The sequence below is a fragment of the Herbiconiux oxytropis genome, from assembly GCF_024979315.1.
Classification (GTDB): domain Bacteria; phylum Actinomycetota; class Actinomycetes; order Actinomycetales; family Microbacteriaceae; genus Herbiconiux; species Herbiconiux oxytropis.
This window is the reverse complement of sequence record NZ_JANLCK010000001.1, coordinates 56,457-284,773: the sequence shown is the minus strand read 5'-3', so window position 1 is coordinate 284,773 and position 228,317 is coordinate 56,457. Positions and strand designations below refer to the sequence as shown.

The following is a 228,317-nucleotide window of genomic DNA, read 5'->3' as shown; positions in this document are numbered from 1 at the left end:
TCGAGGGTGTTCGTGTGGACGGCTCCGGGGGATGCCGGGTCGCGAACCGTGGGACTGCTGCGGTGACGGCCGTCGGTGGGGTGACGGTGCGCGACCTCGTGGAGCTGCGCTACCTGCAGGCGACCTCGCTCGCCGGTGAGGCGGGCCTGGACCGCCGGGTCTCGTGGGCGCACGTGAGCGATGCGTTCGACCCGTGGAACTGGCTGGACGCGGGGGATCTCGTGCTCACCTGCGGTTACATCGTGCCCGAGTCTCCCGAGGCGCAGGTGCAGTTCGTGGAGAAGATGTCGTCGGCTGGGCTGAGCGGCATCGTGGTGGGGGAGGACGACCGCCGTCCGCATCTCAGCGACGAGATGCTCGCCGCGGCCGACCGGCTCGGATTCCCGGTGATCGACGGCGCGCACACCGTCGGTTTCGCGCAGTACGTGCGCTTCGTGGCGGCGGCCAACGCGCGGGAGGAGAACCTCTCGTTCACGAAGATCGCCCGCGTGCACGGCGAGGTGATGGCGAGCCTGCGCGAGGAACTCGCGGGCACCGAGTTCGTGGACAGGCTCGGCCGGGTGGTGAACAGCACGCTGCACGTCGTGGATCCCGACATGTGGGAGTCGCTCATCCGCGGTGGTGGCACTCCCGGGCGGGCCTGGAAGGAGGCCTACGACGAGGAGGTGCGCCGCTCCTCCGGCCGCGCGCCGTTCGTGATGAACCTCACGGTGGGGGAGCGGACGGGGCTCTGCATGCCGATCCCCAGTGAGCGCTCCGCGTGCCTGATCGCCTACCCGGACGGTGACGTCCGCCCTCAGCTCGCGGTGCTGCAGCAGATCGCCGCCGCGTGCGCGCTCGAGATCGGCCGCGTGGACGCCGCGGTGGAACGTGCACGCCGCTCGGGTGCCGGGCTCCTCTACGACGCGCTCAACGGCCGGTTCGAGCCCACCGTGCTGACAGAGCTGTTCCGCGGAAGACGACTTCAGGGCGACCTCCGGGCACTGGCCCTGGACGGGCGGGCCGCCTCGATCGAGCGGCTCGCGCGCAGCTGGCTCATCCGCGGCATCCCCTTCCTGCTCGGTGAGATCGGGCAGGTGGCGATCGCCGTCGTGCGCTCGGACGACCTGGTGCAGGCGGATCTCGAGGAGCGCACCACCCTGGAACGCTGGCGCGCGGGACTGAGTGACACCTTCGCCGGCACCGGCAACCTCGGCGACGCCGTGCGCCAGGCGCGGTGGGCCCTGGAGACCATCAGTCCGGACGGCTCCGGGATCGTGCCCTACGGCGACGGCAACCCCTCCTTCCTCCCGCGCACGCTCGCGGAGTCGAAGCTGACCGCCGATCGCGTGCTCGGGCCACTCATCGACTACGACCGCGAGCAGGGCACGGAGCTGATCAAGACCCTGCAGGTCTATCTCGAGTCGGATCGCTCGCCGAGCCGCACGAGCGAGGTGCTCTTCATCCACACCCAGACCGTCAACTACCGGATGGCGCGGATCCAGGAGCTGACGGGCCGATCGACGAAGTCGACCGGCGACGTGAGCGAGCTCTGGTTCGCCCTCCGGGCGCTCGCGCTCTCGCAGACCGTCCAGTGATCGGGGCCGAGAGGGCACCTGTCGGCGCGTATGGCCGGTGAACCCGGCCTCTACGCGGAGCACAGTGGACAGCCGGACACCGGCCCGGAAGAGTTCTAGGCGCACACGGCCACGAGAAGGAGCAAGCATGAGCGGGACATTCGACGGTCAGAGCGTGATCGTCACCGGAGTCGCCTCCGGACTGGGAAGCGCCCTGGCGCGCGAGTTCGCCGCCGAAGGCGCGCTGATCATCGGCTGCGACGTCAACGACGAGGCGGGCGCGGCGGTGATGGAGGGCATCGGGATCTACCGCCACACCGACGTCTCGAAGGAGGCCGAGGTCGAGGCCCTCGTCGACGACGCGGTGGAGCGCTTCGGCCGGCTCGACGTGCTCGTCAACAACGCTGCGATCCAGGTGGAGGAGGAGCTGGCCGACACGAGCGAGGAGCAGCTCGACCGCGTGCTCGCCGTGAACCTGAAGGGCCCGTTCTTCGGCTGCAAGCACGCCATCCGGGTGATGCGGAAGGCCGGGGGCGGGTCGATCGTCAACATCTCCTCGGTGCTCGCCCTGGCCGGCGATCCGATGCTCGCCGCGTACGGTGCCGCCAAGGGCGGTGTGCTGGCTCTGACCAAGTCGGCCGCGGTGAAGTACGGGCGTGAGGGCATCCGCTGCAACGCCGTCTGCCCGGGAGACATCCAGACCCCGCTCGTCGAGGCGTACTTCGCCGCGGCCGCCGACCCGGCCGCGTTGCGGGCGCAGGCCGAGAGCGAGTACCCCATCGGCCGCATCGGACAGCCACGCGAGGTGGCCCGTGCCGTGCTCTTCCTGGCGTCGGACGCCGCGAGCTTCGTGACCGGCGAGGCACTCGTGGTCGACGGCGGCCTGCTGGCCGAGTGCTACTGATGGGCGGCACTCTGCGGCGACTCGGCATCGTGCACACCGTCTCGCGCCTCGCGCCGACGTTCACGGAGCTCGCCGAGGAGCTGCTTACGGGGGTCGAGACGGTCGTCATCGCCGATGAGCTCCTGCTGAAGCGCACCGTGCGGGACGGAGGCGTCGACGACGTGACCCGGGAGCGACTGCTCGGCCATGTCACAGCGCTCGTCGACTACGGAGTCGATGCGGTGCTCGTGACCTGTTCCTCGGTCGGGGGCGTGGTCGACGAGATCGCGCCCGGTGTCGCCGTCCCCGTGCTGCGCGTCGACCGCGCCATGGCCGAGCAGGCCGTGTCGCTCGGCTCGAGGGTGGGCGTGCTCGCGACGCTGCCGACGACGCTCGCCCCGACCGCCGCCGTGGTGGAGGCCGCCGCCCACGACGCCGGTCGCGAGGTGATCGTCGTGCCGCGGCTCTGCGAGGGGGCGTTCGCCGCGCTCGACCGCGGTGACGGCGCCGCGCACGACGCGATCATCGCCGCGGAGCTCGATCGGCTCGTGGAGGAGGTCGACGTGGTCGTGCTCGCTCAGGCCTCGATGGCGAGGATCGCTGCTCTGCGGCCCCCGGGAGGCGTTCGCGTGCTGTCGAGCCCGCGGCTCGCGATGGAGCGGCTGGCCGAGAGCGGACCACTTGTACGGGGCGATGAGAAGGCGCCCGAGGTTCGTTCCCTGCGCCAGTAGTCGGCCGTCCGGGGATCGATCATCATCGTTGTTGTGAAGCTTGATTACACTCCCAGAATCCTCGGTCTCGGCGGCACGACCCGTCAGGGATCCTCGTCCGAACGGGCCCTGCGCGCCGCGCTCGACCTGGCCCGCGCGGCCGGAGCCGAGACGGACATCGTCCTGGCCGACGAGCTCGACCTGCCCGCCTACGCCCCGGAGCGCGGACTCCGCGGGCCGCAGGCCGATCGCCTCCTGGAGCTCGTCAGGCGCGCCGACGGCGTGATCATCGCCAGCCCCGCCTTCCACGGTGGCCCGTCCGGCCTCATCAAGAACGCTCTCGACCACATCGAGGAGCTGCGCACCGACGAGCGCCCCTACCTCGACGGCCGCGCTGTGGGCTGCATCGTCTGCGCCGCCGGCTGGCAGGCCACCACCACGACCCTCGCCTCGTTGCGGTCGACCGTCCACGCCCTGCGCGGGTGGCCGACGCCGCTCGGCGTCACGATCAACACGACCGTCGTCGGCGACGTCGATCCGATCGCGGCGGCGTCGCCCCAGCTGGGCCTGCTGGTCGACCAGGTGCTGGGATTCGCCCGAGGCCAGCGCGCGGCGGCCGGGCTGGAGATCGCGGCCCTCTCGTGACCCGACACCCTCACCGACCTGCGAGAGTCGGGGAATGAACGCCTCGCACACCGCCGCCCCGGATGCCCCCGCTCGCGATGCGGCCGCGCAGACCACGAGCGGCGTGCCCGCCTCGGTCACCGGATCCGGCCTCCGCACCCTGGCTGAGGGCCTGCAGCACCCCGAGGGCGTCTGCTGGTCTCCCACAGAGAACGTGCTCTACGCAGGCGGCGAAGGCGGCCAGCTCTACCGCTTCGATCTCGACGGCGGCTCGGTCGAGACCGTCTGCACCGTGCCGGGCGGTTCGATGCTCGGCCTCGCGCTCGATGGCGACGGCGCGGTGTACGTCTGCGACGTCGGCAACGGCTGCGTGCAGCGGATCGATCGCGACGGCGGCATCCGTCGGTACGGCGAACCCATCGGCTACCCGAACTACCCGGTGTTCGACGCCGACGGCCGGCTCTGGGTCTCGGATTCGGGGGACTGGGGCCGAACGAACGGCGGGATCGTGCGGATCGACCCGGATGGCACCACGGAGCGCGTGCTCGAGGGGCTGCACTTCGCGAACGGGCTCGCCATCCGCGACGACTGGCTCTACATCGTCGAGTCGACCTGGCCACGCGTCGTGCGAGTCCCCCTCGCCGGTGGTGAGCCCGAGCCCGTCGTGGTGCTCGATCGCGTCGTGCCCGACGGGCTCGCGTTCGACGCCGAGGGCGGTCTGTGGATCGGCTGCTGGCAGCCCAACCGCGTGTACCGCGTGGCACCGGACGGCACGCTCGACATCGTCGTCGACGACTGGTCCGGCGTGCACGCGCCCACCCCCACCAATCTCGCGTTCGCCGGACCCGACCTCGAGGTGCTCGCGCTCGCGTCACTCGGCACTCCGACGGTCAACGCCTGCGACCCCGGCACCCGGGGTGCGCCGCTGCACCTGCCGATCGGACTCGGCTGAGCACCGCGGCCGGCACCGTGGCCACGACCATCACCATCACGACCTGGGAGACGCCGCTCACGCGCAGCGGGGCGGCGAAGAGAGACACGGAGGAACGACACGATGACCGATGAGACCTACGACGCCCTGGTGATCGGTGCGGGGTTCGCAGGCCTGACGGCCGCGCGGGACCTGGCGACGAGCGGGAAGCGCGTGCTGGTCGTGGAGGCGAGGGACCGCATCGGCGGCCGCACCTGGTACCGGCGTTTCGCCGATACCGAGCTCTCCATCGAGATGGGTGGCAACTGGATCGATCCCGCGGGCAATGCGGCGCTGATGGCCGAGGTCGACCGCTACGGCGTGGAGCTCAGCACGAGTCCACAGGCCGAGAACCACGTCTCCCTGCTCGACGGCGTGCTCAGCCACGCCGCGTGCCCGATCAGCCGCGACGACGAGCTCGATCTGCGCCGCTTCGTGGAGGAGACCCGGACGCAGGTGGAGCGCATCGACCCCACGCTGCCGCTGGACACCCAGGACGTGGCCGACCTCGACGTGCCGCTCGACGCCTACATCGACGGCTTCGGGCTGTCGGTGACGCTCACGGAGCTGATGGGCGCCTGGATCCGCCAGGAGACCGGATGCCACCTCTCCCAGATCTCAGCCCTTCATCTCATGTCGTGGATCCCGCTGCTGGACAACGACGTGCTGGCCATCGGCCACACCCCCACGCATCGGTTCGCCTCGGGCACCATCGACCTCCTGCAACGGATGCTCGACGACTCCGGCGCCGAGATCCGCCTGTCGGCCCCCGTCGCATCCGTGACCCAGACGGGCGAGCACGTCGAGGTGCGCACGAAGGAGGGCGAGGTGCTCCGCGGCCGTGCCGCCGTGGTCGCCGTGCCGCTGAACTGCCTCGGCGACATCGAGTTCGAGCCGGCGCTGTCGCCCGAGAAGACCGCCGCGGCGGCGATCGGTCAATCCGGTGCCGCGAAGAAGCTGTGGGCGCTCGTGACCGGACTGCCCCCGAAGATCCTCGGGATCGGCGAGCACGACGCACCGATCGATGTCTTCTTCACCGACTACCCGGTGGAGGAGACGGGCCTCGGCGGCGACCTCGTGGTGGGCTTCTCCACGCAGGAGCGGCCTCTCGACATCCTGGACCGCGTCGAGGTGGAGGCGGCCTTCCGGCTCTACGTGCCGGAGGCGGGGGTGCTGAAGGTGGACGGCTACGACTGGCTCGCCGATCCCTATTCCAAGGGCACCTGGTGCGCTGCTCCTGCAGGCCTCCTCTCGACCTACGCCTCGGCGCTCGAGCGCACGGAGGGCAGGCTCGTGTTCGCCGGGTCGGATGTCGCGCATGCGTTCCGAGGCTGGATCGAGGGCGCCGTCGCGACCGGCGGCGTGGCCGCCACACGGCTGTCGGCGATCCTGGACGAGGGGTAGGCGGACGAGCCTCGGCGTGCACGAAGGAGGGCCGCGTCCGATCCGGACGCGGCCCTCTGCTGTATCGGATGCGCTCAGCCTGCGGCCGGCACCGGTGCATCCTCGTAGTAGCGGACGGCGGTGAACGCGCCGTCCCGGATCTCGACGATGCAGACGCCCTCGAGGGTCGAGCGGCTCCCTTCGATGTCGACGAGATGGGCACGGAACTCGAACACGGCCGACGAGTCTCCGCGGCCCCACTCGCCCAGGATCTCGATCTCGAGCTCCGGGTAGGCGCGGTAGAACTCCTCCGTCATCGCCCGGATGGCGGCGCGACCCGTCTGAGCGGGGCCGCCGGCTGGGTGGAACGTGGCATCCGGGTGGAAGTGGCCGAGCAGTGCGTCGAGGTCGCGTCTACACTCGGCGTCCCAGGCGGACTCCTGGAGGTCGCGGGCGAGGGTCATGAGGGTTCTCCTGTCGTGGTGGGGGTCGTGGTGGGCGCCGTCCAGATCGTGTAGATCTTGCGCACGGTCTCGCGGATGTTCCACGTTCCGCGCCAGCCGTCGGGGGCGACGAGCACGACGCCCGGACGGATGTCGTGCACGGTGCCGTCGGCGCTCGTGATGGTGCCTCTGCCTGCGACGAAGTGCATCAGCTCGCTGTCGCCGTCGCGGGAGGACGCGAAACGGCCGGGGGTGCACTCCCAGACGCCGCTCCGCCCGCCCGCATCGCTGTGCAGCACGAGCACCGACTCGGTCGGCGCGCCGTCGACGGCGCCCTTGTGAATGCCTCGTGGCACCAGCTCGAGCGTCAGAGGGGAGGCGTCGTAGACGATCGCCGCAGTCGAGCCGGCACTCATGCGGTGACGGCCACGGATGCGTCCACCGAGGCGGCGTCGCCGCGGGGCCCGAGGTTCGCGATCCGCGGTGCGACCTCTCGCCCGAGGAGTTCGAGGTGCCGACGGTAGGTCTCGGATTCCTGGCTGTAGTCGAAGGTGAACGACAGGAGTGCGCCGATTCCGCCGAGCTCCTCGTCGAACCGGGTGATCTTCTCCACGACGGTGTCGGGGGATCCGATGAGGAAGAAGTTGTCGACCAGCCACTCGAGGGTGAGCTCCTCGATCGCCATGCCGGGATCCAGCAGCAGCTCCCCGAGGGCGTACTTCTTGCCGCCGCGGTCGCGCACGGCGCGGAAGGTGGGGAGCACGAGCTCGTCCCAGGTGCGGCCGGCCGGACCCTCGATGAACAGGCGGCGCGCCTCCGCATCCGTCTCGGCCACGAAGACGTCGCGCATGACGCGCCAGTTCGCGCGGTCGGGCGTGCGGCCGGCGCCGGTCGCCGCCTCCTCATAGGTCTCCCACTGCTTCAGCAGAGCGGCCATCCCGACCTGCTGGCTCATCGGCGAGAAGCCGCGGCGGCCGGCATCGACGAAGGTGGGGGAGGTGGGCTGCACCCCGGTCATCATGACCTCGGGGTGCGGGCTCTGGAAGGGCTTGAGGTGCGGTCCGTTCCACTGCTCGGAGTGCGCCGGCATGTCGACGGTCCAGAACTCTCCGTCGATGCGGAAGGGCGCCTCCCTGGTCCAGATCGCCATGATGATGTCGATCGCTTCGTCCATCATCTTCGCGTTGCCAGGTCCCACGCCGAACATCTGCCCATCGGTGGGGAACGACCCGGGCGCGAATCCAGCGATGTAGCGTCCGCCCGTGAGGTGATCGAGGTACATCAGCCGATGGGCCAGGGCCATCGGGTTGTGGTACGGAAGGAGGTGGGCTGCAGCACCGAGCCGGAGCCGCGTGGTCTCACGCGCGGCGGCCGCGATCGTCAGCTCGGGTGCCGGGTTGGGCTCATGGCCGATTGTGTGGTGCTCGGCGAAGAAGAGCTCGTGCAATCCGTACTCGTCGGCCCACCTGGCCACCTGCAGATCCCATTCGATCACCTCCTGCAGAGTGCGCTGACCGTCGACGTACGCCTGCGCGTATGGCGGGCTGAAGAATCCGAGGTGCATGAGTGAAATCCCTTCGTGGCACGTGGTACCTCCTCACCCTCGCCAGAGCGCCCCCGCGTGCACAACTGACGGCGTCCGCAGACCCGGCCCGTGCGGCTATGGCTGCATACAGCCGGTGAGCGTCGATCTAGGCGGTCGTCCGCGGTCCATATCCCCGTACAGTGGTGCCCCGCCTGAGCGGCCGGAAGACTCCCGACATGGTTTATCGTCTGGAAAACACGATCGCTCTCGTCACCGGTGCCGCTCAGGGGCAAGGAGCTGCGCACGTCGAGCGGCTCGCTCGCGACGGTGCCCGGGTGATCGCCACCGATGTGCTCGACGAGCAGGGTGGGGCGCTCGCGGAGCGTCTGAACGCGGAGGGCCTGAGGGTCGTCTACCGGCACGTCGACGTCGCATCCGCGAAGGACTGGGCCGAGGTCGTGGCCGGCGTCGACGCCGAGTGGGGCGCGATCACGGTGCTCGTCAACAACGCGGGGATCGGCTCGCATGCTGCGGTCGCCGATGTCAGCCGGGAGGACTGGGACCGCGTCGTCGCGATCAACCAGACCGGCATCCTGCTCGGCATGCAGGCCGTCATTCCCGGGATGACCGCACAGGGAGCGGGATCGATCATCAACATCGCTTCGTCGTGGGCCCACCGCGGAGGTGCGGAGAGCGGCCACATCGCTTACGTCGCCACGAAGTCGGCGGTGCTCGGCATCACGAGGAACGCGGCGATGAATCTCGGGCGCATCGGCATCCGGGTCAACTCCATCTCGCCCGGCTACGTGCGCACGGCGCAGGTCGAGTTCTCCGAGAAGAACGACCCCGAGCGGGTGGCGAACGACGTGGCGAAGATCCCCATGCGCCGGATGGCCCGCCCCGCCGAGATCGCGAAGACGGTCGCCTTCCTCGCCTCCGACGAGTCGTCGTACATCACCGGTGTCGATCTGCTCGTCGACGGAGGACTCAATCTCGCTTGACGGTGCGCCTGGCGCATCTATCCCGATCCCGAATCAACATGGAGTGTGACATGACAGACCGAAACTCGACGGGACCCGGCAACGGAGTCGGCCCGATCAGCCGCAGGACGCTGCTCCAGGTGGGCGGCGCAGCAGCCGTCGTCGTCGGCGTGAGCGGCCTGGCCGCCTGCACTGCTCCCGGTGGAGGGCCCGCAGAGACCTCAGGCGCTCCCTCGGGTGGGGGGACGCCGGTGCGAGGAGGCACGCTCCGAGTCGGCGCGACCTCGGGCGGCAGCGGTGACACGCTCGAGGCCCAGAGCCCGCTCACCACGATGGACTTCCTGCGAGCCGGTGCTCTCTTCGAGCAGCTCGTGCAGATGAACGGCACCACCGGGGCCCCCGAGCTCGTGCTGGCCGAATCGATCGAGCCCAACGCGGATGCCACGGAGTGGACGATCCGGATCAAGCCGGACATCCTGTTCCACAACGGAAAGACCCTCACCGCCGACGACGTGCTCTTCTCGCTGCGCCGGATCGAGGAGAACAGCTTCCCGGGGCTGATCACGATGGGCCCCCTCGACCTCGCCGCCGCGACCGTGGTCGATCCGCTCACGCTGCGCATCCCGTTCGACGCGCCGTACAGCATTTTCGTCGAGGGTCTGGCCGGCGTCTTCGCCACCCGCATCGTGCCCCAGGACTACGACCCGGCGAACCCCGTCGGCACCGGCCCGTTCACGTTCGGCTCGTTCACCCCCGGTCAGGAGTCGACGTTCCCCCGCTTCGACGACTACTGGCAGGAGGGGCTCCCGTACCTCGACGAGCTCGTGATCATCAACTTCGCCGACGAGACGGCGCAGCTGAACGCGCTGCAGTCGGGCCAGGTCGACCTGATCAACCAGCTCTCGTCGACCTCGGTCTCCTCCGTCGAGGCGGCGGGCGGCAGCGTCGTCGTCTCCAAGACCCGCGCCTTCGTGCCGTTCACGATGCGCGTCGACGAGGAGCCGTTCAGCGACGTCCGTGTGCGACAGGCCCTCAGGCTGCTGGTCGATCGCGAAGCCTTCAACCAGCAGGTCTACGGTGGGCTCGGAGCGATCGGCAACGACACGTTCGGGGCGATCGACCCGGCCTACAAGGACGCCGTGCCGCAGCGAGAGCAGGACCTCGAGCAGGCGAAGTCGCTGCTGCGCTCCGCCGGATTCCCCGAGCTGCAGGTCGAGCTGTACTCCTCTCCCATCGGCCCGGGTGCCACGGCCGCCGCCAGCGTCTTCGCCACCCAGGCCGCTCAGGCCGGCGTGCAGGTGAAGATCCGCACGCAGGACCCCACGCAGTTCTTCGCCCAGTCGTACACGCAGGTCGCCTTCGCGCAGAGCTTCTGGAACACCGGCGCCTACCTCACGATGGCGCAGCAGGGCATGGCCGACGGAGCACCCTTCAATGAGATCCACCAGACGGACGCGGGCTGGCAGAGCCTCTACGCCGAAGCGCTGGCCACCGTCGATGCGACGGCACGCGATGCGCTCGTGCAGGAGCTCATCCGCTTCGACTACGAGGAGGGCGGCTACATCATCCCGGCCTACTTCCCGGGGATCGAGGGCATGAACTCCCGCGTCGGCGGCGTGACCGAGAACATCACCGGCCTGCCGATCAACGGCAGCAGCTGGCAGGGAATCTGGCTGCAGAGCTGATCATGGCCGGCATCATGACGAAATCCCTGGCCGCGGCGGGCACTCCGGCGCGACCTCGGGCGGCGGCCGGCCGCGCCGCGCACCCGATCAGGAGGCTGCTGCTCTGGCGGGTGCCGCTCGGAGTGCTGTCGGTGGTGCTGGTCGGCGTGCTCACCTACCTGGCCACGCGCGTGCTGCCCGGAGACGCCGCCTCGGCGATCCTCGGTCAGTTCGCGACGCCGGAGGCTCTGGCCTCCCTGCGAGAGGAGCTCGGGCTCGATCAGCCTCTCGTGCCAGGTCTGCTGTCCTGGTTCGGCGACTTCGTGACGGGTCAGTTCGGAACGTCCCTGGCCACGCGCGGTCCGGTGACCGACGTCGTGCTGCCCCGCCTCGAGAACTCGGCGGTGCTGATCCTCATCGTCGCCCTCGTCTCGACGGTCATCGGCGTGGTCGGCGGGGTGATGGCCGCGAATCGCCGCGACGGGATCTTCGACAGCTCCGCCTCCCTCGTCGCGCTCGTGGCGAGCGCGCTGCCTGAGTTCGTCGTGGGCGTCTTCGTGATCTTCGTCTTCTCGGTCGGCTTCCTCGACTGGTTCCCGGCCGTGTCGATCATCCCGCCCGAGGACCGCATCTGGGACGAGCCCATCAAGCTGGTGCTGCCGGCCCTCACGCTCGTGATCGTCACCGCGCCCTACATGTTCCGCATGGTGCGGGCGGCCATGATCGAGGCGCTCACGAGCGACTACGCCGAGGTCGCCCGACTCAAGGGGGCGAGTACAGCACGGCTGCTCTTCCGTCATGCGCTCCCCAATGCGACGGCGCCCGCAGTGCAGGTGCTCGGGCTCAACCTGCTGTACCTGGCCGGAGGGATCGTGCTCGTCGAGACGGTCTTCCAGTACCCGGGAATCGGGCTCGCCCTCGCCAGCGCGGTTCAGACCCGCGATGTCCCGGTGCTGCAGTTCATCGTCGTCCTGCTCGCCATCTTCTTCGTCACGCTCAACATCCTCACGGATCTGCTCGTGCTCCTCTCGACCCCGCGCCGACGCGCACCCAGGTGATCATGACCACACATCCCCTCCCCACGACGAGCTCCGCCGGCACGGCGGCGCGCGTGCCGGCCAAGGGCCCCAAGCGGAGCTTCGCCGCGCTCCGGGTGCTCGGCGCAGCCCTCGGCACCACCCGCGGCCGGATCAGCGCCGGGCTCACGCTCCTGGTGCTCGCGATCGCCTTCCTCGGCCCGCTCGTACCGGGGTCACCGACAGCGTTCGCGGCGCCGCCGTTCTCCAACCCGTCCGTGCCGGGAGCGGGCCTGCTGGGCACGGACGTGCTCGGTCAGAGCGTGCTCTTCCGTGTGCTGCACGGCGGCCAGCACCTGATGCTCCTCGCGTTCCTGGCCACGGTGATCGCCGTCGGATCCGGTGCCGTGATCGGAGTGGTCGCCGCCTACCGGCGGGGCTTCGTCGAGAACCTCCTCATGCGCGGCGTCGACGTCGTGCTCGCCATTCCGCAGCTCGTGTTCGCCCTGCTGCTGCTCAGTCTCATCGGGCCGGAGTGGTGGCTGCTGATCCTCGCCGTCGGCCTCTCCCAGGCACCGCAGACGGCCCGCGTGATCTACGGCGCCGCTCAGTCGGTGACGGAGAAGGACTTCGTGAAGGCCGTCGCCGTCTGGGGGGTTCCGACGCGATCGATCCTCGCCAGGCACGTGCTCCCCAATCTCACGACACCGCTCATGGTGGAGCTCGGCCTCCGGCTCAGCTACTCCATCGTGCTCATCGCCGGACTGAGCTTCCTCGGGTTCGGCTCCCCGCCACCCGAGCCCGACTGGGGCGTCATGGTCAACGAGAACCGCATCGGCATGGCCGCGAACCCCTGGGGCGTCCTCGCCCCGGCGCTGCTCCTTGCACTCCTCGCCGTGGGCACGAACACCTTCGCCGACGCCATCGCCCGGGCCAACCTCGGGGAGACCCGCGGTGAGGATGCCGTGCTGGGCGCGGCGGCCGGCCCCACGACGGAGGGATCGAAATGACCGATGTCACGCGTTCCGGTGCACTCGCACCCAGGCTCCAGGTCGACGGTCTCGGCGTCGTCATGGCGCGCTCCGGCACCCCCGTGGTGCAGGACGTCTCGTTCGAGGTGGCCGCGGCCCAGGTGATGGGCCTGGTCGGCGAGTCCGGCTCGGGCAAGAGCACGGTCGCCCTCTCCCTCCTCGGCTACGCCCGACGCGGGCTGCGGATCGCCGAGGGCACGATCGACATCGCCGGCACGAGCGTGCTCGACCTCTCCGGCACCGCGCTCCGCAAGGCCCGCGGAACGCTCGTGGCCTACGTGCCGCAGGATCCGGCGAGCGGACTCAACCCCGCACTCACCCTCGGCTACCAACTGGGCGAGGCCATGCGCATCCACGACGAGGGGCGGTCGGGCGATCCGCTCGACGACCGGATCGCCGCCCTCCTCGACGAGGTGCGACTCCCCGCCACCCGCCAGCTGCTGCACAGCTACCCGCACCAGGTGTCGGGAGGCCAGGCGCAGCGCGTCGCCATCGCGATGGCCTTCGCGTGCCGCCCGAGACTCGTGGTGCTCGACGAGCCGACGACGGGTCTCGACGTCACGACGCAGCGACACATCCTGCAGACGATCCGCCGGCTCGCCATCGCCCACGACGTGAGCGCCGTCTACGTGAGCCACGACCTGCCCGTGGTCGCCGAGATCGCCGACGACGTCGCCGTGATGTACGCGGGGCGGTTGGTCGAGAAGGCCCCGGCACCGGCGATCTTCGGGGGTGCCCGCCACCCCTACACCGCGGGGCTGCTGCGGGCGGCCCCCACGCCCGAGCGCGCCGGCGTGCTCGTGGGCATCGAGGGCCGGCCGCCGCGGCCGGGGCGCTGGCCGATCGGCTGCGCCTTCGCCGATCGCTGCGCGCGCGCCACCGAGGTGTGCGTCGCGACCCACCCCCCGCTCGAACCGATGGGTGCGGATCACCTCGCCCGCTGCTATCACCCGGTCGACGCGAAGGCGTCGGCGCCGGTCATCGCGATCCCGAGGATCGCGCCGCCCGCCGCCGGAACGGGTGCCCTCGACGTGGATGGACTCTCGGCCTGGTACGGCGACAAGCAGATCCTTCACGATGTGCGGTTCCGCGTGCAGCCCGGGAGCTGCCTGGGCATCGTGGGCGAATCGGGATCGGGCAAGACGACGCTCGCCCGGTGCCTGGCGGGTCTCCACTCCGCGTGGGAGGGGCCGGTGGAGTTCGGCGCTCAGCTGTTGGATCCGAAGGCCCGCCGACGACGGCCGGAGGAGCGGCGTCGCATCCAGTACATCTTCCAGAACCCGCACGCGTCGCTGAACCCACGGATGTCGGTGGGTGAGAACGTCGAGGAGCCGCTGCGCTTCTTCGACCGGCTCACGAGCGCTGAACGTCGCCGCAAGGTGGCCGAGGTGCTCGAACAGGTCGCGCTCGGTGCAGACCTCGCCGACCGCATGCCGGAGCAGCTCTCGGGCGGCGAGCGGCAGCGCGTGGCCGTGGCCCGGGCTCTCATCGTCGATCCCGAACTGCTGATCTGCGACGAGATCACCTCTGCGCTCGACGTCTCCGTGCAGGCGCTCGTGATCGAGCAGCTGCGCGAGCTTCAGCTCCAGCGCGGCTTGACGATGGTGTTCATCACGCACAACGTGGCGGTGGTGCGGAGCATCGCGCAGGACATTCTCGTGCTGGAGCAGGGGCGCGTGGTGGAGACCGGCCCGGTCGAGCACGTCCTGACGCATCCCGAACACGCCTACACGAAGCAGCTCTTGGCCGACCTTCCGCGCTTCGCCGATGCGGGGGTCGCCTCGTGACCGTCGCGATGACGTCGGTGCACGCATCCCGCCCGCTCGATCCGAAGGGACACTCCCGTGCTCGCTAACCTCAACGGATGGCACCTGGTCATCATCCTCGTCGTCATCCTGCTGCTGTTCGGGGCGACCCGACTGCCGGCGCTGTCGAAGAGCCTCGGGCAGTCCATGCGGATCTTCCGCAGCGAGACCAAAGCCATGCAGAAGGAGGACGCCGCCGCTGAGGCCCCCGAGCAGGCGACGCCGGAGGTCGTGAAGCCCTCGGCGACGCCGTGACGACCCGGGCCCGGCGCTCGCGATCACGTTCGCACGACGGTCGGATGTCGCTCGGCGGCCATCTGATCGAGCTGCGGAAGCGACTGTTCGTCGCCGCCCTCGCCGTGCTGGCGGGGGCGGTGGCAGGGTTCCTGCTGTCGGATCTCGTGCTGAGCGCGCTGATCCACCCGATCGCGGAGGTGGCGGCCGAGCAGGGCCGCGACGCGAGCCTGAACTTCACCGATGTGTCCTCGGCATTCGACCTGCGGGTGCAGATCGCCCTCACGGTGGGGATCGTCATCTCGTCACCGGTGTGGCTCTACGAGATCTGGGCCTTCCTCATGCCCGGGCTGAAGAAGAACGAGAAGAGGTACGCGATCGGCTTCCTCGCCGCCGCCGTTCCCCTGTTCCTCGCCGGGTGCGCGGCCGGCTGGGTGGTGCTGCCGCACATGGTGACGCTGTTGACGGGCTTCGCGCCGGAGGGCACCACCGCACTCCTCACCGCCCGCGCCTACTTCGACTTCGTGCTGAAGCTCGTGCTCGCCATCGGGATCGCGTTCGTGCTGCCCGTGTTCCTCGTGCTTCTCAATGTCGCTGGAGTCGTCACCGGGCAGGCCATCCTGCGCTCGTGGCGGTGGGCGATCCTCGCCATCACGCTGTTCACCGCGATCGCGACCCCGGCGGCCGACGTCATGGCGATGTTCCTCCTTGCGGTGCCGATGGTGCTGCTGTTCTTCAGCGCAGCCGGGATCGCCGCCCTCAACGACCGGAGGCGGCTCCGAGTTCAGCAGCGCGTGCTCGAGACCGAGGAGCGGAGCATCGTGTGCTCGGCCTGACCCTGGAGAAGCTCTTCCTGCTCGGGGTGATCGCGGTGTTCGTGCTCGGCCCGGATCGCCTTCCGGCGGCGGCGGCGAAGCTCGCGCAGGTCGTCCGGAGCGTGCGGGCGATGGCCGATGGCGCCAAGGACCGTGTGCGCGACGAGATGGGACCGGAGTTCGACGAGGTCGACTGGAAGAAGCTCGATCCACGTCGATACGACCCCCGCCGGATCGTGCGGCAGGCCCTGCTCGACGATGTCGACGACCACGAGAGGACCACGAGATGAACGACACCGGCCTGAACGCCCGGCCCGCCCCCTGGCTCGGGGTGATCGCCGACGACGTCACGGGCGCCACAGACCTCGCGGGCTACGTCGCCCGCTCCGGCTCGACGACCATCCAGTTCTTCGGGGTGCCGAACGCGAGGACGGCGATCCCCGCCGACGTGGACTGCGTGATCGTGGCTCTCAAGAGCAGGAGCACCCCTCCCGAGGAGGCCGTCGCCGACTCCCTCGCGGCTCACGACTGGCTGGCGTCGATCGGCGTGGAGCGGATCTACGTCAAGTACTGCTCGACGTTCGATTCGACCGACCGGGGGAACATCGGCCCTGTCCTCGACGCCCTGGCCGAGCGCACCGGCGAACGCGAGGTGATCGTGTGCCCCAGTGCTCCTGAGAACGGTCGCACGGTCTACCAGGGGAAGCTGTTCGTGTGGGGTCAGACCCTCGACGAGTCGCCGCTCCGCGAACACCCGGTCAACCCGATGAGGGATGCGGATCTGCGGCGCCTCCTCGTCGCCCAGTCGCGCGAGAGCGTGGGCCTGGTGCCGTGGCAGGTGGTGGCCGGCGGCGGGACGGCCGTCGCCGAGGCGCTCGCGACGGAAGCATCGGCCGGTCGCCGGCACGTGGTCGTGGATGCGCTCGACGATGCCGATCTCGATTCGATCGCGGAAGTCGCCCTGACGCACCGGCTGGCGACCGGTTCCGCCGGGTTGGCGGCGGCCATGGCGCGGAAGGTCGGTCTCGCTCGAAGCGGGCCCGCGCCCTTCGTCGTTCCCTCCGGTGACGCGGTCGTGCTCTCCGGCAGCTGCTCGGCCGCCACCCGCCGGCAGGTCGAGCTCTTCCGTGCGCAGAACCCGAGCTTCGAGCTCGACCCGATCCGTCTCGCCGAGGGCAGTCAGTTCGTCGACGACGCCGTGAGCTTCGTCGAGGCCTCGCCCGCGGGGTCGGCACCGCTGGTCTACAGCACGGCCGATCCGGAGCAGGTCGCCCACGCGCAGGACGTGCTGGGTGTGCAGCGTGCGGCGTCGATCGTGGAGGACGCCCTGGGCGAGGTGGCGTCGAGGTTGCGCGCATCCGGCCGTCGGCATTTCGTGATCGCAGGAGGAGAGACCTCGGGCGCCGTCGTGCACGCGCTCGGGGTGGATTCGATCGTCATCGGGCCGGAGATCGCGCCAGGCGTGCCACTCACCGTCAGCGCGGGCGATCATCCGGTGGCTCTCGTCCTCAAGTCGGGGAACTTCGGCGGCGAGAGGTTCTTCACCGAAGCGCTCGGCCGTCTCCGTGACCTCACTCCCACCCCTGCACCGATGGGCGGGACGCCGTCATGACCGACCTCGACGGAGCACGCAGCTCGCTGGTGGAGGTCGGCCGGATGCTCAGCGCCGCCGGCCTCTCCCCGGGCTCGACGGGCAACCTGAGCATCCGGGTGGGGGACAGGATCGTGTGCACGCCGACGGGATCCCGGCTCTCGGCTCTCGAGACCGACCGACTCAGTGTGATCGACCTCGATGGGGCCGTCGTCTCCGGGCCGAGGGCCACGAAGGAGACGTTCATGCACCGAGCGATGTACGGGGCGAATCCCTCGTTCGGCGCAGTGGTGCATCTGCACTCCGCTCATGCGACGGCCGTGTCGTGCCTGGCGGACGGGGATCCGCGGGATGCCGTGCTTCCGCTCACGCCCTACCTGACCATGCGTGCCGGGGCCGTTCGGAGCATGCCCTACGTGGCGCCCGGCGACCCCGCCGCGGCCGCACCCATCGCCCGGGCCGTGGGTGAAGGCGCCTCTGCGCTCCTGCTGCAGAACCACGGCTCCCTCGTGGCGGCCCAGACCCTCGACGACGCCGCAGCCGTCGCTGAGGAGCTGGAGGAGTCGTGCCGGCTCGTGATCCTCACCGCCGGGCTGGCGGTGCGCCCGCTCTCGCCGAGCCAGCGCGTCGCGCTGATGCACCGGGGCCCCTGAGAGTCCCGTACCTACCGGGTAGCGCCACCTGCTCGGAAGTGCGGCTTCTCGAGCGGATAGCGCTACCCCGTGGCTGTCGAGGTCGTCAGGCGCGCGACTTCTCGTCCGCGACGAGCGCGTTGACGCGGGCCCGCTCGGCGCGGCCGTAGGTCTCGCGGGTCACGAGGATGGCGATGAGACCCACGATCGCGGCCGTCATGTAGAGCAGCGACGCTCCCGGCCAACCGATCCAGCCGACCAGCGCCGCGGCGAGCAGCGGCGCGAAACCACCGAGGGCCGCCGCGATCTGGTAGCCGAGCGAGGCGCCCGAGGTGCGGGTGGAGGTGCCGAACTGCTCGGTGAGGAGCGAGCCCTGGTTGCCCGTGAGGGTGGCGTGGATGAAGCCGATGCCGAAGATGAAGACCGCGATGACCAGCGCCGGCGTGCCATCGTCGGTGAGCAGGTACATCGGGAACGCGAACAGGATCGCGGCGATGCACGCCCCGATGTAGAGGGGCTTCCGCCCCACACGGTCGGTGAGCGAGCCCGCCAGGAAGGTCACGAAGACCGCCACGATGCTCGCCGCCGTGATGGCGCCGAGGGCGGTGGGACGGATGTCCGGGAAGCGCTCCGTGAGGTAGTTCAGCAGGTAGGTGGCCGTGGAGTAGTAGGCGAACGACTCCACGATGCGCAGCCCGATCACGCGGAGGATGCTCCTCCAGTCGCGCCGGATGGTGGCGAGGAACGGGTTCTTCTCGATCCTGCCCTCGGCCTTGGCGTCCATGAACTCGGGCGACTCCGACAGGCGCGAGCGCACGATGAGGGCCACGATCACGAGCACGGCGCTCAGGAGGAACGGGATGCGCCAGCGCCAGTCGCCCTCGAGGTCGGCGCACACGAGGAACATGGCGCTCGCGAGCGCGATGCCCACGGGGTTGCCCGCCTGCGGGATGGCCGCGTACATGCCGCGACGGTTCCACGGCGCGTGCTCGTAGGCCATCGTGATGGCCCCGCCCCACTCCGCGCCGAACGCGAGGCCCTGGATCATCCGGATGATCACGAGGAGCACCGGGGCCAGGACCCCGATCTGGGCGTAGGTGGGGAGCAGGCCGATCAGGAACGTCGCCGCCCCCATCACGATCATGGCGCCGACCAGCACGGGCTTCCGGCCGAAGCGGTCGGCGAGATAGCCGCCCACCGCGCCGCCGAGCGGCCGCATCAGGAAGCCGACGGCGAGCGTGGCGAACGAGAGCAGGGTGCCCACGAAGCGGTCGCTCTCGGGAAAGAAGACGGCCCCGAAGTAGAGGGCAGAGGCGGTGCCGTAGGCGATGAAGTCGTAATTCTCGACGCTCGTGCCGAAGGCGGCCGCGATGGCCGTCTTGTTGCGGTCCTTCGAGCCCAGCGCAGACTTCTGCGGAGGTGTCGCGGTGGTGGTCACGGGGGATCTCCTTTGATCGTGTGGGGGAGGGGTGGGATCAGGTGGCGGGGGTGCCCGGCGTCAGCTCGTCGAGCGCGTTGAGCTTCGCCACGCGGCGGCGGGTGTCCTCGTCGTCGTCGAAGGTGGCAGCCAGGAACTCGGCCACGATGTCGTCGATGAACGCCGGCGGCACGAGCCAGGCGCCGAGGGCGATCACGTTCGCGTCGTCGTGCTCAACGGCCTGGTGCGCCGAGTAGGTCTCGTTCGCCAGACCGCAGCGGATGCCGGGGATCTTGTTCGCGGCCATGATCGCTCCGGCGCCCGTGCCGCAGACCAGCACGGCGCGATCCGCGGTGCCGTCGAGCACGGGGGCGCAGGTGGCCTGGGTGATGTCGGGGAAGTCGACCGGGTCGGTGCTGTCGGTGCCCCGGTCGATGACCGTGTGGCCGAGCTTCTCGATCGCGTCTATGACGCGCTGCTTCACGGGGAAGCCTGCGTGATCGGCTCCGACGGCGACTCGCATGCGGTGGTCCTCTCCAGGGCTACAGTGCGTGTGAACGTTTCCATGGAAACGATTCCACAGGGCATCGATGACCATCATGCTCCAGGATGCGACGATTGGCAAACGCCGGATCCGACGGGCTCAGGAGACGGGTCGGCTCGCAGACGACCGATCGACCAGCGACCGGTCCACGAGAGACATCGCGATGCGTGCTGACGCGGCCTCGCGGCCCTCGATCAGGTCGATCAGCCCCCGGACGCCGAGCCGGCCGATGGCCGCGGCGTCGTTCCGCACCGAGGTGATCGGGGGAGAGGCGAACTCGAACCACTCGAGGTCGTCGAACGAGATCACCTCGATGCGAGAGGCGGCCTCCGCGCCCAGCCGCTCGCGGAGCCCGTGCAGCACTCCGAGCGTGGTGGGCCCGTTCGCGCCGAAGACGGCGGTGGGCAGCACGCCGCGGTCGAGGATCCGGATCATCGCCGCCGTGGCGCCCTCGGCTTGGAAGTCGCCCGCGTCGACGAAGGCGTCGTCGGTGCTGATTCCGTGCGCCTCGCGGCCGGCGAGGTAGGCGGCCTGACGCTCCGCACCCGTGGAGATGGTGACGGGGCCGCCCACGAACGCGACGTCACGATGGCCCCGGCGCTCGAGCCAGTCGAGCACGAGCCCGACGCCCTGGGCGTTGTCGGTGGCGTAGAGCGGTGCGTCGAGGCCCTCGACGCTCCGGTTCAGCAGTACGACGGGCAGGCGGGACGCCAGCAGCGCGGCCAGTCGTGGCGTGACCGGGCCCTGAGGCGAGAGCAGCAGACCGTCGACGCGCTGGGACGCGAAGATGCGCAGGTACTCGTCGGCCTGCACCTCGTCCTCATCGGCGTTCGCGAGCAGGACGGCGTAGCCGCGCTTCATGGCCTCGCTCTCGGCGGCGTGGGCGAGCTCGGAGAAGAACGGGTTGCGGATGTCGGAGACGAGGAGGCCGAGCACCTCGGTGCGTGAGCGGCGGAGCGACCGCGCGGGACCGTGCGCGATGTAGCCGAGCTCGGCGGCGGCGGTCTGCACCTTGGCCCGCGACTCGGGCGAGGTGCTCGTGCTGCCGCTCAGCACGCGCGACGCGGTGCCGAGCGAGACGCCGGCGCGTCGCGCGACATCCTTGATCGTGGACATGGACCGCCTCGGGGTGGAAACGTTTCACCAACGCGCCACCAGTTTATGGCACGGCGGCGACCGCCGTCCTCGGGCCGCGACGAGCGGTGACGCGGCGTCGACGGTATTCGAGGCCGCCCGTCGACAACGAAGGAGTCTCGGGAGCGCCTGGGGTCGAAGCTCCGTCGTCGCCCCCTGGCGGCCCTAAACTCGCACCCATGGACAGCGACTCCGTGGGCACCATCATCTGGATCGTGTCGTTCGTCGTCGTCACCGTGGCGGTGACCGGGCTCGCCGGTCGTGTGGGGTGGTCGGCGCCGATCGTGCTCGTGATCGTGGGCGCCGGGGTGTCGTTCATCCCGGGCGTGCCGGAGATCACCGTCGAGCCCGATCTCATCCTCTACGGGCTCCTGCCGCCGCTCCTGTTCGCCGCGGCCATCCGCACCTCGTTCGCCGACGTGCGGGCCAGGCGCGACGGCATCCTGCTGCTGTCGGTCGGGCTCGTGGCGTTCACGGTCGTGACGGTGGGGCTCACCGCCTGGCTCGTGGTTCCCGCGATCTCGCTCGCGGCCGCCTTCGCCTTCGGGGCGGTCGTGGCGCCGACGGATGCCGTGGCCGTCACGGCGATCGCGGGTCGACTCAAGCTCCCGCGCCGGCTCGTGACGGTGCTCGAGGGCGAGAGCCTGCTCAACGACGCGACGGCCCTCGTGGCCCTCAACGCGGCGATCGCCGCCATCGTGAGCGCGTCGGCTCCGCAGGGCGAGCCACTCACCCCCTGGTCGATCGTGCTCGAGTTCGTGATCGCCGTGGTGGTGGGGGTGGGCTTCGGGCTGCTCGTGGGTCTCGTGCTCGGCTTCATCCGCAAACAGCTCACCTCGCCCGTGCTCGACACCAGCCTCTCGCTCGTGACCCCGTTCGTCGCCTTCATCCCGGCCCAGCTGCTGCACGGATCGGGTGTGCTCGCGGTGGTGGTGGCCGGCCTCTTCCTCGGCTTCCGCGCCCCTGTCATCCAGACCGCCCAGGCCCGCATCGCCGAAGCAGTGAACTGGCGCACCATCCAGTTCCTGCTCGAGAACGCGGTGTTCCTCTTCATCGGGCTGAGCCTGTCCGGCATCCTCGTGGGGGCGCTCGAGGACGGCCCGGGCCTCTGGCCCACGATCGGCATCTCGGCCGTGCTGCTTCTCGCCGTCTTCCTCTCGCGATTCGTCTGGATGATGATCACGACCTCGATCTACCGTTTCGGGCCGAAGTGGCTGCGCGAGCGTGGCTGGAGCTGGCGCAACGGCATCGCGGTGTCGGTGGCCGGCATCCGGGGCGTCGTGACGCTCGCCGCCGTCTTCCTGCTGCCGGAGGAGACCCCCGGGAGGGCGTTCCTGCAGTTCCTCGCGTTCGTGATCGTGGTCGGGACCCTCCTCGGCGGAGCGTTCCTGCCCTTCGTTATCCGGCGGCTGAAGCTGCCACCGCCCGACTTCAGTCAGGAGGCCACCGAGGTGCACCAGCTGCTCGCCGAGGCCCAGGGTGCAGGCCTCGCGCGGCTCGACGACGAGGGGACCGAGACCGTCGACCCTCGCGTGGTCGACCGGCTCAAGCTCAACGCGCGCTTCCTCGGCGACACCCTCGAGAATCCCGGCGACGACGCGGCAGAACCGGCCCCGAAGTCGTACAACCGGCTGCGGAGGCTCATGCTCGAGGCCGAGCGCGAGGCCGTGCTCACCGCCCGTGCCGAGGGGCGCTACCAGGAGCGATCGGTGCGGCGCGTGCTCGCCAAGATCGACGTCGAGGAGACGGAGCTCGACGTGGCGAAGCCCGAGCGACCGAGCGGTCGCTAGCGCCTCGCGAGGAACTCCTCCACGAAGGCCGCCGTGTCGTGCCAGCCCTCCACGGCGTGGGTCGTCACGCCCATCGCCTTCACGGGGTAGTCGTTGCCGCCCTCGTCGAGGCGGTCGCCCACGAAGAGCATGGCCTCGAGCGGGATGCCGGTGAGCTCGGCGAGGCGGTTCATGCCGTAGGCCTTGTCGATGCCCTCGCGCGTGATGTCGACCGAGGTCGAGCCGCCCGAGCGCACCTCGAGGTCGGGCAGCAGGGGGGCCACCGCGGCGCGCAGCGACTCCTTCTTGGCGCCCGTCGGATCCCACGCCGACTTGGCCTCGATGGGCGCCTGCTGGCCGAGGGCCGAGAAGGTGATCTGCGAACCGCGGTCCTCGAGCACGGGGCCCCAGGTCTCCCTCTCCCAGAGCCCGAGCTCCTTCGCCTGGGCGACGAGCGCCTCCTGGGCCCTCGTCTTCTGGTCGTCGGTGAGGTTCTCGGCGTAGACCTGGTGCCACTCGCCGCCCTCGTGCCGGTAGTACTGCGTGCCGCAGGTGGGCATGAGGTGCAGGCGCTCGAGGTTCTCGGCCGTCTGCGGCAGATTGGCCACGAGCTGGGTCTGGAACTGCCCGAACTGGCCCCCCGAGATGACGCAGACCTCGACGACGTCGAGCAGGCGCACCAGCAGCTCGGCCATGCGGGGATCGAGCGGCGCCTTCGACGGCGCCAGGGTGTCGTCGAGGTCGAATGCGACCAGGCGGACTTCAGCCACGGGGTTCCTCCTTCGAGGGCGGGGGAGCGGAACCTCGATTGTGACAGATCGAGATGCCCGCGATGATCAGAAGAAGGGCCCCCACGGCCACGATGGTGCGGGTCGGGTGTGTGGGAGCTCCTGTTCCGGCGAGCGGAGCGGCTCGCTGCTGCCCGTCGGCGGATGCCGTCACGACGATCCGCGGATGCGCGATGAGTCGCTGGGTGGAGCCGTCGGCCGTCGCGGGCAGGGTGACGCGCACGAGCAGCTCGGCGATCTCGCCCCGCGCCGGCGCGGGCGGAGTGATCGTGGTCGAGACCTCGAGGGCCTGCCAGAGCTCGCCGTCGCCGCTGTCGACGACGTCCACCTGCAGGCGCGCCGCCTGCGGCGCCCGCAGCTGCAGGGCGACCTCGATCGACGCGCCGGGTGCGAAGACGAAGCCGGGCGGAAAGGGATCGAGTTCGAGGGCCGGGGCCCAGGTCTCACCGTCGAGGCTCACCTCGACGGTGCCCGGTGCCGGTGCCGGAGCCGGTGCAGATGCCGGAGCCGGTGCGGCCGAGGCGAGATCGGGACCGGGACCGAGAGTCGCGAGTGCCGTCAGCACCGCGGCTCCTCCGAGCACCAGGACGGCCCATCTCATGCGGGGCTCCGGCTGCGCAGCCGCCGCCGCGCCGCCCGGATCCACACGACGGCCGCGTAGAGCAGCAGGGTGCCCGCCGCGAGGCCGACCCCGAGCATCCGCTGCTCGCCCGTGAGCCAGAGGTTGACGTGACCGAGCAGGGGCAGGTGGTACCAGAGCACGCCCCGGAGCTGCTCCGGACGCACCGGCTCGGGATCGTCGGCGGAGTTGGCGTCGCCACGGAAGACGAAGCTGCGCTCGCCGTGGCCGTCGACCCGCACGGCGGCCACCCGGTGCGTGGCGACGGCCGGCCGACCGGACTCGAGCTGGTAGGCGGCCACCTGGCCGACCCGGATCGATGCCGGATCGGCCGGGGCCATCACCACGAGCTCGCCGGGCGGGAGGCTGGGCTGCATCGATCCCGTCAGCACGGTGTACGGCGTGCTGCCGGAGATCCTCGGCACCACCACGACGGCGGCGAGGACGCCGACCGCCGCGAAGAGCAGGAGCCAGGACGAGATGCGCCCGGCCCAGCTCGCCCAGCCACCCGCTCGGCGCTTCATCGTCAGGGATTCTGAGTGAGCGTGAACTCGAAGTCGCCGAGGTTCAGATCGGCGTCCATGCCCTCCCCGTAGGGCGTCTCCGGGTCGAACGTGAACACGAGCTGCACCGGGAGCACGCGGTCCTCCTCGATCGGGCCGAGGTCGTAGCTCAGCTCGGTGGTCAGCGTGTCGGCGACCAGGAAGTCCACCTCGAGGTAGGGCAGGAGGTCGCCCCCGATGTCGGCGGTGTCGGCGGTGAGGGTCGCCTCGAGGTTGCGCCCCTCTCCTGAGACCACGGCTTCCGCGGTGTACCGGATGACGTCGCCCGGCACGATCTTGTCGACCGCCGGGTCGAAGGGCTCGGCGATCGCTCCGGAGACGTCGGTCCAGGTCGCGTTCTGCACGTCGAGCGCGAGGTGACCCGAGCTGATCGTGCCCTCCGCCACGGTGGCGGAACTCGACCAGTAGGCGAGCGTGCCGAGGCCGCTCGTGAGGAGCACGGCGGCGGCACCCGCCGCGATCGCGCCCTTGGTGACTGCATTCATGATGATCCCGTTTCTTCTCGGAAGAACCGGGCGTTCGGCTGAGCGCCCTTACCTCCCGCAGAATAGATGAGAAATCATCGACTTCACCATCCCCCCATTCGGGTGGGGTGGAGAGGGAACGGGCGGGAAGGAGGGGGCGGGACGTCAGCGGAACGCGATGACCGCATCACCCCAGGCGTGCCGGATCTCGGGGTCGGGATCGTCGACCACCGTGCCGCGGGCATCGAAGACGAGGGTGCTGCGGGTGGTCTCGTCGTAGAGCGGCCAGGTCTGCCCGCCCTCGACCTCGGGCTCGCCCGCCTGGGCGAAGGCCGCCCAGCGACCGCGGATCTCGCTCGAGAGCCGGCGCGCCGCCTTGAGCCCGCCGAGGTCGAAGCTCGGATCCTTCTTCGCGATGTCGAGCGTGCCGAACACGTAGGCGATCTCGGCACCGTGGGTGGCGCCGATGCCGAGCATTCGCAGCATGGCGGGCGCGTGGTCGAAGCGGTACATGCGGGTGGGCGCCACCCGGCTGTGCGCCGCCGCCAGCCAGATGGAGGGCATGCGGAAGCCGGCGTCGCGCGAGAGCTCGGCGGGGCTGCCGTGGCGGGGGAACCGCGGGTAGGCGGCCTCGATGCGCGCCTCCAGATCGGCCGGGGCTGCCGAACCGAGGTCGGGCCGCTCGGCGAGGATGGCCTCGAACATCGCGTGCACCGAGGCCTGCGTGATGGGCATGAGCGGCGACTTCATGAGCTTGAACAGCGACGCCTCGTCGTGGTTGGTGCCGATGACGAGGGGCACCCGCAGCTGCCTGCCCTCCCGGAACGCGTCGACCGGAGGCTCCGGCACGAGCACGCCGTCGACGACGGGCGCGATCGCGAGCGTGCCGGGTGCCTCGGCCGAGACCGCCGCCACGAGGTCGAACGCCGCCTGGCTGAGCACCCCGGGCTCGAGCTCGCGCAGCCGGCCGGCCTCGGCGGGCTCGAGGCCCACGAGCCGCAGGTAGCGGCCGGCGACGGTCGCGGCGCGTTCGGCGTCGTAGACCGAGGTGGCCGGCGAGCTCTCGGCGATCGCGCGGTGGAACAGGCCCTCCGCGGCCGGCGTCGCGAGAAGCGTGGTGACGCAGCCGCCGCCCGCCGACTCGCCGAAGAGCGTCACCGAGCCGGGGTCGCCGCCGAACGCCGCGATGTTCTGCTGCACCCAGGCGAGCCCCGCGAGGATGTCGTGCAGCCCCACGTTCGCCTCGAACTCCTCCGGTGAACCGGCGGGATCCGAGAAGCTCGAGAAGTCGAGGAAGCCGAGCGCGCCGAGCCGGTAGTTGAGACTCACGACCACCACCCCGCCCTCCGCGGCGAGCTGCGAGGGCTCGAAGAGGGGCTGGGCGCTCGAGCCGGCGACGTACGCGCCGCCGTGCACCCAGACCATCACCGGATGCGGGCCGTCGGCATCCGGCGCCGTCACGTTGAGGGTGAGGCAGTCCTCCGACTGCGTGACGCCCGGGGGGAGCGTGATGGCCCTGTTCTCGTGCTGCGGGGCCGCGTGCCCGAAGGCCGAGGCGTTCCGCACGCCCTCCCAGGGCGGTGCCGGCTGGGGGCGGCGGAAGCGCAGCGGTCCCACCGGCGCGGCCGCGTAGGGGATGCCGCGCCAGTGCCGCACGGAGCCGGTGGCACCGACCCCGGCCGCCCCTTCCCGGTGCTCTCCGGCGACCCCGCGCACGGCGCCGGATGCGGTCTCGACGACGAGCGGATCACCCTCGGTGTGCGGCATGACGCCACTGTAGCGATTGAATGGGTGGGTGGACCATGCCTCGATCGACCTCCTCCGTGACGACCTCACCCGAGCCCGCTACCGGGTGGAGGTGCTCGACGACCTCTGGGGTGCAGAGGCCGCCGCCGCCCTCTTCCGGGGCCGCACCCTCCCCGCCCGGCGGGTGCTCGCCGAGCGCGAGCGGGAGGCCGAGCGGGCGGGCGAGGCGACGGCCGCCGATCCGGTCGTCGCGCTCGCGCGCCTGTTCGTGCTGGGCCAGCAGGTGAGCCGGGAGGAGCTCGACGCAGCCCTCCCGTCGCTCACCTCCGAGGGCGCCGAGAGGCTCGGCCTCGTGGGTGAGGGCTCGGCCCCCGGCCACCTGACCGCGCGGCTCGACCTCCGCCCCTACGGCTTCGTCGACTCGCTGGGGGCCGGCAGCTGGTGGATCGTCTCCGATCTCGGCGAGGCCGCGCTCGGCCGTGCCCTCGACGAGGACCACGTGCTCGGCATCGGCGGGGCCACCACCACGCTCTCCGGACTCATGATCCCCACGCCCGCCGACTCGGTGCTCGACCTCGGCACCGGATGCGGCATCCAGGCCATGCACGCCTCGCGGTTCGCCCGCCGGGTCGTGGCCACCGACATCTCCGAGCGCGCCCTCGAGATCGCCGCGCTGAACGCGCGGCTCAACGGCATCGACACGATCGAGTTCCGCTTCGGCAGCCTGTTCGAGCCGGTCGCGGGGGAGCGGTTCGACCGCATCGTGTCGAACCCTCCCTTCGTCATCACCCCCCGCACCGAGGGAGTGCCGCTCTACGAGTACCGCGACGGCGGGCTCGAGGGCGACGCGATCGTGGAGACGGTCGTGCGCGGTGCTGCGGAGCACCTCGCGCCGGGCGGCATCCTGCAGATGCTCGGCAACTGGGAGTACCGCGAGGGGGCGGGCGGCGACGCGATCGACGGCCTCGGGCGGGTGCGCTCGTGGGTGGAGGACGGCTCGGGGCTCGACGCCTGGGTGATCGAGCGCGAGCAGCAGAGCGCGGCACTCTACGCCGAGACGTGGATCCGCGACGGCGGCACCAAGCCCGGCAGCGAGCGCTTCGAGGAGCTCTACGCCGCCTGGCTCGACGACTTCGAGGCGCGAGGCGTGCGCGCCGTCGGGTTCGGCTACCTCCTGCTCCGCCGCCCGCGCGAGAGCAGCCCCACCCTCGCCCGTTACGAGCGACTCGAGTCGGGGCTCGGCGACAACCCGGCGGGGCTCGGCGATCACCTCGCCCGCTGTCTCGCCGGCCACGACTGGGAGGTGCACCGCGATCTCGGCGCGCTGCTCCGCTCGACCCTCGTCTACGCCTCCGACGTCACCGAGGAGCGGCACTACTGGCCGGGCCACGAGGATCCGGTGGTGATGGCGCTCCTGCAGGGCGGCGGCTTCGGCCGGCGGGTGGCGCTCGACACGGGCCTCGCGGCGTTCGTGGGCGCGTGCGACGGCGACCTCGCCGTGGGCCCGATCGTCGACGCCATCGCCGATGTGCTCGCCGTCGATGCCGGGGCGCTGCGAGCCGAGCTCGTGCCGCGCATCCGCTCGCTCGTCGATGACGGGTTCCTGCTGCCCGCCTGAGCACGTGCCCGCTCGCGCTCGCGTACGACCGGGCCGCCCGGAGGGCCGCCCACCGCCCTAGGGTGGGGTCATGGCCGCCACGCGCACCCTGCACGCCGAGGTCTGCATCGTGGGCGGTGGGCCGGCGGGGCTCATGCTCGGCTACCTGCTCGCGCGGCTGGGCATCGACGTGCTCGTGCTCGAGAAGCACGACGACTTCCTGCGCGACTTCCGCGGCGACACCGTGCACCCCTCGACCCTCGAGCTGCTCGGTGACCTGGGGCTCCGCGAGGAGTTCCTCACGCTGCCGCACAGCGAGGTGCGCTCGCTCGACGTGATGGTCAACGGCATCAGGGTGAAGGCGATGGACTTCTCCCAGCTGCCTCCGCCGAACGACTTCCTCGCGTTCATGCCGCAGTGGGACTTCCTCGACTTCCTGGCCGGGCACGCCGGCCGGCTGCCGAGCTTCAGGCTGCGCAGGGGCACGGCGGCCACAGGGGTGCGGCGCGCAGGGTCTGCGGTCACGGGCGTGACCGCGGTCGACGCCGAGGGCGAGCTCGAGATCGTGGCGAGGCTCACCGTGGCCGCCGACGGCCGCAGCTCGACCGTGCGAGCCGCCACGGGCCTCGAGCCGCGCGAGTTCGGGGTGGGCGTCGACGTGCTGTGGTTCGACCTGCCCAAGCCGCCCGCCGTGGTCCGGCCCACCCTCGCCTATCTCGACCGCGGCGTCTCCGTGGTCACGATCGACCGGGGCGACCGCCTGCAGACGGGCTGCATCATCGCGAAGGGCCGCTTCGACGAGATCCGGGCCGAGGGCCTCGACGCCTTCAAGGAGTCGCTCGCGCGCGCCGCGAAGCCGCTGGCTCCCGTGGTGGGCGCCCTCGACGACTGGGAGAGCGTGAAGCTGCTCTCGGTGCGCCTGTCGCGGCTGGAGACCTGGCACCGGCCGGGGCTGCTCTGCATCGGCGATGCCGCGCACGCCATGTCACCCGCGTTCGGCGTGGGGGTCGAGTACGCGATCCAGGATGCCGTAGCCACGGCCAACCGTCTCGCCGAGCCGCTGCTGCTCCGGGCCATCGGCGGACCGGGCTCGGCGCTCGGCGTGACCCCTCGCGACCTCGCAGCCATCCAGCGGCGCCGGCTGCCCGCCGTCAAGGCGATGCAGGCGATCCAGCTGCAGCTGCACCGCGCCATCGCGAGGCCGCTCGACCGGCCGCTGCTGTCGAATCCGCCCACCGCCGTGCAGCGCGCCGCCCTCGGCCTGATCGTGCCCGCCGTGCGCGGCGCCGGGCCGCGCGTGATCGGCCACGGGCTCCGGCCCGAGCGCATCGGCGAGGTCATAGCGCGCTCGCGGTGAGCATCCAGGCGTTCTCCAGTCCCGCTGGCCAGACTGGGATCCAGTGCGCAGCGGGCGCCTGAGATCGGAGCGATCACCATGGGATTCCTCGACCGACTGCTGGGCCGCGAAGAACCGCAGGAGGGCACCTCGCAGAGCCCCCAGCAGCACGACCCGCGCTACGCCGTGCCGCAGAAGCCGGGCACCGCCGGCTCGGTGTCTCCGCAGAGCGCGCCGCAGCGCACCGACGACGAGATCGCGGTCGACCGCTACCGCTACCTCCTCCGCACCGCACCGCCCGAGACCATCGAGCAGGTGCACGAGGAGGCGTTCATGAAGCTCACCCCCGAGCAGCGCAAGATCCTCTTCACGCAGCTGTCGCAGGATGCCGCGCCCGGCGACGCGCCGCGTGGTGACGACCCGCACTCGCTCGCGCAGTCGGCCACGCGCTCCGAGATCCGCAACCCCGGCACCATGGAGCGCGCCTTCGCCGGCGCCGGCAACCAGGGAGGCGGCATGGGCTTCGGGGGCATGGTCGCCTCGTCGCTGCTCGGCACCGTGGCCGGCTACGTCATCGGCTCGGCGCTCGTGAGCGCGTTCCTGCCGCCGATGGGTGCCGAGGGCGGCAACGAGGCGGGAGCCGACTCAGGCGACGGGGGAGCGGATGCGGGCGGCGACGTGAGCGCGGACGGCGGCTCCGCCGACGGCGGCGGGTTCGGCGACTTCGGCGGCGGAGGCGACTTCGGTGGAGGCGACTTCGGCGGGGGCTTCGACTTCTGACCCGCGGGTGTCGGTAGAGTCGGCAGCATGTCAGATCTGCGCATCGTGGAGCACGAACAGGACGACGTGATCACCTACTACGTGACCACCGACCTCAACCCGGACGATTTCCCGGACGCTCCGAACCTCGGCCCCTTCCCCACCCGCGAGGAGGCCGAGCAGGCCCAGCGCGACTGGGACCAGGAACTCATCGACGACGCCGAACCGGGCGTCCAGTAGCGCGTCAGGCGTTCTGCAGCACGATCACCACGGAGATCGCGCCGATGCTGAGAGCGACCAGGCCGATGATCACGATCCAGGTCAGCGCTCTCGCTTTGCCGAGTCGGCCGATGAATCCACTCGGGCGCTCGTCGTAGTCGTCGTCGTTCATCATGGGTCGACGATAGCGGGTAGCGTAAGGGCCAGCCCACCCCCGTACGACAGCGAAGAAGCGATGAATCCATACGAGAGCCGTCCGTGGCTGCAGAGCTACTCGAGCGAGCTGGCCCCCACCGTCGAGGAGCCGCCGTTCCGGTCGGTCGGTGAGCTGGTCTCCGAGACGTGCGCGAAGCACGCCGAGTCCACCGCCTTCTCCAACATGGGGGCGACACTGTCGTTCCGGGAGATCGACGAGCTGTCCGACCGGTTCGCCGGCTTCCTGCTCGGCGAGCTCGGTCTCGGCAAGGGAGATCGCATCGTGCTGCAGATGCCCAACCTGCTGCAGTACCCGGTGGCCCTCTACGGTGCCCTCAAGGCCGGTCTGGTCGTGGTGAACGCCAATCCGCTCTACACCGCGCACGAGATGCGCAAGGTCTTCATCGACTCGGGCGCCACGGCCATCGTGGTGCTGCAGAACTTCGCCGACAAGCTCGCGGCCGTCATCGAGCAGACGTCGATCAAGCACGTCGTGCTCACGGATGTCGGCGACCTCCTCCCCGGCGCGCAGCGACTCGTGACGAACTTCGTGGTCAAGCACGTCAAGAAGCTCGTGCCGCGGCACGGGCTGACCGGCACCACCTCGTTCCGCGCGGCGCTCGCCGCCGGCGCCCGGCACGCAGGCCTGGCGCGTCCGGACGTGGCCGCATCCGACACCGCCCTGCTGCAGTACACGGGTGGAACCACCGGCGGCACGAAGGCCGCCGTCATCTCGCACCACAACCTCGTGGCCAACCAGGCGCAGATGCTCGCGCCCATGCGCCTGCGGCTGCACGAGGGGCAGGAGACCGTGATCGCGGCGCTGCCGCTCTACCACATCTTCAGTCTCACGGTGAATGCGCTCGCGTTCTTCTCCTACGGCTCGCACAACGTGCTCATCACGAACCCGCGCGAGACCGACGACCTCGTCAAGACCCTCGGCAAGACCAAGCCGAGCGTGCTCATCCTCGTCAGCACCCTCGCGGGCGCACTGCTCGAGAACCCCGGTTTCCGTGCGCTCGACTTCTCGGGGGTCAAGCTCGCGGTGGCGGGCGGGATGGCTGTGCGCGGCGCGACCGCCAGAGCCTGGCGCGACGCGACCGGCAACGACGTGCTCGAGGGCTACGGCCTCACCGAGGCCTCGCCCGTGGTGTCGGTGAACCCCACCTGGACGACGCCGCGCGTCGGCACGATCGGCCTCCCGCTGCCCTCGACCGACATCGAGCTGCGCGACGAGGAGGGCGTTCCGGTGGCCCTCGGCGAGCGCGGCGAGCTCTGCGTGCGCGGCCCCCAGGTGATGTCGGGCTACTGGAACCAGCCCGAGAACTCGGCCGAGGTGCTGAAGGACGGCTGGCTGCTCACGGGCGACGTCGCGACGATGTCGGACGACGGCTACATCACGATCGTCGACCGCAAGAAGGACATGGTGGTGGTCTCGGGTTTCAACGTCTACCCGAGCGAGGTCGAGGAGGTCGCCATGGCCCACGACAAGATCCGGGATGCCGGTGTGATCGGTGTGCCCGACGACCGCTCCGGCGAGACCGTCGTGCTGTTCGCGGTGAAGGCCGACGACTCACTCACCGAGGACGAGCTGCGCGCCTACCTCAAGACCGAGCTCGCCGGCTACAAGCGGCCCACCCGCATCCTGTTCCGCGACGAGCTGCCGAAGTCGAACGTGGGCAAGGTGCTGCGGCGGGAGCTGCGCGACCTGCTGTAGCGGCGGTCGCCCGGGTGTCTGCCCGGATGCCTGCTGGAGGCTCTAGGAGACCGGCGCGGCCTCGGGTCTCGGGCGCCGCACCACGATCGTGAGCGTCACGACGAGGGCCACGACGACCGTGATCGCGAGCACGACCACCGCGAGCGAGGTGGCGGGCGCGACGAGCGGCGCGAGCAGCACGACAGCGGCACCGCCGAGCGAGAGCGCGGGCGGCACGACCGTGGGCCCGATCAGGGGCCGGTAGAGCACGCGCATCATCACGAGGAACAGCGCGACCGGCACGGCGACCGCGTAGCCGATCGTCGTGACGGGCGTCTCGGCGTGATGCGCGAGCGCCTCCACGCTCACCTCGAGGCCGGCGCCCACGGCGGCGAGCGCCACGAAGATCAGGTAGTGGCCGTAGCCCCAGTAGTACGACCAGCGGCGGTTGTTCTCGAGCCCCTCGTGTGCGGGTTCGAGGAAGTACACCCACCAGAGCCCGAACAGCAGCGCGAGGCCGGCCGCCGCGAGCAGCACGAACTCCCCGCTCGAGGCGCCGGCCGAGACGATCGACTGCACGCCGGAGGTGGCGGCGAGCACCGATTCGCCGAGCAGGATGATCGTGAACAGGGCGTAGCGCTCGGCCACGTGGTGCGGATGCCAGGCCGTGGCGCGCGGGCGCTCGGCCCAGATCGGCACGGCCATCTCGCACACCGCCAGCAGCGCGAAGACCGCCACCTGGGCCGCGAACGGCCAGTCACCGACGGTGAACACCCGTACGATCCAGAGCGCCTGCACCACCGTGATGCCGAGCGCGTAGCGGAGCGCCGTCGCGCGTCCTGCGGGATCCTGGGCCGCGGCCCGCAGCCACTGCACCACGAGGGCGATCCGCATGATGAAGTAGCCCGTGGTGATGAGCAGGTAGTCGCCGTGCTCGAACGCGCTCGGCACACCTGCCGCGAGCACGAGCACACCGCCCATCTGCAGCATCGTGAGGAGCCGATAGGGCACGTCGTCGGTGTCGTACGCCGACGCGAACCAGGTGAAGTTCAGCCACGCCCACCAGATGGCGAAGAACACCATGAGGAAGTTCGGCAGGGCCGTCACGATGTGGTCCTCGGCGATCGCGTGGGCGAGCTGGGTGACGATCGAGGCGATCGCCACCACGAAGGTGAGGTCGAAGAGCAGCTCGAGCGGGCTCGACACCCGCCCCGGCTCGTCGACGTCGCGACCGCGCATGCGCACGAACGGGAGAAGCTGCCTCGTCATAGGAACAGCAGCACGATCTGCAGCACGATCGCCAGGAGGCCGGCGCCGAGGAGGATCCAGCCCGTCGTGCGGAAGGCGCGGCCCTCGTGGGTGGGCTCGTCGGCGCGGCCCACCGCCGGATCGCGGGGGTTCACGTAGACGGTGAGCTCGTCGCCCGGTTCGAGCGACTGCGTCTCGTCCTCGTGGGCGGGCGCCTGGTAGAGCACGTTGTCGTCGCCGAGCCAGCGGTAGGCGCGGTGGCCGGCGTCGTCGAGCACGACCACGCCGAGGGTCTCGCGCCAGCCCCGGAAGAACGCGCCCCGCACGTAGCCCACGACGAGCATGAGGATGCCGGCGCCGATGCCGATCCAGCCGAAGAGCTCGGTGATGAGCATGAGGGCGTCCATCGACTCCACGGTGTCGGTCGCCTGCACTGTGCCGGTCGCCTGCTCCATGATGAGAACTCTAGCTAGGCTGAGCCGCGTGAACGGCGTGCAGCTCCTCCTCGTGATCGTCGGGGCCATCGCTGTCACCGGGCTCGCCCAGCGACGGGGCCTCCAGCCCGCCCTCGTCATCACGGTCGTGGGCTTCGCCGCCTCCTTCATCCCGGGCTTCACGCGGCTCGAGCTCGACTCCGAGATCATCCTCGGCGTCGTGCTCCCACCCCTGCTCTACTCGGCGGCCCTGCAGTTCTCCTTCGGCTCCTTCGTGCGCAATCTCCGCCCCATCCTCGGTCTCGGCGTGGGGCTCGTGGTGGTCACCGCTCTCGTGGTGGGTGTGTTCTCGGCGTGGGTCGTGCCGGCACTGTCTCTCGGCGCCGCCCTCGTGCTCGGTGCCATCGTCGCGCCACCGGATGCCGTCACGGCCGTGGCCATCGGCCGCAAGCTCGGCCTCCCCAAGCGGGTCATGTCGATCCTCACCGGCGAGAGCCTCGTCAACGACGCCGCGGCGCTCACGCTCTTCAGCATCACCGTCGCGGCGGTCGCCGGCACCCACACCTTCCTCGAGAACCCTCTGCTGCTGTTCGGCTACGGGTCGGTGGTGGGCATCGCGGTCGGGCTCGTGCTCGCGGTCGTGGCCGTCGCCATCCGGCGGCTGCTGAAGGACTCGGGGCTCGAGACCGTGCTCGGGCTCATCGTGCCGTTCGCGGCCTACCTCCTCGCGGAGCAGTTCGAGGCCTCGGGGGTGCTCGCCGTGGTCGCCGCGGGGTTCGCGGTGGGCACCTCCTCGGCGCGCACGGGCTACGAGACGCGGCTGCAGGAGCGGCAGGTCTGGTCGTCGCTCGACGTGCTGCTCGAGGCATTCGTGTTCGCCTACATGGGTCTGCAGCTGCGCTTCGTCATCCAGGACATCAGCGACGCCGGCGACTCGGTCTGGGCCGTCTTCGGGCTCGGTGCCCTCGTGCTGCTCGTGGTGCTGTTCATCCGGCCGATCTGGGTGTTCGTCTCCTTCGGCCGCAACTTCCTCACCGACAAGATCATGCGTCGCACGATCGCGAGCGACGAGCGGCTCCGCGAGCGGATGCGCGTGGCCAACGAGCACCGCGTCGCGCGCGGGCGGAAGCCGAAGCAGTACCCCGTGTTCCTGAACTGGCGCGAGAGCCTCGTGGTGTCGTGGACCGGCATGCGCGGGGTCGTCACGCTCGCCGCGGCCGCGGGTGTGCCGCTCGTGCTCGCCAACGGGGATCCCTTCCCAGGGCGGGCCGAGATCCAGGCGATCGCGTTCATCGTGGCCGTCGGCACACTGCTCGTGCAGGGTCTCACGCTGCCGCTGCTGATCCGGTCGCTGGGGCTCAGCGATCCGGAGCAGGACGAGTACGACCTCGCGCAGTCCGCGCACGCCCGCGAGGTGGCGCGTGCGGCGTCGGCCGGGGTGTTCGCCGAGTTCCTGCGGTCGCCTCCCGCCGATATGCCGGCCGAGGTGCTCGAGCGGATCGCCGAGAGGGTGGCGCGGCAGTCGGACGAGGCCGAGCGCGCACCCGGACCGGGCGAGGGACCGGGCGCCGAGTTCGGCGCCCTCTACCGCCGGGTGCTGCACGCGCAACGGGTGGCCGTGGTGCGCGAGCGCGACGCCGACCGGCTCGACGACGACGCCGCACGGGAGTTCCTCGAACGACTCGACTACCAGGAGGCGGCGATCGTCTCCCAGCTCGGCGACCGGCTCTGAGCCGGCCGTCACGACACCATCCGCTTCGACCCCGCCCATCCGACACGAACAGGAGACGACGATGCTCATCACGTACGAGGGCCAGAGCCCCGAGATCGACCCGACGGCGTGGGTCGCGCCCACCGCCACGGTGATCGGCCGCGTGCACCTCGAGGCCACCGCGAGCGTCTTCTACGGCGCCGTGCTCCGCGGCGACAACGACCCGATCGTGGTGGGCGAGGGCTCGAACCTGCAGGACAACGTGGTGGTGCACACCGACCTCGGCAAGCCGGCCACGATCGGCCGCGGCGTCAGCGTCGGCCACGGCGCCGTGCTGCACGGCTGCACGGTGGAGGACGACTGCCTCATCGGCATGAACGCCACCGTGCTGAACGGAGCGGTCATCGGCACGGGCTCCCTCGTGGCCGCGGGCGCGCTCGTGCTCGAGGGCACGGTCGTGCCGCCCGGATCGCTCGTGGCCGGCGTGCCCGCGAAGGTGCGCCGGGAGCTCGTGGAGGAGGAGCGCGAGGGCATCCGGCGTAACGCGGCGACATATCTCGACCTCTCGAGCGCCCATCGGGAAGCGACCTCCTGAGCCGCTCCTAGACTCGGAGCATGGCTTCTGAACCGCGCGTGCACGTCATCCACGAGAACCCGGAGTGGCTGCCGCCGCTCGCCGCGGCGTTCGAGGCGGAGGGCGTGCCGTTCACGGAGATCCTGCTCACTGAAGACGCCGTGCACGCCGGCATCGACCTCTCGGCAGAGCCCGCGCCCGGCGTCTACTGGTCGCGCATGAGCGCCTCGGCGCACACCCGCGGCAACCCGCACTCGAAGGACTACACGCGCGCCCTGCTGTCGTGGCTCGAGAACTCCGGTGCCCGTGTGGTGAACGGCCGCAGCGTGATCGACCTCGAGGTGAGCAAGGTCGACCAGCACCTCCGGCTCGGCCGCGCCGGCTTCGACGTGCCGCGCACCGTGGCGGTCTTCGGCCGGGCGGGTCTCGCGGCGGCGGCCCGCGACTTCGGGTTGCCCTTCATCTCGAAGCACAACCAGGGCGGGAAGGGCCTCGGCGTGCGTCGCTTCGACAGCTACGAGGAGTTCGACGCCTACGTCGGCGGCGCCGATTTCGAGGAGCCCGTCGACGGCATCACGCTGCTGCAGGAGTTCCTCGTGGCCGCCGAGCCCTTCGTCACGCGCGCCGAGTTCGTGGGCGGCCGCTTCGTCTACGCCGTGCGCGTCGACACCTCGGCCGGCAGCTTCGAGCTGTGCCCCGCCGACGCCTGTGCCGTGCCCGGAGCCGACGGCTCGACCCCTCCGCCGCTGTTCTCGCTGCGCGAGGGCTTCGACGGCGATCCGCTGATCGCCCGCTACGAGGAGTTCCTCGCCACGAACGACATCGCGATCGCCGGGATCGAGTTCATCGAGACCGCCGATGGGCGCCGCGTGACCTACGACATCAACACCAACACGAACTACAACCCGGACGTCGAGGCGTCGAGCCCCGTCTCGGGCCCGCGGTCGATCGCGCGCTTCCTGGGAGGACTGCTCCGATGACCGCGGGACCCCTGCGCTTCGGCTACTGGACGCCGATCTTCGGCGGCTGGCTCCGCAACGTCGACGACGAACAGACGCCGACGACGTTCGAGCACGTCAAGGAGATCGCGCAGACGGCCGAGACCTCCGGATTCGACGTGACGCTCATCGCCGAACTCAACCTCAACGACGTCAAGGGCCAGGAGGCGCCGAGCCTCGACGCGTGGGAGCTCGCCGCGGCCGTCGCCGCCGTGACCACTCGGATCGAGATCCTCACCGCCATCCGCCCCGGCTACCACCTGCCCGCGGTCGCCGCGAAGCGCGCCGCCACGATCGACGACATCAGCGGCGGGCGGTTCACGCTCAACGTGGTCTCGGCGTGGTGGGCCGAGGAGGCGCGGCAGTACGGCGGCATCTTCTCCGAGCACGACGACCGCTACAAGCGGAGCCTCGAGTTCGTCGAGATCCTCAAGGGGCTCTGGAGCGAGACGCCCTACAGCTTCAGCGGCGAGTACTACGAGCTCGAGAACACCTACCTCTCGCCGAAGCCCCAGGTGGCGCCGGTGATCTACGCCGGAGGCGAGAGCGAGGGCGGCAAGAACGCGATCTCGCGGTTCGCCGACGCCTACGTCACTCACGGTGGCACGCCCTCCGAGCTGCGCACCAAGATCGCCGACCTCACCGCTCGCCGGGCCGCCGTGTCGGAGACGCCGTTCTCGTCGTTCGGCATGGCCGCCTACGCGATCGTGCGCGACACCGAGGAGGAGGCGCAGGCCGAGCTCGAGCGCATCACGGATGTGCGGGGCGGGGCCGCGTACGAGTCGTACCAGGACTTCGTGTCGAAGTCGCAGCTCGAGACCACCGTCGACCTCCGCGACTACTCGGTGTCGAACCGGGGGCTCCGGCCCGACCTCGTGGGCACGCCCGACCAGGTGGCAGAGCGGATCGTGGAGTTCTCCGACGCCGGTGTCGACCTGCTGCTGCTGCAGTTCTCGCCGCACCTGCGCGAGATGCGGCGGTTCGCCGAGCAGGTCATCCCGCGGGTGCGAGAGCTCGAGGGGCGCTGAGGGGGCCGGGGCGCTCCTCGTGCTGGTGGCTCGGGTCGTGCTGATGGCACTGTCAGGGGCGGTCGGTATCCTGGCCGCATGGCAGAGACGACCCCTGCCGACTCGCTGATCGACGACGGGCTGCTGGCCCGCATCCGCTCGCGGGCGGCCCTCCACGATCGCGAGAACACCTTCCCGCACGACGACCTGCGCGAGCTCGCCGAGGTCGGCTACCTGCGCATGTTCGCGCCCGTCGACGACGGCGGGCTGGGTTTCGGCCTCGAGCGCGTGGCGCGGGAGCAGACGCGCCTCGCCACCGCGGCGCCCGCCACCGCGCTCGCCATCAACATGCACTTGGTCTGGACGGGTGTGGCCAAGGTGCTCCTCGACCGAGGCGACGACTCGCTCCGCGGCGTGCTGCAGGATGCGGTGGCCGGCGAGGTCTACGCCTTCGGCAACAGCGAGGCGGGCAACGACCTCGTGCTGTTCGACTCGCGCACGGCCGCCGTCCCCGGCCCCGACGGCTCGTACGCCTTCACCGGCCGCAAGATCTTCACGTCGCTCTCGCCGGTCTGGACGAGGCTCGGCGTCTTCGGGCGCGACGACAGCGACCCGTCGAATCCGCTGCTCGTGCACGCGTTCCTCGACCGTGAGACCGCGGGCGTCACCACGCTCGACGACTGGGACACGCTCGCCATGCGCGCCTCGCAGAGCCGCACCACGGTGCTCGAGGGGGCCGTAGCGCCGGCGTCGCGGGTGTTCCGCAGGCTCGCGCCGGGGCCGAATCCCGATCCGCTGATCTTCGCCATCTTCTCGAACTTCGAGATCCTCGTGGCCGCCGTCTACACGGGGCTCGCGCAGCGGGCGCTCGAGCTCGCCGTCGAGGCCGCCCACCGGCGCACCTCGATGAAGAACGGCGGGCGGCCCTACGCGCACGACCCCGACATCCGCTGGAAGGTGGCCGAGGCCGGGATCGCGCACGACGGCATCCCGCCGCAGATCGCGGCGCTCGCGGCCGACGTCGACGGGCTCGTGGCGCACGGGGCGGCGTGGTTCCCCAAGCTCGTGGGGCTCAAGGTGCGCGCCACCGAGACCGCGCGGGTGGTCGTCGACCAGGCGCTGCGGGTGTCCGGCGGCTCAGCGATCGCCTCCTCGAGCGAGCTCGGGCGGCTCTACCGCGACGTCGTAGCGGGCCTGTTCCACCCCTCCGACGGCGAGTCGGCGCACTCGACGGTGGCCACCGCACTGCTGGGGCCGATCCCCGAGTGAACGGGCGGGCGCGGGTTCTCGCGGCCGGACTCGTCGTGCTCGTCACGGCCGGTCTCGGCGGCTGCAGCGCGGGCGCGGCAGCCTCTGCTGTTCCCGCTTCCCCGGGCGGCCCGGGCTCCAGCTCGTCGTCGCAGCCCTCCCCGTCCACCGCGACAGCCACGCCCTCGCCTACGCCGTCCGCCGCGATGCGGCACCGGGCGGAGTTCCCCGTGGTCACGCGGGAGCAGCAGAACCGCCTCTACGCCGAGGTCCGGCTCGCGGGCATGACGCTCGAGCAGAAGATCGCGTCGCTGTTCATGGTGCACGTGGGTGGTCCCGATCCGGCCGCCACGCGCGCCTACCTCGAGGCGAACGGCATCGCGGGCGTGCTGCTGCTCGGCGACAACGTGCCGGGCGGCACCGATCAGACGGCGGCCTACACCGAGGCGCTCCGCTCGGGCACTCCCGGCAGCGGCGGTTCGGTGGGGCTCGGCACCCTCGTGGCGATCGACGAGGAGGGCGGCATCGTGGCCCGGCTGCAGGCCGACACCTACCCTTCAGCCGAGACCCTCAAGACCGAGCCGGTGGCCGCGACGACCGACGCGTTCCGTCAGCGCGCGGCGCTCCTGGACGCCACGGGCATGAGCGTCAACTTCGGCGTGGTCGCCGACGTCACAGGCGACCCCTCGTCGTTCATCTACGAGCGGGCGCTCGGCACCGACGCCCGGTCGGCGAGCGAGCGCGTGGCGGCGGCGGTCGAGGCCGAGCAGGGCGCGGTGTTCAGCACGCTCAAGCACTTTCCGGGGCACGGCGCCGCGGCGGGCGACTCGCACAGTTCGGTGCCGACGACCGATCTGCCGCTCGACACCTGGCGGAGCGAAGATGCGCCGCCCTTCGCCGCCGGCATCGGCGCGGGCGCCGAGCTCGTGATGTTCGGGCACCTCGTCTACTCCTCGGTCGACGCGGCGCCGGCGTCGCTGTCGCGGCCGTGGCACGACATCCTGCGCGACGAGCTCGGCTTCGAGGGCGTCGCCGTGACCGACGACCTGCTCATGCTCGAGGCCTCGGGCGTGCCGGCCTACGCCGACCGCACGGCCAACGCGATCGCCGCGATCGGCGCCGGCAACGACATCCTGCTCTACAACACGACCGTCGACGTGCCGCAGCTCGTGGCCTCGATCGCCTGGGCGGTCCGCTCGGGTCAGCTCTCGGCCGAGACCGTCGACGAGGCCGCCCTCCGCACCCTCGAGCTGCGGCGCGAGCTGTGGCTCGAGCAGAACCCGCACGCCGCGGGCTAGCCCTGCGTCACACCGGCCGCCATCCGCGCCCCATGCCGTGGCCGCCGGCCGCGGGTCACACCGCAGGCGGGGTCTGCGGGCTCTGCGGGGGCTGCGGGGTCTGCGGCGTGTGCGGCGGCTGCTCCTGCGACGGGCCGGACTGCTGGGGTGGCGTCGAGGCGGCGTGCGGGGCCTGCGGCTGAGGAGTCGCACCAGCACCCTCGGCGCCGGCGACACCTGCCGCACCAGCCGGAGCGGCCGAACCACGGGCGGCGTCACTCCCGGCCCCGCTCTGCACGGTGCGGGCGTTGGCCGAACGGCGCGAACCGCGGCGCGTGAGAGCGACGATCAGCACCACCACCGCCGCGATCACCGCGAACGGGAGCAGCCACGGGATGAGCACGCCGATCACGACGACGAGGCCCGAGAGCGCTGCGGTGAGAGAGGCCCACCCGGCCGCGAGGCCGCTCCAGAAGTCGCCTGGAACGCTCGAGGGGATGGCGCCCTCCTCCTGCAGGTCGAGGGTGATGGTGGAGTACGAGATCTGGTCCGAGAGGTACTGCTTCTGCGACTTCAGGCTGTCGAGCTGCCCCTGCCGGTCGCTGATGGCGGTCTCGAGCTCCACGAGATCGGCCGTCGTGGCGGCGCTGTCGACGAGGGCGAGCAGCCGATCGACGGATGCCTGCAGTGCTTTGATCTGAGCGTCGAGATCCCGCACCTGCAGCGTGACATCGCTCGCGTCGAGCGAGACGGAGTCGACGGTCCCGAGCTCGCGCAGGCCCGCGATGGCCTCGTCGAGCTCGTCGGCGGGGATGCGCACCGTGAGCTGGGCGCTCGCCCGGCTGTCGTCGCTGCCCACCTGCTGCGAGCGGGAGTCGACCCGGCCCTCGAACGAGTCGACCAGTGCGATCGCCTCGTCGGTCGCGGCGATGGCGTCGTCGACCGTGATGCTGATCCAGCCGGTGGTGATGATGCTCTGGTCGGCCCGGGCCTCTGATTCGGTCGATCCCTCTGCGAGGGTGCCGCTGTCGCCGCCCTCGGCGCTCTGCGGCCCGAGATCGGGGGAGGACTGGTCGATGGCGGGGCCGCTCGAGGACGAGCCCTGGGATGCCGAGCACCCCGCGAGCAGGACGACGGCGAGGACGGCTGCGGAAGCGAGGATCGTTCGTTTCATGCCGCCACACTAGGGACGCCAGCCTGGGACGCGGCTGGGATGCGGTCGATGGTTATCCGGTCGTTACCCGCGAGCGGGCGGGACGAGGTCAGCCTAGAGTCGGAGGCATGGACCATCGCACCCTCGGCCGCACCGGCCGCACCATCTCCTTCGTCGGACTCGGCACCTGGCAGCTCGGCGCCGACTGGGGAGACGTCGACGAGGATGCCGCACTCGACGTGCTCCGCGCATCCGCCGACGCCGGGGTCACCTTCTTCGACACCGCCGACGTCTACGGCGACGGCCGCAGCGAGCAGGTGATCGGCCGCTTCCTCGCCGAGAACCCCGGATCGGGCATCACGGTCGCCACCAAGATGGGGCGGCGCGGGCCGCAGGAGCCGGGGGAGTTCACGCTGTCGAACTTCCGCGCCTGGACCGACCGCTCGCGCAAGAACCTCGGCGTCGACACCCTCGACCTCGTGCAGCTGCACTGCCCGCCCACGCCGGTCTTCTCGAGCGACGAGGTCTACGACGCCCTCGACATCCTCGTGGCCGACGGCGCCATCGCGGCCTACGGCGTGAGCGTCGAGACGTGCGACGAGGCGCTCACCGCCATCGCGCGACCCGGCACCGCCACCGTGCAGATCATCCTCAACGCGTTCCGGCTCAAGCCGCTCGACGAGGTGCTGCCGGCCGCGCGCGAGGCCGGGGTCGGCATCATCGCGCGGGTGCCGCTCGCGTCGGGGCTGCTGAGCGGCCGCTACACCACCGACACGACCTTCTCGCCGGACGACCATCGCAACTACAACCGCGACGGCAGCGCTTTCGACGTGGGGGAGACCTTCTCCGGCGTCGACTACGAGGCCGGCGTCGCCGCTGCCCAGGAGTTCGCGGCGCAGCTGCCCGAGGGCGTCACGCCCGCCGCGGCGGCGATCGCCTGGGTGGTCGCGCAGCCCGGTGTCTCGACCGTCATCCCGGGCGCGCGCAACCGCGCCCAGGCGGAGTCGAACGCGGCGGCGGGCTCGCTCGAGCTGCCCGCGGGCCTCGACGCCGCGGTCCGCGACCTCTACGACCGCACCTTCCGCGCCGCCATCCACCCCCGCTGGTAGCCTGCTGCCGCCGGTTCACCGACGTGACACGAGATATGCCCACTACGGCCGACTTGACACATCTTGTGCCAAGTCGACGCGTTTAGGCGCGACTTCTGTCAAGTCGAGGGCGGTCCTGGGGCACCGAGCTCGGGCTGTGGCCATCGAGAAACGGTGACTTGACACTAGATGCCCGAATACGCGCCGACTTGGCACATCTTGTGTCAAGTCGGCTGTTGCGGGCGGGCTCCGGTCGCGGGCGGCGGCTAGTTGCGGTCGTCGGGGTCGACGCCCGTGCGCTCGCCCGTCTCGAGGGTGGCGATGACCGCCAGGTCGTGGGCGTCGAGGGTGAAGTCGAAGACGTCGATGTTCTCGCGGATGCGCGAGGGGGTGACCGACTTCGGGATGACCGCGTTGCCGAGCTGCAGGTGCCAGCGGATGACGACCTGGGCGGGCGACTTCCCGTGCTTCCGGGCGACCACCTCGAGAGCGTCGCCACCGTGGGAGGCGTCGAATACGTGCCCGCGAGCGAGCGGCGACCATGCCTGCGTGACGATCCCGTGCTCGGCGTCGAACTCACGGAGCGCCGACTGCGGCAGCCACGGGTGCAGCTCGACCTGGTTCACCGACGGCACCTCGCCGGTCTCGTCGATCAGCCGCGTGACGTGCTTCGGGTGGAAGTTCGCGACCCCGATCGACCGCGCCCGTCCCTCCTCGCGCAGCCGCACGAGAGCCCGCCACGTCTCCACGTAGAGGTCGTTCGCCGGGGCCGGCCAGTGGATCAGGTACAGGTCGACGTAGTCGGTGCCGAGCCGCTCGAGACTCTCGTCGAACGACCGCAGGGTGGAGTCGAAGCCGTTGTCGGTGAACCAGACCTTCGTGGCCAGGGTCACCTCCTCGCGAGGGAGGCCGCTGCGCCGCAGACCCTCGCCGACGCCACTCTCGTTGAGGTACATCGCAGCTGTGTCGACGAGGCGATAGCCGTGCTGCAGGGCGAACGAGACGGTCTCGGCCGACTCGTCATCGGTCGTCTTGTAGACGCCCAGCCCGAGCTGGGGGAGGGTGCGGGAGTCGTTCAGGGTGAGCAGGGGCGAGAGGGCGTCGGCCATCCGTCCATTATCCCGCCGGCCGCTATCCGCGAGTCGTCAGCGCCAGTCGTCAGCCGACGACGGTGACCGGCTCGGTGTCGGGCAGCGGGCTCGCATCGCGGCCGCGGAGGTCCGGGTGGAACCTCTTGCCGAACAGCGGCACGAGGAACCCGAAGAACGCGAGCCCCGCCGCCACGAGGAACGCTCCGCTGGGCCCGATGCCGTCGATGAGGAAGCCCGCGAGCGCCGACCCCACGGCCGCACCGATGAGCTGCCCGGTGCCCACCCAGCCGTAGGCCTCGGCGGTGTCACTGAAGCGCACGCTCGCCGAGACGATCGAGAACATGACCGCGAGGGCGGGCGCGATGCCCACGCCGGCGATGAACAGCACGATCGAGAGCCACCAGATGTTGAGCGACGCGGCGGCCACGGCGGTGCCGACGAACACGATCGCCATGCGCCGGGCGAGGGCCCAGGGCCCGATCGGCCGGTGCCCGAGCGAGAGGCCGCCGACGAGGGAGCCCACGGCGAAGATCGCGAGCACGATCCCGGCCTCGGCGCCGCCCTCGCCGAAGGCGGACACGACGCCCGCCTCGATGGCCGCGCAGGTGGCGACGAGGAGGAACCCCACGATCGTCGACAGCAGCACCGGCGGCTTCTTGAGCACCGCGCCGAGCTTGCGCTTCGAGCGCGGGATGCGCACCCGGCCGAGCTCGGGGCTCGTGAGGAACCAGATGCCGCCCCCCACGAGGAACGCGACGGCGAGCAGGATGCCCCACACGGTGCCGATCTGCACCGAGACGAAGGTCGTGATGACGGGCCCGAGCACCCAGATGATCTCCTGCGCCGAGGCGTCGAGCGAGAACAGCGGGGTGAGCTGCTTGGAATTGACCATCTTGGGGTAGATGGTGCGGACGGCGGGCTGGATGGGTGGCATCGTGAGTCCGGCCACGAACGCCACCGCCATGTCGGCGGCGATGCCGAGCGGCACGAGCGCGATCACCGAGATGGCGCTGGCGCAGATGATCATGGTGATGAGGATGACCGGGCGCATGCCCCAGACGCCCATCAGCCGGCTGGTGAGCGGCCCGGCGATCGCCTGCCCGATGCTGAGGGCGGCGAGCACGAGCCCTGCCACACCGTACGACTCGTAGGTGTGCTCGATGTGCAGCAGGAACGCCAGCGACAGCATCCCGAACGGGAACCTCGCGGTCAACTGAGCAGCGATGATGCGAGCTACCCCGCGGGTTTTCAGAAGTTCGGTGTAGCTGCTCACTGAGGTATTTTAGCGGCGGCGCCGAGACTCAACCAGCCAGCAGCTTCGTGAGCCGCTGCAGCGACGCCGGCTCCGCCGTGCCGAGGGGCTGGGCGAAGAGGCTCACGCGGAGCTCCTCCAGGAGCCAGCGGGCGCGCACGAGCGCGTCGGAGGAGTGCGGGGCGAGGGGGAGGCGGCCGCCGGCGTCGGTGTAGCGGGCCGTGGCGGTCTGCACCTCGGTCATCCACGCGCGGTCCCGCGCCGGGTTGTCGGGCAGCTTGTCGAGGCGGTAGACGATGGCCGCGAGGTACCGCGGCAGGTGCTCGAGCCGGGCGAGCCCCGTCTCGCTGATGAAGCGGGGGCGCACGAGCGCGGCGAGCTGCTCCCGGGCGTCGCTCACGGCGGGCAGGAGCGCCATGCTCGACGTCTTCTTCAATGCCCGTTCCACGTCGCGGGCGGCGGTCAGGATGCGCACGACCGTCGCGATCGTGTGGTCCAGCAGCGGCAGCACGGCCTTCGACAGGCGGTCGCGCACGGCCTCGAACTCCGCCGCCGTCCAGACGAGGCCATCCGGATGCAGCGCGAAGAGCGCCTCGTCGGCGCAGGCGGCCATGGCGTCGTCGAAGAGCGCGTTGACGTTCTGGTACGGGCTCGTGGCGAGCAGGAGCTTCTCGTTCTGGGTGAGGTGCTCCCGCACATAGGATGCCGGGCTCGGCACCGCGAGCAGGAGCAGCCGCCGCGCACCCGTTGGCGTCGTCTCGGCCTGCTCCGCCGCCGTCGCCATGAGGCGCACCGACACAGCCGTCTTCTCGTCGACGAGCGCTGGATAGGCCCGGATGACGCCGCCGTGCTGCTCGGTGTCGACGAAGCGCGGCAGCTCACCCAGGTCCCAGGTGGTGATGCCCGAGCGCTCGGCGAAACCGCCCGAGCGACGAGCGCCCGCCGTAGCGATGCGCGATGCGACCGCAGGACCGGTGGGGGCCGGCCCGGATGACCCGGCCTTCCCGCGCGCGGCCCCGGATCCCGCAGACCCGCCGGACCCGGCCGATCCAGACCCCGCAGCTCCGCCCGCCTCGCCGCGCGACGCGCGCGCGATGCTCGCCCTGGCCGCATCCGCGAGCGACGCCTTCAGTGCCGCGAGATCCTTTCCGGCTCCCACGGTCGCCCCGCGCTCGTCGATCACCCGGAACGTCACCCGCAGGTGCTCAGGCAGCTTCTCCCGGTCGAAGTCGTCGCGCGTCACCGGCACGTGCGAGAGCTGCTTCATGAGCCCCGCGAGCGCGCCCAGGAAGTCGTCGCCGTAGTCGTCGCCGAGCGCGTCGACGAGCCGCTCCGCCCAGTCGGTCGCCGGCACGAAGTTCACCCGCAGCCGCTTCGGCAGCGAGCGGATGAGAGCCGTCGTGAGCTCTCGGCGGAACCCCGGCACCTGCGACTCGAACGCCCGCTCCTCGAGTCGCGGGAGCAGCGCGAGCGGCACGGTGGCCGTCACGCCGTCGTCGTCCGACCCCGGCTCGAAGCGGTAGCGCAGCGCCAGCCGCTGGTCGCCCTGCTGCCACTGCGCGGGGAACTCGGTCTCGTCGACCTCCGGCGCGCCCTCGGGCAGCAGCGTCTCGAGGGTCATCGTGAGGAGGTCGGGGTCGTCGTGCCTCGCCTTCTTCCACCACCCCTCGAAGCTCCGCTGCGAGACGACGTCGCGCGGGATGCGGGCCTGGTAGAACTCGAACACTGCCTCGTCGTCGAGCAGGATGTCGCGGCGTCGCGACCGCTCCTCGAGCTGCTCGAGGTCGCGACGGAACTCCCGGTTCGTCCGGTCGAAGGCCTGCTGCGACTCCCACTCGCCTTCCACCAGCGCGTGCCGGATGAACAGCTCGCGCGCGTACTCGGGATCGATCCGCGCGAACTGCACCCTCCGCCGCGCCACGAGCGGCACCCCGAACAGCGTCACCCGCTCGTAGGCCACCGCCGCACCCTGCTTCTTCTCCCAGTGCGGCTCGGAGTAGCTGCGCTTCAGCAGGTCGCCCGCGAGCGGCTCGGCCCAGGTGGGGTCGATCGCGGCGTTCATGCGCGCGAACAGACGGCTCGTCTCCACGAGCTCAGCGCTCATCACGGCCGCGGGCTGCTTCTTGGCGAGGGCAGACCCCGGGAAGATCATGAACCGCGTCTGCCGGGCGCCCACGTAGTCGCGCTTGACCTGGTCGCGGAGCCCGATCTGCGAGAGCAGGCCGGAGAGGATCGACTTGTGGATGCCATCCGGATTCACCGCGGGCTCGCCGATTGTGAGCCCGAGGGGTTTCGCGAGCTGGCGCAGCTGACGGTAGACGTCCTGCCACTCGCGGATGCGCAGATAGTTGAGGAACTCAGCTTTGCAGAGCCGTCGGAATGCGCTCGACGAGAGCTCGCGCTGCTTCTCCTCCAGGTAGTTCCAGAGGTTCAACAGGGTGAGGAAGTCGCTCGACTGGTCGGCGAACCGCGCGTGCAGCTCGTCGGCGCGACCGCGCTTCTCGAGCGGTCGCTCGCGCGGATCCTGGATCGTGAGGCCCGCCACGATCGCGAGCACCTCACGGCTCGTCCCGGTGCGCTTGGACTCGACCACCATGCGCGCGAACCGGGGCTCGATCGGCAGGCGGGCGAGGTCGCGGCCCACGGCGGTCAGCCGGGGCAGCGCATCCTTCGACTCGGGGGTGCGCAGGGCGTTCAGCTCGGTGAGGAGGTCGACGCCGTCCTTGATGCCGCGCGAATCGGGCGGCTGCAGGAACGGGAACGCGGCGACGTCGCCGAGCCCGAGCGAGATCATCTGCAGGATGACGGCCGCGAGGTTGGTGCGCAGGATCTCGGGATCGGTGAACTCGGGGCGCCGCGTGTAGTCCTCCTCGGAGTACAGGCGGATGGCGATGCCGTCGCTCGTGCGGCCCGACCGGCCGGAACGCTGGTTGGCGCTCGCCTGCGAGATCGGCTCGATCGGCAGCCGCTGCACCTTCGACCGCACCGAGTACCGGCTGATGCGCGCCGTGCCGGAGTCGATCACATACTTGATGCCGGGCACCGTGAGGCTCGTCTCGGCCACGTTGGTGGCGAGGATGACACGACGCCGGATGCCAGGAGTCGCCGACCGTTGGAAGACCCGGTGCTGGTCGGCGGCACTCAGCCGGCCGTAGAGCGGCAGCACTTCCACGCCGTTGCCCGTCGACGCGCTGCGAGACGCGTACTTGCCGCGCAGGGCGTCCTCGGCATCCCGGATCTCGTTCTCGCCCGAGAGGAACACGAGCACGTCGCCCGGAGCCTCCCGCTCGAGCTCGTCGAGCGCCTCGCCGATGCCTCCGAAGAGGTCCTTGGGCTCGCGCTCGCCGGAGCCGGAGCCGGAGCCCGAGCCCGCGCCTGCTCGAGGTCTGCCGGCCGGACGGGCGTCGACGTCCTCGTCGCCGTCGTCGCCCTCCGCATCCGGAGCCAAGGGGCGGTACCGGATCTCGACCGGGAACGTGCGCCCCGAGACCTCCACGATCGGCGCGGGAGTCCCATCGGCCGCGGCGAAGTGCCGGGCGAAGCTCTCGGGGTCGATCGTGGCGCTCGTGATGATGAGCTTGAGGTCGGGGCGTTTCGGCAGCAGCTGCTTGAGGTAGCCGAGCAGGAAGTCGATGTTGAGGCTGCGCTCGTGCGCCTCGTCGATGATGATCGTGTCGTACCGGCTGAGCATCCGGTCGTGGTTCATCTCGTTGAGCAGGATGCCGTCGGTCATCAGCTTGATGCGGGTGGCGGCGCTCGCGCGGTCGGTGAACCGCACCTGGTAGCCGACGAGTCCGCCGACCTCCTGCCCGAGCTCCTCGGCGATGCGTTCGGCGATCGTGCGGGCGGCGAGCCGGCGGGGCTGGGTGTGCCCGATGTTCTCGCGGCCGAGCTCGAGGCAGATCTTCGGCAGCTGCGTGGTCTTGCCCGAACCGGTGGCGCCGGCCACGATCACGACCTGGTGGTCGCGGATGGCGTCGGCGATGTCGTCCTTCCTCTGGCTGACGGGCAGCTCGGGAGGGAAGACGATGCGCAGCGGGGAGGTCTCGGACATGAGCCCTCCATCGTACGACGATCACCGCACCCCGGGGGTGCGCCGAGGGACAAGGGGGTCAGGCGGGGAGTGGGCAGGAGAGCGTGAAGGCTGCGAGCTCGGCGGCCATGGGGGCCGGCTCCCAGGAGTGCATGGCGCCGGCGACCTCCTTCTCGACCGCCTGGGGCATGGCGCCCACGACGAGCGAGGCGGCCGTGCGCATCACGGGGAAGGTCTCGGTGCCGTACATCGTGAGCACCGGCACACGGATGCGCGCGAGGTCGCCCTGCGCGAGCGCCCGGGTGGCCCAGACGAGCGACTGGCCGTCGGCACGGAGGGTGCGGGCCGACTGCACGATGGCCGGCCAGGCGGGGGACCCGCTGGCCTGGGCCAGGAACTCCGGCGGCATGTCCCGCATGTACTGGCGCTGGGCGGCCTCGAGGTCTCCGGCGTCGAGCAGGCGCTCGAACTCGGCGATCCAGGCGGCCGTGTCGTCGGCGTCGTCGGTGAGCGGGAACTCCCACAGCGCGAGCCCGTTCACGGGCAGTCCCGCCGCCGCGGCCGCCACCGCCAGGGAGCAGCCGGAGGAGTGGCCGCAGAGCACGGCCGGGGTGTTCGCGTTCCCGGTGGCGGCCTCGATGGCGGCGCGGATGGCGGCGAGCTCGCGGTCGAGATCGAGCACGCCGTCCGCCTCGCTCTCGCCCCGGCCGAGGCGGTCGAACACGAGAGTGGTGAGCCCTTCGCGGGCGGCGAGCTCGGCGGTCTCCGTGGTGATGGGGTCGCCCGCGCGGAACGGTCCGGCACCGGCGATGAACACGAGAGCCGGTCCCTCTCCGTAGCGGTCGAAGGCGAGGCGGTCGCCGCGGGCGGTGGTGGTGAACTCGGTCATGCCACCGAATGTAGCGGCGCCCTCCGACGACGTCGAGGGCGGGCGCAGGGCCGAGGGCGGGCGTAAAGTCGGCGGGGTGACGACGAGTGAGACCACCCGCACCTTCGGCGAGGCCTGGGCGAGCTGGCAGACCGCGCGACTGCGCGCCGCGACGGCGCCCTACGGCCTCGCCTCCCTCGTGGCGACGAACTGGCTCTCGCGCTCGCCGCAACCACTCGAAGGGCTGCCCGGCACGTGGCGGCTCGACGGCGGCGTGATCGTGGGCGAGGGGCTCTCGGGAGTCGACGACGTCCGCCTCGCCGAGGGCGGCGAGCTCGAGCTCGGACGACTGCTCCTCCGGCACCACCGGCGCGACGACGACGTGGCGCTGCGGGTGCTCGATCCCGACGCGCCGTCCCGTGCCGCCGTGGCCGGCATCGACGCCTTCCCACCCGACCCCGCCTGGGTGCTGACCGGCCGATTCGAACCGGCCGCCGACGGATCGAGCGTCGACATCCACGAGATCGACGGCTACGTCGAGAGCTACGCGCTCGCCGGCACCGTGCACCTGCGGATCGGCGGCGAGGAGGTCGCGCTGCTCGCGACCGGCGCCCGATCCGGGATGCAGGTGGTCTTCAGCGACACCACGAGCGGCGGCGAGACCTACCGCTTCCGCTTCTTGCGCCTGCGCGCCGACGTCAGCAATGGCCACGATGGCGGCGACAGCGGCGCCCCGCAGCCCATCGAGGTCGACTTCAACCGCGCCTATCTGCCGCCGTGCGCCTTCGCCGACTTCTACCTCTGCCCCATGCCCGCCCCGCAGAACCGCCTCCGTGTGGCGGTGCGCGCCGGTGAGAAGACCGTCGACCGCCCGCCGAAGGAGCGCGCCCGATGACCAACCGCCTCGCCGACGCCGTCAGCCCCTACCTCCGCTCGCACGCCTCGAACCCCGTCGACTGGTTCCCGTGGGGCGAGGAGGCGTTCGCCGAGGCCCGCCGCCGCAACGTTCCCCTGCTCGTCTCGATCGGCTACTCCACCTGCCACTGGTGCCACGTGATGGCGCGCGAGAGCTTCGCCGATCCGGTGCTCGCCGGGCGCCTCAACGCGCGGTTCGTGGCGATCAAGGTCGACCGGGAGGAGCATCCGGAGGTCGACTCGGTCTACCTCACCGCCGCCGGGGCGTTCACCCCCAACCTCGGCTGGCCGCTCAACGTCTTCGTGACACCGGATGGCCGGCCCTTCTACGCGGGGACGTACTGGCCGCCGGTCCCGGTCGATGGGCATCCGGCGTTCTCGCAGGTGCTCGATGCCGTCGACGAGGCGTGGACGGCGCGGCACGAGGAGGTCGTCGACACCGCCGAGCGGCTCGCGGCGGCGATCGCGGGGGCCGTGGGGCCGGGGGCCGCCGCTCGAGCCGGGGGAACCGACCCGCTGCCGGACATCGCGAACATCTCCACGGCGATCGACGGCCTGCTCGCCCGCGAGGACCGGGAGCACGGCGGCTTCGGCGACGCGCCCAAGTTCCCCATGGCCCCCGTGCTCGGCCTGCTGCTCGAGACCCCGGGCGAGTCCACCGGGGAACGCTTCGGGGCCGCCCGCGCCGTCGCGCACCGAGCCCTCACCGCCATGGCGCGCTCCGAACTCCGTGACCAGGTGGAGGGCGGCTTCTTCCGCTACGGCACCCGCCGCGACTGGAGCGAGCCACACTACGAGCGGATGCTCTACGACAACGCCCTGCTCCTGGATGCCTACACGACGGCGTGGGCGCAGACCGGCGACGAGCTCCTCCGCGAGACGGCAGAGGGCATCGCCCGCTACCTCGTGCACGGGCTGCAGCTGCCCTCGGGCGGTTTCGCGTCGGCGCAGGACTCGGAGAGCACGGTCGACGGCGCGCGCACCGAGGGCGGCTACTACCGCCTCGACGCCGCCGCCCGGGCCGGGCAGACCCCGCCCGCGCTCGACGAGAAGGTGCTCGCCGGCTGGAACGGCCTCGCCATCGGGGCCCTCGCCCACGCCTCCTTCGCCCTCGACCACCCCGAGTGGATGCTCGCGGCCCAGCACGCCGCCGACCATCTCCTCGCCCTGCACGTCGTCTCGGCCGACGACGGCACGATCCGGTTGGTGCGGGCCTCGATCGCCGGCCGCCTCTCGTCGGCGGCCTCCACCCCCGAGGACTACGGCCTGCTCGCCGAGGGCCTCCTGCGGCTCGCGGCCGTGACGGGCTCGGCGCGCTACGCCGAGGCGGGGCGGATGCTCGTGCGGGCGCTCGTCGACTCCGGCTTCCGGGCCCCGGGTGGCGGCGATCCGGTGCTCGCGGCCCAGGGCCTCCTCGTGGAGCTCGACCCCTCCGAGGGCGCCTACCCCTCGGCCACGAGCGCCACCGCCTCGGCGCTGCTGCTGCTGCACGGGCTCACGGGGGAGTCCCACTACCGCGAGGCCGCCCGCGAACTCCTCGCCCCGCTCGGGCCCCAGGCCCTTGCGCAGCCGATCTCGTTCGGCCGCACGCTCCAGCTCATCTCCTCGTTCGGGCAACCCGAAGAGCAGCTCGTCCTCCTCGAACCGGATCCCGTCGCCGCCGTCGACCCCGGACCCGCCGATCCTGACGGCCCGGCCGATGCCGCCGCAGCCGCAGACCCCGCCGCGCTCGAGCTCAGAGCCGCGGTCCGCCGCCGCACGGGCGCGCTCGTCGCCGTCGCCACCGACTCCGAGGCGCGCCTGCTCGCCGACGCCGGCTTCTCCCTCTTCGCCGATCGCTCCACCCGCGACGCCCGCCCCACCGCCTACCTCTGCCACGACTTCGTCTGCCGCCTCCCCACCACCACGGCCGGCGGCCTCGGCAGCTGAGCCGACTGTGCCGACCGTGCACGGGCACTGATCAGGCTCCTCTGGCAGAATGGACGCAAGGCCGCAGAGCGGCCTCCGGACGAGGGCGCAGTACCCGGAGAGCGACAAGACTGACCACTTTGGAGTCAGCCATGTCCTGGATCATCCTGATCGCATCCGGTGTTCTCGAAGCCGTCTGGGCCACCGCCCTCGGCCGCTCGGAGGGCTTCACGAAGCTCTGGCCGACCGTGATCTTCGGCGGCGGCCTCGTGGCGAGCATGGCGGGTCTCGCCTTCGCCCTCCGCACCATCCCGGTCGGCACGGGCTACGCCGTCTGGGTGGGGATCGGCGCCGCGCTCACCGTCGGCTACGGCATGGCCTTCGGCGGGGAGTCGTTCTCGATCGTCAAGATGCTGCTCGTGCTCGGCATCGTCGCTTGTGTCGTGGGGCTGAAGCTCCTACACTGATCCGGCCCCGTGAATCCCCGGAGCCCACACCCGCGCAGCACCGCAGCAGACTGCAACAGAGATGAGAGAGGACGCATCGTGACGTATCGCAACGACCGACAGCAGCGCCTCCTCCTCGAGCGCAACACGATCATCGACTCGGTGCACCTGGCCTGATCGCCCGGCCCCTCCGGCCCGGCTTCCCAGCCCCAGCCCCGCACCCGTCGAGGTCCGGGGCTTCTTCGTCGTCCGCGACGGGCCCACCGCCTCCTGCCCGCGCGGTCAGGGCGCCCCGGACGAGGGCCCGTGAAGAACAAGCACACAGAGAGAAAGGATCATGGAGAAGATCACCGATCGCCTGTACTCCTGGGCGAGCATCCTCGACGAGAATGCGCGCGCGCAGGCCGTCACCACCTCCACCATGCCGTTCGTGTTCCCGCACCTGGCCCTCATGCCGGATGCGCACCTCGGACTCGGCGCGACCGTCGGCTCGGTCATCCCCACGCTGGGAGCCATCATCCCGGCGGCGGTGGGTGTCGACATCGGCTGCGGCATGATCGCCGTGAAGACGCAGTTCACGCGCGCAGGCCTCGCGGAGCGTGCCGCCGGCGACCCCAAGGGGCTCGCGGAGCTCCGCGAGCAGATCGAGCGCGCCATCCCGCTCTCGGCGGGAGGGGTGAACCGCAAGGTCGTCGAGTCGGCCGAGCCGCGCATCCGCGAACTCGAGGCGCTCGCCGAGGCGGCCGGGTTCGATCCGGATGCCCGTGCCAAGCGCTGGCGGCTGCAGCTGGGCTCGCTCGGCTCCGGCAACCACTTCATCGAGGTGTCGGCCGACGAGACCGACGCGATCTGGCTGTTCCTGCACTCGGGCAGCCGGGGCGTGGGCAACCGGATCGCGCAGCACCACATCGAGATCGCCCGCGCGCACGCGAAGAAGAACTGGATCGAGCTGCCGGACCCCGACCTCGCCTACCTCGTGGAGGAGACCCCGGAGTTCGACGCCTACATCGCCGAGCTGCGCTGGGCCCAGCACTACGCCCTGCTCAACCGCGAGGAGATGATGGACCGGGTCGTGCGCCAGGTGTCGGAGTGGATGGGGGAGCCGGTCGCCGAGCGCGAGCGGATCAACTGCCACCACAACTTCACGGAGAAGGAGAAGCACTTCGGCAAGGAGGTGTGGGTGTCCCGAAAGGGCGCCATCATCGCCACCGACGGTGCCCCGGGGCTCATCCCGGGGTCGATGGGCACGGCGTCCTACGTCGTCGAGGGCGCGGGCAACCCGATGGCGCTGCACTCCTCGCCGCACGGTGCGGGGCGGGAGTACTCGCGCTCGAAGGCCCGCAAGACCTTCACGCACGACCAGCTGAGGGAGGCGATGACGGGGATCGAGTTCCGTGACACCGACGCCTTCATCGACGAGATCCCGCAGGCCTACAAGCCGATCGACCGCGTGATGGAGGATGCGCGCGACCTCGTGCGCATCCGGCACACGCTGCGTCAGCTCGTCAACGTGAAGGGCGACTGACCACACCGCTGACACGGTTCCCGGACCGTGTCAGCGGTGCGTCGGCGCGACGTCGGCGTCGTGTCTGCGCCCCCGCGGAGAGTGGGGACATCCACGATGAAAGGACGTCCTCCATGACGCACTCCAGCGACTGGGCCGTCGAGGCCCACGGCCTCGTCAAGGTCTTCGGCGACAACCGGGCGGTCGACGGCGTCGACCTGAGCGTGCGCACGGGCACCGTCTACGGCGTGCTCGGCCCGAACGGCGCCGGCAAGACCACCACCATCCGCATGCTCGCGACACTGCTGAAGCCCGACGGCGGCGACGCCACCGTGTTCGGGCACGACATCCGTCGCGAGCCTCAGATCGTGCGGCAGCTGATCGGTGTCACCGGCCAGTACGCGAGCGTCGACGAGACCCTCTCCGCCACCGAGAACCTCATGCTCTTCTCCCGGCTCAACGGTCTCAGCCGGGCGGATGCGCGCCGCAAGTCGACCGAGCTGCTCGAGGAGTTCGGGCTCAGCGAGGCCGCCACCCGGCCGCTGAAGAAGTTCTCGGGTGGCATGCGGCGCCGGCTCGACCTGGCGGCGAGTCTCATCTCGCAGCCGCCCCTGATCTTCCTCGACGAGCCCACGACGGGCCTCGACCCCCGCACCCGCTCCCAGATGTGGGACACGATCCGCCGGCTGGTGGCCACCGGTTCGACCGTGCTCCTCACCACCCAGTACCTCGACGAGGCCGACCAGCTGGCCGACCGCATCGCCGTGATCGACCGCGGCATCGTCGTGGCCGAGGGCACGGCCGGCGAGCTCAAGGCCTCGGTCGGCACCTCGTCGCTGCTCCTCCGACTCGCGGATGCGGGCTCGCTCGAGCGAGCCAGGCACGCCATCCTCGACGTGCTCGGCGTCGAGTCGGTGCTGACCCCCGAGGCCGGCCGCATCACCGCTCCGATGAGCGACCCCGACTCGGTCACCGACCTCCTGATCCGCCTGCGCGCCGACGGGATCGCCATCGAGGAGCTCTCGGTGCAGCAGCCCACCCTCGACGAGGTGTTCCTCGCACTCACCGGCCACCCGGCCGACGACGACGCTGCGCCCGCGCCGGGCGACGCCGCTGCCGGCGCATCCGGAGCCGCACCCACCCCCGAACTGGAGACCGCACGATGACCGCGCTGACCATCACCCCCGGTGCCTCGCGCACCCTCAAGAACCACGTCGGCCTCGCCCAGACCGTGCGGAACTCGTTCAGCATGGCCGGTCGCGGGCTCATCAAGATGCGTCGCACCCCCGAGCAGCTGATCGACGTGACCGTGCAGCCGATCATCTTCACGCTCATGTTCACCTACATCTTCGGCGGGGCGATCGCGGGCAGCGTGGCGGACTACCTGCCGCTGCTCATCCCCGGGATCCTCGTGCAGACGGTCGTCACCACGAGCGTCGTCACGGGCGTGCAGCTGCGGGAGGACATGGACAAGGGGGTGTTCGACCGCTTCAAGTCGCTGCCGATCGCCCGCATCGCTCCGCTCGCCGGCGCGCTGCTGGCCGACACGGTGCGCTACGCCATCGCCACCACGCTCACCTTCGCGATGGGCTTCGTGCTGGGCTACCGCCCCGAGGGCGGACTCGGCGCGGTGGTGCTCGCCGGGCTGCTCGTGATCGTGTGCTCCTGGGCGATCAGCTGGATCTTCGCGTTCTTCGGCGTGATCGCCCGGAGCGCCGCGAGCGTGCAGGGCATCTCGTTCCTGGTGCTGTTCCCGCTGACGTTCCTCTCGAACGCGTTCGTGCCGGTCGACACGCTGCCGGCCTTCCTGCAGTGGTTCGTGAACGTCAACCCGGTGTCGCATCTCGTCACCGCGGTCCGCGACCTGGCCAACACGGCGACCTTCGGCGGCGACGCGTGGATCTCGCTCCTCGGCGCAGCGGTCATCGTGGCGGTCTTCGCCCCGCTGACGGTGCGGGCCTACATGAAGAAGGCCTAGTCCCGCCATCCCCACGACCACGGCCCGGGTGTGCGCAGCAGTGCTGCGACACGCTCGGGCCGTTCGGCGTGGGGCACGAGAGCGGCGGATGCACGGGCCGAGAGCACGGCGGGCTCTCCGAGCGAGGCGGCGAAGCGGGCTCGCAGCGGGGCGAGGTGCAGCCCCGGGTTGTCCTGGCGGGCTCCCATCAGCGCGGCCAGGGCGAGCAGCTCCGGTGCGATGGCCCGCAGGGCGGGTTCCGTGCTCTCACCCGCCCAGGAGGCGAGGCCGATGACCGAGGAGCCGAGGACCGGGTTGTCGGTGAAGCCTGCGGCGAGGCGGAATCCTGCCAGCACGCGCGACCGGAGCCGCCGAGCGAGGGCCCGGGTCTCGCCGGGCGCACCCGTGCCGTCGGCGACGAGCGTGGCCAGGACGCTCGAGAGGATCATCTGGTACCACGGCGAGGTCTTGGTCCTCGGCACCCGGAACGACGAGAGCACCAGGCGGTTCGCCTCGGCCGCCTCCGCCACGAGGCCTCGGGCCCTCAGCACCTCGGCGCGGCCCGCGAGGCCGATCGAGACGATGTTGACACCATCCGCCTGGCCCGGCGTCGCCGCCAGCTCCTCGAACACGCGGCTCGCCTCGTCGAGGTGACCGAGTGCGAGCTCGTTCACCGCGATCATCCAGTCGAGCTGGCGCAGCTCCTCGAGGGCGGCGACGCGCACCATCCCGGCGCGACTGCGCCTCGCCCAGCGGAGGGCCTCGGCGGGCTCGGCGCTCTGGCTGTGCAGCTGGGCGAGCAGCTGAGCGGCCGTGGCGGTGCCCCACGTGTCTCCGGCCGCCTCCGCGATCGTCACCGCGCGGCGGGCCAGGGCCTCGGCGTCGCGCGGCCGGCCCGCGTTCTCGGCCGCGGCCGCGCCGGCGAGGCAGCCGAGCAGCGCCGCCTGCCTGTCGGGGTCGGACTGCAACCGGTCGATCACCGCGAGCACCCTGTCCACGTCGCCCATCGCGAGCAGGAGGGAGCTCATGGCGACGAGGCGCGGGGTGTCGGAATCCTCCGCGCCGCTCGTGCGGTCGCTGTCGCGCGCGGCAAGGGTTCTCCGCAGCTGTGAGAGCGCCACGGCGAATCGGCGGTCATCGGTCGAGAGCAGGCCGATCGCCACGAAGACGAGCGTCCAGGCCAGGGCTTCGAGCCGCTCGGGTTCCGGACGATACCGTCGCACGCTGTCGAGCACGGGCAGGGCGAACGCCACCACCTCGGTCGGTGTGCTCCGCAGGACCCAGTGGTTGGCCAGCAGCGGGAAGACACCGGAGACGATGTCGGGGCGCTCCTCGGCGATCGCGCGGCGCAGCTGATCGATGAGGTTGTCCTCCTCGAGGCCCACGAGCGCGAACACCGCCACCTGGCGGGGGCCGGTGAGCTGCGGCTGCAGCGCTCGTCCCGTCGCATCGGCCCACTCGAAGAGGGCCTCGCGCGCTGCTGCGCCCTCCGCACGGTTCGCGAGCTGCAGCCGACCGAACTCGCGGACCGTCTCGAGCATCCGGAATCGGACGCCGCCGCCCGAGGAGGCCGGCAGCTCGGAGACGGTCACGAGCGACTGGGCCACGAGTGAGTCCAGCGCGTCGTCGACGGCGTCGGCGGGCATCGCCACAGCTGGTTCTGTGCCGAGAGCAGCTGCGGCGCTCCGCACGACGACGCGGGCGGCCTCGGCACTGAAGCCGTCGGCGAACTCGGAGAGCACCGCGAGTGCGCACTGCTCGTCGGAGTCGAGCAGGTTCCAGCTCCACTCGATCACGGCCAGCAGCGTGCGATGACGCTCGGGAGCGCTGCGGTCGCCGCCCGTGAGCAGCGAGAAGCGATTGCCGAGGCGGCGCTCGACCTCGTCGAGCGACATCGACCGGATGCGTGCCGCGGCGAGCTCGATGGCCAGCGGCAGGCCGTCGAGGCGCTCGCAGAGCCTGGCCACGACGTCGCGGGGGAGGGCCGCACCGGGGCGTGCCGCGGTCGCGCGGTCGAGGAAGAGGCGCACGGCGGGGTCGTCGTCGTCCGCGTCGTCGACCTCGACCTCCCCCGGTCCGGCGCCCGGTCCTCCGCCCGGGGTCGCGGCGCGGGACCGGCCGCCGCTGCCGAGCGGTTGCAGGGCGTAGACGCGTTCGCTCGAGAGCGCCAGGGCCGTGCGGCTCGTGGTGAGCACGCTCAGCTGCGGCAGCTCGGCGGTGAGCGCGGCGATCCACACCGCCGCGGCGTCGATGAGGTGCTCACAGTTGTCGACCACGAGCAGCGTGGGCTGCTCGGCGAGCCGATCGAGGATGCGCGTGCGCAGGTCGGCGCGCACGACCTGGTCGCCCATCCGGCGCGAGGTCGCGAGCTCGCGGATGCCGAGGGCGGTCGCGAGCGCGATCACCACGTCGTCGGCGTCGCGCACGCTCGCGAGCTCGACCACGACCACGAGCGGGAAGCGTTCGAGCGCACGCTCGGCGACCTCGTGCGCCAGCCTCGTCTTGCCGAGCCCGCCGGGGCCGAGGATCGTGGTCACCCGTGTCTCGTCGAGAGACCGCAGCACGGCGGTCACCGCGGATTCGCGCCCGATCAGAGCGTTCGGTGCCGACCGGATCCCGCGCCCGACACCGCGCCCGACACCGCGCCCGACACTGCGTCGTCCGTCTGTCCGCCCTTCCATCCGCTCGTGCTTCGGGGCGGCCGCCCGCTCATCCGACTGCGCGGGGGAGCCGTCGCGGTCGAGCAGTTCGAGGTGCAGCGCCTGGAGCTCGGGGGAGGGGCTCGTGCCGAACGCGTCCTGCACCCGGGCACGGAATTCCGCGAACTGGGCCACCGCATCCGTCGACCGCCCGAGCGCGTCGAGAGCCCGCATGAGCAGGAGCTGCGCGCTGTCGTCGTAGGGCGACCCTGCGACCAGCCGGCGCGCGATCTCCTCACCCAGCGCGGCCTCGCCGCACGCCAGGGCCGCCGAAGCCGCCGTCGACTCGAGCGATCGCCGCAGCCGGGACGCCCGGTCGGCCAGCTGGTCTGCGAGGGCCCCCGCTGCGAGGTCTGCTGCGGGATCCCCGCGCCACAGCTCGAGCGCGGCGCGGGCGGCGCGGGCTGCCTCGTCGACGTCGTCCCGCGCGAGGGCGTCGCGCCCGGCGTCGGCGGCCCCCGAAGCCACCCCCAGATCGGTCTCCGCAGGGTGCACCCCGAGCCGGTAGCCCGAGGTCGTCGACTCGATCAGCTCGTCCCCGAAGGCGCTGCGGGCCCGCGACACCAGCGCCTGGAGTGCGCCGCGCGGATCGCCGGGGGGATCGTCGCCCCAGATGTCGTCCCGGAGCGCATCGACCGACACGGCGCGCGGTGCGGCGAGCACGAGCGCGGCGATCAGCCCCTTGGCGCGAGCCCCGGACGGTTCCGCCCAGGCGCCGTCGCGCCGCACGGCCACCGGGCCGAGCACGCCGACGCGCACGACGGGCGCCTCGCGCACCTCGTGCGCTCCGGCCACCGCTCCACTCACCCTGTCGAGCCTACTGACCGCCGACGAGCGCGCCGCTGCGGTGGCCTCATGCGAGCAGCTCGACCGCGGCGAGCGAGAGCACGGCGATGAGGGCCCAGGATGCCAACCCCACGGCGAGAGCGCGCCACCCGGTGCGGGCGAGCTGGGCGAAGCGGATCCCTGTCCCCAGTGCGAAGAGCGCGAGGCCGAAGAGCGCGGTCTGCAGCACGTCGGCCGCTTCGAGGACGACGCTCGCCGCCCCGCTCCCGACGCCTGACGCACCCCCGCCCACGAGCGGCAGCAGGAACGAGCGCACCAGCACGGCCGCCGCGAACCCCAGCACGAACAGGGGGACGATCGCGGGTCGTCTCCCTGGCTCCGGTGCCCCGGGCCCCCTTTCCTCCGGCCCGGGAGCCGAGCGGCGGTCGGTGCGCCGCTGGAGGAGGCTGACGGCCGCCACCATCGGCGCCAGAGTCAGCACCCGCGTCAGCTTCACCACCACGGCCGCGGCGAGCGCAGCCGGTCCCGCGATCTGCGCCGTCGCGACGACCTGCCCCACGTCGTGCACGCTCAGCCCCACCCACAGTCCGAACTCCTCCGGTGACATCCCGAGCGGGACGCTCAGCACCGGCAGCACGGCGATCGCCAGCGTTCCGCAGAGGGTCACGAGGGCCACCGCCGTCGCCGCATCCTCGCCCTTGCCGCGGGTCACGGCGCTGACGGCGCCGATCGCGGAGGCTCCGCAGATGGAGAATCCAGCGGCGATCAGGATCGGCTGCGTGCCCGGCAGTCGCAGCCGACGGCCGAGCCCCAGTGTGGCGAGGAACGTCAGCAGCACGATCAGGACGATCATCCCGATGGTCGCCCAACCCAGCCCGACGATGTCGCCGAGGCTCAGCTTCAACCCGAGCAGCACGATGCCGATGCGCAGCAGCCGCCGCGCCGCGAGGGCGAGACCGGGCTTCAGCACCCCGTCGACACGCCGTCGGAGCGCTGGGATCTGTGCCACCACGACTCCGAGCACCACGGCGGAGGTGAGCATCGGCACGGCCGGCGCCACCAGGTGCACGGCGAACGCCGCGAGCGCCGCTGCGCCGGCGACCAGGATCCCGGGAACCCACGCCCCGGGCGCGCTCATCGCCAGCTCGGCAGCCAGTAGTGCAGGCTCAGGAACCAGGACGGGACGGGCATCGCGGTCCAGACGGGGTAGAACCACGCCGTCACGACGAGGCACACCACGAGGAACGCACCCACGATCCAGAGCGCGCGCGTGCGCACCGCCCGCGGGTCGCCTCGAGAACCGAGGGCGAGCCCGATCACGAACGTCAGCCCGAGGATCATGTAGGGCTCGAAGGCGATCGTGTAGAACTGGAAGATCGTGCGGTTGAGATAGAGCAGCCACGGCAGGTAGCCGGCCACCATGCCCATGAGCACGAGCCCCACCTGCCACTCGCGCTTTCGCACGAGTCGGTAGACCAGGTAGAACAGCGCGGCCGTGGCGCACCACCAGATGATCGGGTTGGCGATCGAGGTGATGTTCTCGTAGCAGATGTCGCTGCCGCACGCGCTCGGGTCGACCTCGTTCACGTACATCTGGGTGGGCCGCACGAGGAAGAGCCAGCTGAACGGGTTCGACTGGTAGGGGTGCGGCGAGTTCTCGCCCACGTGGTAGTTGTAGACGGCCGCTTCGAGGTGCCAGAAGTTCTGGATCGGCAGCGGCACCCACGAGAGCGCGCCCGTCCACTGCCCTCCGGTGTCCTCTGCCCAGGTGCGGTACATGCCGCCGGTCGTGGCGAACCAGCCGATCCAGGTGGAGAGGTAGGTCAGCACGGCGACGGGCACGAGCAGCACGAACGTGGCGGGCGCCTGCTTGAGGATGGCGGCGCTGAACCAGAACGGGATCCCGATCCGCCGGCGGGCGAGCGCGTCGACCACCACGAGGTAGAGACCGAACGCGGCCAGGAAGTACAGTCCAGACCACTTCACCGACGACGCGAGGCCGAAGGCCACGGCGGCGGCGAGCACCCACGGGCGGTTCCACAGCACAGGGCCCCAGGAGGGCGGCACGGGCTCGCCCTCGGGAGTGCCGGACGACGTGGCGGGCGGCTGTGGGCGCGCCGCGACGGCCGCCGCGAGCCTGGTCGCGTGCCACTCGCGATCCAGCAGCACCGCCCCGAAGCCGAGCAGCAGGAACAGCGCCGAGATGCCGTCGAGGATGGCGACGCGGCTCATCACGATGGCGTGCCCGTCGATGGCGAGCAGGAAGCCCGCGATCACGCCGAGGAGCGTCGAGTGGAAGAGCTTCGTGGCGATGAGCGCCGTCACGAGCACGAGCAGGATGCCGCAGAGCGCCACGGCGATGCGCCAGCCGAACGGGTCGTCGGCGCCGAACAGCGCCATCCCGGCCCCGATGATCCACTTGCCGAGCGGCGGATGCACCGCGAACGATCCGGTGGTCTGGAAGATGTCGGTGACCCCGGCGTTGAACTGCACGTCGGCATCGCCCGGCCAGGTGGCCTCGTAGCCGAGGTTCCAGGTCGTCCAGCCGTCCTTCACGTAGAAGGTCTCGTCGAACACGAGGGTCCCGGGATGCCCGAGGTTCACGAGGCGCAGCACGGCCGCCAGCAGGGTGACCGCGAGCGGCCCGCCCCAGCGCCAGAGCCGCTCGCGCACGGGGGTGCCCATGAGCCGCAGCCACCAGTCGTCGAGGCGTGAACCGGTGGGGTCGGCGGCCAGCGTCTTCTGGGGGCCGGTCGTCACCTCTGTGCTCACCGGGCAATGCTAACGGGCGAGGTGGGAGACTGGGCGACATGCTCATCCTCGCGGCGACCCCGATCGGAAACCTCAAGGATGCGTCGGTGCGGCTCGTCGAGGTGCTCGAGGCCGCCGCGGTGGTCGCCGCCGAGGACACCCGGGTCACCGCAAAGCTGCTCCGGGGTCTGGGGGTCGAGAACCGACCGCGACTGCTGCCGCTGCACGAGCACAACGAGCGCGAGCGCGCCGCCGCCCTCGTCGAGATCGCGCGCGAGGGCGACCTCGTGCTGCTCTCGGATGCCGGCATGCCGACGGTCTCGGACCCGGGCTACCAGCTCGTCGCCACCGCGATCGAGGCGGGGGTCGACGTCACGGTCATCCCGGGGCCCTCGGCGGTCGTCACCGCACTCGCCCTCTCCGGACTGCCGACCGACCGCTTCACCTTCGAGGGCTTCCTGCCGCGGAAGCACGGTGAACGCGCGTCCGCCTACCGGGCCCTTTCGCGGGAGCCGCGCACGATGGTGTTCTTCGAGTCGCCCAACCGGCTCGCCGAGTCGCTCGCCGACCTCGCGGCCGAGCTCGGCGCCGACCGCCGGGTCGTGGTGGTGCGGGAGCTCACGAAGCTCTACGAGGAGGCGAAGCGCGGCACCGCCGCCGAGCTCGCGGAGTGGGCCGCCGGGGGAGTGCGGGGCGAGATCTGCATCGTGGTCGCGGGAGCCGCCGCCCTCGAGGTCTCGGACGAGACGGGCATCGCCCAGGTGCTCGAGCTCGTCTCGGACGGCTACCGGCTGAAGGATGCGGCGGCGGCGATCGCGGAGGCCACCGGCCTCTCCAAGCGCACGCTCTACGAGGGCGCCCTGGCCGCACGCCGCCCGTAGAGCCCCCGTCACACGGCATCGGCGCGAGGCCCCGGCCTTTAGGATGGACACCATGTCCGACGGCTCGTTCTACATCACCACGCCGATCTTCTACGTGAACGACGTGCCCCACATCGGGCACGCCTACACCGAGGTCGCCGCCGACGTGCTCGCGCGCTGGCACCGCCAGGCGGGCGACGACACGTGGTTCCTCACCGGCACCGATGAGCACGGCCAGAAGATCCTGCGCACCGCCACCGCCAACGGCGTGAGCCCCCAGGAGTGGGCCGACAAGCTCGTGGCCGAGTCGTGGCAGCCGCTTCTCGAGACCATCGACATCTCCAACGACGACTTCATCCGCACCACCGAGCAGCGGCACGAGAAGAACGTGCAGCTCTTCCTGCAGCGCCTCTACGACGCCGGCTACATCTACACCGGCGAGTACGAGGGCTATTACTGCGTGGGCTGCGAGGAGTACAAGCAGCTCTCCGACCTCGTCGACGGCGCGGGGCAGCACGAGGGGCAGCTGGTCTGCGCCATCCACTCCAAGCCGGTGGAGCTCTTGAAGGAGCGCAACTACTTCTTCCGCATGAGCGACTTCACCCAGCGCCTTCTCGACCTCTACGAGGAGCGCCCCGAGTTCGTGCAGCCCGCGAGCGTGCGCAACGAGATCGTCGCGTTCGTGCAGCGCGGGCTCACCGACCTGTCGATCTCGCGGCAGACCTTCGACTGGGGCGTCAAGGTGCCGTGGGACGAGTCGCACGTGGTCTACGTCTGGTTCGACGCCCTGCTCAACTACGCCACGGCCGCGGGCTACGGCTCGGACGAGGAGAAGTTCGAGCGCCTCTGGCCCGCCACCCACATCGTGGGCAAGGACATCGCGCGCTTTCACGCCGTCATCTGGCCCGCCATGCTCATGGCCGCGGGGCTCGAGGTGCCCAAGCAGGTCTTCGGCCACGGCTGGCTGCTCGTCGGCGGCGAGAAGATGTCGAAGTCGAAGCTCACGGGCATCGCGCCCGAGCAGATCACCGACACCTTCGGGTCGGACGCGTTCCGCTACTACTTCATGCGCGCCATCAACTTCGGCCAAGACGGCTCGTTCTCCTGGGAGGACCTCGCGGCCCGCTACCAGGCCGAGCTCGCCAACGGCTTCGGCAACCTCGCCTCGCGAGTCGTCGCCATGGTCACCCGCTACTTCGACGGCGTGATCCCGGCCGTCGTCGAGAGTGCGGTGACGGATGCGGAGCGCGCCATCCAGCAGACCGAGCGCCGCGTCACCGAGGCCGCCGACGCCGCCATCGAGCGCGTCGCGGTGCATGAGGCGATCGCGCGCATCTGGGAGCTCGTCGACGAGCTGAACGGCTACATCACCGTGCAGGAGCCCTGGGCGCTGTCGAAGGATCCGGCGAACGCCGAGCGCCTCGCCGTCGTGCTCGGCACGGCCGTCCGCGGTCTCGGCACGCTCGCCGTGCTGCTCTCACCCGTCGTGCCCGAGGCCTCGGCTAAGCTCTGGACCGCGCTGTCCGGAGACGGTGTCGTCACCGACCAGCCGATCCGCTCGGCTTTCGAGTGGACGGGCGGTGACCGCGTGCAGCCCCTCGAGGCGCTCTTCCCGCGCATCGAGGTGGAGGCCACGGCGTGACGCTCTCCGAGGGTCAGCCGGCGTTCCTCCGTGAGCGCGAGCCGTCCGACCGCACCGAGCAGGCCTACCCGCCGCTGCCCGAGGCGCTCGTCGTGCCCGTCTACGACAACCACACCCACCTCGAGATCGCGCACGGAGCCGATCCGATCGACTACCACGAGCAGCTCGACCGCGCCTCGGCCGTCGGTGTGCGCGGAGTGGTGCAGGTGGGCACCGACCTCGAGACCTCGCGCTGGTCGGCCGAGCAGGCCGCCCGGGAGCCGCGCATGCTGGCCGCCGTCGCCATCCACCCGAACGAGGCGCCGGGATACGACGCGGCGGGCGGGCTCGACGATGCGCTCGCCGAGATCGCCGACCTCGCGAGCTGGCCGCGGGTGCGGGCCGTCGGCGAGACCGGGCTCGACTTCTACCGCACGGGCGAGGCCGGCCTCGCCGCGCAGTACCGCTCGTTCGAGGCGCACATCGAGATCGCCAAGGAGAACGGCATCGCGCTGCAGATCCACGACCGGGATGCGCACGCGGAGGTCATCGCCACGCTGCAGCGGGTGGGTGCTCCCGAGCGCACGGTGTTCCACTGCTTCTCCGGCGACGCCGAGCTCGCGGCGATCTGCGCGGAGAACGGCTGGTACATGTCGTTCGCGGGCAACGTGACCTTCAAGAACGCGGGCAACCTGCGCGAGGCGCTCGAGGTGGCGCCGCGGGCGCTGCTGCTGGTCGAGACGGATGCGCCGTACCTCACGCCGATGCCGTTCCGGGGCCGGCCGAACGCCCCGTACCTGGTGCCGCACACGCTGCGGGCCATGGCCGCGCACCTCGGCACCGACGTGTCGATGCTCGCGGCGCAGATCTCGTCGAACTCGGAGCTCGTCTACGGGCGCTGGGACGACGAGCCGGTGCAGGCGTCGTGAGCGACCCCGCGTCGTCCGGGGTCTCGCTGCTCGGTCCCGCCGAGATCCGTGATCTCGCCGGCATGCTCGACTTGACGCCCACGAAGAAGCTCGGCCAGAACTTCGTGATCGACGCCAACACGGTGCGGAAGATCGTGCGGGTCGCCAAGGTCGAGACGGGAGACGTGGTGGTCGAGGTGGGGCCTGGGCTCGGCTCGCTCACGCTAGGCCTCCTCGAGGCCGGAGCCTCGGTCGTGGCGGTGGAGATCGACCACCGGCTGGCGGAGCAGTTGCCGCTCACCGTGTCGCAGCTGGCACCGGCAGCGAAGCTGACGGTCATCCGGGAGGACGCGCTGCGCATCCGCTCGCTGCCGGACGAGCCCTCGCGGCTCGTGGCGAACCTGCCCTACAACGTGTCGGTGCCCGTGCTGCTGCACCTGCTCGAGCACTTCCCGGGCATCCGCTCGGGGGTCGTCATGGTGCAGGCGGAGGTCGGCCACCGGCTGGCCGCAGAGCCCGGTTCGAAGGTCTACGGCTCGCCGAGCGTGAAGGCCGCCTGGTACGGCGAGTGGCGGACGGCGGGCCAGGTGTCGCGCCAGGTGTTCTGGCCGGTGCCCAACGTCGACTCGGTGCTCGTGGGATTCGAGCGCGTGGGCACGGGGCTCGACACCGAGGAGCTGCGGGTGCGCACGTTCGAGATCGTCGACGCCGCCTTCGGTCAGCGGCGCAAGATGCTGAGGCAGGCGCTCGCGGAGCTCTTCGGCTCCTCCCAGGCGGCCATCGCCGTGCTCGAGGCGGCGGGCATCGCCCCCACGGCCCGCGGCGAGTCGCTCACGGTGCACGACTTCCTCGCGATCGCGCGCGCGTCCCTCGCGCTCGCTGAGTAAGAACTACTCCTCACGGTCCATCGAATGCGAGCGCAAGTCTGGAAGATCATTTCCAGACGCAAGGAGCTCCCATGACCACCCGTACCCGAACGCCGCTTCGAGCGATGGGAGCCACAGCTACCGTCGCCGTGGCCTTATCCCTCTTCGTCGTCCCCTCTGCCGCCGTTGCCGCCACAACTCCTGAGCCGCCGTCGAGTGGGTTCGTTCAGAGCGAGGAGTTCGCGGCAGCTGGTGTCCAGCGGATCGGGGGAGCAGACCGCTATGCCGTATCCGCCGGAGTGGCGGCGAGCGAGTTCACCACGTCACCCCTCGTGTTCGTGGCCTCGGGCGAGGGGTATGCCGACGCCCTGTCGGCCTCGGCTGTGGCCGGTGCCCAGAGGGCGCCGGTGCTCCTGGTGTCGCGATCGGGCATCTCCGACCTGGTGGCCACCCAGCTGACGAAGCTGAACCCCGACGTCATCGTCGTCGTGGGCGGTACCGTGTCCGTCAGCAGCGACGTCGAGAAGGCGCTGGGCGAGTTCGCCGATGATGTCCAGCGCGTGGTCGGCGACACCCGCTATGAGGTGTCCGCGAGGCTCTCGCAGCAGACACTGTGGCCGAAGAACCCTGTGGCATACATCGCGTCCGGCCAGGTGTTCCCGGATGCCCTGTCGGGCTCCGCGGCCGCGGGACAGCTGGGCGGCCCGGTCCTGCTCGTGCAGAAGGACGGCATCCCGGGCGCGATCGGACTCGAGATCGCTCGACTGGCCCCGTCGAAGCTGATCGTCCTCGGCGGGGAGAACACGATCTCCGAATCCGTCGTCACGACGCTGAGGGGCATCGTGCGCGACACCACCCGTATCGGCGGGGCCGATCGCTACGCCGTCTCCGCAGCGACCTCAGCCCGCGCCTTCCCCGTCGGTGCGTCGACCGTCTTCGTGGCGTCCGGGTCGGTGTTTCCTGACGCACTCTCCGGGTCGGCGGCAGCGATCAAGGCGCATGGGCCGGTGCTGCTCGTCACGGTGGACTCCGTTCCCGGTGTGGTGGGTGCCGAACTCGATCGCTTGAATCCCACCCGGATCGTCGTGCTCGGCGGTGAGCGCACCGTCTCGGAGTCCGTTCGTGCGCAGCTGGCCGGGTACATCGTTCCCTCGTGAGAAAACTGGCGCGGCCGCGACTGAGTAGCAAGTACTCATAACTCAGGCGGGGTCGGGTGCGGGTGAATGGAGGTTCCCTTCCATCTCGACGAGGAGAACCTCTCATGACCCGACCCCGATCCCGTACCCGTTCCTTCATGTCTGTGGTGGCCGTCGCCGCCGCTGTGCTGGCTGCTCAGACTGTGCTCGCACCCGCCGCCCAGGCCTTTCCGTCCGTCGAGCGCTACGGCGGGGCCGACCGCTACACCGTGTCGGCGCTGGTGTCGGAGAAGACCTTCGCGACCGGTGTCGACGTGGCCTACATCGCTTCGGGGGTCGGCTTCGCCGACGCGCTGTCGGCATCGGCGGCAGCGGGAATCCAGAATGCGCCGGTGCTGCTGGTGCCGTCCTCCGGCATCCCCGACGCCGTCGCCGCTGAACTCATCAGGCTCGCGCCGTCGCGCATCGTGGTGGCGGGCGGACCAGCGAGCATCGACGACGAGACACTGCACGACCTTCGCAACTACTCGCTGATCGTCGACCGCCTCGACGGTGCGAACCGGTACGAGGTCTCGGCTCTGCTCTCGAGCGATGTGTTCCGACCAGGGAGATCCGTCGTCTACGTCGCCTCGGGTGCTGTGTTCCCCGATGCACTCTCGGGATCGGCCGCTGCCGGATCGCTGCTCGCGCCCGTGCTTCTGACGGCCAAGGACGCGATTCCCGCCGTGGTGCTGGCGGAGCTGTCGCGGCTGCAGCCGGGGAAGATCGTGCTGATGGGCGGAGAGAGCACGGTCTCGCCGGAGGTGGCGCGGCAGCTCGGTGAGATCGCACCCGTCACCCGCACGTCCGGTGCCGACCGCTACGAGGTGTCGGCTGCGACCGCTGCCGGCTTCCGCACCGACATCGAGACCGTCTACGTCGCCTCGGGCCTCGTCTTCCCCGATGCGCTCTCCGGATCGGCGGCGGCCATCGTCAACGACGCCCCCGTGGTGCTCGTCCGTCCCGACTCCATCCCCGGGACCGTGGCGGCCGAGCTCGGCCGGCTCCGTCCGAAGCACATCATCGTCCTCGGCGGGCCGACGACCATCGGAGATCCGGTGCTGACCGAGCTTCAGCAGTACATCGGGGTTTCCAAGTAGCCGAGGGGAGGGGCGGAGCCACCTCAGTGGTGGGAGGATTCCGGGATGAGTGGATCCGCGCCGTTCGCCGTCGAGCTCGCCACCCTGCGGTGGGGTGAGCACACCTCCCAAGCACCGGCGGTGCTGCTCCTGCACGGAATCCCCTCGGCTGCGGGCACCTGGTGGCGAGTGGCGAGCCTGCTCGCCGAGCAGGGGTGCGCCGTCACAGCGGCCGACCTCCGCGGTCACGGCGCATCACCGCGCACGACCGACTACTCGCTCGACGGATACGCGGCCGACGTCGTGCGGCTGCGTCCCGGAGCGGGGACCGACGAGATGGCCGCAGGGACGACCGGCGGCGAGCGCCCCTGGGACCTCGTGATCGGGCACTCCCTGGGCGGCGCCGTCTCGGTGGTGGCCGCCGCTGCGGCGCCGCGGTGGGCCCGCACGCTGCTCCTGCTCGACCCCGTCATCGCGGTCGACCACGAGGAGGCCGACGACCTCGTCGCCGACCTCCTCGGTGACCTCGAGGAGCTCGATCCGGCCGAGCTCCTGCGCCGGCATCCGCGCTGGCACGCCGAGGACGCCGTGCAGAAGGTCCTGGCCGCGCGTGTCGTCAGCCCGTTCGTCGTGGAGCGCACCGTGCTCGACAACACCACCAGCGGGCCGGCGGCCGGGCGCTGGCAGCTCGACCAGTCCCTCGCCGCACTGGCGCCCCGCGTGCACGTGCTCGCGGCCGACCCGGAGTGCGGGGCCATCTTCTCGCCACAGCAGGGTGCCGCCCTCACCGCTGCCACAGCGGATGCCACCGTGCAGACCGTGGTCGGTGCCGGCCACTCGGTGCACCGAGACGCTCCGGGCATCGTTGTGGCGGCAGCGCTGGCGCTCATGGGGCAGGGGCGGTGACGGAACCGGGGATTCGACTGTGACGCCATGTGTCACTCCCCATCCGCACCGGGCGCGATGGGACGGCGAGTCTCGATAGAATGGAGGGTCCGACCAGGCGTGTGCCACATCTTCGCCGGGACGCCTTCACAGCAGACCTTCCGTAAGGGGACTTCCATGTCGAAAATCGCGCGCCGAGCCGGCGCCGCCGCACTGGCGGCCGGGCTCCTCGTCTCCGTGGCCGCGTGCTCGAGCTCGGGCGGCGAGGGCGGCGACGCCTCGACCGACACCGAGAACTCGATCATCCTCATCACACCGACGCCCATCGGCTCGAACAACTTCCTGCAGCTCGCCGCCGACGGCGCCGTGCAGGCGGGCGAGGAGTTCGACGCCTCGGTCGATGTGTACGAGAGCGAAGACCCCACGAGCATCCAGCAGAACATCGACGCCGCCGTGCGCGAGGAGCCGAGCATCATCATCGGTGTGAGCTTCAGCGTGCTCGACCAGATCACGCAGGCCGCTGCCGACTACCCCGACCAGCAGTTCCTGCTGATCGACACCTCGGCCGAGGAGCCCACCGACAACCTCACCTCCGCCGTCTTCAAGGAGTACGAAGCCACCTACCTCACCGGTGTCGAGGCGGGCCTGCTCACCCAGACGAACAACATCGGCGTGGTCGCCTCGCTCGACACCCCGTTCCTGCACCGCTGGGTCGACCCGTTCTTCGAGGGCGCCAAGAGCGTCAAGCCCGACGTGGCCACCGCCGTGCAGTACGTGGGCGGCGACAACCCGTTCGGCGACCAGGCCCGCTCCAAGGCGCAGGCGCAGATCCTCGCCGACGGCGGAGCCGACTATGTGCAGGCCGCCGCCTCCGGCGGAAACCTCGGCGTGTTCGAGGCCGCTGCCGAGACCGGCTTCAAGGCCTTCGGCGTGGACACCAACCAGTGCCTCGACTCGCCCGGCAACGTGGTCGACAACGCCATCAAGCGCGTCGACATCGCCCTCGTGAACTCGGTCGGCGACATCCTCGACGGGAACACGGGCGGCTTCACCGCCTACGGCCTCGCCGAGGGCGGCGTCGGGCTCACCGGTCTCGAGGAGGGTGTCGCGGAGTCGGAGTGCCTCATCGCCGACCACCCCGAGGTCATCGAGCAGGTCGCGGCCATCCGCGACCAGATCATCTCGGGCGAGATCGTCGTGGCAGACCCGCTGACCGCGGGATGACCCCACCTCTCGCAGCAGCCGTGACCGGCGAGTCGCCAGCTCCAGCGGTCGAGCTCGTCGGGATCGGCAAGAGATTCGGCGCCGTCGTGGCCAACGACGGCGTCGATCTCGTGCTGCGCCGCGGTTCCGTGCACGCCGTCATGGGCGAGAACGGTGCCGGCAAGTCGACCCTCATGTCGATGCTCTTCGGTCTGCTGAAGCCCGACTCCGGCGAGATCCACGTCGACGGCGTGCCCGTGCAGTTCGACGGGCCGCTCGACGCGATCGCCGCCGGTCTCGGCATGGTGCACCAGCACTTCCGGCTCTTCGACTCGATGACCGTGGCCGACAACGTCGTCTACGGCGCCGAGCCCACGAGGGCCGGTCTCATCGACCGCCGGGCCGCCGCGGCCCGCGTGCGCGAGCTGAGCGAGCGCTACGGCCTCGAGACCGAGCCCACCGCCGTGGTCGGATCGCTCTCCGCCGGCGCCCGCCAGCGCGTCGAGATCCTCAAGGCCCTGCACCGCGACGCCCGCATCCTCATCCTCGACGAGCCCACCGCCGTGCTCACCCCGAGCGAGGTCACCTCTCTCTTCACCGTCATCAGGCGGGCAGCGGATGCCGGCACCACCGTCGTGCTCGTCACGCACAAGATCCACGAGGTGCTCGCCGTGAGCGACGAGGTCACCGTGCTCCGGGACGGGCGCGTCACGGGCCGCTTCGCGACGAGCGAGGCCACGAGCGCCTCGCTCGTGCACGCCATGACCGGTCGCGAGATCGATGAGGTGCGGAACCCGGGCACCGGCACGACGGGTGCCGTGGCGCTCGAGGTCGATCACGTGACCGTGGGCGACCCCCGCACCCCTGCCGTGCACGACGTCTCGCTCACCGTGCACCGCGGCGAGATCGTCGGCGTCGCGGGCGTCTCCGGCAACGGGCAGCACGAGCTCGTCGCCGCCGTGCTCGGCACCGTGCAGGCCGCTTCGGGGCGCATCCGCCTCCTCGGTGAGGAGGTCGGCGGCCGATCGGTGCGCGACCGGCGAGCCGCGGGCCTCGCCGTCATCCCCGAGGACCGTCGTGGCGAGGGCACCGCGGTCACCCTCTCGGTGGCCGAGAACGTGACCCTGGGTCACCACCGCACCGCTCCGATCGGCGCGTCGAAGGGTCTCCGCCGCGGCTGGATGTCGATCAGAGCCGAGCTCGCCCGTGCCCGCGAGCTCATCGCCGACTACGACGTGCGCACCTCGGGCGAACAGCAGCCGATCGGCGCGCTCTCGGGCGGAAACGCGCAGAAGGTCGTCATCGCGCGCGAGCTCTCGCACGGCGCCCCCGTGCTCATCGCCGAGCAGCCCACCCAGGGCGTCGACGTCGGCGCCATCGAGTCGATCCATCAGCGCCTGCTCGACTACCGGGCGGGCGGGGGAGCGGTGCTGCTCGTCTCGCACGAGATCAGCGAGCTGCTCGCCCTGGCCGACCGCATCGTCGTGATGTACTCCGGTCGCGTCGTCGCGGAGTTCTCCGCCGCCGAGGCCACGACGGCCCGCATCGGAGCCGCGATGGCCGGAGCCGCCGAGGCCGCAGCAGCACCCGAGGCCGCGCCGGACACTGCACCCGCGCCCGCCGACACCCCCGCGCCCGAGCCGGAGACCGACCGCACCCCATGACCTCCACCCCCACCAAGCCGCAGCCCCGCGCCAGGCGCCTGCTCGCCACGGCCCTCCGCCACCCCGCGGTCGTGCCCCTCGGCGCCGTCGTGCTCGCCCTCCTCATCGGTGCCGTCATCATCGCCGCGGCCGGACTCGATCCGCTCACCGCCTACGCCGCCGTGCTCGAGGGCAGTCTCGATCCGCGCCAGCTCGACTACACGTTCTCGGTCTGGGGCTTCATCTGCGGCATGGCCCTCGCGGCGGCGATCCCGCTCCGGATGGGCGAGTTCAACCTCGGCGGCAACGGCCAGATGGTGCTCGGCGGCCTCACGGCGGCCTGGGTCGCGCTCAACGTGCCGCTTCCCGGCATCCTGCTCGTGCCGCTCGCCGTGCTCGCCGCCGCCATCGTCGCTGGTGGCTTCGGCGCGCTGTCGGCCCCGCTCGCCACCCGCTTCGGCATCCCCATCATCATCTCCACGCTCCTGCTGTCGCCGATCGCCGTGGCCGTGGTCTCCTACCTCCTCCGGTTCCAGATCGGCGAGGCCGGCTCCGCGGTGGCCCAGACCCCGCGGCTGCCCGAGCAGGGGCGGATGTGGGCGCTCGGCGACCTCTCCTACTCCAACACCGGCCTCCTCGTCATCATCGCGATGATGGTCGCGTTCTACGTGGTCGACTCCCGCAGCGCCGTCGGCTTCGAGCTGCGCGTGGTGGGTGCCAACCGGCGCTTCGGCGCCTACGGCGGAGTGCGCGTCGGCCGCCTGGCCTTCGGCGCGATGGCCGCGGCCGGTGCGGCTGCCGGCATCGTCGGCGCGATCATCGTCATGTCCTCGCCCTACCGGCTCATCGACGGCGCGCTCATCTCACCCGGCTACACCTTCGCCGGTCTCGCGGCGGCGCTGCTCGCCGGCGGGCGCCCGGCGCTCATCCCCGTCACCGCGATCCTCTTCACGATCCTGCAGGTCGGCGGTGCGTCGATGGAGCGCTCGGCCGACGTGCCGCGCCAGCTCTCCGATGTGCTCCAGGGAGTCGTGATCGTGGTGCTCGCCCTCCGCACCGTGCTCGACCAGCGCCGCACCGAGCGGAGCTCCGCCTGATGCAGATCTTCGAGCTGAGCTTCGTGGCCGCCGTGCTCCTCGCGGCCACGCCCATCCTCTACGCCGCCCTCGCGGGTGCGATCTCGGCCCAGGTGGGCGTCTTCAACATCGCCCTCGAGGGGCAGATGCTCTGGGGCGCCTTCGCCGCCGTGGCCGGCAGCTACTACACCGGCAGCGCCTGGGGCGGCGTGCTGATCGCACTCCTCAGCACCGCCCTGTTCGCCGTGATCCTCGCCGTGGGCTCTGCGCGCTGGAAGGCCGATCCGATCATCATCGCGATCGGCACGAACCTCCTCGCCCTCGGCCTCACGGGTTTCCTCCTGCGCGTGCTGTTCGACGTCTCCGGATCGTTCTCGCCTCGCGGCCTCGAGGGGCTGCCGAAGATGGGGTTCCTCGCCGACGTCCCCGTCATCGGCCCGATCTTCGCCGGCCAGACTCTGCTCGTGCCCCTCGCCTTCGTCGTGATCGTGGCCGTGGGCCTGTGGCTGAAGGCGACACCGGCCGGTCTTCGCCTGCGTGGTGTGGGCGAGCATCCGGATGCCGCCGCGAGCCTCGGCGTGAACGTCCCGTCGTTCCAGATGTGGGCCACGATCCTGGGCGGCGCCCTCTGTGGCATCGCCGGCGCCCAGCTCGCGCTCGGCAACGTCACGGTCTTCACCGAGAACATGACGGCGGGCCGCGGTTGGATCGCGGTCGCGGCGGTCATGCTCGTGGCGGGCCGCCCGCTCTGGCTGCCGCTGGCCTGCCTGGGGTTCGGCGCGGCCGAGGCCCTCGGCTTCCGGCTGCAGGGCATCGGAGCCCCTCAGCAGCTCACGGATGCCGCACCCTACGCCATCACCCTCGTGGTGCTCGTCCTCACGCGCATCCGCTTCGCCCGCTCCAGAAAGGTCTCGGTATGACCGGCCAGAACCCCGCATCCGCCACCACCCCCGTCACCCCGATCGAAGACGACGGCGTGCGCCACATCGTGCTCGACACCGACACGGGCATCGACGACGCCCTCGCCCTGCTCTACCTGGCGGGCCGCGACGACGCCGAGATCTCGGCCATCACGAGCGTCTACGGCAACACCCCCGTGGAGTCGGCGCTCGAGAACATCGCCCGCGTGCTGAAGGTCGCCGGACTCGAGGACACCCTCGTGGCCAAGGGCGCCCCAGGCCCCATCGACGGCGAGGCTCGGATCGCGGCGCACGTGCACGGCGCCGACGGCCTCGGCGACCTCTGGCCCGAGCGGCTCACCCCGAAGAACCTCTCGCCGCTGAGCTCCGCGGAACTGCTCGTGGAGCTCGGCCGCTCGCGACCCGGCTACTACGACCTGCTGCCCATCGGCCCGCTCACGAACCTCGGGCTCGCGCTCGAGATCGAGCCCGACCTGCTCACGCTCTACCGCTCGGTCGTCATCATGGGAGGCTCAGGCCCGTTCCCGCCGCTCGGGACCGTGCAGATGGTGGACGCCAACATCCACAACGACGCCGAGGCCGCCGCGCGTGTGTTCGCCGCGCCGCGCAACCGGCTCGTCATGGTGGGGGTCAACGTGACCGCCGGCACGATCGTCGACGAGCAGGCCGTGCAGGCGCTGCACCGCGCCGGCACCGAGTGGGGCACCTTCTCGGCGCAGATCCTCGAGGCCTACATGGACTTCTACCAGGTCTCCTGGGGCCGCCGCGTCTCGCCCGCCCACGACGGTCTCGCGGCCGCGCTGCTCGTGCAGCCGGAGTGGATCACGAAGTCGGTCGAGGGCCCGGTCAACATCACGACCGACGGCTTCTTCACCCGGGCGCACCTCATGCAGACCGCCGAAGGATTGCCCGTGAGCTGGCCCACCGAGGCCGCGCCCGACACCTTCGTGGTGCAGGGCGTCGACCGCGAGGCCTTCCTCGCCGACTTCGTGCGGGTGCTCTCCGGGCGCTGAACGAAAGCGGCTGGCGCGGTGGGATAAGTTGGATCCATGACCACCAGGGGCCAGTTGAAGACCGTGCACGTGCGGGCCCCCGGCAAGATCAACGTGTTCCTCAAGGTGGGCGCGGTGATGGAGGACGGCTACCACGACGTCGCCACCGCCTACCAGGCCGTCTCGCTCTACGAAGACGTCTTCGCCACCGTGGCCGACGACTTCTCGGTGGAGTTCGGCGGGCACATCGACACCTCGGGCCTCGAGACCGACGGCTCGAACCTCGCCATCCGCGCGGCCCGGCTGCTCGCCCGCACCACGGGCTTCCGTGGCGGCGCCCATCTCCGCATCGAGAAGAACGTGCCGATCGCCGGCGGCATGGGGGGCGGATCGGCTGACGCCGCGGCCACCCTGCTCGCGTGCGACGCGCTCTGGGGCACGGAGCTCGGCCGCGACGAGCTCCTGACGCTGGCCTCCGAGCTCGGCGCCGACGTGCCCTTCGCCTTCACGGGCGGCACGGCCATCGGCACGGGGCGCGGCGACCAGCTCAGCCCCGCGCTCGCGAAGGGACACTTCCAGTGGGTGCTCGTGCTGCCCGAGCGCGGGCTCTCGACCCCGGAGGTCTACCGCGAGCTCGACCGGCACCGCGAGCGGCACGCCCAGGACATCTTCCCCGCCCAGGGCCAGCCGCAGGTCGAGGCCGACGTGCTGCAGGCGCTTCGGGCGGGCGACCCGCACATGCTCGCCGAGTCGCTGCACAACGACCTCCAGGCGCCCTCGCTGCACCTGCATCCGGGGCTCGGCGCCGTGCTCGAGGTGGGGGAGGCCAACGGCGCCCTCGCCGGCATCGTCTCCGGATCGGGCCCCACGATCGCCTTCCTGGCCGCCGACCTCGATGGCGCGCTCGAGCTGCAGATCGCGCTGAGCGCGGCACGCCACCACGTCGTGCGCGTCACCGGCCCCGTGGCCGGCGCCCGCGTCGTCGGCGACTAGAACGACACGAGGGCCTTCACCGGCGCATCCGTCGACGCCGCGAGCACGCCCCGGCCGTCGAACTCGCTCGACAGCTCGATCACGACCGCGATGCCGGCGACCTCCCAGCCCGCGCGCTCCATGAGCCGCAGCGTGGCGGTGAGGGTGCCGCCGGTCGCGAGCACGTCGTCGACGATCACCACGCGGGCGCCCCGCGGCAGGCTGTCGGGGTGCACTTCGAGGGTCGCGGTGCCGTACTCGAGCTCGTAGCTCTCGGCGAGCACCTCGCCCGGGAGCTTGCCCGCCTTCCGCACCGCGAGCATCCCGAGGCCGCCGGCCACCGCGGCGGCCGCTCCCAGCACGAACCCGCGTGCCTCGACGCCCACCACGGCGTCGATCGGCCCGAAGCCCTCGATGAGCTCGTCGGCCACCGCGCGAAGCGCGGCCCCGTCGGCGAACAGCCCCGAGAGGTCGCGGAAGAGGATCCCGGGGCTCGGGAAGTCGGGCGTCTCGGTCAGACGGGAGCGGATGAGGGTGGAGATCTGGGTGTCAGGCACGGTTCAATCGTATGGGCCGGAGATTCTCTCCCGATCGTGTCGATCCGTGCATCCGCCGTTCGACGTCAGAGTAGGAGCACGCAAAGGGCGGCTCCGAGATGAGGAGAAGACGATGAAGTACATGCTGATCATGCGATCGACCGATGCGGCGAAGACCGAGTACGAGGCGGCTGACTTCGAGGAGATCATCAATGCGATGGGCGCCTACAACGAGGCCATGATGAACGCCGGCGTGCTCCTCGCGGGTGACGGCCTGGCCGACGACATGTCGAAGAACTTCGTGGTCGAGTTCGGCGGCGAGGCCCCGATCGTGACCGACGGCCCCTACGGCGAGACCCACGAACTGTTCAGCGGCTTCTGGATGCTCGAGGTCTCCTCCAAGGAGGAGGCGGTCGAGTGGGCGTCGCGAGCACCCCTCGGGGCGGGCTCCAAGCTCGAGGTGCGCCGGGTCACCGACATGAGCGACTTCGAGGGCTTTCAGGACAACGAGTTCCTGAAGAAGGAGGAGGGCTGGCGCGAGGAGCAGGCGGCGCGGTGACCGAGGGCCAGGCCGGCGAGTGTGTCGACGTCGCTCTGCAGCGACGGATCGACGCCGTCTGGCGCATCGACGGATCGCACGTTGTCGCCACCCTCGCCCGCCTCACGGGAGACCTCGGGCTCGCCGAGGACCTCGCGCAGGAGGCCGTGCTCGACGCCCTCCGCCAGTGGCCGGCGTCAGGCGTGCCGGAGAACCCGGCCGCCTGGCTCACCGCCGTCGCCAAGCGCAAGGCGATCGACGTCTGGCGCCGCCGCGAGCGCCTCGACGAGCGGCACCGGATGATCGCCCACGGGCTCGAGGAGTCGGCCTCCGGCGCCGGTGACGTCTGGGAGCCGATCTCCGACGACGTGCTGCGGCTCGTCTTCACCGCCTGCCACCCGGTGCTCTCCCGGGAGGCGCAGGTGGCGCTCACCCTCAAGGTCGTGGGCGGGCTCACCACCGAGGAGATCGCGCGGCTCTTCCTCGTGCCCGTCTCGACGGTGCAGCAGCGGATCGTGCGGGCGAAGAAGACGCTCGCAGCCGCGAAGGTGCCGTTCGAGGTGCCGGAGCCCGCGGAGTGGCGCGCCCGGCTCGGGCCCGTGCTCGGTGTCGTGTACCTCGTGTTCACGGAGGGGTACGCGGCCACGGCGGGCGACCGCTGGATCCGGGGAGAGCTCGCCGCGGAGGCGCTCCGGCTCGGCCGGGTGCTCGAGAGCCTCCTGCCGAGTGAGCCCGAGGTGCATGGGCTCGTGGCCCTGATGGAGTTCCAGGCGTCGAGGTTCCGCGCGCGGGAGCGGGCCGACGGCACCCCTGTGCTGCTCGACGACCAGGATCGGACCCGGTGGGACCGCTCGCGGATCGGCCGTGGGCGCGCGGTGCTCGCGCGCGCCGACGACCTCTCGCGGCGGCTCGGTCGCAGCCGCGGCAGCTACGCGCTGCAGGCCGCGATCGCCGAGTGCCATGCCGTGGCGTCGAGCGTCGACGCGACCGACTGGGCGAGGATCGTGCTGCTCTACGAGGCCCTCGGGCGGACCGCGCCGAATCCGTTCGTCGACCTCAACCGGGCGGTGGCGGTCTCGATGGCGTCGGGACCGGCATCCGCTCTGCCGATCGTCGACGAGCTGCGGGAGGGTGGAGCGCTCGCCGCGTCCCACCTGCTGCCGAGCGTGCGCGGGGAGCTGCTCGCGCGCCTCGGGCGCCCAGAGGAGGCCCGCGCGGAGTTCGAGGCCGCCGCCGCGCTCGCCCGCAACGATCGCGAGCGGGCGGTGCTGCGGGACAAGGCGGCCGCCGCCGGGAAGCCGGCCGGAGGCGGCGAAGGCCGCCGCTAGAGTGTGGCCATGCGCAGAGTGTTCGGGGTCATCCGCATCGTCGCGGCCGGTGTCATCATCGCGGCGATCGTGGCGCAGCTCGTGCACAGCATCGCTCTCGTGCCCGACGTGCCGCACTTCCTGGTGAACTTCTTCAGCTACTTCACCATCCTCTCCAACGCCCTGGCGGCGCTCGCCCTGCTCGTCGGCGCCTACTACTCCTTCACGGTGCGGCGCGATCCGGCCTGGTACAACCTGTCGCTCGCGGCCGTCGTGACCTACATGGCCACCACCGGCGTGGTCTACAACCTGCTCCTGCGCTCGATCTCCCTCGACCAGGGCAGCACGGTGCCGTGGTCGAACGAGGTGCTGCACCTGGTGGCGCCGATCTACGTCGTCGTGGTGTGGATCCTCACGCCGGGCAAGTCGCCGCTGAGGTGGTCGGCCATCGGGGCCATCGTCGCGTTCCCGCTCGTGTGGTCGGTCTACACGATGATCAGGGGACCGATCGTCGGCTGGTATCCGTATCCGTTCCTGAACCCGGCGCAGCCAGGCGGCTACGGCGCGGTCGCGGTCTACGTCGTCGCGATCGCGGGGTTCATCGGCCTCATGGCGGTCGTCGTCGTGGCGCTCAGCCGCACCCGCATACTGCGCGGCTGAGCGGGGTCCCAGCGCATCCGGGATCGGCGGCTCAGGCCCAGCGGGGGTCGTCGGGGTCGGGGGAGTCGGTCGCATCCGCGTCGGTCATGGGCGCCGCCCCGCCGATCCAGCGCTCGAGCTCGGCCCCGTGCAGCAGGTGCGGCCGCGGCTCGCCGAGCAGCTCCGGGCGCTCCGCCACCGCGAGGGGTGATTCGCTCGCCACCACCACCACGTTGCCGAGCGGACCTTCGTCGTCCTCGGGCTCGAAGTCGAGCACCACGGCCACGTGCGCGAACAGACCGGCGAGCGTCGCCGCCTGTCGCCGGGCGTAGTCGAACGGATGCCCGTCGAGCAGGTTGACCGCCACGACACCGCCCGCTGCCAGGCGGGCCGCGACGAGCGCGTAGAACTCCCGGCTGGCCACATGGGCGCGGATGATCGCTGCGTCCCAGAGGTCGACGACGATGAAAGCCGCGTCCTGCCAGGGCGGTGCGACCGGGGCGGCGGCGATCTCGCGGGCGTCGCCGTAGAGCACCTGGATGTCGTTCGGCTCGGGCAGCGGGAGAGCCTCGAGCACGGCATCGAGCACCTCGCGCTCGAACTCGACCACGATCTGCTGCGACCCGGGGCGCGTCACGGCCACGTAGCGCGGCAGCGTGAGTCCGCCGGCGCCCAGGTGCGCGACCCGCAGGGGAGTGCGGGCGGGCGCGGCGGCATCGATCATCCGGCCGATGTGGCGGATGTACGGGTAGGCGAGCCGGCGCGGATCCTCGAGCGAGACGACCGACTGGGGGATCCCGCCGACCGAGAGCTCGAAGCTGCGGGACGGTTTGTCGACCTGCCGGAGCTTCACCTTCCTCCGGTTGATCCGAAGCGAGAACGACCGGCGATCCGAGGGCATCCGCACAGTGTACGCGGGGCCGGGCGGGCGCCCAGCCGCGGCACGGTAGCCTCGACGGGTGGCTCATCTCCTGGGCGCTGAGGCGCTCCATCTCGAATATCCGACCAGGGTCATCTTCGATTCCGTGACCGTGGGCCTGAACGAGGGTGACCGCATCGGCATCGTCGGCCGCAACGGCGACGGCAAGTCGACCCTGCTCTCCCTGCTCTCGGGCCGCATCGAACCCGACAGCGGACGCGTGACCCGCCGCCGCGGCGTGACGCTCGGGATGCTCGATCAGGCCGACACCGTCGACTCCACGAAGACGGTGGCGCAGGCCGTCGTCGGCGACCTCGACGAGCACGAGTGGGCGGGCGATCCGCTCGTCCGCGACGTCATCGGGGGTCTCCTCGGCGACGTCGACTGGAACGCCGTCATCGGCACCCTCTCGGGCGGCCAGCGCCGCCGGGTCGCGCTCGCGGCCCTCCTCGTGGGCGACTGGGACGTCATCTTCCTCGACGAGCCCACCAACCACCTCGACGTCGAGGGCATCGCCTGGCTCGCGCAGCACCTCAAGCGCCGCTGGCCCGCGGGCTCCGGCGGACTCGCGGTCGTGACGCACGACCGCTGGTTCCTCGACGAGGTGTCCACCGACACCTGGGAGGTGCACGACCGCATCATCGAGCCCTTCGAGGGAGGCTACGCGGCGTACATCCTGCAGCGCGTCGAGCGCGACCGCATGGCGAACGTGATGGAGTCCAAGCGGCAGAACCTCATGAAGAAGGAGCTCGCGTGGCTGCGCCGGGGAGCTCCCGCCCGCACGTCGAAGCCGAAGTTCCGCATGGACGCGGCGGCCGAGCTGATCGCCGACGAGCCTCCCGTGCGCGACACCGTCTCGCTCACCCAGATGGCCACCGCCCGTCTCGGCAAGGACGTCGTCGACATCCTCGACGTCTCGGTGTCGTTCGGCGACAAGCTCGTGCTCGAGGGCGTGGAGTGGCGGATCGCGCCGGGCGAGCGCACGGGCATCCTCGGCGTCAACGGGGCCGGCAAGTCGACCCTGCTCGGTCTCGTGACGGGAGCGGTCGAGGCCACGACCGGCCGCGTCAAGCGCGGCAAGACCGTCAAGATCGCGACCCTCACTCAGCAGCTCGCAGAGCTCGAGGACGTCAAGAACGACCGCGTGAGCGAGGTCATCGGCCGCTACCGCACCTCCTACGTGGCCGGGGGCAAGGAGCTCACGCCAGGACAGCTGCTCGAGCGCCTCGGCTTCACGAGCGCGCAGCTGATGACCCCCGTGAAAGACCTGAGCGGTGGCCAGAAGCGCCGCCTGCAGCTCCTGCTGATCCTTCTCGACGAGCCCAACGTGCTCATCCTCGACGAGCCCACCAACGACCTCGACACCGACATGCTGGCGGCCCTCGAGGATCTCCTCGACTCCTTCCCCGGCACTCTCCTCGTGGTCTCGCACGACCGCTACCTGCTCGAGCGCGTCACCGACCAGCAGTACGCGGTGCTCGACCACCGCTTCCGTCACCTTCCCGGCGGTCTCGAGCAGTACCTCACACTGCGCTCCCAGGGCGCCGGTTCGGCGGATGCGCGTGCGCGCGACCGCGGCCCTGGCGGCACCTCCTCGAGCCTGCCCGCAGCGGGTGGTGGGGCTGCGGCTGCCACGACCGCGTCGGGCGCTCCCGCTCTGACCGGCGCCGAGCTCCGGAACGCCGAGAAGGAGCGCTCCTCCCTCGAGCGCAAGATCAACAAGCTCACGGGCCAGATCGACACCCTGCACCACCGCATCGCCGAGTTCGACCAGTCCGACTACGTCGGCCTCGGCGCTCTCACCTCCGAGCTCCAGACCCTCGAGGCCCAGATCGCCGACCACGAGACCCGCTGGCTCGAACTCTCCGAACTCCTCGACTGAGGCCGCTACCGATCCGGCACAGCCGGCTCGGCACTGGCGTCGCGAGAGCGCGATGCGCTCTTTCCAGCTCCAGCGTGCATCTCGATCGAGAGGCGACGGAGGAGGGTCGCGAGGCGCTCCTGGTCGGCCTTGTTGAGGCCCGAGAGGAGCTCCGACTCGGCCGCGACCAGGTGGGAGATGGCGGCGTCGACGCGGTCGCGGCCTTCGGTCGTCATCGAGACGAGCACGCCGCGCCCGTCGTTGGGATCGGTGCGCCGCTCCACGAGGCCCCGCCGCACCATTCCGTCGATGCGGTTCGTCATGGTGCCGCTCGACACGTAGGTCTGCTCGAGCAGCGCCTTGGGGCTGAGTTCGTGCGGGCCCCCGGCCCGGCGGAGCGCGGCGAGCACGTCGAACTCCCAGGTCTCGAGGTCGGCGGTGGCGAAGGAGGCGCGGCGAGTCCGTTCCAGCTGCTTCGCGAGCCGCGACACGCGCGAGAGCACCTTGAGCGGCGAGAAGTCGAGGTCGGGATGCTCACGCATCCACGCCTCCACGATCTCGTCGACCGTGTCGCGCGGATCCCTAATGCTCATCCCCCCATTATCCCCAGCCCGGGTCTGGCAGACTGGTTCATTGCATCGGACACCCGGTGTTCCGCCTTGGTGTAATGGCAGCACGACAGCCTTTGGAGCTGTTAGGTCTAGGTTCGAACCCTGGAGGCGGAGCGGGCTTCGCCGCTCCTGAACCCGGAAGAGGAACGCCATGACCGACACCCGTCTCGCCATCATCGTCCTGGCCGCCGGCCAGGGCACGAGGATGAAGTCGTCCACTCCGAAGCTCCTGCACGAGATCGCGGGGGTGCCCCTCATCGGACACGTGCTCGCCACCGCCGGCCAGCTCGACGCCGCCTACACGGTGAGCGTGGTGCGGCACGAGCGCGACCGCGTGGTCGAGGTCATCCACGACCACTTCCCCTCCTCCCTGGTAGTCGACCAGGACGAGTTGCCCGGCACCGGTCGCGCCGTCGAGCAGGCCCTCACAGCGCTTCCCGACGACTTCGACGGCGACGTGCTCGTGGTCTCGGGCGACGTGCCACTTCTGGACGCCGCGACGCTCGCGGACCTCGTCAAAGGTCACCGAGCGAGCGGTGCCAAGGCCACCCTGCTCTCGGCCGAGCCTGACGACGCCACGGGCTACGGCCGCATCGTGCGCACCGCCGACGGTATGCTCGACCGCATCGTCGAGCAGAAGGACGCCAGCGATTCCGAGCTCGCCCTCCGCGAGATCAACGCGGGCGTCTACGTCTTCGGCCTCGCCGAGCTCCGCGACCAGCTCGCCCAGGTCACCACCGCCAACGCGCAGGGCGAGAAGTACCTCACCGACGTCATCGGCCTCCTCCGCCGCGCCGGATCCGACGTGGCCGCCGTGCCCGTCTCCGAGTCGTGGCTCGTGGCCGGGGTCAATGACCGCGCCCAGCTCTCCGAGGCGGCCGCGAAGCTCAACGCACTGATCGTGCGCGGGTGGCAGCTGAACGGCGTGACGGTGCAGGATCCGGCGACCACCTGGATCGACCTCAAGGCGAGCCTCGCCCCCGACGTCACCTTGCTCCCCGGCACCCAGATCAAGGGCGCCACGAGCATCGCGAGCGGCGCGGTCGTGGGGCCCGACACCACGCTCGTCGACTGCGAGGTGGGGGAGGGTGCCGTCGTGAAGCGCACCGACGCGACGCTCTCGGTGATCGGCCCGCGGGCATCCGTCGGCCCCTTCGCCTTCCTCCGCCCCAACACGGTGCTCGACGAGGACGGCAAGATCGGCACGTTCGTCGAGACGAAGAACTCGCACATCGGCGCCGGCAGCAAGGTGCCGCACCTCTCCTACATCGGCGACACCGAGGTCGGCATCGGCTCCAACGTGGGCGCGGGCACCATCACGGCGAACTACGACGGCGTGAACAAGCACCGTACCCAGGTGGGGTCGCACGTGCGCACCGGATCGCACAACGTCTTCGTCGCCCCGGTTAGGATTGGTGACGGCGCCTACACGGGAGCGGGAACGGTCGTCCGCAAGGACGTTCCGGCCGGTTCGCTCGCGATCAACGTGGCGCCGCAGAGGAACATGGCCGGGTGGGTCGAGTCGAATCGGCCCGGATCGGACGCCGCGACGGCCGCGCGAGCAGCGGGGCCCGACGGTGCAGGGCACGAGCAGGCCGAACAGGCCGTACAGAGCGGAGAATAGGTGTCCGGAATCAAGGCCAGCGGAGAGAAGAGTCTCGTCGTCGTCTCAGGACGAGCGCATCCGAAGCTGGCGGAGGACATCGCGGCCGAACTCGGCACCGACCTCGTCGAGACCGAGGCGCGCACATTCGCCAACGGTGAGCTCTACATCCGCTACGGCGAGAGCGTGCGCGGCAGCGACGTGTTCGTCATCCAGTCGCACACCGCTCCCATCAACGAGTGGCTGATGGAGCAGCTGATCATGGTCGACGCCCTGAAGCGCGCGAGCGCCAAGCGCATCACCGTGGTCGCGCCCTTCTACCCCTACGCGCGCCAGGACAAGAAAGGCCGCGGGCGGGAGCCCATCTCGGCCCGCCTCGTGGCCGACCTCTTCAAGGCCGCGGGCGCCGATCGCATCATGTCGGTCGACCTGCACGCCGCGCAGATCCAGGGCTTCTTCGATGGCCCCGTCGACCACCTCTTCGCCATGCCCGTGCTGCTCGAGCACATGCGGAAGTCCCTCGACCCCGCCACCCTCACGGTCGTGAGCCCCGACATGGGCCGCGTGCGTGTGGCCGACATCTGGAGCGACAAGCTCGGGGTGCCCCTCGCCATCATCCACAAGCGCCGCGACCCGCGGGTGCCCAACCAGGTGAGCGTGCACGAGATCGTCGGAGACGTGAACGGCCGCGTGTGCCTCCTCGTCGACGACCTCATCGACACCGGCCGCACCATCGTGGCCGCCGCCGAGGCGCTGAAGGCCAACGGGGCCACGGGCGTCGTGGTCGCCGCCACCCACGCCGTGTTCTCCGACCCGGCCACGAGCATCCTGCAATCCGAGTTCATCGACCAGGTCGTCGTCACCGACACCCTCCCGCTTCCCCCCGAGAAGCACTGGGACCGCCTCACGGTGCTCCCGATCGCCCCACTCGTCGCCCGAGCCATCCACGAGGTCTTCTCCGACGGCTCGGTCACCACCATGTTCGACGGAGACGCCTGATGGCCGACATCGCCACCTTCACCCCCGCAGCCGGCTCGATCACGATGTTCTCGACCAGCTGGTGCGGCTACTGCGCGCGGCTGAAGTCGCAGCTCGACAAGCAGGGCATCGGCTACACCGAGGTCAACATCGAAGAGGTCGAGGGCACGGCCGAGCTCGTGGCCGCGGTCAACGGCGGCAACCAGACCGTTCCGACCGTCGTGTTCCCCGACGGCTCGACGGCCACCAACCCGTCGGCCCGTGAGGTCGCCGAGCGGATCGGCTGACCCCGTGGCCGATCGCACCCCCTGGTCGCTGTCGGGGGCCCTCCGGGGCATGTTCCAGAAGCGCACCATCGACGCCGACACCTGGGACGACCTCGAAGACGCTCTGCTGAAGGCCGACTTCGGCCCGAGCGTCACCGAGGAGGTCGTGGCCGACCTGCGCGCGAAGGTGCAGCGCTACTCCACGACCGACCCGCGCGACCTGCAGCGGATGCTCCGGGAGTCGATCGAGGAGCGCCTCTCGAAGTACGACTCCACGCTCAAGCTCACCGAGCGGCCCGCCGTGGTGCTCGTGGTCGGCGTCAACGGCGTCGGCAAGACCACGACCATCGGCAAGTTCGCCCGGTTCCTGAAGACCTTCGACCGCACGGTCGTCGTCGGCGCGGCCGACACGTTCCGCGCCGCCGCCGTGGAGCAGCTCGCCACCTGGGCCGAGCGTGCGGGCGCCGCCGTCGTGCGCCCGCAGCACGAGGGTCAGGATCCGGCCTCGGTCGCCTTCCAGACCATCGAGATGGCCAAGCGCACGGGCACCGAGATCGTGATCATCGACACCGCCGGCCGGTTGCAGACCAAGGGCGGCCTGATGGACGAGCTCGGCAAGATCCGCCGCGTCATCGAGAAGCAGGCACCCGTCGCCGAGGTGCTGCTCGTGCTCGACGCCACGACCGGGCAGAACGGGCTCGCCCAGGCGGATGCGTTCATCCAGCACGCGGGCGTCACCGGCCTCGTCATCACCAAGCTCGACGGCTCCGCCAAGGCGGGCTTCGTGCTCGCCGTGCAGGAGAAGACGGGCATCCCCATCAAGCTCGTGGGCCAGGGCGAGGGGATCAACGACCTCACGGGGTTCACGCCGCACGTCTTCGCGCAGAATCTGGTGGGTTGAGCCGGTCCCTGCCCGGCTCAACGGCAGCATGTTCGGCTCCGGTCGCTTCGCGGCCGGGGCCTCACTCTGGGTGCAGCGGGTGGGCCCAGCGGCTTTCGGGTGCGGGCGGGCCCGGCTGCCTTCGGATGCCTAGGCGCTCGCTAGGAAGTTCCTCAGGAGGGGGATGACCTGGGGGTGGCGGGGGGTGTCGCCGTGGGTGGCGGCGTCGAGGGTGTGCAGGGTCGAGTGCGGCAGGAGGCCGTGCACGTGCTCGGCGGCGCGGAGGCGCTCGGGGTCGCGCGTGCCGGCGAGCAGCAGCACGGGCATGGGGAAGGCCGAGATCGCGGCATCCGTCACGCGCACGTCGCCGTCGTTGGCGCGCATGTAGGCGGCGAGGGCGGCGCCGTCGTTCGCCTCGAAGGCCTGCCGGGTGAGCGGGTCCACGGGGTGCCCGGATGCGCGTTCCCAGCCGGCGAGGAACGCCGGCATCCCGCCGCGCTCGAGGGAGGCCACCGCGCCCTCGAAGAACACCCGGTCGAAGGCGCCGCGGCCCGTGCCCGGCGCGCCGCCGAGGCTCGTGAAGCTCGCGAGCCGCTCGGGGTGCTCGGCGGCGAGCGAGAAGCCCACGCGCGCGCCGAGCGAGTAGCCGAGGTAGTGGGAGCGCTCGATGCCCACCTCGTCGAGCACGGCGAGCACGTCGGTCTGGAAGCGGTCCATGGCATACGACGCCTCGTCGCGGGGCTTGCCGCTGCGCCCGTGCCCGCGGAGGTCGAGGGTTACCACGGGGCGCTCGGGGCTGAAGGCCTTGAGGTAGCCGAAGCCGCGCCAGATGGCCTGCGAGAGAGCAGTGCCGTGCACGAGCACGAGCGGAGTGGCCCCCGGGTCGACGGTCTCGGATGCCGGGGTCACGCGGTAGGCGATCCGCACTCCGTCGAGGGGGTTGGCTGCGGCATCCATCCCTCCACGCTACCCGCGCGAAGAGGCCGTCACGCCGCTCAGGCGACCGACCACCCGCCATCCGAGGGAAGGATGACGCCGTTGACGTTCACGCCGTCGTCGCTCAGCAGGAACGTGATCGACGCGGCGAGGGCGTCGGCCTCCACGGCATCCGGCAGCAGCGTCATCGCCTGCCGCACGCGCGCTGCCCCGAGCGGTGAGGCGAAGGTCGCCTCGATGTTCGTGATCGTGGGGCCGGGGGCGACGGCGTTCACGCGGATGCCGCTCGGACCGTACATGAACGCCGTGCTCTTCGTGAGCCCGGCCACGGCGTGCTTCGAGGCCGTGTATGCGACCCCGGCGGCCGAACCGCGGAGGGCGGCCTCGCTCGCGGTGTTCACGATCGAGCCGCCGCCCTGCCCCAGCATGGCCGGGATGACAGCGCGCATGAGCTTCATGGTGCCGTCGACGTTGATGGCGAACACGCGGCTCCACACGGCGTCGGTCACCTCGCCCACCGGTGTCATGTCGTCCATGATGCCGGCGATGTTGGCGAGGCCGTCGATCCGCTCCCCGGCGGCGGCCACGATCGAGGCGACGCCTGCGTCGTCGGTGATGTCGGCGACCACGCCCACGACCTCGGCATCCGGATGCTCCGCCACGAACTCGTCGAGGCGCTCGGCCGAGATGTCCACGGCGACCACCCGGCCGCCTTCGCGCGCCACACGTGAGGCCGTGGCGCGGCCGATGCCGGAGCCCGCACCCGTGACGATGACGGTGCGCCCGGCGAACCGGCCGGAGTCGATGCGCTCGACCCATTCGGGGCGTTCCACGGCGACGACGCCGAGCTCGGTCTCGGCGGTCTCGTCTTCGACGGCCGCGCTCGCCCCAGCGGCGTCCGCCCCTGCCACGCCGTCCGGGCTCACGCCGACGGCCTCCACCCGCGCCACCAGCTCGTCAATGATCTCCTGGGTGAACTGCCCCTTACTCAGCTTCACCAGCCGCTTCAGAGCCAGCCGGCGCACCGGCCGGAACACGTCGGCAGTCTGTCCCGACTGCGCGAGCAGCTCCCGCAGCACGGGTCCGCCGATCGGGTCGTCGAGCCAGGTCGAGATGGAGGAGTCGCCGCTGAGGCGGGTGGGGGAGGAGGCCATGGTCGGGGTTCGCTTTCTCGTCGGGAGCTACCGGACAACTCTGTCCGCAAGTAGGCTACACCCCGTGCCCGAGGTGTCGAAAGCGAATCGTGGCCCGAGTGCCGGGCCCGGAAATCGACGTGCCCTCGTGTCGGCCGCACGCGAGATCTTCGTCGACACCGGCCTCCACGCCCCCCTCAGCGCGGTGGCCAAGAAGGCAGGCGTCGGCCAGGGCAGCCTCTACCGGCACTTCCCCGACCGCGTGAGCCTCGCCGTCGCCGTCTTCGACGAGAACATCGAGGAGCTCGAAGCCCTCGAGGAGCGGCCGGAGTCGTCCCTCGATGACCTGCTGTCCCTGATCATCGAGCAGGCCCTCGTGTCGAAGGCGCTCATCGACCTCATCACGGCCGACATCGACGACCCGCGCGTCGCCCACCTCGGCACCCGCGTGCAGGCCGTCGTCGACACCCTCGTGGCGCGCGATCGGGCGGCCGGGCTTCTCGCCCCCCACGTCACCGGCGCCGACGTCATGCTCGCCGTCTCCATGCTCGCCGGGGTGCTCGGCTGGACCCCGGCCGAACGCCGCCCCGAGGTCGCCCGCCGCGCGTGGGCGCTCTTCCACTCCGCCTTCAGCGGGCCCAGCGCTGCCCCCACGACACCAGGGGCTGCAGCGACTTCATGAGGTCGGCCCCGCGATCCGTGAGGGAGTAGTGGATCTGCACCGGCGTCGTGGCGATCACCTCGCGATGCACCAGCCCGGCCTGCTCGAGCTCCTTCAGCCGCTGGGAGGCCAGTCGGTCCGAGAGGCCCGTGACCGTCGCCACGATCTCGCTGAACCGGCTCGAGCCCTGCGCCACCGCCAGCAGGATGCCCGAGCTCCAGCGCTTGCCGACCAGCTCGACCGAGCTCTGGAAGCGCCGGCACTCGGCGTCGTCGATGTGATGCCAGACGGGCGTGGATGCGGGGGAGGTCTCGATGCTCACTCACCTATCGTAAGCGGCTAACGGCGTGGTTGGTGCATCGGGTGCCCACTGCGAGCATGGAGGCATGCCCCACTACGGTCACCGTCTGCAGGTCGGAACCTTCATCACCCCGGTGAACGCGCCGCCCGAATCTGCCGTGCACCTCGCCGAGCTCGCGGAGTCGCTCGGCTTCGATCTCGTGACCTTCCAGGACCACCCGTATCAGCCGGGCTTCCACGACACCTGGACTCTGCTCACGTGGATCGCCGCGCGCACCGAACGAGTTCACCTCGCGCCGAACGTGCTCAACCTCCCGCTCCGGCAGCCCGCCGTGCTCGCGCGATCGGCCGCGAGCCTCGACCTGCTCTCGGGCGGCCGGTTCGACCTGGGCCTCGGCTCCGGTGCGTTCTGGGACGCGATCGCGGCGATGGGCGGAGGGCGGCTGACCCCGGGCCAGGCCGTCGATGCGCTGTCGCAGGCGATCGACGTCATCCGCGGCATCTGGGATGCGGGGAAGCGCTCGCCGCTGCGCGCAGGTGGCGAGCACCACAGGGTGGACGGCGCCAAGCGCGGACCCCTCCCGGCGCACGACATCCCGATCTGGCTCGGCGCCTACAAACCGCGCATGCTGCGGCTCACGGGCCGGAAGGCCGACGGCTGGCTACCCTCGCTCTCGTACCTGCAGCCGGGCGACCTCGAGCGCGGCAACGCGGCCATCGACGAGGCGGCCGTGGCGGCGGGGCGCGACCCGCGCGAGATCCGCCGCCTGCTCAACATCGGCGGCCGCTTCACCGCACCGGCTGCGAGCGGTGGGCTCCTCACCGGGCCGAGCGCTCAATGGGTCGACGAGCTGCTGCCGCTGGTGGTTGAGCAGGGAGTCAGCACCCTCATCCTGGCCTCCGACGACCCCTCCACGATGCAGCAGTTCGCGCTCGAGGTCGTGCCCGGCCTCCGCGAGGCGGTCGATCGCGAGCTGGGCGGAGACAGCCGCACCGAGTCGCCCGTGCGGCGGGCGAGTGCCGTGGCTCTTCGCCGGGAGGGGATCGACTACGAGGCGCTCCCGGCCTCGCTCGTGGCCCGTGCGGTCGAGCCGGGCGACTCCGCGTTCGCTCGAGTGCGCTCCACCTACCTCCGTGGCGGGTCTCCGGGCATCGTGCTGCAACCGCAGTCGGTCGCCGAGGTGGTCGACGCGCTCGCCTTCGCCCGCGCGCATCCGCACGTCTCGCTCGGGGTGCGCAGCGGCGGCCACGGCATCAGCGGCCGTTCCACGAACGACGGCGGCATCGTGATCGACCTCTCTCGCCTCGCGGCCATCGAGGTGCTCGACGACGAGCGGCGGCTCGTGCGGATCGAGCCCGGTGCCCGCTGGATGGACGTCGCGGCGGCGCTCGGCACCCACGGCTGGGGGCTCAGCTCGGGCGACTACGGTGGGGTCGGTGTCGGCGGCCTCGCCACCGCGGGCGGCATCGGCTGGCTCGCCCGTGAGCACGGGCTCACCATCGACCACCTGCGTGCTGCCGTCGTCGTGCTCGCCGACGGCTCGGTCGTGCGAGCGAGCGAGACTGAGAACGCCGACCTGTTCTGGGCCGTGCGCGGGGCGGGCGCCAACATGGGCATCGTCGTGTCGTTCGAGTTCGAGGTCGACGAGGTGGGCGAGCTCGGCTGGGCGCAGCTCGCATTCGATGCCTCCGAGACCGCGGAGTTCCTCGAGGGGTGGGGCGCGCTCGTCGAGGCGGCGCCGCGCGACCTCACGAGCTTCCTCATCATGGGGGCTCCCCGCCGCGGTCAGCCGGCCGTCGCCCAGACCATGACGGTGGTCGACTCACCCGACGCCGACACGATCCTCGAGCGCCTGCAGCCCTTCGCCGCCCTCGCGCCGCTCGTGCAGCAGTCGGTGCAGATCACCACCTACCCGGCACTGATGGCGAACGCGCAGGCCGGGCCCCACGACGGTCGCGGCGACCCCGCGACCCGATCGGGCCTGATCGAGCACATCACGCCCGAGTTCGCAGCGGCGGCAGAACGGATGCTCGCGACCGGTCTGGTCTACTTCTTCCAGATCCGCTCGGTCGGTGGCGCCGTCTCCGACATCGATCCCGCCGCGACGGCCTACGCGGGCCGGGCGGCCAACTTCTCCGTCATCGCGTTCGGAGCCGACCGCGAGCGGCTCGACGCCGTATGGGACGAGCTGCACCACCACTTCGACGGCCTCTACCTGAGCTTCGAGACCGACCTCAGGGCCGAGCGGATCACGGATGCGTTCCCACCCGCGACTCTCGAGCGACTGCGATCACTCAAGAGCCGCTACGACCCCGACAACCTCTTTCGCGACAACTTCAACGTGGCCTGACCGGTTCAACCTGGCCTGACCGGCTGATCCGGCACGTCGCGTCAGTCGCGCACGTCCCGCTCCTCGGCGAGCCGGCCCGCCACCTCGTCGAGCACGGCCTCGCGCCCGGCGTAGATCCCCTCGGCGCGTGGCCAGTGACTGATGACATCGGTGAACCCGAGCTCGGCAGCCCGGCCGCAGAGCTCCTCGTAGCGGTCGGCGCTCTCGAGGGAGAACACCCCTCCGGAGTCGAGCGAGAGGTAGCGGTCGAGCGTGAGCGGATCGCGCCCACCCGCCACCGCGGCCTCGTCGAGGCGCGCCGAGAGCTCGGCCACCGCCCGCCACCACTGCTCGCCCGTGAGTCCGTCGCCGCCCGTGGTGACCCAGCCCTCCGCGACCCTCGAGACGAGCGCGAGGCCCTTGGGGCCGTTGGCCGCGAGCACGAACGGCATGCGGGGTCGCTGAACGGGCTCGCCCACCATGCGGGAGTGGCGCGCCGTGTACCAGGCGCCGTCGAAGGAGAAGCCGGCGCCGACACCGACGCTCTCCGGCGCGGTCTCGCTCCCGCTCTCGAATCGCAGCAGTTCGTCGAGACCGTCGACGAACTCGGTGAACCGCTCGTGCCGCTCCCGCGGGCTCAGCGAGGCCTGCCCCAGCACGAAGGCGTCGAACCCGGTGCCGCCGCTGCCGAGACCCGCGATCAAGCGCCCCCCGGAGATGTCGTCGAGCGTCGCGAGCTCCTTCGCGAACGTCACCGGATGCCGGAAGTTCGGCGAGGCCACGAAGGTGCCGAGTCGGATGCGATCGGTCACCAAGGCGGCGGCCGTGAGCGTGGGCACGGTGGCGCCCCACGGCTCGCCCGCGAGCGACCGCCAGCTCAGGTGGTCGTAGGTCCAGGCGTGGTCGAAGCCCAGGCTCTCGGCCCGCTGCCACTTCTCGCGGGCGACGAGCCAGGGGTCTTGCGGGAGGATGACGATTCCGTGACGCATGCGCCCAGTGTGTCAGCCACCGCCGACACCCGTGCGACCCGGGCTCAGGTGCGCCGGGCGTCGGCTTCGTCGAGCTCCAGTTCCTCCGCGAGCTCCTCGCGCCTCGGGAGGGCCGCGAACGACCCGGTGGCGGTCATCGACCCGGCCATCCGGTCGCGTGGACCGAACTCCACGCGCAGCCGCCACCGTGATCCGCTGCCCACCCGCACCCGCGCATCCCGGTACACGACGAGCCACATCACCCCGAGCGCGAATGCCGCGACCCCCGCCAGGGCCGCCAGCCCGAGCGCCCAACGCGGCCCGAGCGTGTTCGCGACGGCGCCGAGCAGCGGTGCGCCGAGCGGGGTACCGCCCACGAAGATCGCCATGTACAGCGCCATCACACGCCCGCGCATCACCGGATCGGTCGTGGTCTGCACGGTCCCGTTGGCGGTCGTCATGAGGATCTGCCCGGCGAACCCGATCAGCACGAGCGCTCCCGCGAACAGCCACGCGCTCGGTGCGATGGCCGCGAGCAGCGCGAAGACGCCGAACGCCGCCGACGCCAGGAACACCAGTCGCAGCCGCGGCTTGTCGCGACTGGCCGAGACGAGGGCTCCCGCCACCGATCCCACGGCCATCACGGCGGTGAGCAGTCCGAAGCCCGCGGAGTCCAACCCGAACTCCACGGTCGCCATCGTCGAGGTGAAGATCGGGTAGTTGAAGCCGAAGGTGCCCACGACGAACACGATCAGGAACACGATCACGAGGTCGGGCCGTCCCCTCACGTACCGGAACCCCTCGAGCAGCTGCCCCTTCGCCCGGGGCGCCCGCACGGCGGGAACGAGCCGGGACGGTCGGATGAAGCGCAGCGACACGAGCACGGCCGCGAACGTGATCCCGTTCACGATGAACACCCAGCCGGCCCCGATCAGCACCACGAGCACGCCGGCGATCGCCGGCCCGATGGTGCGTGCCGCGTTGAACGACGCGGAGTTGAGCGCCACGGCGTTCCCCACGTGCGCGCCCGAGACGAGCTCGGAGACGAAGGTCTGCCGCACCGGGGCGTCGATCGCCGAGGCGATGCCGAGCAGCAGGGCGAATGCGTACACGATCCACAGCTGGGCGAACCCCGTCACCACGATCACGCCGAGACCGAGCCCCAGGATGCCCATGGCGGCCTGGGTGGCCATGAGCGTCCGCCGGCGGTCCAGCCGGTCGGCGATGAGTCCGGAGAAGGGCACGAGCAGCAGCTGCGGCCCGAGCTGCAGAGCCATCGTGATGCCCACGGCAACGGCGTCGTGGTCGGTGAGCTCGGTGAGCACGATCCAGTCCTGGGCCGTGCGCTGCATCCAGGTGCCGATGTTCGACACGAGCGCGCCGGCGAACCAGATGCGGTAGTCGATGCTCGCGAGCGAGCGGAACATCGCGCTCATGCTCTCGCCGCACTCGTAGTTATCATCTGCTAACTAGTATCGCACGGGACCCTTGGAGCAGGCCGTACAGCAGGCGCCCCGCCCGAGCGAATAAACTGGCTGCACGATGGCTACTTTTGGAAATCTCTCGGACAGGCTCGCCGAAACCTTCAAGAACCTCCGCACGAAGGGCAAGCTGAGCCCCGCGGACGTCGATTCGACCGTTCGCGAGATCCGCCGCGCCCTGCTCGACGCCGACGTCGCGCTCGAGGTCGTGAAGGAGTTCACGGGCAAGGTGCGCGAGCGCGCCCTCGGCGACGAGGTCAACCGGGCGCTCAACCCGGCTCAGCAGGTCGTGCAGATCGTCAACGAGGAGCTCGTGCAGATCCTCGGCGGCCAGCAGCGCCGGCTCGAGTTCGCCAAGCGCCCGCCCACCATCATCATGCTCGCGGGCCTCCAGGGTGCCGGCAAGACCACCCTCGCGGGCAAGCTCGCCAAGTGGCTCGCGAAAGACAACCACACTCCGCTCCTGGTCGCCGCCGACCTCCAGCGCCCCAACGCCGTCAATCAGCTCCAGGTCGTCGGAGGCCAGGCGGGCGTGCCCGTCTACGCGCCCGAGCCCGGCAACGGCGTGGGCAACCCCGTACGCGTGGCGAAGGACTCGATCAAGTTCGCCATCGACAAGCAGTACGACACCGTCATCATCGACACAGCCGGCCGTCTCGGTGTCGACGCCGACATGATGAAGCAGGCTGCCGACATCCGGAAGGCCGTGAGCCCCGACGAGGTGCTCTTCGTGATCGACGCCATGATCGGTCAGGACGCCGTGGCCACGGCCCGCGCCTTCCAGGAGGGCGTCGACTTCACCGGCGTCGTGCTCACGAAGCTCGACGGCGACGCGCGCGGTGGTGCCGCCCTCTCGGTGGCCTCGGTCACCGGCCGCCCCATCATCTTCGCCTCCACAGGCGAGACGCTCGACGACTTCGAGCCCTTCTACCCGGACCGCATGGCGTCCCGCATCCTCGACCTCGGTGACATCCTCTCCCTCATCGAGCAGGCCCAGTCGGCCTTCGACGAGGAGGAGGCGCGCGCGGTCGCCGAGAAGTTCGCGACCGACTCGTTCACGCTCGACGACTTCCTGAAGCAGATGCAGCAGCTCCGCAACGTGGGCAGCATCAAGAAGATGATGGGCATGCTGCCTGGTGCCGGCGGCCTCAAGCAGCAGCTCGAGAACTTCGACGAGAAGGAGATCGTGCGCACCGAGGCGATCATCCAGTCGATGACCAAGGCCGAGCGCGCCAACCCCAAGCTGCTCAACGGCTCGCGACGCCTCCGCATCGCGCGCGGTTCCGGCATGACCGTCACCGACGTCAACTCCCTCGTGCAGCGATTCGAGCAGGCCTCGAAGATGATGAAGACGGTGGCCAAGGGCGGCATGCCGAACGTGCCGGGCATGGGCCCCATCCCGGGCGCCGGCTTCGGGGGCGGCCGTGGCAAGCCGCAGGCCAAGAAGAAGAGCGGATCGCGGTCGGGCAACCCCGCGAAGCGCGCTGCGGAGAACGCGGCGCGTGCTTCGGGGGAGAAGCCCGCTGTGGCGGCCGGCACCTCGGGAGGCGCCGGCTTCGGCCTCGGCTCGAAGGCTGCCGACGGCACGCCGAGCCCGAGCCCCGAGGAGCTCGAGGCGCTGCAGCGGTTCCTCCGCTGAGACAGGGCCTCGGAGGTCCTGTCACGCGGCCCGTCGCCGTGCCTATGCTGGCACCATGACGACTCCTTCCCGCCCTGTGCGCATCGGCGTGCAGATCGCACCCCAGCACGCCGAATACCGTGCCATCCGCGACACCCTCGCCGCCCTCGAAGACCTGGGCGTCGACATCGCCTTCAACTGGGACCACTTCTACCCGCTCTCCGGCGAGCCCGACGGCCTGCACTTCGAGGGCTGGACGATGCTCGCCGCCTGGGCCGAGCAGACCTCCCGGATCCAGTTCGGTCCGCTCGTGACCTGCAACAGCTACCGCAACCCCGAGCTCCTTGCCGACATGGCCCGCACAGTCGACCACATCAGCGCCAAGAACCCCGGCGACGAGGGACGGCTGATCTTCGGCATCGGATCGGGCTGGTTCGAGCGCGACTACGACGAGTACGGCTACGAGTTCGGCACCGCCGGTCAGCGACTCGATGCGCTCGGCGGCGGCGGCGAGAAGAAGACCCTCCGCATCGTGGCCGAGCACGCCGACATCTGGCACTCCTTTTCCGACGTGGAGACCCTCGAGCGCAAGCTCGTCGTGCTCCGCGAGTGGTGTGACAAGGTGGGGCGCGACCCCTCCGAGATCGAGGTCTCGACCGGCACGATCAGCTCGCAGACGAGCGACCGCGCCCTGCTCGATCGTCAGCTCGAGGCGGGCGTCACCCTCTTCACCCTCGGCATCTCCGGCCCCGACCTCGACCTCTCGGGAGCGAAGGAGCTGTTGGCGTGGAGGGACTCTCTCTAGCTGCTGTGCGGGTCGTGCTGCGCGCGACCTGAGCCGGCCGCGCGCAGCACGACCGGCTCAGCAGCTAAGACACCCCGTGCCGGAGCTCTTTGGTGAGCGAGGCCACCACCGCCCGCAGGCTCCCGCCGTTCTGCTCCGCCACGCGGAGCTGGCGCTGGTAGCTGGCGCCGTGGTCGAGGATGAGGTTCACCTGGTCGAGCTCCGCCGCGCAGCCGAGCCGCTCGGCGACCGGGGCGAGGCGTTCGAGTTCGCCGCGCACCGCATCCGTGACCAGCTGCTCGTCGCCGGCGGCGTTGAGGATGATCTCGGCCTCCATTCCGTAGCGCGCCGCCCGCCACTTGTTCTCGCGCACGAACCAGGGCTGCATGGTGGGCAGCTCTTCGCCGTCGTCGAGACGCTGGGACATGTCGTCGACGAGGCACTGGATGAGCGCGGCGACCGCGCCGATCTCCTCGGGGCTCGACAGCCCGTCGCACGCCCGCATCTCCACCGTGCCCCACTGCGGGCTCGGCCGGATGTCCCAGCGCACCTCGGTGTGGTCGCTGATCACCCCCGTGCGGATGAGGTCGTCGACGTACTCCTCGTAGTTCGCCCAGCTGCCGAACTGATACGGCAGGCCCGCGGTGGGCAGCTGCTGGAACATGAGCGCCCGGTTGCTCGCGTACCCCGTGTTGACACCGCCCCAGAACGGGCTCGACGCGCTGAGGGCCTGCAGGTGCGGGTAGTAGTTGAGCAGGGAGTTGACGATCGGCAGCGCCTTCTCGCGGTCATCGATGCCGACGTGCACGTGGATGCCCCAGATCATCATGTTGCGACCCCACCACTGGGTGCGGTCGATGAGCTTGTGGTAGCGCTCCTTGTCGGTGACGGTCTGCTCGAACCACTGGCCGAACGGATGAGATCCCGCGCACATGAGCTCGACGTCGAGCGGATCCGTGATGGCACGCACCTCGGCGAGCTGCGCCTGCAGGTCGTCGACAGCATCCGCCACCCGGTGGTGCACGCGGGTGACCAGCTCGACCGTGTTGAGGAGCAGCTCGCCCGTGATCTGGGGGTGATCGGAACCGCCGGCACCCTGCAGCGCCTCGAGCACGTCACCCGCGACCGAGACGAGATCGCCGGAGCTCTGCTCCACCAGAGCCACTTCCCACTCGATGCCGAGAGTGGAGCGTTCCGACTCGGTGAACCTGATCTCCATGCAAAGCCTTCCCAGAATTACCGCATCGAGCGCGTTATCTGTCAGAATAGCCAGTCGAGTCTGTTCTCGCCCGACCCTCTAATCAGGCGGACAGATTCCCTTAGAGCTTTTGCCGAGTGTGCCCCCACGCTCACGGCTGTCAGTTCGCCCACCTAATAGATCACACAGGAGAATTGTGGCTGTCAAAATCCGTCTGAAGCGCCTCGGCAAGATCCGTGCGCCCTACTACCGCATCGTCGTCGCCGACTCGCGCACCAAGCGCGACGGTCGCGTGATCGAGGAGATCGGTCAGTACCACCCCACCGAGGAGCCCTCGGTCATCAAGGTCGACTCCGACCGTGCGCAGTACTGGCTCTCCGTCGGCGCCCAGCCGACCGAGCAGGTCGCCGCACTCCTGAAGCTCACGGGCGACTGGGGCAAGTTCAAGGGCGACAAGGACGCGGTCTCGACCGTGCGCGTCAAGGGCGAGAAGGAGGCCTTCGTGGCCGACGAGAAGAAGAAGCCCGTGCTGAAGCCCAAGGCCGAGAAGCCCGCCGTCGTCGAGGCCGAGGCTGCTGCCGACGCCGAGGCCGCCGCGGCGACCGACACCGAGGCGAACGAGGCGGCCGTCGAGGCCACCGAAGACGCTGCAGACAAGGCCTGACCTTGCTCGCACCCGCACTGGAGCACCTCGTCAAGGGCATCGTCGACAATCCTGAAGACGTGCGTGTCGTGACGAAGAGTTCCCCGCGCGGCGAGGTCCTCGAGGTTCGTGTGAACCCCGACGACCTCGGTCGCGTGATCGGTCGATCGGGTCGCACCGCCAAGGCGCTGCGCACCCTCGTGACCGCGCTGGCCGACGGCAAGCGCGTGCGTGTAGACGTGGTGGACACCGATTACTGAGAACAAGAAGACCCAGTTGCGGGTCGGTCGCCTCACCAAGGCCCACGGGCTGAAGGGCGCGATCAAGCTCGAGCTGTTCACCGACGACCCGGAACGACGCTTCGTTCCGGGCGCGGTGTTCAGCCTCCAGGTGCCGACGTCGTCGCCCTGGCACGGCAAGTCCCTCGAGCTCGCGGAGCTGCGCTGGTACAACAGCCACCCCGTGGGCTTCTTCAAGGGCGTCTCCGACCGCTCGGCGGCCGAAGCGCTCGTGAAGGCGATCCTCTGGATCGACCTCGAGGAGAACGACGACTCCTCCGACGAGGAGGACGCCTGGTACGACCATCAGCTCGTCGGCCTCCGCGTGGAGCGCGACGGCGAGCAGGTGGGCACGGTCAAGCTCGTGGAGCACTTCCCGGCGCAGGACCTGCTCATCGTGAAGACCGACTCGGGCGAGGTGATGGTGCCCTTCGTGAAGGAGATCGTCCCCTCGGTCGACCTCGCGGCGGGAATCGTCACCGTCACGCCACCCGCGGGCCTCTTCGAGGAGCTACCCGACGAGCCCGAGGCGCCCCCCGCCGAGTAACAGTAGAAATGCCGAGGACCGACTCCATATACGGGGTCGGTCCTCGACATTTCTACCGATATTCGGCACGCCATAATGATGAGCATGTCTCATCTCATTGAAGAGCTCGATCGAGCCGGTGGCGTTGCGTCAACAGCGGCGCTGGTTGCGCGCGGAGTCCGACTCACGACAATCAACGACGCCGTCGAGCGCGAGTCCGTTCTTCGCCTCCGTCGCGGCTGGGTAGCGCTGCCGGACGGTCCTTCGGATGTAATCCAAGCTGTTCGAGTCGGTGGTCGACTGACCTGCCTGTCCGTGTTGAGGCGCGAGCGGGTCTGGTGCCTGAATGACTCGCGCCTGCATGTTCGAGTGGGCCCTGCAGCCCACAACCTCTCGTCCCCGCACGACCGCCGCATCCCGCTCGGCCGCCCCGAGCGCTTCGGCATCGCGCTCCACCGCTCCCACCGGGCCGACCTGCCAGAACCCGAGGGCCCGGTGGACCCCTTCCCTTGGGCCCTCCTCCACGCCGTCACCTGCCAGCCCCGGGACGACGCCGTCGTCACCCTCGACTCGGCCCTCCACTTCGGCCGCGTCTCACGCGCCGAGCTCGAGTCCCTCACCGCGCACCTCCCGGCCAAGTACCGCGCCCTGCTCGAGCTGACGGATCCCGGCGCCGCCTCCGGCCTCGAGACGAAGGCCCGTCTCGGCCTCCACCGCTACAACATCCCCTATCGCTCCCAGGTGCAGATCCCGGGCGCCGGCCGCGTCGACATCCTCATCGGCGACCGCCTCGTGCTCGAGGTCGACGGCCGCGAATGGCACTCGGGCGCCTCGGCCTACGCGCGAGATCGCTCCCGAGACCTCGCGCTCATCGAATGCGGCTGTCTCGTCCTCCGTCTCAGCTACGACCAGGTCATGGGGGAGTGGCCGCGCGTGATCGCGGTCATCCGCCGGCTCGTCGCCCGGCACGAGCACCGCTGGTCGCCCCGGCATGTCAAGGAGGGCCTCGCCGTTAGGCTTTGAGGATGCGCATCGACGTCGTCACGATCTTTCCCGAGTTCTTCGACGTGCTCGACATCTCGCTGCTAGGAAGGGCCCGTCAGACAGGTCTGCTCGACGTCACGGCGCACAACCTCCGTGAGTTCACCCACGACCGCCACCGCACCGTCGACGACACCCCCTACGGCGGCGGCGCCGGTATGGTCATGAAGCCGGAACCGTGGGGCGAGGCGCTCGACAGCATCCTGCCGACCGAGACGGAGGCGCCCGGAGGTGACGCCCCCGTCGTCATCTTCCCCTCCCCGGCCGGCACCGTCTTCACGCAGAAGATGGCGCGCGAGCTCGCCCAGCGTGAGCACCTCGTCTTCGGCTGCGGCCGCTACGAGGGCATCGATCAGCGCGTCTTCGACCATGCGGCCACCCGCGCCGAGGTGCGCCTGGTCAGCATCGGCGACTACGTGCTGAACGGTGGCGAGGTCGCCGTCATGGCGATGATCGAGGCGATCGGGCGGCTGATCCCCGGCGTCGTCGGCAACCCCGAGAGCCTCGTCGAGGAGTCGCACGAGGACGGCCTGCTCGAGTACCCGAGCTACACCAAGCCCGCCGCCTGGCGAGGGCTCGAGGTGCCGCCGATCCTCTTGAGCGGCAACCACAGGGCCATCGACGACTGGCGCCGAGCCCAGCAGATCGAGCGCACCCGCACGGTGCGCCCCGACCTCCTACCTCCCGACCTCCTGCCGAACGAGTAGGTCTAGCTGCGTGCGGTCAGCACGAGCGGACCGTCCTCCGTGATGGCCACGGTGTGCTCCATGTGCGCTCCCACCGATCCGTCGGCCGATCGCAGCGTCCAGCCGTCCTTGTCGGTGTAGATCTTGTCGGTGGTCTCGAGGAACCACGGCTCGATCGCGATCACGAGCCCCGCCCGAAGGGGCAGCCCGCGGTTGGCGCGCCCCTGGTTCGGCACGTGCGGGTCGCCGTGCATCGTGCGGCCGACTCCGTGCCCACCGAAGTCGGTGTTGATGCCGTAGCCGGCCTCGGATGCGACGGCGCCGATGGCAGCCGAGATGTCGCCGAGCCGCCCGCCGGGCTGGGCCGCCGCGATCCCGGCTTCGAGGGCTGCGGTGGTGACCTCGATCAGCCGGGTGTCCTCGGGTGAGCGAGGGGTCCCGACCACCACCGTGAGCGCCGAGTCCGACACCCAGCCGTCGACCGAGGCGGCGAAGTCGAGGCTCAGGACGTCGCCGTCGCGGAGCGCGTAGTCGTGGGGGAGTCCGTGCAGCACGGCGTCGTTGACGCTCGTGCAGAGCACCTTGCCGAAGGGCGAGGCGCCGAACGAGGGGTGGTAGTCGATGTAGCAGGACTCCGCGCCGCGTGCCGTGATCATGTCGTGCGCGATCTTGTCGAGCTTCAGGAGGTTGACGCCCACAGCCGCCTTCGAGGCCAGCTCGGTCAGCACCGAGGCCACGAACGCACCCGCCGGCCGCATCTGCTCGATCTCGGCCGGGGTCTTGAGCTCGATCATCCTGGAATCCTTCCGCACACTGCCGGATGCGCGGTGACGGCACCCATGAAGACCCTATACACCCGAGTCTCAGCGAACATGCGGAGAGGCTCAATACTCTGGAGTCGTGCTCATCCGTCGTGCGTTCTTCTACTGGCAGTTCCCGGCCGCAGTGATCCTGCCGGCCTGGATCCTCGTCGGCTGGGGCGTCTTCGCCGCGACGGGCTGGCAGATCCTGGGTCTGATCGTCGGCGTCATGATGCTCACCGTCGGCATGCTCGCCACCGCAGGGCTCATCTTCGCGCGAAAAGACGTGCGGGCCGACAAGTGCGTCTCGTGGCTCGACGTCGCGCTCCTCACCGTGCTGCACGGTCTCGTCATCTCAGTGGGCTTCTTCACCCCCGCCACCGCGGTGCTCGGCAGTCTCTCGGTGGTCGCGCTGATCGCGCTGTTCTGGTCAGGCATCGTGCAGCTCGTGGTCGAGACGCGCAAGCGCGTGCGCTCGGCCCTCGCGGGCTTCGAGGAGCAGGCGTCGCGCCTTCAGGCGCCGCCCCGCACATCGCGGATCGATGGCGAGTACATCGTCATCGAGACCTCCGCCGACGGCCGCACCCCACCGCGCATCTAGCGCTTTGCGGCGCGCCCGAGTTCTGTGGCACAATTGACCCTTGTGCCACGGCCCGGTTCTGCCACAGGGGAGCCAGCGTTCATCGGGCACATCCACTTCTGACAAACGAAGCCGTGCTCGACCTGTGGCGGGTGCAGATTGCGAACAACCATGCACATCCTCGACTCAGTCGACGCAGCGTCGCTCCGGAGCGACATCCCCGACTTCCGTGCCGGCGACACCGTCAAGGTGCACGTGAACATCGTCGAAGGCACGCGCTCGCGCATCCAGGTCTTCCAGGGCGTCGTCATCGCCCGCAAGAACGAGGGTGTCCGCGAGAGCTTCACCGTCCGCAAGGTCAGCTTCCAGGTGGGCGTCGAGCGCACCTTCCCGGTGCACTCGCCCGTGATCGACCACATCGAGGTCGTCACCCGCGGAGACGTCCGCCGCGCCAAGCTGTACTACCTGCGCAACCTCCGCGGCAAGAAGGCCAAGATCAAGGAGAAGCGCGACGCGTAGCCTCTGAATTCACCGCATGCCGAGCGTGCGATGAAAGGCATCCTGAGCTCCCGGCCACTACAGTGGTTCGGGAGCTCAGGCGGTTAAATGACAGACATCACAGCACCCCAGAACGGGGTGCCCTCAGACGAGCAGGCTGAGGGCGACACCGCCGAACAGAGGCGGTCCAAGCGGCAGCGGAGCGCGTGGCTGTTCGCCCGCGACCTGCTCATCATCTTCGTGGTGGCCCTGCTCGCCTCCGTGCTCATCAAGACCTTCCTCGTGCGGTCGTTCTTCATCCCCTCGGGTTCGATGGAGAACACGCTGCAGATCGACGACCGCATCCTCGTCAACCAGCTCGAGCCCGGCCTCATCCCGCTCGAGCGAGGCGACGTCGTGGTGTTCCAGGATCCGGGCGGCTGGCTCCCCGCGGTCGCCGAGCCCGAGAAGAACCCGGTCGCCGCCGCTCTCGACTGGGTTCTCGAGGGAGTCGGCCTCGCCGCCGACGACGCCAACGACCACCTCATCAAGCGCGTCATCGGCCTGCCGGGCGACCATGTGGCGTGCTGCAACGCCCTCGGCCAGATGACCGTCAACGGCGTGCCGCTCGACGAGAGCGCCTACCTCAAGCTTCCGGATGGCGTCTCGGCCGTCTCGCAGGAGTCCTTCGACGTCGTCGTGCCCGAAGGCTCGCTCTGGGTGATGGGCGACAACCGCTACAACTCCGCCGACTCGCGCTTCAACCAGGACCAGCCCGGGAAGGGCTTCGTGCCGATCGAGAACGTCGTCGGGCGGGCCATCCTCGTGACCTGGCCGGTGGACCACTGGACCTGGCTCGACAACTACGGTTCGGTGTTCAGCTCGGTTCCGGATGCGGCCGCCGCCGTCGAGCCGGCGCCGGCCTCGACGACGACGGGCGGGGAGTAGTGGCGGTCGCAGATCCGACGCTGAGGCTCGAGCGGGCTCTCGTGCGGGCCGGGGCTGCTGGTGCCGCCGCCGGGTCGCCGGATGCGGTGGCTGCGCACAGCGGGTTCGTGATCGGATGCGACGAGGTCGGGCGCGGCGCACTCGCCGGACCCGTCGCGGTCGGCCTCTGCGTGATCGACGTGCGGCGCACCCGGTCGGTGCCGAAGGGCCTCCGCGACTCGAAGATGCTCTCGGAGCCTCGCCGGGAGGAGCTCGCGCCGATCGCGGCGTCGTGGGGCGTCGCCCATGCCGTCGGCTATGCGTCGGCCGACGAGATCGACCGGATCGGCATCAGCGCCTGCCTGGGTCTCGCCGGCAAGCGCGCCCTCACCGAGCTGCACGCGGTGGGGGTCGACGTGATGGCCGCGACGATCATCCTCGACGGCCACTTCGACTGGCTCACGCCGGCCCTGTCGACGCCTTTGACGATCCGCACCCAGATCAAGGCCGACCGCGACTGCGCGTCGGTGGCCGCGGCGTCCGTCATCTCGAAGGTGGCGCGCGACCGTCTCATGATCGAGCACGACTCCATCCACCCGCCCTACGGCTGGGCGCGCAACAAGGGTTACGCGAGCGAGGAGCACCGAGACGCCCTGCTGGAGCGCGGTGCCACCGATCTGCATCGCCGCACCTGGCTCACGAAGCTCTTCGGCGACCCGTCCCGTGCCGAAGGTTCTGCGGCCTAGACTGGACCCACGATGGACGAGGACGAATTCGAAGACTACGACCGTGAGGTCGAGCTGGCGCTGTACCGCGAATACCGCGACGTCGTCTCGCAGTTCAAGTACGTGATCGAGACCGAGCGCCGCTTCTACCTCGCCAACGAGGTCGAGCTGGCCCGTCGCGACACGGAGCACGACTTCTACTTCGAGCTCACCATGAACGATGTCTGGGTGTGGGACGTGTACCGCTCCGACCGGTTCGTGAAGTCGGTGCGTGTGCTGACCTTCAAGGACGTGAACGTCGAGGAGCTCTCGAGCAAGGACTTCGAGCTGCCCAAGGAGCTCGCGCTCGACGAGTAGGCCTCCGCCTCTCCTCCACACCACTGCCGGTTCGGTCGCCTTTCCACAGATCCGACCTCCCCGGTTCGCCTGGGCCCCCCGCCGCGCATCCTTGTCGCGGAGGCAGTTATGAAGGCGAAAGACGAACTGGGCCGCCGCGGTGAGGGCATCGCGGCCGACTACCTGACGGAGTCGGGATTCGACATCCTGGCGCGCAACTGGCGGTGCGCGGTGGGCGAGATCGACATCGTCGCGAGAGACGGTCCCGAGCTCGTGATCGTCGAGGTCAAGACGCGGTCGTCGGTCGCGTACGGACATCCGTTCGAGGCGATCACGCCTGCCAAGCTCAAGCGGCTGCACCTGCTCGCGGCCGCGTGGGCGGCGGAGCATCCGGAGCACCGTGCGGTGCGCCGGCGCATCGACGTGGTGGGCATCGTCTCGCCGAGCTGGAGCGCGAGTCCCGCCATCGAGCACCTTCGCGAGGTGGAGTGATGGTGGCGCGCACGCTGTCGGTGGCGCTGCTCGGCCTCTCGGGAGCGGTCGTCGAGGTGGAGGCGCACATCGCGGATGCGATCCCGGGCTTCCAGCTCATCGGGCTCCCGGATGCGGCGCTCTCCGACGCGAAAGACCGCGTGCGGGCGGCCGCGGCCAACGGCGGGAGTCCGCTGCCGGCCAAGAAGATCGTCGTCAACCTCTCACCGGCGGCACTGCCCAAGCACGGCTCCACCTACGATCTCGCCATCGCGGTGGCGGTGCTCGCGGCCGAGGGAGTGATCGACCACGCGGCCATCGCCGACGTCGTGCACCTCGGCGAGCTGAGTCTCGACGGCCGGGTGCGCCCGATGCAGGGCGTGCTCCCGGCCATCGTGGCGGCACGGGCGGCGGGGCACCGGCGGTTCGTCGTGCCGCGGGGCAACGAGACCGAGGCCCGATTGGTCCCGGATGTCTCGGTCGAGACGGTCACGTCCCTCCGGGATGCCCTCATCCGGCACGGCGCCGAGCTCGAGCCGCAGGAGCTCGAGGCGATCGTGCCGAAGGCCGTGCCGGCGCCCGTCACGGAGGTCGGTGATCTGGCCGACGTCGTGGGCAACCCGGACGCCGTCGAGGCGCTGGTGGTGGCCGCCGCCGGTGCGCACCACCTGTTCATGCTCGGTCCGCCCGGTGCGGGCAAGACCATGCTGGCGCATCGGCTCCCGGCGCTCCTGCCCGACCTCTCGCCCGAGGAGTCGCTCGTGGTCACGTCGCTCACGTCGCTCTCGGGGCGGTCGCTCGACGGTCTCGTCACCAGACCCCCGCTCGAGAGTCCCCACCACACGTCGTCGGCAGCGGCGCTCGTCGGAGGCGGTTCGAAGATCATCCGTCCGGGAGCGGCGGCGCGGGCTGCCCACGGCGTGCTCTTCCTCGACGAGGCGCCCGAGTTCCCCGCCGCGGTGCTCGACACGCTGCGGCAGCCGCTCGAGTCCGGCACCATCACCATCCACCGGGCGAGCAGCGTCGCGCACTTCCCGGGCCGCTTCCAGCTCGTGCTCGCAGCGAACCCGTGTCCGTGCGGTCAGCACGGAACCTCCGACATCGCGTGCGTCTGCACGTCGATCGCCCGTCGGCGGTATCTGGGTCGGCTGTCGGGGCCGTTGCTCGACCGGGTCGACCTGCAGTTGCGCGTCAACCGTGTCACCACCGCCGCCATCCGCCTGGCGGGGGAGCCGTCGCGTGAGACGACGGCCTCGGCACGGCTGCGGGTCGAAGGAGCGCGGGAGGTGGCCGCAGCGCGCCTGACCGCCACGCCCTGGCGCACCAACGCGGAGGTGCCGGGCTCCTGGTTCCGCACGGGGTCGCGCCGCCTCCCCGTGGCCGTCACATCACCCATCGACCGCGCCCTCGAGCGCGGCACCCTCACGATGCGTGGCTACGACCGCGTGCTGCGGGTCGCGTGGACGCTCGCCGACCTCGACACGGCGGCGGCGCCGTCGGCCCAGCACATCGGGCGCGCACTGTTCCTCCGCAAGTCGGTGACCACGTGATGCTGCACCATCTGGATCGTGCCCACGTGGAGTCCGTCGTGCGGGCCGTGACTCCGCCGGAGATCCTCGCTCCCGGTGAAGGTGCTCCGTCGGTTCCGGTGGATTCCGCAGCGGCAACCGCGACCGCGACCGCCATCCCGGACGACGCGACGCGCGACGGTGTCGCGTCGATCGATGAGCGGTTCGCCCGGGCGGCCTGGTCGAGCCTCGTCGAACCGGGAGATGTGATCGCCGGGATCGTCGTGGGTGAGTTCGGCGCCGACCGAGCGCTGTCGATGCTGCTCGAGCGACGCTCGCCCGACGAATGGGTGGGTGCGTGCTCGGCGCACGCGCGCCCTGATCTCCCGCCCGCCGACGTGGCCGCAGCGCTCGAGCGCTGGAAGCCGCGGTTGGCGTCGAAGACCGTGCTGACCGCGTTGAAGGCGGCCGCTCACCACCGCGCGCAGTTCGTCGTTCCGGGTGATCCGGCCTGGCCGGAGGGGCTAGCCGATCTGGGCCCCCACGCTCCGATCGCACTGTGGGTGCGGGGAGATCTCTCGCACCTCCGCGGCCCGGGTGAGGCGGTCGCGCTCGTCGGTTCGCGAGACGCCACGAACTACGGCGAGCACGTCGCGATGGACCTCGCGGCCGGGCTCTCCGACCGCGGCTTCTCGATCGTCTCGGGGGCCGCCTACGGGATCGACGGGATCGCCCACCGAGCGGCGCTGGCTTCGAGCGGCACCACCATCGCCTACCTGGCAGGCGGGGTCGATCGCCTGTATCCCAGTGGCCACGGAGACCTCCTCAGACGCATCATCGACTCGGGAGCGGTCGTCTCCGAACTGCCCTGCGGAGCCGCTCCCACGCGATGGCGCTTCCTGCAGCGCAACAGACTCATCGCCGCGACGTCGGTGGCGACGGTGGTGGTCGAGGCGGGGCACCGATCGGGATCGCTCAACACGGCGGGTCACGCCGCGGCGCTCGGTCGGGCCCTCGGGGCGGTACCCGGGCCGGTCACGAGCGTCAACTCGGCGGGGTGCCACCGGCTTCTGCGCGAGTACGACGCGGTGTGCGTCACCTCGGCAGCGGAGGTGGCCGAGCTCGCCCTCGGTCGCCTGAACCAGCAGCCGTCGCTGCTCGATGGGCTCGTGGGCGAACCCGAACGACCGCCCGCGTCGGGCGTGCCCTCGACTGGTGCTCCGCCGACGGGGCGAACGCCACGAGACTCGGCTCCGGCTGCGACCTCGGCGGCTGCGACCTCGGCGGTTGCGACCTCGGCGGCTGCCACCGCCCCCGTCGTTGCTGGGGTGCCGAGCCGCCCAAGTCTCGCCGCGGGTCCGACCAGGGTCCACGACGCCCTCAGCAAGCGGGTGGCTCGGGACGTCGCCGACCTGGCGAGGCGCTCCGGCCTCGGTCTCCGTGAGGTCGAGGCGGCACTCGGAGCGCTCTCTCTGGAAGGCACGGCCCGCGAGATCTCCTCCGGCTGGCTGCGATCGTGACCTGCTGGCGGCGATCGTCGACTCCGTGGCCGGGCCGGCCGCCATCTGGCTGCCATCCGGCGTCAGGCACCATACGGCAGCCACTGTTCACCGGCTGTTCGGGCGGGAACCGGACAGGTGGGCGAGAGGCGAGGGTGGGCGCGGAGGGTTCTGCGAGACTGGGGGCATGTCCGAGCACGGCGCGCCACAGCACACGATCGTCCACATCAGCGACACGCACTTCCTGGCCGGCCGGAGGCCGTTGCACGGTGCCATCGACACGGACGCGACGCTCACGAGGGCGCTTGCTCAGCTCGAGGAGTCGGGGATCCGGCCCGAAGCGCTCGTGTTCACCGGGGACATCGCCGACCTGGGCGAGGAGGATGCGTACCGTCGCATCCGGGGCATCGTCGAACCGGCTGCCGCACGGCTGGGCGCTCGGGTGCTCTGGGTCATGGGAAATCACGACGACCGGGCGCGAGTGCGCACCGAACTGCTCGACGAACAGCCGCTCACCGACCCGGTCGTGGCGAGCATCATGCTCGGTGGCCTTCGCATCATCGCCCTCGATACGACGGTGCCGGGTTATCACCACGGCGAGCTCTCCGAGGAGCAGCTCCGGTGGTTGCGCACAGAGCTCGAGCAGGCCGCGCCGGAGGGCACGCTCCTCGCGCTGCACCACCCGCCCATCCCCACGACGCTCCCGCTCATGCCCATCCTCGAGCTGCAGCGCCAGCACGAGCTCGCGGCGGTCATCGAGGGCACCGACGTGCGTGCCATCCTCGGCGGGCACCTCCACTACTCGACCACGAGCACCTTCGCGGGAATCCCGGTCTCGGTCGCGGCCGCCACCTGCTACACGATGGATGTCGCGGGCCCGCGAGGCGCTCTCCGGGGTCTCGGTGGCGGCCAGTCCTTCTCCATCGTCGACGTCTACGGCGACCGCGTGGTGCACTCGATCATCCCCATCGGGGACTACCCGATCGTGACGTCCTTCGACCATGACTTCGTCGCCCGCGTCGATGCCCTCCCTGCCCCCGAACGCCTGGAGGCCTTCTCGCGTCAGGTCCCCCCGATCTCCTCCTGATCCACCGCGTCTCGCCCGACGCCCTCGAGCGGATGCGGGGAGATCCCGCGGGGTGCCCGGGTGTTCGAGGCCGGAGGAGGCAAGCTGGGTGGATGAGGATCGGTGAGGCGAGGCACGCGTACGAGCGGCATCTGCGGCTCGATCGTGGGTACTCGGTTCACACGGTTCGTTCGTACGGGGCGGATCTCGCCGATCTCGAGCGGTTCGCTGCCGCGCGAGGAATCGAGAATGTGCAGGGTCTCGATCTCGAGCTCTACCGCGACTGGCTGTGGGAGGCATCGCAACGGGAGCTCGCCAAGTCGACGCTCGCCCGTCGTTCGGCCAGTGCGAAGACCTTCTCGGCCTGGCTGCGGCGGACGGGTGTCACCGACATCGACACGGCGGTGCGGCTCCGCGCACCCAAGCCGGACCGCACGCTTCCCCGCGTGCTCTCCGGAGACTCGATGAACGACGTGCTCGAGCTCCTCGACACCGCCTCGGCCGAAGGCGATCCCGTCGCGCTCCGTGACCGGGCCGTGGTCGAACTGCTCTACGCCTCGGCCCTCCGTGTCTCGGAACTCGTCGGCATCGACCTCGACGACCTGGACCTCGATCGGCGCACCGTGCGGGTCGTCGGCAAGGGCTCGAAGGAGCGGGTCGTGCCGTTCGGAGCCCCCGCGCACACCGCCGTCGCCGACTACCTCGCTCGCGCTCGGCCGGCCCTCCGCGCCCGCGCAACGGCATCGCCGTCCGGTTCCGCAGGATCGAGCGCCGCACTGTTCCTCGGGGTTCGGGGTGCTCGGCTCGGGACCCGCTCCGTCTACCAGCTCGTGGCGCGTCTGCTCGAGTCCGCTCCGGGGTCAGGACCGGCCGGACCGCACGCCCTCCGCCACACGGCGGCCACCCATCTGCTCGACGGCGGCGCCGACCTCCGCGCTGTGCAGGAGCTGCTCGGCCATGCGAGCCTCGGTACGACGCAGATCTACACCCACGTCACCACAGAACGGCTCCGAGCCTCTTATCGCGCCGCGCACCCCCGCGCCTGACGGACTCCCCGCGACGTTCGCGAACCATCGGACCGGCCTGCGGACCGTCCTGCGCCAGAGGCAACAGCACCGCGCGAGGAACTCCCGACAGGAACAGGCGCGGGTTCACGTAGCCGCCGTTCAGTCGAGCTCCCAGGTGCAGGCACCCATCGGCGCAGTGCCCTCCGACGGCGACCACCGCCAGAGGCTGACCGCGTGCGACGAGACCACCGGCAGCGACGAGGGACTGCGCGGGCTCGAACGTCGACCGCACCCCGCCGGCATGCTCCACCGAGACCACCGGGCGATCGACCACGACGCCCGCGAAGGCGATGACCCCGTCGGCGGGGGCGCGGATCTGCACTCCTGGCCCCGCCTCGAGATCGAGCCCGCGGTGCCCGGCGCCGTACCGTGTCGCCGGCGCACGGAACTCCGCGGCGACCGGTGGCCTCGGCTCGATCGGCCAGAGCCACGTGCCCGCGCCCTCCGGGGCCTCCCCGTTCCCGCGCTCAGGCGCGGGACTGTGCGCCGAGCCTGCTGCACCCACGGTGCCGACCAAGGCACCGGGTAGCGGAGGGGAGACGGAGAGGACGATGGTCGCAGCGAGCAGGGCGATCACGCCGGCGAAGAAGTTCATGGGTCGAGAATGCGCTTCTCGGCATCGCCGAGGGCGGGGGTCGCCCCATCGGTGCGCTCGCTGGAGCGGCGAGGCGGCTGTGGAGGACTGGATGCGCTCGCCGGGTGGACGGTCCCCGGCGTGATCCGGTGCTGGCAGCGACACTCAGCCGAGGTTCGGGCTCCAGCCGAAGGAGGGGTCGGCATCACGCCAGGACGCGGCGAGCAGCTCACCCGAGAGCGTCTCCACGGTGAGCGCGACGCCCTCACGGTCGTCCCCGGGACAGCGCAGCGACAGCACCGCCGATTCGGCCAGCGGCGCCGGCCCCACCGTCACGAGCGTCGCCCCGCGGCCCGAGCAGCAAGCGGGTGGCCTCGTCGATCCCGCTGGGCACCGACGACAGGAGTGCCGCCGCGGACTCCGCGCTCGCCCGAGCCGTGCTGCCCTCCGATGACGAGGCGGATGCCATCCGGGTCAGCCGCCAGCTCGACGTGGGTGTGACCTGGGTCGACGCTCACCTGCCGATCGCCTCCGAGGCGCCGCACGGCGGGGTGAAGGGCTCCGGTTTCGTTAAGGACATGAGCCTCGAGCCGCTGCTGGACTACTCCGTCACGCGGCACCTCATGATCCGACACGCGGCCCCGCCGGAGACCACCAGCTACCGTCCTGCCCAGAGAAGTGCCAGGATCGAGCTGCGGGGTGCCACCGATCCGTCACCGACCGGCCCTGCTCTAGGGAGTACGACATGGCCGAGAAGAGCGCCACCGCAGCAGACCACGCGATCACCGGGAAACTCCGGCGGAAGGTCATCGCCCTCTCGATCGCCGCGGCGCTCGGCGGCTTCCTGTTCGGCTTCGACTCCTCCGTCATCAACGGCGCGGTCAAGGCGATCGACGAGGACTTCGCGCTCGGCGACCTGCCGCTGCTCTCCGGCTTCGTCGTGGCGTGCGCCCTGCTGGGCTGTGCGATCGGCGCCTACTTCGCCGGCCGCATCGCCGACCGGATCGGCCGCATCCCGGTCATGCTCATCGGCGCGGGCCTCTTCCTCATCTCCTCGATCGGCTCCGGACTCGCGTTCGCCGTCTGGGACCTCATCATCTGGCGCGTGATCGGCGGCCTCGGCATCGGCATCGCGAGCGTCATCGCGCCGGCCTACATCGCCGAGATCGCGCCGAAGGCGGTGCGCGGCGCGCTCGCGAGCCTGCAGCAGCTCGCGATCACGCTCGGCATCTTCGCCGCCCTGCTCTCCGACACCCTGCTGCAGGGTGCGGCGGGAGGGGCGAACGAACCGCTCTGGTTCGGGCAGGACGCGTGGCGCTGGATGTTCATCGTCTGCGCGATCCCCGCCGTGATCTACGGGCTGCTCGCCTGGCGCCTTCCCGAGTCGCCCCGCTACCTCGTGGGCAAGGACCGCCGCGACGACGCGAGGAAGGTGCTCGCGAGCGTGACACCGGCCGCCGAGGTCGATCCGGCGCTCGAGGACATCGAGCGCTCGCTGCGCGAGGACAAGGAGAACGCCCGCACGGCGAGCCTCCGCGGCAAGCTCTTCGGCCTGCTCCCCGTGGTCTGGGTCGGCATCCTGCTGTCGATGTTCCAGCAGCTGGTCGGCATCAACGTCATCTTCTACTACTCCACGAGCCTCTGGAGCTCCGTGGGCTTCGACACCACCAACAGCGGCACGTCGTTCACCATCTCGGTCGTGACGAGCGTCATCAACGTGGCCGTCACGTTCGTGGCGATCTTCTTCGTCGACAAGATCGGCCGCCGCCCGCTGCTGCTCACCGGATCGGCCGGCATGGTCGTCTCGCTCGGTCTGATGGCGGTCGCGTTCTCGCAGTCGGTGCTCGTCGACGGCGCTCCGCAGCTTCCGGGGGCCTGGGGCCCGCTCGCCCTCGTCGGCGCCAACCTCTTCGTGATCTTCTTCGGCGCCACCTGGGGGCCGATCGTCTGGGTGCTGCTCGGCGAGATCTTCCCCAACCGCATCCGCGGCAAGGCGCTCGGTGTGGCCGCCGCCGCCCAGTGGCTCACCAACTTCGCCATCACCGAGACGTTCCCGGCGCTGTCGAGCTTCTCGCTGGCCTTCACCTACGGGCTGTACACGTTCTTCGCGCTGCTGTCGTTCGTCTTCGTCTTCTTCGCGGTGCCCGAGACGAAGGGCCGATCGCTCGAGAGCATGGACGACCTCAAGGTGGAGCGGGGCAAGGGCAAGGTGAACGCCGCGGCCGCCCGCCGCTGAATGCTATAATTCTCGGAGCACCCCGCATGTCGGGGTGACTACGCGTGCCCAATCGGCAGACAGCATCCCATCGGTCCCCTTCGTAAGAGCGGGTCGGATGCGTGCCGGGCACCAGGATTCGCGGCCACCGTCGCGAAGAAAACCGAGAATGGCGTGCGTCCGCGCGCGCCGAGAAGAGGAGAACGGCCATGGCCGTCGTCACCATCCGCCAGCTGCTCGACAGCGGCGTGCACTTCGGGCACCAGACCCGCCGTTGGAACCCGAAGATGAAGCGCTTCATCTTCACCGAGCGTTCCGGCATCTACATCATCGATCTGCAGCAGTCGCTCGGCTACATCGACAAGGCCTACGACTTCGTCAAGGAGACGGTCGCCCACGGCGGCACCGTGCTCTTCGTCGGCACCAAGAAGCAGGCTCAGGAGTCCATCGCCGAGCAGGCGACCCGCGTGGGCCAGCCCTACGTCAACCAGCGCTGGCTCGGTGGCCTCCTCACCAACTTCCAGACGGTCTCCAAGCGCCTCGCGCGCATGAAGGAGCTCGAGGAGCTCGACTTCGAGGACACCGCGAAGAGCGGGTTCACCAAGAAGGAACTCCTCATCAAGAAGCGCGAGCTCGACAAGCTGCACAAGTCGCTCGGCGGAATCCGCAACCTCACCAAGACGCCGTCGGCGCTGTGGGTCGTGGACACCAAGAAGGAGCACCTCGCCATCGACGAGGCCAAGAAGCTCGGCATCCCCGTGATCGGCATCCTCGACACCAACTGCGACCCCGATGAGGTCACGTACCCCATCCCGGGCAACGACGACGCGATCCGCTCCGTCGCCCTGCTCACCCGCATCGTGGCCGACGCCGCCGCCGAGGGCCTGATCCAGCGCCACCAGAAGCCGACCGAGGGCGACGCCCCCGCCGAGCCGCTGGCCGAGTGGGAGCGCGAGCTCCTCCAGGCGTCTGAGACCCCGGCTGCCGAAGACGAGAAGATCGAGGCCGTCGACGGCCTCGTCACCGGCTCCGAGAACACCGAGGCTGTTGCCGAGGTCGTCGCCGCCCAGGTGCCCGTCGAGGAGAACGACGCCGACGCCGCCGCGCAGGCCGACCTCGCCGAGATCACGGACGAGTCCCTCGTCGTCGAGCACAAGGTCGAGAGCGACGAGGCCGCCGAGGCCAAGATCGAGGCCGAGGCGACCGACGCCGAGAAGGCCCCCGCCGCCGAGTAAGCACCCCATCGCGGGAAAGATCGCCGACACTTCTGTGCGGTAGCGTGACCCGCGAATCCGGGTCCCGCGACAATTTTCAAGGAGTCTGAAACAACATGGCAACTATCAGCCTGGCTGACGTCAAGGCGCTGCGCGAGCAGCTCGGAACCGGCATGGTCGACACCAAGAACGCCCTCGTCGAAGCCGATGGCGACATGGAGAAGGCCATCGAGATCCTGCGCCTCAAGGGCGCGAAGGGAAACGCGAAGCGTGCCGATCGCTCCACGAGCGAGGGGCTCGTCGCCGCTCAGCAGGGCGACGGCGCCGCGACGCTGATCGAGCTCGCGTGCGAGACCGATTTCGTGGCGAAGGGCGACAAGTTCATCGCCCTCGCCGACGTCGTGCTCGCCGCGGCGTTCGCGGCCGGTGCGTCGACCCTCGAGGAGGCGCTGGCCGCTCCGGCCGGCGGCAAGACCGTCGCCGACGTCATCAACGACGAGGCCGCGATCCTCGGTGAGAAGATCGAGCTGCGCCGCATCGCCCGCCTCACCGGCGACGCGTTCGAGGTGTACCTCCACAAGACCTCGAAGGACCTGCCCCCGCAGGTCGGCGTGGTCGTGGCCTACACCGGCTCGGACGCCGAGACCGCTCGCAGCATCGCGCAGCACATCTCGTTCGCCGACCCGCAGTACCTCGCTCGCGAAGACGTCCCCGCCGACGCCGTCGAGAAGGAGCGCGCGATCGTGACCGAGATCTCGAAGAACGAGGGCAAGCCCGAAGCGGCTCTGCCCAAGATCGTCGAGGGTCGCGTCACCGCCTACTTCAAGCAGGTCGCCCTGCTCGAGCAGGACTACGCGAAGGACAACAAGCTCTCGGTCGCCAAGGTGCTGGCGGATGCCGGCATCCAGGTCACCGGCTTCGCCCGCTTCAAGGTCGGCGCGTAAGCTCCTAGCAGCAGCACGAGAAAGGGCTCGGGTCGTTCGATCCGGGCCCTTTCTCCTGCCCGGACGGATCGTCCGGGCGTCACGGTCACGGTAGCCTGTCCGAGGGGCACGACGAAGGGAACAACGACGGATGTCAGAGCCGGAAGCAAAGCGCAGGGTACTCCTCAAACTGTCCGGTGAAGCGTTCGGCGGTGGTCAGCTCGGGGTCAATCCCGACGTGGTCAGCGGCCTCGCGCGCGAGATCGCCGAGGCGGCCACCGAGGTCGAGGTCGCGATCGTCGTGGGCGGTGGCAACTTCTTCCGCGGCGCCGAGCTCTCGACCCGGGGCATGGATCGCGGTCGAGCCGACTACATGGGCATGCTCGGCACCGTGATGAACGCCCTCGCCCTGCAGGACTTCCTCGAGCAGGCCGGAGCCGAGACCCGCGTGCAGTCCGCGATCTCGATGACCCAGGTGGCCGAGCCGTACATCCCGCGCCGCGCCATCCGTCACCTCGAGAAGGGCCGCGTGGTCATCTTCGGTGCGGGAGCGGGACTTCCTTATTTCTCCACCGACACGGTCTCCGCCCAGCGCGCCCTTGAGATCCACGCCGACGAGGTGCTCGTGGCCAAGAACGGCGTCGACGGCGTCTACTCGGCCGATCCGCGGATCGTGCCCGACGCGGTGAAGCTCGACACCCTGACCTACAACGAAGCCCTGGTGCAGGGCCTCAAGGTGGTCGACTCGACGGCCTTCAGCCTCTGCATGGACAACGGCATGCCGATGCACGTGTTCGGCATGGAGCCGGCGGGCAACGTGGCGAAGGCCATCCGCGGCGAACGCATCGGCACACTGGTCACCACCAGCCATTGACACCACCGGCCACTGACTACACTTGATCTGACCGATCCACCGAAGGAGTTCCCGTGATCGCCGAAGTGCTTTCCGACGCCACCGACCGCATGGACAAGGCCGTGGAGGCCGCCAAGAACGACTTCGCGACGGTGCGGACGGGCCGGGCGAACCCGGCCCTGTTCCAGAAGATCATGGTTCCCTACTACGGGACGCCGACGCCGCTCGAGCAGCTCGCCTCGTTGCAGAACCAGGAGGCGCGGACCCTCATCGTCACGCCCTACGACAAGAGCGCGCTGCGCGACATCGAGCAGGCCATCCGCGACGTGCCGAACCTCGGCGCGAACCCCACCAACGACGGCAACATCGTGCGCGTCACCCTCCCCGACCTCACCGAGGAGCGCCGCAAGGAGTACGTCAAGCTCGTGCGCGCGAAGGCGGAGGACGGCAAGGTCTCGGTGCGCAACATCCGCCGCAAGGCCAAAGACGACCTCGACGCGCTGAAGAGCGAGGTCGGCGACGACGAGGTCTCGCGCGGCGAGAAGGAGCTCGAGCAGGTCACCAAGAGCCACGTCGACGCCATCGACGACGCCCTCAAGCGCAAAGAAGCGGAACTGCTCGAGGTCTGACCTCGGCAGGCTGCCATGAGCGACCCCGATCCCACCCGGAGCGTGCCGCCGCGCCGCCCGCGGCCGCTCACGCGCGCCGACATCCAGGCTCAGGTGCGCGCCCGCAAGGAGCAGTTCGACGAGGCCAACGAGAAGATCACGGCGAGAAGCGGCCGCAATCTCGTCTCGGCGATCGCGATCGGCGTGGGCCTCGCCCTCGCCATGGTGGTCAGCCTCGTGGTCATCAAAGAGATCTTCATGGTGCTGGCCGCCGTGGTGGTCGCCTTCGCCACGCTCGAGCTGGTCGCCGCCCTCAAGCACGCCGACATCAGGGTGCCGCGCATCCCGACGGTCGTCGCGGGCGTCGCCATGGTGCCGGCCGCCTACTACGGGGGTGCGGAGGGGCAGTGGCTCGTCGCGCTCGGCGGCATGCTGTTCGTGGCGCTCTGGCGTCTCGGGGCCTGGGCCGTGTCCACGCCCCGCGCCGGATTCCCCGCGGTGCTCCGGGACCTCGCGGCCGGCACCTTCGTGCAGGTCTACGTGTCGTTCCTCGCCTCCACCTCCGTGCTGCTGCTCTCCAAAGACGGCGGGCAGTGGTGGGTGCTCGCCTTCATCGTGGTGGTGGTGCTGACGGATGTCGGGGCGTACGCCTCCGGCCTCAATTTCGGCAAGCATCCGATGGCCCCCACCATCAGCCCCAAGAAGACCTGGGAGGGCCTCGCCGGAGCCGCGCTCGTGTCGCTTGTAGGCGGTGTGCTGCTGGCGATCTTCATGCTCGGTCAGCCGTGGTGGTTCGGCCTGATCTTCGCTGCGGTCATCGTGTTCACGGCCACGGTGGGTGACCTCTCCGAGTCGCTGCTGAAGCGCGACATCGGCATCAAGGACATGAGCAGCTGGCTGCCCGGCCACGGCGGGATCCTCGACCGGCTCGACTCGATCCTGCCCTCGGCGGCCGCGGCCTACGTTCTCTGGGTGCTGGCACAATAGAGCCGTGAGCGTACCTTTCCCCCGCACCCGCAGCTCGATCCTCGGTTACGACGTGAACGAGGTCGACGACTTCCTCCGGAAGGCCCGTCAGGCCTACGACGAGCGTGATGCCGCGGACGAGCACTTCGTGCTCACGAGCGATCTGGTGCGCCACACCGCCTTCAGCATGCAGAAGGGCGGCTACTACGCACCCGCCGTCGACGCCGCGCTCGAGCGGCTGGAGGACGCCTTCGCGCTGCGCGAGCGCGATCGCGCCTATCAGGAGGCAGGCGACGAGGCCTGGTACGCGAACGCCCGCTCGCGCGCAGGCGAGATCCTGCTGCGGCTGGAGAGGCCAGAGGGCCAGAAGTTCACGAAGGCCGGGTTCCTCCGCGTGGGCTACCACCCGAAGGATGTCGACGCGTTCTGCACGGGACTGGTGGAGTACTTCCGATCCGGCGCCGACATCACCACCGCCGACGTGCGCACAGCCGTGTTCCGCTCCCGTCGCGGCGGCTACGACGAGGCCCAGGTCGACGCCGTGCTCGACGCGGTCGTCGATGTGATGCTCGCCGTGCGCTGAGAACCGGCGCACCACGCAGATTTCCTGCGTGAGTCTGTCCACTCCACAAGGATGTGCGGCGTGTCGAGTCCCCCGGTTGGGTGACACGCTCACTTCTGTGTTAGCTATGTCTGCTATGACAACAGCATCCACGCGCGCCCGCCGCGCTCTCGCACTGGCCGCGGGCGGTTCCGCCTTCGCCCTGGTCCTCGCCGGTTGCGCCGCCGGTGGGGGAGACGTCGCCGCGGGCGACGCGATCATCGTCGGCACGACCGACAAGGTCACGACCCTCGACCCTGCGGGCTCGTACGACAACGGCTCGTTCGCCGTGCAGAACCAGGTGTTCCCGTTCCTCATGAACACCCCCTATGGCAGCCCCGACGTAGAGCCCGACATCGCCGCGAGCGCTGAGTTCACCGGGCCCACCGAGTACACGGTGACCCTCAAGGAGGGGCTCACGTTCGCCAACGGCAACGAGCTCACCTCCTCCGACGTCAAGTTCAGCTTCGACCGCAACATCGCGATCGCCGACGAGAACGGCCCCTCGTCGCTGCTCTACAACCTCGACAGCATCGCCACCCCCGACGACCTCACCGTGGTCTTCACCCTCAAGAACCCGGACGACCAGGTCTTCCCGCAGATCCTCTCGAGCCCCGCGGGCCCGATCGTCGACGAGGACGTGTTCTCGGCGGATGCCATCACGCCCGACGACGAGATCGTCGACGGCGAGGCGTTCGCCGGCCAGTACTCGATCGCGAGCTACGACTTCAACAACCTCATCTCCTACGTGCCGTTCGAGGGCTACCAGGGTCTTCTGCCGGCCGCCGAGTCGCCGATCAACGCCAAGTACTACGCCGACTCGTCGAACCTCAAGCTCGACGTGCAGGAGGGCAACATCGATGTGGCGTTCCGGAGCCTCTCCGCCACCGACGTCGAGGACCTCTCGTCGAACGACGCCGTCAAGGTGTGGGACGGCCCGGGCGGCGAGATCCGCTACATCGTGTTCAACTTCGACACCCAGCCCTTCGGCGCCACCACGGCCGAGGCCGACGAGGCCAAGGCCCTCGCCGTGCGCCAGGCCGTCGCCGACTTGATCGACCGCGACGAGATCGCCGACCAGGTCTACAAGGGCACCTACACCCCGCTCTACTCGTTCGTGCCCGCCGGGCTCACGGGCGCCACCGAGGTGCTCAAGGAGACCTACGGCGACGGCGCGGGAGGCCCCTCGGTCGAGAAGGCCACGGAGCGACTCACCGCAGCGGGCATCACGACGCCGCTCGAGCTGAACCTGCAGTACAGCCCCGACCACTACGGCCCCTCCTCGGGAGACGAGTACGCGCTGATCAAGGACCAGCTCGAGGCCTCCGGTCTCTTCACGGTCAACCTGCAGTCGACCGAGTGGGTGCAGTACGCGAAGGACCGCACGGCCGACGTGTACCCCTCGTACCAGCTGGGCTGGTTCCCGGACTACTCGGACGCCGACAACTACCTGACGCCGTTCTTCCTCACCGAGAACTTCCTCGCCAACCACTACGACAACCCCGAGGTCAACGACCTCATCCTCGAGCAGGCCTCGACGGCCGACCCGGCCGCACGTCAGGCCCTGATCGAGGAGATCCAGGCCAAGGTGGCGGCCGACCTCTCGACGGTGCCCTACCTGCAGGGCGCCCAGGTCGCCGTGGCCGGAACCGACGTCGACGGCGTCACGCTCGACGCGTCGTTCAAGTTCCGCTACGCACCCCTCACCAAGGGATGACGACCGGCCTCCTGCCGAGCGACGCCACCAGCCCGGTCGCCCCCGCGCGCAGAAGCGCCGGGGGCGGCCTCGGCCGGTACCTGCTCGTTCGATTCCTGCTGATCTTCCCGACCATCTTCATCCTGGTCACTCTGGTCTTCCTGCTGATGCGCACGATCGGCGATCCGATCACCGCCGCACAGGGCGGCCGTCTCACGGCCGACCAGCTCGCGGAACGCATCAGCGCAGCCGGCTACGACAGGCCCGTCTTCGTGCAGTACGTCGAGTACCTCGGCCAGATCTTCACGGGGAACTTCGGCAACACCATCAGCGACAACCGCCCCGTCACCGAGGTACTGCTCACCTACGGCGGGGCCACGCTCGAGCTCGCCTTCTACGCCCTGATCGTGGCGTTCATCGTGGGCATCCCGCTCGGCATGCTCGCGGCCTCCCTCCGCGACCGCGCGCCCGACGCGTTCCTGCGCATCTTCGCGATCCTCTGCTACGCCACCCCCGTGTTCTTCGCGGGCCTCCTGCTGAAGCTCGTCTTCTCGGTCTGGCTGCAGTGGCTGCCCGTCGCCGGGCGGGCCTCCACCCGCACCGAGCTCGCCATGCAGACCCTGCCGAACAAGACGGGCATCTACCTGATCGACTCGATCATGCTCGGCTCGCCGACCGCGATCGGCGATGTGCTCTCGCACGCCGTGCTCCCAGGCATCGCCCTGGGGCTCCTCACGGCGGGAGTCTTCCTCCGCCTCGTGCGCACGAACGTCATCGGCACCCTCGGCACCGACTACGTCGACGCCGCTCGCTCGCGCGGGGTGAGCGAGTTCCGGCTCGTGCGGAAGCACGCCTACCGGCCTGCCCTCATCCCGATCATCACCGTGATCGGCCTGCAGATCGCGCTGCTGCTCGGCGGAGCCGTGCTCACCGAGACCACCTTCGAGTGGAAGGGTCTCGGCTTCCAGCTCGCCGGCTACCTCGCCGCCCGCGACTTCGTGGCGGTGCAGGGCATCGTCGCGCTGCTCGCGGTGTTCGTGGCGCTCACCAACTTCGTGGTCGACGTCATCGCCGCGGTCATCGACCCGAGAGTGAGGTACTGAGATGGCTACCGAACTCGTGCCCTCCGGCCACCCCACCACCCTGCCGCCTGCGAACGGCAGCTTCTGGGGTCGTCTTCCCGTGCTCAAGCAGCTCCGCCAGAGTGTGGGCCTGCAGCGCGGCATGCTCGTGGCGGGGCTCGCCATCACCGCCCTGTTCCTGCTGGTCGCGGCCTTCGCGCCGCTCATCGCCCCCTACGGATTCGCGCAGCTGCGCGACGACTCGGGCCCCTTCGGTGCTCAGCAGCCGCCGAGCGCCACTCATATCATGGGCACGACCGTCGGTGGCTACGACGTGTTCTCCCGGGTCATCTGGGGCACTCAGACCGCGGTGCTCGTGATCGTCGTAGCGGTCGTGTTCTCGATCTTCATCGGCATCCTGCTCGGTCTCGTCTCCGGCTACATCGGTGGCTGGCTCGACCGCGTGCTCGTCGTGATCGGCGACGCCGTCTACGCCTTCCCGTCGCTCCTGCTCGCGATCGTGCTCTCGATCGTCATTTCCGGAGGACAGTCGAGCCTCTGGGGTGGCATCTTCGCGGCGGCGCTCTCGATCACCGTGGTTTTCATCCCGCAGTACTACCGGGTCATCCGCGCCGAGACCATCCGCATCAAGGCGGAGCCGTACGTGGAGTCGGCCAAGATGCTCGGGGCCTCGGCGCCGCGCATCATGTTCCGGCACGTGCTGCGCAACGCCACCCGCACGCTGCCGATCATCTTCACGCTCAACAGCTCCGAGGCGCTGCTGACCCTCGCCGGGCTCGGCTTCCTCGGCTTCGGCATCGAGCCGACCGCCGCGGCGGAGTGGGGCTACGACCTCAACAAGGCGCTGTCGGATGTCACGAGCGGCATCTGGTGGACCGCCCTCTACCCGGGGCTCGCGATCGTGCTGGCCGTGCTGGGCATCACCCTCGTGGGCGAGAGCCTCAACGACCTGGCCGACCCCCGGCTGCGGGCCCGTCGACGCGTGAAGGCGCGCGCGACGACAGCGACGACGACAGCGACGGCTGCTGCCGCGGCCCCTGACACGACCACCGAGGAGAAGTCATGAACGACGTCGTCGAGATCACCGACCTCTCGATCTCGTTCGCGACCGACGGCGGCACCGTGCGTGCGGTCGGCGGCGTGAGCCTGACCGTCCGCAAGGGCGAGGTGCTCGCCATCGTGGGCGAGTCCGGCAGCGGCAAGTCGGTGACGGCCAAGAGCATCCTGGGCCTCCTGCCCGAGACCGCCACGACAGAAGGCGCGGTGCTCCTCGCGAGCCGCGACGGCTCGCACGCGAACGACATCGTCTCGCTCAGTCCCTCGCAGCTGCGGGAGGTGCGAGGCACCGACGTCTCGATGGTGTTCCAGGAGCCCTCGACCGCGCTCAATCCCGTCTTCACCGTCGGCTGGCAGATCGCGGAGGGGCTCCGAGCCCACGGCACGGTCTCGAAGGCCGAGGCGCGGCGGGAGGCGATCGAGATCCTCCGCAAGGTCGGCATCCCCGAGCCCGAAGTGCGCGTCGACCACTACCCGCACCAATTCTCGGGCGGCCAGAAGCAGCGCATCGTCATCGCTGCGGCCCTCGTGCTGAACCCCGGACTGATCGTGGCCGACGAGCCCACCACGGCGCTCGACGTCACGGTGCAGGCCGAGATCCTCGACCTGCTGCGCCGGCTCCGGGACGAGTTCGGCACGGCGATCGTGCTCATCACGCACAACATGGGCGTGGTCGCCGACCTCGCCGACCGCGTCGTGGTGATGTACGAGGGCATGGTGGTCGAGGAGGCCGACGTGAAGACCCTCTTCGCCTCGCCGCAGGATCCCTACACGCGGCGGCTCCTCGACGCCGTGCCCCGCATCGGGCAGGGGCGCGTGCACACGGCGGAGCGCGAGGCGGCCCGCGCCGGTGCGCGCGCGGCCCGCGCCGCCGAGGGTGAAAGCGCCCTGGCGCCCGTGGTGGAGGCCTCGCACCTCACGATCGACTACCCGGGCCGCTTCGGGCGCAAGGGGTTCCGGGCCGTCGACGACGTCTCGTTCCGCATCGCGCCCGGTGAGGTGCTCGGTCTCGTGGGCGAGAGCGGATCGGGCAAGACCACGATCGGCCGGGCCCTGGGCGGCCTCACCCGCATCACGGGCGGCTCGCTCACCGTGCACGGCTTCGAGATGCTCGGCTTCTCCGAGCGGCGCTTCAAGCCGCTGCGCGCCGACATCGGCTTCGTGTTCCAGGATCCTGCGGCGAGCTTCAACCCTCTGCTCACGATCGCCGACGCCGTGGCCGAACCGCTCGTCATCCACGGCCGCGCCGAGAGCCCGCGCGATGCGCGGAAGCGCGTGGACGAGCTCCTCGAGGCCGTGCAGCTGCCGAGGAGCTTCGGCGACCGCTTTCCGCACGAACTGTCGGGCGGCCAGCGCCAGCGCGCGAGCCTCGCCAGGGGGATCGCGCTCGAGCCGAGCCTCCTGATCGCCGACGAGCCCACCTCGGCTCTCGACGTCTCGGTGCAGGCGCGCGTGCTCGAGCTGTTCGCCGAGCTGCAGCGCGCGTTCGGCTTCGCCGCCCTGTTCATCAGCCACGACCTCGCCGTGGTCGACCTGCTGGCCGACCGGATCGCTGTGCTCTACCGGGGCCGGCTCGTCGAGGAGGGCACGGGTGCCGAGGTGCTCGACCACCCCACCGACCCGTACACCAGGCGACTGATCGCCTCCCTCCCGGTGCCCGATCCGGTCGAGCAGGCCGCCCGCCGGGCGGAGCTCGCGAGCATCCAGGCGGATTCCCGGGGGAGATGACACGGGAATGGGCTAAAATCGGTCGAATCGTGTCCAAGCACCCCTCGACCTCCCGCACCACGGGCCGACTCGCCCTCCAGCTCGTCGGCCTCGTGGCTGTCGCCGCCTCCGCCTTCGTGGTGGTCGTGGCGCCCAACGTCGGCACCGCGGCCCCCGCCTCGGCGTCGTTCGCGGGCGAGTTCGATGAGAGCGGTCTCGCGCTGCAGGAGCTCGACGTGAGCGGCTCCCTGGCGGCGAGCGTGTTCCGCGACACGTACTCGGTCACCGAGGCGCCGAAGCCCGTGATCGTCGAGACCAAGGCACCCGCCGAGTCGGAGTCCGGGTCCGGCGACTCCGGTTGCCCCGATCCGAACGCGGCCGTCGCCGATCCCGCCGGAGCGCAGGCCGTCGCCGCTGGTCTCGCCGCCGAGCGCGGCTGGACGGGCGCGCAGTTCGACGCCCTCATCGCGTTGTGGAGCCGCGAGTCCGGCTGGCGCGTGAACGCCCTGAACAGCTCGAGCTGCGCATACGGCATCCCGCAGGCCCTCCCCGGCAACAAGATGTCGTCGGCCGGCGCCGACTGGCTCACCAACCCGGCGACGCAGATCACGTGGGGCCTCAACTACATCCAGGGCCGCTACGGCGACCCCGCTTCCGCCCTCGCCCACTCCGACGCGAACCACTGGTACTGATCCCATGTCGATGACGAAGAGCTCCACCCACCCCGTCGTCCGCACGGGGCTCCAGATCGTGGCGTTCGCCGTGGCCGTCGGCTTCGTTCTCCTGTTCGCGGTCGACCCCAAGTTCGGCGCCGTCGCGAACGCGTCGGAGTCGTTCGCGCCGGAGGTCACGGAGCGCGACGGCTCGGTGCAGTCGCTCGAGTTCGCGGGCGACGCCGCCGCGGCCGTCACGCGAGACGCCTACACGGTCACCCTGCCGGCGCCCCCACCCCCGCCGCCGGCACCTGTCCCCGTCCCCGCCCCCATCTCCGGTGGCGGCGTCGCTGAGGCCGCCGGCTCGTGCAGCGCCCACGTGGTGCCCACCCCGGGTGCCCCGGAGCCCGGCAGCGTGCAGGACATCGCCTACCAGGCCATGCCCGGCTACGGCTGGAGCGAACAGGAGTACTACTACCTCCTGGCGCTCTGGAACCGCGAGTCCGGCTGGAACCCCGCCGCCCACAACGCCTCCTCCGGCGCGCACGGCATCCCGCAGGCACTGCCGGGCGAGAAGATGGGCCCGGGCTGGGAGTCCGACCCGCACGTGCAGATCGGCTGGGGCCTCGGCTACATCGCCGGGCGCTACGGCTCGCCGTGCGAGGCCTGGGCGACCTCCGAGGACCAGGGCTGGTACTAGTTTCACTAGGCTGAGCCCATGAGGCTCGAGATCGTCGCCGTGGTCTGTCTGATCATCATCGTCGGGGTCTCGGCCTTCGCCCCGAAGCTCCGGCTGGCGACGCCCATCGTGCTCGTGGTGATAGGCATCGCGATCTCGATCATCCCGGGCGTCCCGCCCATCCACGTTCCCTCCGAGCTCATCCTCGCGGGTGTGCTCCCGCCGCTGCTCTACTCGTCGGCCATCAACCTGCCGCTCGTGGACTTCCGCAAGAACTTCGGCGCCATCTCGATGCTCTCGGTGCTGCTCGTCATCGTGAGCGCGCTCGTCACGGGCTTCCTGCTGTACATGATCCTGCCGGACCTGAACCTCGCGGCCGCCATCGCGCTCGGGGCCGTGATCAGTCCCACGGATGCCGTGGCCGCCACCTCGATCGGCAAACGGCTCGGCCTCCCCCCGCGCCTCATCGCGGTGCTCGAGGGCGAGAGCCTCGTGAACGACGCCTCCGCCCTCGTGCTCCTGCGCACCGCGATCGCCGCCTCGGCCGGAACCATCGCCCTCGGCGGCTTCGGGGGAGTCGTGGTCGATTTCGCCTACTCCTCGGTGCTCGCCATCGGGGTCGGCATGATCGTGGGCTTCGTGACGGTCTTCTTCCGTTCGAAGCTGCACGACTCGGTGCTCACCACGGCGGTCTCGTTCGTCATCCCGTTCCTCGCCTACATCCCGGCCGAGGCGATCGGGGCGTCGGGAGTGCTCAGCGTCGTGGTCGCGGGCCTCTACACGGGGCACATGGGGGCGAAGCACTTCTCGGCCTCGACCCGCATCAGCGAACGCCTGAACTGGCGCACCATCCAGTTCCTCCTGGAGAACGGCGTCTTCCTCCTGATGGGGCTCGAGCTCAAGGACATCTTCCTGCACGCCGTCCGCGGCAGCGGGAGCGACAATCTCGACGCGCCCCAGGCGATCGCGCTCGGGGTGCTGGCCGCGCTCGTGCTGTTCGCCATCCGCTTCGGCTTCGTGGGACCGCTGCTCGCCTTCCAGCGCGCTCGCGTCAAGCGCAAGCTCGACGCCGGGCTGATCGGCCCGCGCACCGCGGCCAACGACGCCTCGCTCGAGGAGGAGACCGGATGGCGCGGCGGGCTCGTGCTCACCTGGGCCGGGATGCGCGGGGTCGTCACCGTCGCGGCCGCCCAGTCGCTGCCGGAGGAGACGCCGTACCGCAACCAGCTCATCCTGATCGCCTTCACGGTCTCGATCGTGACCCTCGTGCTGCAGGGCGGCACGCTGCCGTGGATCATCAAGGTCACGAAGCTCAAAGGGATCGACGAGACGGCGGACCACGCCGAGTTCGCCACGCTCGTCGACGAGCTGCGCGGCGCCGGCCTGCGCGTGCTCGAGTCGCCCTCCCTGAGCCTCCCCGGGGGCGAGGAGGTCGACGAGATCGTGGTCGAGCGGGTGCGCAGCGACGCGGTGCTGCGGAGCGAGTCGGCGTGGGAGCGCGCCCGCACCGAGGCCGACCGGGTCGAGCCGCACCGGCAGTACCGCGTGCTCCGGCTCGAGGTGCTCCGCGCCGAGCGCTCGGCGCTCCTCGACGCGAGAGGGCGCGGGGTCTACTCCTCCCGCATCCTCGTGCGCGCCCAGCTCATGCTCGACCAGGAGGAGTCGCGGCTGCAGCAGACCGACGGGTCGGACTCCCACTAGGGCGGGCAGCCGCTCGTAGACTGGGGGGATGCCCCGCAGCAATCGCCCCCGCCGCCCCGGTGGCCCGGCGGCCGGTGGAGCCGGCGACGACGAGGGCGACCTCAGCCACCTGATGGCGGGCTGGCGGCGCACCGAGCACCGCCAGGGCCGCTCGTGGAACGTGCAGCCCGTGTCGGCGGCCAGCGCGGTGAAGGCGTATGCCTGCCCCGGCTGCAGCGTGCCCATCGCCCCGGGAACGGCCCACCTCGTGACCTGGCGCGCTGACGGCGTGATGGGCGATGCGAGCGACCTGGCGGCGCGTCGCCACTGGCACACCCACTGCTGGAAGATCGGAGCCTGACGAGCATGGCCGTCCACGAGATCCGCAGCTCCACCGAGCTGCCCGCCCGCCGCGAGGACATCGAGCTGCACACCGACGACGGGCTCACCCTCGTGGGCGAGCTCGCGACCCCGCTCTCGGGCGACCCGGTGGCCACGCTCGTGACGCTGCATCCGCTGCCCACCCACGGCGGCTTCATGGACTCGCACGTGCTGCGGAAGGCCGCAGCACGCCTGCCCGCCCTCGCCGACGTGGCGGTGCTGCGATTCAACCTGCGCGGTGTCGAGTCGCCGCGCGGCACGAGCGAGGGCACTTTCGACGGCGGCGACGCCGAGCGCTTCGACGTGAAGGCGGCGATGGACTTCGTGGCCGAGCAGGGGCTGCCCAACCCGTGGATCGTGGGCTGGTCGTTCGGCACCGAGCTCGCTCTCAAGTACGGGGCGGCGTACCCGATCGAGGGCGCCATCCTGCTCTCGCCGCCGCTTCACCGTGCGTCGGCCGAGGAGGTCGCCGCGTGGGCAGGCAACGGCAAGGCGCTCGTGGCGATCGTGCCCGAGCTCGACGACTACCTGCGGCCGGACGAGGCGCGCGAGCGGTTCGCCTCGGTGCCCGAGCTCGAGCTCGTGGCCGTCGAGGGCGGCAAGCACCTCTGGGTGGGGGAGCAGCAGGTGCGGCGCGTGCTCGACGAGATCGTGGCGCGGGTCAACGCTCCCGCCTACCCGCTGCCGACGAGCTACGACGCGTAGCGGGCCTCAGCGTTCGTTCTGGATCGGGATCACGACCTGCTTGATGATGAGCAGGAACGACGCGGCGATGGGGATGGCGATGAGCGCGCCGAGCACGCCGAGCAGGGTGCCGCCGGCGAGAGCGGCGATCACGACGATCGAGCCGGGCACCGACACCGCGCGGTTCATGATCTTGGGGCTCAGGAGGTAGGCCTCGACCTGCATGTAGACGATGTAGTAGATGGCGGCGACGAGCGCGGTGAGAGGGGAGCCGAGTCCCGGGATCAGGCAGACCAGCACGATGATGGTCGAGCCCGAGATGGTGCCGACGAGCGGGATGAGCGAGAGCATGCCCGCGAGGAAGGCGAGCACGGCGGGGAAGGGAGCCTGGATGATGGAGAGGAAGATGAAGCTCAGCACGCCGTTGCAGAGTGCGAGGCTGATCTGCCCCACGACGTAGCGGCCGACGGCACCCGTGACCTGCTCGCTCAAATCGGCGAAGCGCTCCCGCTTCGAGGCCGGCACGAGGCGGTAGACCGCGCGCTTCATTCCGTTCAGCGATGCCGTGAAGTAGAGGGTGAGGATGAGCACGATGATCACGCCGAAGAGTCCGCTCGCGATCCCGATCCCCACCTGGAGCGCGCCGCCGGCGAGGGCCGTGACGTTGCTGGCGTCCTGGAAGTAGGTGAGGATCGCGTTGTAGACCTCCTCGACGTCGATGAAGCCGCCGAGCTGCTCGGTGAGGTTCGTGCGCCATTGGCGGTCGAGCAGCTGGTTGACGAGGGTGGGAACGAGGTCGATGAGCTGGGAGGTCTGCTCGACGATGATCGGCACCACGGCGAACACCAGGCCTGTGAACACGCCCAGAACCGCGACCAGCACGGTGAGGATGGCGAGCCACCTCGGCCAGTGCTTGCGCTCGAGCCAGGAGATGATCGGATCGAGACCGAGGGCCACGAAGATCGCCACCCCGATGTAGGTGAGGATGGTGGCCAGAGAGGCCACGGCCCCAAGGATCAGTAGGCCGACACCCACACCCAATGTGGCCACGAGCCCCAGAGTGAAGGCGTTCTGGATCTTCAACGATGGCTCCTCGGGAGGCTCGGCCGGTCAGGCGTTGCTCAATACTAGGGGTGGATGCCGCCTGGACGTAGCCTGAGTGGGTCGCCCTGCTCCATCGGCTATCTTTTAATGTCTTTTGTCAGGAGTATTCGTGCGCTTCATCTTCGCCATCTTCGCCTTCATCATCGCGACCGCGCTGATCGGCGTCGGTGTCGCGCAACGAACGGTGTTCCTTCCCCCCAGCACCGTCACCTCCTCGGTGCAGCTCGAGGGCGGTGCGCCCTACGCCATGATCGACAGTTCGACCCTGCTCACCCACGAGGGCAACCAGACCCTCGTGCTCTCGGGCAGCGACACGGTCTTCGCCGCCTACGGCCGAACCTCGGATGTCGAGGCCTGGCTCCAGGGCTCCACCTACGACACCATCGGCTACGACGCCGAGACCGGCGAGCTCTCCTCCACCACGGTCGAGGCCGACCCCGAAGGCGCCGAGAACGTGGCGAGCGGATCCGCCGACCCGGCGGGCAGCGACCTCTGGCTCGAGCAGTTCCAGACCGACGACGCCATGTACCGCACGCTGAGCCTGCCCGCCGGGTACTCGGTGCTCGTGGCGTCGGACGGCACCCAGCCGGCGCCCACGACCGTGCGCCTGTCGTGGCCGATCCCGAACGCCACGCCGTGGGTGGGGCCCCTGATCGTGGCGGGCGTCGCGTTCCTTCTCGCCGGACTCGTGCTCCTCGTGCTCGGCCTCCTCGACATGCGCCGCTCGCAGCGACCCCGCCGGAAGCCGCCGGCACTGCCCAAGGGCAAGCGGTTCAGCCCGTCGCGCACCAACGGCATCGAGTCCGGCGTGAAGCGCGGCCGGCGCTCCATCGCCCCCTTGATCGCCGCACCCGTCGCGCTGGTCTCCGTGCTCGCGCTCGGCGGCTGCTCCTCCGACTACTGGCCCCAGGCGGCCCCCCAGACCGCGTCGACCGATGCCGCCGAGACGGTGACTCCGACGCCCGAGCCCTCGAGCACCCCCGGCGCCGACGCGCAGCCCACCGAGGCCGTCGACGAGGACACGCCCACCCCCGCCGTGACCGAGGCGCAGCTCGCCGCCATCGTCTCGGCCATCTCCGGGGTCACCGCCGAGGCCGACGCCTCGTCGAACACCGATCTGCTCTCCCAGCGGTTCTCCGGGCCCGCGCTCGAACTGCGCTCGGCGACCTACGCCATCCGGGCCGCATACCCCGAGTACCCGGCTCCGCAGGCCATCCCCGCCGGACCCCTGCAGGTCGTGCTGCCGCAGGCGAGCTCGGTGTGGCCCAAGACGGTCTTCACCATCGTGCAGGGGGAGGACACGGTCGTGCCGCCCGTCGCCCTCATGCTCGTGCAGGAGACCCCGCGCTCGAATTACAAGGTCTCCTACGAGATCACGCTCGAGCCCGACACGAGCCTGCCACCCGTGGCCGCCGCCAGTGTGGGCACCACGCGGCTCGCGCCGGACACGAAGCTGCTGCAGATGACGCCGGACGAGCTGAAGACGGCCTACGCCGACATCCTCACCACCGGCGACACCAGCCAGTACATCGACCTCATCGACCCGGAGGGCGACACCCTGCGCACCCAGGTCGGCGCGCAGTACAAGGCCGACAAGAAGGCCGGCTTCTCCGACACCGCGTCGATCGAGTTCGCCCAGGTGCCGGCAGCGGGCCAGAACATCGCCCTCGCCACGAGCGCCTCGGGCGCCCTCGTGGCGGTGGAGCTTCGCGAGTCGGAGACGGTGCGCCCCGTGGAGTCCGGCGCCACCATCAGCACCCAGGGCGCCGTCAAAGCGCTGTCGGGCATCGACGAGACCGCCAAGGGCACCGAGGCCGTCTACGACTACCAGCTGCTGTTCTACATCCCGCCCTCGGGTGACACCTCGAAGGCCGAGCTGCTCGGCTTCACCCAGGGCCTCGTCAGTGCGAAGGAGCTCCCGTGACCATGCCCCCGCCCTCCGTCGGCAACCTCCGCGGTGCCGTCGACCTCTCGTCGCTCGTGAACCGGGCGAACGCCCCTGCGGGCGCCGCTGCTGCTACACCCGGGGTTCCGGCGCCGGGAGCCGAGGGAGCGCCTGTGGGCACCCTGCCCTCGCTCGTGCTCGAGGGCACCGACGCGAACTTCACGGGCTACATCGAGCTCTCGAACACGGTCCCCGTGATCGTCGACCTCAAGGCCGACTGGGCCGAGGCGAGCAAGGAGCTCACCGCACTGCTGGTGAAGCTCGTCACGGAGTACGCCGGCAGGCTCGTGCTCGTGGGCGTCGAGGCGCAGGAGAACCCGCAGCTCGCCCAAGCGTTCCAGGCCCAGTCGGTTCCCACGGTCGCCGCTCTCGTGGGCGGCCGGCCGCTTTCGCTCTTCCAGGGCACCTACCCCGAGGAGGAGCTGCGCGCCGTGCTCGAGCAGGTGCTGCAGCTCGCGGCCCAGAACGGCGTCACCGGGACGGTCTCGGTGGCCGGTGCCGACGCATCCGTCGCGGACGCGGGCGAGCCCGTGGAGGAGCCGCTGCCGCCGCACCACGCGGAGGCCTACGAAGCGATCGAGAAGGGCGACTACGCCCTCGCCATCGCCGAATACCAGACCGCCATCGCGCAGAACCCGCGCGACCTGCTCGCGGTCGCCGGCCTCGCCCAGGTGCAGCTGCTCGCGCGCCTGCAGGACAAGTCGCTCGACGAGATCCGCGCCGCTGCCGCCGAGGCGCCCGACGACCTCGACGCGCAGCTCCTAGTGGCCGACCTCGACCTCTCGGGCGGCCACATCGACGACGCCTTCGGCCGCCTGCTCGACCTCTTCCCGAAACAGGACCCCGACGGCAAGAACACCGTCCGCACCCGCCTGCTGGAGCTCTTCGAGGTCGTGGGCACGGATGACCCGCGGGTGGCGGGGGCGCGGCGCAGGCTGGCGGGGCTGCTGTATTGACAGCACGGCGGAACTAGTCGGTGGGTGGGACGGCTGTGCTAGTTGGCGCGCCGGTCCCCGCCCGGCGCGCGCGACATGTTCCGGTGAGGTCGCTGTCGCGGCCTCGCCGTCACCCTGGGTCGTCGAGTAGGGCCGGTCGCGTTCGCATCACCCGCATCGTCATTCCTGGCAGGCGACGACTACATCCCCCACGTCATTCACCGGAACTTCTGCACGGTGCTGAAAGCCGCTGGCCGTTCTTAGACGACCCAGGGCGCCGGCGAGGCCGCGTGAGCGACCTCACCGAAGCATGTCCGCCTGCGCCGGGCGGGGACCGGCGCAGATAAATAATCTCTCCCTCAAGCCCGATAGGGCTTCAGGAACAAAGCCGCCAGCGGCGGCAACGTCAGTTCCACCGACGCCGGCCTCCCCGACCAGGGCACGTACTCCGCCTCGACCGAGCCGTAGTTGCCGACGCCCGAGCCGCCGTACTCGACGGCGTCGGTGTTGACGAGCTCGTCCCAGCGGCCGCCGAAGGGCAGGCCCACGCGGTACGGGCCCACGGGGGCGCCGGAGAAGTTCATCAGCACGGCGATCGGGTTGCCGTCGGAGTCCCAGCGGAGGAACGACACGAGGTTCTGCGACGCCGAGCCGCCGTCGATCCACTCGAAGCCCGCGGGCTCGTTGTCGAGCGCCCAGAGGGCGGGGTTCTCCCGGTAGACGCGGTTGAGGTGCCCCACGAGCGCGTGCAGCTGCTGGTGCACCGGCTGGTCGAGGATCCACCAGTCGAGTCCGCGCTCCTCGCTCCACTCGGAGGGCTGACCGAATTCCTGGCCCATGAACAGCAGCTGCTTGCCGGGGTGCGCCCACATGAAGCCCAGGTAGGCGCGCAGGTTCGCGAGCTTCTGCCAGTGGTCGCCCGGCATCTTGCTGAGCAGCGAGCCCTTGCCGTGCACGACCTCGTCGTGCGAGATCGGCAGCATGAAGTTCTCGCTGAAGGCGTAGATGAACGAGAAGGTGATCTTGCCGTGGTGGTAGCTGCGGTTCACGGGATCCTCCTCGATGTACTCGAGGGTGTCGTGCATCCAGCCCATGTTCCATTTCATGCCGAAGCCGAGCCCGCCGCGGTTCGTGGCGTGCGTGACGCCAGGCCACGAGGTCGACTCCTCGGCGATCATCACGATGCCGGGGTACTTGCGGTAGGCCGTGGCGTTGACCTCCTGCAGCATGCTGATGGCCTCGAGGTTCTCGCGCCCGCCGTACTGGTTGGGCAGCCACTCGCCGTCTTTCCGGCTGTAGTCGAGGTAGAGCATGCTGGCGACCGCGTCGACGCGCAGACCGTCGATGTGGAACTCGTCGAACCAGTAGAGGGCGTTCGCCACGAGGAAGTTGCGTACCTGGCTGTTGCCGAAGTCGAACACGAGAGTTCCCCAGTCGGGCTGCTCGCCGCGACGAGGGTCCGAGTGCTCGTAGAGGGGCTCACCGTCGAAGCGGGCGAGCGCCCACTCGTCCTTGGGGAAGTGCCCGGGCACCCAGTCGACGAGCACGCCGATGCCGGCCTGGTGCAGCCGATCGATCAGGTAGCGCAGGTCGTCGGGCGAGCCGAAGCGCGACGAGGGTGCGTAGTAGGAGGTGACCTGGTAGCCCCACGAGCCGCCGAACGGGTGCTCGGCGAGCGGCATGAACTCCACGTGCGTGAAACCGAGGTGCTGCAGGTAGGGGATGAGCTCGTCGGCGAGGGTGCGGTAGTCGAGTCCGAGCTTCCAGGAGCCCACGTGCATCTCGTAGACGCTCATCGGCTGCGTGTGCGGATCCGTCTCGGCGCGCTTCGTCATCCACTCGCCGTCGTTCCAGGCGTAGTTCGTGTTGTCGATCCGTGAGGCCGTGAGCGGGGGCACCTCGGTGCCGCGGGCCATCGGGTCGGCCCGGCTCACCCACTGGCCGTGCTGGGTGAGGATCTCGTACTTGTAGTTGGCTCCGGCCGCGAGCTCAGGGATGAAGATCTCCCAGACCCCGGTGCCGCCGAGGCTCCGCATGGCGTGGCGCACACCGTCCCAGCCGTTGAAGTCGCCGATCACACGGACGGCCCTGGCGTGCGGCGCCCACACGGCGAACGCGGTTCCGGGGAAACCGGCGTCGACGCCCCACTTCTCCTCGACGCGGGCGCCGAGCACCTCCCAGAGCGTCTCGTGCCTGCCCTCGCCGATCAGGTGCAGGTCGAGCTCGCCGAGCGTGGGGGAGAAGCGGTACGGGTCGTCGGCGGTCCAGGTGCTGTCGTCGTCGTAGTGCGCCTCGATCGTGTAGTCCGAGAGCCCCGTGAGGGTGTGGCCCTGCCAGATGCCGGCGTGCAGGTGGGCGAGATCGACGCGGGCGCCGTTCGCGAGCACCGCGGTCACCTCGCGGGCGAGCGGCCGCAGCGAGCGGATGACCGTGACCGGGTCGCTGACACCCGGCAGCTCGACAAGGTGCTGGCCGAGCACCGAGTGCGGGTCGTAATAGCTGCCGGCCGCGACGGCGTCGAGCGTCTCGACGGGGATCTCGGGGAGGGCGGGGGCTGCGGAGGGGATGGGCAGCGTCATCAGGAGTCTCGTTCCGTCTCGGGATGCGCGTCGTCGACCGGCGGACTGACGTGCAGGATGTGCGCGGGCTGCGTGAAGGCATCCAGCCGCACGTAGTTGTGATCGGACCACTCCCAGTGATTGCCGCTCAGAAGGTCGGTCACGCCGAAGACGGCGCCCGGCTGGAGCCCGAACTCGGTGAGGTCGAGGTGCACGGTGGTCTCGCGCACGGAGTGCGGGTCGACGTTCACGACCACGATCACCGTGTCGGAGACGCCGTCAGGGGTGAACTCGCCGTCGAGGTGCTTGGAGTAGACCACGATCGAGTCGTCATCGCTGCCGTGGAACCGGAGGTTCCGCAGCTGCCCGAGCGCCGGGTGCACGCGGCGGATGGCGTTCAGTCGCGTGATGTCCTCCGCGATCGAGCGCCCTGCCGCCTCGGCCGCCACGAAGTCGCGCGGCTTGTACTCGTACTTCTCGTTGTCGAGGTTCTCGTCGGCGCCGGGGCGCGCGACGTTCTCGATCAGCTCGTAGCCCGAGTAGACGCCCCAGGTGGGAGCACCGGTGGCCGCAAGCACAGCCCGGATGCGGTAGGCGGCGGTGCCGCCGAACTGCAGGTACTCCGTGAGGATGTCGGGGGTGTTGACGAACAGGTTGGGCCGGAAGAACGCGTCGGTCTCCTCGGAGATCGAGGTGAAGAACTCCTCGATCTCCTCCTTCGTGTTCCGCCAGGTGAAGTAGGTGTACGACTGCTGGAAGCCCACCTTCGCGAGGCCCTGCATGGCGGCCGGCCGGGTGAAGGCCTCGGCGAGGAAGACGACCTCCGGATGCGCGGCGTTGACCTCGTGGATGACCCACTCCCAGAAGTCGAGCGGCTTCGTGTGCGGATTGTCGACACGGAAGATCGACACGCCTCGAGCGATCCAGAACTCCAGCAGGCGGAGCGCCTCGGCGCGGATCCCGGCGGGATCGTTGTCGAAGTTGATCGGGTAGATGTCCTGGTACTTCTTCGGCGGGTTCTCCGCGTAGGCGATCGTGCCGTCCGGGAGGGTCGTGAACCACTCCGGGTGCTCTTTCACCCACGGATGGTCGGGCGAGGCCTGCAGGGCGAAGTCGAGCGCGATCTCGAGCCCGGCCTCCTTGGCCTCGGCCACGAAGCGGTCGAAGTCCTCGAGCGTGCCGAGATCCGGGTGCACGGCGTCGTGACCGCCGGCCGCGCCGCCGATCGCCCAGGGCGAGCCCGGATCGCCCGGCTGCGGGTCGAGGGTGTTGTTGCGGCCCTTGCGGAACGCCTCGCCGATGGGGTGGATGGGCGGCAGGTAGAGCACGTCGAATCCCATGGCGGCCACGGCCGGGAGGCGTTCGGCGGCGGTGCGGAAGGTGCCGCTCCGCCAGGTGCCGTCGGCGTCCTGCTCCGCACCGATCGAGCGGGGGAAGAACTCGTACCAGGCGCCCGAGCCCGCGCGGGTGCGCTCCACGCGCAGCGGATGCCACGCGGAGTGCGTGACGAGGCTCTCGGCCGGGCGCACGGCCAGGGCATCCGTCACAGACTTCTGGTAGGCGGAGGCGAGCCGCTCGGTCTGCGGCCCTGCGGTGGCGCCGAGCGTGGCGGCGACCTCGGCGAAGAGCGCCCGGTCGGCCTCGGGCCGCGAGCTCTCGGCGGCCAGGCGCGCGAAGAGCTCGGCGCCGAGGGCGAACATGAGCTCGACGTCGACGCCCGCGGCGATCTTGATGCCGGCGTTGTGCTCCCAGGTGGCGTAGTCGTCGGAGTAGGAGCGGATGCGGAAGCGCCAGTCGCCCTCGCTCGTGACCTGCGCGAGGCCCCGCCACTCGTCGTCCCAGCTGTGGGTGCGGGTGAGCGGACGGTCGATCACGGTGCCGTCGGGCGCTTCGAGCTCGAGGTGCGCGCCGACCGCGTCGTGGCCCTCGCGGAACACCAGGGCGCCGAACGGGATCACCTCACCCACGAAGCCCTTGGCGGGCCAGCGGCCTCCCTCGACCTGAGGGAAGACCCCGAGCACCGGGATGCGGCCGATCGAGGGCTGGAACGTCGTGGGGGGTGCGGACGCGGTGGTCGCCGCGGCGCTCGTCGGGCTTTTGGCCGGAGTCTTGACGGGGGCGGTCTTCTCGGCCGGCGCCGCCGACGATGCCGCTGGTTTCTTGCGCGTAGCTGCCACGCTTCAGACCCTACCGACAAAGGAGAGGCCTGCAACCCGTGTTCACGAGGCCGCAACCCGACTGCCCTAGGCTGACGGGGTTGGTCGGAGCCCACCCCCGAAGGAGACCACCCCCGTGAAGGCGATCCGCAGGTTCACCGTCCGTTCCGTTCTGCCCGAGTCGCTGTCGGCGCTCGGCGAGCTCGCCGCCAATCTGCGCTGGGCCTGGCACGAGCCCACGCGGCAGATCTTCGCCCACATCTCGCCGGAGGACTGGCGCTCGACCCTCGGTGATCCGGTCGCGCTGCTGGGGGCCGTCCGCCCCGAACGCCTCGCCCAGCTCGCCGACGACCCGGGCTTCGTGGCGTGGGCGAACAGCCTCCGCGACGACCTGCACGCCTACCTCGAGGCACCGCGCTGGTACCAGGGGCTCGAGGGCGTGCGCCCCCGCACCATCGGCTACTTCTCACCCGAGTTCGGCATCGCCGCCGCGCTGCCGCAGTACTCCGGCGGGCTCGGCATCCTCGCCGGCGACCACCTCAAGGCGGCCTCGGATCTCGGGGTGCCGATCATCGGCGTGGGGCTGTTCTACCGCTCCGGCTACTTCTCCCAGGCCATCTCGCGCGACGGCTGGCAGGAGGAGAGCTACCCCGTGCTCGACCCCGACGGCCTGCCGCTGTCGGTTCTGCGGCTGGCCGACGGCACACCCGCCCAGATCGTGCTGGCGCTCCCCGACGACCGCGCGCTCTACGCCCGCATCTGGCAGGCGCAGGTGGGCCGCGTGCGCCTGCTCATGCTCGACACCGACATCCCCGACAACGACGACGATCTGCGGAGCGTCACCGATCGGCTCTACGGCGGGGGCGGGGAGCATCGCCTGCTGCAGGAGCTGCTGCTCGGCGTGGGCGGCGTGCGCGCGCTCGAGGTCGTCTCCGAGCTCACCGACCAGCCCATGCCCGAGGTCTTCCACACCAACGAAGGCCACGCCGGATTCCTCGGCCTCGAGCGCATCTCGCACCTCATCGGCGGAGGGCTGTCGTTCGACGAGGCCCTCGAGGTGGTGCGCGCCGGCACGGTGTTCACGACCCACACTCCCGTGCCTGCGGGCATCGACCGCTTCGACCGCTCGCTCGTGCAGCGCTACTTCTCGACCGACATGCTGCCGGGGCTCGACGTCGGCGACGTGCTCGCGCTCGGCGCGGAGGACTACGAGGGCGGATCGCCCGACATGTTCAACATGGCCGTGATGGGGCTCCGTCTCGCCCAGCGCGCCAACGGCGTCTCGGTGCTGCACGGCGAGGTGAGCCGGGGCATGTTCTCCGGGCTGTGGCCAGGCTTCGACCGCGCCGATGTGCCCATCACCTCGGTCACGAACGGTGTGCACGCGCCCACCTGGACCGATCCGCTGCTGCAGGAGCTCGCCCGCACGAAGCTCGGCACCGGCCACACGACCACGGCCGACTGGACCTCGGAAGCGGTGACCGACGCCGAGCTCTGGGCCGTGCGCGGCGACATGCGGCGCCAGCTCGTGCACGACGCGCGTCGCCGGGTCACCGAGGCGTGGCGCCGGCAGAACCCCGACTCCATCCCGCCGGCCTGGTACCAGGGACTGCTCGACCCGACGGTGCTCACCATCGGGTTCGCCCGGCGGGTGCCCACCTACAAGCGACTCACCCTCATGCTGCACGACCCCGAGCGCCTGAAGTCGATCCTGCTGAACCCCGAGCGGCCGATCCAGTTCGTGGTGGCCGGCAAGTCGCATCCGGCCGATGAGGAGGGCAAGCGGCTCATCCAGAAGCTCGTGCACTTCGCCTCCGACCCCGAGGTGCGGCACCGGATCGTGTTCCTGCCGAACTACGACATCGGCATGGCGCAGCTGCTCTACCCCGGCACCGACGTGTGGCTCAACAACCCGCTGCGGCCGCTCGAGGCCTGCGGCACCTCCGGCATGAAGGCCGCGCTGAACGGCGGGCTCAACCTCTCCATCCTCGACGGCTGGTGGAACGAGTACTTCGACGGCGAGAACGGCTGGGCCATCCCCACCGCCGACTCGGCGGGAGACGCCGCCGAGCGCGACGCCCTCGAGGCCGAGGCGCTCTACGACCTGCTCGAGAACCAGGTGGCGCCGCGGTTCTACGATCGCGACGCCGACGGCATCCCGAGCCACTGGATGCAGTCGATCCGGCACACCCTCGCGACCCTCTCGCCCGAGCTGAGCGCCGAGCGGATGGTGCGCGAGTACGTGCAGCGGCTCTACGTGCCGGCGGCCGCGGCCGAGCGGGCGATGACCGTCGACGACCACGAGGCCGCCCGCGGGCTGGCGGAGTGGAAGCACCGGATCGAGGACGCCTGGGGCGGGGTCGCGGTGGTGCACGTGGAGTCCGGCGGACTAGACGACACCCCGCAGGTGGGCGACGAGCTGCACGTGCGCGCGCACATCCAGCTCGGAGCGCTGTCGCCCGCGGATGTCGCGGTGGAGGTGGTCTACGGGCACGCGGTGCACGGCGACGACATCTCGGAGGCGGCCACGGTGGAGCTGTCGACGCCGCACGATGCGGGCTCGGATGCGCGTGCCAACGGGGATCCCGGCGCCGGCTCGACCGAGCGGGTCTACTCCGGCACGGTCGCCCTGGCGAGGTCGGGCTCGTTCGGCTACACCGTGCGCGTCGTGCCGAAACACGCCCATCTCGCGTCGCCGGCGGAGCTCGGCCTCATCGCCGTCGCCCACTGACCGGATCGGGCTGACGCGGAGGGTGCGTCGCACGGATGATCTCGAGCTTCTCGGGGAACACCGTCAGCATGAGCTCGCGCACGGCCGGCTCCTCGTCGTAGTCGTCGAGCATCCGCACGCCCAGGATGACGTTCGAGAGCATGCCACCGGCGAGGAAGGACGATGCCTCGTCGGCTGACATGCCGCCCTCGTCCCGGAGCAGGCGATAGACGTCCATGAAGCCGCAGCGCGCTGACGGACCGATGACGGGCTCGGCACCCAGGGCGAAGGCGTGCATGAGGCAGAGCAGGATGCCGCGGTTCGCGGTGAGCTCGAAGTACGCCAGACCCAGGCGTCGGCCGAGCGGCACGGAGGGGTCTCCGGCGATCGCGGCGCGGAACGCCTCCATGAGCTGGTCGAGGGCCCGCCCCAGGACGTCGAGGAAGAGCTGCTGCTTCGTGCCGAACATGCGCACCACGTAGGGCTGGCTGACCCCGGCGGCCCTCGCCACGGCATCCGTGCTCGCGCCGTGGTAGCCGGCCTCGCCGAAGACGGTCGTGGCGGCGTCGAGCACGAGCTCGCGCCGCTCGTCGGAGGACATCCGCGTCTTCTTGTCGGTCACGCTTGACATGGTATCAGTTGATTACTTATCGTCACTTGTAATCATCCGATTACCTCATTCCGAAGGAGTCTCTCGTGGCGATCACCGACACCCGATCAGCGCCGACCGCCGATCGGCCCACCCGGCCGGCCCGGCGCATCCCGGTGTGGCTCGCCATCGTGGCGGCGAGCGTGCCCATGTTCATGGCCTCGCTCGACAATCTCGTGGTCACGAGCGCCCTTCCCGTGCTGGGCCGCGAGCTCGATGCGTCGATCGAGCAGCTCCAGTGGTTCATCAACGCCTACACGCTGAGCTTCGCCGCCTTCATGCTCCTCGCGGTGGCGCTAGGTGATCGCTACGGCCGGCGCACGGTCTTCCTCGCCGGCATCGGGGTCTTCACGGCGGCCTCGGCCCTCTGCGCCGTCGCCCTCGAACCCGGCATGCTCATCGCGGCACGCGCGCTGCAGGGCGTCGGCGCTGCGGCGCTCATGCCGCTCTCGCTCACCCTCCTCGTCGGTTCGGTGAGCGCCCGACTCCGGCCGCTCGCGATCGGCATCTGGGGCGGGGTCGCGGGCCTCGGAGTGGCGACCGGGCCGCTCATCGGCGGCGCCGTGATCGAGGGCTTCAGCTGGGAGGCGATCTTCTGGCTCAACGTGCCCATCGGCATCCTGAGCGTGCCGCTCGTGCTGCTGGCGCTGCCGAACTCGTTCGGGGCGCGACTCCGGGCCGACGTGGTGGGCGTGCTCCTCGCCGGCCTCGGCGTGCTGGGGCTCGTCTTCGGGATCGTGCGCGGCAATGACGCGGGCTGGTCGAGCCTCGAGGTGGCCGGGGCGCTCGCCGCGGGCGCCGTGCTGCTCGTGGCGTTCGTGCTCTGGGAGCGCCGGGTGCCGAACCCGCTGCTGCCGCTCCGGCTGTTCCGCGACCGCAGCTTCACCGTGGCGAACATCGTGGGGCTGACCTTCAGCTTCGGCATCTTCGGGTCGGTGTTCATCCTCATCCAGTACCTGCAGATCGTGGGCGGGGCGACACCGCTCGAGGCGGGCGTCATGACGATGCCGTGGACTCTCGCGCCCATGGTGATCGCGCCGCTCGCCGGCCTGATCGCGCCGAGGGTGGGCACGCGCCTGCTCATCGTCGCGGGGCTCGTGCTGCAGGCCGTCGGCGTGGGCTGGCTCGCCGCCGTGATGTCGACCACGCTCGACTACGGCGCCCTCGTGCCCGCCTTCGTCTTCGCCGGCGTGGGCATGGGACTCGTCTTCGCCCCCTCGTCGACCGCCGTGCTCGCGAACATGAGCTCGGACGACAACGCGAAGGCCTCGGGCACCAACTCGACCCTCCGCGAGATCGGGGTGGCCCTCGGCATCGCCGTGCTCACCGCGGTGTTCACGGGGGCCGGCGGCTCGTTCACGCCCGACGGGTACGTCGACGCGGCGATCCCCGCGATCGCGGTGGGGGCAGGGGCCCTCGCGCTCGCGGCGGTGGTGGCCCTCTTCCTCCCGGTGGGCCGCGACCGCCCGGCGGCCCGCGACCTTCGGGCGGCCCGCGACCTTCGGGCGGCTCCGGCCGCGCCCTGAACTCCGGCCGCGCTCGGAGCTCCAGCGACTTGACAGTAGTTGTGCGTAAGAGCGCCGACTTGGCACATCTTGTGTCAAGTCGGCGTCTTTAGCCGCAACTACTGTCAAGTCGCGAGGGACGGGGGCGGTCAGACGGGGCGGACTGGCGCTCAGACCGCGCGGTAGAGCTGGAGGGAGGCCGCCGCCACCTCGACCTCCTGGCCCGGCGCGAAGCGGGGGAGCGGGTCGTCGTGGTGGTGGGTCGTCGGGGAGTCTTGGCCCGAGTCCCAGAGCAGCTCGTAGGCCTCGACGTCGTCATGCACGGGGAGCGTGACCGCGATCGGCTCCTCGACACCGTGGATGACGGTCAGGATGCGGTTGAACGGCTCCTGGTCGGGGGTCGACGCCGCGACGTACTGCAGCGTGCGGTTCTCGGCGGAGTTCCAGTCGGCCACCGACATCGACTCGCCGCGGGCGTCGTACCAGTCCATCTGGCTGGCCCCCGGGGTGCGCTCGCCGAAGACCCCGTACCGGATGGGCCGGAGCGCGGGGTTCTCACGTCGCATCCGGAGCAGGTGCTGGGTGGTGCGCCAGAGGTCCTTCTGCCAGGTGCGGCGGTCCCAGCCGATCCAGGTCAGCTCGGAGTCGTGGCAGTAGGCGTTGTTGTTGCCCTTCTGGCTGCGGCCGAACTCGTCGCCCGCCGTGATCATCGGCACTCCCGCCGAGAGCAGCAGCGTGCCCATGAGGTTGCGCATCGCCCGGCGGCGGGACTGCTCGATCGCGCGGCTCGTGGTGGGCCCCTCGATGCCGTGGTTGTACGACATGTTGTTGTCGGTGCCGTCGCGGTTGGCCTCGCCGTTGCCGACGTTGTGCTTGACGTTGTAGGCGGTGAGGTCGGCGAGGGTGAAGCCGTCGTGAGCGGTCACGAAGTTCACGCTCGCGAGCGGGCCGCGGGCCTGCACGAACGTGTTCGACGAGCCCGCTATGCGGGTGGCGAGCATGCCCACGCCGTCGCCCGGGTTGCCGTTCTCGCGGATCGACTTGATGTCGCGCAGCCAGAACTTGCGCATCCGGTCGCGGAACCGGTCGTTCCATTCCGACCAGCAGGCGGGGAAGTTGCCGGTCTGCCAACCGCCCATCCCCACGTCCCACGGTTCGGCGATCATCTTCACCCCGGCGAGCTCGGGGTCGTCGACGATGCCGGTGATGAGCGGATGCTCCGGGTCGTAGTAGTGGTCGGCGTTCCGGCCGAGGGTCGCCGCCAGGTCGAAGCGGAAGCCGTCGATCTGCACGTCGTTCGCCCAGTACCTCAGTGAGTCGAGGATGAGCCGGGTGGCCGCGGGCGTGGACGTGTCGATCGAGTTGCCGCATCCGGTGACGTCGATGTAGTCGCCGCGCGCCGTCTGGCGGTAGTAGGAGGCGTTGTCGATGCCGCGGAAGCTCGTGGTCGGGCCCATCCGCCCTTCTTCGGCGGTGTGGTTGTAGACCACGTCGAGGATGACCTCGAGGCCGGCCTCGTGCAGCAGCTTGACCATGCCCTTGAACTCGCGGAGCACCGCGCCCGGCCCCTCGGCCTGCGCCGCCCTCGAGGCGTAGAGGCTGTGCGGGGCGAAGAAGCCCAGGGTGTTGTAGCCCCAGTAGTTGGTGAGGCCCTGCTTCTGCAGGCGCTGCTCGCTCACGAAGGCGTGCACCGGGAGGAGCTCGACGGCCGTCACACCGAGGCTCTTGAGGTAGCCGATGCTCGACTCGTGCGCGAGGCCCGCGTAGGTTCCGCGGAGGTTCTCGGGGATACGGTTGTTGATCTTCGACAGGCCCTTGACGTGGGCCTCGTAGATGACGGTGCGGTCGAGGGGGGTGCGCGGCTTCTCGACGCCGTTCCAGTTGAACTCCTCGTCGACCACCACACTCCGCCACTGCTCGCGGCCGGAGCGCACGAGGCCCCTCGCGTAGGGGTCGAGGAGGGCGAGTGTCGGATCGAAGGCGTCCATCGGCCCGTCGGGCCCGTCGACCCTCAGCGTGTAGCGGCGGCCGGGCGCGAGGGAGCGGGTTCGCGCCGACCAGACGTCGCCCGCATCCTTGGTCATCGGCACGGTCTTGTAGATCCAGTTCGGATCCTTGTGGTCGTAGAGGCAGAGCTCCATGCTCGTGGCGTTCTGCGACCACACGCGCAGCTCGCCGCCATGGGAGGTCTGACGCACGCCGAGGCGCGCGAGGGGGTCGGCCGGGGTCATGGGACTTAGAGTAGTTGCAGGCTTCCGCCACCTCGAAATCCGCTAGATCACCGCCGTTGCGCCCGCTTGGATCGCGAATCACGATGCCCGTCTACCTTGACCACGCCGCCACCACGCCGCTGCTTCCGGTGGCGCGCTCGGCCTACATCGACGCCCTCTCGCTGGTGGGCAACCCGTCGTCGATCCACTCGCAGGGGCAAGGGGCGAAGCGGATGCTCGAGGAGGCTCGCGAGGCGATCGCCGAGTCGGTGGGGGCCGAGCCGGTCGAGGTGATCCTGACCTCCGGGGGGACCGAGTCGATCAACCTCGGGGTGAAGGGGCTGTGGTGGGCCCGGCAGGAGGGCGCGGCCGGCGCGCCCGGTTCGCGCCCGGTCGTGCTGGTGCCGGGCGGGGAGCACCACGCCACGGTCGACGCGGTCGAGTGGCTCGCGCGGCACGAGGGCGCACAGGTGGTGGAGCTGCCGGTGGACTCCGTGGGGCGTGTCGACCCGGTGGTGCTGCGCTCGGCGCTCGAGCTGCACGGCGCATCCGTGGCTCTCGTGACGCTGATCTGGGCCAACAACGAGGTGGGCACGGTGCAGCCGGTGGCCTCGCTCGTCGCGGTCGCCGACGACTTCGGGGTGCCCGTGCACGTCGACGCGGTGGCGGCCTACGGGTACCTGCCGATCGACTTCCACGCGGTGGGGGCCGCGGCGCTGAGCGTCTCGGCGCACAAGATCGGCGGACCCGTGGGGGTCGGCGCGCTCGTGCTCGCACGGCGGAGCACGGTCGAGCCGCTCATCCACGGTGGCAACCAGCAGCGGGTGCGCTCGGGCACCCAGGATGCGGCGGGGGCCGCGGCGTTCGCGGCGGCGGCGCGCGCGGTGACTGGGGAGTTCGCCGACGGCCCCTCTCCGTTCGTGGCCGGGCTCGCAGCTCTCCGCGACCGGCTGGTGGCCGGGGTGCGGATGGCGGTGCCGGAGGCGGTTCTGCGAGGGGACGACCCCGCCTCGGACGGCGGGCGGGGGCGGCTGCCGGGCAACGCGCACTTCACGTTCCCGGGCTGCGAGGGCGACTCGCTGCTGTTCCTGCTCGACATGGCGGGGTTCTCGGTGTCGACCGGATCGGCGTGCCAGGCGGGGGTGCCGGAGGTGTCGCACGTGCTGAAGGCGATGGGCGTTCCGGATGACGAGGCGCGCGGGGCCCTGCGGTTCACGCTCGGGCACGGGACCACGGCGGACGACATCGACGCCCTCGTGGCGGCGCTGCCCGCGGCCTACGCGGCCGCCCGGCGTGCGGGGTTCGCGGCGCGCGAGGTGGGGCGGTAGCGGGTCGGATGTCCGTCGCGCGGGGGATGCCGGGCGCTCGGGTGCCGCCTAGCGTGGAAGGACAGGACGAGACCATCGACGCATCGCGCACGAGGAGCAGACCGTGACGAACCACCACCCCACCCCGAAGCCACCCGCCGTCGGCCGGTCCGACGGCTCGCGGCTGCCGGCCGACGGCTACGCGGTCTGGTACCTCATCGGCGCCACCTTCCTCTTCGCGGGCGCAGCCTTCGCCTTCACGATGGATCTGTTCCTCGTGGGCATCCTGGGTCTGGCCGCGGGCGCCGTCGTGGCCGCCGCGGGGCTCTGGGTCTGGCGTCGGGCCCACGTGGCGGGACGCGCCGACCCTCAGTCGTTACCGCACCCGCAGGCACGCAGCGCCCCCGCACCTGAGCGCCCGGGTAGCGCTCACCGCTCCAGAGCGTCGGTTGTCGAGCGTTTAGCGTTACCCGACGCGAGGTGGTCCTCTCGTTCCTGTGGAGAACTTCTGCGCGGGCATGCGGGTCTGGCACCCTGGGCGGATGCCTCGACGAGTCGCGCTGCTGGATCCGCTGCTCGGCGCGAGCACCTCCGGGAGCTCGGCTGGACGGTGGTCGTGGTGCGGCGCTCGGGCCTCTACCGCCACCCGGGGCTCGCACGGGTTGCAGGGCGGGCGCGCTAGAGGTTGAGGGTGGTGAGGACCGCGAGGTGGTCGGAGGCGCCGACGCGGAGGGTGGTGTGGGAGACGACCTCCATGCCGCGCTGCAGCACGTGGTCGAGGCGCGTGGCCGGGAAGGCGGCGGGCCAGGTGAAGCCGAGACCGCCGCCGGACTGGTTGGCCTCGTCGAGGGAGTCGAACAGGCCCGCCATCGAGCGGTCGGTGGAGGCCGCGTTGAAGTCGCCGAGCAGGAGCAGGCGCGAGTTCTCGTCGCGCGGGGGGTAGTCGGCAAGGTTCGCGAGCATCTCGTCGCGGGCGGCGTGGTCGCCGGGCCTGGCCGACGCGGCATGCACCACGTAGATGCTCACGAGGCCCGACGGCGTCGCGAGGTCGGCGGCGATGCCCCGCTGCCAGCCGAGACCGAGGTCGAGCGCCTGAGCGTTCTCGATCGGGTAGGCGCTCCACACCCCGACGGTGCCGATGCCGTAGGTGTACGGGTAGGCCTCGCCGAGCACGCCGGCGACCTCCTCGCGCCCCGCGTCGTCCATCTCCTGCAGCGCGATGACCTGCGCTCCGGTCTCGGCGAGAGCACGCGCCGACTCCCCGGCGGTGCCGGAACCGGCCTCCACGTTCTGGCTCGCCACGGTGAGGGTCGACGCGGATGCGGCCGGTGCCGTCCAGGAGAGCGGCACCATCGCGGGCACGAACATGACGGCCCAGACGATCACGGGCACCACGGCGGCGAGGATCGCACCCCGGCTGCGGCTGACGAATGCCGCGACGACGAGCACAGGGATGACGAGACCGAGCCACGGCAGCGCGGATTCGACGAGCAGCCCGAAGCCCGCGATATCGGGCACCAGGAAATGGAACCCGAGCGTGGCCGCGACGACGAGCGACAGCACGCACACCACGAGGGCGAGCCCGGTGCGGGGCCGCCTCCGCCGGGTGATGGTGCGCGCGGTGCGGCCGGGCGCCTGGAGCAGTGCAGACATCCCGAACATTCTGCACGCACCGACTGGACGTTGCCCTCATCATGGGCATGAACTCCCGGGGTCCGGGCCCTGCGGGCGGGCAGGAGCCGGTGTCGGAGGCCCGCCGTATGCTGGAAGCATGAGAGTTCTCGCAGCCATGAGCGGTGGTGTCGACTCCGCGGTCGCCGCGGCCCGCGCGGTCGAAGCGGGGCACGAGGTGGTGGGCGTGCACCTCGCCCTCAGCCGCATGCCGGGAACCCTCCGCACCGGCAGCCGCGGCTGCTGCACCATCGAGGATTCGATGGATGCGCAGCGGGCCGCCAACAAGATCGGCATCCCCTACTATGTGTGGGACTTCTCGGAGCGCTTCAAGGCCGACGTCGTCGACGACTTCATCGCCGAGTACTCCGCGGGCCGCACCCCCAACCCTTGCATGCGCTGCAACGAGCGCATCAAGTTCGCCGCTCTGCTCGAGAAGGCCCTCGACCTGGGCTTCGACGCCGTCTGCACCGGCCACTACGCCACCATCGAGACGGATGCGCAGGGCAACCGCGAGCTGCACCGGGCGGCCGCGTGGGCGAAGGACCAGTCCTACGTGCTGGGAGTGCTGACCGCCGAGCAGATCGCGCACAGCCTCTTCCCCCTGGGAGCGACGCCCTCGAAGGCCGAGGTGCGCGCCGAGGCCGCCGCCCGCGGCTTCTCGGTGGCGGGCAAGCCCGACAGCCACGACATCTGCTTCATCCCGGACGGTGACACGAGCGGCTGGCTCGCCGAGCGCGTCGGCACCGCCACGGGCGAGATCCTCGACCGCGAGGGCGCCGTCGTGGGATCGCACGAGGGCGCGCACGCCTTCACGGTGGGTCAGCGCCGGGGCCTCAAGCTCGGCATGCCCGCACCCGACGGCAAGCCGCGGTTCGTGCTCGAGGTGCGGCCCAAGGAGAACACGGTCGTGGTGGGCCCGAAGGAGGCGCTCGACATCGCCGAGATCGCGGGCTCGCGCTTCACCTGGGCGGGCCTCGCCCCCGAGCATCCCGACCTCGACTTCGAGTGCCAGGTGCAGATCCGAGCGCACGCCGATCCCGTCGACGCCGTGGCGCGGGTGCGTGCTGACGCCGAGGGGGCTCCCGAGCTCGTCATCACGCCCACGACGCCGCTGAACGGCGTGGCGCCCGGCCAGACCGCCGTGGTCTACGTCGGCACCCGCGTGCTCGGCCAGTGCACGATCGACCGCACCGTGAGCGCCGTGCCGGTGGCCCTCTGATGGCCGCCGCCAAGGCGAAGGCCGCCGCCGTCGACGGTGCCGGCACCGAGGTCGAGGCTGAAGCGCTCCCCGACGAGACGCCCGCCGCGCTCGACGCCGCGCGGGTCGAGGCCGAGCAGCTCACCACGCGCATCCTCGAATTGAGGGACGAGTACTACGAGAAGAACGCCTCCACGGTCTCCGACAAGGAGTACGACCAGATGGTGCGCCGCCTCGACGAGCTCGAGCGCGCCCACCCCGAGCTCCAGTCGCAGGACAGCCCGACCCAGACCGTCGGAGGCCGCGCCGTCACCACGATGTTCACGCCCGTCACCCACGCCGAGCGCATGCTGAGCCTCGACAACGTGTTCAGCGAGGAGGAGCTCGGGGAGTGGGCGGCCAAGGTGCAGCGTGACGCGGGCACCGGCGTCGTGCGCTTCCTCAGCGAGCTCAAGATCGACGGACTCGCCATCAACCTCCGCTACGAGAACGGCGTGCTCGTCACGGCCGCCACCCGCGGCGACGGCGTGGTGGGGGAGGACGTGACCGAGAACGTGCTGCAGATCGACTCGATCCCGGAGCGCCTGGCCGGCACGGGGCATCCGCCGCTCGTGGAGGTGCGGGGCGAGATCTTCTTCCCCGTCGCCGCGTTCGACGAGCTCAACGCCGCCCAGGAGGCGGCGGGCGAGCGCCTCTTCGCGAACCCTCGAAACGCCGCCGCCGGGTCGCTCCGGCAGAAGACCGAGGGCAAGAACGCCAAGCAGCTCGCCCTCGTGGAGGCGCGACTGCACCGGCTGCAGATGCTCGTGCACGGCATCGGTGCCTGGCCGAACCCGCCGGTGGCCGCGCAGTCGGAGGTCTACGGCCTGCTGTCCGAGTGGGGCCTGCCCACCTCGACCCACTACCGGGTCTTCGACACCGTGGCCGAGGTCGCCGAGTTCATCCGCTACTACGGCGTGCACCGCGCGAGCGTTGAGCACCAGATCGACGGCATCGTGGTGAAGGTCGACGACCTCGCGCTGCACGAGGAGCTCGGCGCCACGAGCCGCGCGCCCCGCTGGGCGACGGCCTACAAGTACCCGCCCGAAGAGGTCAACACGAAGCTCCTCGACATCGTCGTGAGCGTCGGGCGCACGGGCCGTGCCACGCCGTTCGCCGTGATGGAGAAGGTGGAGGTCGCGGGTTCCGAGGTGCGCCAGGCGACCCTGCACAACCAGGACGTGGTGAAGGCCAAGGGAGTGCTGATCGGCGACACGGTCGTGCTCCGCAAGGCGGGCGACGTCATCCCCGAGGTGCTTGGCCCGGTGGTCGAGCTCCGCGACGGCAGCGAGCGCGAGTTCGTGATGCCCGAGGACTGCCCGGAGTGCGGAACGAAGCTCGCTCCCGCCAAGGAGGGCGACGTCGACCTCCGCTGCCCCAACGCCCGCAGCTGCCCCGCCCAGGTGCGTGGCCGGGTCGAGCACGTGGGTTCCCGCGGCGGTCTCGACATCGAGGTGCTGGGCGAGGTCAGCGCCGCCGCCCTCACCCAGCCGCTCGAGCCGGAGGAGCCGCCGCTCGACACCGAGGCGGGCCTGTTCTCGCTCACGATGGCCGACCTGTTCCCCATCCGCGTGATCGTCCGTGACTCCGAGACGGGCATGCCCAAGCTCGACAGAGACGGCGAGTCGCCGAAGGTCGTGGCGCCGTTCCGTCGCAAGCGTCAGAAGAACGACCCGCCGTTCGATCCGGATGCCCCGGGCGCCGATTTCGACGGCGACGCCGACTTCATCGCCAACTCCAATGCGCGAAAGCTCCTCGACGAGATCGAGAAGGCCAAGACCAAGCCGCTCTGGCGCATGCTCGTCTCTCTCAGCATCCGGCACGTCGGCCCCGTGGCCGCTCGCGCTCTCGCCGACTACTTCGGCTCGCTCGACGCCATTCGTGCGGCTACGCGCGACGAGCTCGCCGCGGTCGACGGCGTGGGCGGCATCATCGCCGACGCGCTCATCGCGTGGTTCGAGGTCGACTGGCACGTCGAGATCCTCGACCGGTGGGCGGCCGCGGGCGTGCAGTTCAGCACGCCGGGTCATCCCGGCCCTGGCGCGAACGTGGGCGCGGGCGGTGTGCTCGAGGGCATCACCGTGGTGGCCACCGGCTCGCTCGAGGGCTACTCCCGGGAGGGCGCCCTCGAGGCGATCATCCAGGCCGGCGGCAAAGCGGCCTCGAGCGTGAGCAAGAAGACCGACTTCGTGGCGGCCGGCCCGGGTGCGGGCTCCAAGCTCGGCAAGGCCGAGGCGCTCGGCCTTCGCATCATCGACGCGGCGCAGTTCGCGCTCCTGGTCACTCAGGGCCCGGATGCGCTCCCGCCGGTCGAACCCGTCGAGGCCGAAACGCCGACGGACGCCACCGAATAGAATCGACGCACACCCCGCGAAGAGAACACCGGAGCACCATGTCCGAAATCACCCAGGAGCAGGTCGCGCATCTCGCGAACCTCGCCCGGATAGCCCTCACGCCCGATGAGATCGAGAGCCTCACGAAAGAGCTCGGCTCGATCGTCGACAACGTCGCGAAGGTGTCCGAGGTGGCCACCGCCGACGTGCCGGCCACGAGCCACCCGATCCCGCTGCAGAACGTCTACCGCGACGACGTGCCCGGGAACACGCTCACCACGGAGCAGGCGCTCGCCGGCGCTCCCGACCACGACGGATCGCGCTTCCGCGTGACCGCGATCCTGGGGGAGGAGCAGTGATGGCCCACCACGAGCATGAGATCGTGCGCCTCTCGGCCTCGGCGCTGGCCGAGCAGCTCGCCGCCGGCGAGGTCACGAGCGTGGAGGCCACCCAGGCCCACCTCGACCGCATCGGGTCCGTCGACGGCGAGGTGCACGCGTTCCTGCATACGAACGCCGAGCTGAGCCTCCGCACGGCTGTCGAGATCGACGCCCGTCGAGCCGCGGGGGAGAGCCTGCACGCGCTCGCGGGTGTGCCGATCGCCATCAAAGACGTGATCGTCACGAACGACATGCCCACCACGAGCGGATCGAAGATCCTCGAGGGCTGGCTGCCGCCCTACGACGCCACCGTCATGAAGAAACTCCGCGCCGCGGGCCTCGTGCCGATCGGCAAGACGAACATGGACGAGTTCGCGATGGGCTCCTCCACCGAGCACTCCGCCTACGGTCCCACGCACAACCCGTGGGACCTCGAGCGCATCCCTGGCGGTTCCGGAGGCGGCTCCGCAGCCGCCGTCGCCGCGTTCGAGGCCCCCCTCGCCCTCGGCAGCGACACGGGCGGGTCGATCCGCCAGCCCGCGCACGTGACCGGCACGGTGGGCGTCAAGCCCACCTACGGCGGCGTCAGCCGCTACGGCGCGATCGCGCTCGCCTCGAGCCTCGACCAGATCGGGCCCGTGAGCCGCACGGTGCTCGACTCGGCGCTCCTGCACGACATCATCGGCGGCCACGACCCGCTCGACTCCACCTCGCTCACCGACGAGTGGCCGAGCTTCGCCGACGCGGTGCGCCGGGCCGATGTGAAGGGCCTGAAGATCGGCGTCATCCGCGAGCTCGACGGTGAGGGCTTCCAGCCCGGCGTGCTCGAGCGCTTCCGCGAGGCGCTCGACCTGCTCGCCGCGAACGGCGCCGAGATCACCGAGGTCAGTCTGCCGAGCCTCGAGTACGCCATCTCGGCCTACTACCTGATCATGCCGGCGGAGGCCTCGTCCAACCTCGCCAAGTTCGACTCGGTGCGCTTCGGCCTCCGCGTGAACCCGCCGGGCGGCGGCACGGTCGAAGACGTCATGTCGGCCACCCGCGAGGCCGGCTTCGGCCCCGAGGCCAAGCGCCGCATCATCCTCGGCACCTACGCGCTGAGCGCGGGCTACTACGACGCCTACTACGGCAGCGCGCAGAAGGTGCGCACCCTCGTGCAGCGCGACTTCGCGGCGGCCTTCGCCGGAGTCGACGTGCTCGTGTCCCCCACAGCGCCGACGACCGCATTCAAGCTCGGCGCGAACGACGGAGACCCGATGGCGATGTACCTCAACGACATCGCCACCATCCCGGCGAACCTCGCCGGCATCCCCGGCATCTCGCTGCCCGTGGGTCTGGCGAAGGAGGACGGCTTGCCCGTCGGCATCCAGTTCCTCGCCCCGGCCCGGGAAGACGCCCGCCTCTACACGGTCGGCGGTGCTCTCGAGCGCCTGCTCGAAGACACGTGGGGACACACACTGATCAGTCAGGCCCCCGATCTCGCCCCCGGCGAGATGGCCGCCGCAGAAGAAGGAGCCGTCTGATGGCCAAGGCCAAGCTGATGGACTACGACAAGGCCCTCGAGCTGTTCGAGCCTGTGCTCGGCTTCGAGGTGCACGTCGAGCTCTCGACGAAGACCAAGATGTTCTCCTCCGCCCCGAACTACTTCGGCGGCGAGCCCAACACGAACATCACCCCCACCTGCCTGGGCCTCCCCGGCTCGCTGCCCGTGGTCAACGGCGAGGCCGTGCGCTACTCGATCAGCCTCGGGCTCGCGCTCGGCTGCCAGATCGCGCCGTCGAGCCGCTTCGCGCGCAAGAACTACTTCTACCCGGACCTCGCGAAGAACTACCAGATCTCACAGTTCGACGAGCCCATCGCCTTCGGCGGCTCGGTCGACGTCGAGCTGCCCGACGGCCGCACGTTCACGGTGCCGATCGAGCGCGCGCACATGGAGGAGGACGCGGGCAAGCTCACGCACGTGGGCGGCTCGACCGGTCGCATCCAGGGCGCCGAGTACTCGCTCGTCGACTACAACCGTGCGGGCGTGCCGCTCGTCGAGATCGTCACCGACATCATCTACGGGGCCGAGAAGGATGCGCCTGAGCTCGCGAAGGCGTACGTCGCCACCATCCGCGACATCGTCGTGGCCCTCGGCATCTCGGACGCGAAGATGGAGCGCGGCAACCTCCGCTGCGACGCCAACATCTCACTCCGGCCGCGCACCGCTCCCGGCGAACCGCCCGCGAAGCTCGGCACCCGCACCGAGACCAAGAACGTGAACTCCCTGCGCTCGGTGGAGCGGGCGATCCGCTACGAGATCCAGCGCCAGGCGCAGATCCTCGCCGACGGCGGCACGATCACGCAGGAAACCCGGCACTGGCACGAGGACACGGGCACCACGTCGGCCGGCCGACCGAAGTCGGACGCCGACGACTACCGCTACTTCCCCGAGCCCGACCTGCTCCCCGTGGTGCCCTCGCCCGAGTTGATCGAGGAGCTCCGCGCCGCGCTGCCCGAGCCGCCGGCTGCGCGTCGTCGCCGCCTCAAGCAGGAGTGGGGCTTCACCGACCTCGAGTTCCAGGACGTGCAGAACGCCGGCCTTCTCGTGGAGGTCTCCGAGACCGTCGCCGCCGGCGCCTCCCCGCAGGCGGCGCGCAAGTGGTGGTCGGGTGAGATCTCGCGCATCGCGAACGCCCGTTCTGCCGAGGCGTCGTCGCTCGTGGCGCCGGCGGATGTCGCGTCGCTCGTGGCGCTCATCGACAGCGGCGCGCTCAACGACCGCCTGGCCCGCCAGGTGCTCGAGGGCGTCATCGACGGCGGGGGCTCTCCGCAGGAGGTCGTCGACGCCCGCGGGCTCGCGGTCGTCTCCGACGACGGTCCGCTCATCGCGGCCATCGACGAGGCGCTCGCCGCCCAGCCCGACGTGCTCGCCAAGATCAAGGACGGCAAGGTGCAGGCCGCCGGAGCCGTCATCGGTGCCGTCATGAAGGCCATGAAGGGCCAGGCCGACGCCGCGCGCGTGCGCGAGCTCGTGCTGGAGCGCGCCGCCGCCGAGTAGCTGTCCGCGCGTCAGGCGGGGCGGGCGTCGCGACCCGTGAGGGCGAGCAGGCGCGTCTGCAGCGGAGCATCCTCCTGCACGGGGATGGGCGAGGCGAACAGCCCGCTCGCCTCCAGCGCGTCCTTCTGCGGCTCGAACACGGTCCACACCGCCTCGACGAGCTCGAGGTCGATCTGCTCGTCGGCACCCACGGCGCGCGCGAGGTCCCAGGTGTGGACCGTGACGTCGGAGACCTGCTCCTTGAGGTAGTCGATCGCCGTCACCGTGTCCGAGGCGAGCTGCACGCGGGCTTCGGGCGACGCGTCGCGCCAGGCGGTCGTGGCGGCGAGCGAATAGCGGCGCCACTCGGCCACGAGGTCTCCCTCGAGCGCCCGCAGCCGGCTGCGGGCGTGGCCCGTGCTGAGGCCGTCGAGCAGCCACGGCACCCACTGCTGCTCCTCGATGACGTGGCTCACGAGGTCGCGCACGTTCCACTCGGTGTCGGGGGTCGCGGCCTCCCAGTCGGTCACGGCGGCCACGCGGGAGGCGAACTCGCGGTGGGCCCGCTGCTGCAGGCGAAGCCAGGTGCGTGCCTCCTGGTCGAGGCCGGTGGAGATGGTGCTGTCGCTCATCGGGTGCTCCTCATGATCACTATTGTCCAATGGCGCGCGACGTGTTCGCATTCCGCACCGGCGCATCCGTTTCGGTAGTGTCGCGTGGTGAAGACTCTCGTGCGCCCCGTGACCGAAGCCGACCTCGACCGCCTCGTCGAACTCAACCGCGCCTCGGTGCCCGCGGTCAACGACATCGACGGCGACGAGATGCGCTGGCTCGTGGGGCACGCGGAACTGGCCGTCGCCATCGTCGATGCAGGCAAGGCAGATGCAGAGGCGGGCACTCCGCATCCGGATGCGGTGCTCGGTTTCGTGCTGGCCCTCCGCCCCGGTCTCGACTACTCGAGCGAGAACTACCGCTGGTTCAGTGAGCGCGGCGCCGACTTCGTCTACGTCGACCGCATCGTGGTGGCTGACGGGCACCGGAGCGCCGGCCTCGGCGCTGCCCTCTACGACGCGGTCTTCGAGCGCGCCCTCGCCCTCGGCGCGGCGGAGGTCGAGTGCGAGGTCAACGTGGAGCCGCCGAACCCCGGCTCGATGGCGTTCCACTCCCGTCTCGGCTTCGCCGAGGTCGGGCGCCAGTCGACGAAGGGCGGCACCACCGTGGTCGCCCTCCTCGCGCGCCCTCTCGCCGGCTGACCGACCCAGGGGTCGGTGGTCGGACGTAGGCTCGGAGGGTGCAGAACGTCGAGGAGCCGAGCCCCGGGATCCTGCACGTCGACATGGACGCGTTCTTCGCCTCGGTCGAGCTCCTCGACCGCCCCGACCTCCGCGGCAAGCCCGTGATCGTGGGCGGCAGCTCAGTCCGAGGCGTCGTCACGAGCGCCACCTACGAGGCTCGTGCCTACGGGGTGCACTCCGCGATGCCGATGGGCGCGGCCCTCCGCCTCTGCCCCAAGGCCGTCGTGCTCCCGCCGCACATGGAGAAGTACCGGGCGGCATCCCGGCAGGTGATGGCCCTCTTCCGCGAGGTCACGCCACTCGTCGAGCCGCTCAGCATCGACGAGGCCTTCCTCGACGTGCGCGGGGCCCGTCGGCTGCTCGGCGAGTCGAATGTCATCGCCCAGCGCCTTCGCGCGCGCGTGCTCGCCGAGACGGGGCTGCCCTGCTCGGTGGGGGTCGCGGGCACGAAGTTCATGGCCAAGCTCGCGTCGGGGCGGGCCAAGCCCGACGGCATGCTCGTCATCCGGCCGTCCGAAGTGCTCGCCTACCTGCATCCGCTGTCCGTGCGCGCCCTCTGGGGTGTGGGCGCCAAGACCGCCGAGCAGCTCGAGCGCTACGGCCTCCGCACCGTGGGGGACATCGCCACCACGCCGCTGGAGAGCCTCGTGCGCACGGTGGGGGAGGCAGCGGGCACGCGCCTGCACGAACTGGCCAATGGCATCGACACCCGCGAGATCGTGACCGAGTCGCAGGAGAAGAGCGTGGGCCACGAGCGCACCTTCGACACGGATGAGCGCTCGCCCGAGACGCTGCGGCGGGAGCTGCTGCACCAGTCCAGTCGCGTCGCGTCGCGTCTCCGGGCGGCCGGGCTCGTAGGGCGCACGGTGGCGCTCAAACTGCGGTTCAGCGACTTCACCACCATCTCGCGGTCCCGCACGCTCGCCGAGCCCACTGATCTCGGTCGGCGCATCTACGACGAGGCGACCGCCATCTTCGAGGCGGCCGCGAAGGCCGGCGAACCCATCCGCCTCATCGGGGTGCGGGTCGAGCAGCTCTCGGAGGCCGACGGCGTGCTGCACCAGCCCGCCCTCTGGGCCGACGAGACGGCGCCCTCCGAGGGCTGGCGAGACGCGGAGCGCACCGTCGACCGGGTCTCGGCGAGGTTCGGCACCGACATCCTGCGCCCGGCCGCCCTGCTCCGCGCCCCCAAGTCGGGCGAGACCGCGGAGCAGAACGGCACGCGGAACTAGGGGAGTCGCGCCACCAGCACCGAGACGGGGGGCGAGTCGACGAGCGCCTCGCCGTGCGGCGTGCGGCCTTCGAGCACGGCGCGCGAGTCGAACAGCAGCTCGCCGAACCGCGGGGCGATGCGCCCGAGCGGGAGCGCCTCGTCTGAGAGGTTCACCACCATCACGATCGAGGGCCGCTCGATCGTGATCCAGCGCTCCTCCTCGCTGAAGGAGACCCGCACGTCCGAGAGGCGCAGGGCATCGCCCGGCGGCAGGTCGGCGCGGATCGCGGCGAGGGCACGGTACACCTCGAGCACGGCGGCGTGCGGTGGCTCGCCCACTTCGTTCCAGTCGAGCTTGGAGTTGGTGAAGGTCGACGGATCCTGAGGGTCCGGCACCACAGCCGGATCCCAGCCCATCTTCTCGAACTCGGCGATGCGGCCCTCGGCCGTCGCCGTGCCGAGCTCGGGCTCGGGGTGGGAGGTGAAGAACTGCCAGGGCGTCGACGCAGCCCACTCCTCACCCATGAAGAGCATGGGGGTGAACGGCCCGAGGAGCGTGAGTGCCGCCGCGATCGCGAGCTTCTCGGGCGGCAGTGTGGCGGTGAGGCGGTCGCCCACCGCGCGGTTGCCGATCTGGTCGTGGTTCTGCGACGCCACCACGAGCCGCCAGGGTGCCGTCGTCGACCGGTCGAGCTCCACGCCGTGCTCACGCTCGCGGAAGCTCGACCAGGTGCCGTCGTGGAAGAAGCCGCGGGTGAGCACCTTCGCGAGCGCCCCGACGGAGTCGAAGTCGGCGTAGTAGCCGGTCGTCTCTCCCGTGAGGTTGACGTGCACGGCGTGGTGGAAGTCGTCACTCCACTGACCGTCGAGCCCGTAGCCGGATCCGGATCCCTCCGCGGTGGCCGCGTCGCCTGGCCGGGGCAGGAACATCACCGGGTCGTTGAGGTCCGACTCCGCCACGACGAGACGCGGGATGCCGGTCTCGGCCTCCAGGCGGTCGACGGCCTCGCCGAGCTCGGCGAGCAGATGCACGGGGCCGTTGTCGACGAGGGCGTGCACGGCGTCGAGGCGGAGGCCGTCGACGTGGTAGTCGCGGAGCCACATGAGCGCGTTGTCGAGGATGAACCGGCGCACCTCGGCCGATTGCTCGTGGTCGAGGTTGACGGTCGTGCCCCACGTGTTGCTCGAGCGGTCGTCGAGGTAGGGGCCGAACAGCGGCAGGTAGTTGCCGCTCGGGCCGAGGTGGTTGTAGACCACGTCCTGGATGACCGCGAGGCCCGCGGCGTGGCACGCCTCCACGAGTCGCCGGTAGCCCTCCGGCCCGCCGTAGCCCTCGTGCACCGTGAACCACGCGACGCCGTCGTAGCCCCAGTTGTGGGTGCCGTTGAATCCGTTCACGGGCAGCAGCTCGACGTGCGTCACGCCGATCGACCGCAGGTGGTCGAGCCGCGTGGTGACGGCGTCGAACGTGCCCTCGGGGGTGAAGGTGCCCACGTGCAGCTCGTAGATCACGGCCGTGTCGATGGGCTTGCCGGCCCAGTCGTCGTCGCTCCAGCGGTGCTCGGCAGGGTCGTCGGTGCGCGAGAGACCGTGCACTCCCTCTGGCTGGCGGCGGGAGCGCGGGTCGGGGTAGGGGCCTTCGCCGTCGAGCAGGAAGCCGTAGTCGATCCCGGCGTGCCAGGCGACGTCGGTCACGGGCCGCCACCACCCGTCGGCCTCCTGGATCATCGGATGCACGGTGCGGGTGCCGTCGTCGACCACGACGAGCTCGACGGTCGAGGGGCGCGGGGCCCACACGGAGAAGGCGGTCATCGGTCTTCCACTCTCTGCAGCAGGGCCACGGGGTAGGTCTTCAGGGCATCGGAGATCCGCAACGTGCCCTCCGGGTGGAGACGGCCCGTGAGGGCGTCGACGTAGCCGTTGCGGGCGGAGTGCAGCTCGACCGTGGTGTCGTCCCAGCCGCCGTGCCGGTCGAGGCCGAGCGGCAGGCGGGTGGCGAGGGTGACGGCGCCACCCCGGTCGAAGGCCACGAGGTGCTTCGCCGCGGAGCCGCGGGCCTCGAGCGGCGTGTAGCCGTCGAAAAGGTCCGGGCGGTCACGGCGGAGGCGCAGGGCGCTCGCCACCACGAGGAGCTTGAGGGCGCCGAGGTCGTCGGTGAGGGCGGGCTCGTGCGAGGGCGACTCGCCGGAGTCGAGCGCGGTGAGGAGCTCGCTCCGCAGCCCGTAGTCGACCGGGCGCCGATTGTCGGGGTCCACGAGGGAGTGGTCCCAGAGCTCCGTGCCCTGGTAGACGTCGGGCACGCCCGTCGTGGTCAGCTGCACGAGCTTGGCCGAGAGCGCGTTGCTCCGTCCGGCCGCGATCACGGCGTCGAGCTGTCGCTCGACGAGACCTGCCACCGCCTGGTCGTCGTAGGCGGCGTCGACGGCTGCGTGCATCCGCTCTTCGAAGGCCTCGTTCACGTCGAGCCAGGCCGTGGAGTCGCCGGCCTCGCGTGAGGCCTTCTCGGCGTAGGCGTGTGCGCGTTCGCGCGACAGCGGCCAGGCGCCCACGATGGCCTGCCAGAGCAGGTTGTCGAACGGGCCGTCGCCGGTCGAGACGAGATCCCGCAGTTCGTGCAGGGTCGCCACCCACGCCGCCGGATCTTCAGCGAGCGCCGTGATGCGCGCCCTGGTGTCCTCCGAGCGCTTCGTGTCGTGCGTCGAGAGAGTCGTCATGGTGCCGGGCAGCACGGCGAGCCGGTGCTGCTGCACGCGGTGGAAGGCGTCGACGTCGAGGCTGAAGACGTCCGGATCGGCGCCCACCTCGGTGAGGCTCGTGAGCCGCGTGAAGCGGTAGAACGCCGTGTCCTCCACGCCCTTGGCCATCACCATGCCCGAGGTCTGCTGGAAGCGCGCGCTCGGCGCGGTGCCGGTGCGGCCGAGCACCTCGGCGACCTCGCTCAGCACGGGAGCGATGTCGGGGCGATGACGCAGCGCGGATTCGAGCGCGTGCTCGAGGTGCTCGCGGCCGGCGGGCAGGTAGGAGCGGTAGACGGGGAAGCAGGTGAGGAGCTCGGCGACGGCGTCGGTGACGGCCGCGGACTCCGTGCGCGTCGGCAGACCGCCCGCGCGCTCGATGTCGCGGGTGAGGCGCCTGGCCTCCGCCTGCAGGATGCCGTCGGCGATGCCGCGCTTGGTGGTGTGGATGAGCTCGGCGTAGGCCTCGGCCGCGGTCGGAGCTGTGCCGGTGCCGGATTCGGTCTGTGCCGTGTCGCCGCGCAGCTCCCGGTCGAGGGCGTCGAGCCCCGCCTCGCCCGCGGGGTCGACGAACACGCGGTCGATGCCCGCGAGCGCGTCGTACCCCGTGGTGCCGGCCGAAGGCCAGTCGGGCTCGAGCGGTTCGTCGCCTTCGAGGATCTTCTCGATCAGGATGTAGGCGCCACCCGTGAGCTCGGAGAGCCGCTCGATGTAGCCGCCCGGATCGGCGAGGCCGTCGGGGTGGTCGACCCGCAGACCGTCCACGAGGCCCTCGCGGAACCAGCGGGCGATCTCGGCGTGCGACTCGTCGAACACCCACGGCTCCTCCACCCGCACGGCCGCGAGCGTCGACACCGCGAAGAAGCGGCGGTAGTTGAGGTCGGTGCTCTCGCGCCGCCAGTTCACGAGCTCGTAGTGCTGACGGGAGTGCACCGTCTGCGCGTCGGCACCGTCGTCGGCCGTGCCCGGCGCGATCGGGTAGTGGTTGTCGTAGTAGGCCAGCACGCGCTCGCCGCCGGCCTGCGCGCCCGGGAGGGTCTCGAGCGTGAGGGCCTCGAGCGAGTCGTCACCGAGCACCGGCAGCAGCAGCCTGCCGCCCCCGGCCTCCCAGTCCACGTCGAACGCCTCGGCGTAGCGGGAGCCCTGCCCGTTCTTCAGCAGGTCCCACCACCACGGGTTCTGCGACGGCGTCGCGACCCCCACGTGGTTCGGCACGATGTCGACCAGCACGCCCATGCCGGCGTCGTGGGCGGCCTCGGAGAGCGCGCGGAGCGCGTCCGGACCACCCCGCGACTCGTCGACGCGGGAGTGGTCGGTCACGTCGTAGCCGTGCTGGGACCCCTCCTCCGCCTGCAGGATGGGCGAGAGGTAGACCCAGTCGGCGCCGAGGCGCTTCACATAGGGCACGAGTCGCGCCGCATCCCACAGGGTGAACTCGGATGTCAGCTGCAGGCGGTAGGTCGAGCGGGGGATACGCATCCGATGTGTCCTTCTACGGGTCGTGCTACCCCACGGAGGGCCCGGGGATGTTGATGGCGCCTGTCGCATCTGCTTGGGCGGTGAGTGATGCGGCCACCGAATGGTCGGGCTCGATCTCGAGCTCGCGGTGAACGCGCAGCACCACCATCGAGCGTGCCCCGACCACGATCTGTCCGCCAGCCTCGAACACCTGGGAATCCGCCGCTTCGCCCGCGGTGTCGATCACGACGTCCCACGACTCGGCGTACTCCGACGACGGGAGCGCGAAGTCGACGTCCTCGTCGTGGGCGTTGAAGTAGAGCAGGAAGTGCACGTCCGACAGCGGGTTGCCGCGCTGGTCGCGGGCACGGATGCCCTGGCCGTTGAGGAACACGCCGACCGATCGCGACAGACCGGAGTCCCAGTCGTCGGGCTCCATCTCGCTCGCGTCGGTGGTGAGCCAGACGATGTCGGGCAGCGGTTCGCCCGCGCCGCGCTTGACGGGGCGGCCGTCGAAGAAGCGGCTGCGCCGGAACGTCGGATGCTCCTTGCGGAGTCGCGTCACGGCCGCGGTGAACTCGATCAGCGGCTGGTCCTCGGCATCCCAGTGCACCCAGCTGAGAGGCGAGTCCTGCGCGTAGGTGTTGTTGTTGCCGAGTTGCGTGCGACCCAGTTCGTCGCCGTGCAGCAGCATCGGCACGCCCTGCGAGAGCAGCATCGTGGCGATGAAGTTGCGCTGCTGGCGGGCGCGCAGCCTCAGCACCTTCGGGTCGTCGGTCGGGCCCTCGGCCCCGCAGTTCCACGAGCGGTTGTGCGATTCGCCGTCGTTGTTGTCCTCGCCGTTGGCGTCGTTGTGCTTCTCGTTGTAGCTCACGAGGTCGCGCAGCGTGAAGCCGTCGTGGGCGGTCACGAAGTTGATGCTCGCGACCGGGCGGCGGCCGGAGTGCTCGTAGAGGTCGGCCGAGCCCGTGAAGCGGCTCGCGAATTCGCCGAGCGTCGACGGCTCGCCGCGCCAGAAGTCGCGCACGGTGTCACGGTACTTGCCGTTCCACTCGGTCCACTGCGGCGGGAAGTTGCCCACCTGGTAACCGCCCGGCCCCACGTCCCACGGCTCGGCGATGAGCTTGACCTGCGAGACCACCGGATCCTGCTGCACGAGCTCGAAGAAGGTCGACAGCCGGTCGACGTCGTAGAACTCGCGGGCGAGGGCGCTCGCGAGGTCGAAGCGGAAGCCGTCGACGTGCATCTCGGTCACCCAGTAACGCAGGGAGTCCATGATGAGCTGCAGCGAGTGCGGGTGGCGCACGTTGAGCGTGTTGCCGGTGCCCGTGTAGTCCATGTAGTACCGCTGATCGTCCTCCATCAGCCGGTAGTAGGCCGCGTTGTCGATGCCGCGGAAGCTCAGCGTCGGCCCGAGGTGGTTCCCCTCCGCCGTGTGGTTGTAGACCACGTCGAGGATGACCTCGATGCCGGCGGCGTGCAGCGACTTCACCATGCCCTTGAACTCCTGCACCTGCTGGCCACGGTCGCCGGTGGAGGAATAGGTGTTCTGAGGAGCGAAGAAGCCGATCGTGTTGTAGCCCCAGTAATTGCTGAGACCCTTGTCGATGAGCGTGCTGTCGTTGACGAACTGGTGCACGGGCATGAGTTCGATCGCGGTGATGCCGAGCTTCAGCAGGTGCTCAATCACGGCCGGATGCGCCACGCCGGCGTACGTTCCGCGCTGCTCGTCGGGCACCTCGGGGTGCAGCTCGGTGAGACCCTTCACGTGGGCCTCGTAGATGACGCTCTCGTTGTAGGGGATGCGGAGCTTGCGGTCGCCCGCCCAGTCGAAGAACGGATTGATGACCACGCCCATCATCATGTGCTTGGCGCTGTCCTCGTCGTTCGTCGAGTCCGGGTCGCCGAAGGTGTAGGAGAAGAGCGACTGGTCCCAGTCGATCGCGCCCGCCGTGGCCTTCGCGTACGGGTCCAGCAGGAGCTTGTTGGGGTTGAAGCGCTGACCGCTCGCGGGGTCGTACGGGCCGTGCACCCGGTAGCCGTAGCGCTGGCCCGGCTGCACCTGGGGAAGGTACGCGTGCCAGACGAAGGCATCGACCTCATAGAGCTCGATGCAGGTCTCCACCCCCTCGTCGTCGAAGAGGCACAGCTCCACTTTCTCGGCGCCCTCGCTGAAGAGTGCGAAGTTGGTCCCGCTCCCGTCGTAGGTTGCTCCGAGCGGGTAGGCCGATCCTGGCCATGACTGCATCTGGTCTCCTGTCGATTTCAGTGTTCACCGTACCCGGTTCGCGGTAGCGTTGGCCGCATGGCGAACCTCGTGGAAACCCTGACCGACGCGACCAAGTCCATCGGAGTGGGTGCCGCCTACGGCGCACCCGTCACCGTCGACGGCGCGACCATCGTGCCCGTCGCGCTCGTCTGGTCGGGCTTCGGCGGTGGCAACGGCACCGCATCCTCTCCCGGAGCCTCGCAGCAGAAGATCGGCGCGGGCGATGCCGGCGGCGAGGGTTTCGGCGGCGGCGGCGTCGCGATCCCTATCGGCGCCTACGTGACCACCGACGGCAAGGCCGAGTTCGAGCCCAATGTCATCGCCCTGCTGGCGGTCTCCATCCCCGTGATCGTCACCACGGGCTGGGCCCTCTCGAAGTTCGTCCGGGCCCTCAAGAAGTAGCGTCCGCGCGGCGGAGCGGGGTCGGTCGCGCTTCAGAGGGCCGAGCGGTCCGGCCAGCCGTGCTCGCGCATCCGTGACTCGACGGCTCGGAGGGCTGCGACCCCCGGTCCGCTCATCGCAGTCCTCTCCACGCGCACGAGGCCGATGTCGAGCCCTCGCAGCTGCTCGATCCGCTCGCCGTCCCGCGCGAACTGCCGGTCGCTCGTGCGGTGCTGCTGACCGTCGTACTCGACCGCGAGCCTCAGCCCCGGGTAGAACATGTCGAGCCAGGTGACGACTCCTCCCGCCTCGTCCGTGACCCTGACATCCGTGAGCGGCTCCGGAAATCCGCCGTCGACGAGGAGCAGTCGGAGCCGCGTCTCCTGGGGCGAGTCGACGCCGTCGCGCACCCGCCCGACCGCGAGCACGGCGGCCCGGCGACCGCGGCCGCGGTGGCCGTCGAGTCGCGCCGCGAGCTCCGCGCGGGTGCAGAACGGACGCAGCCCGTCGGAATCGGCGACGCGGGGCACGCGCACGAGGTGATCGCCCACGGCCACCAGCCGACCGTGGTCGACGGCCCGCGCGAGGTGCAGGAACGTCGAGACGGGGTCGGCGACGCGGAGGCCGTGACGTTCGAGCACGCGAACCCGCACGTCCTCGAACTGATGGCCTCGAACGCCCGTGACCCTGGGCGCTCGGAGGGGTGCGGGTTCGGCCACGTCGAGGAGCTCCCCGGGTGACCAGGGAGCGACGGGCAGACCCCACAGCCGCGCGGCCGTCACGTGGCTGAAGAACTGGCTCGACCGCATGATCGTGGCGTAGGCGTGGCAGCGGGCGAGCAGTTCATCGATGCCTGTGCCGATGCCTGTGCCGATGTCTGAGCCGATGTCTGAGCCGCTGTCTGAGCCGGGGCGATCGGACGTGCCGCCGAAGACGCCCGGCGGCACGCGCACGGCCCGGTGGGGCCTCCGGAGATCGCGGCCTCGCATCCGCTGGTCGGTGACACCGGATGCGCGGCCCGCGTCGACGGAGAACGGCCGCCACCGCAGGTCGCTCGGGAGCTCGGACGGCGTGCGCATCGCCCCATGGTGCCCGCTCGACGCAGCCCCTCACGAGTTATCCACAGGCGGCCCCTCGACCCCCGCCATCGACTTGACACAAGCTGCGCCGAAAAGCGCCGACTTGGCACATCTTGTGTCAAGTGGGCGAGGCGGGGGCGGGAGGGGCGGGGCTATAGTGGAGCCACACGGGAGTCCGGTGAGCCGGGCTGAGAGGAAGGTTCTCAACCTTCGACCGTCGAACCTGATCTGGATCATGCCAGCGCAGGGAGGCATCTCAGGCCCCGCGGCCGAGGTCCGCGAAGCGGGCTGCGAGCGCGAGGTCACCCGTGCCCCTTCCTCCGGACGAAAGGGCACGTCAGTGCATTCCACCATCGAGAACCAGGGCACGAAGCCCTTCACCCGCCGCCGCGGAAGCCTCCGCTGGCGCGTCGTCGACATCGTCGTGGCCGCGGTCATCGGCGTGGCCGCCGGACTCATCTTCTGGGTCTGGAACCTCACCTACACCCCGCTCAGCGCGCCGCTCGAGGCCCTGCTCCCAGGCGCCCAGTCGCTGCTCTACGGCGTGTGGCTCTTCGCCGGCGTGCTCGGCGGGCTGGTCATCCGCAAGCCCGGCGCCGCCCTCTTCACCGAGCTCGTCGCCGCCACCGTCTCGGCTCTGGTCGGCACCCAGTGGGGACCGCTCACCCTCGTCTCTGGCCTCGTGCAGGGCCTCGGAGCGGAGCTCGTCTTCGCGATCTTCCTCTACGCCAACTACCGCGTCTACGTCGCGGTGCTCGCGGGCGCCGGCGCCGGTCTCGCGATGGGCGTCAACGACTCCATCCTCTGGTACGCCGGGACAGGCGCCGACTTCAAGACGATCTACATCGTGTGCGCCGTGATCGGCGCCGCGCTGGTAGCGGGCCTGCTCTCCTGGGTGGTGGTGCGGGCGCTCGCGAGAACAGGGGCGCTCAGCCGCTTCGCCGCCGGCCGCGAGGTCACGGCCCGGAGCTAGGAGTGCCGATCGGGACCCACGGCGACGGCACCGCTGCCGCGCGCGACGACCGCGCGGCAGCGGGGCTCCGCGCCGAGAACTGGGGCTGGCGCCACGCCGGTCGCTCGTCGTGGGCGCTGCGCGGGCTCGACCTCGTGATCGAGCCGGGCGAGCGGGTGCTCCTCCTCGGCGCATCCGGTGCGGGAAAGTCGACCCTCATGCACGCTTTCGCGGGAGTGCTCGGCGGCGCCGACGAGGGCGAGGAGGAGGGCGAGCTGCTCGTCGCCGGCCGCCGACCGGAGGAGACCCGGGGGCGGGTGGGCCTCGTGCTGCAGGACCCCGACTCCCAGATCGTGCTCGCGCGCGTGGGCGACGACGTGGCGTTCGGATGCGAGAACCTCGGAGTGCCGAGGGACGAGATCTGGCCACGGGTCGGCGAGGCCCTCGCAGAGGTGGGACTCGACCTCGCCCTCGACCGTCCCACCTCAGCGCTCTCGGGCGGGCAGAAGCAGCGGGTCGCGCTCGCCGGGGTCATCGCCATGCGCCCCGACGTGGTGCTGCTCGACGAGCCCACGGCCAATCTCGATCCCGCGGGGGTCGTCGAGGTGCGGGATGCCGTGGCCGGCGTCGTGCGGGCCTCGAACGCCACCTTCGTGGTGATCGAGCACCGGGTCGACGTGTGGATCGACGTGGTGGACCGCGTGATCGTGCTCGAGCCGGGCGGGGGAGTCCTCGCCGACGGTGACCCGGCCACGGTGCTGCGAGAGCGCGGGGCGGAGCTGGCGGCCGGCGGTGTGTGGGTGCCGGGAGCGGATCCGCTCGGGGGCCGCCCTGCGCGCGGACAGACCGTCTCCGAGCGCGCCGGTACGCACCTGCTGCTCCTCGAGGCGGCCGCGCTCGCCGTGGAGCGCGTGCCGGGCACCGTCGTGGCCGACGACATCGACGTGGGCATCCGCGCAGGCGCGGCCACCGCCGTGACGGGCCCGAACGGCGCAGGCAAGTCGACGCTCGCGCTCACCCTGGCCGGCCTGATACCGCGGGCTGGCGGCACGCTGATGGCGACGCCCGAGCTCTCCGGAGCCGAGTCCGCCGGAGGAGCGCCAACCCGCCCGCGCCTGCTCCGCCTCGGCACCCGGCGGCACGACGTCACGCCGGGCGCCGATCCGGCCCGCTGGGCGTCCCGTGCGCTCCTGACCCGCATCGGCACCGTCTTCCAGGATCCGGAGCACCAATTCGTCTCCGGCACCGTGCGCGGAGAGCTCGAGGTCTCCCTGAAAGCGCTCCGCCTGGCGCCCGAGGAGATCGCGGCCCGGGTCGCCGAGGTCTCGGGCCGGCTCCGCCTCGAGCAGCTCCTCGACGCCAATCCCTACACGCTCTCCGGCGGCGAGAAGCGGCGCCTCTCGGTGGCGTCGGCGCTCGTCGCCCGGCCGCGCATCCTCGTGCTCGACGAGCCCACCTTCGGCCAGGACTCCCGCACCTGGGCAGAGCTCGTGCGCCTGCTCGGCGAACAGCTCGACCGCGGCACCGCCGTGGTGGCCGTCACACACGACCGCGCCTTCATCGAGGCCCTCGCCGGCCAGGTGCTCGAGGTGGGCGCCCCATGAGCATCCTCACGCCGGTCCGGGGCACGGCGCGCATCTACACCGTCAATCCGGTCGCGAAGCTCGCGGCGGCCCTCCTGCTCAGCGGGTTCCTCATCGTCACCATCGACTGGGTGTCGGCCGCGGTGGCGCTCGTGCTCGAGAGCCTGCTGTTCGCGAAGGCCGGGCTCGACGGCCGAGCCTTCTTCCGGCGAACGGCCGCGATCTGGATCGCGGCACCTCTCGCCGGCCTGACCACGCTGCTCTACGGGGTGCAGGACGGCCGCACCTACCTCGAACTGTGGCTCATCCACATCAGCGACGGCTCGATCGTGCTCGCGATCGCCACCGTGCTCCGCATCCTCGCCATCGGGCTGCCGGCCGTGGTGCTCTTCGCCACGATCGACCCGACCGACCTCGCCGACGGACTCGCCCAGGTGTGGCATCTCCCGAGCCGGTTCGTGCTCGGAGCGCTCGCCGGACTCCGCCTGATCAGCCTCTTCCTCGACGACTGGCGCCAGCTCGAACTCGCCCGCCGCGCCAGGGGGCTCGGCGACACCGGCCGCGTGCGCCGCTTCGCCGGCCAGGCCTTCGCGCTTCTCGTCCTGTCGTTGCGGCGCGGCAGCAAGCTCGCCACCGCCATGGAGGCGCGCGGCTTCGGGGGCTCCACCCCCCGCACCTGGGCGCGCGAGTCGGTCTTCGGCTCTCGCGAGTGGCTGCTCGTCGCCATCGGGGCCTCCATCGGTGCCGTCTCTCTCGGCGCCTCCATCGCCACCGGCGCCGTGCGATTCGTGGTCGGGTGAGCGGCGTGAGCATCATCCTCATCGACGGCCCGAGCGGATCGGGCAAGACCGACTACGCGGAGCGCCTCGTCGCCGAGTGGGCAGGCCCCGTGCCCCCGACCCTCGTGCAGCTCGACAGCATCTATCCCGGCTGGGACGGCCTCGAGGCCGCGAGCGCCCAGATCACCGAGCACCTGCTGCGGCCCTACCGTGAGGGGACGACAGCGCGCTGGCGGCGCTACGACTGGGCGGGGGAGCGGCAAGCCGAGTGGCACGTCGTCGATCCCGCGGCCCCTCTCGTCGTCGAGGGCTGCGGCGCGCTGAGCCGGGCGAACGCAGCCCTCGCCGATCGCGCCATCTGGGTCGAGACCGACGATGCGGAGCGGAAGCGCCGCGCACTGCTCCGCGACGGCGAGCTCTACGCGCGGGAGTGGGATCGCTGGGAGCGGCAGTGGAGCGCCTTCGTCGAGCGGGAGCGACCCCGGGAGCTCGCCGGGCTCGTCGTGCCCACCTGACGCCTGCCGGGTCCGGCGGTGTCCGTCGGCGTCCGTTGCTGTCAGTCGGTGCGCGAGTCGATGAAGGCCGTGATCACGGGCACGGGGTTGCCGAGTCGCCACATCGGGCCGGGGTCGCCGAGCCGCGCGTCGAGCTCGAGCAGCACCGTGACGTCGCCGTCGGGTGTCGACACGGTCACGCTCCCCACATCGCGGCCGGCGGATGCGGTGCTGAGCTCCTCGGCATCGACCCGGTACTCCAGGGGCGACGTCACCCACAGCATCCGCGTCTCGGTCGAGCGGGCCACGCCCTGCGCGGTCTCGCCCCAGGCGGTCGTGTAGGTCACGAAGGGCTGCCCCTCGGCGATCACGGGGGTCTGCCTGATGGTGGTCGCGGCCGTCGAGGCGAGCGTCTCGAGATCGGTGTCGACGGTCTCCCAGTCGGGTTCGCGGAGGAGGGCGCCGTAGAGGGTGACCGTCTCGTCGGCGCCGGCGACCGGCACCTCGAGGGCGAAGAGGAAGCAGATGCCCGCCTGGTCGGTGTAGCTCCGCGAGAGGCCGAGGTAGCCGAGGTCGGGCAGGTAGCTCGAGAGGTTCTCGACGGCCCGCCCTCCGGTGAGCTTCGCCCCGTCCTGCGCCATGACCTCGGCGATGGCGGGCTCGGCGAAGGCCAGGGCCGTGATGAGGGCGAGATCCGAGGCCGTGCCGACGTCGCCCTCGTCGAGGCCCGTGGCGTCGACGAGCTCGACGCTCGTGAGCCCGCGCTCGGCGAGCCAGGCGTCGGCCGCCGCGAGATAGCCCTCGATCGAGCCGAAGGCCCATCGGGCGAGCGCGTCGGCGTGGTTGTTGCTCGAGCCGAGGAGGGCGGCCTGCAGCATCTCCCGCTGGGTCCAGGTCTCGCCGGCGATGAAGGGCACGGCCCGGGCGCTCTCGGAGATGTAGCGCACGAAGCCGTCGTAGTCCTCGCGCGAGACCGTGACGGAGCCGCCGGGGGAGCCTGCCTCCATGGGCTTCGCGTCGAGCACCACGAGCGCCGTGATGACCTTCGCCGAGCCGCCGATCGGCACCGCTTCGGGAAGGCCCGCCGTGGCGAGCACCTGGTCGGAACCGTCGGCCACGAGAGCGCTCGCTCCCGTCGTGGGCAGGGTGGGCGTGCCGGTGACGCCCGCGTCGGCGGAGGTCTCGAGGAGAGTCGCCGTGGCCGGGGGCAGAGGGCCCACGAGCGTGGCGGGGCCGTAGAGGCCGATGGCGAGGATGACGAACACGCCGATCACGATCACGACCGCGCGGATAGCCTTGCGCCCTGCTGAACCTGCCATGCCCCCAGGCTAGGGTGCCGTGCGTGCCGATCCCGGCATCGACCCGGTGCGCGCTCAGCCCCAGCCGAGCTCGTGCAACTTCTCGTCGTCGATCCCGTAGTAGTGCGCGATCTCGTGCACGAGGGTGACGTGCACCTGGTCGCGCAGCTCGTCGAGGGACTCCACCATCGCCAGTAGCGGCTCGCGGTAGATCGTGATCCGGTCGGGCATCTCGCCGAAGCCGTACTGACCGCGCTCGGTGAGCGCGACGCCGTCGTAGAGCCCCAGCAGGTCGAGGGTGCCGTCCTCCGGCCGGTCCTCCACGACGATCACGACATTGTCGAGGCCGTCGACCATCTCGTGGGGCAGTTCGTCGAGCTCGTCGCCCACGAGCTGCTCGAACGCATCGGCGTCCATCTCGACCATCAGCACCTCGCCATAGACGACGATGGCCCGGCGTGAACCGGGCCATCGTGTGTGTTGGGGTGAATAACGGGACTCGAACCCGCGACATCCGGCACCACAAGCCAGCGCTCTACCAACTGAGCTATATCCACCATGTTCACCTCGTGATCGTGATCACGGGGCGACGAAGAAAGATTCTATTACATCCGAGCGGCGAATTCCTCCACCACGCCCGAAGAGATGGTTTTCAGCTCCGCGGAGGTGGGGCCGGGCTCGCCGATGAACACCGCCTTGCGGTAGTACTCGAGCTCACGGATCGACTCCAGGATGTCGGCGAGTGCGCGGTGCCCGCCGGCCTTCTCCGGGGCGTTGAAGTAGACGCGGGGGAACCAGCGCCGCGAGAGCTCCTTGATCGACGAGACGTCGATGCTGCGGTAGTGCAGGTGGCCGTCGACGCGCGGCATGAACTTGGCGAGGAACGCCCGGTCGGTGCCGATCGTGTTACCGGCCAGGGGGGCCTGCTGAGCCGCGGGGACGTGCTTCAGGATGTACTCGAGCACCTGGTACTCGGCATCGGCGAGGCTCACCCCGTTCGGGATCTCGTCGGCGAGCCCGCTCGAGGCGTGCATGTTCGTGACGAACTCGTTCATGTGCGCAAGCGCGGAGTCGTCGGGCTTGATGACGATGCTGAAACCCGGGTCGACGAGGTTCAGGTCGAAGTCGGTCACGACCACCGCGACCTCCACCAGTTCGTCGACCTCGAGGTCGAGCCCCGTCATCTCGCAGTCGATCCAGACGAGGCGGTCGGAGGAAGAACTCATGATCCGATTCTAGAGCGCCTCCTAGAATGGCCGGGATGATCACCGCACTCGCCATCCTGCTCATGGTCAACGCCGCGTGGAACGCGATCGTCTGGCCCCAGTTCTACCGCCGGGTCAGCCGTGACGAGCGCGCCAGGGACGCCCAGGGCAAGCCCACGAAGTTCCTCGTGGTGCATGCGGTGCTGATCGCGATCTCGCTGGCCATCGCTCTCGCCTCGCTGATCGCCGCGATCGCGGCCCTCACGGGGGCCTGGTAGAGGTGCCCCTGGCTGGATTCGAACCAGCGACAAACGGATTAGAAGGCCGGTGCTCTATCCACTGAGCTACAGGGGCGACCCCGAAAGCGTACTACTCCGAACCGACCTTGCGCGGAGGGAAGGCGTTGACCGGCGGCGGGATCTCGCCCGCGGCCCGGGCCTCGCCGGGGTCGGTCGTGAGCTCGAGGTCTCCGATGGGCGACGCCTCCGCCGTGGCCACCGAACCCGAGCTCTGGGCGGCACCGCGGCTGCCGGTGCCCGCGGCGACCTGCTGCACGGTGGGCCGGGGCTCGTGGGTGGGCGGCAGGGGAGCAGCCGGAGCGATCACGGTGGAGGCCGTGGGCAGCCGCTGCGACTCGTAGGCGCCGGCGGGGGTTCCGGATGCCTGCTGCGGCTTGGCATACGGCGAGGTGGATGCGCTCCCGGCGGATGCGGATGCCGGCGCGGAGTCGGACGGCGCGGCGAACTGGTTGTGGTGCTGCTGCGCCACCCAGGCGTCCTGCTGCGCGAGCAGCTCGCGCTCGCTCGACTCGTCTTCGGTCGCCCAGCGCTCGAGGTCGCTCTGGAAGACGCGCTTGGCGCGGCCCGGCTTCTGCTGCCATTCGATCAGCCGGTCGCGGAACTCGAACACCGCGGGCTCCACCTGATATCCGAAGGTGGCGGAGTCGCGCTTCATCTGGGCGAGCGCGTGCGCCGCCCAGTTGGCAGCCACGTCGGCGCCCTTGATGGGCAGCAGGCGCACCTGGATGTCGGACTGACCGGTGGCGCGATCGGCGAGGATCTGCTCCTGAGGCGTGAGCGAGTTCCACACGGAGGCCTGCTCGGCGGCGTCGATGAGGGCGGCGATGGCCGAGATCTTGAGTTCACGGTCGTGCTTGGCGAGCAGCTGCTTCACGGCTCCGCGCGCGATCCAGGCCGCGAGGAGGCCGGCCACGATGATGGCGACGGCCGGCACGACGACGTTGGAGATGACGGCCTCGCCGTCGGACGAGGAGAGCCACCGGACGAGATCATTCCACCATTCCATGGCGGCACCCTAACCCCGGCCGCACACGATCGGAGGGAGGGGGAGCCGGTGTGTCAGCGCAGTCTCGTCATCAACGCAGGCACTCGACCGCCTCGGCCACGTCACCGAACTCGCCGACCTCCACGATGCGCGTAGCGGCGAACAGCCGCTTCGCCCGGAACCGGGTGCCCGATCCCTCGCCCACCTCCTCGACGTAGCCGAGGACGACGCCGGATGCGGCCGTCACCCTCCAGTAGCCGTCGCGGACGCGACGGAGGGCCGGGTGTGCGCTGGCGGTTCGTGCGATCGTGGACATGTCCCGACGGTACGGCGAGCCACCGACATCGGACCCGCGTGCCCACTCCGACGCCGTAGAATCCGGGCATGGAAACTTTCGTACTCGCAGGTGGCTGCTTCTGGTGCCTCGACGCCGTCTACCGCACGCTCGAAGGCGTGCACGAGGTGGTCTCGGGCTACACCGGCGGAACGGTCGAGAACCCCAGCTACGAGGAGGTCTGCACCGGCACGACCGGGCAGGCCGAGGCCGTGGCCGTGACGTTCGACCCCGAGGTCATCCCGGCCGAGATCGTCCTCGACGTGTTCTTCACGCTGCACGACCCGCGCCAGCTCAACCGTCAGGGCAACGACGTGGGAACCCAGTACCGCTCGGCCATGTTCTACGACGGAGACGAGCAGAAGGCCCTCTTCGAAGCGGCCCTCGAGCGTGCGGCCGAACTCTGGGACGGCGGGATCGTGACGACCCTCGAGCCCCTCGGGGCCTACTACCCGGCCGAGGAGTACCACCAGGACTTCTTCGCCAAGAACCCGGGCCAGGGCTACTGCATGGCCGTCGCGGTGCCGAAGGTCAACAAGGTGCGGAAGGCCTACGCCAAGTACATCAAGGCCGCCTGAGGTCCCTCCTCGCTTCCTGCACAGGTGCTGACGGCCGGGCTCTCCTCCACAGATGAGGGGCCCGGCCGTTCCGCGTGCGGGCCGCCCCGCAGTCTTGGTGGCACACGACGGATCCCGTCGCCCCACCTCGACCGCAAGGAGCCTGCAATGCCCGATCATCTGACCCTCACCGGCGTCGTCGCCACCCCGCCCCGCCACGTCGTCACCAATTCGGGCCTCGACATCGTGAGCTTCCGGCTCGCCTCCGCCCAGCGCCGCTACGACAAGTCGACCTCGAAGTGGGTCGATGCCGACACCAACTGGTACACCGTCTCCGCCTTCCGGCAGCTCGCCCAGAACGTGCTGGTCTCGATCGAGCGCGGTCAGCACGTGGTCGTCACCGGGAGGCTGCGCATCCGCTCGTGGGAGGCGGGCGAGAAGACGGGCCTCTCCGTCGAGGTCGATGCGGATGCCATCGGGCACGATCTCAGCTGGGGCACGTCGGTGCACACCAGGTCGTTGCACTCGCCGTCGGGATCGCTCCTCGGGCAGCAGGGTCGAGACGCCGAGGGGTTCCCCTCCGGCCAGCCGCTCGAGTCGCACGAACCGGAAGAGCCCGAACAAGCGGCGCGGGTGGGTTCCGAGGCCCTTCTGCCGTTCTGACTCCCTCCCTTCGGCCTCGGGGCGTGAAGGCCCCCGTGCGGCGGCAGGGGAGTCTCCCAGGCGACGACGGCACGCACGCCCTAAACTCAGGGAGGTTTCAGGAGCCGCCGCACCGGGGGGCCGCGATCGAGAGGACGCTGCGAGGCATGCAGAGAGCGACATCGAGGCTGGGGCGTTCGCGCGCGAGCGAGACGACCGCAACGAACGGCGCTGCCACGGCGCGCAGATCGCTGCGATGGGCGTCGGCCGCACTCGTGCCAGCAGCGCTGCTCGTGGTGCTCACCGGCTGCGTGCCCGCCGACGGCGGCGCCACCCCCGCCACGACGGCCCCTCCCACCTCGGCGGCGCCCACCACACCACCCGCTCCCGACCCCACGCTCCAGCTGCTGCCCGAGGGCACGGCGCTCGAGAACCAGCCGTTCTTCGACTCGGTCAACCGCACGCTCATTGCGGCGAACCCGGCGGCGGGCGGCGTGGAGTTCACGAGCACGCTGCGCGACAACGGATTCGACCTGGCGGCGATGCAGGTGACCCCCGACATCACGACGGTCGGGGTCGCGGCCGACGCGGTGCAGTTCTCCGTGCGGTGGAAGGACAACAACTGCCTGATCGGCCAGTACGGCCACGGCATCTACACGAGCACCGTCGCGCCTGCGCTCGGAACCGGGGCGTGCCTCGTGGGGCAGACCCGGCCAATAGACTGGTAACCATGGCCGAATACATTTACTCGATGGTGCGCGCCCGCAAAGCGGTGGGCGACAAGGTGATCCTCGACGACGTCACGATGGCGTTCATCCCCGGGGCCAAGATCGGGGTCGTCGGGCCGAACGGCGCCGGTAAGTCCACCATCCTCAAGATCATGGCGGGGCTCGACACCCCCTCCAACGGCGAGGCGAAGCTCACGCCGGGCTTCACCGTGGGCATCCTCATGCAGGAGCCCGAGCTCGACGAGTCGAAGACCGTTCTGGAGAATGTGCAGGAGGGTGTCGGCCCGATCAAGGCGAAGCTCGACCGCTTCAACGAGATCAGCGCCCTCATGGCCGAGCCCGACGCCGACTTCGACGCGCTGCTCGAAGAGATGGGCACCCTGCAGGAGGCCATCGATGCCGCCGACGCGTGGGATCTCGACTCCCAGCTCGAGCAGGCCATGGACGCTCTTCGAACCCCGCCCGGCGACTACGAGGTCGCGAACCTGTCCGGTGGTGAGAAGCGCCGCGTCGCGCTCTGCAAGCTCCTGCTGCAGAAGCCCGATCTGCTGCTGCTCGACGAGCCCACCAACCACCTCGACGCCGAGAGCGTGCTCTGGCTCGAGCAGCACCTGGCCCAGTACCACGGCGCCGTGCTCGCCGTCACGCACGACCGGTACTTCCTCGACCACGTCGCCGAGTGGATCGCGGAGGTCGACCGCGGCCGCCTCTACCCTTACGAGGGCAACTACTCGACCTACCTCGAGAAGAAGCGCGAGCGCCTCGCGGTGCAGGGCAAGAAAGATGCCAAGCTCTCCAAGCGCCTCGCCGAGGAGCTCGACTGGGTGCGCAGCAACGCCAAGGGCCGCCAGGCCAAGTCGAAGGCCCGACTCGCACGCTACGAGGAGATGGTGACCGAGGCCGAGCGCACCAAGAAGCTCGACTTCGAGGAGATCCAGATCCCGGTGGGCCCGCGTCTCGGCTCCCAGGTCATCGACGCCAAGAAGCTCCGCAAGGGCTTCGGCGAGCGCGTGCTCATCGACAACCTGTCGTTCACACTCCCGCGGAACGGCATCGTCGGGGTCATCGGCCCGAACGGCGTCGGCAAGTCGACGCTCTTCAAGACGATCGTGGGGCTCGAGCCGCTCGACGGCGGAGAGCTCAAGATCGGTGAGACGGTCGACATCTCCTACGTCGACCAGTCGCGTGGCGGGATCGACCCGAACAAGACGCTGTTCGAGGTCGTGTCGGACGGATTCGACTACATCCAGGTGGGCAAGACCGAGATCCCCGCCCGCGCCTACGTGGGCACCTTCGGTTTCAAGGGCCCCGATCAGCAGAAGAAGGCCGGTGTGCTCTCCGGTGGTGAGCGCAACCGTCTCAACCTCGCGCTCACGCTCAAGCAGGGCGGCAACCTGCTGCTGCTCGACGAGCCCACCAACGACCTCGACGTCGAGACCCTCTCGAGCCTCGAGAACGCGCTGCTGGAGTACCCCGGCTGCGCCGTGGTCATCACGCACGACCGGTGGTTCCTCGACCGCATCGCCACCCACATCCTCGCCTACGAGGGCACGGAGGACGACCCGGCCAACTGGTACTGGTTCGAGGGCAACTTCGAATCGTACGAGGAGAACAAGATCGAGCGGCTCGGGCCCGACGCGGCCAAGCCGAACCGCTCGGCCTACCGCAAGCTCACCCGCGACTAGCGCACGGGCCCGGATGCGACTGCACGTGCCGATCCAGCTCCGCTGGTCGGACCTCGACGCCTACGGGCACGTCAACAACGCCTCGATGCTGAAGATCCTCGAGGAGTCGCGCGTGTTCGCGTTCTGGGTCGACGGTGACGTCGCCGACCCGGCGCAGGCGGCGTGGACCACGGCGGTCATCGACGCGAGCCCCACGACCGACACCAAGAGCGTGATCTCCCGCCAGGAGATCGAGTACGTGCGGTCGATGCCCTACATCCGGCAGCCGATCGACGTCGAGCTCTGGATCGGGCACCTGGGCGGCGCGAGTCTCGACGTCTACTACGAGATCAAGAGCCCGCTCACCGGCGAGCCGCAGATCACCTACGTCAAGGCCTCGACCACCCTCGTGCTCGTCGATGCGGCCACCGACCGGCCCCGTCGCATCCTGCCGCACGAGCGGGCGGCGTGGGAGCCGTACCTCGACGAGCCGCTGACCTTCCGCCGCCGCAGCTAGTCGCCGACGCGGATCATGCCCTCCTGGGCCACCGAGGCGATCAGTCGTCCCTCGCGGTCGAAGATGGTGCCGCGCGAGAGCCCGCGCCCGCCGCTCGCGCTCGGGGAGTCCTGCACGTAGAGCAGCCACTCGTCGGCGCGCGCGAACCGGTGCCACCACATCGCATGGTCGAGGCTCGCCATCTTGAAGTTCGGCCGGGCCCAGGCCACGCCGTGCCGCCGCATGACGGGCTCCAGGATGCTGTAGTCGCTCGCGTAGGCGAGGGCTGCGCGGTGCACGGTCGGGTCGTCGGGCAGCCGGCCGAGCGCTCTGATCCACACGGCCTGCTTCGCCTCGCGCGGACCGTCGACCGACATGTAGACCGACGACGGGATGTGCCGCATGTCGAACGCCCGCTCGCGCGCCCACACGGCGGCGACCGGGTGCGAGAACGTCGACAGCACCTCGACCGCGCTTGGCAGGTCCTCCGGCTGAGGCAGGTCCGTGGGCATCTTGGCCTGGTGCTCGAGCCCTTCGTCCTCGGTCTGGAACGACATGATCACCGAGAGGATGGGCACGCCGTTCTGGTAGGCCTGCGTGCGCCTGGTCGAGAACGAGCGGCCGTCGTGGATCCGATCGACGCCGAAGGTGATGCCCGCCGACGCGTCGCCCGGGCGTAGGAAGTAGCCGTGCAAGGAGTGCACCGCGCGATCGGTGTCGACCGTGCGGGTGGCCGCGATGAGCGCCTGCGCGAGCACCTGGCCGCCGAAGACGCGGCCGTTGGGCATCCACTGCGACGGGCCGGTGAAGATGTCCTCGTCGGTGCGGGCTCCCGTGTCGACGAGGTCGAGGGTGGTGAGGAAGCCGGCGAGGGGGTCGGACATGGATCCTCCGGTGTGGTTCGGTGGGCGGCGGGCTCGCTGTGAAGTAGTTTAGACAGCACAGATGGTCCAGTCTTTCAGCCTCATCGACGCCGCCTCGCTCGGCGACCTCAAGGTGTACCTGGGGCGTGCAGCCCGGGTCGAGAACGGGTCGGTGCGCCTCATCGGCGGTCTCGGCGTGCTCGCCGCGTACACCGCCACCCTCACGCCGAAGGGCCTGCTCGACCGCACGCCCACGGTGCTCGGTCTCCGCACGTTCGCACTCGCGGTCTCGGACGGCTTCGATGTGGTCGTGCCCATCCGCGCGATGCTCGACCGTCTGGCGCAGCTCTCGCTCCAGGCCAACTCCAACGAGGGGCCGCTCGAGGTGCCCCTCCCGCCGGCCGAGACCGGTGTCGCCTGGGCGGGCATCAGCCCCCCGCGAGGCGGCTGGCAGGCCGCGGGAACGCTCGAGGCGAACGTGCTCGAGCACACCGCGCGGGCCGGTATCGCCGAGGTGGCCGAGGCGGTGGGCTCCGAGACGGGGGAGCAGCTCGTGCACCGCGTGCGCTCCGAGGTCTGGGGCCGCGACATCGAGACTCCGGATGCCGTGGACGTCGTCATCCCCGCCGGTGCCGCGTTCTCCGCCGACAGCCTCGGCTTCATCAAGCGCGACGACATCGTGATGATCTACTCCTCGGGCCCGTGGGTGCGCCTCACCACCCGCCGCGGCCACGTGCTGGTCCGGCGCTGAGCGCCGCTGGCCCGATCGGCCGCTAGACGGCCTCCGCGGCCGACCGCCCCGCCACGCGCCCCGAGAACAGGCAGCCGCCGAGGAACGTGCCCTCGAGCGCCCGGTAGCCGTGGATGCCACCTCCGCCGAAGCCGCTCGCCTCGCCCGCTGCGTACAGGCCCGGCACCGGCTGGCCGGCGGCATCGAGCGCGCGCCCCGACAGGTCGGTCTGCACCCCGCCTAGTGACTTGCGGGTGAGCACGTGCAGCTTCACGGCGATCAGGGGCCCGGCCTTCGGATCGAGCAGCCGGTGCGGCTTCGCCACCCTGATGAGCTTGTCGCCGAGGTACTTCCGGGCACCGCGGAGCGCCGTGATCTGCGAGTCCTTGCTGAACGGATTCGCGAGCTCGCGATCCCGCGCGAACACCTCGCGCGTCACCTGGGCGGCGTCGAGCACAGGCGTCTCCTCGAGCGCCCTCATGCCCTGCACGAGCTCCGGCAGCGAGTCGGCCACCACGAAGTCGGCACCCTTCTCCTTGAACGCCTCCACCGGTCCAGGGGCGCCGGGGCGGATGCGCTGGGCGAGCAACCGCAGGTCACGGCCCGTCAGGTCGGGGTTCTGCTCGCTGCCCGAGAGCGCGAACTCCTTCTCGATGATCGCCTGCGTCAGCACGAACCAGCTGTGGTCGTGGCCGGTCGAGAGGATGTGCTCGAGGGTGCCGAGCGTGTCGAAACCCGGGAACAGTGGCACGGGCAGTCGACGGCCTGTGGCGTCGAGCCACAGCGAGGAGGGCCCTGGGAGGATGCGGATGCCGTGCCGAGCCCACACCGGAGCGTGATTGGCGATGCCCTCCGTGTAGTGCCACATCCGGTCGGTGTTCACGAGGCGCGCACCGGCCCGCTCGGTGATGCCGAGCATGCGCCCGTCGACGTGCGCGGGAACGCCCGACAGCATCGAGGCCGGAGGAGTGCCGAGGCGCTCGGGCCAGAGCGAGCGCACGAGGTCGTGGTCACCGCCGATGCCGCCCGAGGCGACCACCACGGCGCCGGCCTCGAGCGAGAACGAGCCATCGGCGTCCCGGTTGCTGGCCTCTCCGCGGCCGACACCGCTGGCGGCGAGCACGGTGCCGCGCGCTCCCGTGACGCGACCTGCCGCGACGATCAGCTCGTCCACGCGGTGCCGGTGCAGTATGCGTGCCCGGCCCTCCGCGACGCCCGCGGCGAACCGCGCGAGGAACGGCTCGAGCACGCCGGGGCCGGTGCCCCACGTGATGTGGAAGCGCGGGACCGAGTTGCCGTGCCCCATCGCCACGCCGCCCCCGCGCTCGGCCCAGCCCACCACCGGGAAGAACCGCACCCCGAGCCCGTGCAGCCACGACCGCTTCTCGCCCGCGGCGAACTCGAGGTAGGCATCCGCCCAGCGGCGCCCCCACTCGTCCTCCGGCCGGTCGAACCCGGCGCTGCCGAACCAGTCCTGGCGGGCGAGATCGATCGAGTCCCGCACCCGCATACGGCACTGCTCGGGGCTGTCGATGAGGAAGAGCCCGCCGAACGACCACCAGGCCTGGCCCCCGAGCGATGCCGCCGGTTCCTGCTCGAGCACGGTCACGTGCCGCCCTGCATCGAGCACCTGGCATGCGGCCACGAGGCCCGAGAGGCCGGCCCCCACCACGATCACGTCGGTCTGGGCAGGGCTCATGCGGCAACTCCCTCGTCGCGGCTAGTCGTCGAACGTATTCACCATGGCATGCGCGGCGCGCTCGAGATAGTCCCAGAGCAGATCGCGGTCGGCGGGGGCGAGCTCGAGCGAGTCGACGGCCACGCGCATGTGCGAGAGCCAGCGGTCCCGCGCATCCGGGTTCACCGTGAAGGGGTTGTGGCGCATCCGGAGTCGCGGGTGGCCGCGCTGCTCGCTGTAGGTGCCCGGGCCGCCCCAGTACTGCTCGAGGAAGGCGGTGAGGCGCCAGACCGCGCCGTCCCAGTCATCGGCCGGGTACATCGGCGCGAGCACCTCGTCGTCGCGGATGCCGGCGTAGAAGGTCTCGACGAGCTTCACGAACGTCGCGTGGCCGCCGACCTGCTCGTAGAACGGGTTGCGGTCGGGGACCTTGGGCGTGAGCTCGATCATGGGACTATCTTCCGCCGTTCGGCGTCTGCGGCGTGTTCGTCGGGATCGGGCGGGTGCCGGGCGGGCGGGCGCCCTTGACGCTCGCGGCACCGTCGAAGCCCGAGAGCACGACGGTGTTGAGCGACGGCAGGGTGACCTCGAGCTCGTCGAGCGAGCGCTTCAGGCGCATCCGGAGCTCGCGCGCCACGTCGTCCTTCGCCGAAGTGCGGGTCTTCACCACGAGGCGGATGACGAGGGCCTCGGCCGAAATCGACTCAAGACCCCAGATCTCGGGCCGCTCCACGATGCGCGAGCGCCACTTCGGCTCTGTCGACATGGCGACCGCCGTGTCGAGCATCTTCTCCTGCACCGTGTCGAGGTCGGAGTCGTAGGGGATGGCGAGGTCGATGATGACCCGCGACCAGCCCTGCGACATGTTGCCGACCCGCAGGATCTCGCCGTTCCGCACGAACCAGAGCGTGCCGTTGACGTCGCGCACCTGGGTGATGCGGATGCCGACCGCCTCGACCACGCCCGTGGCCGGCCCCAGGTCGACGACGTCGCCCACGCCGAGCTGATCCTCGAACACCATGAACAGGCCGTTCAGCACGTCTTTCACGATGTTCTGGGCGCCGAAGCCGAGGCCGGCTCCGAGCGCCGCGGTGAGCAGCGCGAGTGAGCCGATGATGTTCGGATCGATCGTGGTGACGATGAGGATGATCGCTACGATCACCACGGTCACGTTGATGACGTTCGTCGACACGGTGCCGATCGTGCGGGTGCGCTGCACGATGCGGACGGCCGCGAGCGGGGAGGCCACGAGGGCCTGCGTGTCGGTGACGTTCTGCTTCTTCTTGACTCCGTTGACGACCTGGTCGACGAGTCGTCGCACCAGGAACAGCAGCACCGCGCGCGCGATGAACGCGACGACGATGATCGTCAGGATGCCGAGGGGGATGCGGTAGTCGTGCACGAACGAGCCGACGTTCGCCCAGAATGTGTTCCAGTCCATATGAGCCTCCACCCTACGGGCGGAGGCTCAATGGTTGCTGGCCGCGCCGCCGCCTCTGCGGCGCGGGCGACATGTGGGGGCGCGGTCGCTGGCGCGGCCGCGCTCCCACTCCGGGTCGTCGAGTACGGCCCGTTACGTTCTTCTCTCTACCGGCTGCCTGCGTCTTTCTTCTGTGCCGCCAGCGCCCGGTCCACGCCCGCGAGGTTCTCGATCACGATCCTCCGGAGGGCCGGGGGCTCGGGGTTGGCGTCGAGCCAGGCCGCCGTCGCGTCGCGGAGCGCCTGGTTCGCGAGGGCGCCCGGGTAGAGGCCGTTGATCACGGAGGCGGCGATCGCATAGCTGCGGGTCTCCCAGAGCGACTGCAGCAAGGCGAAGTAGCGCTCCACGAGCGGCTCGAACAGGGCGGGATCGGTGCCGCGCTGGAAGCCGAGGCCCGTGGCGCGCACGATCGCGTTCGGTGCCGCATCGCTCTCGACGAGCGAGGCGAACGCCGCCGCCTTGCCTTCCGGGGTCGCGATGGCGGCCCGGGCGTGCGCGGCCGACTGCTGGCCCGAGGCCGTGCTGTCGGCGGCGAGCGTCGCATCGATCTCGGCCTCCCCGGCCTTGCCGCCCGCCACGAGCGAGATGAGCAGCTCCCAGGTGAGGTCGGTGTCGATGTCGAGACCCTCGAGCACGACGGTCCCGTTCAGCAGGTGCGACACATTCTCCAGCTGCTCCTCGGTGCCCGCGAGGGCGGCGAAGAACTTCACGAACTGGAACTGGGCGTCGCTGCCTGGAGCGGCGTCGAGGGCGAGCCTCCACAGCGCGTCCGCGGCCGTCCGCACGGTCTCGTCGCGCGCCTCCGGAGCCACGTACTCGGTGGCGGCGAGCACGAGCTGGCCGAGCACGGTGCGGATCGTGGTCGACTCGGTCTCGCTCGCGATGTTGCCGAGCACGAGCCGCACGAAGTCGCGGGCCGGCGTCTCGGCGTCGCGCGTCGCATCCCAGGCCGAACCCCAGACGAGGGAGCGGGCGAGCGGGCTCTGGATGCCCGCAAGGCGCTCGATCGCCACGTCGAGCGAGTACGCGTCGAGGCGGATCTTGGCGTAGGCGAGGTCGTCGTCGTTCAGCAGCACGAGCGCGGGACGGGCGCGGCCGATGAGCGCGGGCACCGACGTGGAGGTGCCGTCGACGTCGAGCTCCACCCGGTAGGTGCGCACGAGCGAGTCGCCCTCGAGGTCGTAGAACCCGATCGCGAGGCGGTGCGGGCGGATCGTCGGATAGTCCAGCGGCGCCTCCTGCAGCACCTCGAACGAGGTGATCACGTCGTTCTCGTCGAACTCGATCGCCGGCCGCAGGGTGTTGACGCCCGCGGTCTCGAGCCAGAGCTGCGACCACTCGGTGAGGTCGCGGCCGCTCGTGGTCTCGAGCTCGGTGAGCAGGTCGACGAGCTCGGTGTTGGCGAACTGGTGCTTGTTCACGTAGGCCGCGACGCCCTTCATGAACTCCTCCTGGCCGACCCACGCCACGAGCTGCTTGAGCACCGAGGCGCCCTTGGCGTAGGTGATGCCGTCGAAGTTCACCTGCACGTCTTCGAGGTCGTTGATCTGCGCCACGATCGGGTGGGTCGAGGGCAGCTGGTCCTGGCGGTAGGCCCAGCTCTTCTCCATGGCGGCGAAGGTGGTCCAGGCCTCCTTCCACTCCGTGGCCTCGGCGGCCGCGAGGGTCGACATGTACTCGGCGAACGACTCGTTCAGCCAGAGGTCGTTCCACCAGCGCATGGTCACGAGGTCGCCGAACCACATGTGGGCGAGCTCGTGCAGGATCGTGATGACCCGGCGCTCGCGCACCGCCTCGGTCACCTTCGAGCGGAACACGTAGGTCTCGGTGAAGGTCACCGCTCCCGCGTTCTCCATCGCGCCCGCGTTGAACTCGGGCACGAAGAGCTGGTCGTACTTCTCGAACGGGTAGGGGAAGTCGTACTGCTTCTCGTAGAACTCGAAGCCCTCGCGGGTCTTCTCGAAGATGTAGTCGGCGTCCATGTACTGCGAGAGCGAGGCGCGGCTGAACACGCCGAGCGGGATCTCGCGGCCGTCGGCGCTCGTGAGGCTCGAGCGCTCCACGACGTAGGGGCCGGCCACGAGAGCGGTGATGTAGCTCGAGATGCGAGGGGTGGGGGCGAAGGCCCAGGTGGCCGACTCGCCCTCGACCGCGGTGACGGGCTCGGGGGTGGGGGAATTCGACACGACCTGCCAGTAGTCGGGGGCCGTGACCGTGAAGGCGAAGGTGGCCTTGAGGTCGGGCTGCTCGAACACGGCGAACATGCGCCGCGAGTCCGGCACCTCGAACTGGCTGTAGAGGTAGACCTCGTCGTCGACGGGGTCGACGAAGCGGTGCAGTCCCTCGCCGGTGTTGGTGTAGATCATGTCGGCGTCGACCACGAGCTCGTTCTCCGCCGCGAGGGAGGGCAGCTGGATGCGCACACCGTCGCTCACCTCCGCCGGGTCGAGCGTCTCGCCGTTCAGCGTCACCGAGTGCACCGTGCGGGTGATGGCGTCGACGAAGGTCGAGGCTCCCGGGGTGGCGGTGAAGCGGATCGTGGTGGTGCTGCGGAACGTCTCGGGACCCTTCGTGAGGTCGAGGGCGACGTCGTAGCTCGTGGTGGCCACGATCGAGGCGCGTTCGCGGGCTTCTGCGCGGGTGAGGTTTTCTCCAGGCACTGAATGCTCTCCTTTTCGATTGCCCGATCAGCCTAGTTCTGATGCGAGGATGGCCGTATGACTTCGGAGAAGACGCTGGTGGATTTCTGGTTCGACCCCTCGTGCCCCTGGGCCTGGATGACCTCGCGCTGGGTCGACGAGGTGGCCGCGCATCGCGACCTCGAGGTGACCTGGCACATCATGTCGCTCGCGGTGCTCAACGAGGACAACCACGACCTCCCCGAGGAGTACAAGGCCTTCTTCCCGCGCGCCCTCCGCTACACGCGGCTCGTGGCCGCGGCCCAGGAGCGCCACGGTCGAGAGGTCGTGAAACCCCTCTACGACGCGCTCGGCACCCGCATCCACCCGGGCGGCAGCCTCGACCCCGACGAGGTCATCCCGGCGGCGCTCGCCGAGGTGGGCCTGCCCGCCGACCTCGCCGCCTTCTCGCTCTCCGATGACTACGACGACGCCATGCGCGCCTCCCACTTCGACGGCATCGGCCGCGTCGGCCAGGACGTCGGCACCCCGGTGATCGCCGTCAACGGCACGGCCTTCTTCGGTCCCGTCATCAGCCCGGCCCCCACGGGCGAGATCGCCCTCACCCTCTGGGACGGCATCGTGGCGGCGGCCTCCTACGACGGCTTCTTCGAACTGAAGCGCTCGCGCACGCGTGAGCCGCAGTTCTAAATAAACTCATTCCCATGCGCATCCACATCGGCACCGATCACGCCGGGCTCGAGTTCAGTCGGCACATCCAGGATCACCTGACGGCGAAGGGGCACGAGGTCGTCGACCACGGCCCCGAGAGCTACGACCCCGTCGACGACTACCCCTCCTTCTGCATCAACGCCGCGCACGCGGTGGTGCAGGATCAGCAGGCCGGGGTGGAGGCGCTCGGCGTGGTGTTCGGCGGCTCCGGCAACGGCGAGCAGATCTCGGCGAACAAGGTGAAGGGCGTGCGCGCGGCACTGGCCTGGAACGAGGCCACCGCGAAGCTCGCCCGGGAGCACAACGACGCCAACGTCATCTCGATCGGCGCCCGTCAGCACACCATCGAGGAGGCCACGGCGCTCATCGACTGGTTCATCGAGGAGCCTTTCTCGTTCGAGGAGCGCCATGTGCGCCGGATCGCGCAGATGGCCGAGTACGAGACCACCGGCACCATCTCCGACCGCGTCGTCGACGCGTAGGCGGGGCGCTGCCGTTCCATGCCCGAGGGTCACTCCGTCCACCGCATCGCCCGCCAGTTCGCCCGCAACTTCGTGGGTCGCCGGATCGCGGTGAGCTCACCACAGGGCCGCTTCGTCGACGGAGCGGCGATGCTCGACCGCAAGACGATGACGGCGTCGCGCGCCGTGGGCAAGCAGATGTTCCTCGAGTTCGACGGCGTGCTGTGGCTCCGCGTGCACCTCGGCATCTACGGCGCCTGGGACTTCGCGGGCGAGATCACGACCGATGCCACCATCCGCTCGGCGGGTGGCCGGATGGGCCAGACCAGCCAGCGCGGCACCGATGAGCCGGCCGGTCTCGGCGAGCAGGCGGAGGGATCCCTCGCCGACATCGCGCCCGCTGTCGATGATGCCGACGGTGAGGACTCCGTGCGTTCGATCGGCGCCCCGAGGCTCGCCCGCGTGCGGATGGCCGAGCAGGAGAAGGAGGGCGAGCTCGAGACGTTCCCGCCCGAGCCCGTCGGCGCCGTGCGCGTGCGCCTGCTCACAGACTCCGCGGTCGCCGACCTCCGCGGCCCGACCGCGTGCCAGGTGCTCGAGCCGGCCGAGGTCGACGCGGTGATCGCGAAGCTCGGGCCCGATCCGCTGCTCGACGACTCGGCCGAGGCCGAGCAGCGCTTCGTCGACGTCGTGCGCCGGAAGCCCACCCCCATCGGCCTGCTGCTCATGGACCAGTCGGTCGTGAGCGGCATCGGCAACGTCTATCGGGCCGAGATGCTCTTCCGCGCGCGCCTGAACCCGCACACTCCCGGCAGGCTCGTGCCCGAGGAGACGGCGCGGGCGCTCTGGCGCGACTGGGCCTACCTGCTCGATCTCGGGGTGCGCACCGGGCAGATGATGACGATGGACGACCTCGACCCGCAACGCTACGCCAAGGCGATGGCCAAGCGCGAGGACCGGCACTGGGTCTACAAGCGCGAGGGCCTGCCCTGCCGACTCTGCGGCACCCACATCGTGCTCGAGGAGTTCGGTGCCCGCAAGCTCTACTGGTGCCCGAAGGACCAGGCCTGACGTGAGCGGTCCGCTGCTGCTCGCCGGCGCGCGCCTGCCCGGAGTCGGCACCCCGGTCGACGTGCGGATCGACGACGGCGTCGTGACCGGGATCGGCCCGGCCGGAGCGGTCGCGGCGGGCCCGGACTCCGAGCGGATCCGTCTCGACGGCCGCTGGCTCGTGCCCGGTCTCTGGGACAACCACGTGCACTTCACCCAGTGGGCGTCGTCGGCCCGGCGGCTCGACGTCTCGAGAGCTCGCTCCGCGGCGGAGACGGTGGCGCTGGTCAGGGGGGCGACGGGAGCGCACGCCAGGGTGGCCGCCCCCGCGGCGCCCGCCCTCCTCGTGGGCATCGGCTTCCGCGACGGCCTCTGGAGCGACGCACCGACGGCCGAGGCCCTCGACGTCGTCACGGGCGACCGCCCGGTGGTGCTCATCAGTGCCGACCTGCACTGCTGCTGGCTCAACACGGCCGCTCTCACCTCGTTCGGCGTCACGGGGCATCCGGATGGCGTGCTGCGCGAGGAGGACGCCTTCGCGGTGCACCGCGCCCTCGATGACGTGCCCGCCGCCACGAGCGACGTCTGGGCGCTGGACGCGGCCCGCGCCGCCGCCGCGCGCGGTGTCGTGGGCATCGTCGACCTCGAGATGGCCTGGAACCACGAGGTCTGGCTGCGCCGTTCAGCCACCGGCCACGACCTCCTGCGGGTGGAGTTCGGCGTCTACCCGCAGCATCTCGAGCGCGCGATCGCCGAGGGCCTCCGCACGGGCGACGCGGTGACCGATCTCGTGATGGTGGGACCGTTCAAGGTCATCACCGACGGCTCGCTCAACACCCGCACGGCCTTCTGCTTCGACGAGTACCCGGGGCTCGAGGGCCGCCCGGAGTCCCGCGGCGTGCTCGCCGTCGAACCGCGCGAGCTCGAACCCCTGCTCGCCCGCGCGAGCGCGGCCGGGTTCGCGGTCGCCGTGCACGCCATCGGCGACCACGCCAACCGGCTCGCGCTCGATGCCTTCGCGGCCACGGGCAGCACGGGATCGATCGAGCACGCGCAGCTGCTCGCGCCCGAGGAGTTCTCGCGCTTCGCCGCGCTCGGCGCGGTCGCGAGCGTGCAGCCCGAGCACGCGCTCGACGACCGCGACGTGGCCGACCGCTTCTGGGCCGGGCGCACGGGGCGGGCCTTCGCCCTCGCCGCCCTGCTCGACGCGGGGGCGCGGATCGCACTCGGCTCCGATGCTCCCGTGGCGCCGCTCGACCCCTGGGTCACGATGGCCGCCGCCGTGGGCAGGGAACGTGACGGCCGCGCCCCGTGGCATCCCGAGCAGCGGATCCCCGCGGCAGCAGCCCTCGCGGCGTCGGCGCGGGGCCGGGAGGGCATCGCGGTGGGCGACGTCGCCGACCTCGTGGCTCTCGACCGTGATCCGCTCGCCGCCTCGCCCGACGAGCTCCGCACCATGCCGGTCGCCCTCACTCTCCTCGCCGGCCGCCCCACGCACGCGAGCCTCTGACCTGAGTGGCCCGGAACGCCGAACGGCGAGTGCGCCCCGAAGGGTGCACCCGCCGTTCGCGAGGGTGGAAGGCTCTACTCGGAGATGTGAGCGAAGAGGAACCAGCGGTCCTTGTCGAGGCCGCGGGCGATCTCGATCGCGACGTCCTGACTGGAGGCGTCGATCTCGGCGAGCTCCTTGACGGCCTTGTTGACCACGGCGAGCGCCACATCGATCTGGCCGATGATGGTCGCGATCGTCGCATCCGACTTCTGGAAGCCGGCGGGCATCGGGGCGGTGCCCGTCTTGGCGGCGACCGTCTGGATGCGGGCGTCGATCGGGAGCCCCAGGGCGACGACGCGCTCGGCGGCGGTGTCGGCGTAGTCCTGAGCGTGCTCCACCACGGTGTCGAGGAGCTCGTGGACACCGATGAAGTTCGATCCGCGCACGTGCCAGTGCGCCTGCTTGCCGTTGACCGCGAGGGCCTGCAGCTCGATCACCACGGGGCTCAGGAACTGGGCTGCCGCGGCGGCCACATCGGGGCTCGTGGTGCTGGTGGGGGTGGTGATGACTTCAGTCATGGTCGGTGTCCTTTCGTCCCTACTCATCCCAACGCTACTCAGCTGAAAATCTTCCGCAAGCAAGCTGAGGCTGGGCTAACCGCCGCTACTTGGCGGGGAACGGGGCCCGGAAGTAGGCGTTCGAGTTGGGCAGGAACATCGTGATGAGGGCCACCACGAGCACGAGGGCGTGGGCGATCGCGACGGCCGGGTTCGCCTGGAACTCGAGGATGATGCCGAAGAGCCCGAGCACGCCGAGGATGGTGAGGGTGTTGCGCGCCCACACACGGCCCCGCAGCATGAAGACGGCGGCCACGATCCGGAACACGGCCACGAGCATGAGGACCACGCCGATCACGGTCATGATGGCGAGGGTCGCCTCGGCCGCGGCGCCGTCGGCACCCGCCACAGCCAGCACGAGGCCGGCGGCGGCGATCACGAGCACGCCGTTCACGATGCCGAGGATGGCCTCGGCCAGCCACAGTCCGAACGAGAGCTTGAGCTCCCAGGGCGCGGCCTGCAGCGCGGTTTCTCCGGTGAATTCCGGGCCGGAGAGTTCTGAACGGGACATGCGTCGGCGCCTTTCGTCGAGCGGGTGTGATTCAGAGACTAGGGGATCCGGGTGTCCCGTCCTCGTCCCAATCGGTCTCCGGAGTGGCGCAGGTGTTGCGGAAGACGTACTGCGACGGCAGTTTGCGCTCGTGGCTCGACCAGTCGATCGCCGGCCGCTTCGCGTCGTGCGGGAGGTAGCCGAGGCGGTAGACGGCCATCAGCTCGAGGTCGTCGGGCACGCCGAGCAGCTCCTCGATCTGCGCCCAGCGGCCCGGCACCTCCATCGGGAACGACACGAACTGGATGCCCATGCCGAGCTCCACCGTGGTCAGCCAGATGTTCTCCATCGCAGCGCCCATGCTGAACACGGAGTAGAAGGAGCTCAGCTCACCTGGCCGGTACTCGGCGCGGTCGAGCATCACGCCGATCAGCAGCGGCGACCCCGCCACGAGTGCGCGGTTCTCCTCGCCTAGCGTCTGCGGCACCCGGAAGGTGTTCATGAGCTTCTGTCCGCGCGGGGTGAAGACCTGCTTGGTGAAAGGCCTGAGCGCCGCCGGCAGCTTGTCGAAGAGCATGCCGCTGCGCTTCTGCCGCATCTCGTCGGCGCTGAAGCGGAAGTAGGGCTTGTAACGCTCGAAGAACGTGCCGTTCGACATCGCCTCCGTCATGCTCTCGCCGCTGATGCCGGCGATCCGCTCGATCACGGCGCGATCGTCCACGAGTAGGAACCGCCACGGCTGGCTGTTCAGCTGCGAGGGGGCCCGCCCTGCCACCTCCATGAGGAGTCGCTGGTGCTCCCGGCTCACGGCATCCGGGCGGAAGGGCCCGTTGGTGGTCTTCCGGCGTCGCACGACGTCGAGGAACTCCATGTCACTTCCCTCCGGGGCGGCGGTGAGTGGATGCGGGGCGCGCCGAGAGCAGGAGGCCTGCGACGAAGAACGGTGCGGCCGTGAGGGCGAGCTTCACGTGCCCGCTCGAGCGGGCACTGATGCGGGGGATGAGCGCGAGCGGCACCGCGGCGGGGGCCAGGGCGAGGGCGGCGAGCGCGGTGCGCGGATGCGGCGCCCTGCCTCGTTCGCCCGGGCCGCTCGCCGCGAACGGCGTGAGCGCAGCGGATGCGGCGAGCACGCAGGTGGCGATGTAGATGGCGTGGTGCAGCCACCGGAATCCGCTCGTGTCGACGAGGCGAAGGGCAACGGATGCGCCGAGCGCGCAGTTGGCCGTGTAGCTCGCGGCGGCTGCGGCGAAGAGCGGCTGCGGTCCCATGCGGCCAGACTACGCGGGCCGGTGCCCGGGCCGCATCGGGCCGTGACACACTGAAAGCGATGACGAACGAGCCACCGCCCTCCGACCTTCCGCCGGTTCCCGAGCTCCCTTCGGGGTACTCGACGGGCGCGGACGAGGGGTCCGCTCCGTCGTCGACGGATGCGCCCGAGGCTGCGGCGCCGAAGCACCCCGCTCTGCCTCCGCTGCCGCACGGGGTCGACCCGGATGCGCCGCCGAAGAGCCCCCTGGAGGCCATGGCTCCTGCGGGCCGGGCGCGGCCGTTCGCGCCGGCCCTTCCACCGGTCGATGTTCAGACGTCCGCCGCTGCACGGCCCTCGCCCACGCCCGTATCGTCGACTGCGCCGGTCTCGTCGCCTGCGCCAGGCAGGACTCCCTACGTCAAGACGGTCCGCTCGCGCGCCGAGCCGCGCCGCACCGCATCCCGCTCCTCATCTCGCGCCGAGGGGTCTGCTCGCGCCGGCCGGCTGAGCCCGCTCGTCGTCTCGGCCGTCGTGGTGGGGACCGTCGCCCTCGCCCTCGCGTTCGTGCCGATCGTCAACTACGGAGCCTGGCTGCTCGCGGTCGCCGGAGTCGTGCTCGGAGCGGTCGCGCTCGTCCGCCGTCGTCGTCCCCGCGCGCTCGCCCTCGCGGGCACCGTCCTCTCCGGCCTCGCGTTCGTGCTCTCGATCGTTCTGGCCGTCGTCTACACGGCGGGCCTGCTGTCCTCCGTCGGTGGCGGAGCTGCCGCGCCTGCTCCGGCGCCCACAGCCCAGGAGCCCGATGCGGCGGCCACGGAGTCGGTCCCGGCCACCTTCGGCCAGACCGTCACCTACGACGACGGCATGCAGATCGCCGTGAGCGAGCCGCTCCCGTTCACGCCGTCGGCCGAGGCCGCCGGGCTCGAGGGCGACCTCGCCCTCTCCTTCACCGTCACGATCTACAACGGCACCGCGGCCGACTACGAGCTCTTCCCGTTCACGCTCGTGACCGCCGACGGGCAGCCGGGGAGCGTGGTGGTCGACGAGGCCAACTCGATGCCGGGTGTGCCGCCGGTCGCCACGATCGCTGCGGGCCAGACGGTCACCTCGATCGAGGGCTACTCGTTCCCGGACGCCGCCGGCGCATCCGCCGCGGTCGTCTACCAGGTCGCTCCCGGCCCCGAGTACCTCCCCGCCCGTTTCACGCGGTAGTCCGGAGGACGCGATCACGAACTCCCTCATCCCGCCAGCTACGGCGACATCGAGCGACGAATGCGCTGTGAGGCGCTGAGCAGCTCCATCGCCAGGCTCATGTGGTCGAACTCGCTCGCCAGGAGTGAAGCCAACGTCAGGTCGACGATGGCGTCATGGCTCGGACAGCGGTCGTAGGCCCGCACGCCTTCAGCAGAGACCACCGCGGCCCCCGATTCGGCCGCTCGCATGAGGGGGCTGTACTGAGCGTCGTCCAGTGCGCCCAGGTCCGCACCGGCCCGCAGCAAGGTGCGGACTGCGGCGAGATTGTCCCACTCCGCAGCACGATGGAGCGGGGTGGTTCCGCTCGCGTCGGCGGCACCGACGACCGCTCCGGCTCGAATGAGCAGCCGGATCATCGATCCGCTTGCGGAGGACGCGGCATTGCACAGGACGGTCATCCCATCGCTGGTCCTGGAGTTCACGTCGGCGCCCGCGCTGATCAGACGGGCGACCACAGCGAGATGATTCATCGAGGCAGCCGCGTGCAGCGCCGTCCACCCGCATCCGTCGGAGGTGTTCACGTCATCGCGCTGGAGGGATCGAACGAGGGCCGGCAGGTCACCGAAGTAGGCGGCCCGGATCACGTCCGGAAGCTCCCAAGGGAAGCCATCCTTGTCGCCCACGGCTTCGCCTCTCCATCGCCGAATGGATGCGTCAGGGAGCGCGTCGGTCGTTTTCTGGAGGGGATGACGGGAATCGAACCCGCGTGATCAGTTTGGAAGACTGAGGCTCTACCATTGAGCTACATCCCCGGGCACGGCGTGAGCCGGGCACTCGCAACATCGTAGTACAGCTTCGAAGGCGCTGTGTGACCAGTGTCGGGCGTGCGGTAGAGTTGCCGAGGCCATTTCGCCACCGGGGCGTAGCTCAGCTTGGCTAGAGCGCCCGCTTTGGGAGCGGGAGGTCGCAGGTTCGAATCCTGTCGCCCCGACACGACACCGAACCACAGAAACCATCAGGAGAGACCCAACGTGAAGACCTCGGTCGAAAAGCTCAGCCCCACCCGCGTGAAGATCCAGATCTTCGTCACCCCGGATGAGCTGAAGCCCAGCATCGATCACGCTTACAGCCACATCGCTGAGCAGATCAACATCCCCGGCTTCCGCAAGGGCAAGGTTCCGCCGCCCATCATCAACCAGCGCGTCGGCAAAGAGGCCGTGCTCGAGCACGCCGTCAACGACGGCCTCGACCGCTTCTACCGCGAGGCCGTGACCGAGAACGAGCTGCGCCCGCTCGGCCGCCCGCAGGCCGACATCGTCGAGTGGCCCAAGGCCGCCGACTTCTCGGGCGACCTCGAGCTCGCCATCGAGGTCGATGTGCGCCCCGAGATCGACCTCCCCGACTACGAGGGCTACGAGGTCGCCGTCGAGCCCGCCGTCGTCGCCGACAGCGATGTCGACGAGGAGCTCGAGCGCCTGCGCAGCCGCTTCGGCACCCTCGTGACCGTGGAGCGCCCCGCCAAGAAGGGCGACTTCGCCCAGCTCGACCTCGTGGCCACCGTCGACGACGTCGAGGTCGACACCGCCTCCGGAATCTCCTACGAGATCGGTTCGGGCGAGCTGCTCGAAGGCATCGACGAGGCCCTCGACACCCTCACCGCCGGCGAGACCACCACCTTCGAGGCCCCCCTGCTCGGCGGCGAGTACGCCGGTCGCGACGCCCTCGTGACCGTCACCCTCAACGCCGTCAAGGAGCGCGAGCTCCCCGAGGCCGACGACGACTTCGCCCAGATCGCGAGCGAGTTCGACACTCTCGACGAGCTGAAGAAGTCGCTCAAGGAGCAGGTCGAGAAGCAGAAGGCGTTCGGTCAGGCCTCCGAGGCCCGCACCAAGATCGTGGAGTCGCTCCTCGAGAAGGTCGAGATCCCGGTGCCGCCCGCGCTCATCGAAGACGAGGTGCACCGTCACCTCGAGGGCGAGAGCCGCCTCGAGGACGACGAGCACCGCGCCGAGGTCACCGAGTCCTCGACCAACACGTTCAAGACCCAGATCCTGCTCGACGCGGTCGTCGACAAGGAGCAGGTCAAGGTCTCGCAGGACGAGCTGACCCAGTACCTCGTGCAGTCCGCCGCCCAGTACGGCATGGAGCCGAACGAGTTCGTCAAGATCCTCTCCGAGTCCAACCAGATCCCGGCGATGGTGGCCGAGGTGGCCCGCAACAAGGCCCTCGCCATCGTGCTCTCGAAGGCCAAGGTCGTCGACACCGACGGCAAGGCCGTCGACATCTCCGAGTTCACGACCCTCGCGGCCGACGACGAGGAGGGCGACAACCTCCTCGACGCCGCCGACGAGCCGGCCGGTCACGACCACGACGACCACGAGGGCCACTCGCACTAGTCGCGACACCTCGTTCCGAAAGGGCCTGCATCCAGCGGATGCGGGCCCTTTCGCATGAGGGCGTGCGGGATGCTCCCGACACCGTCACACTGGGGGCATGGCCGCGCCGACGAAAGACGCCCCCGCCCATCCCCACGCGCTCGACGACGGGGATCGCCGCTGGGCGAACTGGGGCCTCGTGCCGGCCTTCCTCGTGTGCGCGGCAGCCTTCTTCATCTTCGCGCTGCTGACCCCGATCCCGGGCTACACGATGCTCGTGCTGGGTGTCGGCCTCGCCTTCCTCCTCGAGCGGCGCGGGCTCACGACGGCCGGCCTCGGCCGCGACCTCTTGCTGGTGGCGCTCGGCCAGAGCATCGTGAGCACCATCTCGGTGAAGGCCGACATCGGCTGGGGCAACATGGTGCTGATGGGCACGGTGCTCGCCGTCGCGGTGGCCGCGCCCTACCTGATCTCGCGCTTCGTCTTCAAGGATCACGCGATCCGGTTCCCCTGGCGCGGAGGCGGCCGGTGGGGCCGATTCCACTGGGGCTACATCGCGCTCGTGATCGGCCTCGGCTGGTTCATCCTGCCGTTCTACTTCATCACCTCGGGTGTGTACCTCAACTGGCCCACGGTGGCCGAGCCCTCCGAGCTCGCCCGGCTCTTCGTGGGCGTGAACGCCGTGGGCACCTGGGACGAACTCTTCTTCATCTGCACGATCTTCGCCCTGCTGCGCCGTCACTTCCCGTTCTGGGCGGCGAACCTCCTGCAGACCATCGTGTTCGTCTCGTTCCTCTGGGAGCTCGGCTACCAGGCCTGGGGCCCCCTGCTCACGATCCCCTTCGCCCTGCTGCAGGGCTTCATCTTCGTGCGCACGAGGTCACTCGCCTACGTCGTCACGGTGCACCTGCTGTTCGACGCGGTGGTCTTCCTCGTCATCGCGCGGGCCCACAATCCGGGCTGGCCGCCGTTCTTCCTGGTCGGCTGAGAGGCGGCCGATCCAGCGCCGGACTCTGCCGACGGCGAACACGGGCGCCGAGGCGGGACGGCTCCAGTAGATTCAAACCACTGCAAGCGAATTGGAGCGACACACATGGCCGAACAGGCTCTCCCATCCAGCGTCTTCGACCGACTGCTGAAGGACCGCATCATCTGGCTCGGATCCGAGGTGCGTGACGACAACGCCAACGAGATCTGCGCCAAGATCCTGCTCCTGGCGGCCGAGGACCCCGAGCGCGACATCTACCTCTACATCAACTCGCCCGGCGGCTCGATCACGGCCGGCATGGCGATCTACGACACGATGAAGTTCGTGCCGAACGACATCGTGACCGTGGGCATCGGGATGGCGGCCTCGATGGGCCAGTTCCTCCTCACGAGCGGCACCAAGGGCAAGCGCTACATCACGCCCAACGCCCGCGTGCTCCTGCACCAGCCGCACGGCGGCTTCGGCGGCACCGCGAGCGACATCCAGACCCAGGCGCAGCTCATCCTGAGCATGAAGCACACCCTCGCCCAGATCACCGCCGACCAGACGGGCAAGACCGTCGAGCAGGTCAACGAAGACGGTGACCGCGACCGCTGGTTCAGCGCGCAGGAGGCCCTCGAGTACGGCTTCGTCGACCACGTGCGCGAGTTCGCCACCGACGTCGTCGGCGGCGGCGGCACCATCGAAGCAGACAACTAGCACCGGATCTTTCGAGAGAACAGGTAAAGAGAACTCATGGAAACCCCCACTTTCGGTGCGAGCGCCTACGGCAACGGCACCATGCCGACCGACCGCTACATCCTGCCGAGCTTCGAGGAGCGCACGGCCTACGGCTTCAAGCGCCAGGACCCGTACGCGAAGCTGTTCGAGGACCGCATCATCTTCCTCGGCGTGCAGATCGACGACGCGTCGGCCGACGACGTGATGGCCCAGCTGCTCGTGCTCGAGTCGCAGGATCCCGACCGCGACATCGAGATGTACATCAACTCGCCCGGTGGCTCGTTCACCGCGATGACCGCGATCTACGACACGATGCAGTACGTGCGCCCGCAGATCCAGACCGTGTGCCTCGGCCAGGCGGCCTCCGCCGCCGCCGTGCTGCTCGCGGCCGGCAGCCCCGGCAAGCGCCTCGCGCTCCCGAACGCCCGTATCCTCATCCACCAGCCGGCCACCGGCCAGGGCGGCGGACAGGCCTCGGACATCGAGATCCAGGCGCGCGAGATCCTGCGCATGCGCTCGTGGCTCGAGACCACCCTCTCGCACCACTCCAAGCGCACCCCCGAAGAGGTCAACAAGGACATCGACCGCGACAAGATCCTGTCGGCGAACGAGGCCCTCGAGTACGGCCTCATCGACCAGGTGCTCTCGTCGCGCAAGAACGTGCCGGCACTGGTCAGCTGACCCGCCGCACCGACATGGGCGACCAGGACTGGTTGCACGACAGCCGGGCCATCCGCGAGATATCCTTCTTCGCGGATGCCCCGGCTGTCGCCGGTTCGTGGCCCATGACGGTCCCCGCCGTCGCGCAGCTCGGCCGCGGCCTCGAGCTGCCCGCCGGGGTCACGTTCCTCGTGGGCGAGAACGGCAGCGGCAAGTCGACGGTGCTCGAGGGCATCGCCATGGCCTTCGGCTTCCCGGCCGAGGGCGGCAGCCGCAACGGCGGCGCCGCCACGCGCTCGAGCGAGTCGCCGCTGGGGGAGTGGCTGAAGCTCCGGCGCGGGCTGGTGTCGCCCACGTGGGGCTTCTTCCTCCGCGCCGAGACCATGCACGGCTACTACAGCTACCTCGAGTCGCTCGGCTACCAGGACGCCGACCTGCACGAGATGAGCCATGGCGAGTCGTTCCTCGCCCTGCTCGAGCGCAAGATCGACTCGCCGGGCTTCTTCTGCCTCGACGAGCCGGAGGCGGCCCTGTCATTTCAGTCGACGCTGCGCTACATGGCCCAGCTCGACGCCCTGGCGAAGGCGGGGGCGCAGATCGTCTGCGCCACGCACTCGCCGGTGCTGGCGTCGCTCCCGGGGGCCACGATCCTCGAACTGGGGGAGTGGGGCATCCGCGAGACCACGTGGGAGGAGCTCGAGATCGTGCAGCACTGGCGGAGCTTCCTCGAGGCGCCGGGCCGCTACCTGCGGCACCTGCTCGATTGACGACGGGTGTCGGCCCAATCCTGCGTGGTTGTCGAGCAGTGTCGGGCGTTCGGGTTAGGCTCGTGAGAAGACAGCGTTTAGGAGGCTGGGCATGGCACGCATAGGTGAGAGCGCCGATCTGCTCAAGTGCTCGTTCTGCGGAAAGAGCCAGAAGCAGGTGCAGCAGCTCATCGCCGGGCCCGGCGTCTACATCTGCGACGAGTGCGTCGAGCTCTGCAACGAGATCATCGAGGAGCGTCTCTCCGAGGCCAGCGAAGAAGCGGCCGGCGAGTTCGAGCTTCCGAAGCCGAAAGAGATCTACTCCTTCCTCGAGGAGTACGTCATCGGTCAGGATGCCGCCAAGCGTGCCCTGAGCGTGGCCGTCTACAACCACTACAAGCGCACCAAGGCCCGCACGGCCATCGTCTCGGCCGAGGCGCAGGCCTCCGAGGTCGAGATCGCCAAGAGCAACATCCTTCTCATCGGCCCCACCGGTTGCGGCAAGACCTACCTGGCGCAGACCCTGGCGAAGCGGCTCAACGTGCCCTTCGCGGTGGCGGATGCGACGGCGCTCACCGAGGCCGGCTACGTCGGCGAAGACGTCGAGAACATCCTGCTGAAGCTCATCCAGGCCGCCGACTACGACGTGAAGCGCGCCGAGACCGGCATCATCTACATCGACGAGGTCGACAAGATCGCTCGCAAGGCCGAGAACCCCTCGATCACGCGTGACGTGTCGGGCGAGGGCGTGCAGCAGGCGCTGCTGAAGATCCTCGAGGGCACCGTGGCGAGCGTGCCGCCGCAGGGCGGGCGCAAGCATCCGCACCAGGAGTTCATCCAGATCGACACCACGAACGTGCTCTTCATCGTGGCGGGCGCCTTCTCGGGGCTCGAGGAGATCATCTCCCAGCGTGCGGGCCGTCGCGGCATCGGCTTCAACTCGCCGCTCTACAGCAAGAAGGCCGAAGCCAACCTCTTCGGCGAGGTGCTGCCGGAGGACCTGCACAAGTTCGGTCTCATCCCCGAGTTCATCGGGCGCCTTCCCGTGGTCACCACGGTCACCCCGCTCGACCAGGCCGCGCTCATGCAGATCCTCACCGAGCCGCGCAACGCCCTCGTGCGCCAATATCAGCGCATGTTCGAGCTCGACGGCGTGGAGCTCGAGTTCGAGACCGATGCCCTCGAGGCCATCGCCGATCTCGCGGTGCTCCGCCAGACCGGTGCTCGCGGACTCCGCGCCATCATGGAGGAGGTGCTCGGCCCCATCATGTTCGAGGTGCCCTCCACCGACGAGGTGGCCGGCGTGATCGTCACCCGCGATGCCGTGCTCGAGAACGCCGCTCCCACGATCGTGCCGCGCAAGGCACGTCGCGAGGAGAAGTCGGCCTAGCCATCATCCAGCCGATCTCGGCGGGGATCGTCTCCGCCCTCACCGGGTTCGCCAGCTCGTTCGTGCTGGTCGTCGCGGGGCTCAGGGCCGTCGGGGCCACCGGCCAGCAGGCCTCGAGCGGCCTCCTCGCGGTGTGCGTCATCAGCGGATTGTGCTGCATCCTGCTCGCGTGGCGATTCAGGATGCCGATCTCGTTCGCGTGGTCGACTCCCGGCGCGGCCCTCCTCGTCGCGGCGGCCGCCACGACCGACGACTTCGGCGCGGCTGTGGGCGCGTTCCTCGTCTGCGGCACGCTGATCCTGCTCTGCGGGCTGTGGCCGGCTCTCGGCCGGGCCATCACGCGCATCCCGAAGCCGCTCGCGAGCGCGATGCTCGCCGGCATCCTTTTCCCCATCTGCCTCGCGCCCATCACGGCGGCGGTCGAGATCCCGTGGCTCGCGCTGCCGGTCATCCTGACCTGGCTCGTGCTCTTCCGCTTCGCCCCGCGCTGGGCGGTGCCGGCCGCCATGGTCGTGGCGCTCGTCGGCATCGGCGTGAGTGCAGGCCCGAACGCGCTCGCGGGGGTGAGCCTCCTGCCGCAGGTCACGTTCGTGGTGCCGCAGTTCGACCCGCTCGTGATCGTGAGCCTCGGGCTGCCCCTGTTCATCGTCACGATGGCGGGCCAGAACGTGCCCGGCTTCGCCGTGATGTCGACGTTCGGCTACACGGTGCCGCCGCGGCCGGCCCTTCTCGCCTCGGGGCTCGGCACCATGGCGGGTTCGTTCTTCGGCGGGCACGCCGTCAACCTCGCCGCCATCACGGCGGCGCTCATGGCCGGTCCCGACTCGCACCCGGACAAGTCGAAGCGGTGGGTGGCCACCGTCACCTCCGGCATCCTGTTCATCGTGCTCGGGCTCGCGGCCGGCGTGGCGACGGCCCTCATCTCGGCGGCCCCACCCGTGCTCATCACCGCTGTGGCCGGGCTGGCACTGCTCGGGGCGCTCGTCTCGGCGGTCGTCTCGGCGCTGGAGAACCCGGCCCATCGCATCCCGGCCATCGCCACCTTCCTCGTCACCGCCTCCGGCGTCGTCATCGTCAGCATCGGCTCCGCCTTCTGGGGTCTGCTGGTGGGCGGCGTCGTCATGCTCTGGAGCGCCTTCCCCTGGCGTCGGAGCACTCCCCGCACCGTCGCGAAAGGATGAACACCATGGAACCCGTCCGTCTGGGCCGCTCAGGCCTGAAGATCTCGCCCGTCGTCCTCGGCTGCATGAGCTACGGCGAGCCCCACCGTGGCCCGCACTCGTGGACCATGCCCGAGGTCGAGTCGAGGCCCTTCTTCGAGCGCGCGCTCGAGGCCGGCATCACGACCTACGACACCGCCGACATGTACTCCGACGGCACGAGCGAGGAGATCGTGGGCCGTGTGCTCGGCGAGATCGCGCAGCGCGAGGAGATCGAGATCGCCACCAAGGTGTTCTTCCCCTCGCGCCCCTCGGCCAACGGCGGTGGGCTCTCGCGGCGGCACATCCTCACCGCGATCGACGACAGCCTCCGCAGGCTCGGCACCGACTACGTCGACCTGTACCAGATCCACCGCTTCGACCCCGAGACCCCGGTGGAGGAGACGATGGAGGCCCTGCACGACGTCGTGAAGTCGGGCAAGGCGCGCTACATCGGCGCCTCGTCGATGTGGGCGTGGCAGTTCGCCACGATGCAGCACGCGGCCGACCTCGGGGGCTGGACCAGGTTCGTCTCGATGCAGGACCAGTACAACCTGCTGCAGCGCGAGGAGGAGCGCGAGATGCACCCGTACGCCCTCGACCAGGGCGTGGGCGTGCTTCCCTGGAGCCCGCTGGCCCGTGGCCGCCTCACCCGCCCCTGGGGCGAGGAGACGTCGCGCACCGGCACCGACCTCGTGACCCAGTCGATGTACAACCAGGCCGAGGACGCCGACCGCGCCATCACCGAGGCCGTCGCCCGGGTGGCCGACGCCCGCGGCATCCCGCGAGCCCAGGTGGCGCTCGCCTGGGTGCGCCAGCAGCCCGCGGTCACGTCCCCCATAGTCGGCGCCACGAAGCCCCACCACATCGACGACGCGGTAGCCAGCACCACCATCACCCTCACCCCCGAAGAACTGGCGTCCCTCGAGGCCCCCTACACCCCCCGAAACCCCGAGGGCTTCGAGTAAGGGGAGGGCAGACCCTCGTCTCTCAGGAGCCTGGGGTCACTACCGCCGCGTCGTTCGCCGCGTCGTACTCCACCACGGTCTCGTCGTCGAGCTCGACGACGGGCCGCCCCTCGAGCCACGTCAGCGTCCAGCTCCAGTCGGAGGCGTCGACGCCCTGTTCGGCGAGCTCGCCCTCGACCTCGTAGATCGCGTCGATCACGGCCTGCGGGAGCTTGGAGGGCGGCTCGTCGCCGACGAGCCAACGGGTGCCGAGCTGGATCATCATCAGAGCGCCTTGTCGTAGGTGACCCACTTGGTCTTCTCGGCGACCTGGTCGTAGAGGGCGCGGGCGGCCTCGTTGTCCTTCGCCGTGATCCAGCGCAGGATGCTGGCCTTGCGGGCGCGCCCCACCTCGGCCACGCCCTCGATCAGGGCTCGGCCGATTCCCTGTTTGCGGGCCTCGGGCAGCACGAAGAGATCGTCGATGTAGATGCCCTTCGAGCCGTCGAGCGGGCGGCTGAACGAGCGGTAGTGGGCCACCCCCACGAGCGAACCCTCGTCGTCGACGGCCACGAGGCACTCGAGCTCGTGGGCGTCGTCGATGATCCAGCTCCACACGAGCACGGCCTTCTCGTCGTGCAGCGGCGCCTCGTAGAACTCGCCGTAGCCCGTGTACACCGCGTGCCAGGGGAAGAACTCTCCCGCCGCGACCGGTCTGACCTCGATCGGCATCGTCGCCTCCTGGCTCATGCTGTCGCCTCCGGCTTGTCCTCGGGCGCTAGAACTACATCCTGCACCACGAGCTCATCGCCCGTGGCGAACGACAGCCCGGCGATCCGGCCCACCGCCTGAAGGTCGGCGGCGGCGAGCTCCAGCAGCGCGATCTCTTCGGCGGGGCCGGCGATCACCGCGGTCGCGACGGGGGTCTTCTGCGAGGCCTTGGCGTCGGTCTTCGCGCGGCGGATGCCGACGAGGGCCCGCGAGGCCAGCGGCAGGAGCCCGGCGTGCTGCGGCAGCTCGGCGACCACGCCCGAGGGCAGGGCCGAAGACACCGTGGTGGGCCACGCGGCCGTGTGCACCGAGCCGTCGTGGGTCCACGACCAGACCTCCTCGGTGGCGAAGGGCAGATACGGCGCGAACAGGCGAAGCAGCACGTCGACCGCGGCTTGCAGCGCGAGCACGGCCGAGGCCTTGCCGGCCGGGTCGGACTCGGCGCGGTAGGCGCGCTCCTTGACGAGCTCGAGGTAGTCGTCGCAGAAGGTCCAGAAGAACGTCTCCGCGACCTCGAGGGCGCGCGCGTGGTCGTACTTGTCGAGCGCCGCGGTCGCCGTGCGCACCACCTCGTCGAGCTCGGTGAGCATGCTCACGTCGAGCGGCTCCGAGACGGTCGAGTGACCCTCGGGCAGCTCGAAGCCGTAGACGAACTTGGCCGCGTTCAGGATCTTGATGGCGAGCCGCCGCCCGATCTTGATCTGGGTGGGGTTCTTCTCGTCGAAGGCCGCGTCGGTGCCGAGGCGCGACGAGGCAGCCCAGTAGCGCACGGCATCCGAGCCGTGGCTGGCGAGGATGTCGGCGGGCGTGACGACGTTGCCCTTCGACTTCGACATCTTCTTGCGGTCGGGGTCGACGATGAAGCCGGAGAGCGCGGCGTGCGCCCAGGGCTTCTCATTGGTCTCGAGCGTCGAGCGCAGCATGGTGGAGAAGAGCCAGGTGCGGATGATGTCCTGCCCCTGCGGCCGCAGGTCGAACGGGAACACGGTCTCCCAGAGCTCCTGGTCGCGCTCCCAGCCGCCCGCGAGCTGCGGGGTGAGCGAGGAGGTCGCCCAGGTGTCCATGACGTCGACCTCGCCCTGGAAGCCGCCGGGCACTCCGCGCTGCGACTCGTCGTAGCCGGGTGCGGCATCCGAGGAGGGGTCGACGGGGAGCATGTCCTGGGTCGCCACGATCGGCTGGTCGAACACGGGGTTGCCGTCGGCGTCGAGCGGGTACCAGACCGGCAGGGGCACGCCGAAGAAGCGCTGGCGTGAGATGAGCCAGTCGCCGGTGAGCCCGCCCACCCAGTTCTCGTAGCGCACGCGCATGAAGTCGGGGTGCCACTCGAGCTCGGCGCCGAGTTCGAGCAGGCGAGCCCGCAGCTCCTCGTCGCGGGCGCCGTTGCGGATGTACCACTGGCGCGTCGACACGATCTCGAGGGGCCGGTCGCCCTTCTCGAAGAACTTCACGGGGTGGGTGATGGGCTTGGGCTCGCCGACCAGCTCGCCGGTGCCGCGCAGCAGCTCCACCACGGCCTGCTTGGCCGAGAAGACGGTCTTGCCGGCGAGCTGCGCGTAGGCGTCGCGTCCGGTCTCGGAGGTGATGGCATCCGGAGCCTCGCTCACCACACGACCGTCGAAGCCGATGATCGCGCGGTTGGGCAGGTCGAGGTCGCGCCACCAGATGACGTCGTTGAGGTCGCCGAAGGTGCAGACCATCGCGATGCCGGAGCCCTTGTCCGGCTGGGCGAGGTGGTGGGCCACCACGGGCACCTCGACCCCGAACACGGGGGTCGTGACAGTGGTGCCGAACAGCGCCTGGTAGCGCTCGTCGTCCGGATGCGCCACGAGCGCCACGCAGGCGGGCAGCAGTTCCGGCCGGGTCGTCTCGATGAACACCGGGGAGCCGTCGGCGCCGTGGAACTCGAGCCGGTGGTACGCGCCCGGCTGCTCCTTGTCCTCGAGCTCGGCCTGCGCCACGGCGGTGCGGAACGTCACGTCCCAGAGCGTGGGAGCCATGGCCTGGTAAGCCTCACCGCGCTCGATGTTGCGGAGGAAGGCGAGCTGGGAGGCGGCCTGCGACTCACGCGAGATGGTGCGGTAGGTCTGGGTCCAGTCGACCGAGAGACCGAGATCTCGCCAGAGCGACTCGAACTGCTTCTCGTCCTCGACCGTGAGCACCTCGCAGAGCTCGATGAAGTTGCGGCGCGAGATGGGGATCTGGTCGGCGGCCTTCGACGACTTGTTGTCGCCGCCCTCGAAGGGTGGCGTGAAGTCGGGGTCGTAGGGGAGCGTGGGGTCGCAGCGCACACCGTAGTAGTTCTGCACCCGGCGCTCGGTCGGCAGGCCGTTGTCGTCCCAGCCGATGGGGTAGAACACGCGCTTGCCCGTCATGCGCTGGTAGCGGGCGATCACGTCGGTGTGCGTGTAGGAGAAGACGTGCCCGATGTGCAGTGAACCGGAGGCGGTGGGCGGCGGGGTGTCGATCGAGTAGACCGTCTCGCGGGTGGCGCCGTCGCGCGGGAAGAGATAGGTGCCCTTCTCCGTCCACTCGGCGTCCCACTTGGCTTCGAGGCCTTCGAGGGCGGGCTTGTCGGGCACGTGCGCGGTCATGGGACCTCCAGGTATGAGCGGCACCGTGTCAGTGGTGAGGTGCCTCGATGTGTCGCTCCAGAATACAGTTCGGCAGGATGCCGAACGGCCGCCGCCCCGTGGGCGACGGCCGTTCTCGAGGCCAGGAGCGCGTCAGCGGATGTTCGACCGCAGCGTCGCGAGCTCCCGCAGCAGACGGTCGGGCACGGCCGATCCGGTGCCCTCGGAGAGCTCGTCGAAGTAGCGCGCGGTCTCGTCGACCTCGCGGTTCCAGGCCGGCCGGTCCACCGCGAGGATGGCCTGCAGCTGCTCGTAGGGCAGCTCGAGCCCCTCGACGTTGAAATCGCGCACCTTGGGCAGCTTGCCGATGGGGGTCTCCACCACCTCGACCTCGCCCTCGACCCGGCGCACGATCCACTCCAGCACCCGCGCGTTCTCGGAGAAACCGGGCCAGATGAAGTTCCCGTCGGCATCTTTCCGGAACCAGTTGACCGAGAACACCGGGGGAGCATCGTCGCCGAGCGAATCGCCGATCTTCAGCCAGTGGGCGAAGTAGTCGGTGATGTTGTAGCCGCAGAACGGCAGCATCGCGAACGGGTCGTGGCGGAGGCGCCCGACGGCTCCCTCGGCGGCCGCGGTGGTCTCGGAGGCCATCGTCGCTCCCATGAACACGCCGTGCGTCCAGTCCCGGGCCTGGGAGACGAGCGGCACCGTGGAGGGCCGGCGTCCGCCGAAGAGGATCGCGTCGATCTGCACGCCGTCCGGGGAGTCCCAGTCGGAGGCGATCGAGGGGCACTGGTCGGCGGTCACCGTGAAGCGCGAGTTCGGGTGCGCCGCGGGGGTCGACGACGCAGGCGTCCAGTCATTGCCCTGCCAGTCGATGAGGTGCGCGGGAGCCTTGGGGGTGAGGCCCTCCCACCAGATGTCGCCGTCGTCGCGGAGCGCGACGTTGGTGAAGATCGAGTTGCCCCACACGGTGTCGACCGCGGTGGGGTTCGTCGTGATGCCGGTGCCGGGGGCCACCCCGAAGAAACCGCGCTCGGGGTTGATGGCCCGGAGCTTGCCGTCCGGGCCCTGACGCATCCAGGCGATGTCATCGCCGATGGTCTCGACCTTCCAGCCCGGGATCGACGGGTTGAGCATGGCGAGGTTCGTCTTGCCGCAGGCCGAGGGGAACGCGGCGGCCACGTGGTAGACCTTGCCGGCGGGCGAGGTGATCTTGATGATGAGCATGTGCTCGGCGAGCCAGCCCTCGTCGCGCGCCATGACGCTCGCGATGCGCAGGGCGAAGCACTTCTTGCCGAGCAGGGCGTTTCCGCCGTAGCCGGAGCCGAAAGACCAGATCTCCCGGGTCTCGGGGAAGTGGCTGATGTACTTCGTGGGGTTGTGCGGCCAGGCCACGTCGTCGCGGCGGGTGCCGTCGGCGTCGACGAGGGGCGCTCCGACCGAGTGCACGGCGGGCACCCACGGGGTCTCCTCCTCGATCAGGTCGAGGGCGGCCTTGCCCATGCGGGTCATCAGCTGCATGCTGACGACGACGTAGGGGGAGTCGGTGACCTGCACGCCGAGCTGCGAGATCCGGCCGCCGAGGGGGCCCATCGAGAACGGCACGACGTACATCGTGCGGCCGCGCATGCTGCCGGCGAAAAGGGTGTCGAGCTCCTCGCGCATGGCGAAGGGGCTCTTCCAGTTGTTGGTGGGGCCGGCATCCGCCTCGCGCTCGGAGCAGATGAAGGTGCGGTCCTCGACGCGCGCCACGTCGGCCGGGTCGCTGCGGGCGAGGAAGCTGTTGGGGCGCCATTCGGGGTTGAGTCGGATGAGGGTGCCCTGGGCGACCATCATCTTGGTGAGGTCGTCCCATTCACGGGTCGAGCCGTCGCACCAGACCACGCTGTCGGGCTTCGTGAGCCGCGCGATGTCGCGCACCCACTCGTTGACCGCGCTGTTGCGGCTGGGACCGTCGATATCGACCATGCTGCTCGTCTCGAGGATGCTCATCTGTGACCTTCTTCTCATCAACTGCGGGTCTGTTCTTCTACTCTTCGCGATATTTGGACGTGATCCGCGGTATCTTCATGTAAAGATCGGCACTTCTTGACAAGGAGACAAAATGGACGAGGCGAGCGACCTCATCACGCTGGGTCGGCGCATCCGGCACCACCGGAAGCTCCACGGCCTGACGCTCGACCAGCTCGGCGCGAAGGTGGGGGTGGTGGGCAGTCAGCTCTCGCTGATCGAGAACGGCCGACGCGAGCCGAAGCTCTCGCTGCTGCAGGCCATCGGCGCTCAACTCGGTGTGCCCGTGCCCGATCTGCTGAGTGCCGAGGCCCCGGATGCGCGCACGGCTCTCGAGATCGAGCTCGCCAAGGCGCAGCAGAGCCCGCTCTACGCCTCGCTCGGGCTGCCGGCGGTGCCACCGAGCCGCTCGCTTCCCCTCGAGACCCTCGAATCGCTCGTGGGCCTCCACCGGGAACTGCGCCGCCGGGCGAGCGAGTCGATCGCGACCCCCGAGGAGGCCAGGCGGGCCAACACGGAGAACCGCCTCGCCATGCGCACGAGGAGCAACCACCTGCCGGACCTCGAGCGTCTGGCTGAGGAGACACTCGCCACCGTGGGCCACACCTCGGGGGCGCTCACCCACCGCAGCGTCTCGCTCCTGGCCGAGAAGCTCGGCTTCACCCTCATCTACGTCGACGACCTGCCGCACTCGGCGCGCTCGGTCACCGACCTCGCCAACGGCCGCATCTACCTTCCGCCCGCCTCCATCCCCGGCGGGCACGGTCTGCGCTCGATGGCGCTGCAGGCGATGGCGCACCGCCTGCTCGGGCACACGCCGCCCTCGAGCTACGCCGAGTTCCTGCAGCAGCGGCTCGAGATCAACTACTTCGCCGCCGCCTGCCTCATGCCCGAGACGGCCTCCGCCGCCTTCCTGCAGGCGGCCAAGCAGCGCAAGGACCTGTCGGTGGAGGACTTCCGCGACGCGTTCGGTGTGACCCACGAGGCCGCGGCGCTGCGGCTGACCAACCTGTCGACCGTGCACCTGGACATGCAGGTGCACTTCCTGCGGGTGGGGGAGGACGGCGCCATCTACAAGGCCTACGAGAACGACGGCCTGCCGCTCCCCGTCGACGTCACCGGGGCCGTGGAAGGGCAGCTGGTGTGCCGCAAGTGGGCGGCCCGTGGAGCGCTCGGCCGCACGAACCGCACGACCGAGTTCTACCAGTACACCGACACCCCGGCCGGTACCTTCTGGTGCGCCACCCAGACCGGCAAGACCGACGCGGGGGAGTTCTCGATCTCGTTCGGCGTGCCGTTCGCCGACGCGAAGTGGTTCCGGGGCCGCGACACCCAGATGAGGCAGCGCTCCTACTGCCCCGACGAGTCGTGCTGCCGGAAGCCCGCCACCGAGCTCGCCGAGAGGTGGAGCGACAGTGCGTGGCCGAGCGCCAAGCTGCACGCGCACATCCTGTCGCCGCTGCCCTCGGGCAAGTTCCCTGGGGTCGACGAGAACGAGGTCTTCCAGTTCCTCGAGGCGCATTCGGCCAGCTGACGTGCCGTCGCCTCTGCGGCGCTAGAGGGCTCTGAGCTTCTCCGCGAGGCCGGCGCCGTCGGGGGCGTAGACCTTGGGTGTGCCGGGGGCGGCGGCGGCCTGCTCCGCTTTCGAGCGGCCGCCCGCGAGCACCGCCTCGCTCGGAGAGAGCTGGCGGATGGCGATGGCGCGCACGTTCTCAGGGTGCTCGAGAGCGAATTCCCCGTAGATCTCCTCGTCGTGCTGACCGTCGTCGCCGATGAGCACCCACCGGATGTCGGGGAACTCGGAGGCGAGCCGCCGCAGGTTCGTCTCCTTGTGCTCGCGCCCGCTGCGGAAGAAGCGGTCGCTGGTCGGGCCCCAGTCGGTGAGCAGCAGCGGGCCCCGCGGGTAGAGGTTCCGGCCGAGGAAACGCGTGAGCGTGGGCGCGACGTTCCAGGCGCCCGTCGAGAGGTAGATGAACGGCGACCCGGGATGGTCGGCCGTCAGCCGCTCCAGGAAGACGGCCATGCCGGGGGTCGGCGTGCGCGCGTGCTCGTCGAGCACGAAGGTGTTCCAGAAGGCGAGGAAGGGGCGGGGCAGCGCCGTCACCATCACGGTGTCGTCGATGTCGCACACGACGCCGAAGGAGGTGTCGGGGTCCACGATGAAGACCGGGGCCTCGACGGCATCGGAGTCGTGCGTGCGCATCGTGATGGTGTGCCAGCCCGGCACGAGCTCGACGTCCACCGAGGTGTCGACCACGCCGCCGCGATCGGCGCGAACGGTGCGCACGGTGCCCTCGATCTCGATGATCACCTCGATGTCGCCCACGGGCACGCTCGTGAAGCTGCGCCAGCCCCGCACGCGTTCCTCGCGCCGCTGCATGGAACGCGAGGACTCGCCCTCCCGGGGCGGCTTCGTGAGGAGCACGCGGCCCAGCACCCGGATCCGCTCGGTCGTGCCGTAGCCGGCGTAGGGGATGACCGTCGGCAGGTGCCCCCAGCGCCTGACCACCTTCTCCCGGAAGTCATGGATCGCGTCGTCTATACGGGCGGCACGGTGCAGCCGTGATGCCGCGGCTGGTTTCTTGGGCACGCCCCCAGTCTGTCACGATGCGAGAGCCCAACTACACTGAGGGTCTGGGAACTGCGGAAGGAACGGTCTGAAGTGACATTCAACGATCTCATCAGCGGTGCGATGACGTCGGCCGGCCAGGTGCGCAACGAACCCGTGCAGGCCAGGAGCAGCGAGCGCATCGACGCCCTGCTCGACGCGGCGTCGGCCGTCGTGGCCGAGGTCGGCATCGAGCGGCTCACCACCGCCATGGTCGCCGAGCGGGCCGGTGCGTCCATCGGCACCGTCTACCGCTACTTCCCCGACCGCATCGCCGTCCTCGCGGCCATGAGCCTCCGCGGCTTCGAGCGGTTCCTGCGCAAGAGCGTCGAGAAGCTCGAGGAGCATCCCCCCGCCACGGTCGACGACGTCTTCTCCGCTCTCATCGACGCGTGCGTGCAGATGCACCGCGACGAGCCGGGCTTCACGTCCATCCGGCTGGGTGACCAGATCGCCCTCCCCGCCGTCGACGGCGGCACCGCGGCCTCGGCCCGCATCGCAGGCTCCCTCGCCACGATCGTCTCCGCCGAGCTCGGCGTGGCAGACGACGGGTCGCTCGCCGGCCGCTTCGACATCGCGCTCACCGTGCTCGACGCGCTGCTCGTGCGGGCGTTCGTGATCGATTCCGCGGGAGACGAGCAGGCGATCGCCGCGTGCCGGGCCGTCGTGGCCGGCTACCTCGCCGAGGCGCCGGTCGCCGCCTGACGGCGACCGCCCGATCCTCACGATTGTGTGACGTCTTCTGACGTCGGGGTTTGCGTTTGCTCGAAGAGATGTTTGGGTTGTGCGAGGGCCGCATTCCGCGTCCCGTCGACTGATAGGGCCCCGCGATGATCGAGTTCCGATCGGTGACCAAGCAGTTCCCTGACGGGACGGTGGCGGTCGACGCCTTCGATCTCGCCATCCCTCCCCGCAAGACCACGGTGCTCGTCGGTTCGTCCGGTTGCGGCAAGACCACCCTCCTGCGCATGATCAACCGGATGATCGACCCGTCCTCCGGACACATCCTCATCGACGGCGAGGACACCGGGTCGCTCGAGCCCGTGAAGCTGCGGCGACGGATCGGCTACGTCATGCAGAACTCGGGCCTGATGCCGCACCGCAAGGTCATCGACAACGTGGCCACGGTGCCGATCCTCGGCGGCGTGCCCAAGAAGCAGGCCCGCGACGACGCGATGAAGCTCCTCGACACGGTGGGCCTCGACCGCTCGCTCGCCCTGAAGTACCCGCGTCAGCTCTCCGGCGGCCAGCAGCAGCGCGTGGGCGTGGCCCGTGGGCTCGCCGCCGATCCCAACATCCTGCTCATGGACGAGCCCTTCGGTGCCGTCGACCCGATCGTGCGGGCAGAGCTGCAGCAGGAGACGATCCGGCTGCAGGAGGGCCTCGGCAAGACCGTCGTGTTCGTGACCCACGACATCGACGAGGCGTTCCTCCTCGGCCACCAGGTCGTCATCCTGCAGAAGGGCGGGCACATCGCGCAGGTCGGCACGCCCGCCGAGATCCTCGCCCACCCGGCGAACGACTTCGTGGCGTCGTTCGTGGGTGCCGACAGGGGCAAGCGGGCGCTTCGGATCCAGCGTGTGGGCGACCGCGACGTCGTGGTCGACGAGAACGGCACGCCCACGGGGGTCCTCCAGCCGTGAGGTGGCTCGAGTCGAACCTCGGTCTCGTCTGGGACCTCATGCTCACGCACATGTCGCTGTGCATCCCGCCGATCATCATCGGCTTCCTCATCTCGATCCCGATCGGCTGGATCGCGAACCGTTACCGACTCACCCGCGGCGTCATCCTCGTGGTGCTCGGCCTGCTCTACACGATCCCCTCGATCCCGTTGTTCATCTTCATGCCGCTCATCCTCGGCACCCCGCAGCTGTCGTCGCTGAACGTCGTGGTGGCACTCACGATCTACGCGGTCGCCCTCATGGTGCGGTCGGCGTCGGACGGTCTCGGCTCGGTCGACAAGGACGTGCTGCAGGCCGCGAGCGCCATGGGCTACTCGGGATGGCAGCGCTTCTGGCGGGTGGAGCTGCCGCTGTCAGGGCCCGTGCTGCTCGCCGGCCTCCGCGTCGTCTCGGCCAGCACGGTGAGCCTCGCCACGATCGGCTCGGTCATCGGGGTCACGAGTCTCGGCTACCTCTTCATCAACGGGCTGCAGCGCCGCATCCCCGCCGAGGTGCTCACGGGCATCGTCTCGGTGCTCCTCATCGCCGTGGTCTTCGACCTCCTGCTCGTGCTGCTCGGCCGGCTCGTCCTGCCCTGGAGCCGGCGTGACCGCTCGGTGCGAGCCAAGACCGTCGCGCGCAGCCGCACCGCCGTGCTGACGGGGGCCGGATCGTGAACCTCATCGAGCAGGGGTTCGCCTGGATCCTCGACCCCGAGAACATCTCCGGCCCGAGCGGCTGGGTGGCGCGCCTGCTCGAGCAGCTCGCCTACACCTTCGGCGCGGTGGCCATCGCCGCCGTGATCGCCGTGCCACTGGGCTACCTCGTGGGCCACACCGGCAAGGGCCGCGACATCGCCGTGTCGCTCTCGGGCGGGTTCCGCGCCCTGCCGAGCCTCGGTCTGCTCATCCTGCTCGCCCTCGGGCTCGGGATCGGGTTCCGTGCGCCGCTCGTGACCTTCGTCATCCTCGCCATCCCACCGATCCTGGCCGGCGCCTACGCGGGCTTCGAGGCGGTCGACCGCAGGACGATCGACGCGGCGAGGGCTATCGGAATGACCGAGTGGCAAGTCGTCACCCGGGTCGAGGTGCCGCTCGGGCTGCCGCTCCTGATCGGCGGCCTGCGCTCCTCGGTCCTGCAGGTGGTGGCCACGGCCACCCTCGCAGGCTACGTCGCCGGCGGGGCCCTCGGCGCCTTCATCTTCGAGGCGTTCGCCCTGCGCGACTACCCGCAGGCACTCGGCGCGTCCATCCTCGTCACCGCGCTCGCGCTCGTGCTCGAGGGAATCTTCGCCCTGCTGCAGAAGTTGGTCGTTCCACGCGGCGTCGTCGTGAAGGAACAGAGAGAAGTCCGCTCGCGGTCATCCCGAACGCGTGCGGTGATGGGGACTCCCATCCGAGAAGGGAAATGAATCACATGTTCACAGCAATCAAGAAAGGCCGGCTCCTCACTGGGCTAGTCGCGGTCGGCGCTGTGGTGGCGCTGGCAGGGTGTGCGTCGGGCGACCCGCTCGACACCTCGTCGACATCCGGCGGAGACGCCGCCGAGGGCGGCGCGATCGTCATCGGCTCGCAGGCCTACTACTCCAACGAGATCATCGCCGAGATCTACGCCCAGGCGCTCGAGGCGAACGACATCGAGGTGGAGCGTCAGTTCAACATCGGCCAGCGCGACGCCTACCTGCCGGCGCTCGAGTCGGGCGAGGTGCAGCTGTTCCCGGAGTACACCGGCAACCTCCTGCAGTACTACGACCCCGAGACCACGGCCAAGACGAGCGACGACGTCTACGCGGCGCTCGCAGGAGCCCTCCCCGAGGGCCTCGAGGTGCTCGACCAGGCGCCCGCGACCGACCAGGACTCCTACAACGTCACCAAGGAGTTCTCCGAGGCGAACGGCGTCACGAGCCTCAGCGACCTCGCCTCGGTCACGACCCCGCTCACGCTCGGCGGCAACTCCGAGCTGCAGACCCGCCCCTACGGCCCCGAGGGACTCCTCGCGACCTACGGCGTGACCGTCGGCTTCACGCCCATCGAGGACTCGGGCGGACCGCTGACGCTGCAGGCCCTGAAGGACGACCAGGTGCAGCTCGTCAACATCTACTCGGCCGACCCGAACATCGCAGCGGCCGGGCTCGTGACGCTCGAGGACCCTGAGGGCCTGTTCCTGGCCTCCAACGTCGTGCCGCTCATCAACACCGACGCGGCGACCCCCGAGGTCTCGGACGTCATCAACAAGGTCAGCGCGGCGCTCACCGCCGAAGACCTGGTCGAGCTCAACTCGCAGAGCCAGAACGACCAGGAGTCGGCCGACACCATCGCGAAGAACTGGCTGGAGAAGGTCGCGCTCTTCTAGGAGCGGATCCCTCTACCGGGCCCCGTCCTCCTCCGCCTCGGCGGCGGTGGGCGGGGCCTCTTCCATGTGCCGGCGCTCGAGCCGCTGCAGCACCTTCTTGACCACGAAGACCAGGATTGCGAAGAGCACGATCACACCCACGAAGACGTAGCCGGCCCAGTGCAGCTCCTTCGAGAGCTCCCGGTAGCCTCCGGCGGCGAAGGTGCCGACCGAGACGTAGGCGAAGGCCCAGATGACGCAGGCGGGCACGGTCCAGGTCATGAACCGCCGGTAGCGCATGGGGCTCATGCCCACCGTGAGCGGGATGAGCGAGTGCAGCACGGGCAGGAAGCGCGACAGGAAGACAGCGATGCCGCCGCGGCGCGCGAGATAGTTCTCGGCCTTGACCCAGTTCTTCTCGCCGATGCGCCTGCCGAGCCTCGAGGCCCGGAGCCTCGGCCCGAAGAAGCGGCCGAGAGCGAAGCCGATGCTCTCACCCGAGAGGGCTCCGACGATCACCACAGCCACCAGGGACATGTATTCAAGCGGGGTCGACACCGCTGTCGACGCCACGATGACCACCGTGTCTCCCGGCACGATGAGACCGACAAGCACGCTCGTCTCGAGCAGGATGGCGACTCCGGCCAACACCGTCCTGACCAGGGGATCCACCGATGAGACGGTATCCAGCAGCCAGGACAGCACCTCGTTCATGGGTGTATTCCACAGAGCATGCAGCAAACCCTAGCGCGACCTGTATGAGATTCCCTGAATGGTCCGATTGCTTGTATACAAGCAGGTAGCATGGAGGCATCGCACACCCCGGCGATGGCAGCGTGGCCCCGTTTCCCACAAGGAGTTCCGCGTGAACGAGTTCCTCGATCCTCTGCTGCTGTCACGGTGGCAGTTCGGTCTCACCACCATCTACCACTTCCTCTTCGTGCCTCTCACGATCGGGCTCGTCACGACGGTCGCGATCTTCCAGACCGCGTGGGTGCGCACCGGCTCGCTGAAGTACCTGCAGCTCACCCGCTTCTTCGGCAAGATCTTTCTCATCAACTTCGCGATGGGCGTGGTCACGGGCATCGTGCAGGAGTTCCAGTTCGGCATGAACTGGAGCGACTACTCGCGCTTCGTGGGCGACGTCTTCGGTGCCCCGCTGGCGCTCGAGGGCCTTCTGGCGTTCTTCCTCGAGGCCACCTTCATCGGGCTGTGGATCTTCGGCTGGGACAAGCTGCCCGAGAAGCTGCACCTCGCGAGCATCTGGGCGGCCACCGTGGGCAGCATCCTCTCGGCGTACTTCATCATCGCCGCGAACTCGTTCATGCAGAATCCGGTCGCCTTCCGCATCAACGAGGAGAAGGGCCGGGCGGAGCTCACGAACATCTGGGAGCTGCTCACCAACAAGGTCGCGCTCGCCGCGTTCCCACACACGATCTTCGCGTGCTTCATGGTCGCGGCCGGCCTCATCATCGCCACCGCCGCCTGGCACCTCTACCGCAACCAGCACCTCGAGACCATGCGCCCGGCGCTGAAGTTCGGGCTCTGGATGATGGTGGGTGCAGGCGCGCTCACCGTGCTGACCGGAGACCAGCTCGGCCTCGCGATGGTCGAGACGCAGCCGATGAAGATGGCCGCGGCCGAGGCGCTCTACCATACGGCCACGGGGGCGAACGCGTCGTTCTCGGTCTTCACGCTCGGCACGCCAGACGGCGTGCACGAGCTGTTCTCGATCCGCATCCCGTATCTGCTGTCGTTCCTCTCGACGCACACCTTCGACGGCACGGTCGAGGGCATCAACAACCTGCAGGAGCAGTACGTGCAGCTCTACGGCCCAGGCGACTACTCGCCGACCATCTGGATCACCTACTGGTCGTTCCGCTGGATGATCGGACTCGGCATGTCGCACGTGCTCATAGCGGTCGCGGGCCTCTGGCTCACCCGCCGCGGCCGCTCGCCGCGCTGGCGCTGGATGTGGCGGGTGGCGGTGTGGGCGTTCCCGCTCTCGCTCGGCGCCATGATCGTGGGCTGGATCTTCACCGAGATGGGAAGGCAGCCCTGGATCGTGTTCGGTCTTCTCAAGACCCAGGATGCGGTGTCGCCCGGCGTCACCGGTGTCGAGGTCCTGATCTCGCTGATCGCCTTCACCCTCATCTACGGCACGCTCGCCGTGGTCGAGTTCAAGCTCATCAAGAAGGCCATCCAGAAGGGCCCGGATGACGCACCCAAGGAGGACCCGGAGACGGGCGAGCTCCAGCACACGGCCACGGTTTACTAGGAGACGCTCATGGACCTCCCCACCCTCTGGTTCTTCATCGTCGGATTCCTCTTCGTCGGCTACTTCGTGCTCGACGGCTTCGACTTCGGCGTGGGCATGTCGCTGCCCTTCCTCGGCAAGGACGACACCGACCGGCGCGTGCTCATCAACACGATCGGCCCGGTCTGGGACCTCAACGAGACCTGGGTGATCGTGGCGGGCGCCGCGCTGTTCGCCGCGTTCCCCGAGTGGTACGCGACGCTGTTCAGCGGCTTCTACCTGCCGCTGCTGCTCATCCTGCTCGCGCTCATCCTCCGTGGAGTCTCGTTCGAGTACCGCCACCAGCGGCCGGAGAAGGTCTGGAAGGCGCGTTTCGACCGGATGATCGTGGTCGGCTCGGCCGTGCCCGCGTTCCTCTGGGGCGTGGCGTTCGCCAACATCGTGGCGGGGGTGCCGCTGGACGCGAACCACGACTACATCGGGACCTTCTTCGGACTGCTGAACCCGTATGCACTCCTCGGCGGGCTCACGACGCTGCTGCTGTTCTTCACCCACGGGGTGGTGTTCGTGGCCCTCAAGACCGACGGCGAGATCCGGGGGCGTGCGCGCCGGCTCGCGGTGCGCGCCGGAGCGCTCACGATCGTGGTCGCCGCGTCGTTCCTCGTCTGGACCTCGGTGGCGTTCGGCACGCCGGCGTCCATCCTGCTCTCGGCGGGTGCGGCGGTCGTGCTCATCGGCTCGTTCCTCGCCAACCTCCGTGGGCGCGAGCGGCTGGCGTTCGGACTCATGGCGGCCACGATCGGGCTCGCGGTGCTGAGCCTGTTCCTCGCCCTGTTCCCGGGCGTCATGCCCGCCTCGAACGATCCCGCGAACAGCCTCACCATCGTCAACGCGTCGTCGTCGCAGTACACGCTCGAGATCATGAGCTGGGTCGCGCTGATCTTCCTTCCGCTCATCCTCGCCTACCAGGGCTGGACCTACTGGATCTTCCGCAAGCGCGTGACGCGCGAGCAGATCCCCGCCGAGGCCGCACACTAGTACGGTGCGTCCCGTCGATCCCAGGCTCCTGAAGTACGCCGCCTCCGCTCGGGCGTTCTTCGTGGCCGGCGGCTTCCTGGCCGTGCTGCAGACAGGGGCCGTGGTGGCGTTCGCCTACCTCGTGACGCAACTCATCGTGCAGGCGATCGACGGTGCGTCGCTCCCCACGCTCGTCCCCCTCCTCGTGGGTCTCGCAGCCGTGGTGGTGGTGCGATTCGTCGTGAACTGGATCGCCGACGTCAACGCGGCGCGCGGCGCCGCCGTGGTCAAGAGCGAGCTGCGGCAGCGCGTGGTCTGCGCGATCTCGAATCTCGGGCCGGGCTGGCTGGGTCGTCGCAGTGCCACGGCGGTGGGGGTCACGGTGGGCCCGGGGCTCGACCTGCTCGACACCTACTTCTCCAAGTACCTGCCGCAGCTCATCCTCACCGCGGTCGCCACCCCCGTCATCGTCGTCGTGATCTGGTGGCAGGACTGGATCTCAGGGCTCACCGTCGCGCTCACGCTGCCGCTCATCCCGGTGTTCATGATCCTCATCGGGTGGGCAACGCGCTCGGTGCAGCAGAAGCAGTGGGAGAAGCTCACCCGGCTGTCGAGCGCCTTCCTCGATGTCGTGGGCGGGCTCTCGACGCTCAAGATCTACGGCAGACAGGAGCGGCAGTCGGCCCGCATCCGCGCCGTCACCGAGGACTACCGCAGCCAGACCATGAAGGTGCTCCGGGTGTCGTTCCTCAGCGGGTTCGCGCTCGAGCTCGCCGCGAGCCTGTCGGTGGCGCTCGTGGCGGTGTCGATCGGCATCCGATTGATCGAGGGCGGGCTGGGGCTCGGCGTCGGTCTGTTCGTGCTGCTGCTCGCGCCCGAGGCGTTCCTGCCCATCCGGAACGTGGGAGCGCAGTTCCATGCCGCCGCTGACGGAGTGGCGGCGTCGACCGAGGTGTTCGAGATCCTGGATGCGGGTGCTGGGGTGCGTCCCTGTGCCGGGGCGGAGGGAGCGCGGCCGGCATCCCCGTCCGAGGTTCTGGACGATTCGTCGTCCGGCGGCGGTCTCGAGCTCGATGGGCTCGGGGTCCGCTACGGCGACGACGTCGTGTTCTCTGCACTCGACGCCCGGTTCGAGGCAGGCGCCGTGACGGCGGTGACGGGCCCGAGCGGCAGCGGCAAGTCGTCTCTCGTGGCCGCGCTCGTGGGCTTCGTGCCGGCCGTCGGCCGCATCCTCGTCGACGGGGTCGACGCCTCCGGTCAGCCGGCGCCGCGCGGCTGGATCGCGTGGGCCGGGCAGCGCTCGACGCTCGTCTCGGGCAGCGTGCTCGGCAACGTGGCGCTCGGCGACGACGCACCCGATGACTCCCTCGCCCGAGCGTCGCTCGATCTCGCCGGGGCCTCCGACGTCGATCTGGCGGCGACGATCGACGCGCGCGGCGAGGGGCTCTCGGGCGGTCAGTCCCAGCGGGTCGCGAGCGCGCGTGCCGTCTATCGTGCCCGGCGGTTCGACTGCCGGGTCGTGGTCTTCGACGAGCCCACGTCGGCGCTGGATGCCGAGACGGAGCAGGCGTTCATCCGGTGCCTGCGGGCGCTCGCCGACGAGGGGCGGGTCGTGCTGGTGGTGAGCCACCGGCGGCCGGTGATCGCGGCGGCGGATGCGGTGCTGGCGCTCGCCGGAGCATCCGCCCTGCACGCCCGGGCAGGACGCTCGTGAAGCGCGCGGAGGTGCTGCGACTCGCGCAGCCGCGGCTGCGGCGCTTCCTGCCGGGCATCGTGTTCGGGCTGCTGAGTGCGCTGTGTGCGGTGGGGCTCCTCGCCACCTCGGCCTACCTCATCACGCGGGCGGCCGAGCAGCCGCCCATCCTCTACCTCTCGATGGCCATGGTGGGGGTGCGTGCGTTCGCGCTCGGCCGAGCCGCGTTCCGCTACGTCGAGCGGCTCTTCGCCCACGACGCCGCGTTCGCGACGCTGCCCGACCTGCGGGTCGGCGTGTACGAGCGTCTCGTGCCCGTCTCTCCCGACGGTCTCGGCCACAGGCGCCGGGGCGACCTCCTCAGCCGTCTCGTGGCGGATGTCGACGAGCAGCAGAACCTGCCGTTGCGAGTCGTCTCGCCCCTCGTCGTCTCGGGGCTCACGGCGGTCGCAGCGGTCGTGGTGGTGTGGCTGCTGCTGCCCGCGGCAGGTCTCGTGCTGCTGCTCGGCCTCGTGCTCGCCGCGGTGCTCGGCACCCTCGTCAATGCGGCCGTGTCGGCGCGTCAGGAGCGAGCCGTCGCCGGGCTCCGCGGTGACTACCAGGCCGAGCTCGCCGACCACCTCGAGAACCTCGACGTGCTCGTGGCCTACGGGGCCGACACCACCCACCGCGAGCAGCTCGCCCGTCGCGACGAGATCCTCACGCGCGCCCTCGTGCGTCGCGCGGCCGGTTCGAGCGTCACCGCAGCGCTCGTGGCCTCGATCTCAGGCATCATGACGGTCGTCTCCCTGGCGGTCGGCATCCCGCAGCTCGGCACGGGAGGTTTCGAGGGCCCCGCGCTCGCCGTGGTCGCCCTCGTACCGCTCGCGGTCTTCGAGGTCTTCGCCATGGTGCCCCTAGCCCTCGGAGCCTGGCGGCAGGTGGCGGCCAGCGCCACCCGCATCGCCGAGGTCGTCCCCGACGAGGTGCCCCGCGGCATCCCCGTGGATGCCCCTGCTGTCACCTCTCCCACCTCCTCCACCACGTCCGCCGCGGCGGGCGCCCGGGTGTCGCTGCGCGAGGTCACCGCGCGGTGGCCGGGGGAGGGGGCGCCGACGGCGCTCGGGCCCGTGTCGCTCGAGCTCGCTCCGGGCGACCGGATGCTCGTGCGCGGCCCGAGCGGCGCCGGCAAGACGACGCTCGCCCACGTGCTCGTGCGGTTCCTCGACCACGAGGGCGAGTTCCTCGTCGACGGCGTCGACGTGCGCGCCCTCCCACAGGCCGAGGTGCGGCGCGTGATCGGCCTCTGCGAGCAGCGTCCCCACCTCTTCGACGACGACATCCGCCAGAACCTCCTCTTCGCCCGCGACACCGCGACCGACGACGAGCTGCTCGCGGTGCTCGAGCGCGTCGGACTCGCCGACTGGGTGTGCGAGCGCGGCGGCCTCTCGGCACGGGTGGGGGAGCGCGGCGCCCTCGTCTCCGGTGGTCAGGCCCAGCGCATCGCGGTGGCTCGGGCGCTCCTCGCCGACTTCCCCGTGCTGGTGCTCGACGAGCCCACCGCCAACGTCGACCCCGACCGTGCCGATCTCCTCCTCGAGGAGCTCCTCGTGGCGGCCACCGCCGACTCCCGCGCGGTCCTCCTCATCTCGCACACCCCGGTTCCGGCGGCCCTCGTCACCTCCACCCTCGAACTCCGAGCTCCCACCGCCCTCTGACCCCGCCCGGGACGCGCATCCGCGGACTTCGCCAAACCTCCCGCGATCCGCCCTGCATCGAGCGGTGATCACACGCAGACATGGCGAACTCCACACCTCACCGCCACCACCGATCCAGCGGCCCTGAGCGGGCTCAGAGCGGGCGGGCGAGGGCGTCGAGGCGGCGCTGCCAGGTGGCCGCGCGACTCGGGCGCACCACGACGACGGGCCCGTCGATCCACGCGTCGACCACGCTGATGCCGTGCAGGGCGCTCACCACCCACACCTCGCAGCCCTCGAGATCGGCGGGGCGGGCGCGCTCCTCGACCACCCGGGTGCCCGTGGCCGAGGCGATCAGCCGGATGCTCCTGGCCGTCACACTCGCCACGCGCGCCAGGTCGCCGGGTGGCGCCGCGAGCGTCTCTCCCCGCCACCACAGCACGGCCGAGCTCGAGCCGTCGACCACGAGCCCGTCCTTCAACAGCACCACCTCGTCGGCACCGTTCTCCTGCGCCGCGGCCCGAAGCGCGATCAGAGTCTCCAGGTCGGGCCCCTTGATGCGCGGGACGCTCCGTGGATCGGGTCCCCCGTGGGTGCTGAGCACCGCCGACTCGCGTCGGCGTGGTGCGATCCGCACCCGCAACCTCAGCTCGAGCCCTCCGCCCTCGAACCCGGCCAGTTCCATCCGCGGGAACAGGGCCGCCCCGCGGTAGGCCCGCAACCGCCCGATCGCCGCTCCCCAGAACGCGTCGACCGCCTCGACCGACGGCCCCGCCAGCTCGGCGATCCCCGCCCGGAACCTCTCGTGATGCGTCTCGAGCGCCCGGGCACGGCCCTCGGGCGAGACGAAGAAGGAATCGGCCACGACGAGCTCCCGATGCGGCTCGAGCGGGCGCTCGAGAAGGGCACCGTCTCGCCAGACGAACGTCGCGGGGGCCTCGGCCACGCGCAGCTCCCTCCGTCGTCGACTGCACGATCTACGCTAGTACAGTGCCGCCGACGCTCCTCCGACGCCCTCTGGCCGTCGCCCCCGACCCGGCGGTCGTGTTCGGAGCGCTCGCGCGCGGAGCCGAGAGCGCCTTCTGGCTCGACAGCGGCCCCGGGGCCACCACCGGTCGCAGCTACCTCGGCCTCCCCGTGGCGGTGCACCGCTGCCGCGATTGGAGCGAGCTCTACGAGGTGCTCCAGGATGCCGGCTCCGCCGACCCCGAACCGCTCCCATTCGCAGGTGCCACCACCGTGAATCCCGAGTCGCTCCCGTCTGCGGATGCCGACACCTCGCCCCGCTTCCGACTCGGCTGGGTCGGCTGGCTGGCCTACGAGCTCGGCCTTCCCGACGCCCCGCGGCCCACGGATCTCCGCGGGGATGCTGCGGTGCTCCTCCGTGTCGACGAGGCCGTCGAGTTCGACCACGACACCGGCACCGTCACCCTGCTCGCCCTCGACTCGCCGACCGCCGTCGACTGGCTCGCCCGCACCGCCACCACCCTCGAGTCTCTCCCGCGCGGCACCGCCGCCGCCCCCACGGGCCCCGCCCCCACCCTCGAAGCCCGTCCCCGCCACGACTACCCTGCCTACGCCGCCATGATCGAGGCCTGCAAGGCCACCATCGCCCGAGGCGACGCCTACCAGCTGTGCCTCACGAACGAGTTCGCGGTCGACGTGCACCCCGATCCGCTCGAGACCTACCTCGCCCTGCGCGCCGCGAGCCCGAGCCACCACGGCGGCTACCTCACGGTGGGCGGCACGTCGCTCCTGAGCTCCTCGCCCGAGCAGTTCCTCGCGGTCACGGCCGACGGTCGCGTGCGCAGCAAGCCGATCAAGGGCACCCGCCCGCGAGGTGCCGGCCCGGTCGACGACGCCCTCCTCGTGCGCGAGCTCGCCGCGAGCCAGAAGGAGCGCGCCGAGAACCTGATGATCGTCGACCTCGTGCGCAACGACCTCTCGAGGGTCTGCGCACTCGGCAGCGTGGCGGTTCCGACTCTGCTCGAGGTCGAGACCTACCCCCAGGTGCATCAGCTGGTCAGCACGATCGAGGGCATCCTGGCTGAAGGCCGCAACGGGCTCGACGCGGTGGCCGCCTGCTTCCCCGCTGGCTCGATGACGGGCGCGCCGAAGCGCAGCGCGGTGCACACGCTCGCCGCGCTCGAGGGCGGCCCGAGAGGCATCTACTCGGGCGTCTTCGGCTACTTCTCGCGCGACGGCGCCCTCGATCTCGCGATGGTCATCCGCAGCATCGTGCTCGACGACCACGGTGCGACCGTGGGAGCGGGCGGGGGCATCACGGCGCTCTCCGAACCGGTCGACGAGGTCGAGGAGACCAGGGTGAAGGCCGCCGTCCTGCTGGCCGTGCTGGGGGCGGCGAGCCCCGAGCCCGTTGGCCGGTCTGCGCCCACCCTGCCCCTCGCATCCGCTGCCCCGCGGGAACACGCCAAGCTTTAGTACAGTTGTCACCTGGTGCGCCTCGCGCGCCGATCCGAGCACCTCACCCCACGACCACCGCCGGCCGCCCGGTGTGAGACGCTGCGCACGCAACGAATGAGAGTCCTGTGGTCACCGAGAACACATCCGTCCCCGCCGGTGCATCGTCGCACGACGACTCCGAGGGCGCTGAGCGCTACGACTTCGCGAGCATCCAGAGCAAGTGGCAGCCGCGGTGGGAGGAGCTGAAGCCCTACCGCACCGACCTCGAGGGCGACAAGCGCCCCCGCAAGTACGTGCTCGACATGTTCCCCTACCCCTCGGGCGACCTGCACATGGGCCACGCCGAGGCCTACGCGCTCGGCGACGTGATCGCTCGCTACTGGCGCCAGCAGGGCTTCAACGTGCTGCACCCGATCGGCTGGGACTCGTTCGGCCTGCCCGCCGAGAACGCCGCCATCAAGCGCGGCCTCGACCCCCGCCAGTGGACCTACGACAACATCGAGCAGCAGCGCACGAGCATGAAGCGCTACGCCACCAGCTTCGACTGGGACCGCGTGCTGCACACCTCAGACCCCGAGTACTACAAGTGGAACCAGTGGCTGTTCCTCAAGATGTACGAGAAGGGCCTCGCCTACCGCAAGGCCAGCTGGGTGAACTGGGACCCGGTGGACCAGACCGTGCTCGCCAACGAGCAGGTGCTGGCCGACGGCACCTCCGAGCGCTCGGGCGCCGTCGTGGTGAAGAAGAAGCTCACGCAGTGGTACTTCCGCATCACCGACTACGCCGACCGCCTGCTCGACGACCTCAAGCAGCTCGAGGGCACCTGGCCCTCGAAGGTCATCGCGATGCAGCGCAACTGGATCGGCCGCTCCGTCGGCGCCGACGTCGACTTCGCCATCGAGGGCCGTTCCGAGCCGGTGACCGTCTTCACCACGCGCCCGGACACCCTCTACGGCGCGACCTTCATGGTGGTCGCCCCCGACTCCGACCTCGCCCAGGAGCTCGTGGCGAACGGCTCGTCGGAGGAGGTGCGCGAACGCTTCACGACCTACCTCGCCGACGTGCAGAAGTCGTCCGAGACCGAGCGCCAGGCCACCGACCGGCCGAAGACGGGCATCTTCCTCGAGCGCTACGCCATCAATCCGGTCAACGGCGAGCGGCTGCCGATCTGGGCCGCGGACTACGTGCTGGCCGACTACGGCCACGGTGCCGTCATGGCCGTGCCCGCGCACGACCAGCGCGACCTCGACTTCGCGCGCGCCTTCGGCCTGCCCGTCCGCGTCGTGGTGGACACGCTGGCACCGGTCACGGGCGTCATCCCCGTGCTCGACCCCGACGACCTGCCCGAGCTCGAAGACCTCAACCCCGGCACCACGGGCATCGCGCTCGCCGGCGAGGGCCGACTGATCAACTCGGGCCCGCTCGACGGCCTGTCGAAGTCGAACGCGATCCGCAAGATCATCGAGATCCTCGAGCAGGCCGGCACCGGCCGCCCGGCGAAGAACTACCGTCTCCGCGACTGGCTGATCTCGCGCCAGCGCTACTGGGGCACGCCGATCCCGATCATCCACGGTTCCGACGGCTCCGAGCATCCGGTGCCCGAAGAGCAGCTGCCCGTGCTGCTGCCGCCCACCGAGGGCCTCAACCTCACGCCGAAGGGCACGTCGCCGCTCGGCGGTGCCGAGGACTGGGTGAACGTGCCCAACCCGGTCGACGGATCGCCGGCGCTCCGCGACGCCGACACGATGGACACCTTCGTCGACAGCTCGTGGTACTTCCTCCGCTTCCTCTCGCCGCAGGACGACACGAAGGCCTTCGACCCGCGCGAGGTCGACAAGTGGGCGCCGGTGGATCAGTATGTGGGGGGCGTGACGCACGCCATCCTGCACCTGCTCTACGCGCGCTTCATCACGAAGGTGCTGTTCGACCTCGGCTACGTCTCCTTCACCGAGCCGTTCAGCGCGCTGCTGAACCAGGGCATGGTGCTCATGGAGGGTTCGGCGATGTCGAAGTCGAAGGGCAACATCGTCAAGCTCTCCGACCAGCTCGACGAGCACGGTGTGGATGCGGTGCGCCTCACGATGGCATTCGCCGGCCCGCCGGAGGACGACATCGACTGGGCCGACGTGTCGCCCGCCGGGTCGGCGAAGTTCCTGGCGCGCGCCTGGCGGCTCGTGGGCGACGTGACCTCGGCTCCCACGGTGAACTGGCGCGACGGCGACCGGGCGCTGCGGCGCGTGACGCACCGTTTCCTCGCCGAGGCTCCCGGGCTCATCGAGGCGTTCAAGTTCAACGTGGTGGTGGCGCGGCTCATGGAGCTCGTCAACGCGGCGCGCAAGGCCATCGACTCCGGTCCGGGCGGTGGCGATCCCGCCGTGCGCGAAGCCGTCGAGACCGTGGCGCTCGGACTGTCGCTGTTCGCGCCCTACACGGCCGAGGACATGTGGGAGCGTCTCGGCTACGAGCCCTCCATCGCGAACTACGGATGGCGCGGGGCCGATTCGTCGCTGTTGACCGAGGAGACCGTCACCGCCGTGGTGCAGGTCGACGGCAAGGTGCGGGATCGCATCGAGGTGTCGCCCAAGATCGACGGCGCGACGCTCGAGGCCACGGCCCGGGAGCTCGCGTCGGTGAAGCGGTCGATCGGGGATCGCGAGGTGGTGACCGTGGTGGCACGCGCGCCGCGGCTCGTGAACTTCGTCACGAAGCCCGCTTCCTGACTCCTGCACCACGCGCGGTCCGCCCCGGTCCTTCCACAGATCAGCGGATGCGCCGGGCGGCCCGGGCGGGCGCTCCTACTCTGACGGCATGTCGGATTCAGGAGCGCGGCCAGGGGCCGCAACGGGTGACGGAGTTCTCCTCCTCAGCGACCGCGTCGCGGTAGAGCCGCAGCAGGCGGCCACGGCCGGCCCCCAGCGGGGGGGCGCGATCGATGATGTGGTGGAGCGCGGTCCGACGGTGCGCGTGCGCGTGGCCATCGGGGCAGCCCTCGTGCTCGTGGTCGTGGCGCTGGTGGCATCGGTGCTCGTCACGGCGCTCTCGCCGGTGGGGGCCACGACGGTGTTCGGCGCGGCTGGGGACGGCGGCTCCGGCGGTGATTCGGTCGTCTCGCCGTCGCACACGGTTGCGCCCTCCCCGTCGCCCGGGCCACCGGAATCGGGGGGCGACGCGTCGATGGGTGAGTCCCGCGCAGCGATCCTCGTGCACGTCCTCGGCTCCGTTGTGCGCCCCGGCGTCTATGAGCTCGCCGAGGGCTCCCGCGCGGTCGACGCCGTGGCCCTGGCGGGTGGATTCGCCGAGGGGGCGGAGCAGTCCTCGCTCAACCTGGCACGGCCGCTCGTCGACGGCGAGCAGCTGCGCGTGCTCGCGGTGGGCGAGGCTCCCGCTGCTGCAGCGGGTAGTGCCGGTGCCGGTGGGTCTCCGTCCTCCGGTGCTTCCGGTGGCCCCGGGGTGTCGTCCGGGGTCGCAGGCGGATCACCCGGTGCTCTGATCAACCTCAACTCGGCGACGGCGCTCGACCTCGACACGCTGCCGCGCATCGGCCCGGCGATGGCCGCGCGCATCATCTCCTGGCGCGACGAGAACGGCCCCTTCGCCACCGTCGACGATCTCCTCCAGGTCACCGGCATCGGCGACAAGACCTTCGAGTCCCTCCGCCCCCTCGTCACCGTCTGACGCCGGCCCTTCGCGCACCCGAGACCGCCCGGCTTCGTGCCTGCTCCCGCCCCCAACCCCAACCCCGCCCCCGCGGCCACGCCGACACCCGCGGTCGGCACATCACGGCGGCAGGCGCCGACGGATCTACGGCTGGCGGGCCCCGCTGTCGCTGCCTGGCTCAGCGCTCTCGTCTTCGTAGGCTTCCCCGACCTCACGGCGGCCGCAGCCGTCATCGCGTGGGCGCTCGCCCTCGCGCTGGCACTCGTCTGTCTGGCACCCGTCCGTCTGGCACCCGTCCGTCTGGCACTCGTCCGTCTGGCACCCGTCCGTCTGGCGCGCGGAGGCGGTGCGAGGTCCGTGCGGGAGTCCGTGATCCCGACGCTCGCCCTGTCGGTCGCCGCCGCGGCGGTCGTCTGCACGTCGTCGTTCGCGCTCGGGCACCTCCGCCATCCCGAGGGCCTCGACCTGCAGGGCCCACGCGTCGGCACCGCCGTGTTCACCGTCACCGGGACGGTCGACGAGACCGATGCGCCAGGCTTCGGTGCGGCGTGGGGCGACGCCGCCGCTGAGACCTCGGCCACCCGCGTGATGGTGGAGGCCTCTCTCGAGCGCTTCGAGTTCGGCGGGCGCGCGGTGGCGGCCCGCTCGCCCACGCTCGTGTTCGCGACCGTCGAGCCGCAGGCATCCGCTCGGTTGCCGATCGGCGCGCGGGTCAGAGCGCGCGGCACGCTCACGTCACTTCAGCCCGGGCAATCCCGGGAGTTCCTGTTCTTCGCGCGCGGCGACCTCACGTCCGTCGGCAATCCGCCCGTCCCCATCGCTTGGGCCGGTGGCATGCGCGACGCCTTCCGCGAAGCCACGGCCGGGCTCCCGGGCGACGGCGCCGACCTGCTCACGGGGCTCGCCATCGGCGACGACACCCACGTGACCGATGAGCTCCGCGACGCCATGACCGTCACGGGCCTCACCCATCTCACCGCCGTCTCGGGCGCCAACTGCGCCATCGTCGTGGCGGCCGTCATGCTCGTGGGCGGGGCCATCGGCCTCAGGCGCCGTGTGCGCATCGCGGTCTCGGTGGGGGTGCTGCTGCTGTTCGTGGTGCTCGTCACGCCCGAGCCGAGCGTGCTCCGAGCGGCCACCATGGCGGTGATCGTGCTCATCGCGCTGGCCCTCGGCCGGCCCGCCGCCGGCATCCCGCCGCTCTGCCTCTCCGTCGTCGTGCTCCTCGCGCTCGACCCCTGGCTCGGCCGGAGTGCCGGCTTCGCGCTCTCCGTGCTCGCCACGGCGGGCCTGCTCCTGCTCACCCGCCCTCTCGCGGCCCTCGTCGCGAAGCGCGTCCTGCCCGCACTCGCCGTCGCGATCGCCGTCCCGGTGGCCGCCCAGCTCGCCTGCCAGCCGATCCTGTTCCTCCTCACGCCGCAGCTCACGCCGTACACCGTGCCCGCCAACCTCCTCGCCGAGCCCGCTGCCGCGGCCGTGAGCGTGCTCGGGCTGATCGTCTGCGTGCTGGCCGTGGTCGCGCCCGGCCTCGCAGAGGTCGCCGCGTGGCTCCCGTGGCTGCCCTCGGCGTGGATCGGCGCCGTCGCCCGATTCTTCGCCGCTCTGCCCTTCGCGGCCGTCGATCTCCCCGACAGCCTCACCGCTGCGGCCGGCGCCGTGCTGATGCTCGCCCTCCTCGCGGTGGCCCTCCGGGCACGGCACAGGAATCCTCGGGTGGCGTTCGGCGCGGGCATCGGGATGCTCCTGTGCGCAGCGGTGGTCGCGGGTTCTCTCGCCGGAGGCGCGATCGGTCGTTCGGGTGCCGTCCCTGCCGACTGGCAGCTCGCGGCGTGCGACATCGGGCAGGGTGATGCCGTGCTCGTGCGGAGCGCGGGCCTCACAGCCCTCGTCGATGTGGGCCCCGACCCCGAGCCGCTCACGGCCTGTCTCGACCGCCTGGACATCGACCGCATCGATCTCCTCGTGCTCACCCACTACGACCTCGATCACGTCGGCGGCCTCCAGGCGGTCCTCGGCCGCGTCGACCGCGCGCTCGTGGGCCCCACCGATGGCACGGCCGATGAACGCCTGGTCGAGCAACTTCGTGAAGGCGGCGCCGAGGTCGTTCCGGCATTCCGGGGTCTCACGGGCAGCCTCGGCGCCTACAGGCTCGACATCCTGTGGCCACCGGCCCCTGAGACGCGA

209 protein-coding genes, 5 tRNA genes, 3 pseudogenes and 2 riboswitches (2 of these 219 cut by a window edge) are annotated in these 228,317 nt (G+C 70.4%); of the genes and pseudogenes, 147 read left to right on the top strand and 70 right to left on the bottom strand.

What is annotated here, in order from left to right:
- From N1028_RS01375 to N1028_RS01345, 7 genes are all read left to right on the top strand, one after another.
- Window positions 1–66: the end of a YwqG family protein gene (locus N1028_RS01375; protein WP_259524962.1), read on the top strand. It extends 801 nt beyond the left edge of the window; the window shows 66 of its 867 coding nt (coding positions 802–867); the start codon falls outside the window, past its left edge; the stop codon is at window positions 64–66.
- Window positions 63–1,577 carry a PucR family transcriptional regulator gene (locus tag N1028_RS01370; RefSeq protein ID WP_259524961.1) on the top strand — a complete coding sequence of 505 codons (1,515 nt, stop codon included), beginning with the start codon at window positions 63–65 and terminating at the stop codon, window positions 1,575–1,577. Before N1028_RS01375 ends, N1028_RS01370 begins: the two co-directional genes overlap by 4 nt.
- Window positions 1,578–1,704: 127 nt before the next feature.
- Window positions 1,705–2,460: an SDR family NAD(P)-dependent oxidoreductase gene (locus N1028_RS01365; RefSeq protein ID WP_259524960.1), complete on the top strand. Its 756-nt coding sequence runs from the start codon at window positions 1,705–1,707 to the stop codon at window positions 2,458–2,460.
- Window positions 2,460–3,170, top strand: a complete 711-nt coding sequence (locus N1028_RS01360) for an aspartate/glutamate racemase family protein (RefSeq protein WP_259524959.1) — start codon at window positions 2,460–2,462, stop codon at window positions 3,168–3,170. Before N1028_RS01365 ends, N1028_RS01360 begins: the two co-directional genes overlap by 1 nt.
- A gap of 33 nt (window positions 3,171–3,203) precedes the next feature.
- On the top strand, window positions 3,204–3,794 hold the full coding sequence (locus N1028_RS01355; protein WP_259524958.1) for an NADPH-dependent FMN reductase: 591 nt from the start codon (window positions 3,204–3,206) through the stop codon (window positions 3,792–3,794).
- A gap of 34 nt (window positions 3,795–3,828) precedes the next feature.
- Window positions 3,829–4,725, top strand: a complete 897-nt coding sequence (locus N1028_RS01350) for an SMP-30/gluconolactonase/LRE family protein (protein WP_259524957.1) — start codon at window positions 3,829–3,831, stop codon at window positions 4,723–4,725.
- A 102-nt stretch (window positions 4,726–4,827) separates the two neighbouring features.
- The gene (locus N1028_RS01345) at window positions 4,828–6,147 is read left to right on the top strand and encodes a flavin monoamine oxidase family protein (RefSeq protein ID WP_259524956.1); all 1,320 of its coding nucleotides are present in this window, start codon (window positions 4,828–4,830) and stop codon (window positions 6,145–6,147) included.
- Between the two features lie 74 nt (window positions 6,148–6,221).
- On the opposite strand, the gene N1028_RS01340 is transcribed toward N1028_RS01345, so the two are convergent.
- From N1028_RS01340 to N1028_RS01330, 3 genes are read right to left on the bottom strand one after another with little or no spacing between them, the layout of a single operon-like run.
- A complete protein-coding gene (locus N1028_RS01340; RefSeq protein ID WP_259524955.1) occupies window positions 6,222–6,590 on the bottom strand; it encodes a nuclear transport factor 2 family protein in 369 nt (122 codons plus the stop codon).
- Complete coding sequence (locus N1028_RS01335) at window positions 6,587–6,925, bottom strand: cupin domain-containing protein (protein ID WP_259524954.1); 339 nt, start codon at window positions 6,923–6,925, stop codon at window positions 6,587–6,589. The genes N1028_RS01340 and N1028_RS01335 overlap by 4 nt, the downstream gene beginning before the upstream one ends.
- A gap of 56 nt (window positions 6,926–6,981) precedes the next feature.
- Window positions 6,982–8,133: an LLM class flavin-dependent oxidoreductase gene (locus N1028_RS01330; protein ID WP_259524952.1), complete on the bottom strand. Its 1,152-nt coding sequence runs from the start codon at window positions 8,131–8,133 to the stop codon at window positions 6,982–6,984.
- 197 nt (window positions 8,134–8,330) lie between these two features.
- Here N1028_RS01330 and N1028_RS01325 point away from each other — a divergent pair, with 197 nt between their 5' ends.
- From N1028_RS01325 to N1028_RS01280, 10 genes and pseudogenes are all read left to right on the top strand, one after another.
- The gene (locus N1028_RS01325; RefSeq protein ID WP_259524950.1) at window positions 8,331–9,095 is read left to right on the top strand and encodes an SDR family NAD(P)-dependent oxidoreductase; all 765 of its coding nucleotides are present in this window, start codon (window positions 8,331–8,333) and stop codon (window positions 9,093–9,095) included.
- Between the two features lie 50 nt (window positions 9,096–9,145).
- Window positions 9,146–10,759: an ABC transporter substrate-binding protein gene (locus tag N1028_RS01320; protein WP_259524949.1), complete on the top strand. Its 1,614-nt coding sequence runs from the start codon at window positions 9,146–9,148 to the stop codon at window positions 10,757–10,759.
- Between the two features lie 14 nt (window positions 10,760–10,773).
- The gene (locus N1028_RS01315; RefSeq protein ID WP_259524948.1) at window positions 10,774–11,796 is read left to right on the top strand and encodes an ABC transporter permease; all 1,023 of its coding nucleotides are present in this window, start codon (window positions 10,774–10,776) and stop codon (window positions 11,794–11,796) included.
- A gap of 2 nt (window positions 11,797–11,798) precedes the next feature.
- A complete protein-coding gene (locus N1028_RS01310) occupies window positions 11,799–12,764 on the top strand; it encodes an ABC transporter permease (RefSeq protein WP_259524947.1) in 966 nt (321 codons plus the stop codon).
- A complete protein-coding gene (locus N1028_RS01305; RefSeq protein ID WP_259524946.1) occupies window positions 12,761–14,572 on the top strand; it encodes a dipeptide ABC transporter ATP-binding protein in 1,812 nt (603 codons plus the stop codon). The genes N1028_RS01310 and N1028_RS01305 overlap by 4 nt, the downstream gene beginning before the upstream one ends.
- A 57-nt stretch (window positions 14,573–14,629) precedes the next feature.
- Entirely contained in the window at window positions 14,630–14,845 is a 216-nt protein-coding gene (tatA, locus tag N1028_RS01300) for a Sec-independent protein translocase subunit TatA (RefSeq protein WP_259524945.1), read from the top strand.
- Between the two features lie 44 nt (window positions 14,846–14,889).
- The gene (gene tatC, locus N1028_RS01295) at window positions 14,890–15,660 is read left to right on the top strand and encodes a twin-arginine translocase subunit TatC (protein ID WP_259524944.1); all 771 of its coding nucleotides are present in this window, start codon (window positions 14,890–14,892) and stop codon (window positions 15,658–15,660) included.
- Window positions 15,648–15,899: pseudogene (locus N1028_RS01290) on the top strand (twin-arginine translocase TatA/TatE family subunit); the annotation flags it as partial. The gene tatC and the pseudogene N1028_RS01290, both read left to right, overlap by 13 nt.
- A 26-nt stretch (window positions 15,900–15,925) precedes the next feature.
- Complete coding sequence (gene otnK / locus N1028_RS01285; protein WP_259524942.1) at window positions 15,926–17,251, top strand: 3-oxo-tetronate kinase; 1,326 nt, start codon at window positions 15,926–15,928, stop codon at window positions 17,249–17,251.
- Window positions 17,248–17,883, top strand: a complete 636-nt coding sequence (locus N1028_RS01280; protein WP_259524940.1) for a class II aldolase/adducin family protein — start codon at window positions 17,248–17,250, stop codon at window positions 17,881–17,883. Before otnK ends, N1028_RS01280 begins: the two co-directional genes overlap by 4 nt.
- 85 nt (window positions 17,884–17,968) lie before the next feature.
- Here N1028_RS01280 and N1028_RS01275 read toward each other — a convergent pair whose 3' ends face one another.
- The 3 genes from N1028_RS01275 to N1028_RS01265 form a co-directional block, all read right to left on the bottom strand.
- The gene (locus N1028_RS01275) at window positions 17,969–19,300 is read right to left on the bottom strand and encodes an MFS transporter (protein ID WP_259524939.1); all 1,332 of its coding nucleotides are present in this window, start codon (window positions 19,298–19,300) and stop codon (window positions 17,969–17,971) included.
- Window positions 19,301–19,337: 37 nt separating this feature from the next.
- Entirely contained in the window at window positions 19,338–19,802 is a 465-nt protein-coding gene (locus N1028_RS01270) for an RpiB/LacA/LacB family sugar-phosphate isomerase (RefSeq protein ID WP_259524938.1), read from the bottom strand.
- Between the two features lie 120 nt (window positions 19,803–19,922).
- Window positions 19,923–20,939, bottom strand: a complete 1,017-nt coding sequence (locus N1028_RS01265; protein ID WP_259524937.1) for a LacI family DNA-binding transcriptional regulator — start codon at window positions 20,937–20,939, stop codon at window positions 19,923–19,925.
- A 197-nt stretch (window positions 20,940–21,136) separates the two neighbouring features.
- Between N1028_RS01265 and N1028_RS01260 the strand changes: the two genes are divergently transcribed.
- Window positions 21,137–22,747, top strand: a complete 1,611-nt coding sequence (locus N1028_RS01260) for a cation:proton antiporter (RefSeq protein ID WP_259524936.1) — start codon at window positions 21,137–21,139, stop codon at window positions 22,745–22,747.
- Here the strand turns inward: N1028_RS01260 and N1028_RS01255 are convergent.
- The 5 genes from N1028_RS01255 to N1028_RS01235 form a co-directional block, all read right to left on the bottom strand.
- Window positions 22,744–23,496: an HAD-IIB family hydrolase gene (locus N1028_RS01255; RefSeq protein ID WP_259524935.1), complete on the bottom strand. Its 753-nt coding sequence runs from the start codon at window positions 23,494–23,496 to the stop codon at window positions 22,744–22,746. The two genes, N1028_RS01260 and N1028_RS01255, sit on opposite strands and share 4 nt — an antisense overlap.
- On the bottom strand, window positions 23,489–24,115 hold the full coding sequence (locus tag N1028_RS01250; protein ID WP_259524934.1) for a hypothetical protein: 627 nt from the start codon (window positions 24,113–24,115) through the stop codon (window positions 23,489–23,491). Before N1028_RS01250 ends, N1028_RS01255 begins: the two co-directional genes overlap by 8 nt.
- Window positions 24,112–24,657, bottom strand: coding sequence for a signal peptidase I (locus N1028_RS01245; RefSeq protein WP_259524933.1), 546 nt, complete (start codon window positions 24,655–24,657; stop codon window positions 24,112–24,114). The genes N1028_RS01250 and N1028_RS01245 overlap by 4 nt, the downstream gene beginning before the upstream one ends.
- A 2-nt stretch (window positions 24,658–24,659) precedes the next feature.
- The gene (locus N1028_RS01240; RefSeq protein WP_259524932.1) at window positions 24,660–25,181 is read right to left on the bottom strand and encodes an alternate-type signal peptide domain-containing protein; all 522 of its coding nucleotides are present in this window, start codon (window positions 25,179–25,181) and stop codon (window positions 24,660–24,662) included.
- Window positions 25,182–25,325: 144 nt separating this feature from the next.
- A complete protein-coding gene (locus N1028_RS01235) occupies window positions 25,326–26,927 on the bottom strand; it encodes a carboxylesterase/lipase family protein (RefSeq protein WP_259524931.1) in 1,602 nt (533 codons plus the stop codon).
- Window positions 26,928–26,955: 28 nt separating this feature from the next.
- Between N1028_RS01235 and N1028_RS01230 the strand changes: the two genes are divergently transcribed.
- The 4 genes from N1028_RS01230 to N1028_RS01215 all read left to right on the top strand — a co-directional run bounded on the left by N1028_RS01230 (window position 26,956) and on the right by N1028_RS01215 (window position 30,838).
- Entirely contained in the window at window positions 26,956–28,524 is a 1,569-nt protein-coding gene (locus N1028_RS01230; protein ID WP_259524930.1) for a DUF7059 domain-containing protein, read from the top strand.
- Window positions 28,525–28,594: 70 nt separating this feature from the next.
- Window positions 28,595–29,860, top strand: a complete 1,266-nt coding sequence (locus N1028_RS01225) for an FAD-dependent oxidoreductase (RefSeq protein ID WP_259524929.1) — start codon at window positions 28,595–28,597, stop codon at window positions 29,858–29,860.
- A 78-nt stretch (window positions 29,861–29,938) separates the two neighbouring features.
- Window positions 29,939–30,619, top strand: coding sequence for a hypothetical protein (locus N1028_RS01220; RefSeq protein WP_259524928.1), 681 nt, complete (start codon window positions 29,939–29,941; stop codon window positions 30,617–30,619).
- Window positions 30,620–30,646: 27 nt separating this feature from the next.
- A complete protein-coding gene (locus N1028_RS01215; RefSeq protein WP_259524927.1) occupies window positions 30,647–30,838 on the top strand; it encodes a hypothetical protein in 192 nt (63 codons plus the stop codon).
- 4 nt (window positions 30,839–30,842) lie between these two features.
- Here the strand turns inward: N1028_RS01215 and N1028_RS01210 are convergent, their stop codons facing one another.
- Window positions 30,843–30,992, bottom strand: a complete 150-nt coding sequence (locus N1028_RS01210) for a hypothetical protein (protein WP_259524926.1) — start codon at window positions 30,990–30,992, stop codon at window positions 30,843–30,845.
- Between the two features lie 60 nt (window positions 30,993–31,052).
- Between N1028_RS01210 and N1028_RS01205 the strand changes: the two genes are divergently transcribed.
- Entirely contained in the window at window positions 31,053–32,729 is a 1,677-nt protein-coding gene (locus tag N1028_RS01205) for an AMP-binding protein (RefSeq protein ID WP_259524925.1), read from the top strand.
- A 42-nt stretch (window positions 32,730–32,771) separates the two neighbouring features.
- On the opposite strand, the gene N1028_RS01200 is transcribed toward N1028_RS01205, so the two are convergent.
- Window positions 32,772–33,977, bottom strand: coding sequence for a low temperature requirement protein A (locus N1028_RS01200; protein ID WP_259524924.1), 1,206 nt, complete (start codon window positions 33,975–33,977; stop codon window positions 32,772–32,774).
- Window positions 33,974–34,411, bottom strand: a complete 438-nt coding sequence (locus N1028_RS01195) for a DUF3592 domain-containing protein (protein WP_259524923.1) — start codon at window positions 34,409–34,411, stop codon at window positions 33,974–33,976. Before N1028_RS01195 ends, N1028_RS01200 begins: the two co-directional genes overlap by 4 nt.
- A 28-nt stretch (window positions 34,412–34,439) precedes the next feature.
- On the opposite strand from N1028_RS01195, the gene N1028_RS01190 reads away from it, so the two are divergent.
- The 6 genes from N1028_RS01190 (at window position 34,440) to N1028_RS01165 (ending at window position 41,226) form a co-directional block, all read left to right on the top strand.
- Window positions 34,440–36,122, top strand: coding sequence for a cation:proton antiporter (locus N1028_RS01190; protein WP_259524922.1), 1,683 nt, complete (start codon window positions 34,440–34,442; stop codon window positions 36,120–36,122).
- 61 nt (window positions 36,123–36,183) lie between these two features.
- Window positions 36,184–36,696: a gamma carbonic anhydrase family protein gene (locus N1028_RS01185; protein ID WP_259524921.1), complete on the top strand. Its 513-nt coding sequence runs from the start codon at window positions 36,184–36,186 to the stop codon at window positions 36,694–36,696.
- A gap of 20 nt (window positions 36,697–36,716) precedes the next feature.
- Window positions 36,717–37,655 carry an ATP-grasp domain-containing protein gene (locus N1028_RS01180; RefSeq protein WP_259524920.1) on the top strand — a complete coding sequence of 313 codons (939 nt, stop codon included), beginning with the start codon at window positions 36,717–36,719 and terminating at the stop codon, window positions 37,653–37,655.
- Window positions 37,652–38,701, top strand: a complete 1,050-nt coding sequence (locus N1028_RS01175; protein WP_259524919.1) for an LLM class flavin-dependent oxidoreductase — start codon at window positions 37,652–37,654, stop codon at window positions 38,699–38,701. The genes N1028_RS01180 and N1028_RS01175 overlap by 4 nt, the downstream gene beginning before the upstream one ends.
- 78 nt (window positions 38,702–38,779) lie before the next feature.
- Window positions 38,780–39,949: an acyl-CoA dehydrogenase family protein gene (locus tag N1028_RS01170; protein ID WP_259524918.1), complete on the top strand. Its 1,170-nt coding sequence runs from the start codon at window positions 38,780–38,782 to the stop codon at window positions 39,947–39,949.
- Complete coding sequence (locus tag N1028_RS01165) at window positions 39,946–41,226, top strand: glycoside hydrolase family 3 N-terminal domain-containing protein (RefSeq protein ID WP_259524917.1); 1,281 nt, start codon at window positions 39,946–39,948, stop codon at window positions 41,224–41,226. The genes N1028_RS01170 and N1028_RS01165 overlap by 4 nt, the downstream gene beginning before the upstream one ends.
- A 55-nt stretch (window positions 41,227–41,281) precedes the next feature.
- On the opposite strand, the gene N1028_RS01160 is transcribed toward N1028_RS01165, so the two are convergent.
- The gene (locus tag N1028_RS01160; RefSeq protein ID WP_259524916.1) at window positions 41,282–42,379 is read right to left on the bottom strand and encodes a DUF4349 domain-containing protein; all 1,098 of its coding nucleotides are present in this window, start codon (window positions 42,377–42,379) and stop codon (window positions 41,282–41,284) included.
- 107 nt (window positions 42,380–42,486) lie between these two features.
- On the opposite strand from N1028_RS01160, the gene N1028_RS01155 reads away from it, so the two are divergent.
- Complete coding sequence (locus N1028_RS01155; RefSeq protein WP_259524915.1) at window positions 42,487–43,467, top strand: aldo/keto reductase; 981 nt, start codon at window positions 42,487–42,489, stop codon at window positions 43,465–43,467.
- 245 nt (window positions 43,468–43,712) lie between these two features.
- On the opposite strand, the gene N1028_RS01150 is transcribed toward N1028_RS01155, so the two are convergent.
- Genes N1028_RS01150 through N1028_RS01135 form a run of 4 tightly spaced genes read right to left on the bottom strand, consistent with a single transcriptional unit; the run spans window position 43,713 to window position 50,711 of the window.
- Window positions 43,713–44,555: an aldo/keto reductase gene (locus tag N1028_RS01150; protein ID WP_259524914.1), complete on the bottom strand. Its 843-nt coding sequence runs from the start codon at window positions 44,553–44,555 to the stop codon at window positions 43,713–43,715.
- 49 nt (window positions 44,556–44,604) lie between these two features.
- The gene (locus N1028_RS01145; RefSeq protein ID WP_259524913.1) at window positions 44,605–45,810 is read right to left on the bottom strand and encodes an MFS transporter; all 1,206 of its coding nucleotides are present in this window, start codon (window positions 45,808–45,810) and stop codon (window positions 44,605–44,607) included.
- Window positions 45,811–45,838: 28 nt separating this feature from the next.
- Complete coding sequence (gene hrpA, locus N1028_RS01140; protein WP_259524912.1) at window positions 45,839–49,843, bottom strand: ATP-dependent RNA helicase HrpA; 4,005 nt, start codon at window positions 49,841–49,843, stop codon at window positions 45,839–45,841.
- Window positions 49,844–49,901: 58 nt separating this feature from the next.
- Complete coding sequence (locus N1028_RS01135; protein WP_259524911.1) at window positions 49,902–50,711, bottom strand: alpha/beta fold hydrolase; 810 nt, start codon at window positions 50,709–50,711, stop codon at window positions 49,902–49,904.
- Here N1028_RS01135 and N1028_RS01130 point away from each other — a divergent pair.
- The 6 genes from N1028_RS01130 (at window position 50,710) to N1028_RS01105 (ending at window position 57,441) form a co-directional block, all read left to right on the top strand.
- Window positions 50,710–51,585 carry a DUF1684 domain-containing protein gene (locus N1028_RS01130; RefSeq protein WP_259524910.1) on the top strand — a complete coding sequence of 292 codons (876 nt, stop codon included), beginning with the start codon at window positions 50,710–50,712 and terminating at the stop codon, window positions 51,583–51,585. The two genes, N1028_RS01135 and N1028_RS01130, sit on opposite strands and share 2 nt — an antisense overlap.
- A complete protein-coding gene (locus tag N1028_RS01125; protein ID WP_259524909.1) occupies window positions 51,582–53,534 on the top strand; it encodes a thioredoxin domain-containing protein in 1,953 nt (650 codons plus the stop codon). Before N1028_RS01130 ends, N1028_RS01125 begins: the two co-directional genes overlap by 4 nt.
- Before the next feature lie 55 nt (window positions 53,535–53,589).
- Window positions 53,590–53,653: riboswitch (guanidine-III (ykkC-III) riboswitch) on the top strand.
- A gap of 12 nt (window positions 53,654–53,665) precedes the next feature.
- Window positions 53,666–53,980, top strand: a complete 315-nt coding sequence (locus N1028_RS01120; RefSeq protein WP_259524908.1) for a DMT family transporter — start codon at window positions 53,666–53,668, stop codon at window positions 53,978–53,980.
- A 316-nt stretch (window positions 53,981–54,296) separates the two neighbouring features.
- Window positions 54,297–55,484: an RtcB family protein gene (locus N1028_RS01115; RefSeq protein WP_259524907.1), complete on the top strand. Its 1,188-nt coding sequence runs from the start codon at window positions 54,297–54,299 to the stop codon at window positions 55,482–55,484.
- A gap of 113 nt (window positions 55,485–55,597) precedes the next feature.
- Complete coding sequence (locus N1028_RS01110) at window positions 55,598–56,629, top strand: ATP-binding cassette domain-containing protein (protein WP_259524905.1); 1,032 nt, start codon at window positions 55,598–55,600, stop codon at window positions 56,627–56,629.
- Window positions 56,626–57,441: an ABC transporter permease gene (locus N1028_RS01105; RefSeq protein WP_259524904.1), complete on the top strand. Its 816-nt coding sequence runs from the start codon at window positions 56,626–56,628 to the stop codon at window positions 57,439–57,441. Before N1028_RS01110 ends, N1028_RS01105 begins: the two co-directional genes overlap by 4 nt.
- On the opposite strand, the gene N1028_RS01100 is transcribed toward N1028_RS01105, so the two are convergent.
- The 3 genes from N1028_RS01100 to N1028_RS01090 are packed head-to-tail and all read right to left on the bottom strand — an operon-like array spanning window position 57,438 to window position 63,677.
- Complete coding sequence (locus N1028_RS01100; RefSeq protein ID WP_259524903.1) at window positions 57,438–60,926, bottom strand: AfsR/SARP family transcriptional regulator; 3,489 nt, start codon at window positions 60,924–60,926, stop codon at window positions 57,438–57,440. The two genes, N1028_RS01105 and N1028_RS01100, sit on opposite strands and share 4 nt — an antisense overlap.
- Before the next feature lie 46 nt (window positions 60,927–60,972).
- Complete coding sequence (locus tag N1028_RS01095; RefSeq protein WP_259524902.1) at window positions 60,973–62,043, bottom strand: YeiH family protein; 1,071 nt, start codon at window positions 62,041–62,043, stop codon at window positions 60,973–60,975.
- Window positions 62,040–63,677: a dolichyl-phosphate-mannose--protein mannosyltransferase gene (locus N1028_RS01090; protein WP_259524900.1), complete on the bottom strand. Its 1,638-nt coding sequence runs from the start codon at window positions 63,675–63,677 to the stop codon at window positions 62,040–62,042. The genes N1028_RS01095 and N1028_RS01090 overlap by 4 nt, the downstream gene beginning before the upstream one ends.
- Window positions 63,678–63,715: 38 nt before the next feature.
- On the opposite strand from N1028_RS01090, the gene rsmI reads away from it, so the two are divergent.
- From rsmI to N1028_RS01025, 13 genes are all read left to right on the top strand, one after another.
- Complete coding sequence (rsmI, locus tag N1028_RS01085; protein ID WP_259524899.1) at window positions 63,716–64,537, top strand: 16S rRNA (cytidine(1402)-2'-O)-methyltransferase; 822 nt, start codon at window positions 63,716–63,718, stop codon at window positions 64,535–64,537.
- A gap of 52 nt (window positions 64,538–64,589) precedes the next feature.
- On the top strand, window positions 64,590–66,158 hold the full coding sequence (gene metG, locus N1028_RS01080; protein ID WP_259524898.1) for a methionine--tRNA ligase: 1,569 nt from the start codon (window positions 64,590–64,592) through the stop codon (window positions 66,156–66,158).
- The gene (locus N1028_RS01075) at window positions 66,155–67,066 is read left to right on the top strand and encodes a TatD family hydrolase (RefSeq protein WP_259524897.1); all 912 of its coding nucleotides are present in this window, start codon (window positions 66,155–66,157) and stop codon (window positions 67,064–67,066) included. Before metG ends, N1028_RS01075 begins: the two co-directional genes overlap by 4 nt.
- 62 nt (window positions 67,067–67,128) lie before the next feature.
- Window positions 67,129–67,932, top strand: a complete 804-nt coding sequence (gene rsmA / locus N1028_RS01070; RefSeq protein WP_259525325.1) for a 16S rRNA (adenine(1518)-N(6)/adenine(1519)-N(6))-dimethyltransferase RsmA — start codon at window positions 67,129–67,131, stop codon at window positions 67,930–67,932.
- A gap of 71 nt (window positions 67,933–68,003) precedes the next feature.
- Window positions 68,004–69,068 (top strand): cell wall-binding repeat-containing protein, encoded by a 1,065-nt coding sequence (locus N1028_RS01065; protein WP_259524896.1) that lies wholly within the window; start codon window positions 68,004–68,006, stop codon window positions 69,066–69,068.
- Window positions 69,069–69,172: 104 nt separating this feature from the next.
- The gene (locus N1028_RS01060) at window positions 69,173–70,186 is read left to right on the top strand and encodes a cell wall-binding repeat-containing protein (RefSeq protein WP_259524895.1); all 1,014 of its coding nucleotides are present in this window, start codon (window positions 69,173–69,175) and stop codon (window positions 70,184–70,186) included.
- A gap of 45 nt (window positions 70,187–70,231) precedes the next feature.
- Window positions 70,232–71,071: an alpha/beta fold hydrolase gene (locus N1028_RS01055; RefSeq protein ID WP_259524894.1), complete on the top strand. Its 840-nt coding sequence runs from the start codon at window positions 70,232–70,234 to the stop codon at window positions 71,069–71,071.
- Window positions 71,072–71,227: 156 nt separating this feature from the next.
- Window positions 71,228–72,274 carry a BMP family ABC transporter substrate-binding protein gene (locus N1028_RS01050; protein WP_259524893.1) on the top strand — a complete coding sequence of 349 codons (1,047 nt, stop codon included), beginning with the start codon at window positions 71,228–71,230 and terminating at the stop codon, window positions 72,272–72,274.
- The gene (locus tag N1028_RS01045; protein WP_259524891.1) at window positions 72,271–73,917 is read left to right on the top strand and encodes an ABC transporter ATP-binding protein; all 1,647 of its coding nucleotides are present in this window, start codon (window positions 72,271–72,273) and stop codon (window positions 73,915–73,917) included. Before N1028_RS01050 ends, N1028_RS01045 begins: the two co-directional genes overlap by 4 nt.
- Window positions 73,914–74,993, top strand: a complete 1,080-nt coding sequence (locus tag N1028_RS01040; RefSeq protein ID WP_259524890.1) for an ABC transporter permease — start codon at window positions 73,914–73,916, stop codon at window positions 74,991–74,993. The genes N1028_RS01045 and N1028_RS01040 overlap by 4 nt, the downstream gene beginning before the upstream one ends.
- Window positions 74,993–75,892 (top strand): ABC transporter permease, encoded by a 900-nt coding sequence (locus N1028_RS01035; protein WP_259524889.1) that lies wholly within the window; start codon window positions 74,993–74,995, stop codon window positions 75,890–75,892. Before N1028_RS01040 ends, N1028_RS01035 begins: the two co-directional genes overlap by 1 nt.
- Window positions 75,889–76,905 (top strand): nucleoside hydrolase, encoded by a 1,017-nt coding sequence (locus tag N1028_RS01030; protein WP_259524887.1) that lies wholly within the window; start codon window positions 75,889–75,891, stop codon window positions 76,903–76,905. Before N1028_RS01035 ends, N1028_RS01030 begins: the two co-directional genes overlap by 4 nt.
- A 36-nt stretch (window positions 76,906–76,941) precedes the next feature.
- Window positions 76,942–77,877 (top strand): 4-(cytidine 5'-diphospho)-2-C-methyl-D-erythritol kinase, encoded by a 936-nt coding sequence (locus N1028_RS01025; protein WP_259524886.1) that lies wholly within the window; start codon window positions 76,942–76,944, stop codon window positions 77,875–77,877.
- Here the strand turns inward: N1028_RS01025 and N1028_RS01020 are convergent.
- Complete coding sequence (locus N1028_RS01020) at window positions 77,874–78,413, bottom strand: adenine phosphoribosyltransferase (protein WP_259524885.1); 540 nt, start codon at window positions 78,411–78,413, stop codon at window positions 77,874–77,876. The two genes, N1028_RS01025 and N1028_RS01020, sit on opposite strands and share 4 nt — an antisense overlap.
- A 112-nt stretch (window positions 78,414–78,525) precedes the next feature.
- Here N1028_RS01020 and N1028_RS01015 point away from each other — a divergent pair, with 112 nt between their 5' ends.
- From N1028_RS01015 to N1028_RS01005, 3 genes are read left to right on the top strand one after another with little or no spacing between them, the layout of a single operon-like run.
- Entirely contained in the window at window positions 78,526–78,951 is a 426-nt protein-coding gene (locus tag N1028_RS01015) for a YciI family protein (RefSeq protein ID WP_259524884.1), read from the top strand.
- Window positions 78,948–80,258, top strand: a complete 1,311-nt coding sequence (locus tag N1028_RS01010; protein ID WP_259524883.1) for an RNA polymerase sigma factor — start codon at window positions 78,948–78,950, stop codon at window positions 80,256–80,258. The genes N1028_RS01015 and N1028_RS01010 overlap by 4 nt, the downstream gene beginning before the upstream one ends.
- Window positions 80,259–80,267: 9 nt before the next feature.
- On the top strand, window positions 80,268–80,897 hold the full coding sequence (locus tag N1028_RS01005) for a Pr6Pr family membrane protein (RefSeq protein WP_259524882.1): 630 nt from the start codon (window positions 80,268–80,270) through the stop codon (window positions 80,895–80,897).
- Between the two features lie 31 nt (window positions 80,898–80,928).
- On the opposite strand, the gene N1028_RS01000 is transcribed toward N1028_RS01005, so the two are convergent.
- Window positions 80,929–81,777 carry a spermidine synthase gene (locus tag N1028_RS01000; protein WP_259524881.1) on the bottom strand — a complete coding sequence of 283 codons (849 nt, stop codon included), beginning with the start codon at window positions 81,775–81,777 and terminating at the stop codon, window positions 80,929–80,931.
- 58 nt (window positions 81,778–81,835) lie between these two features.
- Here N1028_RS01000 and N1028_RS00995 point away from each other — a divergent pair, with 58 nt between their 5' ends.
- A complete protein-coding gene (locus N1028_RS00995) occupies window positions 81,836–83,677 on the top strand; it encodes an ABC-F family ATP-binding cassette domain-containing protein (RefSeq protein WP_259524880.1) in 1,842 nt (613 codons plus the stop codon).
- A 5-nt stretch (window positions 83,678–83,682) separates the two neighbouring features.
- On the opposite strand, the gene N1028_RS00990 is transcribed toward N1028_RS00995, so the two are convergent.
- Complete coding sequence (locus tag N1028_RS00990) at window positions 83,683–84,249, bottom strand: MarR family winged helix-turn-helix transcriptional regulator (RefSeq protein WP_259524879.1); 567 nt, start codon at window positions 84,247–84,249, stop codon at window positions 83,683–83,685.
- A 60-nt stretch (window positions 84,250–84,309) separates the two neighbouring features.
- On the opposite strand from N1028_RS00990, the gene N1028_RS00985 reads away from it, so the two are divergent.
- The 5 genes from N1028_RS00985 to ftsY all read left to right on the top strand — a co-directional run bounded on the left by N1028_RS00985 (window position 84,310) and on the right by ftsY (window position 88,015).
- Window positions 84,310–84,381 (top strand) — tRNA-Gln (locus tag N1028_RS00985).
- 37 nt (window positions 84,382–84,418) lie between these two features.
- Window positions 84,419–85,891, top strand: a complete 1,473-nt coding sequence (gene glmU / locus N1028_RS00980) for a bifunctional UDP-N-acetylglucosamine diphosphorylase/glucosamine-1-phosphate N-acetyltransferase GlmU (RefSeq protein WP_259524878.1) — start codon at window positions 84,419–84,421, stop codon at window positions 85,889–85,891.
- The gene (locus N1028_RS00975) at window positions 85,892–86,869 is read left to right on the top strand and encodes a ribose-phosphate diphosphokinase (protein ID WP_259524877.1); all 978 of its coding nucleotides are present in this window, start codon (window positions 85,892–85,894) and stop codon (window positions 86,867–86,869) included.
- Entirely contained in the window at window positions 86,869–87,135 is a 267-nt protein-coding gene (locus N1028_RS00970) for a mycoredoxin (protein ID WP_259524876.1), read from the top strand. The genes N1028_RS00975 and N1028_RS00970 overlap by 1 nt, the downstream gene beginning before the upstream one ends.
- 4 nt (window positions 87,136–87,139) lie before the next feature.
- The gene (ftsY, locus tag N1028_RS00965) at window positions 87,140–88,015 is read left to right on the top strand and encodes a signal recognition particle-docking protein FtsY (protein WP_259524875.1); all 876 of its coding nucleotides are present in this window, start codon (window positions 87,140–87,142) and stop codon (window positions 88,013–88,015) included.
- A gap of 129 nt (window positions 88,016–88,144) precedes the next feature.
- Here ftsY and N1028_RS00960 read toward each other — a convergent pair whose 3' ends face one another.
- On the bottom strand, window positions 88,145–88,951 hold the full coding sequence (locus tag N1028_RS00960; protein ID WP_259524874.1) for an alpha/beta fold hydrolase: 807 nt from the start codon (window positions 88,949–88,951) through the stop codon (window positions 88,145–88,147).
- A 38-nt stretch (window positions 88,952–88,989) separates the two neighbouring features.
- Window positions 88,990–90,084, bottom strand: a complete 1,095-nt coding sequence (locus tag N1028_RS00955) for an SDR family NAD(P)-dependent oxidoreductase (RefSeq protein ID WP_259524873.1) — start codon at window positions 90,082–90,084, stop codon at window positions 88,990–88,992.
- A 127-nt stretch (window positions 90,085–90,211) separates the two neighbouring features.
- On the opposite strand from N1028_RS00955, the gene N1028_RS00950 reads away from it, so the two are divergent.
- The gene (locus tag N1028_RS00950; protein WP_259524872.1) at window positions 90,212–90,745 is read left to right on the top strand and encodes a TetR/AcrR family transcriptional regulator; all 534 of its coding nucleotides are present in this window, start codon (window positions 90,212–90,214) and stop codon (window positions 90,743–90,745) included.
- On the opposite strand, the gene N1028_RS00945 is transcribed toward N1028_RS00950, so the two are convergent.
- Window positions 90,693–91,046 carry a winged helix-turn-helix transcriptional regulator gene (locus tag N1028_RS00945; RefSeq protein WP_259524871.1) on the bottom strand — a complete coding sequence of 118 codons (354 nt, stop codon included), beginning with the start codon at window positions 91,044–91,046 and terminating at the stop codon, window positions 90,693–90,695. The genes N1028_RS00950 and N1028_RS00945 overlap by 53 nt on opposite strands.
- Before the next feature lie 64 nt (window positions 91,047–91,110).
- Between N1028_RS00945 and N1028_RS00940 the strand changes: the two genes are divergently transcribed.
- A complete protein-coding gene (locus N1028_RS00940; protein WP_259524870.1) occupies window positions 91,111–93,375 on the top strand; it encodes an LLM class flavin-dependent oxidoreductase in 2,265 nt (754 codons plus the stop codon).
- 41 nt (window positions 93,376–93,416) lie between these two features.
- Here N1028_RS00940 and N1028_RS00935 read toward each other — a convergent pair whose 3' ends face one another.
- Both N1028_RS00935 and N1028_RS00930 read right to left on the bottom strand, forming a co-directional pair.
- The gene (locus N1028_RS00935) at window positions 93,417–94,343 is read right to left on the bottom strand and encodes an LLM class flavin-dependent oxidoreductase (RefSeq protein ID WP_259524869.1); all 927 of its coding nucleotides are present in this window, start codon (window positions 94,341–94,343) and stop codon (window positions 93,417–93,419) included.
- 44 nt (window positions 94,344–94,387) lie between these two features.
- A complete protein-coding gene (locus N1028_RS00930; protein ID WP_259524868.1) occupies window positions 94,388–95,758 on the bottom strand; it encodes an MFS transporter in 1,371 nt (456 codons plus the stop codon).
- A 106-nt stretch (window positions 95,759–95,864) separates the two neighbouring features.
- Between N1028_RS00930 and ffh the strand changes: the two genes are divergently transcribed.
- Together ffh and N1028_RS00920 are read left to right on the top strand one after the other, a co-directional pair.
- Complete coding sequence (ffh, locus tag N1028_RS00925; protein WP_259524867.1) at window positions 95,865–97,442, top strand: signal recognition particle protein; 1,578 nt, start codon at window positions 95,865–95,867, stop codon at window positions 97,440–97,442.
- A gap of 55 nt (window positions 97,443–97,497) precedes the next feature.
- A complete protein-coding gene (locus N1028_RS00920; protein ID WP_259524866.1) occupies window positions 97,498–98,226 on the top strand; it encodes an LLM class flavin-dependent oxidoreductase in 729 nt (242 codons plus the stop codon).
- Window positions 98,227–98,290: 64 nt separating this feature from the next.
- On the opposite strand, the gene N1028_RS00915 is transcribed toward N1028_RS00920, so the two are convergent.
- Window positions 98,291–99,424: a glutamate--cysteine ligase gene (locus N1028_RS00915; protein WP_259524865.1), complete on the bottom strand. Its 1,134-nt coding sequence runs from the start codon at window positions 99,422–99,424 to the stop codon at window positions 98,291–98,293.
- Between the two features lie 175 nt (window positions 99,425–99,599).
- Here N1028_RS00915 and rpsP point away from each other — a divergent pair, with 175 nt between their 5' ends.
- From rpsP to trmD, 5 genes are all read left to right on the top strand, one after another.
- Entirely contained in the window at window positions 99,600–100,067 is a 468-nt protein-coding gene (rpsP, locus tag N1028_RS00910) for a 30S ribosomal protein S16 (RefSeq protein ID WP_259524864.1), read from the top strand.
- A 2-nt stretch (window positions 100,068–100,069) separates the two neighbouring features.
- Window positions 100,070–100,306, top strand: a complete 237-nt coding sequence (locus tag N1028_RS00905) for an RNA-binding protein (protein WP_259524863.1) — start codon at window positions 100,070–100,072, stop codon at window positions 100,304–100,306.
- Window positions 100,299–100,871, top strand: coding sequence for a ribosome maturation factor RimM (gene rimM, locus N1028_RS00900; RefSeq protein WP_259525323.1), 573 nt, complete (start codon window positions 100,299–100,301; stop codon window positions 100,869–100,871). Before N1028_RS00905 ends, rimM begins: the two co-directional genes overlap by 8 nt.
- A 348-nt stretch (window positions 100,872–101,219) precedes the next feature.
- Window positions 101,220–101,873 (top strand): endonuclease domain-containing protein, encoded by a 654-nt coding sequence (locus N1028_RS00895; RefSeq protein ID WP_259524862.1) that lies wholly within the window; start codon window positions 101,220–101,222, stop codon window positions 101,871–101,873.
- Between the two features lie 2 nt (window positions 101,874–101,875).
- A complete protein-coding gene (gene trmD / locus N1028_RS00890) occupies window positions 101,876–102,598 on the top strand; it encodes a tRNA (guanosine(37)-N1)-methyltransferase TrmD (protein ID WP_259524861.1) in 723 nt (240 codons plus the stop codon).
- A 2-nt stretch (window positions 102,599–102,600) separates the two neighbouring features.
- Here trmD and map read toward each other — a convergent pair whose 3' ends face one another.
- Complete coding sequence (gene map, locus N1028_RS00885; RefSeq protein WP_259524859.1) at window positions 102,601–103,371, bottom strand: type I methionyl aminopeptidase; 771 nt, start codon at window positions 103,369–103,371, stop codon at window positions 102,601–102,603.
- A 106-nt stretch (window positions 103,372–103,477) separates the two neighbouring features.
- Here map and N1028_RS00880 point away from each other — a divergent pair, with 106 nt between their 5' ends.
- The 10 genes from N1028_RS00880 (at window position 103,478) to N1028_RS00835 (ending at window position 112,012) form a co-directional block, all read left to right on the top strand.
- A complete protein-coding gene (locus N1028_RS00880; protein ID WP_259524858.1) occupies window positions 103,478–103,978 on the top strand; it encodes a hypothetical protein in 501 nt (166 codons plus the stop codon).
- A gap of 150 nt (window positions 103,979–104,128) precedes the next feature.
- Window positions 104,129–104,476, top strand: coding sequence for a 50S ribosomal protein L19 (rplS, locus tag N1028_RS00875; RefSeq protein ID WP_259524857.1), 348 nt, complete (start codon window positions 104,129–104,131; stop codon window positions 104,474–104,476).
- Window positions 104,477–104,563: 87 nt separating this feature from the next.
- On the top strand, window positions 104,564–105,382 hold the full coding sequence (gene lepB, locus N1028_RS00870) for a signal peptidase I (RefSeq protein ID WP_259524856.1): 819 nt from the start codon (window positions 104,564–104,566) through the stop codon (window positions 105,380–105,382).
- Window positions 105,382–106,107 (top strand): ribonuclease HII, encoded by a 726-nt coding sequence (gene rnhB / locus N1028_RS00865; protein ID WP_259524855.1) that lies wholly within the window; start codon window positions 105,382–105,384, stop codon window positions 106,105–106,107. The genes lepB and rnhB overlap by 1 nt, the downstream gene beginning before the upstream one ends.
- Window positions 106,108–106,119: 12 nt before the next feature.
- Window positions 106,120–106,443: a DUF2469 domain-containing protein gene (locus N1028_RS00860; RefSeq protein WP_022898285.1), complete on the top strand. Its 324-nt coding sequence runs from the start codon at window positions 106,120–106,122 to the stop codon at window positions 106,441–106,443.
- A 108-nt stretch (window positions 106,444–106,551) separates the two neighbouring features.
- A complete protein-coding gene (locus N1028_RS00855) occupies window positions 106,552–106,914 on the top strand; it encodes a YraN family protein (RefSeq protein ID WP_259524854.1) in 363 nt (120 codons plus the stop codon).
- Window positions 106,911–108,443: a YifB family Mg chelatase-like AAA ATPase gene (locus tag N1028_RS00850; protein WP_259524853.1), complete on the top strand. Its 1,533-nt coding sequence runs from the start codon at window positions 106,911–106,913 to the stop codon at window positions 108,441–108,443. The genes N1028_RS00855 and N1028_RS00850 overlap by 4 nt, the downstream gene beginning before the upstream one ends.
- A 26-nt stretch (window positions 108,444–108,469) precedes the next feature.
- Complete coding sequence (gene dprA, locus N1028_RS00845) at window positions 108,470–109,921, top strand: DNA-processing protein DprA (protein WP_310795553.1); 1,452 nt, start codon at window positions 108,470–108,472, stop codon at window positions 109,919–109,921.
- A gap of 166 nt (window positions 109,922–110,087) precedes the next feature.
- On the top strand, window positions 110,088–110,987 hold the full coding sequence (locus N1028_RS00840) for a phosphodiesterase (protein ID WP_259524852.1): 900 nt from the start codon (window positions 110,088–110,090) through the stop codon (window positions 110,985–110,987).
- A 92-nt stretch (window positions 110,988–111,079) separates the two neighbouring features.
- Window positions 111,080–112,012, top strand: coding sequence for a tyrosine recombinase XerC (locus N1028_RS00835; RefSeq protein WP_259524851.1), 933 nt, complete (start codon window positions 111,080–111,082; stop codon window positions 112,010–112,012).
- Here N1028_RS00835 and N1028_RS00830 read toward each other — a convergent pair.
- Window positions 111,960–112,628, bottom strand: coding sequence for a M23 family metallopeptidase (locus tag N1028_RS00830; protein WP_259524850.1), 669 nt, complete (start codon window positions 112,626–112,628; stop codon window positions 111,960–111,962). The two genes, N1028_RS00835 and N1028_RS00830, sit on opposite strands and share 53 nt — an antisense overlap.
- Before the next feature lie 144 nt (window positions 112,629–112,772).
- Complete coding sequence (locus N1028_RS00825) at window positions 112,773–112,943, bottom strand: hypothetical protein (protein ID WP_259524849.1); 171 nt, start codon at window positions 112,941–112,943, stop codon at window positions 112,773–112,775.
- 32 nt (window positions 112,944–112,975) lie between these two features.
- Between N1028_RS00825 and N1028_RS00820 the strand changes: the two are divergent.
- The 17 genes and pseudogenes from N1028_RS00820 to N1028_RS00740 form a co-directional block, all read left to right on the top strand.
- Window positions 112,976–113,212 (top strand): annotated as a pseudogene (locus N1028_RS00820) (aldehyde dehydrogenase family protein); the annotation flags it as partial.
- A 140-nt stretch (window positions 113,213–113,352) separates the two neighbouring features.
- On the top strand, window positions 113,353–114,843 hold the full coding sequence (locus N1028_RS00815) for a sugar porter family MFS transporter (RefSeq protein ID WP_259524848.1): 1,491 nt from the start codon (window positions 113,353–113,355) through the stop codon (window positions 114,841–114,843).
- 188 nt (window positions 114,844–115,031) lie between these two features.
- Complete coding sequence (gene rpsB, locus N1028_RS00810) at window positions 115,032–116,057, top strand: 30S ribosomal protein S2 (protein ID WP_259524847.1); 1,026 nt, start codon at window positions 115,032–115,034, stop codon at window positions 116,055–116,057.
- A gap of 95 nt (window positions 116,058–116,152) precedes the next feature.
- Complete coding sequence (tsf, locus tag N1028_RS00805) at window positions 116,153–116,980, top strand: translation elongation factor Ts (RefSeq protein WP_259524846.1); 828 nt, start codon at window positions 116,153–116,155, stop codon at window positions 116,978–116,980.
- 130 nt (window positions 116,981–117,110) lie between these two features.
- Complete coding sequence (pyrH, locus tag N1028_RS00800) at window positions 117,111–117,833, top strand: UMP kinase (RefSeq protein ID WP_259524845.1); 723 nt, start codon at window positions 117,111–117,113, stop codon at window positions 117,831–117,833.
- Between the two features lie 53 nt (window positions 117,834–117,886).
- Window positions 117,887–118,441 carry a ribosome recycling factor gene (gene frr / locus N1028_RS00795; protein ID WP_259524844.1) on the top strand — a complete coding sequence of 185 codons (555 nt, stop codon included), beginning with the start codon at window positions 117,887–117,889 and terminating at the stop codon, window positions 118,439–118,441.
- Between the two features lie 15 nt (window positions 118,442–118,456).
- Window positions 118,457–119,407, top strand: a complete 951-nt coding sequence (locus tag N1028_RS00790) for a phosphatidate cytidylyltransferase (protein ID WP_259524843.1) — start codon at window positions 118,457–118,459, stop codon at window positions 119,405–119,407.
- Window positions 119,408–119,411: 4 nt separating this feature from the next.
- Window positions 119,412–119,969 carry a DivIVA domain-containing protein gene (locus tag N1028_RS00785; protein WP_259524842.1) on the top strand — a complete coding sequence of 186 codons (558 nt, stop codon included), beginning with the start codon at window positions 119,412–119,414 and terminating at the stop codon, window positions 119,967–119,969.
- Window positions 119,970–120,084: 115 nt separating this feature from the next.
- Window positions 120,085–121,704: an ABC transporter substrate-binding protein gene (locus N1028_RS00780; RefSeq protein WP_259524841.1), complete on the top strand. Its 1,620-nt coding sequence runs from the start codon at window positions 120,085–120,087 to the stop codon at window positions 121,702–121,704.
- On the top strand, window positions 121,701–122,786 hold the full coding sequence (locus N1028_RS00775; RefSeq protein ID WP_259524840.1) for an ABC transporter permease: 1,086 nt from the start codon (window positions 121,701–121,703) through the stop codon (window positions 122,784–122,786). The genes N1028_RS00780 and N1028_RS00775 overlap by 4 nt, the downstream gene beginning before the upstream one ends.
- A gap of 1 nt (window position 122,787) precedes the next feature.
- A complete protein-coding gene (locus tag N1028_RS00770) occupies window positions 122,788–123,831 on the top strand; it encodes an ABC transporter permease (RefSeq protein WP_259524839.1) in 1,044 nt (347 codons plus the stop codon).
- Window positions 123,828–125,549 carry a dipeptide ABC transporter ATP-binding protein gene (locus N1028_RS00765; protein WP_259524838.1) on the top strand — a complete coding sequence of 574 codons (1,722 nt, stop codon included), beginning with the start codon at window positions 123,828–123,830 and terminating at the stop codon, window positions 125,547–125,549. Before N1028_RS00770 ends, N1028_RS00765 begins: the two co-directional genes overlap by 4 nt.
- Before the next feature lie 29 nt (window positions 125,550–125,578).
- Entirely contained in the window at window positions 125,579–126,220 is a 642-nt protein-coding gene (locus N1028_RS00760) for an aggregation-promoting factor C-terminal-like domain-containing protein (RefSeq protein WP_259524837.1), read from the top strand.
- A gap of 10 nt (window positions 126,221–126,230) precedes the next feature.
- A complete protein-coding gene (locus N1028_RS00755; protein ID WP_259524836.1) occupies window positions 126,231–126,881 on the top strand; it encodes an aggregation-promoting factor C-terminal-like domain-containing protein in 651 nt (216 codons plus the stop codon).
- Between the two features lie 18 nt (window positions 126,882–126,899).
- Complete coding sequence (locus N1028_RS00750) at window positions 126,900–128,561, top strand: cation:proton antiporter (protein ID WP_259524835.1); 1,662 nt, start codon at window positions 126,900–126,902, stop codon at window positions 128,559–128,561.
- Window positions 128,562–128,589: 28 nt separating this feature from the next.
- Window positions 128,590–128,901, top strand: a complete 312-nt coding sequence (locus N1028_RS00745; protein WP_259524834.1) for an Rv1322 family protein — start codon at window positions 128,590–128,592, stop codon at window positions 128,899–128,901.
- Between the two features lie 5 nt (window positions 128,902–128,906).
- Window positions 128,907–129,626 (top strand): alpha/beta hydrolase, encoded by a 720-nt coding sequence (locus N1028_RS00740; RefSeq protein ID WP_259524833.1) that lies wholly within the window; start codon window positions 128,907–128,909, stop codon window positions 129,624–129,626.
- A gap of 6 nt (window positions 129,627–129,632) precedes the next feature.
- On the opposite strand, the gene N1028_RS00735 is transcribed toward N1028_RS00740, so the two are convergent.
- Window positions 129,633–130,688 (bottom strand): AI-2E family transporter, encoded by a 1,056-nt coding sequence (locus tag N1028_RS00735; protein ID WP_259524832.1) that lies wholly within the window; start codon window positions 130,686–130,688, stop codon window positions 129,633–129,635.
- Window positions 130,689–130,818: 130 nt separating this feature from the next.
- Between N1028_RS00735 and N1028_RS00730 the strand changes: the two genes are divergently transcribed.
- Together N1028_RS00730 and N1028_RS00725 are read left to right on the top strand one after the other, a co-directional pair.
- Entirely contained in the window at window positions 130,819–132,633 is a 1,815-nt protein-coding gene (locus N1028_RS00730; RefSeq protein WP_259524831.1) for a DUF8094 domain-containing protein, read from the top strand.
- Entirely contained in the window at window positions 132,630–133,610 is a 981-nt protein-coding gene (locus N1028_RS00725; RefSeq protein WP_375163396.1) for a tetratricopeptide repeat protein, read from the top strand. Before N1028_RS00730 ends, N1028_RS00725 begins: the two co-directional genes overlap by 4 nt.
- A gap of 338 nt (window positions 133,611–133,948) precedes the next feature.
- On the opposite strand, the gene glgB is transcribed toward N1028_RS00725, so the two are convergent.
- Together glgB and N1028_RS00715 are read right to left on the bottom strand one after the other, a co-directional pair.
- Window positions 133,949–136,168: a 1,4-alpha-glucan branching protein GlgB gene (glgB, locus tag N1028_RS00720; protein WP_375163395.1), complete on the bottom strand. Its 2,220-nt coding sequence runs from the start codon at window positions 136,166–136,168 to the stop codon at window positions 133,949–133,951.
- Window positions 136,168–138,324: an alpha-1,4-glucan--maltose-1-phosphate maltosyltransferase gene (locus N1028_RS00715; protein WP_375163394.1), complete on the bottom strand. Its 2,157-nt coding sequence runs from the start codon at window positions 138,322–138,324 to the stop codon at window positions 136,168–136,170. Before N1028_RS00715 ends, glgB begins: the two co-directional genes overlap by 1 nt.
- Window positions 138,325–138,439: 115 nt before the next feature.
- Between N1028_RS00715 and glgP the strand changes: the two genes are divergently transcribed.
- Entirely contained in the window at window positions 138,440–141,034 is a 2,595-nt protein-coding gene (glgP, locus tag N1028_RS00710; protein ID WP_259524830.1) for an alpha-glucan family phosphorylase, read from the top strand.
- Here the strand turns inward: glgP and N1028_RS00705 are convergent.
- The gene (locus tag N1028_RS00705; protein ID WP_259524829.1) at window positions 141,015–141,635 is read right to left on the bottom strand and encodes a TetR/AcrR family transcriptional regulator; all 621 of its coding nucleotides are present in this window, start codon (window positions 141,633–141,635) and stop codon (window positions 141,015–141,017) included. The two genes, glgP and N1028_RS00705, sit on opposite strands and share 20 nt — an antisense overlap.
- A 74-nt stretch (window positions 141,636–141,709) precedes the next feature.
- Here N1028_RS00705 and N1028_RS00700 point away from each other — a divergent pair, with 74 nt between their 5' ends.
- Entirely contained in the window at window positions 141,710–143,188 is a 1,479-nt protein-coding gene (locus N1028_RS00700) for an MFS transporter (protein ID WP_259524828.1), read from the top strand.
- A 149-nt stretch (window positions 143,189–143,337) separates the two neighbouring features.
- On the opposite strand, the gene glgX (N1028_RS00695) is transcribed toward N1028_RS00700, so the two are convergent.
- Complete coding sequence (gene glgX / locus N1028_RS00695; RefSeq protein ID WP_259524827.1) at window positions 143,338–145,398, bottom strand: glycogen debranching protein GlgX; 2,061 nt, start codon at window positions 145,396–145,398, stop codon at window positions 143,338–143,340.
- 83 nt (window positions 145,399–145,481) lie between these two features.
- Between glgX (N1028_RS00695) and N1028_RS00690 the strand changes: the two genes are divergently transcribed.
- Window positions 145,482–146,705, top strand: a complete 1,224-nt coding sequence (locus N1028_RS00690) for a cysteine desulfurase family protein (RefSeq protein WP_259524826.1) — start codon at window positions 145,482–145,484, stop codon at window positions 146,703–146,705.
- A 103-nt stretch (window positions 146,706–146,808) separates the two neighbouring features.
- Entirely contained in the window at window positions 146,809–147,366 is a 558-nt protein-coding gene (locus N1028_RS00685; RefSeq protein WP_259524825.1) for a hypothetical protein, read from the top strand.
- Here the strand turns inward: N1028_RS00685 and N1028_RS00680 are convergent.
- Entirely contained in the window at window positions 147,363–148,337 is a 975-nt protein-coding gene (locus tag N1028_RS00680) for an endonuclease/exonuclease/phosphatase family protein (protein WP_259524824.1), read from the bottom strand. The two genes, N1028_RS00685 and N1028_RS00680, sit on opposite strands and share 4 nt — an antisense overlap.
- Window positions 148,338–148,455: 118 nt before the next feature.
- On the opposite strand from N1028_RS00680, the gene mnmA reads away from it, so the two are divergent.
- Genes mnmA through gatB form a run of 5 tightly spaced genes read left to right on the top strand, consistent with a single transcriptional unit; the run spans window position 148,456 to window position 155,348 of the window.
- Window positions 148,456–149,577 carry a tRNA 2-thiouridine(34) synthase MnmA gene (gene mnmA, locus N1028_RS00675; protein ID WP_259524823.1) on the top strand — a complete coding sequence of 374 codons (1,122 nt, stop codon included), beginning with the start codon at window positions 148,456–148,458 and terminating at the stop codon, window positions 149,575–149,577.
- On the top strand, window positions 149,577–151,949 hold the full coding sequence (gene ligA, locus N1028_RS00670) for an NAD-dependent DNA ligase LigA (protein ID WP_259524822.1): 2,373 nt from the start codon (window positions 149,577–149,579) through the stop codon (window positions 151,947–151,949). Before mnmA ends, ligA begins: the two co-directional genes overlap by 1 nt.
- Window positions 151,950–151,987: 38 nt before the next feature.
- Window positions 151,988–152,287 (top strand): Asp-tRNA(Asn)/Glu-tRNA(Gln) amidotransferase subunit GatC, encoded by a 300-nt coding sequence (gene gatC / locus N1028_RS00665; protein WP_259524821.1) that lies wholly within the window; start codon window positions 151,988–151,990, stop codon window positions 152,285–152,287.
- Window positions 152,287–153,831: an Asp-tRNA(Asn)/Glu-tRNA(Gln) amidotransferase subunit GatA gene (gatA, locus tag N1028_RS00660; RefSeq protein ID WP_259524819.1), complete on the top strand. Its 1,545-nt coding sequence runs from the start codon at window positions 152,287–152,289 to the stop codon at window positions 153,829–153,831. Before gatC ends, gatA begins: the two co-directional genes overlap by 1 nt.
- Window positions 153,831–155,348: an Asp-tRNA(Asn)/Glu-tRNA(Gln) amidotransferase subunit GatB gene (gatB, locus tag N1028_RS00655; protein ID WP_259524818.1), complete on the top strand. Its 1,518-nt coding sequence runs from the start codon at window positions 153,831–153,833 to the stop codon at window positions 155,346–155,348. The genes gatA and gatB overlap by 1 nt, the downstream gene beginning before the upstream one ends.
- Window positions 155,349–155,359: 11 nt before the next feature.
- On the opposite strand, the gene N1028_RS00650 is transcribed toward gatB, so the two are convergent.
- Window positions 155,360–155,959: a TIGR03086 family metal-binding protein gene (locus tag N1028_RS00650; RefSeq protein ID WP_259524817.1), complete on the bottom strand. Its 600-nt coding sequence runs from the start codon at window positions 155,957–155,959 to the stop codon at window positions 155,360–155,362.
- 87 nt (window positions 155,960–156,046) lie between these two features.
- Here N1028_RS00650 and N1028_RS00645 point away from each other — a divergent pair, with 87 nt between their 5' ends.
- Together N1028_RS00645 and N1028_RS00640 are read left to right on the top strand one after the other, a co-directional pair.
- Window positions 156,047–156,580: a GNAT family N-acetyltransferase gene (locus N1028_RS00645; protein WP_259524816.1), complete on the top strand. Its 534-nt coding sequence runs from the start codon at window positions 156,047–156,049 to the stop codon at window positions 156,578–156,580.
- A 38-nt stretch (window positions 156,581–156,618) separates the two neighbouring features.
- A complete protein-coding gene (locus tag N1028_RS00640) occupies window positions 156,619–157,854 on the top strand; it encodes a DNA polymerase IV (protein ID WP_259524815.1) in 1,236 nt (411 codons plus the stop codon).
- On the opposite strand, the gene treZ is transcribed toward N1028_RS00640, so the two are convergent.
- The 3 genes from treZ to glgX (N1028_RS00625) are packed head-to-tail and all read right to left on the bottom strand — an operon-like array spanning window position 157,851 to window position 164,276.
- The gene (gene treZ, locus N1028_RS00635) at window positions 157,851–159,647 is read right to left on the bottom strand and encodes a malto-oligosyltrehalose trehalohydrolase (protein ID WP_259524814.1); all 1,797 of its coding nucleotides are present in this window, start codon (window positions 159,645–159,647) and stop codon (window positions 157,851–157,853) included. The two genes, N1028_RS00640 and treZ, sit on opposite strands and share 4 nt — an antisense overlap.
- Window positions 159,644–162,049 (bottom strand): malto-oligosyltrehalose synthase, encoded by a 2,406-nt coding sequence (gene treY / locus N1028_RS00630; RefSeq protein ID WP_259524813.1) that lies wholly within the window; start codon window positions 162,047–162,049, stop codon window positions 159,644–159,646. Before treY ends, treZ begins: the two co-directional genes overlap by 4 nt.
- Before the next feature lie 25 nt (window positions 162,050–162,074).
- A complete protein-coding gene (glgX, locus tag N1028_RS00625) occupies window positions 162,075–164,276 on the bottom strand; it encodes a glycogen debranching protein GlgX (RefSeq protein WP_259524812.1) in 2,202 nt (733 codons plus the stop codon).
- Between the two features lie 57 nt (window positions 164,277–164,333).
- Here glgX (N1028_RS00625) and N1028_RS00620 point away from each other — a divergent pair, with 57 nt between their 5' ends.
- Window positions 164,334–164,699, top strand: coding sequence for a hypothetical protein (locus N1028_RS00620; protein ID WP_259524810.1), 366 nt, complete (start codon window positions 164,334–164,336; stop codon window positions 164,697–164,699).
- 32 nt (window positions 164,700–164,731) lie between these two features.
- Here the strand turns inward: N1028_RS00620 and N1028_RS00615 are convergent, their stop codons facing one another.
- Window positions 164,732–165,757, bottom strand: a complete 1,026-nt coding sequence (locus tag N1028_RS00615) for a putative endonuclease domain-containing protein (protein ID WP_259524809.1) — start codon at window positions 165,755–165,757, stop codon at window positions 164,732–164,734.
- Between the two features lie 157 nt (window positions 165,758–165,914).
- Window positions 165,915–166,022, top strand: a riboswitch (TPP riboswitch).
- A 75-nt stretch (window positions 166,023–166,097) separates the two neighbouring features.
- On the opposite strand from N1028_RS00615, the gene N1028_RS00610 reads away from it, so the two are divergent.
- The 4 genes from N1028_RS00610 to N1028_RS00595 are packed head-to-tail and all read left to right on the top strand — an operon-like array spanning window position 166,098 to window position 169,586.
- On the top strand, window positions 166,098–166,730 hold the full coding sequence (locus N1028_RS00610) for an ECF transporter S component (protein ID WP_259524808.1): 633 nt from the start codon (window positions 166,098–166,100) through the stop codon (window positions 166,728–166,730).
- Between the two features lie 2 nt (window positions 166,731–166,732).
- Complete coding sequence (locus N1028_RS00605; protein ID WP_375163393.1) at window positions 166,733–168,313, top strand: ABC transporter ATP-binding protein; 1,581 nt, start codon at window positions 166,733–166,735, stop codon at window positions 168,311–168,313.
- On the top strand, window positions 168,310–169,092 hold the full coding sequence (locus N1028_RS00600) for an energy-coupling factor transporter transmembrane component T family protein (protein WP_259524807.1): 783 nt from the start codon (window positions 168,310–168,312) through the stop codon (window positions 169,090–169,092). Before N1028_RS00605 ends, N1028_RS00600 begins: the two co-directional genes overlap by 4 nt.
- Before the next feature lie 5 nt (window positions 169,093–169,097).
- Entirely contained in the window at window positions 169,098–169,586 is a 489-nt protein-coding gene (locus N1028_RS00595) for a nucleoside/nucleotide kinase family protein (RefSeq protein WP_259524805.1), read from the top strand.
- Window positions 169,587–169,627: 41 nt separating this feature from the next.
- Here N1028_RS00595 and N1028_RS00590 read toward each other — a convergent pair whose 3' ends face one another.
- From N1028_RS00590 to orn, 4 genes are all read right to left on the bottom strand, one after another.
- Window positions 169,628–170,884, bottom strand: coding sequence for a D-alanyl-D-alanine carboxypeptidase family protein (locus N1028_RS00590; protein WP_259524804.1), 1,257 nt, complete (start codon window positions 170,882–170,884; stop codon window positions 169,628–169,630).
- Between the two features lie 54 nt (window positions 170,885–170,938).
- Window positions 170,939–171,289, bottom strand: a complete 351-nt coding sequence (locus tag N1028_RS00585) for a metallopeptidase family protein (RefSeq protein ID WP_259524803.1) — start codon at window positions 171,287–171,289, stop codon at window positions 170,939–170,941.
- Window positions 171,290–171,344: 55 nt separating this feature from the next.
- Window positions 171,345–171,420: transfer RNA gene (locus tag N1028_RS00580), tRNA-His, on the bottom strand.
- Between the two features lie 48 nt (window positions 171,421–171,468).
- The gene (gene orn / locus N1028_RS00575; RefSeq protein WP_259524802.1) at window positions 171,469–172,089 is read right to left on the bottom strand and encodes an oligoribonuclease; all 621 of its coding nucleotides are present in this window, start codon (window positions 172,087–172,089) and stop codon (window positions 171,469–171,471) included.
- Window positions 172,090–172,124: 35 nt separating this feature from the next.
- Between orn and N1028_RS00570 the strand changes: the two genes are divergently transcribed.
- On the top strand, window positions 172,125–172,346 hold the full coding sequence (locus N1028_RS00570) for an SCO4848 family membrane protein (RefSeq protein ID WP_259524801.1): 222 nt from the start codon (window positions 172,125–172,127) through the stop codon (window positions 172,344–172,346).
- 3 nt (window positions 172,347–172,349) lie between these two features.
- Here N1028_RS00570 and N1028_RS00565 read toward each other — a convergent pair.
- From N1028_RS00565 to N1028_RS00555, 3 genes are all read right to left on the bottom strand, one after another.
- Window positions 172,350–172,422 (bottom strand) — tRNA-Arg (locus tag N1028_RS00565).
- 15 nt (window positions 172,423–172,437) lie between these two features.
- Complete coding sequence (locus N1028_RS00560; RefSeq protein ID WP_259524800.1) at window positions 172,438–173,373, bottom strand: hypothetical protein; 936 nt, start codon at window positions 173,371–173,373, stop codon at window positions 172,438–172,440.
- Window positions 173,374–173,443: 70 nt separating this feature from the next.
- Window positions 173,444–173,668 (bottom strand): hypothetical protein, encoded by a 225-nt coding sequence (locus N1028_RS00555; RefSeq protein WP_259524799.1) that lies wholly within the window; start codon window positions 173,666–173,668, stop codon window positions 173,444–173,446.
- Between the two features lie 68 nt (window positions 173,669–173,736).
- Between N1028_RS00555 and msrA the strand changes: the two genes are divergently transcribed.
- The 5 genes from msrA (at window position 173,737) to N1028_RS00530 (ending at window position 177,794) form a co-directional block, all read left to right on the top strand.
- The gene (gene msrA, locus N1028_RS00550) at window positions 173,737–174,264 is read left to right on the top strand and encodes a peptide-methionine (S)-S-oxide reductase MsrA (RefSeq protein ID WP_259524798.1); all 528 of its coding nucleotides are present in this window, start codon (window positions 173,737–173,739) and stop codon (window positions 174,262–174,264) included.
- 147 nt (window positions 174,265–174,411) lie between these two features.
- Window positions 174,412–174,906, top strand: a complete 495-nt coding sequence (locus tag N1028_RS00545) for a single-stranded DNA-binding protein (RefSeq protein ID WP_259524797.1) — start codon at window positions 174,412–174,414, stop codon at window positions 174,904–174,906.
- Between the two features lie 146 nt (window positions 174,907–175,052).
- A complete protein-coding gene (locus N1028_RS00540; RefSeq protein WP_259524796.1) occupies window positions 175,053–175,613 on the top strand; it encodes a DUF6993 domain-containing protein in 561 nt (186 codons plus the stop codon).
- A 2-nt stretch (window positions 175,614–175,615) separates the two neighbouring features.
- Entirely contained in the window at window positions 175,616–177,298 is a 1,683-nt protein-coding gene (ettA, locus tag N1028_RS00535; protein ID WP_259524795.1) for an energy-dependent translational throttle protein EttA, read from the top strand.
- 13 nt (window positions 177,299–177,311) lie between these two features.
- Window positions 177,312–177,794 (top strand): acyl-CoA thioesterase, encoded by a 483-nt coding sequence (locus tag N1028_RS00530; RefSeq protein WP_259524794.1) that lies wholly within the window; start codon window positions 177,312–177,314, stop codon window positions 177,792–177,794.
- Here the strand turns inward: N1028_RS00530 and N1028_RS00525 are convergent.
- On the bottom strand, window positions 177,791–178,657 hold the full coding sequence (locus N1028_RS00525) for an acyl-CoA thioesterase (RefSeq protein ID WP_259524793.1): 867 nt from the start codon (window positions 178,655–178,657) through the stop codon (window positions 177,791–177,793). The genes N1028_RS00530 and N1028_RS00525 overlap by 4 nt on opposite strands.
- A 61-nt stretch (window positions 178,658–178,718) precedes the next feature.
- Here N1028_RS00525 and N1028_RS00520 point away from each other — a divergent pair, with 61 nt between their 5' ends.
- On the top strand, window positions 178,719–179,387 hold the full coding sequence (locus N1028_RS00520) for a DUF8185 domain-containing protein (protein WP_259524792.1): 669 nt from the start codon (window positions 178,719–178,721) through the stop codon (window positions 179,385–179,387).
- Window positions 179,388–179,409: 22 nt separating this feature from the next.
- On the opposite strand, the gene N1028_RS00515 is transcribed toward N1028_RS00520, so the two are convergent.
- From N1028_RS00515 to pepN, 4 genes are all read right to left on the bottom strand, one after another.
- On the bottom strand, window positions 179,410–181,065 hold the full coding sequence (locus tag N1028_RS00515) for an FAD-binding dehydrogenase (protein ID WP_259524791.1): 1,656 nt from the start codon (window positions 181,063–181,065) through the stop codon (window positions 179,410–179,412).
- Window positions 181,066–181,086: 21 nt separating this feature from the next.
- Window positions 181,087–181,494 (bottom strand): globin, encoded by a 408-nt coding sequence (locus N1028_RS00510; protein ID WP_259524790.1) that lies wholly within the window; start codon window positions 181,492–181,494, stop codon window positions 181,087–181,089.
- A gap of 4 nt (window positions 181,495–181,498) precedes the next feature.
- Window positions 181,499–182,485 carry a mechanosensitive ion channel family protein gene (locus N1028_RS00505; protein WP_259524789.1) on the bottom strand — a complete coding sequence of 329 codons (987 nt, stop codon included), beginning with the start codon at window positions 182,483–182,485 and terminating at the stop codon, window positions 181,499–181,501.
- A gap of 146 nt (window positions 182,486–182,631) precedes the next feature.
- On the bottom strand, window positions 182,632–185,184 hold the full coding sequence (pepN, locus tag N1028_RS00500; RefSeq protein WP_259524788.1) for an aminopeptidase N: 2,553 nt from the start codon (window positions 185,182–185,184) through the stop codon (window positions 182,632–182,634).
- A gap of 57 nt (window positions 185,185–185,241) precedes the next feature.
- Here pepN and N1028_RS00495 point away from each other — a divergent pair, with 57 nt between their 5' ends.
- The 4 genes from N1028_RS00495 to N1028_RS00480 are packed head-to-tail and all read left to right on the top strand — an operon-like array spanning window position 185,242 to window position 188,895.
- Complete coding sequence (locus N1028_RS00495) at window positions 185,242–185,853, top strand: mycothiol-dependent nitroreductase Rv2466c family protein (RefSeq protein ID WP_259524787.1); 612 nt, start codon at window positions 185,242–185,244, stop codon at window positions 185,851–185,853.
- A 14-nt stretch (window positions 185,854–185,867) separates the two neighbouring features.
- Window positions 185,868–186,356: a ribose-5-phosphate isomerase gene (locus N1028_RS00490; protein ID WP_259524786.1), complete on the top strand. Its 489-nt coding sequence runs from the start codon at window positions 185,868–185,870 to the stop codon at window positions 186,354–186,356.
- An 18-nt stretch (window positions 186,357–186,374) separates the two neighbouring features.
- Entirely contained in the window at window positions 186,375–187,406 is a 1,032-nt protein-coding gene (locus N1028_RS00485) for an Fpg/Nei family DNA glycosylase (protein WP_259524785.1), read from the top strand.
- A gap of 1 nt (window position 187,407) precedes the next feature.
- Window positions 187,408–188,895, top strand: a complete 1,488-nt coding sequence (locus tag N1028_RS00480; RefSeq protein ID WP_259524784.1) for an amidohydrolase — start codon at window positions 187,408–187,410, stop codon at window positions 188,893–188,895.
- 74 nt (window positions 188,896–188,969) lie between these two features.
- Here the strand turns inward: N1028_RS00480 and N1028_RS00475 are convergent, their stop codons facing one another.
- The 4 genes from N1028_RS00475 to N1028_RS00460 form a co-directional block, all read right to left on the bottom strand.
- Window positions 188,970–189,455: a Dps family protein gene (locus tag N1028_RS00475; protein WP_259524783.1), complete on the bottom strand. Its 486-nt coding sequence runs from the start codon at window positions 189,453–189,455 to the stop codon at window positions 188,970–188,972.
- 85 nt (window positions 189,456–189,540) lie between these two features.
- Window positions 189,541–190,005, bottom strand: coding sequence for a hypothetical protein (locus N1028_RS00470; RefSeq protein WP_259524782.1), 465 nt, complete (start codon window positions 190,003–190,005; stop codon window positions 189,541–189,543).
- Between the two features lie 31 nt (window positions 190,006–190,036).
- A complete protein-coding gene (locus tag N1028_RS00465; protein WP_259524781.1) occupies window positions 190,037–190,855 on the bottom strand; it encodes a nitroreductase family protein in 819 nt (272 codons plus the stop codon).
- A gap of 1 nt (window position 190,856) precedes the next feature.
- A complete protein-coding gene (locus N1028_RS00460) occupies window positions 190,857–191,252 on the bottom strand; it encodes a hypothetical protein (protein ID WP_259524780.1) in 396 nt (131 codons plus the stop codon).
- Between the two features lie 59 nt (window positions 191,253–191,311).
- Here N1028_RS00460 and N1028_RS00455 point away from each other — a divergent pair, with 59 nt between their 5' ends.
- The gene (locus N1028_RS00455; protein WP_259524779.1) at window positions 191,312–192,442 is read left to right on the top strand and encodes a hypothetical protein; all 1,131 of its coding nucleotides are present in this window, start codon (window positions 191,312–191,314) and stop codon (window positions 192,440–192,442) included.
- 38 nt (window positions 192,443–192,480) lie between these two features.
- Here N1028_RS00455 and N1028_RS00450 read toward each other — a convergent pair whose 3' ends face one another.
- Both N1028_RS00450 and N1028_RS00445 read right to left on the bottom strand, forming a co-directional pair.
- Complete coding sequence (locus tag N1028_RS00450) at window positions 192,481–193,107, bottom strand: ankyrin repeat domain-containing protein (protein WP_259524778.1); 627 nt, start codon at window positions 193,105–193,107, stop codon at window positions 192,481–192,483.
- 55 nt (window positions 193,108–193,162) lie between these two features.
- A tRNA-Gly gene (locus N1028_RS00445) sits at window positions 193,163–193,236 on the bottom strand.
- Window positions 193,237–193,340: 104 nt separating this feature from the next.
- Between N1028_RS00445 and N1028_RS00440 the strand changes: the two genes are divergently transcribed.
- From N1028_RS00440 to N1028_RS00400, 9 genes are all read left to right on the top strand, one after another.
- Window positions 193,341–193,415 (top strand) — tRNA-Pro (locus tag N1028_RS00440).
- A gap of 40 nt (window positions 193,416–193,455) precedes the next feature.
- Window positions 193,456–194,820: a trigger factor gene (gene tig / locus N1028_RS00435; RefSeq protein WP_259524777.1), complete on the top strand. Its 1,365-nt coding sequence runs from the start codon at window positions 193,456–193,458 to the stop codon at window positions 194,818–194,820.
- A gap of 97 nt (window positions 194,821–194,917) precedes the next feature.
- Window positions 194,918–195,787 (top strand): CPBP family intramembrane glutamic endopeptidase, encoded by an 870-nt coding sequence (locus N1028_RS00430; RefSeq protein WP_259524776.1) that lies wholly within the window; start codon window positions 194,918–194,920, stop codon window positions 195,785–195,787.
- 105 nt (window positions 195,788–195,892) lie between these two features.
- On the top strand, window positions 195,893–196,486 hold the full coding sequence (locus N1028_RS00425; RefSeq protein ID WP_259524775.1) for an ATP-dependent Clp protease proteolytic subunit: 594 nt from the start codon (window positions 195,893–195,895) through the stop codon (window positions 196,484–196,486).
- 36 nt (window positions 196,487–196,522) lie between these two features.
- Entirely contained in the window at window positions 196,523–197,188 is a 666-nt protein-coding gene (locus N1028_RS00420) for an ATP-dependent Clp protease proteolytic subunit (RefSeq protein WP_259524774.1), read from the top strand.
- Window positions 197,189–197,202: 14 nt separating this feature from the next.
- Window positions 197,203–197,934 carry an AAA family ATPase gene (locus N1028_RS00415; protein ID WP_259524773.1) on the top strand — a complete coding sequence of 244 codons (732 nt, stop codon included), beginning with the start codon at window positions 197,203–197,205 and terminating at the stop codon, window positions 197,932–197,934.
- A 91-nt stretch (window positions 197,935–198,025) separates the two neighbouring features.
- On the top strand, window positions 198,026–199,303 hold the full coding sequence (gene clpX, locus N1028_RS00410) for an ATP-dependent Clp protease ATP-binding subunit ClpX (RefSeq protein ID WP_259524772.1): 1,278 nt from the start codon (window positions 198,026–198,028) through the stop codon (window positions 199,301–199,303).
- A 2-nt stretch (window positions 199,304–199,305) separates the two neighbouring features.
- Window positions 199,306–200,484 (top strand): benzoate/H(+) symporter BenE family transporter, encoded by a 1,179-nt coding sequence (locus N1028_RS00405; RefSeq protein WP_259525316.1) that lies wholly within the window; start codon window positions 199,306–199,308, stop codon window positions 200,482–200,484.
- 5 nt (window positions 200,485–200,489) lie between these two features.
- Complete coding sequence (locus tag N1028_RS00400) at window positions 200,490–201,470, top strand: aldo/keto reductase (protein WP_259524771.1); 981 nt, start codon at window positions 200,490–200,492, stop codon at window positions 201,468–201,470.
- 22 nt (window positions 201,471–201,492) lie between these two features.
- On the opposite strand, the gene N1028_RS00395 is transcribed toward N1028_RS00400, so the two are convergent.
- The 4 genes from N1028_RS00395 to N1028_RS00380 form a co-directional block, all read right to left on the bottom strand.
- Window positions 201,493–201,735, bottom strand: a complete 243-nt coding sequence (locus N1028_RS00395) for a hypothetical protein (RefSeq protein ID WP_259524770.1) — start codon at window positions 201,733–201,735, stop codon at window positions 201,493–201,495.
- Complete coding sequence (locus N1028_RS00390; protein WP_259524769.1) at window positions 201,735–202,199, bottom strand: GNAT family N-acetyltransferase; 465 nt, start codon at window positions 202,197–202,199, stop codon at window positions 201,735–201,737. Before N1028_RS00390 ends, N1028_RS00395 begins: the two co-directional genes overlap by 1 nt.
- The gene (valS, locus tag N1028_RS00385; protein ID WP_259524768.1) at window positions 202,196–204,814 is read right to left on the bottom strand and encodes a valine--tRNA ligase; all 2,619 of its coding nucleotides are present in this window, start codon (window positions 204,812–204,814) and stop codon (window positions 202,196–202,198) included. Before valS ends, N1028_RS00390 begins: the two co-directional genes overlap by 4 nt.
- Window positions 204,815–204,946: 132 nt before the next feature.
- Window positions 204,947–206,791 carry a phosphoenolpyruvate carboxykinase (GTP) gene (locus N1028_RS00380; protein ID WP_259524767.1) on the bottom strand — a complete coding sequence of 615 codons (1,845 nt, stop codon included), beginning with the start codon at window positions 206,789–206,791 and terminating at the stop codon, window positions 204,947–204,949.
- 112 nt (window positions 206,792–206,903) lie between these two features.
- Here N1028_RS00380 and N1028_RS00375 point away from each other — a divergent pair, with 112 nt between their 5' ends.
- Complete coding sequence (locus N1028_RS00375; protein ID WP_259524766.1) at window positions 206,904–208,343, top strand: helix-turn-helix transcriptional regulator; 1,440 nt, start codon at window positions 206,904–206,906, stop codon at window positions 208,341–208,343.
- Window positions 208,344–208,364: 21 nt separating this feature from the next.
- On the opposite strand, the gene N1028_RS00370 is transcribed toward N1028_RS00375, so the two are convergent.
- Window positions 208,365–209,399, bottom strand: a complete 1,035-nt coding sequence (locus tag N1028_RS00370; protein WP_259524765.1) for an App1 family protein phosphatidate phosphatase — start codon at window positions 209,397–209,399, stop codon at window positions 208,365–208,367.
- A gap of 72 nt (window positions 209,400–209,471) precedes the next feature.
- On the opposite strand from N1028_RS00370, the gene N1028_RS00365 reads away from it, so the two are divergent.
- The 5 genes from N1028_RS00365 to N1028_RS00345 all read left to right on the top strand — a co-directional run bounded on the left by N1028_RS00365 (window position 209,472) and on the right by N1028_RS00345 (window position 213,430).
- Window positions 209,472–210,122: a TetR/AcrR family transcriptional regulator gene (locus N1028_RS00365; RefSeq protein WP_259524764.1), complete on the top strand. Its 651-nt coding sequence runs from the start codon at window positions 209,472–209,474 to the stop codon at window positions 210,120–210,122.
- 125 nt (window positions 210,123–210,247) lie between these two features.
- The gene (locus tag N1028_RS00360; RefSeq protein ID WP_259524763.1) at window positions 210,248–211,060 is read left to right on the top strand and encodes an ABC transporter ATP-binding protein; all 813 of its coding nucleotides are present in this window, start codon (window positions 210,248–210,250) and stop codon (window positions 211,058–211,060) included.
- Complete coding sequence (locus N1028_RS00355) at window positions 211,057–211,755, top strand: ABC transporter permease (RefSeq protein WP_259524762.1); 699 nt, start codon at window positions 211,057–211,059, stop codon at window positions 211,753–211,755. The genes N1028_RS00360 and N1028_RS00355 overlap by 4 nt, the downstream gene beginning before the upstream one ends.
- The gene (locus N1028_RS00350; RefSeq protein ID WP_259524761.1) at window positions 211,752–212,489 is read left to right on the top strand and encodes an ABC transporter permease; all 738 of its coding nucleotides are present in this window, start codon (window positions 211,752–211,754) and stop codon (window positions 212,487–212,489) included. The genes N1028_RS00355 and N1028_RS00350 overlap by 4 nt, the downstream gene beginning before the upstream one ends.
- Before the next feature lie 5 nt (window positions 212,490–212,494).
- Complete coding sequence (locus N1028_RS00345) at window positions 212,495–213,430, top strand: ABC transporter substrate-binding protein (RefSeq protein ID WP_259524760.1); 936 nt, start codon at window positions 212,495–212,497, stop codon at window positions 213,428–213,430.
- Between the two features lie 12 nt (window positions 213,431–213,442).
- Here the strand turns inward: N1028_RS00345 and N1028_RS00340 are convergent, their stop codons facing one another.
- On the bottom strand, window positions 213,443–214,123 hold the full coding sequence (locus tag N1028_RS00340) for a DedA family protein (protein ID WP_259524759.1): 681 nt from the start codon (window positions 214,121–214,123) through the stop codon (window positions 213,443–213,445).
- Between the two features lie 151 nt (window positions 214,124–214,274).
- Here N1028_RS00340 and N1028_RS00335 point away from each other — a divergent pair, with 151 nt between their 5' ends.
- From N1028_RS00335 to cydC, 4 genes are read left to right on the top strand one after another with little or no spacing between them, the layout of a single operon-like run.
- Complete coding sequence (locus N1028_RS00335) at window positions 214,275–215,687, top strand: cytochrome ubiquinol oxidase subunit I (RefSeq protein WP_259524758.1); 1,413 nt, start codon at window positions 214,275–214,277, stop codon at window positions 215,685–215,687.
- A 9-nt stretch (window positions 215,688–215,696) separates the two neighbouring features.
- Window positions 215,697–216,704, top strand: coding sequence for a cytochrome d ubiquinol oxidase subunit II (gene cydB, locus N1028_RS00330; RefSeq protein WP_259524757.1), 1,008 nt, complete (start codon window positions 215,697–215,699; stop codon window positions 216,702–216,704).
- Between the two features lie 4 nt (window positions 216,705–216,708).
- A complete protein-coding gene (gene cydD / locus N1028_RS00325) occupies window positions 216,709–218,397 on the top strand; it encodes a thiol reductant ABC exporter subunit CydD (protein ID WP_259524756.1) in 1,689 nt (562 codons plus the stop codon).
- Entirely contained in the window at window positions 218,394–220,073 is a 1,680-nt protein-coding gene (cydC, locus tag N1028_RS00320) for a thiol reductant ABC exporter subunit CydC (protein WP_259524755.1), read from the top strand. Before cydD ends, cydC begins: the two co-directional genes overlap by 4 nt.
- A 133-nt stretch (window positions 220,074–220,206) precedes the next feature.
- Here the strand turns inward: cydC and N1028_RS00315 are convergent, their stop codons facing one another.
- Window positions 220,207–220,998 carry an aminotransferase class IV gene (locus tag N1028_RS00315; RefSeq protein WP_259524754.1) on the bottom strand — a complete coding sequence of 264 codons (792 nt, stop codon included), beginning with the start codon at window positions 220,996–220,998 and terminating at the stop codon, window positions 220,207–220,209.
- 44 nt (window positions 220,999–221,042) lie between these two features.
- Between N1028_RS00315 and N1028_RS00310 the strand changes: the two genes are divergently transcribed.
- From N1028_RS00310 to N1028_RS00295, 4 genes and pseudogenes are all read left to right on the top strand, one after another.
- The gene (locus tag N1028_RS00310; RefSeq protein WP_259524753.1) at window positions 221,043–222,494 is read left to right on the top strand and encodes an anthranilate synthase component I family protein; all 1,452 of its coding nucleotides are present in this window, start codon (window positions 221,043–221,045) and stop codon (window positions 222,492–222,494) included.
- Between the two features lie 107 nt (window positions 222,495–222,601).
- Complete coding sequence (gene leuS, locus N1028_RS00305) at window positions 222,602–225,196, top strand: leucine--tRNA ligase (RefSeq protein ID WP_259524752.1); 2,595 nt, start codon at window positions 222,602–222,604, stop codon at window positions 225,194–225,196.
- A gap of 88 nt (window positions 225,197–225,284) precedes the next feature.
- Complete coding sequence (locus N1028_RS00300) at window positions 225,285–226,151, top strand: ComEA family DNA-binding protein (protein ID WP_259524751.1); 867 nt, start codon at window positions 225,285–225,287, stop codon at window positions 226,149–226,151.
- Between the two features lie 570 nt (window positions 226,152–226,721).
- A pseudogene (locus tag N1028_RS00295) lies at window positions 226,722–228,317 on the top strand (ComEC/Rec2 family competence protein) (its annotated part continues 165 nt past the right edge of the window); the annotation flags it as partial.

Bases quoted from the DNA above. Each gene is read 5' to 3' on its own strand.
- N1028_RS01365 (WP_259524960.1), top strand. From the start codon at position 1,705: ATGAGCGGGACATTCGACGGTCAGAGCGTGATCGTCACCGGAGTCGCC.
- N1028_RS01360 (WP_259524959.1), top strand. From the start codon at position 2,460: ATGGGCGGCACTCTGCGGCGACTCGGCATCGTGCACACCGTCTCGCGC.
- N1028_RS01350 (WP_259524957.1), top strand. From the start codon at position 3,829: ATGAACGCCTCGCACACCGCCGCCCCGGATGCCCCCGCTCGCGATGCG.
- N1028_RS01345 (WP_259524956.1), top strand. From the start codon at position 4,828: ATGACCGATGAGACCTACGACGCCCTGGTGATCGGTGCGGGGTTCGCA.
- N1028_RS01340 (WP_259524955.1), bottom strand. From the start codon at position 6,590: ATGACCCTCGCCCGCGACCTCCAGGAGTCCGCCTGGGACGCCGAGTGT.
- N1028_RS01330 (WP_259524952.1), bottom strand. From the start codon at position 8,133: ATGCACCTCGGATTCTTCAGCCCGCCATACGCGCAGGCGTACGTCGAC.
- N1028_RS01325 (WP_259524950.1), top strand. From the start codon at position 8,331: ATGGTTTATCGTCTGGAAAACACGATCGCTCTCGTCACCGGTGCCGCT.
- N1028_RS01320 (WP_259524949.1), top strand. From the start codon at position 9,146: ATGACAGACCGAAACTCGACGGGACCCGGCAACGGAGTCGGCCCGATC.
- N1028_RS01315 (WP_259524948.1), top strand. From the start codon at position 10,774: ATGACGAAATCCCTGGCCGCGGCGGGCACTCCGGCGCGACCTCGGGCG.
- N1028_RS01310 (WP_259524947.1), top strand. From the start codon at position 11,799: ATGACCACACATCCCCTCCCCACGACGAGCTCCGCCGGCACGGCGGCG.
- N1028_RS01305 (WP_259524946.1), top strand. From the start codon at position 12,761: ATGACCGATGTCACGCGTTCCGGTGCACTCGCACCCAGGCTCCAGGTC.
- tatC (WP_259524944.1), top strand. From the start codon at position 14,890: ATGTCGCTCGGCGGCCATCTGATCGAGCTGCGGAAGCGACTGTTCGTC.
- otnK (WP_259524942.1), top strand. From the start codon at position 15,926: ATGAACGACACCGGCCTGAACGCCCGGCCCGCCCCCTGGCTCGGGGTG.
- N1028_RS01280 (WP_259524940.1), top strand. From the start codon at position 17,248: ATGACCGACCTCGACGGAGCACGCAGCTCGCTGGTGGAGGTCGGCCGG.
- N1028_RS01270 (WP_259524938.1), bottom strand. From the start codon at position 19,802: ATGCGAGTCGCCGTCGGAGCCGATCACGCAGGCTTCCCCGTGAAGCAG.
- N1028_RS01265 (WP_259524937.1), bottom strand. From the start codon at position 20,939: ATGTCCACGATCAAGGATGTCGCGCGACGCGCCGGCGTCTCGCTCGGC.
- N1028_RS01260 (WP_259524936.1), top strand. From the start codon at position 21,137: ATGGACAGCGACTCCGTGGGCACCATCATCTGGATCGTGTCGTTCGTC.
- N1028_RS01250 (WP_259524934.1), bottom strand. From the start codon at position 24,115: ATGAGATGGGCCGTCCTGGTGCTCGGAGGAGCCGCGGTGCTGACGGCA.
- N1028_RS01245 (WP_259524933.1), bottom strand. From the start codon at position 24,657: ATGAAGCGCCGAGCGGGTGGCTGGGCGAGCTGGGCCGGGCGCATCTCG.
- N1028_RS01240 (WP_259524932.1), bottom strand. From the start codon at position 25,181: ATGAATGCAGTCACCAAGGGCGCGATCGCGGCGGGTGCCGCCGCCGTG.
- N1028_RS01235 (WP_259524931.1), bottom strand. From the start codon at position 26,927: ATGCCGCACACCGAGGGTGATCCGCTCGTCGTCGAGACCGCATCCGGC.
- N1028_RS01225 (WP_259524929.1), top strand. From the start codon at position 28,595: ATGGCCGCCACGCGCACCCTGCACGCCGAGGTCTGCATCGTGGGCGGT.
- N1028_RS01220 (WP_259524928.1), top strand. From the start codon at position 29,939: ATGGGATTCCTCGACCGACTGCTGGGCCGCGAAGAACCGCAGGAGGGC.
- N1028_RS01215 (WP_259524927.1), top strand. From the start codon at position 30,647: ATGTCAGATCTGCGCATCGTGGAGCACGAACAGGACGACGTGATCACC.
- N1028_RS01210 (WP_259524926.1), bottom strand. From the start codon at position 30,992: ATGATGAACGACGACGACTACGACGAGCGCCCGAGTGGATTCATCGGC.
- N1028_RS01205 (WP_259524925.1), top strand. From the start codon at position 31,053: ATGAATCCATACGAGAGCCGTCCGTGGCTGCAGAGCTACTCGAGCGAG.
- N1028_RS01200 (WP_259524924.1), bottom strand. From the start codon at position 33,977: ATGACGAGGCAGCTTCTCCCGTTCGTGCGCATGCGCGGTCGCGACGTC.
- N1028_RS01195 (WP_259524923.1), bottom strand. From the start codon at position 34,411: ATGGAGCAGGCGACCGGCACAGTGCAGGCGACCGACACCGTGGAGTCG.
- N1028_RS01185 (WP_259524921.1), top strand. From the start codon at position 36,184: ATGCTCATCACGTACGAGGGCCAGAGCCCCGAGATCGACCCGACGGCG.
- N1028_RS01180 (WP_259524920.1), top strand. From the start codon at position 36,717: ATGGCTTCTGAACCGCGCGTGCACGTCATCCACGAGAACCCGGAGTGG.
- N1028_RS01175 (WP_259524919.1), top strand. From the start codon at position 37,652: ATGACCGCGGGACCCCTGCGCTTCGGCTACTGGACGCCGATCTTCGGC.
- N1028_RS01170 (WP_259524918.1), top strand. From the start codon at position 38,780: ATGGCAGAGACGACCCCTGCCGACTCGCTGATCGACGACGGGCTGCTG.
- N1028_RS01160 (WP_259524916.1), bottom strand. From the start codon at position 42,379: ATGAAACGAACGATCCTCGCTTCCGCAGCCGTCCTCGCCGTCGTCCTG.
- N1028_RS01155 (WP_259524915.1), top strand. From the start codon at position 42,487: ATGGACCATCGCACCCTCGGCCGCACCGGCCGCACCATCTCCTTCGTC.
- N1028_RS01150 (WP_259524914.1), bottom strand. From the start codon at position 44,555: ATGGCCGACGCCCTCTCGCCCCTGCTCACCCTGAACGACTCCCGCACC.
- hrpA (WP_259524912.1), bottom strand. From the start codon at position 49,843: ATGTCCGAGACCTCCCCGCTGCGCATCGTCTTCCCTCCCGAGCTGCCC.
- N1028_RS01130 (WP_259524910.1), top strand. From the start codon at position 50,710: ATGCCACCGAATGTAGCGGCGCCCTCCGACGACGTCGAGGGCGGGCGC.
- N1028_RS01135 (WP_259524911.1), bottom strand. From the start codon at position 50,711: ATGACCGAGTTCACCACCACCGCCCGCGGCGACCGCCTCGCCTTCGAC.
- N1028_RS01125 (WP_259524909.1), top strand. From the start codon at position 51,582: ATGACCAACCGCCTCGCCGACGCCGTCAGCCCCTACCTCCGCTCGCAC.
- N1028_RS01120 (WP_259524908.1), top strand. From the start codon at position 53,666: ATGTCCTGGATCATCCTGATCGCATCCGGTGTTCTCGAAGCCGTCTGG.
- N1028_RS01115 (WP_259524907.1), top strand. From the start codon at position 54,297: ATGGAGAAGATCACCGATCGCCTGTACTCCTGGGCGAGCATCCTCGAC.
- N1028_RS01110 (WP_259524905.1), top strand. From the start codon at position 55,598: ATGACGCACTCCAGCGACTGGGCCGTCGAGGCCCACGGCCTCGTCAAG.
- N1028_RS01105 (WP_259524904.1), top strand. From the start codon at position 56,626: ATGACCGCGCTGACCATCACCCCCGGTGCCTCGCGCACCCTCAAGAAC.
- N1028_RS01095 (WP_259524902.1), bottom strand. From the start codon at position 62,043: ATGAGCGCGCCCGGGGCGTGGGTTCCCGGGATCCTGGTCGCCGGCGCA.
- rsmI (WP_259524899.1), top strand. From the start codon at position 63,716: ATGCTCATCCTCGCGGCGACCCCGATCGGAAACCTCAAGGATGCGTCG.
- metG (WP_259524898.1), top strand. From the start codon at position 64,590: ATGTCCGACGGCTCGTTCTACATCACCACGCCGATCTTCTACGTGAAC.
- rsmA (WP_259525325.1), top strand. From the start codon at position 67,129: ATGCTCGACTTGACGCCCACGAAGAAGCTCGGCCAGAACTTCGTGATC.
- N1028_RS01065 (WP_259524896.1), top strand. From the start codon at position 68,004: ATGACCACCCGTACCCGAACGCCGCTTCGAGCGATGGGAGCCACAGCT.
- N1028_RS01060 (WP_259524895.1), top strand. From the start codon at position 69,173: ATGACCCGACCCCGATCCCGTACCCGTTCCTTCATGTCTGTGGTGGCC.
- N1028_RS01055 (WP_259524894.1), top strand. From the start codon at position 70,232: ATGAGTGGATCCGCGCCGTTCGCCGTCGAGCTCGCCACCCTGCGGTGG.
- N1028_RS01050 (WP_259524893.1), top strand. From the start codon at position 71,228: ATGTCGAAAATCGCGCGCCGAGCCGGCGCCGCCGCACTGGCGGCCGGG.
- N1028_RS01045 (WP_259524891.1), top strand. From the start codon at position 72,271: ATGACCCCACCTCTCGCAGCAGCCGTGACCGGCGAGTCGCCAGCTCCA.
- N1028_RS01040 (WP_259524890.1), top strand. From the start codon at position 73,914: ATGACCTCCACCCCCACCAAGCCGCAGCCCCGCGCCAGGCGCCTGCTC.
- N1028_RS01035 (WP_259524889.1), top strand. From the start codon at position 74,993: ATGCAGATCTTCGAGCTGAGCTTCGTGGCCGCCGTGCTCCTCGCGGCC.
- N1028_RS01030 (WP_259524887.1), top strand. From the start codon at position 75,889: ATGACCGGCCAGAACCCCGCATCCGCCACCACCCCCGTCACCCCGATC.
- N1028_RS01025 (WP_259524886.1), top strand. From the start codon at position 76,942: ATGACCACCAGGGGCCAGTTGAAGACCGTGCACGTGCGGGCCCCCGGC.
- N1028_RS01015 (WP_259524884.1), top strand. From the start codon at position 78,526: ATGAAGTACATGCTGATCATGCGATCGACCGATGCGGCGAAGACCGAG.
- N1028_RS01005 (WP_259524882.1), top strand. From the start codon at position 80,268: ATGCGCAGAGTGTTCGGGGTCATCCGCATCGTCGCGGCCGGTGTCATC.
- N1028_RS01000 (WP_259524881.1), bottom strand. From the start codon at position 81,777: ATGCCCTCGGATCGCCGGTCGTTCTCGCTTCGGATCAACCGGAGGAAG.
- N1028_RS00990 (WP_259524879.1), bottom strand. From the start codon at position 84,249: ATGAGCATTAGGGATCCGCGCGACACGGTCGACGAGATCGTGGAGGCG.
- glmU (WP_259524878.1), top strand. From the start codon at position 84,419: ATGACCGACACCCGTCTCGCCATCATCGTCCTGGCCGCCGGCCAGGGC.
- N1028_RS00970 (WP_259524876.1), top strand. From the start codon at position 86,869: ATGGCCGACATCGCCACCTTCACCCCCGCAGCCGGCTCGATCACGATG.
- N1028_RS00960 (WP_259524874.1), bottom strand. From the start codon at position 88,951: ATGGATGCCGCAGCCAACCCCCTCGACGGAGTGCGGATCGCCTACCGC.
- N1028_RS00955 (WP_259524873.1), bottom strand. From the start codon at position 90,084: ATGGCCTCCTCCCCCACCCGCCTCAGCGGCGACTCCTCCATCTCGACC.
- N1028_RS00940 (WP_259524870.1), top strand. From the start codon at position 91,111: ATGCCCCACTACGGTCACCGTCTGCAGGTCGGAACCTTCATCACCCCG.
- N1028_RS00935 (WP_259524869.1), bottom strand. From the start codon at position 94,343: ATGCGTCACGGAATCGTCATCCTCCCGCAAGACCCCTGGCTCGTCGCC.
- N1028_RS00930 (WP_259524868.1), bottom strand. From the start codon at position 95,758: ATGAGCGCGATGTTCCGCTCGCTCGCGAGCATCGACTACCGCATCTGG.
- ffh (WP_259524867.1), top strand. From the start codon at position 95,865: ATGGCTACTTTTGGAAATCTCTCGGACAGGCTCGCCGAAACCTTCAAG.
- N1028_RS00920 (WP_259524866.1), top strand. From the start codon at position 97,498: ATGACGACTCCTTCCCGCCCTGTGCGCATCGGCGTGCAGATCGCACCC.
- N1028_RS00915 (WP_259524865.1), bottom strand. From the start codon at position 99,424: ATGGAGATCAGGTTCACCGAGTCGGAACGCTCCACTCTCGGCATCGAG.
- trmD (WP_259524861.1), top strand. From the start codon at position 101,876: ATGCGCATCGACGTCGTCACGATCTTTCCCGAGTTCTTCGACGTGCTC.
- map (WP_259524859.1), bottom strand. From the start codon at position 103,371: ATGATCGAGCTCAAGACCCCGGCCGAGATCGAGCAGATGCGGCCGGCG.
- rplS (WP_259524857.1), top strand. From the start codon at position 104,129: ATGCACATCCTCGACTCAGTCGACGCAGCGTCGCTCCGGAGCGACATC.
- lepB (WP_259524856.1), top strand. From the start codon at position 104,564: ATGACAGACATCACAGCACCCCAGAACGGGGTGCCCTCAGACGAGCAG.
- N1028_RS00860 (WP_022898285.1), top strand. From the start codon at position 106,120: ATGGACGAGGACGAATTCGAAGACTACGACCGTGAGGTCGAGCTGGCG.
- N1028_RS00855 (WP_259524854.1), top strand. From the start codon at position 106,552: ATGAAGGCGAAAGACGAACTGGGCCGCCGCGGTGAGGGCATCGCGGCC.
- N1028_RS00840 (WP_259524852.1), top strand. From the start codon at position 110,088: ATGTCCGAGCACGGCGCGCCACAGCACACGATCGTCCACATCAGCGAC.
- N1028_RS00835 (WP_259524851.1), top strand. From the start codon at position 111,080: ATGAGGATCGGTGAGGCGAGGCACGCGTACGAGCGGCATCTGCGGCTC.
- N1028_RS00830 (WP_259524850.1), bottom strand. From the start codon at position 112,628: ATGAACTTCTTCGCCGGCGTGATCGCCCTGCTCGCTGCGACCATCGTC.
- N1028_RS00815 (WP_259524848.1), top strand. From the start codon at position 113,353: ATGGCCGAGAAGAGCGCCACCGCAGCAGACCACGCGATCACCGGGAAA.
- rpsB (WP_259524847.1), top strand. From the start codon at position 115,032: ATGGCCGTCGTCACCATCCGCCAGCTGCTCGACAGCGGCGTGCACTTC.
- tsf (WP_259524846.1), top strand. From the start codon at position 116,153: ATGGCAACTATCAGCCTGGCTGACGTCAAGGCGCTGCGCGAGCAGCTC.
- pyrH (WP_259524845.1), top strand. From the start codon at position 117,111: ATGTCAGAGCCGGAAGCAAAGCGCAGGGTACTCCTCAAACTGTCCGGT.
- N1028_RS00790 (WP_259524843.1), top strand. From the start codon at position 118,457: ATGAGCGACCCCGATCCCACCCGGAGCGTGCCGCCGCGCCGCCCGCGG.
- N1028_RS00780 (WP_259524841.1), top strand. From the start codon at position 120,085: ATGACAACAGCATCCACGCGCGCCCGCCGCGCTCTCGCACTGGCCGCG.
- N1028_RS00775 (WP_259524840.1), top strand. From the start codon at position 121,701: ATGACGACCGGCCTCCTGCCGAGCGACGCCACCAGCCCGGTCGCCCCC.
- N1028_RS00770 (WP_259524839.1), top strand. From the start codon at position 122,788: ATGGCTACCGAACTCGTGCCCTCCGGCCACCCCACCACCCTGCCGCCT.
- N1028_RS00765 (WP_259524838.1), top strand. From the start codon at position 123,828: ATGAACGACGTCGTCGAGATCACCGACCTCTCGATCTCGTTCGCGACC.
- N1028_RS00755 (WP_259524836.1), top strand. From the start codon at position 126,231: ATGACGAAGAGCTCCACCCACCCCGTCGTCCGCACGGGGCTCCAGATC.
- N1028_RS00750 (WP_259524835.1), top strand. From the start codon at position 126,900: ATGAGGCTCGAGATCGTCGCCGTGGTCTGTCTGATCATCATCGTCGGG.
- N1028_RS00745 (WP_259524834.1), top strand. From the start codon at position 128,590: ATGCCCCGCAGCAATCGCCCCCGCCGCCCCGGTGGCCCGGCGGCCGGT.
- N1028_RS00740 (WP_259524833.1), top strand. From the start codon at position 128,907: ATGGCCGTCCACGAGATCCGCAGCTCCACCGAGCTGCCCGCCCGCCGC.
- glgB (WP_375163395.1), bottom strand. From the start codon at position 136,168: ATGACGCTGCCCATCCCCTCCGCAGCCCCCGCCCTCCCCGAGATCCCC.
- glgX (WP_259524827.1), bottom strand. From the start codon at position 145,398: ATGACCCCGGCCGACCCCCTCGCGCGCCTCGGCGTGCGTCAGACCTCC.
- N1028_RS00690 (WP_259524826.1), top strand. From the start codon at position 145,482: ATGCCCGTCTACCTTGACCACGCCGCCACCACGCCGCTGCTTCCGGTG.
- N1028_RS00680 (WP_259524824.1), bottom strand. From the start codon at position 148,337: ATGTCTGCACTGCTCCAGGCGCCCGGCCGCACCGCGCGCACCATCACC.
- mnmA (WP_259524823.1), top strand. From the start codon at position 148,456: ATGAGAGTTCTCGCAGCCATGAGCGGTGGTGTCGACTCCGCGGTCGCC.
- ligA (WP_259524822.1), top strand. From the start codon at position 149,577: ATGGCCGCCGCCAAGGCGAAGGCCGCCGCCGTCGACGGTGCCGGCACC.
- gatC (WP_259524821.1), top strand. From the start codon at position 151,988: ATGTCCGAAATCACCCAGGAGCAGGTCGCGCATCTCGCGAACCTCGCC.
- gatA (WP_259524819.1), top strand. From the start codon at position 152,287: ATGGCCCACCACGAGCATGAGATCGTGCGCCTCTCGGCCTCGGCGCTG.
- gatB (WP_259524818.1), top strand. From the start codon at position 153,831: ATGGCCAAGGCCAAGCTGATGGACTACGACAAGGCCCTCGAGCTGTTC.
- N1028_RS00650 (WP_259524817.1), bottom strand. From the start codon at position 155,959: ATGAGCGACAGCACCATCTCCACCGGCCTCGACCAGGAGGCACGCACC.
- treZ (WP_259524814.1), bottom strand. From the start codon at position 159,647: ATGACCGCCTTCTCCGTGTGGGCCCCGCGCCCCTCGACCGTCGAGCTC.
- treY (WP_259524813.1), bottom strand. From the start codon at position 162,049: ATGCGTATCCCCCGCTCGACCTACCGCCTGCAGCTGACATCCGAGTTC.
- glgX (WP_259524812.1), bottom strand. From the start codon at position 164,276: ATGCAGTCATGGCCAGGATCGGCCTACCCGCTCGGAGCAACCTACGAC.
- N1028_RS00620 (WP_259524810.1), top strand. From the start codon at position 164,334: ATGGCGAACCTCGTGGAAACCCTGACCGACGCGACCAAGTCCATCGGA.
- N1028_RS00615 (WP_259524809.1), bottom strand. From the start codon at position 165,757: ATGCGCACGCCGTCCGAGCTCCCGAGCGACCTGCGGTGGCGGCCGTTC.
- N1028_RS00600 (WP_259524807.1), top strand. From the start codon at position 168,310: ATGAGCATCCTCACGCCGGTCCGGGGCACGGCGCGCATCTACACCGTC.
- N1028_RS00590 (WP_259524804.1), bottom strand. From the start codon at position 170,884: ATGGCAGGTTCAGCAGGGCGCAAGGCTATCCGCGCGGTCGTGATCGTG.
- N1028_RS00585 (WP_259524803.1), bottom strand. From the start codon at position 171,289: ATGGTCGAGATGGACGCCGATGCGTTCGAGCAGCTCGTGGGCGACGAG.
- orn (WP_259524802.1), bottom strand. From the start codon at position 172,089: ATGAGTTCTTCCTCCGACCGCCTCGTCTGGATCGACTGCGAGATGACG.
- N1028_RS00570 (WP_259524801.1), top strand. From the start codon at position 172,125: ATGATCACCGCACTCGCCATCCTGCTCATGGTCAACGCCGCGTGGAAC.
- N1028_RS00560 (WP_259524800.1), bottom strand. From the start codon at position 173,373: ATGGAATGGTGGAATGATCTCGTCCGGTGGCTCTCCTCGTCCGACGGC.
- N1028_RS00555 (WP_259524799.1), bottom strand. From the start codon at position 173,668: ATGTCCACGATCGCACGAACCGCCAGCGCACACCCGGCCCTCCGTCGC.
- msrA (WP_259524798.1), top strand. From the start codon at position 173,737: ATGGAAACTTTCGTACTCGCAGGTGGCTGCTTCTGGTGCCTCGACGCC.
- N1028_RS00545 (WP_259524797.1), top strand. From the start codon at position 174,412: ATGCCCGATCATCTGACCCTCACCGGCGTCGTCGCCACCCCGCCCCGC.
- N1028_RS00540 (WP_259524796.1), top strand. From the start codon at position 175,053: ATGCAGAGAGCGACATCGAGGCTGGGGCGTTCGCGCGCGAGCGAGACG.
- ettA (WP_259524795.1), top strand. From the start codon at position 175,616: ATGGCCGAATACATTTACTCGATGGTGCGCGCCCGCAAAGCGGTGGGC.
- N1028_RS00530 (WP_259524794.1), top strand. From the start codon at position 177,312: ATGCGACTGCACGTGCCGATCCAGCTCCGCTGGTCGGACCTCGACGCC.
- N1028_RS00525 (WP_259524793.1), bottom strand. From the start codon at position 178,657: ATGTCCGACCCCCTCGCCGGCTTCCTCACCACCCTCGACCTCGTCGAC.
- N1028_RS00520 (WP_259524792.1), top strand. From the start codon at position 178,719: ATGGTCCAGTCTTTCAGCCTCATCGACGCCGCCTCGCTCGGCGACCTC.
- N1028_RS00515 (WP_259524791.1), bottom strand. From the start codon at position 181,065: ATGAGCCCTGCCCAGACCGACGTGATCGTGGTGGGGGCCGGCCTCTCG.
- N1028_RS00510 (WP_259524790.1), bottom strand. From the start codon at position 181,494: ATGATCGAGCTCACGCCCAAGGTCCCCGACCGCAACCCGTTCTACGAG.
- N1028_RS00505 (WP_259524789.1), bottom strand. From the start codon at position 182,485: ATGGACTGGAACACATTCTGGGCGAACGTCGGCTCGTTCGTGCACGAC.
- N1028_RS00495 (WP_259524787.1), top strand. From the start codon at position 185,242: ATGACTTCGGAGAAGACGCTGGTGGATTTCTGGTTCGACCCCTCGTGC.
- N1028_RS00490 (WP_259524786.1), top strand. From the start codon at position 185,868: ATGCGCATCCACATCGGCACCGATCACGCCGGGCTCGAGTTCAGTCGG.
- N1028_RS00485 (WP_259524785.1), top strand. From the start codon at position 186,375: ATGCCCGAGGGTCACTCCGTCCACCGCATCGCCCGCCAGTTCGCCCGC.
- N1028_RS00475 (WP_259524783.1), bottom strand. From the start codon at position 189,455: ATGACTGAAGTCATCACCACCCCCACCAGCACCACGAGCCCCGATGTG.
- N1028_RS00470 (WP_259524782.1), bottom strand. From the start codon at position 190,005: ATGTCCCGTTCAGAACTCTCCGGCCCGGAATTCACCGGAGAAACCGCG.
- N1028_RS00465 (WP_259524781.1), bottom strand. From the start codon at position 190,855: ATGGAGTTCCTCGACGTCGTGCGACGCCGGAAGACCACCAACGGGCCC.
- N1028_RS00460 (WP_259524780.1), bottom strand. From the start codon at position 191,252: ATGGGACCGCAGCCGCTCTTCGCCGCAGCCGCCGCGAGCTACACGGCC.
- N1028_RS00455 (WP_259524779.1), top strand. From the start codon at position 191,312: ATGACGAACGAGCCACCGCCCTCCGACCTTCCGCCGGTTCCCGAGCTC.
- N1028_RS00430 (WP_259524776.1), top strand. From the start codon at position 194,918: ATGGCCGCGCCGACGAAAGACGCCCCCGCCCATCCCCACGCGCTCGAC.
- N1028_RS00425 (WP_259524775.1), top strand. From the start codon at position 195,893: ATGGCCGAACAGGCTCTCCCATCCAGCGTCTTCGACCGACTGCTGAAG.
- N1028_RS00420 (WP_259524774.1), top strand. From the start codon at position 196,523: ATGGAAACCCCCACTTTCGGTGCGAGCGCCTACGGCAACGGCACCATG.
- N1028_RS00415 (WP_259524773.1), top strand. From the start codon at position 197,203: ATGGGCGACCAGGACTGGTTGCACGACAGCCGGGCCATCCGCGAGATA.
- clpX (WP_259524772.1), top strand. From the start codon at position 198,026: ATGGCACGCATAGGTGAGAGCGCCGATCTGCTCAAGTGCTCGTTCTGC.
- N1028_RS00400 (WP_259524771.1), top strand. From the start codon at position 200,490: ATGGAACCCGTCCGTCTGGGCCGCTCAGGCCTGAAGATCTCGCCCGTC.
- N1028_RS00395 (WP_259524770.1), bottom strand. From the start codon at position 201,735: ATGATGATCCAGCTCGGCACCCGTTGGCTCGTCGGCGACGAGCCGCCC.
- N1028_RS00390 (WP_259524769.1), bottom strand. From the start codon at position 202,199: ATGAGCCAGGAGGCGACGATGCCGATCGAGGTCAGACCGGTCGCGGCG.
- valS (WP_259524768.1), bottom strand. From the start codon at position 204,814: ATGACCGCGCACGTGCCCGACAAGCCCGCCCTCGAAGGCCTCGAAGCC.
- N1028_RS00380 (WP_259524767.1), bottom strand. From the start codon at position 206,791: ATGAGCATCCTCGAGACGAGCAGCATGGTCGATATCGACGGTCCCAGC.
- N1028_RS00375 (WP_259524766.1), top strand. From the start codon at position 206,904: ATGGACGAGGCGAGCGACCTCATCACGCTGGGTCGGCGCATCCGGCAC.
- N1028_RS00360 (WP_259524763.1), top strand. From the start codon at position 210,248: ATGATCGAGTTCCGATCGGTGACCAAGCAGTTCCCTGACGGGACGGTG.
- N1028_RS00345 (WP_259524760.1), top strand. From the start codon at position 212,495: ATGTTCACAGCAATCAAGAAAGGCCGGCTCCTCACTGGGCTAGTCGCG.
- N1028_RS00340 (WP_259524759.1), bottom strand. From the start codon at position 214,123: ATGAACGAGGTGCTGTCCTGGCTGCTGGATACCGTCTCATCGGTGGAT.
- cydB (WP_259524757.1), top strand. From the start codon at position 215,697: ATGGACCTCCCCACCCTCTGGTTCTTCATCGTCGGATTCCTCTTCGTC.
- N1028_RS00300 (WP_259524751.1), top strand. From the start codon at position 225,285: ATGTCGGATTCAGGAGCGCGGCCAGGGGCCGCAACGGGTGACGGAGTT.